This is a genomic window from Priestia sp. 10L35 (genome assembly GCF_056395685.1).
Genome location: NZ_JBFTKA010000002.1, coordinates 401,651 through 632,336, shown reverse-complemented (window position 1 = coordinate 632,336; position 230,686 = coordinate 401,651). Strand labels below are relative to the sequence as shown.

General features: G+C 37.7%; 229 protein-coding genes, 3 tRNA genes, 3 pseudogenes and 2 riboswitches (2 of these 237 cut by a window edge). Of the genes and pseudogenes, 176 read left to right on the top strand and 59 right to left on the bottom strand.

Annotation, left to right across the window (positions count from 1 at the left end):
* Positions 1 to 1,010: the 5' portion of a terpene cyclase/mutase family protein gene (locus tag AC1DEF_RS09195; protein ID WP_097823536.1), read on the bottom strand. It extends 868 nt beyond the left edge of the window; only the first 1,010 of its 1,878 coding nucleotides appear in the window; its start codon is at positions 1,008 to 1,010; its stop codon lies beyond the left edge, outside the window.
* 142 nt (positions 1,011 to 1,152) lie between these two features.
* Here AC1DEF_RS09195 and AC1DEF_RS09190 point away from each other — a divergent pair, with 142 nt between their 5' ends.
* The 3 genes from AC1DEF_RS09190 to AC1DEF_RS09180 all read left to right on the top strand — a co-directional run bounded on the left by AC1DEF_RS09190 (position 1,153) and on the right by AC1DEF_RS09180 (position 4,099).
* A complete protein-coding gene (locus tag AC1DEF_RS09190) occupies positions 1,153 to 2,193 on the top strand; it encodes a C45 family autoproteolytic acyltransferase/hydolase (protein ID WP_097823535.1) in 1,041 nt (346 codons plus the stop codon).
* 11 nt (positions 2,194 to 2,204) lie between these two features.
* Positions 2,205 to 3,707: an NAD(P)H-hydrate dehydratase gene (locus AC1DEF_RS09185; RefSeq protein WP_097823534.1), complete on the top strand. Its 1,503-nt coding sequence runs from the start codon at positions 2,205 to 2,207 to the stop codon at positions 3,705 to 3,707.
* 125 nt (positions 3,708 to 3,832) lie between these two features.
* Complete coding sequence (locus tag AC1DEF_RS09180) at positions 3,833 to 4,099, top strand: hypothetical protein (protein ID WP_013083004.1); 267 nt, start codon at positions 3,833 to 3,835, stop codon at positions 4,097 to 4,099.
* A gap of 39 nt (positions 4,100 to 4,138) precedes the next feature.
* On the opposite strand, the gene AC1DEF_RS09175 is transcribed toward AC1DEF_RS09180, so the two are convergent.
* The 3 genes from AC1DEF_RS09175 to AC1DEF_RS09165 form a co-directional block, all read right to left on the bottom strand.
* A complete protein-coding gene (locus AC1DEF_RS09175) occupies positions 4,139 to 5,029 on the bottom strand; it encodes a PhzF family phenazine biosynthesis isomerase (RefSeq protein WP_097823533.1) in 891 nt (296 codons plus the stop codon).
* 140 nt (positions 5,030 to 5,169) lie between these two features.
* Entirely contained in the window at positions 5,170 to 5,835 is a 666-nt protein-coding gene (locus tag AC1DEF_RS09170; protein ID WP_255255713.1) for a hypothetical protein, read from the bottom strand.
* 162 nt (positions 5,836 to 5,997) lie between these two features.
* Positions 5,998 to 6,771 (bottom strand): sulfite exporter TauE/SafE family protein, encoded by a 774-nt coding sequence (locus AC1DEF_RS09165; protein ID WP_025752213.1) that lies wholly within the window; start codon positions 6,769 to 6,771, stop codon positions 5,998 to 6,000.
* 122 nt (positions 6,772 to 6,893) lie between these two features.
* Here AC1DEF_RS09165 and AC1DEF_RS09160 point away from each other — a divergent pair, with 122 nt between their 5' ends.
* Entirely contained in the window at positions 6,894 to 7,661 is a 768-nt protein-coding gene (locus AC1DEF_RS09160) for a TrmB family transcriptional regulator (protein ID WP_097823531.1), read from the top strand.
* Positions 7,662 to 7,742: 81 nt separating this feature from the next.
* Here the strand turns inward: AC1DEF_RS09160 and AC1DEF_RS09155 are convergent, their stop codons facing one another.
* The gene (locus tag AC1DEF_RS09155) at positions 7,743 to 7,955 is read right to left on the bottom strand and encodes a hypothetical protein (protein ID WP_097823530.1); all 213 of its coding nucleotides are present in this window, start codon (positions 7,953 to 7,955) and stop codon (positions 7,743 to 7,745) included.
* 66 nt (positions 7,956 to 8,021) lie between these two features.
* Positions 8,022 to 8,648 carry an FMN-dependent NADH-azoreductase gene (locus AC1DEF_RS09150; protein ID WP_043982218.1) on the bottom strand — a complete coding sequence of 209 codons (627 nt, stop codon included), beginning with the start codon at positions 8,646 to 8,648 and terminating at the stop codon, positions 8,022 to 8,024.
* 197 nt (positions 8,649 to 8,845) lie between these two features.
* On the opposite strand from AC1DEF_RS09150, the gene AC1DEF_RS09145 reads away from it, so the two are divergent.
* Positions 8,846 to 9,565: an SDR family NAD(P)-dependent oxidoreductase gene (locus AC1DEF_RS09145; protein ID WP_097823529.1), complete on the top strand. Its 720-nt coding sequence runs from the start codon at positions 8,846 to 8,848 to the stop codon at positions 9,563 to 9,565.
* An 83-nt stretch (positions 9,566 to 9,648) separates the two neighbouring features.
* Here AC1DEF_RS09145 and AC1DEF_RS09140 read toward each other — a convergent pair whose 3' ends face one another.
* The gene (locus AC1DEF_RS09140) at positions 9,649 to 9,783 is read right to left on the bottom strand and encodes a hypothetical protein (protein ID WP_255255712.1); all 135 of its coding nucleotides are present in this window, start codon (positions 9,781 to 9,783) and stop codon (positions 9,649 to 9,651) included.
* A 233-nt stretch (positions 9,784 to 10,016) separates the two neighbouring features.
* Here AC1DEF_RS09140 and AC1DEF_RS09135 point away from each other — a divergent pair, with 233 nt between their 5' ends.
* Genes AC1DEF_RS09135 through AC1DEF_RS09125 form a run of 3 tightly spaced genes read left to right on the top strand, consistent with a single transcriptional unit; the run spans position 10,017 to position 12,345 of the window.
* A complete protein-coding gene (locus AC1DEF_RS09135) occupies positions 10,017 to 10,580 on the top strand; it encodes a class I SAM-dependent methyltransferase (RefSeq protein WP_097823528.1) in 564 nt (187 codons plus the stop codon).
* Positions 10,581 to 10,591: 11 nt separating this feature from the next.
* Positions 10,592 to 11,272: a response regulator transcription factor gene (locus AC1DEF_RS09130; RefSeq protein WP_028408662.1), complete on the top strand. Its 681-nt coding sequence runs from the start codon at positions 10,592 to 10,594 to the stop codon at positions 11,270 to 11,272.
* Positions 11,269 to 12,345, top strand: a complete 1,077-nt coding sequence (locus tag AC1DEF_RS09125) for a HAMP domain-containing sensor histidine kinase (RefSeq protein WP_097823527.1) — start codon at positions 11,269 to 11,271, stop codon at positions 12,343 to 12,345. The genes AC1DEF_RS09130 and AC1DEF_RS09125 overlap by 4 nt, the downstream gene beginning before the upstream one ends.
* Here AC1DEF_RS09125 and AC1DEF_RS09120 read toward each other — a convergent pair.
* Positions 12,336 to 13,778, bottom strand: coding sequence for an aminotransferase-like domain-containing protein (locus AC1DEF_RS09120; RefSeq protein ID WP_097823526.1), 1,443 nt, complete (start codon positions 13,776 to 13,778; stop codon positions 12,336 to 12,338). The genes AC1DEF_RS09125 and AC1DEF_RS09120 overlap by 10 nt on opposite strands.
* A 103-nt stretch (positions 13,779 to 13,881) precedes the next feature.
* Here AC1DEF_RS09120 and AC1DEF_RS09115 point away from each other — a divergent pair, with 103 nt between their 5' ends.
* From AC1DEF_RS09115 to AC1DEF_RS09100, 4 genes are all read left to right on the top strand, one after another.
* On the top strand, positions 13,882 to 14,493 hold the full coding sequence (locus AC1DEF_RS09115) for a LysE/ArgO family amino acid transporter (protein ID WP_097823525.1): 612 nt from the start codon (positions 13,882 to 13,884) through the stop codon (positions 14,491 to 14,493).
* A gap of 67 nt (positions 14,494 to 14,560) precedes the next feature.
* Positions 14,561 to 14,989 (top strand): metallothiol transferase FosB, encoded by a 429-nt coding sequence (gene fosB / locus AC1DEF_RS09110; protein WP_097823524.1) that lies wholly within the window; start codon positions 14,561 to 14,563, stop codon positions 14,987 to 14,989.
* A gap of 115 nt (positions 14,990 to 15,104) precedes the next feature.
* On the top strand, positions 15,105 to 15,302 hold the full coding sequence (locus tag AC1DEF_RS09105; protein WP_016763981.1) for a hypothetical protein: 198 nt from the start codon (positions 15,105 to 15,107) through the stop codon (positions 15,300 to 15,302).
* 468 nt (positions 15,303 to 15,770) lie between these two features.
* On the top strand, positions 15,771 to 16,613 hold the full coding sequence (locus AC1DEF_RS09100) for a hypothetical protein (protein ID WP_097823523.1): 843 nt from the start codon (positions 15,771 to 15,773) through the stop codon (positions 16,611 to 16,613).
* A gap of 72 nt (positions 16,614 to 16,685) precedes the next feature.
* Here the strand turns inward: AC1DEF_RS09100 and AC1DEF_RS09095 are convergent.
* Positions 16,686 to 17,138, bottom strand: a pseudogene (locus AC1DEF_RS09095) (hypothetical protein); the annotation flags it as partial.
* Between the two features lie 350 nt (positions 17,139 to 17,488).
* On the opposite strand from AC1DEF_RS09095, the gene AC1DEF_RS09090 reads away from it, so the two are divergent.
* A complete protein-coding gene (locus AC1DEF_RS09090) occupies positions 17,489 to 17,686 on the top strand; it encodes a hypothetical protein (RefSeq protein WP_097823521.1) in 198 nt (65 codons plus the stop codon).
* 67 nt (positions 17,687 to 17,753) lie between these two features.
* On the opposite strand, the gene AC1DEF_RS09085 is transcribed toward AC1DEF_RS09090, so the two are convergent.
* From AC1DEF_RS09085 to AC1DEF_RS09075, 3 genes are all read right to left on the bottom strand, one after another.
* Positions 17,754 to 18,539 (bottom strand): nucleotidyltransferase domain-containing protein, encoded by a 786-nt coding sequence (locus AC1DEF_RS09085; RefSeq protein ID WP_097823520.1) that lies wholly within the window; start codon positions 18,537 to 18,539, stop codon positions 17,754 to 17,756.
* 161 nt (positions 18,540 to 18,700) lie between these two features.
* Positions 18,701 to 19,171 (bottom strand): DinB family protein, encoded by a 471-nt coding sequence (locus tag AC1DEF_RS09080; RefSeq protein WP_097823519.1) that lies wholly within the window; start codon positions 19,169 to 19,171, stop codon positions 18,701 to 18,703.
* A gap of 15 nt (positions 19,172 to 19,186) precedes the next feature.
* Positions 19,187 to 20,740 (bottom strand): alpha/beta hydrolase, encoded by a 1,554-nt coding sequence (locus AC1DEF_RS09075; RefSeq protein ID WP_097823518.1) that lies wholly within the window; start codon positions 20,738 to 20,740, stop codon positions 19,187 to 19,189.
* A gap of 232 nt (positions 20,741 to 20,972) precedes the next feature.
* Here AC1DEF_RS09075 and AC1DEF_RS09070 point away from each other — a divergent pair, with 232 nt between their 5' ends.
* Positions 20,973 to 21,098, top strand: a complete 126-nt coding sequence (locus AC1DEF_RS09070; RefSeq protein ID WP_013083022.1) for an anti-repressor SinI family protein — start codon at positions 20,973 to 20,975, stop codon at positions 21,096 to 21,098.
* A 203-nt stretch (positions 21,099 to 21,301) separates the two neighbouring features.
* Positions 21,302 to 21,637, top strand: a complete 336-nt coding sequence (locus AC1DEF_RS09065; RefSeq protein WP_013056901.1) for a helix-turn-helix domain-containing protein — start codon at positions 21,302 to 21,304, stop codon at positions 21,635 to 21,637.
* Positions 21,638 to 21,740: 103 nt separating this feature from the next.
* Here the strand turns inward: AC1DEF_RS09065 and AC1DEF_RS09060 are convergent, their stop codons facing one another.
* Positions 21,741 to 22,829 carry an FAD-dependent monooxygenase gene (locus AC1DEF_RS09060; protein ID WP_097823517.1) on the bottom strand — a complete coding sequence of 363 codons (1,089 nt, stop codon included), beginning with the start codon at positions 22,827 to 22,829 and terminating at the stop codon, positions 21,741 to 21,743.
* Between the two features lie 331 nt (positions 22,830 to 23,160).
* Here AC1DEF_RS09060 and AC1DEF_RS09055 point away from each other — a divergent pair, with 331 nt between their 5' ends.
* The 8 genes from AC1DEF_RS09055 (at position 23,161) to AC1DEF_RS09020 (ending at position 31,990) form a co-directional block, all read left to right on the top strand.
* A complete protein-coding gene (locus AC1DEF_RS09055) occupies positions 23,161 to 23,556 on the top strand; it encodes a CDI toxin immunity protein (protein WP_013056903.1) in 396 nt (131 codons plus the stop codon).
* A gap of 221 nt (positions 23,557 to 23,777) precedes the next feature.
* A complete protein-coding gene (locus AC1DEF_RS09050; protein ID WP_097823516.1) occupies positions 23,778 to 24,554 on the top strand; it encodes an NUDIX domain-containing protein in 777 nt (258 codons plus the stop codon).
* A 71-nt stretch (positions 24,555 to 24,625) separates the two neighbouring features.
* Entirely contained in the window at positions 24,626 to 25,174 is a 549-nt protein-coding gene (locus tag AC1DEF_RS09045; protein ID WP_097823515.1) for a cysteine hydrolase family protein, read from the top strand.
* A 23-nt stretch (positions 25,175 to 25,197) separates the two neighbouring features.
* The gene (locus AC1DEF_RS09040; protein ID WP_016763992.1) at positions 25,198 to 26,667 is read left to right on the top strand and encodes a nicotinate phosphoribosyltransferase; all 1,470 of its coding nucleotides are present in this window, start codon (positions 25,198 to 25,200) and stop codon (positions 26,665 to 26,667) included.
* A 15-nt stretch (positions 26,668 to 26,682) separates the two neighbouring features.
* The gene (gene nadD, locus AC1DEF_RS09035; RefSeq protein WP_025752246.1) at positions 26,683 to 27,363 is read left to right on the top strand and encodes a nicotinate (nicotinamide) nucleotide adenylyltransferase; all 681 of its coding nucleotides are present in this window, start codon (positions 26,683 to 26,685) and stop codon (positions 27,361 to 27,363) included.
* A 34-nt stretch (positions 27,364 to 27,397) separates the two neighbouring features.
* Positions 27,398 to 28,219, top strand: coding sequence for an ammonia-dependent NAD(+) synthetase (gene nadE, locus AC1DEF_RS09030; protein ID WP_013083029.1), 822 nt, complete (start codon positions 27,398 to 27,400; stop codon positions 28,217 to 28,219).
* Between the two features lie 181 nt (positions 28,220 to 28,400).
* Positions 28,401 to 28,838, top strand: a complete 438-nt coding sequence (locus tag AC1DEF_RS09025) for a S1 domain-containing RNA-binding protein (protein WP_013056909.1) — start codon at positions 28,401 to 28,403, stop codon at positions 28,836 to 28,838.
* 740 nt (positions 28,839 to 29,578) lie between these two features.
* Positions 29,579 to 31,990 carry a S8 family serine peptidase gene (locus AC1DEF_RS09020; RefSeq protein ID WP_097823514.1) on the top strand — a complete coding sequence of 804 codons (2,412 nt, stop codon included), beginning with the start codon at positions 29,579 to 29,581 and terminating at the stop codon, positions 31,988 to 31,990.
* Between the two features lie 38 nt (positions 31,991 to 32,028).
* On the opposite strand, the gene AC1DEF_RS09015 is transcribed toward AC1DEF_RS09020, so the two are convergent.
* Positions 32,029 to 32,805, bottom strand: a complete 777-nt coding sequence (locus AC1DEF_RS09015; protein WP_025752250.1) for a 3-hydroxybutyrate dehydrogenase — start codon at positions 32,803 to 32,805, stop codon at positions 32,029 to 32,031.
* Between the two features lie 83 nt (positions 32,806 to 32,888).
* Positions 32,889 to 33,170, bottom strand: coding sequence for an acylphosphatase (locus AC1DEF_RS09010; protein ID WP_028408645.1), 282 nt, complete (start codon positions 33,168 to 33,170; stop codon positions 32,889 to 32,891).
* 140 nt (positions 33,171 to 33,310) lie between these two features.
* Between AC1DEF_RS09010 and AC1DEF_RS09005 the strand changes: the two genes are divergently transcribed.
* Positions 33,311 to 34,528, top strand: a complete 1,218-nt coding sequence (locus AC1DEF_RS09005; protein WP_097823513.1) for an MFS transporter — start codon at positions 33,311 to 33,313, stop codon at positions 34,526 to 34,528.
* Between the two features lie 130 nt (positions 34,529 to 34,658).
* Entirely contained in the window at positions 34,659 to 35,669 is a 1,011-nt protein-coding gene (locus AC1DEF_RS09000; RefSeq protein WP_097823512.1) for an LLM class flavin-dependent oxidoreductase, read from the top strand.
* 84 nt (positions 35,670 to 35,753) lie between these two features.
* Here AC1DEF_RS09000 and AC1DEF_RS08995 read toward each other — a convergent pair whose 3' ends face one another.
* From AC1DEF_RS08995 to AC1DEF_RS08985, 3 genes are all read right to left on the bottom strand, one after another.
* Positions 35,754 to 35,975 (bottom strand): tyrosine-type recombinase/integrase, encoded by a 222-nt coding sequence (locus tag AC1DEF_RS08995; protein WP_097823511.1) that lies wholly within the window; start codon positions 35,973 to 35,975, stop codon positions 35,754 to 35,756.
* A 71-nt stretch (positions 35,976 to 36,046) separates the two neighbouring features.
* Positions 36,047 to 36,319 carry a DUF1827 family protein gene (locus AC1DEF_RS08990; RefSeq protein ID WP_176521228.1) on the bottom strand — a complete coding sequence of 91 codons (273 nt, stop codon included), beginning with the start codon at positions 36,317 to 36,319 and terminating at the stop codon, positions 36,047 to 36,049.
* Between the two features lie 142 nt (positions 36,320 to 36,461).
* Positions 36,462 to 36,668, bottom strand: a complete 207-nt coding sequence (locus AC1DEF_RS08985) for a hypothetical protein (RefSeq protein WP_097823509.1) — start codon at positions 36,666 to 36,668, stop codon at positions 36,462 to 36,464.
* 253 nt (positions 36,669 to 36,921) lie between these two features.
* On the opposite strand from AC1DEF_RS08985, the gene AC1DEF_RS08980 reads away from it, so the two are divergent.
* From AC1DEF_RS08980 to AC1DEF_RS08955, 6 genes are all read left to right on the top strand, one after another.
* Complete coding sequence (locus AC1DEF_RS08980; protein ID WP_477727348.1) at positions 36,922 to 37,080, top strand: hypothetical protein; 159 nt, start codon at positions 36,922 to 36,924, stop codon at positions 37,078 to 37,080.
* A 1,662-nt stretch (positions 37,081 to 38,742) separates the two neighbouring features.
* Positions 38,743 to 38,985: a hypothetical protein gene (locus tag AC1DEF_RS08975; protein WP_097823507.1), complete on the top strand. Its 243-nt coding sequence runs from the start codon at positions 38,743 to 38,745 to the stop codon at positions 38,983 to 38,985.
* Positions 38,986 to 38,990: 5 nt separating this feature from the next.
* Entirely contained in the window at positions 38,991 to 39,377 is a 387-nt protein-coding gene (locus AC1DEF_RS08970) for a hypothetical protein (protein ID WP_097823506.1), read from the top strand.
* 855 nt (positions 39,378 to 40,232) lie between these two features.
* Complete coding sequence (locus tag AC1DEF_RS08965) at positions 40,233 to 40,865, top strand: alpha/beta family hydrolase (protein WP_097823505.1); 633 nt, start codon at positions 40,233 to 40,235, stop codon at positions 40,863 to 40,865.
* A gap of 28 nt (positions 40,866 to 40,893) precedes the next feature.
* The gene (locus AC1DEF_RS08960; protein WP_097823504.1) at positions 40,894 to 41,610 is read left to right on the top strand and encodes a helix-turn-helix transcriptional regulator; all 717 of its coding nucleotides are present in this window, start codon (positions 40,894 to 40,896) and stop codon (positions 41,608 to 41,610) included.
* A gap of 64 nt (positions 41,611 to 41,674) precedes the next feature.
* Positions 41,675 to 42,559 carry a DMT family transporter gene (locus AC1DEF_RS08955; RefSeq protein WP_097823503.1) on the top strand — a complete coding sequence of 295 codons (885 nt, stop codon included), beginning with the start codon at positions 41,675 to 41,677 and terminating at the stop codon, positions 42,557 to 42,559.
* Between the two features lie 36 nt (positions 42,560 to 42,595).
* On the opposite strand, the gene AC1DEF_RS08950 is transcribed toward AC1DEF_RS08955, so the two are convergent.
* The gene (locus AC1DEF_RS08950) at positions 42,596 to 44,215 is read right to left on the bottom strand and encodes an ABC-F family ATP-binding cassette domain-containing protein (protein WP_013083037.1); all 1,620 of its coding nucleotides are present in this window, start codon (positions 44,213 to 44,215) and stop codon (positions 42,596 to 42,598) included.
* A gap of 506 nt (positions 44,216 to 44,721) precedes the next feature.
* Here AC1DEF_RS08950 and AC1DEF_RS08945 point away from each other — a divergent pair.
* Genes AC1DEF_RS08945 through AC1DEF_RS08935 form a run of 3 tightly spaced genes read left to right on the top strand, consistent with a single transcriptional unit; the run spans position 44,722 to position 48,628 of the window.
* Complete coding sequence (locus tag AC1DEF_RS08945; RefSeq protein WP_097823502.1) at positions 44,722 to 46,299, top strand: spore germination protein; 1,578 nt, start codon at positions 44,722 to 44,724, stop codon at positions 46,297 to 46,299.
* Positions 46,300 to 46,305: 6 nt separating this feature from the next.
* Positions 46,306 to 47,433 carry a spore germination protein gene (locus tag AC1DEF_RS08940; RefSeq protein ID WP_097823501.1) on the top strand — a complete coding sequence of 376 codons (1,128 nt, stop codon included), beginning with the start codon at positions 46,306 to 46,308 and terminating at the stop codon, positions 47,431 to 47,433.
* Positions 47,417 to 48,628, top strand: coding sequence for a Ger(x)C family spore germination protein (locus AC1DEF_RS08935; protein ID WP_097823500.1), 1,212 nt, complete (start codon positions 47,417 to 47,419; stop codon positions 48,626 to 48,628). The genes AC1DEF_RS08940 and AC1DEF_RS08935 overlap by 17 nt, the downstream gene beginning before the upstream one ends.
* Before the next feature lie 160 nt (positions 48,629 to 48,788).
* Here AC1DEF_RS08935 and AC1DEF_RS08930 read toward each other — a convergent pair whose 3' ends face one another.
* Entirely contained in the window at positions 48,789 to 49,229 is a 441-nt protein-coding gene (locus tag AC1DEF_RS08930; RefSeq protein ID WP_097823499.1) for a YtoQ family protein, read from the bottom strand.
* A 170-nt stretch (positions 49,230 to 49,399) separates the two neighbouring features.
* Here AC1DEF_RS08930 and AC1DEF_RS08925 point away from each other — a divergent pair, with 170 nt between their 5' ends.
* From AC1DEF_RS08925 to AC1DEF_RS08915, 3 genes are all read left to right on the top strand, one after another.
* On the top strand, positions 49,400 to 50,311 hold the full coding sequence (locus tag AC1DEF_RS08925; protein WP_162214184.1) for an ABC transporter ATP-binding protein: 912 nt from the start codon (positions 49,400 to 49,402) through the stop codon (positions 50,309 to 50,311).
* On the top strand, positions 50,304 to 51,071 hold the full coding sequence (locus tag AC1DEF_RS08920) for an ABC transporter permease (protein WP_043982328.1): 768 nt from the start codon (positions 50,304 to 50,306) through the stop codon (positions 51,069 to 51,071). Before AC1DEF_RS08925 ends, AC1DEF_RS08920 begins: the two co-directional genes overlap by 8 nt.
* 101 nt (positions 51,072 to 51,172) lie before the next feature.
* Positions 51,173 to 51,279: riboswitch (SAM riboswitch) on the top strand.
* Between the two features lie 85 nt (positions 51,280 to 51,364).
* Positions 51,365 to 52,675: a Na+/H+ antiporter NhaC family protein gene (locus AC1DEF_RS08915; RefSeq protein ID WP_097823497.1), complete on the top strand. Its 1,311-nt coding sequence runs from the start codon at positions 51,365 to 51,367 to the stop codon at positions 52,673 to 52,675.
* Positions 52,676 to 52,714: 39 nt separating this feature from the next.
* On the opposite strand, the gene AC1DEF_RS08910 is transcribed toward AC1DEF_RS08915, so the two are convergent.
* The gene (locus AC1DEF_RS08910) at positions 52,715 to 52,843 is read right to left on the bottom strand and encodes a hypothetical protein (RefSeq protein ID WP_013083044.1); all 129 of its coding nucleotides are present in this window, start codon (positions 52,841 to 52,843) and stop codon (positions 52,715 to 52,717) included.
* A 124-nt stretch (positions 52,844 to 52,967) separates the two neighbouring features.
* Here AC1DEF_RS08910 and AC1DEF_RS08905 point away from each other — a divergent pair, with 124 nt between their 5' ends.
* The 9 genes from AC1DEF_RS08905 to AC1DEF_RS08865 all read left to right on the top strand — a co-directional run bounded on the left by AC1DEF_RS08905 (position 52,968) and on the right by AC1DEF_RS08865 (position 62,473).
* Positions 52,968 to 53,927, top strand: a complete 960-nt coding sequence (locus tag AC1DEF_RS08905) for a LacI family DNA-binding transcriptional regulator (RefSeq protein ID WP_097823496.1) — start codon at positions 52,968 to 52,970, stop codon at positions 53,925 to 53,927.
* 85 nt (positions 53,928 to 54,012) lie between these two features.
* On the top strand, positions 54,013 to 54,261 hold the full coding sequence (locus AC1DEF_RS08900; protein ID WP_016764006.1) for a transcriptional regulator SplA domain-containing protein: 249 nt from the start codon (positions 54,013 to 54,015) through the stop codon (positions 54,259 to 54,261).
* Between the two features lie 110 nt (positions 54,262 to 54,371).
* Positions 54,372 to 55,400, top strand: coding sequence for a spore photoproduct lyase (gene splB / locus AC1DEF_RS08895; RefSeq protein ID WP_025752275.1), 1,029 nt, complete (start codon positions 54,372 to 54,374; stop codon positions 55,398 to 55,400).
* A 153-nt stretch (positions 55,401 to 55,553) separates the two neighbouring features.
* Positions 55,554 to 55,997 carry a hypothetical protein gene (locus AC1DEF_RS08890; RefSeq protein WP_029321599.1) on the top strand — a complete coding sequence of 148 codons (444 nt, stop codon included), beginning with the start codon at positions 55,554 to 55,556 and terminating at the stop codon, positions 55,995 to 55,997.
* Positions 55,998 to 56,101: 104 nt separating this feature from the next.
* Positions 56,102 to 56,338 (top strand): hypothetical protein, encoded by a 237-nt coding sequence (locus tag AC1DEF_RS08885; RefSeq protein ID WP_013056931.1) that lies wholly within the window; start codon positions 56,102 to 56,104, stop codon positions 56,336 to 56,338.
* Between the two features lie 173 nt (positions 56,339 to 56,511).
* Complete coding sequence (locus AC1DEF_RS08880; RefSeq protein ID WP_097823495.1) at positions 56,512 to 58,167, top strand: DUF2339 domain-containing protein; 1,656 nt, start codon at positions 56,512 to 56,514, stop codon at positions 58,165 to 58,167.
* Between the two features lie 127 nt (positions 58,168 to 58,294).
* Entirely contained in the window at positions 58,295 to 60,376 is a 2,082-nt protein-coding gene (locus AC1DEF_RS08875) for a DNA topoisomerase III (RefSeq protein WP_043982332.1), read from the top strand.
* An 83-nt stretch (positions 60,377 to 60,459) separates the two neighbouring features.
* Positions 60,460 to 60,714 carry a YrvL family regulatory protein gene (locus tag AC1DEF_RS08870; RefSeq protein ID WP_255255711.1) on the top strand — a complete coding sequence of 85 codons (255 nt, stop codon included), beginning with the start codon at positions 60,460 to 60,462 and terminating at the stop codon, positions 60,712 to 60,714.
* 424 nt (positions 60,715 to 61,138) lie between these two features.
* Positions 61,139 to 62,473: an FAD-dependent oxidoreductase gene (locus AC1DEF_RS08865; RefSeq protein WP_097823494.1), complete on the top strand. Its 1,335-nt coding sequence runs from the start codon at positions 61,139 to 61,141 to the stop codon at positions 62,471 to 62,473.
* A 25-nt stretch (positions 62,474 to 62,498) separates the two neighbouring features.
* Here AC1DEF_RS08865 and AC1DEF_RS08860 read toward each other — a convergent pair whose 3' ends face one another.
* The 3 genes from AC1DEF_RS08860 to AC1DEF_RS08850 all read right to left on the bottom strand — a co-directional run bounded on the left by AC1DEF_RS08860 (position 62,499) and on the right by AC1DEF_RS08850 (position 65,094).
* Entirely contained in the window at positions 62,499 to 63,620 is a 1,122-nt protein-coding gene (locus AC1DEF_RS08860) for a GerAB/ArcD/ProY family transporter (RefSeq protein WP_097823493.1), read from the bottom strand.
* 25 nt (positions 63,621 to 63,645) lie between these two features.
* A complete protein-coding gene (locus tag AC1DEF_RS08855; RefSeq protein WP_097823492.1) occupies positions 63,646 to 63,879 on the bottom strand; it encodes a hypothetical protein in 234 nt (77 codons plus the stop codon).
* A gap of 96 nt (positions 63,880 to 63,975) precedes the next feature.
* On the bottom strand, positions 63,976 to 65,094 hold the full coding sequence (locus AC1DEF_RS08850; RefSeq protein WP_255255710.1) for a GerAB/ArcD/ProY family transporter: 1,119 nt from the start codon (positions 65,092 to 65,094) through the stop codon (positions 63,976 to 63,978).
* Positions 65,095 to 65,598: 504 nt separating this feature from the next.
* Here AC1DEF_RS08850 and AC1DEF_RS08845 point away from each other — a divergent pair.
* The 6 genes from AC1DEF_RS08845 to AC1DEF_RS08820 all read left to right on the top strand — a co-directional run bounded on the left by AC1DEF_RS08845 (position 65,599) and on the right by AC1DEF_RS08820 (position 69,681).
* Complete coding sequence (locus AC1DEF_RS08845) at positions 65,599 to 65,868, top strand: hypothetical protein (protein WP_014460213.1); 270 nt, start codon at positions 65,599 to 65,601, stop codon at positions 65,866 to 65,868.
* Positions 65,869 to 66,177: 309 nt separating this feature from the next.
* Entirely contained in the window at positions 66,178 to 67,572 is a 1,395-nt protein-coding gene (locus AC1DEF_RS08840) for a phospholipase D-like domain-containing protein (RefSeq protein WP_097823490.1), read from the top strand.
* Positions 67,573 to 67,793: 221 nt separating this feature from the next.
* Positions 67,794 to 67,867: transfer RNA gene (locus AC1DEF_RS08835), tRNA-Trp, on the top strand.
* A gap of 26 nt (positions 67,868 to 67,893) precedes the next feature.
* A tRNA-Leu gene (locus AC1DEF_RS08830) sits at positions 67,894 to 67,975 on the top strand.
* Positions 67,976 to 67,994: 19 nt separating this feature from the next.
* Positions 67,995 to 68,066, top strand: a tRNA-Gly gene (locus tag AC1DEF_RS08825).
* Between the two features lie 214 nt (positions 68,067 to 68,280).
* Complete coding sequence (locus tag AC1DEF_RS08820) at positions 68,281 to 69,681, top strand: Na+/H+ antiporter NhaC family protein (RefSeq protein WP_097823489.1); 1,401 nt, start codon at positions 68,281 to 68,283, stop codon at positions 69,679 to 69,681.
* Positions 69,682 to 69,878: 197 nt separating this feature from the next.
* Here the strand turns inward: AC1DEF_RS08820 and AC1DEF_RS08815 are convergent, their stop codons facing one another.
* Genes AC1DEF_RS08815 through AC1DEF_RS08805 form a run of 3 tightly spaced genes read right to left on the bottom strand, consistent with a single transcriptional unit; the run spans position 69,879 to position 73,835 of the window.
* Positions 69,879 to 70,979 (bottom strand): GerAB/ArcD/ProY family transporter, encoded by a 1,101-nt coding sequence (locus AC1DEF_RS08815; RefSeq protein WP_097823488.1) that lies wholly within the window; start codon positions 70,977 to 70,979, stop codon positions 69,879 to 69,881.
* A 20-nt stretch (positions 70,980 to 70,999) separates the two neighbouring features.
* A complete protein-coding gene (locus AC1DEF_RS08810) occupies positions 71,000 to 72,223 on the bottom strand; it encodes a Ger(x)C family spore germination protein (RefSeq protein WP_097824361.1) in 1,224 nt (407 codons plus the stop codon).
* Entirely contained in the window at positions 72,213 to 73,835 is a 1,623-nt protein-coding gene (locus AC1DEF_RS08805; protein WP_097823487.1) for a spore germination protein, read from the bottom strand. Before AC1DEF_RS08805 ends, AC1DEF_RS08810 begins: the two co-directional genes overlap by 11 nt.
* Positions 73,836 to 73,981: 146 nt before the next feature.
* On the opposite strand from AC1DEF_RS08805, the gene AC1DEF_RS08800 reads away from it, so the two are divergent.
* The 13 genes from AC1DEF_RS08800 to AC1DEF_RS08740 all read left to right on the top strand — a co-directional run bounded on the left by AC1DEF_RS08800 (position 73,982) and on the right by AC1DEF_RS08740 (position 89,471).
* Positions 73,982 to 74,206, top strand: a complete 225-nt coding sequence (locus AC1DEF_RS08800) for a YczF family membrane protein (RefSeq protein ID WP_029321624.1) — start codon at positions 73,982 to 73,984, stop codon at positions 74,204 to 74,206.
* An 82-nt stretch (positions 74,207 to 74,288) separates the two neighbouring features.
* Positions 74,289 to 74,801 (top strand): GNAT family N-acetyltransferase, encoded by a 513-nt coding sequence (locus AC1DEF_RS08795; RefSeq protein WP_097823486.1) that lies wholly within the window; start codon positions 74,289 to 74,291, stop codon positions 74,799 to 74,801.
* 188 nt (positions 74,802 to 74,989) lie between these two features.
* Positions 74,990 to 75,112: a YjcZ family sporulation protein gene (locus AC1DEF_RS08790; protein ID WP_013056948.1), complete on the top strand. Its 123-nt coding sequence runs from the start codon at positions 74,990 to 74,992 to the stop codon at positions 75,110 to 75,112.
* Positions 75,113 to 75,323: 211 nt separating this feature from the next.
* Positions 75,324 to 77,450 carry a sensor histidine kinase gene (locus tag AC1DEF_RS08785; protein ID WP_097823485.1) on the top strand — a complete coding sequence of 709 codons (2,127 nt, stop codon included), beginning with the start codon at positions 75,324 to 75,326 and terminating at the stop codon, positions 77,448 to 77,450.
* Between the two features lie 5 nt (positions 77,451 to 77,455).
* Positions 77,456 to 78,802, top strand: coding sequence for a sigma-54-dependent transcriptional regulator (locus AC1DEF_RS08780; RefSeq protein WP_176521226.1), 1,347 nt, complete (start codon positions 77,456 to 77,458; stop codon positions 78,800 to 78,802).
* A gap of 18 nt (positions 78,803 to 78,820) precedes the next feature.
* A complete protein-coding gene (locus AC1DEF_RS08775) occupies positions 78,821 to 79,756 on the top strand; it encodes an ABC transporter substrate-binding protein (protein ID WP_176521224.1) in 936 nt (311 codons plus the stop codon).
* A gap of 209 nt (positions 79,757 to 79,965) precedes the next feature.
* On the top strand, positions 79,966 to 81,111 hold the full coding sequence (locus AC1DEF_RS08770; RefSeq protein ID WP_318331295.1) for a mandelate racemase/muconate lactonizing enzyme family protein: 1,146 nt from the start codon (positions 79,966 to 79,968) through the stop codon (positions 81,109 to 81,111).
* A gap of 23 nt (positions 81,112 to 81,134) precedes the next feature.
* Complete coding sequence (gene aldA, locus AC1DEF_RS08765; RefSeq protein WP_255255708.1) at positions 81,135 to 82,568, top strand: aldehyde dehydrogenase; 1,434 nt, start codon at positions 81,135 to 81,137, stop codon at positions 82,566 to 82,568.
* Positions 82,569 to 82,591: 23 nt separating this feature from the next.
* Positions 82,592 to 83,920 carry a lyase family protein gene (locus AC1DEF_RS08760; protein ID WP_318331296.1) on the top strand — a complete coding sequence of 443 codons (1,329 nt, stop codon included), beginning with the start codon at positions 82,592 to 82,594 and terminating at the stop codon, positions 83,918 to 83,920.
* On the top strand, positions 83,904 to 85,430 hold the full coding sequence (locus AC1DEF_RS08755; RefSeq protein WP_318331297.1) for an aldehyde dehydrogenase family protein: 1,527 nt from the start codon (positions 83,904 to 83,906) through the stop codon (positions 85,428 to 85,430). Before AC1DEF_RS08760 ends, AC1DEF_RS08755 begins: the two co-directional genes overlap by 17 nt.
* Before the next feature lie 21 nt (positions 85,431 to 85,451).
* Complete coding sequence (locus AC1DEF_RS08750; protein WP_255255707.1) at positions 85,452 to 86,621, top strand: Zn-dependent alcohol dehydrogenase; 1,170 nt, start codon at positions 85,452 to 85,454, stop codon at positions 86,619 to 86,621.
* A 30-nt stretch (positions 86,622 to 86,651) separates the two neighbouring features.
* Complete coding sequence (locus AC1DEF_RS08745) at positions 86,652 to 87,839, top strand: iron-containing alcohol dehydrogenase (protein ID WP_097823477.1); 1,188 nt, start codon at positions 86,652 to 86,654, stop codon at positions 87,837 to 87,839.
* Positions 87,840 to 87,905: 66 nt separating this feature from the next.
* Complete coding sequence (locus tag AC1DEF_RS08740) at positions 87,906 to 89,471, top strand: BCCT family transporter (RefSeq protein WP_097823476.1); 1,566 nt, start codon at positions 87,906 to 87,908, stop codon at positions 89,469 to 89,471.
* Between the two features lie 48 nt (positions 89,472 to 89,519).
* Here AC1DEF_RS08740 and AC1DEF_RS08735 read toward each other — a convergent pair whose 3' ends face one another.
* On the bottom strand, positions 89,520 to 90,458 hold the full coding sequence (locus AC1DEF_RS08735; RefSeq protein WP_043982346.1) for a VanW family protein: 939 nt from the start codon (positions 90,456 to 90,458) through the stop codon (positions 89,520 to 89,522).
* Positions 90,459 to 90,636: 178 nt separating this feature from the next.
* On the opposite strand from AC1DEF_RS08735, the gene AC1DEF_RS08730 reads away from it, so the two are divergent.
* A complete protein-coding gene (locus AC1DEF_RS08730; RefSeq protein WP_097823475.1) occupies positions 90,637 to 91,452 on the top strand; it encodes a hypothetical protein in 816 nt (271 codons plus the stop codon).
* A gap of 188 nt (positions 91,453 to 91,640) precedes the next feature.
* Complete coding sequence (locus tag AC1DEF_RS08725; RefSeq protein ID WP_318331298.1) at positions 91,641 to 93,818, top strand: FUSC family protein; 2,178 nt, start codon at positions 91,641 to 91,643, stop codon at positions 93,816 to 93,818.
* A 25-nt stretch (positions 93,819 to 93,843) separates the two neighbouring features.
* Here AC1DEF_RS08725 and AC1DEF_RS08720 read toward each other — a convergent pair whose 3' ends face one another.
* The 5 genes from AC1DEF_RS08720 to AC1DEF_RS08700 form a co-directional block, all read right to left on the bottom strand.
* Entirely contained in the window at positions 93,844 to 94,137 is a 294-nt protein-coding gene (locus AC1DEF_RS08720; protein WP_097823474.1) for a hypothetical protein, read from the bottom strand.
* A 67-nt stretch (positions 94,138 to 94,204) separates the two neighbouring features.
* Positions 94,205 to 94,753 carry a DUF3231 family protein gene (locus AC1DEF_RS08715; RefSeq protein ID WP_097823473.1) on the bottom strand — a complete coding sequence of 183 codons (549 nt, stop codon included), beginning with the start codon at positions 94,751 to 94,753 and terminating at the stop codon, positions 94,205 to 94,207.
* Between the two features lie 274 nt (positions 94,754 to 95,027).
* A complete protein-coding gene (locus AC1DEF_RS08710) occupies positions 95,028 to 95,285 on the bottom strand; it encodes a hypothetical protein (RefSeq protein WP_029321637.1) in 258 nt (85 codons plus the stop codon).
* A gap of 117 nt (positions 95,286 to 95,402) precedes the next feature.
* Positions 95,403 to 95,729: a YflT domain-containing protein gene (locus tag AC1DEF_RS08705; RefSeq protein ID WP_013056955.1), complete on the bottom strand. Its 327-nt coding sequence runs from the start codon at positions 95,727 to 95,729 to the stop codon at positions 95,403 to 95,405.
* Between the two features lie 338 nt (positions 95,730 to 96,067).
* Positions 96,068 to 96,487, bottom strand: coding sequence for a hypothetical protein (locus AC1DEF_RS08700; protein ID WP_013056956.1), 420 nt, complete (start codon positions 96,485 to 96,487; stop codon positions 96,068 to 96,070).
* 271 nt (positions 96,488 to 96,758) lie between these two features.
* Here AC1DEF_RS08700 and recQ point away from each other — a divergent pair, with 271 nt between their 5' ends.
* The 7 genes from recQ (at position 96,759) to AC1DEF_RS08665 (ending at position 108,783) form a co-directional block, all read left to right on the top strand.
* A complete protein-coding gene (gene recQ, locus AC1DEF_RS08695) occupies positions 96,759 to 98,894 on the top strand; it encodes a DNA helicase RecQ (protein ID WP_318331299.1) in 2,136 nt (711 codons plus the stop codon).
* A gap of 114 nt (positions 98,895 to 99,008) precedes the next feature.
* Positions 99,009 to 100,385 (top strand): sigma-54 interaction domain-containing protein, encoded by a 1,377-nt coding sequence (locus tag AC1DEF_RS08690; protein WP_318331300.1) that lies wholly within the window; start codon positions 99,009 to 99,011, stop codon positions 100,383 to 100,385.
* 217 nt (positions 100,386 to 100,602) lie between these two features.
* Positions 100,603 to 101,586, top strand: a complete 984-nt coding sequence (speB, locus tag AC1DEF_RS08685) for an agmatinase (RefSeq protein WP_097823470.1) — start codon at positions 100,603 to 100,605, stop codon at positions 101,584 to 101,586.
* 82 nt (positions 101,587 to 101,668) lie between these two features.
* The gene (locus AC1DEF_RS08680; RefSeq protein WP_318331301.1) at positions 101,669 to 103,117 is read left to right on the top strand and encodes an aldehyde dehydrogenase family protein; all 1,449 of its coding nucleotides are present in this window, start codon (positions 101,669 to 101,671) and stop codon (positions 103,115 to 103,117) included.
* A 20-nt stretch (positions 103,118 to 103,137) separates the two neighbouring features.
* Entirely contained in the window at positions 103,138 to 104,499 is a 1,362-nt protein-coding gene (locus tag AC1DEF_RS08675) for a purine-cytosine permease family protein (protein WP_097823468.1), read from the top strand.
* A 209-nt stretch (positions 104,500 to 104,708) separates the two neighbouring features.
* Entirely contained in the window at positions 104,709 to 107,321 is a 2,613-nt protein-coding gene (locus AC1DEF_RS08670; protein ID WP_097823467.1) for a helicase-related protein, read from the top strand.
* Between the two features lie 538 nt (positions 107,322 to 107,859).
* On the top strand, positions 107,860 to 108,783 hold the full coding sequence (locus AC1DEF_RS08665) for a 1,4-dihydroxy-2-naphthoate polyprenyltransferase (RefSeq protein ID WP_097823466.1): 924 nt from the start codon (positions 107,860 to 107,862) through the stop codon (positions 108,781 to 108,783).
* A 42-nt stretch (positions 108,784 to 108,825) separates the two neighbouring features.
* Here AC1DEF_RS08665 and AC1DEF_RS08660 read toward each other — a convergent pair whose 3' ends face one another.
* Positions 108,826 to 110,001 carry a DHHA1 domain-containing protein gene (locus AC1DEF_RS08660; protein ID WP_097823465.1) on the bottom strand — a complete coding sequence of 392 codons (1,176 nt, stop codon included), beginning with the start codon at positions 109,999 to 110,001 and terminating at the stop codon, positions 108,826 to 108,828.
* A 110-nt stretch (positions 110,002 to 110,111) separates the two neighbouring features.
* On the opposite strand from AC1DEF_RS08660, the gene AC1DEF_RS08655 reads away from it, so the two are divergent.
* The 3 genes from AC1DEF_RS08655 (at position 110,112) to AC1DEF_RS08645 (ending at position 114,130) form a co-directional block, all read left to right on the top strand.
* Positions 110,112 to 112,259 (top strand): YhgE/Pip domain-containing protein, encoded by a 2,148-nt coding sequence (locus tag AC1DEF_RS08655; protein ID WP_097823464.1) that lies wholly within the window; start codon positions 110,112 to 110,114, stop codon positions 112,257 to 112,259.
* A 64-nt stretch (positions 112,260 to 112,323) separates the two neighbouring features.
* Entirely contained in the window at positions 112,324 to 112,701 is a 378-nt protein-coding gene (locus tag AC1DEF_RS08650) for a PH domain-containing protein (protein WP_014460184.1), read from the top strand.
* 229 nt (positions 112,702 to 112,930) lie between these two features.
* Entirely contained in the window at positions 112,931 to 114,130 is a 1,200-nt protein-coding gene (locus AC1DEF_RS08645) for an MFS transporter (protein ID WP_097823463.1), read from the top strand.
* 69 nt (positions 114,131 to 114,199) lie between these two features.
* On the opposite strand, the gene AC1DEF_RS08640 is transcribed toward AC1DEF_RS08645, so the two are convergent.
* Positions 114,200 to 115,072 (bottom strand): selenium metabolism-associated LysR family transcriptional regulator, encoded by an 873-nt coding sequence (locus AC1DEF_RS08640; RefSeq protein ID WP_477727347.1) that lies wholly within the window; start codon positions 115,070 to 115,072, stop codon positions 114,200 to 114,202.
* Positions 115,073 to 115,416: 344 nt separating this feature from the next.
* Here AC1DEF_RS08640 and AC1DEF_RS08635 point away from each other — a divergent pair, with 344 nt between their 5' ends.
* The 4 genes from AC1DEF_RS08635 to AC1DEF_RS08620 are packed head-to-tail and all read left to right on the top strand — an operon-like array spanning position 115,417 to position 119,178.
* A complete protein-coding gene (locus AC1DEF_RS08635) occupies positions 115,417 to 115,806 on the top strand; it encodes a GntR family transcriptional regulator (RefSeq protein WP_013083081.1) in 390 nt (129 codons plus the stop codon).
* Positions 115,799 to 116,698: an ABC transporter ATP-binding protein gene (locus AC1DEF_RS08630; protein WP_025752330.1), complete on the top strand. Its 900-nt coding sequence runs from the start codon at positions 115,799 to 115,801 to the stop codon at positions 116,696 to 116,698. Before AC1DEF_RS08635 ends, AC1DEF_RS08630 begins: the two co-directional genes overlap by 8 nt.
* Positions 116,673 to 118,682: a DUF6449 domain-containing protein gene (locus tag AC1DEF_RS08625; RefSeq protein ID WP_097823462.1), complete on the top strand. Its 2,010-nt coding sequence runs from the start codon at positions 116,673 to 116,675 to the stop codon at positions 118,680 to 118,682. Before AC1DEF_RS08630 ends, AC1DEF_RS08625 begins: the two co-directional genes overlap by 26 nt.
* A 16-nt stretch (positions 118,683 to 118,698) precedes the next feature.
* Positions 118,699 to 119,178 (top strand): RNA polymerase sigma factor, encoded by a 480-nt coding sequence (locus AC1DEF_RS08620; RefSeq protein WP_013056972.1) that lies wholly within the window; start codon positions 118,699 to 118,701, stop codon positions 119,176 to 119,178.
* 47 nt (positions 119,179 to 119,225) lie between these two features.
* Here AC1DEF_RS08620 and AC1DEF_RS08615 read toward each other — a convergent pair whose 3' ends face one another.
* Entirely contained in the window at positions 119,226 to 119,804 is a 579-nt protein-coding gene (locus tag AC1DEF_RS08615) for a DedA family protein (protein WP_013056973.1), read from the bottom strand.
* Positions 119,805 to 119,968: 164 nt separating this feature from the next.
* Here AC1DEF_RS08615 and AC1DEF_RS08610 point away from each other — a divergent pair, with 164 nt between their 5' ends.
* Together AC1DEF_RS08610 and AC1DEF_RS08605 are read left to right on the top strand one after the other, a co-directional pair.
* On the top strand, positions 119,969 to 121,177 hold the full coding sequence (locus tag AC1DEF_RS08610) for a DNA polymerase IV (protein ID WP_097823461.1): 1,209 nt from the start codon (positions 119,969 to 119,971) through the stop codon (positions 121,175 to 121,177).
* 156 nt (positions 121,178 to 121,333) lie between these two features.
* Positions 121,334 to 121,753, top strand: a complete 420-nt coding sequence (locus AC1DEF_RS08605) for an organic hydroperoxide resistance protein (RefSeq protein ID WP_013056975.1) — start codon at positions 121,334 to 121,336, stop codon at positions 121,751 to 121,753.
* 60 nt (positions 121,754 to 121,813) lie between these two features.
* Here AC1DEF_RS08605 and AC1DEF_RS08600 read toward each other — a convergent pair whose 3' ends face one another.
* Positions 121,814 to 122,263 (bottom strand): MarR family winged helix-turn-helix transcriptional regulator, encoded by a 450-nt coding sequence (locus tag AC1DEF_RS08600; RefSeq protein ID WP_013083086.1) that lies wholly within the window; start codon positions 122,261 to 122,263, stop codon positions 121,814 to 121,816.
* Positions 122,264 to 122,407: 144 nt separating this feature from the next.
* On the opposite strand from AC1DEF_RS08600, the gene AC1DEF_RS08595 reads away from it, so the two are divergent.
* The 4 genes from AC1DEF_RS08595 (at position 122,408) to AC1DEF_RS08580 (ending at position 124,592) form a co-directional block, all read left to right on the top strand.
* Positions 122,408 to 122,617: a cold-shock protein gene (locus AC1DEF_RS08595; RefSeq protein WP_013056977.1), complete on the top strand. Its 210-nt coding sequence runs from the start codon at positions 122,408 to 122,410 to the stop codon at positions 122,615 to 122,617.
* A 291-nt stretch (positions 122,618 to 122,908) separates the two neighbouring features.
* Positions 122,909 to 123,730, top strand: coding sequence for an MBL fold metallo-hydrolase (locus AC1DEF_RS08590; protein WP_097823460.1), 822 nt, complete (start codon positions 122,909 to 122,911; stop codon positions 123,728 to 123,730).
* Positions 123,731 to 123,906: 176 nt separating this feature from the next.
* The gene (locus tag AC1DEF_RS08585) at positions 123,907 to 124,113 is read left to right on the top strand and encodes a zinc ribbon domain-containing protein (protein WP_097823459.1); all 207 of its coding nucleotides are present in this window, start codon (positions 123,907 to 123,909) and stop codon (positions 124,111 to 124,113) included.
* Between the two features lie 2 nt (positions 124,114 to 124,115).
* A complete protein-coding gene (locus AC1DEF_RS08580; RefSeq protein WP_097823458.1) occupies positions 124,116 to 124,592 on the top strand; it encodes a GNAT family N-acetyltransferase in 477 nt (158 codons plus the stop codon).
* Between the two features lie 20 nt (positions 124,593 to 124,612).
* Here the strand turns inward: AC1DEF_RS08580 and AC1DEF_RS08575 are convergent, their stop codons facing one another.
* Positions 124,613 to 125,635 carry a LysM peptidoglycan-binding and 3D domain-containing protein gene (locus tag AC1DEF_RS08575; RefSeq protein WP_097823457.1) on the bottom strand — a complete coding sequence of 341 codons (1,023 nt, stop codon included), beginning with the start codon at positions 125,633 to 125,635 and terminating at the stop codon, positions 124,613 to 124,615.
* A gap of 301 nt (positions 125,636 to 125,936) precedes the next feature.
* On the opposite strand from AC1DEF_RS08575, the gene AC1DEF_RS08570 reads away from it, so the two are divergent.
* The 3 genes from AC1DEF_RS08570 to AC1DEF_RS08560 are packed head-to-tail and all read left to right on the top strand — an operon-like array spanning position 125,937 to position 129,789.
* Positions 125,937 to 128,471, top strand: a complete 2,535-nt coding sequence (locus AC1DEF_RS08570) for an AAA domain-containing protein (RefSeq protein ID WP_318331303.1) — start codon at positions 125,937 to 125,939, stop codon at positions 128,469 to 128,471.
* A complete protein-coding gene (locus AC1DEF_RS08565) occupies positions 128,465 to 129,172 on the top strand; it encodes a cobalamin B12-binding domain-containing protein (RefSeq protein WP_321170609.1) in 708 nt (235 codons plus the stop codon). Before AC1DEF_RS08570 ends, AC1DEF_RS08565 begins: the two co-directional genes overlap by 7 nt.
* Positions 129,169 to 129,789, top strand: a complete 621-nt coding sequence (locus AC1DEF_RS08560) for a hypothetical protein (RefSeq protein ID WP_095379697.1) — start codon at positions 129,169 to 129,171, stop codon at positions 129,787 to 129,789. The genes AC1DEF_RS08565 and AC1DEF_RS08560 overlap by 4 nt, the downstream gene beginning before the upstream one ends.
* On the opposite strand, the gene AC1DEF_RS08555 is transcribed toward AC1DEF_RS08560, so the two are convergent.
* The gene (locus tag AC1DEF_RS08555; protein WP_097823455.1) at positions 129,786 to 133,346 is read right to left on the bottom strand and encodes a CheR family methyltransferase; all 3,561 of its coding nucleotides are present in this window, start codon (positions 133,344 to 133,346) and stop codon (positions 129,786 to 129,788) included. The genes AC1DEF_RS08560 and AC1DEF_RS08555 overlap by 4 nt on opposite strands.
* Positions 133,347 to 133,797: 451 nt before the next feature.
* On the opposite strand from AC1DEF_RS08555, the gene proC reads away from it, so the two are divergent.
* The 5 genes from proC (at position 133,798) to AC1DEF_RS08530 (ending at position 138,167) form a co-directional block, all read left to right on the top strand.
* Positions 133,798 to 134,640, top strand: coding sequence for a pyrroline-5-carboxylate reductase (proC, locus tag AC1DEF_RS08550; protein WP_013056987.1), 843 nt, complete (start codon positions 133,798 to 133,800; stop codon positions 134,638 to 134,640).
* An 87-nt stretch (positions 134,641 to 134,727) separates the two neighbouring features.
* Positions 134,728 to 135,834: a glutamate 5-kinase gene (gene proB, locus AC1DEF_RS08545; protein WP_097823454.1), complete on the top strand. Its 1,107-nt coding sequence runs from the start codon at positions 134,728 to 134,730 to the stop codon at positions 135,832 to 135,834.
* A 114-nt stretch (positions 135,835 to 135,948) separates the two neighbouring features.
* The gene (locus tag AC1DEF_RS08540; RefSeq protein WP_097823453.1) at positions 135,949 to 137,211 is read left to right on the top strand and encodes a glutamate-5-semialdehyde dehydrogenase; all 1,263 of its coding nucleotides are present in this window, start codon (positions 135,949 to 135,951) and stop codon (positions 137,209 to 137,211) included.
* Between the two features lie 358 nt (positions 137,212 to 137,569).
* On the top strand, positions 137,570 to 137,767 hold the full coding sequence (locus tag AC1DEF_RS08535; RefSeq protein ID WP_013056990.1) for a cold-shock protein: 198 nt from the start codon (positions 137,570 to 137,572) through the stop codon (positions 137,765 to 137,767).
* A 37-nt stretch (positions 137,768 to 137,804) separates the two neighbouring features.
* Positions 137,805 to 138,167 carry a VOC family protein gene (locus AC1DEF_RS08530; protein WP_097823452.1) on the top strand — a complete coding sequence of 121 codons (363 nt, stop codon included), beginning with the start codon at positions 137,805 to 137,807 and terminating at the stop codon, positions 138,165 to 138,167.
* Between the two features lie 22 nt (positions 138,168 to 138,189).
* On the opposite strand, the gene AC1DEF_RS08525 is transcribed toward AC1DEF_RS08530, so the two are convergent.
* Positions 138,190 to 138,795 (bottom strand): RraA family protein, encoded by a 606-nt coding sequence (locus AC1DEF_RS08525; protein ID WP_097823451.1) that lies wholly within the window; start codon positions 138,793 to 138,795, stop codon positions 138,190 to 138,192.
* 442 nt (positions 138,796 to 139,237) lie between these two features.
* Between AC1DEF_RS08525 and AC1DEF_RS08520 the strand changes: the two are divergent.
* The 3 genes and pseudogenes from AC1DEF_RS08520 to AC1DEF_RS08510 all read left to right on the top strand — a co-directional run bounded on the left by AC1DEF_RS08520 (position 139,238) and on the right by AC1DEF_RS08510 (position 140,744).
* Positions 139,238 to 139,754: pseudogene (locus AC1DEF_RS08520) on the top strand (DUF3189 family protein).
* A gap of 247 nt (positions 139,755 to 140,001) precedes the next feature.
* Positions 140,002 to 140,457 (top strand): hypothetical protein, encoded by a 456-nt coding sequence (locus tag AC1DEF_RS08515; protein ID WP_043982395.1) that lies wholly within the window; start codon positions 140,002 to 140,004, stop codon positions 140,455 to 140,457.
* Positions 140,445 to 140,744, top strand: coding sequence for a YxcD family protein (locus tag AC1DEF_RS08510; protein ID WP_013056994.1), 300 nt, complete (start codon positions 140,445 to 140,447; stop codon positions 140,742 to 140,744). The genes AC1DEF_RS08515 and AC1DEF_RS08510 overlap by 13 nt, the downstream gene beginning before the upstream one ends.
* Positions 140,745 to 140,789: 45 nt before the next feature.
* On the opposite strand, the gene AC1DEF_RS08505 is transcribed toward AC1DEF_RS08510, so the two are convergent.
* The gene (locus AC1DEF_RS08505) at positions 140,790 to 142,961 is read right to left on the bottom strand and encodes an MMPL family transporter (RefSeq protein WP_097823450.1); all 2,172 of its coding nucleotides are present in this window, start codon (positions 142,959 to 142,961) and stop codon (positions 140,790 to 140,792) included.
* Positions 142,962 to 143,167: 206 nt separating this feature from the next.
* Between AC1DEF_RS08505 and AC1DEF_RS08500 the strand changes: the two genes are divergently transcribed.
* The 3 genes from AC1DEF_RS08500 to AC1DEF_RS08490 all read left to right on the top strand — a co-directional run bounded on the left by AC1DEF_RS08500 (position 143,168) and on the right by AC1DEF_RS08490 (position 145,396).
* The gene (locus AC1DEF_RS08500; RefSeq protein ID WP_097823449.1) at positions 143,168 to 144,028 is read left to right on the top strand and encodes a dimethylarginine dimethylaminohydrolase family protein; all 861 of its coding nucleotides are present in this window, start codon (positions 143,168 to 143,170) and stop codon (positions 144,026 to 144,028) included.
* 126 nt (positions 144,029 to 144,154) lie between these two features.
* The gene (locus tag AC1DEF_RS08495; protein ID WP_013056997.1) at positions 144,155 to 144,358 is read left to right on the top strand and encodes an alpha/beta-type small acid-soluble spore protein; all 204 of its coding nucleotides are present in this window, start codon (positions 144,155 to 144,157) and stop codon (positions 144,356 to 144,358) included.
* A gap of 189 nt (positions 144,359 to 144,547) precedes the next feature.
* The gene (locus AC1DEF_RS08490; RefSeq protein ID WP_043982400.1) at positions 144,548 to 145,396 is read left to right on the top strand and encodes a YihY/virulence factor BrkB family protein; all 849 of its coding nucleotides are present in this window, start codon (positions 144,548 to 144,550) and stop codon (positions 145,394 to 145,396) included.
* Between the two features lie 33 nt (positions 145,397 to 145,429).
* On the opposite strand, the gene AC1DEF_RS08485 is transcribed toward AC1DEF_RS08490, so the two are convergent.
* Positions 145,430 to 145,705 carry a hypothetical protein gene (locus tag AC1DEF_RS08485; protein WP_043982401.1) on the bottom strand — a complete coding sequence of 92 codons (276 nt, stop codon included), beginning with the start codon at positions 145,703 to 145,705 and terminating at the stop codon, positions 145,430 to 145,432.
* Positions 145,706 to 145,905: 200 nt separating this feature from the next.
* On the opposite strand from AC1DEF_RS08485, the gene AC1DEF_RS08480 reads away from it, so the two are divergent.
* From AC1DEF_RS08480 to AC1DEF_RS08465, 4 genes are all read left to right on the top strand, one after another.
* Positions 145,906 to 146,838: an alpha/beta hydrolase gene (locus AC1DEF_RS08480; protein ID WP_043982402.1), complete on the top strand. Its 933-nt coding sequence runs from the start codon at positions 145,906 to 145,908 to the stop codon at positions 146,836 to 146,838.
* A 372-nt stretch (positions 146,839 to 147,210) separates the two neighbouring features.
* On the top strand, positions 147,211 to 147,348 hold the full coding sequence (locus AC1DEF_RS08475; protein WP_176521222.1) for a hypothetical protein: 138 nt from the start codon (positions 147,211 to 147,213) through the stop codon (positions 147,346 to 147,348).
* A 270-nt stretch (positions 147,349 to 147,618) separates the two neighbouring features.
* Positions 147,619 to 148,194 (top strand): recombinase family protein, encoded by a 576-nt coding sequence (locus AC1DEF_RS08470; protein WP_097823448.1) that lies wholly within the window; start codon positions 147,619 to 147,621, stop codon positions 148,192 to 148,194.
* A 142-nt stretch (positions 148,195 to 148,336) separates the two neighbouring features.
* A complete protein-coding gene (locus AC1DEF_RS08465) occupies positions 148,337 to 149,200 on the top strand; it encodes a hypothetical protein (protein ID WP_318331304.1) in 864 nt (287 codons plus the stop codon).
* 625 nt (positions 149,201 to 149,825) lie between these two features.
* Here the strand turns inward: AC1DEF_RS08465 and AC1DEF_RS08460 are convergent.
* Complete coding sequence (locus AC1DEF_RS08460; RefSeq protein ID WP_025908891.1) at positions 149,826 to 150,026, bottom strand: cold-shock protein; 201 nt, start codon at positions 150,024 to 150,026, stop codon at positions 149,826 to 149,828.
* 727 nt (positions 150,027 to 150,753) lie between these two features.
* Between AC1DEF_RS08460 and AC1DEF_RS08455 the strand changes: the two genes are divergently transcribed.
* Entirely contained in the window at positions 150,754 to 151,857 is a 1,104-nt protein-coding gene (locus tag AC1DEF_RS08455) for a type I restriction endonuclease (RefSeq protein WP_097823447.1), read from the top strand.
* A 327-nt stretch (positions 151,858 to 152,184) separates the two neighbouring features.
* On the opposite strand, the gene AC1DEF_RS08450 is transcribed toward AC1DEF_RS08455, so the two are convergent.
* Positions 152,185 to 152,418, bottom strand: a complete 234-nt coding sequence (locus tag AC1DEF_RS08450) for a hypothetical protein (protein ID WP_097823446.1) — start codon at positions 152,416 to 152,418, stop codon at positions 152,185 to 152,187.
* Between the two features lie 239 nt (positions 152,419 to 152,657).
* On the opposite strand from AC1DEF_RS08450, the gene AC1DEF_RS08445 reads away from it, so the two are divergent.
* The 8 genes from AC1DEF_RS08445 to AC1DEF_RS08410 all read left to right on the top strand — a co-directional run bounded on the left by AC1DEF_RS08445 (position 152,658) and on the right by AC1DEF_RS08410 (position 158,447).
* Positions 152,658 to 153,047 carry a hypothetical protein gene (locus AC1DEF_RS08445; protein ID WP_097823445.1) on the top strand — a complete coding sequence of 130 codons (390 nt, stop codon included), beginning with the start codon at positions 152,658 to 152,660 and terminating at the stop codon, positions 153,045 to 153,047.
* Between the two features lie 108 nt (positions 153,048 to 153,155).
* The gene (locus AC1DEF_RS08440) at positions 153,156 to 153,296 is read left to right on the top strand and encodes a hypothetical protein (RefSeq protein ID WP_176521221.1); all 141 of its coding nucleotides are present in this window, start codon (positions 153,156 to 153,158) and stop codon (positions 153,294 to 153,296) included.
* Positions 153,297 to 153,414: 118 nt separating this feature from the next.
* The gene (locus AC1DEF_RS08435; RefSeq protein ID WP_074681336.1) at positions 153,415 to 153,651 is read left to right on the top strand and encodes a hypothetical protein; all 237 of its coding nucleotides are present in this window, start codon (positions 153,415 to 153,417) and stop codon (positions 153,649 to 153,651) included.
* A gap of 648 nt (positions 153,652 to 154,299) precedes the next feature.
* A complete protein-coding gene (locus AC1DEF_RS08430; protein WP_097823444.1) occupies positions 154,300 to 154,557 on the top strand; it encodes a hypothetical protein in 258 nt (85 codons plus the stop codon).
* A 686-nt stretch (positions 154,558 to 155,243) separates the two neighbouring features.
* On the top strand, positions 155,244 to 155,396 hold the full coding sequence (locus AC1DEF_RS08425; RefSeq protein ID WP_016764069.1) for a hypothetical protein: 153 nt from the start codon (positions 155,244 to 155,246) through the stop codon (positions 155,394 to 155,396).
* A 40-nt stretch (positions 155,397 to 155,436) separates the two neighbouring features.
* Positions 155,437 to 155,931: a hypothetical protein gene (locus AC1DEF_RS08420; protein ID WP_097823443.1), complete on the top strand. Its 495-nt coding sequence runs from the start codon at positions 155,437 to 155,439 to the stop codon at positions 155,929 to 155,931.
* Positions 155,932 to 156,265: 334 nt separating this feature from the next.
* Positions 156,266 to 157,405, top strand: coding sequence for a restriction endonuclease (locus tag AC1DEF_RS08415; RefSeq protein ID WP_097823442.1), 1,140 nt, complete (start codon positions 156,266 to 156,268; stop codon positions 157,403 to 157,405).
* Between the two features lie 148 nt (positions 157,406 to 157,553).
* Positions 157,554 to 158,447, top strand: a complete 894-nt coding sequence (locus AC1DEF_RS08410; RefSeq protein ID WP_013083112.1) for a helix-turn-helix domain-containing protein — start codon at positions 157,554 to 157,556, stop codon at positions 158,445 to 158,447.
* 14 nt (positions 158,448 to 158,461) lie between these two features.
* On the opposite strand, the gene AC1DEF_RS08405 is transcribed toward AC1DEF_RS08410, so the two are convergent.
* The 3 genes from AC1DEF_RS08405 to AC1DEF_RS08395 form a co-directional block, all read right to left on the bottom strand.
* Positions 158,462 to 158,689, bottom strand: coding sequence for a spore coat protein (locus AC1DEF_RS08405; protein ID WP_097823441.1), 228 nt, complete (start codon positions 158,687 to 158,689; stop codon positions 158,462 to 158,464).
* Between the two features lie 129 nt (positions 158,690 to 158,818).
* Positions 158,819 to 159,355 (bottom strand): PIN domain-containing protein, encoded by a 537-nt coding sequence (locus tag AC1DEF_RS08400; RefSeq protein ID WP_028408568.1) that lies wholly within the window; start codon positions 159,353 to 159,355, stop codon positions 158,819 to 158,821.
* A 7-nt stretch (positions 159,356 to 159,362) separates the two neighbouring features.
* Positions 159,363 to 159,719 (bottom strand): hypothetical protein, encoded by a 357-nt coding sequence (locus tag AC1DEF_RS08395; protein ID WP_047932077.1) that lies wholly within the window; start codon positions 159,717 to 159,719, stop codon positions 159,363 to 159,365.
* A 236-nt stretch (positions 159,720 to 159,955) separates the two neighbouring features.
* On the opposite strand from AC1DEF_RS08395, the gene AC1DEF_RS08390 reads away from it, so the two are divergent.
* Together AC1DEF_RS08390 and AC1DEF_RS08385 are read left to right on the top strand one after the other, a co-directional pair.
* Positions 159,956 to 160,516, top strand: a complete 561-nt coding sequence (locus tag AC1DEF_RS08390; protein ID WP_043982422.1) for a maltose acetyltransferase domain-containing protein — start codon at positions 159,956 to 159,958, stop codon at positions 160,514 to 160,516.
* 246 nt (positions 160,517 to 160,762) lie between these two features.
* Positions 160,763 to 161,740, top strand: a complete 978-nt coding sequence (locus AC1DEF_RS08385) for a ring-cleaving dioxygenase (RefSeq protein WP_016764075.1) — start codon at positions 160,763 to 160,765, stop codon at positions 161,738 to 161,740.
* Positions 161,741 to 161,889: 149 nt separating this feature from the next.
* On the opposite strand, the gene AC1DEF_RS08380 is transcribed toward AC1DEF_RS08385, so the two are convergent.
* Positions 161,890 to 162,396: a PCYCGC motif-containing (lipo)protein gene (locus tag AC1DEF_RS08380; RefSeq protein ID WP_013083117.1), complete on the bottom strand. Its 507-nt coding sequence runs from the start codon at positions 162,394 to 162,396 to the stop codon at positions 161,890 to 161,892.
* Positions 162,397 to 162,630: 234 nt separating this feature from the next.
* Here AC1DEF_RS08380 and AC1DEF_RS08375 point away from each other — a divergent pair, with 234 nt between their 5' ends.
* The 4 genes from AC1DEF_RS08375 (at position 162,631) to fbpA (ending at position 165,859) form a co-directional block, all read left to right on the top strand.
* Positions 162,631 to 163,482 carry an STAS domain-containing protein gene (locus tag AC1DEF_RS08375; protein WP_043982424.1) on the top strand — a complete coding sequence of 284 codons (852 nt, stop codon included), beginning with the start codon at positions 162,631 to 162,633 and terminating at the stop codon, positions 163,480 to 163,482.
* A gap of 292 nt (positions 163,483 to 163,774) precedes the next feature.
* Positions 163,775 to 163,972, top strand: a complete 198-nt coding sequence (locus tag AC1DEF_RS08370) for a DUF3311 domain-containing protein (RefSeq protein ID WP_013083119.1) — start codon at positions 163,775 to 163,777, stop codon at positions 163,970 to 163,972.
* Positions 163,972 to 165,465, top strand: a complete 1,494-nt coding sequence (locus tag AC1DEF_RS08365) for a sodium:solute symporter family protein (protein WP_097823440.1) — start codon at positions 163,972 to 163,974, stop codon at positions 165,463 to 165,465. The genes AC1DEF_RS08370 and AC1DEF_RS08365 overlap by 1 nt, the downstream gene beginning before the upstream one ends.
* A gap of 226 nt (positions 165,466 to 165,691) precedes the next feature.
* Positions 165,692 to 165,859 (top strand): Fur-regulated basic protein FbpA, encoded by a 168-nt coding sequence (fbpA, locus tag AC1DEF_RS08360; RefSeq protein WP_097823439.1) that lies wholly within the window; start codon positions 165,692 to 165,694, stop codon positions 165,857 to 165,859.
* 236 nt (positions 165,860 to 166,095) lie between these two features.
* Here fbpA and AC1DEF_RS08355 read toward each other — a convergent pair whose 3' ends face one another.
* A complete protein-coding gene (locus tag AC1DEF_RS08355; RefSeq protein ID WP_097823438.1) occupies positions 166,096 to 166,689 on the bottom strand; it encodes an exonuclease domain-containing protein in 594 nt (197 codons plus the stop codon).
* Between the two features lie 233 nt (positions 166,690 to 166,922).
* Between AC1DEF_RS08355 and AC1DEF_RS08350 the strand changes: the two genes are divergently transcribed.
* The 14 genes and pseudogenes from AC1DEF_RS08350 (at position 166,923) to AC1DEF_RS08285 (ending at position 181,135) form a co-directional block, all read left to right on the top strand.
* Entirely contained in the window at positions 166,923 to 167,219 is a 297-nt protein-coding gene (locus tag AC1DEF_RS08350) for a hypothetical protein (protein WP_013057017.1), read from the top strand.
* 382 nt (positions 167,220 to 167,601) lie between these two features.
* Entirely contained in the window at positions 167,602 to 169,953 is a 2,352-nt protein-coding gene (locus AC1DEF_RS08345; protein ID WP_043982429.1) for an immune inhibitor A domain-containing protein, read from the top strand.
* 222 nt (positions 169,954 to 170,175) lie between these two features.
* A complete protein-coding gene (fumC, locus tag AC1DEF_RS08340) occupies positions 170,176 to 171,555 on the top strand; it encodes a class II fumarate hydratase (protein WP_097823437.1) in 1,380 nt (459 codons plus the stop codon).
* Positions 171,556 to 171,736: 181 nt separating this feature from the next.
* A complete protein-coding gene (locus AC1DEF_RS08335; protein WP_043982432.1) occupies positions 171,737 to 171,976 on the top strand; it encodes a hypothetical protein in 240 nt (79 codons plus the stop codon).
* A 26-nt stretch (positions 171,977 to 172,002) separates the two neighbouring features.
* Complete coding sequence (locus AC1DEF_RS08330) at positions 172,003 to 172,899, top strand: GH25 family lysozyme (protein WP_097823436.1); 897 nt, start codon at positions 172,003 to 172,005, stop codon at positions 172,897 to 172,899.
* A gap of 61 nt (positions 172,900 to 172,960) precedes the next feature.
* On the top strand, positions 172,961 to 173,227 hold the full coding sequence (locus AC1DEF_RS08325) for a hypothetical protein (RefSeq protein ID WP_014460133.1): 267 nt from the start codon (positions 172,961 to 172,963) through the stop codon (positions 173,225 to 173,227).
* 135 nt (positions 173,228 to 173,362) lie between these two features.
* Positions 173,363 to 175,450, top strand: a complete 2,088-nt coding sequence (locus tag AC1DEF_RS08320) for a PAS domain S-box protein (protein ID WP_318331306.1) — start codon at positions 173,363 to 173,365, stop codon at positions 175,448 to 175,450.
* A gap of 89 nt (positions 175,451 to 175,539) precedes the next feature.
* Positions 175,540 to 175,752, top strand: a complete 213-nt coding sequence (locus AC1DEF_RS08315; protein ID WP_013083131.1) for a hypothetical protein — start codon at positions 175,540 to 175,542, stop codon at positions 175,750 to 175,752.
* A gap of 260 nt (positions 175,753 to 176,012) precedes the next feature.
* Positions 176,013 to 176,144: a YjcZ family sporulation protein gene (locus tag AC1DEF_RS08310; protein WP_016764087.1), complete on the top strand. Its 132-nt coding sequence runs from the start codon at positions 176,013 to 176,015 to the stop codon at positions 176,142 to 176,144.
* A 605-nt stretch (positions 176,145 to 176,749) separates the two neighbouring features.
* Positions 176,750 to 178,348 (top strand): annotated as a pseudogene (locus tag AC1DEF_RS08305) (M4 family metallopeptidase); the annotation flags it as partial.
* Positions 178,349 to 178,655: 307 nt separating this feature from the next.
* Entirely contained in the window at positions 178,656 to 179,396 is a 741-nt protein-coding gene (locus AC1DEF_RS08300) for a metallophosphoesterase family protein (RefSeq protein ID WP_097823433.1), read from the top strand.
* A 276-nt stretch (positions 179,397 to 179,672) separates the two neighbouring features.
* Positions 179,673 to 180,341: a fructose-6-phosphate aldolase gene (fsa, locus tag AC1DEF_RS08295; protein WP_477727346.1), complete on the top strand. Its 669-nt coding sequence runs from the start codon at positions 179,673 to 179,675 to the stop codon at positions 180,339 to 180,341.
* Between the two features lie 164 nt (positions 180,342 to 180,505).
* The gene (locus tag AC1DEF_RS08290) at positions 180,506 to 180,724 is read left to right on the top strand and encodes a spore germination protein (protein ID WP_025752385.1); all 219 of its coding nucleotides are present in this window, start codon (positions 180,506 to 180,508) and stop codon (positions 180,722 to 180,724) included.
* 123 nt (positions 180,725 to 180,847) lie between these two features.
* Positions 180,848 to 181,135, top strand: coding sequence for a hypothetical protein (locus AC1DEF_RS08285; RefSeq protein WP_043982444.1), 288 nt, complete (start codon positions 180,848 to 180,850; stop codon positions 181,133 to 181,135).
* A gap of 29 nt (positions 181,136 to 181,164) precedes the next feature.
* Here the strand turns inward: AC1DEF_RS08285 and AC1DEF_RS08280 are convergent, their stop codons facing one another.
* The 3 genes from AC1DEF_RS08280 to AC1DEF_RS08270 form a co-directional block, all read right to left on the bottom strand.
* A complete protein-coding gene (locus tag AC1DEF_RS08280) occupies positions 181,165 to 181,836 on the bottom strand; it encodes an NAD(P)H-dependent oxidoreductase (RefSeq protein ID WP_043982446.1) in 672 nt (223 codons plus the stop codon).
* Positions 181,837 to 182,137: 301 nt separating this feature from the next.
* Complete coding sequence (gene sspL, locus AC1DEF_RS08275) at positions 182,138 to 182,278, bottom strand: small, acid-soluble spore protein L (protein ID WP_013057030.1); 141 nt, start codon at positions 182,276 to 182,278, stop codon at positions 182,138 to 182,140.
* A 171-nt stretch (positions 182,279 to 182,449) separates the two neighbouring features.
* The gene (locus AC1DEF_RS08270) at positions 182,450 to 183,220 is read right to left on the bottom strand and encodes an SDR family NAD(P)-dependent oxidoreductase (protein WP_097823431.1); all 771 of its coding nucleotides are present in this window, start codon (positions 183,218 to 183,220) and stop codon (positions 182,450 to 182,452) included.
* A 306-nt stretch (positions 183,221 to 183,526) separates the two neighbouring features.
* Here AC1DEF_RS08270 and AC1DEF_RS08265 point away from each other — a divergent pair, with 306 nt between their 5' ends.
* The 3 genes from AC1DEF_RS08265 (at position 183,527) to AC1DEF_RS08255 (ending at position 187,232) form a co-directional block, all read left to right on the top strand.
* Positions 183,527 to 185,023: an ATP-binding protein gene (locus AC1DEF_RS08265; protein WP_318331308.1), complete on the top strand. Its 1,497-nt coding sequence runs from the start codon at positions 183,527 to 183,529 to the stop codon at positions 185,021 to 185,023.
* The gene (locus tag AC1DEF_RS08260; RefSeq protein WP_097823429.1) at positions 185,020 to 185,727 is read left to right on the top strand and encodes a response regulator; all 708 of its coding nucleotides are present in this window, start codon (positions 185,020 to 185,022) and stop codon (positions 185,725 to 185,727) included. The genes AC1DEF_RS08265 and AC1DEF_RS08260 overlap by 4 nt, the downstream gene beginning before the upstream one ends.
* A gap of 197 nt (positions 185,728 to 185,924) precedes the next feature.
* Positions 185,925 to 187,232, top strand: coding sequence for a CitMHS family transporter (locus AC1DEF_RS08255; RefSeq protein ID WP_097823428.1), 1,308 nt, complete (start codon positions 185,925 to 185,927; stop codon positions 187,230 to 187,232).
* A 36-nt stretch (positions 187,233 to 187,268) separates the two neighbouring features.
* Here the strand turns inward: AC1DEF_RS08255 and AC1DEF_RS08250 are convergent, their stop codons facing one another.
* A complete protein-coding gene (locus AC1DEF_RS08250) occupies positions 187,269 to 187,868 on the bottom strand; it encodes a DedA family protein (RefSeq protein ID WP_014460120.1) in 600 nt (199 codons plus the stop codon).
* A gap of 337 nt (positions 187,869 to 188,205) precedes the next feature.
* Between AC1DEF_RS08250 and AC1DEF_RS08245 the strand changes: the two genes are divergently transcribed.
* The 8 genes from AC1DEF_RS08245 to AC1DEF_RS08210 all read left to right on the top strand — a co-directional run bounded on the left by AC1DEF_RS08245 (position 188,206) and on the right by AC1DEF_RS08210 (position 195,504).
* Positions 188,206 to 189,486, top strand: coding sequence for a GntP family permease (locus tag AC1DEF_RS08245; protein ID WP_477727345.1), 1,281 nt, complete (start codon positions 188,206 to 188,208; stop codon positions 189,484 to 189,486).
* Between the two features lie 19 nt (positions 189,487 to 189,505).
* Positions 189,506 to 190,282 (top strand): 3-hydroxybutyrate dehydrogenase, encoded by a 777-nt coding sequence (locus tag AC1DEF_RS08240; protein ID WP_013057034.1) that lies wholly within the window; start codon positions 189,506 to 189,508, stop codon positions 190,280 to 190,282.
* A 194-nt stretch (positions 190,283 to 190,476) separates the two neighbouring features.
* Positions 190,477 to 191,937, top strand: a complete 1,461-nt coding sequence (locus AC1DEF_RS08235) for an aminoacyl-histidine dipeptidase (protein ID WP_097823426.1) — start codon at positions 190,477 to 190,479, stop codon at positions 191,935 to 191,937.
* Between the two features lie 244 nt (positions 191,938 to 192,181).
* A complete protein-coding gene (locus AC1DEF_RS08230) occupies positions 192,182 to 192,655 on the top strand; it encodes a hypothetical protein (RefSeq protein WP_013083145.1) in 474 nt (157 codons plus the stop codon).
* 181 nt (positions 192,656 to 192,836) lie between these two features.
* Entirely contained in the window at positions 192,837 to 193,415 is a 579-nt protein-coding gene (locus AC1DEF_RS08225) for a GNAT family N-acetyltransferase (protein WP_043982458.1), read from the top strand.
* Positions 193,416 to 193,571: 156 nt separating this feature from the next.
* The gene (locus tag AC1DEF_RS08220) at positions 193,572 to 193,901 is read left to right on the top strand and encodes a PadR family transcriptional regulator (RefSeq protein WP_013057038.1); all 330 of its coding nucleotides are present in this window, start codon (positions 193,572 to 193,574) and stop codon (positions 193,899 to 193,901) included.
* Positions 193,902 to 193,919: 18 nt separating this feature from the next.
* On the top strand, positions 193,920 to 194,639 hold the full coding sequence (locus AC1DEF_RS08215) for a pentapeptide repeat-containing protein (protein ID WP_097823425.1): 720 nt from the start codon (positions 193,920 to 193,922) through the stop codon (positions 194,637 to 194,639).
* Positions 194,640 to 194,817: 178 nt separating this feature from the next.
* Positions 194,818 to 195,504, top strand: coding sequence for an O-methyltransferase (locus AC1DEF_RS08210; protein ID WP_097823424.1), 687 nt, complete (start codon positions 194,818 to 194,820; stop codon positions 195,502 to 195,504).
* 187 nt (positions 195,505 to 195,691) lie between these two features.
* On the opposite strand, the gene AC1DEF_RS08205 is transcribed toward AC1DEF_RS08210, so the two are convergent.
* The 6 genes from AC1DEF_RS08205 to AC1DEF_RS08180 all read right to left on the bottom strand — a co-directional run bounded on the left by AC1DEF_RS08205 (position 195,692) and on the right by AC1DEF_RS08180 (position 200,899).
* Positions 195,692 to 196,603 (bottom strand): LysR family transcriptional regulator, encoded by a 912-nt coding sequence (locus AC1DEF_RS08205; RefSeq protein ID WP_097823422.1) that lies wholly within the window; start codon positions 196,601 to 196,603, stop codon positions 195,692 to 195,694.
* 136 nt (positions 196,604 to 196,739) lie between these two features.
* Entirely contained in the window at positions 196,740 to 196,925 is a 186-nt protein-coding gene (locus AC1DEF_RS08200) for a hypothetical protein (protein WP_043982464.1), read from the bottom strand.
* Positions 196,926 to 197,075: 150 nt separating this feature from the next.
* Positions 197,076 to 197,210, bottom strand: coding sequence for a hypothetical protein (locus AC1DEF_RS08195; RefSeq protein ID WP_013057043.1), 135 nt, complete (start codon positions 197,208 to 197,210; stop codon positions 197,076 to 197,078).
* A gap of 138 nt (positions 197,211 to 197,348) precedes the next feature.
* Entirely contained in the window at positions 197,349 to 198,611 is a 1,263-nt protein-coding gene (locus tag AC1DEF_RS08190) for a dicarboxylate/amino acid:cation symporter (protein WP_097823421.1), read from the bottom strand.
* A gap of 52 nt (positions 198,612 to 198,663) precedes the next feature.
* Positions 198,664 to 199,992 (bottom strand): diaminopimelate decarboxylase, encoded by a 1,329-nt coding sequence (gene lysA / locus AC1DEF_RS08185; RefSeq protein ID WP_025751927.1) that lies wholly within the window; start codon positions 199,990 to 199,992, stop codon positions 198,664 to 198,666.
* Positions 199,993 to 200,137: 145 nt separating this feature from the next.
* Positions 200,138 to 200,320: riboswitch (Lysine riboswitch) on the bottom strand.
* Positions 200,321 to 200,386: 66 nt separating this feature from the next.
* Positions 200,387 to 200,899 carry a CBO0543 family protein gene (locus AC1DEF_RS08180; protein WP_043982468.1) on the bottom strand — a complete coding sequence of 171 codons (513 nt, stop codon included), beginning with the start codon at positions 200,897 to 200,899 and terminating at the stop codon, positions 200,387 to 200,389.
* A gap of 335 nt (positions 200,900 to 201,234) precedes the next feature.
* Here AC1DEF_RS08180 and AC1DEF_RS08175 point away from each other — a divergent pair, with 335 nt between their 5' ends.
* The 31 genes from AC1DEF_RS08175 to AC1DEF_RS08025 form a co-directional block, all read left to right on the top strand.
* Positions 201,235 to 202,353, top strand: coding sequence for an NAD(P)/FAD-dependent oxidoreductase (locus AC1DEF_RS08175; RefSeq protein WP_097823420.1), 1,119 nt, complete (start codon positions 201,235 to 201,237; stop codon positions 202,351 to 202,353).
* 73 nt (positions 202,354 to 202,426) lie between these two features.
* The gene (locus tag AC1DEF_RS08170) at positions 202,427 to 202,741 is read left to right on the top strand and encodes a YckD family protein (RefSeq protein ID WP_043982470.1); all 315 of its coding nucleotides are present in this window, start codon (positions 202,427 to 202,429) and stop codon (positions 202,739 to 202,741) included.
* A 161-nt stretch (positions 202,742 to 202,902) separates the two neighbouring features.
* Positions 202,903 to 204,627, top strand: a complete 1,725-nt coding sequence (locus AC1DEF_RS08165; RefSeq protein WP_097823419.1) for a PAS domain-containing sensor histidine kinase — start codon at positions 202,903 to 202,905, stop codon at positions 204,625 to 204,627.
* 86 nt (positions 204,628 to 204,713) lie between these two features.
* On the top strand, positions 204,714 to 204,977 hold the full coding sequence (locus AC1DEF_RS08160) for a DUF1292 domain-containing protein (RefSeq protein WP_013057050.1): 264 nt from the start codon (positions 204,714 to 204,716) through the stop codon (positions 204,975 to 204,977).
* A 151-nt stretch (positions 204,978 to 205,128) separates the two neighbouring features.
* Positions 205,129 to 206,373, top strand: a complete 1,245-nt coding sequence (locus AC1DEF_RS08155; RefSeq protein ID WP_097823418.1) for an acyl-CoA dehydrogenase — start codon at positions 205,129 to 205,131, stop codon at positions 206,371 to 206,373.
* Positions 206,351 to 207,124: an SDR family oxidoreductase gene (locus tag AC1DEF_RS08150; protein ID WP_014460100.1), complete on the top strand. Its 774-nt coding sequence runs from the start codon at positions 206,351 to 206,353 to the stop codon at positions 207,122 to 207,124. The genes AC1DEF_RS08155 and AC1DEF_RS08150 overlap by 23 nt, the downstream gene beginning before the upstream one ends.
* A 19-nt stretch (positions 207,125 to 207,143) precedes the next feature.
* Positions 207,144 to 208,760: a long-chain-fatty-acid--CoA ligase gene (locus tag AC1DEF_RS08145; protein WP_097823417.1), complete on the top strand. Its 1,617-nt coding sequence runs from the start codon at positions 207,144 to 207,146 to the stop codon at positions 208,758 to 208,760.
* A 90-nt stretch (positions 208,761 to 208,850) separates the two neighbouring features.
* On the top strand, positions 208,851 to 209,414 hold the full coding sequence (locus AC1DEF_RS08140) for a TetR/AcrR family transcriptional regulator (RefSeq protein ID WP_025751919.1): 564 nt from the start codon (positions 208,851 to 208,853) through the stop codon (positions 209,412 to 209,414).
* 83 nt (positions 209,415 to 209,497) lie between these two features.
* A complete protein-coding gene (locus AC1DEF_RS08135; protein WP_097823416.1) occupies positions 209,498 to 210,379 on the top strand; it encodes a 3-hydroxyacyl-CoA dehydrogenase family protein in 882 nt (293 codons plus the stop codon).
* Positions 210,379 to 211,161, top strand: coding sequence for an enoyl-CoA hydratase (locus AC1DEF_RS08130; protein ID WP_013083163.1), 783 nt, complete (start codon positions 210,379 to 210,381; stop codon positions 211,159 to 211,161). The genes AC1DEF_RS08135 and AC1DEF_RS08130 overlap by 1 nt, the downstream gene beginning before the upstream one ends.
* A gap of 14 nt (positions 211,162 to 211,175) precedes the next feature.
* The gene (locus tag AC1DEF_RS08125) at positions 211,176 to 211,577 is read left to right on the top strand and encodes an acyl-CoA thioesterase (RefSeq protein WP_013083164.1); all 402 of its coding nucleotides are present in this window, start codon (positions 211,176 to 211,178) and stop codon (positions 211,575 to 211,577) included.
* A gap of 25 nt (positions 211,578 to 211,602) precedes the next feature.
* The gene (locus tag AC1DEF_RS08120; protein WP_097823415.1) at positions 211,603 to 212,661 is read left to right on the top strand and encodes a phosphotransferase family protein; all 1,059 of its coding nucleotides are present in this window, start codon (positions 211,603 to 211,605) and stop codon (positions 212,659 to 212,661) included.
* Positions 212,658 to 213,401 (top strand): 2-phosphosulfolactate phosphatase, encoded by a 744-nt coding sequence (locus AC1DEF_RS08115; RefSeq protein ID WP_097823414.1) that lies wholly within the window; start codon positions 212,658 to 212,660, stop codon positions 213,399 to 213,401. Before AC1DEF_RS08120 ends, AC1DEF_RS08115 begins: the two co-directional genes overlap by 4 nt.
* Entirely contained in the window at positions 213,389 to 215,167 is a 1,779-nt protein-coding gene (locus tag AC1DEF_RS08110; protein WP_097823413.1) for an acyl-CoA dehydrogenase family protein, read from the top strand. The genes AC1DEF_RS08115 and AC1DEF_RS08110 overlap by 13 nt, the downstream gene beginning before the upstream one ends.
* An 11-nt stretch (positions 215,168 to 215,178) precedes the next feature.
* Positions 215,179 to 215,940, top strand: a complete 762-nt coding sequence (locus AC1DEF_RS08105; protein ID WP_097823412.1) for an SDR family NAD(P)-dependent oxidoreductase — start codon at positions 215,179 to 215,181, stop codon at positions 215,938 to 215,940.
* A gap of 29 nt (positions 215,941 to 215,969) precedes the next feature.
* The gene (locus tag AC1DEF_RS08100) at positions 215,970 to 216,743 is read left to right on the top strand and encodes an enoyl-CoA hydratase/isomerase family protein (RefSeq protein ID WP_318331338.1); all 774 of its coding nucleotides are present in this window, start codon (positions 215,970 to 215,972) and stop codon (positions 216,741 to 216,743) included.
* 14 nt (positions 216,744 to 216,757) lie between these two features.
* Entirely contained in the window at positions 216,758 to 217,741 is a 984-nt protein-coding gene (locus AC1DEF_RS08095) for a quinone oxidoreductase family protein (protein ID WP_075419904.1), read from the top strand.
* Between the two features lie 193 nt (positions 217,742 to 217,934).
* Positions 217,935 to 218,819 carry a pyridoxal 5'-phosphate synthase lyase subunit PdxS gene (pdxS, locus tag AC1DEF_RS08090; protein ID WP_014460089.1) on the top strand — a complete coding sequence of 295 codons (885 nt, stop codon included), beginning with the start codon at positions 217,935 to 217,937 and terminating at the stop codon, positions 218,817 to 218,819.
* A gap of 37 nt (positions 218,820 to 218,856) precedes the next feature.
* Positions 218,857 to 219,105, top strand: a complete 249-nt coding sequence (locus AC1DEF_RS08085; protein ID WP_013083172.1) for a ferredoxin — start codon at positions 218,857 to 218,859, stop codon at positions 219,103 to 219,105.
* A gap of 214 nt (positions 219,106 to 219,319) precedes the next feature.
* Positions 219,320 to 219,649 carry a DUF3870 domain-containing protein gene (locus AC1DEF_RS08080; protein WP_013057066.1) on the top strand — a complete coding sequence of 110 codons (330 nt, stop codon included), beginning with the start codon at positions 219,320 to 219,322 and terminating at the stop codon, positions 219,647 to 219,649.
* A 178-nt stretch (positions 219,650 to 219,827) separates the two neighbouring features.
* A complete protein-coding gene (locus AC1DEF_RS08075; protein WP_013057067.1) occupies positions 219,828 to 220,484 on the top strand; it encodes a CoA transferase subunit A in 657 nt (218 codons plus the stop codon).
* Position 220,485: 1 nt separating this feature from the next.
* Positions 220,486 to 221,148: a 3-oxoacid CoA-transferase subunit B gene (locus tag AC1DEF_RS08070; protein WP_097823409.1), complete on the top strand. Its 663-nt coding sequence runs from the start codon at positions 220,486 to 220,488 to the stop codon at positions 221,146 to 221,148.
* Positions 221,148 to 222,338 (top strand): thiolase family protein, encoded by a 1,191-nt coding sequence (locus AC1DEF_RS08065; protein ID WP_097823408.1) that lies wholly within the window; start codon positions 221,148 to 221,150, stop codon positions 222,336 to 222,338. Before AC1DEF_RS08070 ends, AC1DEF_RS08065 begins: the two co-directional genes overlap by 1 nt.
* Positions 222,326 to 223,711 (top strand): aminotransferase family protein, encoded by a 1,386-nt coding sequence (locus AC1DEF_RS08060; protein ID WP_097823407.1) that lies wholly within the window; start codon positions 222,326 to 222,328, stop codon positions 223,709 to 223,711. The genes AC1DEF_RS08065 and AC1DEF_RS08060 overlap by 13 nt, the downstream gene beginning before the upstream one ends.
* Positions 223,695 to 224,990 (top strand): aminotransferase class III-fold pyridoxal phosphate-dependent enzyme, encoded by a 1,296-nt coding sequence (locus AC1DEF_RS08055; protein ID WP_097823406.1) that lies wholly within the window; start codon positions 223,695 to 223,697, stop codon positions 224,988 to 224,990. The genes AC1DEF_RS08060 and AC1DEF_RS08055 overlap by 17 nt, the downstream gene beginning before the upstream one ends.
* Positions 224,991 to 225,018: 28 nt before the next feature.
* Entirely contained in the window at positions 225,019 to 226,479 is a 1,461-nt protein-coding gene (locus tag AC1DEF_RS08050; RefSeq protein ID WP_097823405.1) for an aldehyde dehydrogenase family protein, read from the top strand.
* Positions 226,480 to 226,508: 29 nt separating this feature from the next.
* A complete protein-coding gene (locus tag AC1DEF_RS08045) occupies positions 226,509 to 228,029 on the top strand; it encodes a M81 family metallopeptidase (protein WP_097823404.1) in 1,521 nt (506 codons plus the stop codon).
* Entirely contained in the window at positions 228,017 to 228,496 is a 480-nt protein-coding gene (locus AC1DEF_RS08040) for a GNAT family N-acetyltransferase (protein WP_097823403.1), read from the top strand. The genes AC1DEF_RS08045 and AC1DEF_RS08040 overlap by 13 nt, the downstream gene beginning before the upstream one ends.
* 42 nt (positions 228,497 to 228,538) lie before the next feature.
* Positions 228,539 to 229,948: a lysine 2,3-aminomutase gene (kamA, locus tag AC1DEF_RS08035; RefSeq protein ID WP_028408513.1), complete on the top strand. Its 1,410-nt coding sequence runs from the start codon at positions 228,539 to 228,541 to the stop codon at positions 229,946 to 229,948.
* A gap of 2 nt (positions 229,949 to 229,950) precedes the next feature.
* Positions 229,951 to 230,229, top strand: a complete 279-nt coding sequence (locus tag AC1DEF_RS08030; protein ID WP_016764133.1) for a YokU family protein — start codon at positions 229,951 to 229,953, stop codon at positions 230,227 to 230,229.
* Positions 230,230 to 230,330: 101 nt separating this feature from the next.
* Positions 230,331 to 230,686: the beginning of an amino acid permease gene (locus AC1DEF_RS08025; protein WP_097823402.1), read on the top strand. Its footprint extends 1,126 nt past the window's final position; 356 of the gene's 1,482 nt are visible here — the first part of the coding sequence; the start codon lies at positions 230,331 to 230,333; its stop codon lies beyond the right edge, outside the window.

Below are 230,686 nucleotides of genomic sequence, written 5' to 3'. Positions count from 1 at the left end.
TTTAAATAGCGAGTTGTGCCTTTAATCATGGGATCTTGCTGCGGTACACCTGCTTCCTGTAGAGCGTAAGAGAGCAGCGCGGTATCCCAAACGGTTGACGTGGAGTTTTCTACGTGCACGTGGCCGCTGCATGTACTAAGTAGTGAACAAATCCCGTCAATTGCTTTTTGGATCACAAATGAATCTTTTTTATAGCCAAGAGCCAAAAGACCGTAAATCATAAAAAAAGTAGAGGTGGCGTAGCTGTAGAGTGTTCCATCTTTTTCAATTCTTTCTAGCATGTAACGCTCAGCTGCTTGATAACCAAGCTTGTGGATGTAAGAAGGTAAAGAAGCCAGCTGTTTTAAATGGTCGACTAAAAAAATAGAAGCGCGTGATTCTTGAGCAGTTTCCTTCGATTCCTGTTTCTGTTCTCTTACATCTAAATGAGAAAGAGAAGGTGTATGTCTAGAAGTAAGTGAAAATTTTTTGTTTCCTGCTATCATCATCGGAACGAAGTGAATTCTGGCATAAGTGCTTAATTCATAAAAGTTAAGCGGTACATAGGTAGGCACGAGTAAAAGAGAAAGCGGGAGGTAAAATAGCTTTGGCCACTCGTATAAACCGTTAACAGAAAGCATCCATCTTGTGAGAAAATGAGCGCGCGAAATGCCTCCCGAATCTATAATATATCTTTCTGCTTTTCGCAAAATCCGGTCGTTTTTTTGGTAATACCCTGAATATAAAAGAGCTGTATAAGCTTGAATAGTGGCGGATAAGTTATGTTCTTCATCATCAAACAACGTCCAAAGACCATCTTCATTTTGAAGGGAAACGATCCGTTCGGTTAATTGTTTAATCAACACTTCTTTATCTAAATCAAAGGTGCGAAGAAGCATAATTAAAAACGCATCAGGCATAACGCCTGTTTCAAAACAGTAGCGAAATGACCCGTCATTTTTTTGTGTTGGACGCAGATAGGCGATTCTTCGCTGAATCTCTAGCTGAACTTCCTTTAGCAATATGATCACCTCTTATGATAATGCTTTTCAATCTTTCGACCTGTTTCTTTATAACTGTATTCAAAGGAAGAGAGTTCTATGAGAGGAGAAAGTTGCAAAGAATAGAGCGCTTGCTGCACAATAAAGGTACTGGAAAATTGGAGTGATAGAAGTGAAAGAAATACAGGTAGAAGTCATTCAAGGACGAGGCTCTTACCGAGAGCTTGGTGAAATGCAAGGAAAATTACATAAAGGAACAAAGCTGTTTAAAAATCATCAAAAAAGAAGAAAACGTTCATTACGAAGCTATCAAACGATAGCAAAAGAAGCTCGTCATTATTACGACTTATTTGCTCGTGGACTGTGGGATGAGCTAGTGGGCTTAGCAGAAGGCTTAGATTGGCCTCTTGAAGACGTTATTCATGAATACAGCGGGTATCAGCAAGAGTGGAGAAAAACGGGATGTTCGGCTCTTATGCAGCACGGCGTGTATGTACGAAACTACGATTATCATCCTAAAACGTACGAAGGTCGATTTTTGCTTTTTCAGCCAAATGAAGGATATGCAAGCGTCGGATTTGGAACGAGAATGATTGGGCGAATGGATGGAATGAATGAAAAAGGACTGGCAATTGGCTATCATTTTGTTAATCGCCGCCGTCAAACAAACGGATTTATTTGCTGTACGCTCGCTCGGTTTATTTTAGAAACATGTGAAACGACAGAAGAGGCTATTGCTATTTTAGAAAGAGCACCGCATCGTCATGCGTTTAATTATTCCATTTATGACCGCAGCGGGCAGGGAGCAGTAGTCGAAGCATCTGGACGAGGCGTTCATGTACAAAGAGGGACGATGATGGGGTGTACGAACCATTTTAATCAGCTGGTCGAAGAAAATCGTCATCATTTGGTAGAGTCAAAGGAAAGGCTCGATCATATTCGAGATCATATTGAAAAAAAGCTATCGCCTCTTGAAGCTTTTTCTTTATTTAATGAAGATGAATACGGTATTTTTAAAGAAGATTATCGGAATTCTGCTGGAACGCTTCATACAGTAGCATATGTACCGGAGACGCTGCAAGTCATTGTGGGGATTGGACGAAAAGCAAAGCCTCTCATTTTCTCGTTTGAAGATTGGGTGAAAGGAGAACAATTAACTATAACGAAAATAAAAGGAACGGTAAATACAGATGAACCATTTCCGTTTCAGTAAGGAGCAGCATAATGAGAATTGTAACGAATCAAGAGATGTATCAAGTGGATGATTATATGATGATTACAATTGGGATGAGTGAAGAGTCCCTTATGGAAAATGCCGGGCAGGCTGCTGCCAACGCGCTGAGTGAGCGAATCAAAAAACATGAAAACATAGGGCTGCTTATAGGAACGGGAAACAATGGAGGAGATGGCTTTGTTATTGCCCGTGCTTTGAAGTCAAAAGGCTATGAAGTTGACGTCTGGGTAGTTCCTGCACGGGAAAAAATAAAAGGCGCGGCTAAAAAAGCCATGATCATCTATGAAAATGCTGGGTTCACGTGGCAATCGGCTGGAGACAACTTCTCTGTGAAAAAGTATACGGTTCTTATTGATTGTTTATTAGGTATAGGCGTAAAAGGCAGTATCAAATCTCCTTACGATGACATTATAAAAAAAATAAACGATTCTAATGCTTACATATACAGCATCGATGTCCCCAGTGGAGTAATGGAACAGAAGCAAGGGCTTACGGTACGTGCAGATGCTACGATTACGCTTCAGCAGCCGAAAGTCACGGCATTTACATACCCGAGTAAAGAAAGTTACGGTGAATTGATTGTAGTAGATATCGGTATTCCGCCGCTAGCAATTGAAAAAAGTTCATCTCTTAAGGAAGTATGGTCAACTCAGCATATTAAACAATCTTTTCCCATTCGAAACGCTTCGTCTAATAAAGGTACACATGGAAAAGGAATCGTAATAGGAGGTTCGCTTCAAACACCCGGAGCGCCGATGCTAACGTCAAAAGCAGCGCTCACAAGCGGAGCGGGACTTTTAACGCTTGCGCTTCCGAGCGATATTCATGCGATTGCAGCTGCTCACATGCTGGAAGTGATGTATAAACCATGTCCAAGCAAAGATGGATTTTTTGCAGGCGAGATTCCTTTAGAAGCAGGGAAGTATGATGCAATTGCAGTCGGACCAGGGCTTGGGAGAACCAAAGAAACGAAGAAAGTCGTCGAACAAGTGCTTCACCAGCCGGTTTCTGTTGTGGTGGACGCCGATGCTCTTTTTCATCTTCCCCATTTAGAAAAAGAAGTAAAAGAAAGAGAACATGCAACGATTTTAACGCCTCATCCGGGAGAAATGGCAAGGCTCGTGGACACAACAATCGCCGAAGTAGAAGCAAATCGATTTTCAATAGCTAGGCAATACGCAGTAGAACATGGTGTGTACCTTGTATTAAAAGGTCCAAACACGATTGTTACAACACCTGACGGAAAACAATACGTAAATACCACTGGAAACGCGGGACTTGCAAAAGGCGGAACGGGTGACACGTTAACAGGGATCATCCTCGCTTTTATTATGCAGCATGATTCTCTTCAAGAAGCAATCAGCAATGCGGTATATGTTCACGGAAAAGCAGCGGATGTGCTGCTCGATCAGGGGCATACAATGATGGATATGTTAGCAAGCGACGTTATTTCTGCACTGCCGGCAGTCTTAGGGCAGCTGAGTGAGAAGTAATTTCTTCTAGATTATTAAAATTTGTTGACAAATTCCTTCAAAAAGTTGTCAAAACTCTTTGTAAATGATAACGTTATTTTACGTAAGATTTTACATAGAAAGAAAGTGATGTTGTGTACTACTCAATGAGACCAAGAGGTATTCATTTAGCTGTGCCTACACTTTTCTTCCTTATCACAGTCGTCTTATTTGCGATGATGCAGTTTGGTTTTTATTTGGACTCCAGCATTCTTCGTAAAATTTGGGTCATCGTTATGGCTTTATTGCCCATTGCTGGACTAATCACGGCTATTAAAGGTAGAAGAGGAAGCGCAAAGCCGTGGTTAATTATAGGGAATGTGATTCTTATTTTAACCGTTACAATAATGAGCGTACAGGCTATTATTTACTAAACAAAAAACGTGTTCGCCAAATAGGCGGACACGTTTTTATTAGGAAAGAGAAACGATTTGCTTGGTTACATAGGCAGCTTCTCCTGCGATTACCACACCATACGTATTCTCTGTTTTTGTAATTTCTACATGAACGAAGCCATCTTTATCTATTTCCTGTCCTTGCTCAATGACAAATTGCCAGCGTCCGTTATCTTGCCGGTCCACATATCTCGCATAATAGGCGCCCATTACGCCTGATGCTGTTCCAGTTACGGCGTCTTCTACCGTACCTGAAAATGGTGAAGAGAAATGTCTTCCGTGCATATGAGCTTCTGAGTGAATCGTTTCAAAACAAAAGGGATGAATAGACGCTTTTGGCATATCTGTTAAAATATGAGGAAAATCTTCTTGATTAGGCTTCATCTTTTTACAGGCATCTAAATTTTTTAAAGGTACAATAAGCGTCCAGTTCCCTGTACTTCCATATACAATAGGCAGTCTTTGATCAAGGTCATCAATATGAAGATTAAGAGCTTTTGCCAGTTTTTCTTTTGAACCTGAAAACGGATGAAACTGCGGAGAAGCTTGACTCATGGTGATAACAGGTTGTCCGTTTCTATTCTGTACAGTCATCGGCAAAATTCCAGCATTTGTTTCCACTGTAAATGTAGTTTTTGGAAGTTTGTTTTTACTGTGTAAAGCATAAAGAGAAGCGACGGTCGCATGACCGCACAAATCTGCTTCTTGTCCGGGTGTAAAATATCGAATTCGTAAATCAGCGCGGGAAGACTTCATGATAAAAGCCGTTTCGTTAAACTGTACTTGATAAGCAATCATCTGCATTTCTTCAACTGAAAAATCATCTCCATTAAACACAATTCCTGCAGGGTTTCCTTTATTAGGGCGCGTACTGAACGCATCGTATTGATAAACAATCGCTTCTTTCATAGAAATTACCTCCATTTTTATATCATTGTATGAAAGCTTTAACCAGTGTTATTAAATGATCGGCTATTAAAATAGTGAAATACCTGAACGTTAGAATAAAAAAGCAGCAGTTTTTACCTGCTGCTTTTCACTTCGCAAAACTATTTTTGCATCGCGGCATTTATTCCTTCTTTTCTAACTTCTAGCATATGAGTAGCTTTTTTATCAATATCTTTAGCTGTATCGGAAGAAATGACGCCTACGCTGCTTAAGTCATAGGCAAGACTTGTAACAAGCAGTTGCTCTCTTTGTGCTAGTGTGCCGTATGTAAGTGCAGCGGTTTTAGCTTGAATGCCACTCATATTTAATTCATCAGTAGAAGAAGCTGCATCGTTTTTTGCGGCTATTGCTTCTTGATAAAGAGAATCATATCCTCCAAACCCCACTTGGGCAATTAGAAAATTATAAATGTCATCGGCCGATTTTTTAGAAGGCTGGGAAAAAGCTCTTTGAAATTTATTGCGTGGTAAAAAGTTTAGTGCCGCCTGTCTTCCGTCTTCATAAATTTTTTCTTGTATTTCTTTCGTTGCTTTTTCGTCGTTTTTTTTCTGCGCTGCATCTAGCTGTTTGCGATATTTTTGAATAATGACTCCGTCCTGCTGATTGTTTCCCTCTTTGAAAGTAGCCGCGGCTTGTGGAACATCTGACGTTGCTAGAGTCTCAGCAGCGTTCTCTGAAGAAGAAAAGAACGTATTTTTGACAAAAATAAGTGCAAAGATCAGCAAAATAAACCATAAAAACCTGAATTTCTTAAACAAAATGTTCACCTCTGTATAATATTTCTAAATTATGTAAAACAACATGGACCAGTATACAACAATTTTAGTGTTTTTTACACATTTACCCAAAAAAAGAAAATAGTAAGAGGTGGTTTTATTAATCTAATAGATATATAGGTTCATTGTTATGGTTCTAAAGAAACCATTAATCTATTTGTACTGATTCACATAATCGAATATGTTTTTGCTAATAAGGCTTAAAGTGACAAGGATAAAAAGCGTTCGGACGTACGTCACGCCTTTTGATAGAGCGACATTTGACCCGACAAAAGAACCCGCAATCATCGCAAACCCCATAATTAATCCGTAAGAAAATACAACAGAATCGAAATATAAAAACACAAGCAAAGCACCTAAGTTACTGCCGAAATTTAAAAATTTTGCGCTGCCTGCTGACTGCAGGAAATCAAATCCCATAAATAAAAAAGCAAATAAAATAAATGAACCTGTGCCTGCTCCTAAAAATCCATCGTAAAAGCCAATAATAAAAATAAGTGCGGTAAAGAAAATAAGTTTCTTAATAGACAGCGGCTTATACGTAGACGTGGTGCCCCAGTTTTTTTTGAAGATTGTATAAATAGCAACTAAAACAAGGAGAATCAAAATAACAGGTTTCAAAAAAGCGGAGGATAGAAAATGAACGGTGATTGAACCTCCTAAAGAACCAATAAATACAAAAGGAAACCATTTACCTACGACGCGAAAATCGACTTTTCCGGATTTGACAAATCGAATGGTACTCGTTAATACGCCCATCGTTCCGGCTAACTTATTTGTAGCTAAGGCAGCAGCAGGAGGCAGGCCTAAAAATAAAAGGGCAGGCGTTGAAATTAAACCGCCTCCGCCAACTACAGAGTCAATGAATGCGGCTAAAAAACCAAATAGTAAAAGCAAAAGAACAATCTGTAAACTTAATTCTTCCATAAAGCACCTTCCTCATGTCATAATATATAGTGACTACTTAAATAGTAACTATATAAAAAGCAGTTGTAAATATGTAAATGATGAAAATTTCAAATAACTTAAAAAACAGGGAGGTTTCCTTTATGGAAAATATTATTCAGCAGCTGCAGTCGCTTGGATTTAATCAGTATGAATCAAAAGTATACGTGACACTTGTCAAAAAAGGATCTTCCACTGCTTATAGCATTAGTAAACATTCAGGTGTGCCAAGAGCGCGTGTATACGATATTTTACAAACACTAGAGGAAAAAGGCATGGTGTTAAAAGAAGAGAGTAATGATGGCACCCAGTACACATCGCTGCCCGTCGATGCTTTTTTGCATTCGCTGCAAAAAAAATGGCACGAAACGTATGAAGACGTTAGCGAAACGCTTAAACGTCTTGAAGCTGCAGAGTCTATAGAAGAAAGCCGGGTTATGACGATGAAAGGAGAAACAGCCATTCTTGCTTTTTGTGAGTCGCTATTGTTAAAAGCAAAAAATAAAATTGTCATCTCGCTTTGGCCCGATATTTATAATGAGTTGAAGCCTCTTTTATTACAGCTAAGGGAGAGCGTCACACTAAAAGGAATTGTGTTTGAACAAGATGAAGCGATGGAGGAATTTGACCGGCACCGCCATACAAGCTATACCGAAAACATTGGGAATCAAAACTGGTTTATTATATCTGTTGACAGCAGTGAAATGATTTATGGTCATAAAGAAATGGCGTACTATACAAATAACCCAGTCAACATTAATTTACTTGAAAATTATATTTGGCATGATATTCTCGTTAACAGACTTGTAGAAAAAAGTGATAGAGAAATGGACAGGTGGATCGAAAAGGAAAGAGAAAGTTTTTTTGCGTAGAAAAGAGACTTAGACATAACGAAATCACTTTTCCATCGAAAGACGAACAAACGGGATAAATGATCTAGTATGAATGGCTTGTTACATCGCAGTTAATTTCCGTGCAAGGCTTCGCTTTCCGCGTGCGGTCGATGAGCCTCCTCGTCGCTTACGCGCCTGTGGGGTCTCATCTGTTCCGCTTTCCCCGAAGGAGTCTTCGCATTGCCCTCCAATTAACTGCTGGAAGCAGCCACCATGCATGAAAGCTACGTTCATCTTACCAACAGAAAAATCCGAACAAAGTTGATGCTCCATTAAGAGTCTCGAGTCCTCGTTCGGATCTTCCTTCAATTAAAATATTTTTGTTACAGCCTCTTTATATTAAAAAGTTTGGGCAAGTTTTTTTGCTTCTGCTATTCCTTTTTCTTTAATTTCTTGGGCTTTATCTGGCATTGCGTTATGCCCTTCCACAAAAATGCCGTCTAAGGAAGGTACTCCGAAGAAATTCATCATAATCCCAATATAACGATGCCCCATTTCCATATCAGCTGCAGGGCCTTCAGAATAAATGCCTCCGCGCGCTTGAATATGAAGCGCTTTTTTATCCGTTAATAGCCCAACCGGACCCTCTGCCGTGTATTTAAATGACTTACCCGCTACGGCTACAGAGTCTAAATAGGCTTTCATAACCGGTGGAAACGAAAAGTTCCACATAGGCGTTACAAAAATATATTTGTCCGCTGATACAAACTGTTCGCTCAATTCTGCAAGGCGATTGACCTTCTCTTGTTCATGAGAAGAAAGTTCAGAGCCAGACTGAAGTTTGCCCCAGCCGCTAAATACATCCGCATCAATATGAGGGATATTTTCTTTATAAAGGTCAATATGTACAACTTCGTCACTTGAATTGTGCTCTTTGTAAGCATCGATAAATGCTTTTCCAGTTGCCATACTGAATGATTGAGACTCATCGTGAGGATGAGCTGTAATATAAAGTACTTTTGCCACGTCTTATCATCTCTTTCTTGTTTGAAATAATGTACTGTCTTATCGTTATCACTCCCATAAAAAACTATACGCGCTTTGTCAGGCAAGCTAAAAAAGAACGCAAGAAAGGGATGCTTATATAGAAAATAATGGTATAATAAATGTTTGAATATTTACATAACAAGTATTTCTAACAGAAGTAAATAAGAGGTGTCGAGATGAAAGAAAAATGGATAATCGTTACGGGTGCAGGTTCTGGAATTGGCAAAGAAATTGTAAAAGAGTGTGTGTCGAAGGACTATTCAGTTATTGCTTGTGATATTAACGATGGAGCTTTGAAACAGCTAGCTGAAGATACAAAGGGCCATATTGAAACACACGTAGTAGATGTTAAAAAAGGAAACGATGTAAAAAATCTTTTTTACCAAATAAAAGATAAAAATTTGTATGGGTTAGTCAATAATGCGGGCGTATATTTAGGAAAAAATTTATTGGACTATGAAGAAAACGAAATAGATTTTGTGATGGACATTAATATTAAAGGATATGTTTATTTTTCCAAGTACTTTGGCGAATTATTAATGAAAAAAGAAAAGGAAGGAGCGATTATTAATATATCCTCCGTGTCAGGAATGGAAGGAAGCTCCGATGCTATATATGGAATGTCTAAAGCAGCAATACTAGGATTAACCAAGAGCTGTGCGATGAATTTTTCTCCTTATATCCGGGTGAATGCCGTAGCACCTACAATGGTAAATACCGATATGATGAAAAATATTCCAGAATGGCGCAAAAATGAATACATTGCTCATCAGCTGATTCCGAGCTTTGTTACGCCTCAAGACGTGGCAGATACGGTTCTTTTTTTACTGAGCCCTCAAGCAAAACATTATACAGGAGCCACTTTCGATTTAAATAGCGGATGTTATTTGCGCTGAATACTCTTTCAAAAGGAATGGAGACATTAACTACATCAATCCAAAGGCGCACAAATGGGATAAATAATTTAGTATGGCGCTTGTTACAAGGCTGTCGCTTTCCGTGCAAGGCTTCGCTTTCCGCGGGCGGCCGATGAGTCTCCTCGTCGCTTGCGCTCCTGTGGGGTCTCATCTGTTCCGCTTTTCCCGCAGGAGTCTTCGCCTTGCCCTCCAATCAACAGCTAGAAGCACCTACATACATGAAACCTACGTTCACTATCACCATGAAAAATTCAAATGCACTTAATTCTCAATAAAGGATTTTAATTCATAGTTCGGATCTTCCTTCAACTAAAATACGTTTGTCCCATCCTCCTTTTTGTTTTCTTAAGAATTCTTAAGAAATTTACTTAACGTTTCTTTAGATTTTTTTTCTATTCTAGAAAGAAAGAGTAGAAAGAAGGAATAGAAAATGAATTTAGCTTTTATGTATCAATATTTTCACCAGCCGCGAACGGTAGGCGCACTTTTGCCGAGCTCTACGCACTTAGCGAAAAAAATGGTAAAGGGGATTGATTTTGAACATGCAGACTGTATAGTAGAGTACGGGCCAGGAACCGGAGTTTTTACCCGTGAATTAATAAGAAGACGAAGCGCTTGTACAACTTTGCTTCTTATCGAATACAATCGGCATTTTTACGAAAAAGTAAAGGAACAAGTAAGAGATGAAAAAAATGTGTATGTGATACACGGATCCGCCGAAAATGTTCAAAAGTACTTGATACAGTATGATATTCCAAAAGTGGATTACGTACTATCAGGTCTTCCTTTTGCTTCTTTAACGTCTGAAGTGTCGGACTGTATTTTGCAAAACACGCGCAGCGTATTAGCGAAAGAAGGGAAATTTATTACGTTTCAGTATACGAATTTAAAAAAACAGCTGATCCGCTCGTTTTTCCCTCAGATTAAAGTGGAAAAAGAGTGGAGAAATGTTCCTCCTGCATATATTTTTACATGCGAAAAAAATCAGATATAAGGAGTTTGTAAATGAAAGACAGAATTTTAATTATAGATGACGATGAGCAAATTCGTAATTTAATTGCTATTTACTTAGAAAATGAAGGATTTGAAGCGCTGAAAGTTTCTAATGCTGTATCTGGATTAGCGCTTTTAGAGGAACAAGAAGTAGATTTAATTATATTAGATATTATGATGCCGCAGATGAATGGAATCGATGCTGCTTTTAAAATACGTGAAGAAAAAAACATGCCCATTATTATGCTGTCGGCTAAGTCAGAAGATATGGACAAGATTTCTGGGTTAACAGCAGGCGCAGATGATTACTTAACAAAACCATTTAATCCTCTCGAGCTCATCGCACGAGTAAAATCACAAATTAGACGCTATAAAAAATACAATGAACGTGCTGAGCGCGATATTATTCAAATTGGCGATTTGGAAATTAACCGCAGCACCCGGCTTGTCTTTGTGCGCGGCCAAGAGATTCGTTTAACACCAAAAGAGTTTGATATTTTAGAGCTGCTGGTACGCCACAAAGGAACGGTGATGAGTATGGGGAAAATATATGAAGCCGTATGGCAAGAAGATGCGTTTAAATCGGATAATACCGTAATGGTTCATATTACAAAGATTCGCGAAAAAATTGAGGATAATCCGAAAAAGCCAATTTATATTAAAACCATATGGGGCGTAGGATACAGAATATGAGAAGAATAAGTGTAAAGCTTCTTTTTGCTATCATTATAAGTTTTTTGGCTACCAATTTAATTTTTATTTTAATTGCTAGGCTTGTTTTGAGCAGGTATATACAAGAAGAGAAAATGAATGTCCCTGCATATAATGTATTAGCGTTTGGCCTTTTCTTTATCGCCGTTGTGGTCTTTGTTTTTGTTTTTTTAGCACTTATTCGTTCTCATATTCGTTATCTGAAAGAAATCTCTAAACAAGTTCAAAAAATTTCAAATGGAGATTTAGGCGCAACCATCCATGTACGAGGAAAAGATGAACTGGCTGAATTAAGTCAAAACATTAACAAAATGTCTGCGCAGCTTCGTACAAAATTTGATCGTGAACGAGAGCTGGAGCAAGCAAAAAATCAGCTAATATCCAGTGTATCTCACGATTTGCGTACGCCGTTAACATCCATCGTTGGGTACCTAGATTTAATCAAAAAAAGAGAAAGTATGGATGATGAAACATTATATAGCTACTTATATATTGTTGATTCAAAAGCAAAATACTTAACTGATTTAATAGAAGAATTGTTCGACTATACAAAATTAACGAGTCCTGATCTTCAGCTTCAACGAAATGAGGTCGATATGAAACGTTTGCTTCAACAGGTAATAGGAGAGTACGAGCCAATTTTAACAAGAGAAGGCATTGATGTTCATACTACCTTTGCTTGTGAATGGAATGCATTTATTGATGTGGAAAAAATGGTAAGAGTATTTCAAAACTTGCTCGAAAATGTTAAGAAATACAGCAAAAAGCCTTCCGTATTAGAGGTGAATCAGGAGATTGACGAGGGTTACATAGTTATTTCTTTTAGGAACAGCATTAACATCAGTGAAAAAATTGAGGTAGAAAAGTTGTTTGATCGATTTTATCGAGGTGATGAATCAAGAACGGACGCGAATGGTTCAGGTTTAGGACTGGCTATTGCAAAACAAATTATTCACCTGCATCAAGGAGAGATACGAGCGGAACGTCAGCATAATAAGCTCACTTTTTTTATAAAGCTGCCGTTAACACAAGAAAGCCTTAAGAATCACTTGTAAAGATTCTTAAGGCTTTTTGCGACTATTTTGATGCCGTATTCAAATTCTGCAAGCTTCGCATAAGAAAAGGATATTCTGATATGCTGTGAAGTCTCATGGTCATACAATGCGCCTGGATTTAAAAGAACTCCTTCGTCGAGACAGTGCTTAAATAACTTCCGCATCGAAACAGGCTTGTGCAGCGTAAGCCAAAAATAAAAACCACCGCTCGGAGCATTCCACACAGCGAGATTCTTCAAATACTTCTCTAGAATAGCCAGTGTTTGCTGAGATTTTTCTTTTAATTTATAGCGTACGCTGGCCACATGCTTGTCGTAGAGTCCGGTTTTGAGAGCTTCAGCAGCAGCCCATTGAGATAAGGAACTGGCTCCGTAGTCAACTTGCATTTTAAGGTCAGCTAATCGCTCAATTACATGTTCAGGCCCTATAATCCATCCAATTCGAAATCCTGGACTGAATGTTTTAGAGAACGTTCCTAAATAAAGAACCATTCCATTTTTATCTTGAGCTTTTAACGAAAGTGGAGGCGGTGAATGGAACCAAAGCTCTCCGTAAGCATCATCTTCAATAATAGGCAAATGCATTCTTTCACACTGGCGAAGCAGCTCTTGGCGCCTTTTTTCACTCATCGTTACATTGGTGGGGTTATGAAAGTTCGGTATTGTATATAAAGCTGTGCCTTTTTCTTTTTCGTGGTGGTCTTTTAATGAAGCTAAATGCATTCCTTCTTCGTCTAACGAAACGCCCGTTATTTTCATTTGTGCGGACTGAAATAACGGCAGAGAATAAAGATAAGAAGGCTTTTCAGCTAATATATTGGCACCTGGAGGCAGCAGGCCGATTGAAATTAACTGAAGGGCTTGAAGTGAACCGGATACAATTAAAATAGATGAAGAAGAAGTTTCAATGCCTCGTTTTTTTACATGCTTGACTAACTCTTGTCGGAGTTCATCATTTCCTCTTGGGTGCTCGTAGCCCAAGTGTACGCCTCTATGATTAATTCCGCTAAATAGTTCCGAAAGCTGATGGGAAGGAAGCAGGTCAGGTGCTAACTCTCCAGTTCCTAAACGAATAATGTCCGGTTGAAATTCAGCTTCGTTAATATGGCGGATAGTCGGAGAATTTGGTCGGTATATTCCTGCTTCTACATACGAATTCCAGTTCATGTGAGAACCTGATGCTAGTAAGCTCCACGTATTGTTAATGACCTTGGTGCCACCGCCTTTGTTTCCGCTGAGCAGTCCTTCAGCAATTAAGTTTTCGGTTGCTGTCACCACGGTGCTTCTATTTACAGAAAAGCTAGCAGCTAAATGGCGCTGCGGAGGAATTTTAGTTCCAATAGGCCACTCTCCATTTATGATTTTCTCTTTCATATACTCTTGAATTTGTTTGTGCATTGGCTTTTTATCAGTCGGATCTGGAGTCCAGTTCATGTGAGACCACCTTTTTATAATTTGGTTGGTATTATAAATCAAAACTTGGATGGAGACAACAGGGGATGTCAATTGTAGTATAAAAGAGAAAGGAGAGAACAACATGTTTACAGTGGTTATACATGCTTTATTGTTAGCATTCGGTTTGATTTTACCTTTAGGGGTACAAAATGTGTTTGTTTTTAATCAAGGAGCCAATCAACGAACGTTCAAACAGGCGCTTCCCGTAGTTTTCACGGCTTCTGTTTGTGATACGATTTTAATTCTAGTAGCAGTGCTGGGAGTTTCAGCAGCAGCCGCTGCTTTTTCATTTTTTCAAACGCTTATTTTTGGAATAGGTCTTCTTTTTTTAGCGTATATGGGCTTTGTGACGTGGAAGAGCGAACCGTCAAAAACGTCAGTAAAGGAAGGAATGACGGTGAAAGCACAAATTTTATTTGCTGCTTCTGTATCTCTGCTAAATCCTCACGCGCTGATGGATATTATGGGCGTGATTGGAACAAATTCTCTACTGTACAGCGGAAAGGAAAAATGGGTTTTTACGCTGGTGACAATATCCGTTTCATGGATATGGTTTTTGTCCTTAGCTTTTGCAGGAAAAGCAGTAGGAAAAATGGATTCAAATGGGAAAATAATGATTTGGGTGAATAAGGCTTCTGCATGTATGATTTGGGGAGTAGCTCTTTACATGGCAAAAAGTATGTTTTTTCAGTAAAATAGATGCTAAAAGGAAAGTTATGTAATAGAAAGAAGTACTTTTTTCTAGAAAGCGAGGGGTAAAGATGATTCAAGGAATTAATCATATGTGCTTTTCTGTGTCAAATTTAGAACAATCCATCATGTTTTATCAGAAAGTGCTAGGAGCGGAACTTTTAGTGAAAGGAAAATCCACCGCTTACTTTAGTCTGAATGGACTGTGGCTGGCGTTAAACGAAGAAAAAAATATTCCTAGATCAGACATTCAGTATTCGTATACTCATTTAGCGTTTTCTATTTCTATTGAAAATTTTGACGAAGCAAGAGAACTATTAAAACAGCATAATGTAACCATCTTATTTGGAAGAAACCGTGACGAGAGAGACAAAAAATCTATTTATTTTACGGATCCTGACGGTCATAAATTTGAATTTCACACCGGTACGCTCCAAGACCGTTTAGCGTATTATCAAGAAGAAAAGCCTCATATGACATTTTATTCGCCAGAAGAGTAGTATTAAAATAGTTATATAAGGTTACAGTTTTATTACATTCGCATTCCTCGCTTAGTTATCATTAAATAAACGATGCTGTTGTGATATAATGGAAAAAAAGTGAGGAGGAGGAAGAATGTATACCGCAAAACAGGTGAAGTTTGGTTCGCATATTGTGATAGGCGTACTTTTCGGCATCCTAGCTGCGATGTTAATCGGCACTTTTTATCAAAATGTACCAGGTGTATTACCATACGGGATGATTAGCGGACTTGCAGTAGGACTCATAGCAGATACATATTATACAATTAAAACAAAAATAAAGGTTATCTAATATAGTGTAGTACTATCTTCAGGAGAAATAAAAGATTCCTCTTGAAAATAGTACTATTTTTATGAAGAAAATGGTTAATTTCCACTTTAGAAAAACAAGTCAGTGAGCTACAAAAATTGTAAATTTATTATTTTGAATCACAAATAAGGGGTTGAAATATCACATTAACTCTAAGTATAGAATTATATGTTAAAGTAAATAACCGTTTTCTAAACAGTGAAACGGTTTTTACTTTTTTTCTAATTAGTTTCATTGCGCGTCAGATAAAAGGTCTAATAATTAAGTAATTGTTAGCAAAACTGCGGATAAGAGGTTTTTAAAGCTGCTACTAATAGATAAAATACTGTTGCTTTTAATGGCTCATCTATAGAAAATTTGATAATTTTACTAAAATCGTTCTCTTGGAGTACATAATATATGCTATCATTGTTGGGTGAAAAAACTACATACCAAAAAAAGGAGAAACAAATGAAAAAATTAAGAAGAATCGGCCTAGGACTTGTAGCATCTTTGCTATCTATTAGTTTAGTAGCTTGTGGGTCAACAAAAGAAGAACAAAAACAAGAATCTGCTAAGCAAGAGCAGAAACAAATGGGGAAAGAGCAGAAGAAACTCGAACAAAAACTCTCTAAATTAGAGAGTGAGTATGAAGAATATACAAAAGAAAAAGGATATATGGAATCTGATGATTATCTTGTTTTTGAAGCAGACTTTAACATACTTGCAAAGTCAATTGAAAGCAAGAATATTCTTCAAGGCGATGATGGTGAACTAGACAAACACTTAAAAGACTTAAAAACTGAGATAGACAATTTAAGTAATAATCAAGCAATAAAAGCTCAAAAGCGTTACGGTTCGGCAGTAGATGTGTACGAGGCTGCAATAGGTACTCATATGCATATTGTATTAACGAAAGCCGATATTACTCAGCACTTTAATGCAGTGAACACGATTGAGTTAGACAAAGATTTTAATGCAGATAGCTACGATTATGAAAAAATTGATGCAGACGCAACTGAGGCTATTAAGTCTATACAAGGAATGCCTATGAAAAGAATAAAGCTTGTTAAGGAAGCGTTGGAGAAATATAAAGATAGCTTTAGTACTGAAGAATATAATCAATTGAATTCCGCAGTCACTAGCGTAACTTCGTCATTAAATAAGCAAGTTGAAATGCTAGAAGTTCTACAAAAAGAAAGCGGTAAGGATAAATCAACTTTAGAAGAAAACACAAAAGCTGCTGAAACACAATTTTTAGATGCTAAAGAAAAAGTGTCTACATTTGAATCTAAATATGATATCCAAATGTAAGATATATGCTTTAAATACAATTATTCATTAAAATAAAAAGCCGTTTCTCACCCAAAGAAACGGCTTTTTATTTTATTTCTCTCTGTTAATCTTTGGTGTACGCAAGAAGAAAGAGAGTAAAAGTGCAACCAGACCTAATAATGTAGCAAATAAGAATGCATCGTTAATGCCATCTATAGTCGAAGTTTTTATTGCCTTAGCGTATAGCGACATAATACCGCTAGTACCTAACTGACTAAGTTGGCTACTAAAGAAATCATTGTTAGTTGTTAGTGTATTAATGTAGTTTGAAAGATGTTCAGTAGTTTGCTGTGTCATAATTGTAACGAGTATAGCCGTACCAATTGAACCTGCAACTTGACGAATTGTATTACTTAAAGCTGTACCGTGAGAAATTAAATGTTGAGGTAATTGGTTCATACCTGCAGTCATAATCGGCACCATAATTAATGCATCTGGCAATAATAGTAGATCTGATTGAAGCGGCGTAAAGCCTCAAATGCTTTGTAGATAGATTGGCAGCAGTTTTGAAATTATTTAGGATGAAACATAAAAAATTATAATCAGATTTGTTGAAAATCAACTCAAAAATTATTAATGTAATTTTCTGAAACTTTTCTTCGTGCTAAAACGTATAGTAAGTATAGGGAATGTTAATTTAAATTCCTTTTTGCGGAAAAACATTTAATATACAGTCGGAGAATATATGCTGTATTACGCGACGCTAGGTGAACTAAAGAAGAAAAAGGGACCTGAAGCGATTTAACTTATGAAATTAATCCTTTTACTGGGTCAGTAAAAGGAGGGGAGTAAACTAATTAAATTCCTAAGAAGTAATCAAATGTAATATTAAAATTAAAAAAGGGGGTAGTAAAATGACAATGTGGATGTGGGCAGGCGGATGTATAGTGTTTTTGTTAGCAATGGGTTACATTGCAGATCGTGTAGCCGTAAGGAGAAGCATTGAATTTAGTCCGGAGGATGGAATTAAAAATGCTACAGATGCAGAACAAATATATGTGGAGAGCTATTTAAATGAAACAAAAAATACGAATAATAATATACCGCTTTAATAAAAATTATAAATAAAAGGCTTATCCGCTGCTACTTGCATTAGGGATAAGCCTTTTTGTTTTATACTTAGTTCCAAACTTCGTCTAAAGTATCTCTAAACAATTGATCTAATTCATATGTAGGGTCATCTAATTCTACAGATAAAGTTCTGACGTATCTGTCTAAACGGTCAATTTCTAAGTTTGAAAATTCATTAATAACATTGATGCGTGGTTCTAAATCTAACTCATCACCACTAATTTTACGCTTTAACAGCTTGCTAACCTCTTCTTTTAATTCTCCTTCTAGTAACAGTTTCTCTAAGAGAATAGGGAATTCTAGTGGAGGAAATTCGTTATATTGCTCAATCCACTTAGCAGCTAGCACAGGTCTTAAAACATAAAAATATTTTTTGATTTTTACTTCGTCACCTTGTAAATACTCTCGAAAGTTATTTCTAGCCATATTTAAATAGTGGTATATACAAGAAGTAGGAATAAAGATGTTAGAATGTAGTTCTTTCATTTTATCAAATGTTGAATACGCCTTGTAATATACAATGTTTGATTGCATCCATTCTAGTAAGGGTGGGTTTGATTTTCTAAAAAGTTTTAATGTCTTGGTTAAGTCCCAGCCGCTAACATCTAATAGGTCATTAATAGGTAGCTCTATTACATCTCGCTTTTTACCTACACCCATTGGATCAATGCTTAAATATTTATTCCTCTTATGAATATAAATAAATCTAACATCATAATCGCTATCTTTAGATGGAAAGTCCCACGCTCTACTTCCAGATTCACAAGCGTATAATACTTTTACGTCGTAATCTTCTTCAATTTTCTTTAAAGCTGCAACGATTGTTTCTCTCATAACCCAACCTCATTTTCTTTTAATGCTTTCTATATACAAAAGCTATTACTATTTCTCCTATTATATTTCATAATGGATGGAAAATGGTAAATAAATAAAAGAAGCTTCCTTTAGGACTCTAAAAATCTACGAAAATAAAATATAGAGAGTAAAGAATTATATCACTCAAAAAGCACTACATCCAATCCGTTTCTGCGGTAACAGGTTAGAAGCGTATACAGTTCTGCACGGTGATGGTATAAATGAGACTGAATTTCAAGCAGCCACTCAAAACGTGTATACGTGCATCCCCAATAGGATGTCTGCAGTGAAAATAGCTTTTGTTCGTCAAAAGAAGAGTAAACTGCTTTTAGCTGATTGAAGCCCTCTACTAAAGCTGCTTTGAGTTCAAGTTTTGTATAAGCTGGATGCTGCAGATAAAAGTCATTCATTTTATCTGCAGAGTAGCCTAAGGAAATATAATAGTCTGCACTGCAAATGAGACATAAATGCTGAAGCAGCTCTTGAATAGACCGCTTGTGAGGGAGGGGACGATAAGCAAGCTCTTCTTCTGTAACGTCATTAATAATTGCGGTTAGGGAATGGATGTTAACGTTTATTTGATTAAACACCATCTTACAGTACGAATTCATGCATTCACATCCTTTTTATTCAAATAAATACCGCATTTTTTGATCGAGCCAGTACTCTGATTTTTCATTGTTATCGAGCTTAATATAGCAATCGACAATTTCATCATAAATGAATTCCTTTTCTTCTACTAAATCAATAAATTTAATGAGTAAAAATACGGCTTTTGAAACTTTTCCATTCTCACAAAGCCATTCTTTCATCCAGATTAATAAGTCAAGAAGAATAATCTCTATTTTTACTCGGATATCAAGGAACCAATCGTCATAAATCGTTGTTAAATAATGAGGAACTAATTGGTGCAGTCGCTGTTCAGCTTCCTTAAATTTCAACGCCGGATCAGACTGTTCGGTAATCCACTGAAGGTCAGTTAGTAAGTCTAATCCATCGCTCGACACATCGGCGTTTAAAGAAATGAGCTGCCTGTTAACAAGTAAAACTGGCTCTTCCTTTTCTGCGTTCAATAACTTTTTTAAATGAGACAAGTAGACGCGTAAATTCTTTTTGGCATTGCTTAAAGGTACATCAGGCCACAGCGCTTCGCATAGCTGTTCTCTGCTGATAGAATGATGAAAAATAAGATATAGTAAAATTTCTTGAGCAAAGCGCTTATTCCAGCCTTCTGTAATAAGCTGGCCATTTACATAGACGGAAAAAGAGTACAAAAAATCTACTTTAAGAGAGGGTGTATGTGAATGAAAATCTTTTTGTATATCTATAGCTGTGTCACTTTCCCAGTTCTTAAGTATTTTCATAGGATCATTCTTTAAAGAAGGTAATTGTTGTGTATTACTTTTAATAAAATCTATAACAATTTCTTTGAGTAAAGCTGTTTTTTCTTTTACTAGAAATGAAGAATGAGCGTTAGGTATGGTCATATGACTGTAGTTTTTTAAAAACATCGTTTTTGAAATCAGATACTGTGATGAAAGCAGCAAATCATGTTGGCCAGATAAAGTGAGTACAGGAAGTGAAATACTAGTCAACTCTTGAAATAGATTGTCTGTAATAGATAGTTTAAGAAAGCGGAAATATACCCCGGGATCCAATTTTTTTAGTCTTTCAATTACCTGTTGTATGTTTGTAGGTTCCAGACTCTCTAGTTTGCCTAATTCGAAAATTTTTTCTACCGGTATTTGGTTTTTACTTTCTTCGTTGTAACATCTCTTAATCTTTTGAAGGGTGCTATCTGAATAAAAAGGAAGAGACAATAGTATCAGTCCTTCAATAAGAAATTCATAGCGAGCAGCAAATTTAACAGCGATTTGTCCTCCAAATCCCACTCCAACTAAGTAACATTTTTTTATATGTAACGTATGTAATAAGTGGAAAAGATCTTCAATATGAGCCTCAAACGATATTTCCCCTGTAGCGGAGGCGCTGTTTCCTGTCTCTCTCAAATCGTATTGAATAACAGAATAATGTTGGGTTAATTCTGCAGTAATAGAATCAAAAAGCGTATGATCAGTGATAACAGAATGAATCATCACAATGGTGTCTGTCTGGTCAGTGAACGCGGGCGAATGAACTTCATAGTAAATTTTTTCTGTCGCCGTATGCAGAAAAGGCATAAAAACAATCCTCCTAGTGTCTAACTGTAGCGTTTGTGTAACGGTAAAATTATTATGATAAGAATAGACAAAAATTTCAAAAAAATAGGTGCTTTTTAGTAATTAAAAAATGTCTAATGTTCTAGTAATATCCATTATACTGTAAAACCATAGTGAGAAATAAGAGAGAATGCCCAAAAATAGAAAAAAGAAAACGTTATCAATTTCGAAAAAAGAAGAAAGGAGGAGAATTATGAATTTTAAAGACGAAAATACGTTAGACTTAGAATGGGTTATGCTCATAATGGAAGCAAAACAAACAGGTATAAGCATCGAGGAAGTTAGACAATTTTTACAAAGCATTAGTTCAAATGCTTAGCCGATACAATGATAAGGGAATAAATCGTTCCCAAGTATAGATAACCTTTATAACCAGTCTCAAGCTATCTTTACTAGATGCATAATCACCCTTTTTTAGATGTATAATCACCCCTTTATGGTAAGAACGTTTATTTATAATGCACGGTAAAGTGAAATTATGGTATTATTATCGATAAGTAAGCATTAGTAAGGGTGATTAAAATGACAATTGGCCAACGTATTCGAGATCTCAGAACGAAACAAGGAATATCGCTAACAGAACTTGCAAACCGAGCGGGTGTTGCTAAATCCTACATATCTTCAGTAGAAAGAGGAATTCAGCTCAACCCATCTATTCAATTTCTAAACAAAATTTCTACCTCATTGAACGTGAGTATTGATAGATTAATTCATGAGCCTATGGATAAATCTGAATCGTTGGATATTGATGATGAGTGGCTTGAGTTAGCAAAAGAAGCAGCGGAGTCAGGAATAAGCAAAGAGCAGTTTAAACAATTTCTTGAATTTCAAAAATGGCAGCGGGCAAAGCAAGATTAACTTCGCGGAATATACATAAAAGAGAACTTACATAGAATAACTGCTAAAAAATCATGATTACAAAAAAGAGATTCCATTTATCTATGGAATCTCTTTTTTAGGCTTAAGAAGAAATAAAATGGGACGAGAATTCTTTTTCTCGCTGAAACTGAATACGTTCAAGAGTTATTAATTTAGGCTTTCTTTTCTGTTCAAACTGTCTCAATGTTTCTGAAATCTCTTTGTTTTGATAAAAAACTTGATGCAGTAAGTCAGACAGTAAGTCAGCGTCTTTTAATGACTCGTTTAATCCAAAAGCGCCAGTGGGGGTCATCGTATGAGCAGCATCCCCTAATAATAACAGGTGATGCTTTGACCATACTTCGCTTATGCTGCTTTGCACAGAAAGAAGCGTAAAGTCTGACCACGACGTAATAAACCTTTCTATTGAAAGGTTTAAGCTAGGGAAAGCGTCTATTAAACGCTGAATAAACGGTCTAAATGATTGTTTCCGAAGAGCAGGATAGCTGCCTTTTTCAATATTCCATCCGATTTGAACAAAGCCTTTTGCTTGAGAAAAAAGCGCCACCTGCTGCTGCTTCACAAGTGCAAATTTAATAGAAGGCTCCCAATTGGCTGGTGCAGGAATTTTCGCCCAAAGCAAATCGTATCCATGATTATGAATATTGGTTTTTATGTGCGCAAGTTTGCGAACAGTTGAATATCGACCATCTGCTCCAATAATGATTTTACTTTCAACTATTATTTCACCTTGGCCTTTTTGCTGAGCTTTTATTCCAGTATATTGGCCTTTTTCATTCTGCATTAGTTCCGTTATTTTTGTGCCCAGCATAAGTTTGTAGGAGGGATGGATGCTTGCTTGGTTATTTATAGACTGAAGGAGATGCTGCTGTGGCACATGAATTCCTGCATGTCCAAGTTCAGATTCTATCGTTTTGAATATATGTCCATCCTTCCAGTATTCGACCCTAGACATTCGAAGGAGGCCTAAGCTTTCAATTTCTTCAAATATATGATGTTTCTTAAGAATCATTTCTCCATTTTCATTTAAATGTTCGCCTCGAAATTCTTTTCCAAGCGTATCAGATCTCTCTATCAGTATAGTTGATATATTTTGTTTAGCCAGTAGATAGGCCAGTAGAGCACCGCCTGGTCCGGCTCCTATTATACACACATCTGTTCGATAGTTCATTTTCTTCACCTTGTTTGTTATATGCAATTGAGTTACTTTTAGTAAGTATATTAACTTTTATAAATGTTAATGTCAACTTTTTTATAGCTTTTCTTCTATGAAATTCGCTCTTTGGACAAAACACAAATAAGGTTCTATATAATCAAAGTCAAAGATTAAGTTTTATGGTAAACTAAAATACACAAATTATTTTGAATAATTTGTATAAAAAGGTTAAATTTCAAAATTGTTGAGAAAAAGCACGGTTGGAAAGCTGCAGGATTTTTAGCAAGAAGAGTAGAGATCGTTTCTGAAAATTCTAGCAAACTCCAATTTCGACTGGAGGATGATTATGACAAAAGTAGAACATTATATTCAAACATTGGGTAACAGTGCAGATTTGCTAACAAAAAGGCAGACAAGCATTTACTTCGAAAAACTTTCAAACACCTTTCCTTTTTTAACAATCATGCAAATTAATTGGAGAAAAGTATTAATTAAAAAGTCCACCCGGCATATTGAAGAAATCAAAAAATGGCTTCAAGAGATGAATATAAAAGAACATCAGGTTGTTTTATTCTGGAAACGAGCAACTAAAGCTGTAAGCGTCGATTTAGCTCAGGCTTTACTGTTTTTTCAACAAACAGCTGATCTGACAGAAGAAGCATTTATTTACTGTCCGTCTGTTGACTATGTAATTGAGTATTTTAAAGACGGTAAAATGATGATTGGTTTAGCAGCACGTTAATTAAAAGGAAAAAAAGCTGAGAGAGGAGGCGAATTAGAACTTCTTCACTCAGCTTTTTATGCATATAAAATCTGAAAAATACGAAACATAACGTTATTTACAACATAAATTACCTTCTCTTTATAATTAGTGGGAAAAGTATTGACATTTTCCATAAAATAAATATAATTAACATTAATCATATTGTTAATTGTAAAAAGAGCGATCAGGAGAAATGATGAATGTCGAACAATAAAGCAATGACGAATCAAACGAAAAAAGAATACCCTAAACCCTATGGCTATACGTCAGATATTGCTGTATTTACGATTGTGACGGAAGAAAAAGAACCATACAAACCACCTAAAATGAGTTTGAAATTAATGCTTATCCAACGAGCAATGATGAATGCAGAGGGAGAAAAGAACAGCGAAGCAGGAAAGTGGGCGCTTCCCGGCGGATTTGTCCATCCTGATGAATCAGCTTTTGAAGCGGCCAAAAGAGAGCTCGAAGAAGAAACTGGCGTAAAGGATATTCATTTAAAACACTATGGTGTCTATGATGAGCCTGGCAGAGACGATAGAGGATGGGTCATTACAAACGCACATTATGCAATCGTCCCAGAAGATAGTCTAATAAAGCGAAAAGCGAATGATGATGCTGCTCGAGTTGAATTGTTTAAAATAGATGAAATCTTTTCATTGCCTTTAGCTTTTGATCATGAAATCATCATTCGAGATGCAATCAAGGAAATTAAGAAAGATTTATTGCAAACGACCATTGCCCAGAAATTTCTGCCTTCTCAGTTTACATACTCTGAGCTGCAGGCTGTGTTGCTTACCGTAACGGATGATGCAGCGATTAAAAGTGATCAGGCCTTTGCACGAAAAATAAGAATGCTGCCATTTATTGAAGAAGTAGACGGAAAAACAACGACGAGAACGTCTAAAAAACCAACAAAGCTCTACCGGTTTGTTGAAATGAATGTGATGAAGCCAATCTATACAGCACGCTATTAAAAGAAAAACTTTCAATTTAAATAATTAACAATATGTTAACTGTTAATTTTTACGTATGAGGGGGAAACATAATGAAAAAAGCACTGATTAACATCGATTATACAAATGATTTTGTAGCTGAAAACGGAGCTTTGACATGCGGAGAACCAGGGAGACAAATAGAAACATTCATAAGCGATATTACGCGTCAATTTATTGAGGAAAACGAGTATGTGGTGTTCGCCATTGATTTTCATAAAGAAAATGATTCCTTGCATCCAGAATCAGCGCTGTTTCCGCCTCATAATGTTGAAGGTTCTGCAGGAAGAGAGCTATACGGAAAGTTAAATGATTTATATAATGTGTATCGATCACAGGCAAATGTAGAATGGATGAATAAAACGAGATACAGCGCATTTGCTGGAACAGATCTGGAGATTAAACTTCGAGAAAGACAAATTACCGATGTCTACTTAGCAGGTGTATGTACGGATATTTGTGTACTTCATACAGCAGTAGATGCCTATAATAAAGGATTTGCTATTTATATTTATGAAAAAGCCGTAGCAAGCTTTAATCAAAAAGGCCATGAGTGGGCGCTTGAACATTTTAAATCTTGCCTCGGGGCAGAAATTATTTAAGGACATAAAAGTGGAGGAAATCAATGAATATGTTTACAGATGACAGCGTAATGCTACACACCGATTTATATCAAATTAATATGGGAGAAACGTACTGGGAAGATAATATTCATCAAAAGAAGGCTGTTTTTGAAGTTTTCTTCCGCAAACTTCCTTTTGGAAATGGCTATGCTGTTTTTGCTGGATTAGAAAGAATTATTGAATATATTAAAGCATTTAAATTTAGCGAATCAGATTTAACCTACTTGCATGAAGAATTAGGTTTTAAAGAAGATTATTTAGCTTACTTAAAAGATCTTACGTTTACTGGAACGATTCGATGTATGCGTGAAGGTGAGCTTGTATTTCATAATGAACCAATTTTACGTGTAGAAGCACCATTAATTGAAGCTCAGCTCGTAGAAACAGCTATTTTGAATATTGTGAATTACCAAACGCTGATTGCGACGAAAGCAGCTCGAATCAAACATGTAGTAGGAGATCAAGTGGCAATGGAATTTGGAACACGCCGCGCTCAAGAAATGGACGCTGCCATTTGGGGAACAAGAGCAGCCTATATTGGCGGATTTGGTGCTACTTCTAACGTGCGAGCAGGAAAGAAATTTGGAATTCCAGTTGCAGGAACGCATGCTCATGCCATGGTGCAGGCTTATAAAGACGAATATATTGCATTTCATAAATATGCTCGTCGCCATAAAAACTGCGTGTTTCTAGTTGATACGTACGATACGTTAAAATCAGGAGTTCCCAACGCCATTAAAGTAGCAAAAGAATTAGGCGATAAAATTAATTTTACAGCGATTCGCTTAGACAGCGGCGATTTAACATATTTGTCTAAAAAAGCTCGTCAAATGTTAGATGAAGCAGGGTTTACAGAGACAAAAATTGTTGCTTCCAACGATTTAGATGAAGATACGATTATGCATTTAAAGTCGCAAGGGGCACAAATAGACATGTGGGGGATTGGTACTAAGCTCATTACTGCATATGATCAGCCCGCGCTTGGTGCAGTGTATAAACTCGTTTCTATTGAAGGAGAAAATGGCGAGATGATGGATACGATTAAAATTAGCGCAAATCCTGAAAAAGTGAGTACACCAGGATTAAAGCGCGTATATCGTATTATTAATAATTTGAATGGGAAATCTGAAGGGGATTATATCACGATGGAAGACGAAGATCCTCAAAGCGAAGAACGTTTAAAAATGTTCCATCCTGTTCATACGTTTATCAGTAAATTCGTCACAAATTTTGAAGCAAAAGAACTCCATCATGATATCTTTGTAAACGGAGAGCTTGTGTATGAAACAGAAGAACTTCAGGAAATTCAGCAGTACGTAAAAGATAATTTAGAGCTGCTTTGGGATGAATATAAGCGCACGCGCAATCCTGAAGAATATCCAGTAGATTTAAGCGAAAAATGTTGGGAAAATAAAACGCGTCAAATTGCGTACGTAAAACAAAAAGTAGCAGAAGCCCTAAATAAAAAATAGTAGGGAGCTGGAGACATGTCAGATACGCTTGCTTATTTTCAACAGCTAAACCCTGATAAAAAAATAGATAAGCTTTTAGAAAAAGGAGCGAAAATTGGTATTTATGGTTCTTCTTTTGATCCGGTTACCAATGTTCATCTTTGGACGGCATCAACGGTTGCGCATCGAAAGAAGCTAGATGCTATTATCTTTTTGCCTTCATCGCACAAACGAACAGATAAAAAGCTCCAGACGTTGGATGAGCACCGTGTAAATATGGTTAGCTTAGCGATTAAAGATAACCCCAAATTTTTGCTCGATACGTATGAGCTAGACGTATTGCCGGGCTATCATTACACATACTACACTATGGAGCACTTTAAAAAATTGCTTCCACACGCTGATTTATTTTTTATTATGGGAGCCGACTTACTGCAAGATATTGGTGAAGGCAAGTGGAAGAAAGCAGATGAACTTATTAGTAAAAACCAGTTTATCATCATGGCAAGAGAGGGAATAGACATGTTGAAAGCTATTAGTCATTCTCCTTTGCTTCGAAATTATGACGACGGCCGGTTTCAGCTTCTTGATAAAGGGCTGGCGATGGAAATCAGCTCTACTTATATTCGTCAAGAATTTGCCCGGGGCGGAGAACCAAGATATTTAATGCCTGATCTCTGTTATTTTTATAGTAAAAAACATGGACTGTATCAGTAAGAAATCTACATATAATGGAAGGAGAGCATGTATCATGTCAGACATGCAAGAAAAAATAAGAAAAGAGCTACATGTGAAATCTGAAATTGATCCAGCACAAGAAATTCGTGCCCGCGTTGATTTTCTGAAAAGCTACCTAAAGTCAGCAAATGCAAAAGGCTTTGTATTAGGTATAAGCGGGGGGCAGGACTCTAGCTTAGCTGGACGATTAGCACAGATTGCTGTAGACGAATTGCGAAAAGAAGAATATGAAGCAAAATTTGTAGCCGTTCGCTTGCCCCATGGCACGCAGCATGATGAAGCGGATGCGAAGGCGTCACTAGAATTTATTAAACCTAATGAAACATATACGTTTAATATTAAAAACACGGTGGAAGCATTTGAAAGTTCGTTTACAGGTGCGACAGATATAGCGCTGTCTGATTTTCATAAAGGAAATGTCAAAGCACGTACGCGTATGATTGTACAGTATGCAATCGGAGGAGAAAACGGCCTTTTAGTTATCGGAACCGATCATGCAGCAGAAGCAGTAACAGGCTTTTTTACGAAATACGGAGATGGCGGAGCAGACGTGCTGCCTCTAACGGGACTAACAAAACGTCAAGGAAAAGCATTGCTAAAAGAATTAGGTGCAGATAAACGATTGTATGAAAAAGTACCAACAGCTGACTTGTTAGATAATAGTCCTGGTCAATCTGATGAAACGGAACTAGGAATTTCTTATGATGAACTAGACGATTATTTGGAAGGAAAAGAAGTATCACAAGAAGCCGCTGAAAAAATTGAACAGCGCTATCGTATTACGGAACATAAACGTCAGTTACCGGCTAGCATGTTTGATGAATGGTGGAAATGAGAGAAATGCCCATATTAGGTATACCTAATATGGGCATTATTTTGACTGATTTCTTTCATAAAACAAAAAAGAGGCGGAAAAAGTGTAATTTAACAAATTGTTTTCTCATACACACTTTGTTATTCTTACGCACTTTGGTATAATGAAGTGCTTTTAATATTATTGAGGAGGAACATTTTTTATGGCAGTTGAAGTAGGTAGCAAGGTACAAGGTAAAGTAACAGGTATTACTAATTTTGGAGCATTTGTAGAATTACCTGGAGGTCAAACTGGGCTTGTACATATTAGTGAGGTAGCTGACAGCTATGTAAAAGACATTAATGACCATCTTAAAGTTGGTCAAGAGATTGAAGTGAAAGTCGTTAATGAGAAAGACGGAAAAATTGGATTATCGATTAAAAAAGCAATAGATAAACCTGAAAGACCCTCATCTTCTTATTCACAACGCCCGCCACGTCAGGCAAGAAATAATGATAATCGTTCTAAAAGCAACTTCCAACCAAAGGAAAACTTCGAACAAAAAATGGCGCGTTTCTTAAAAGATAGTGAAGATAATTTATCTACACTAAAACGCAGCACTGAATCAAAACGAGGTGGCAGAGGCGGAAGACGCGGATAAATCCCTTCCACTTTAACTACTTTATTATATAGCTGAAGCAAGCCAATAAAAATTGGCTTGCTTCTTTTTTGTAATAGCTTAAGTACATGCGCTAGAAGAGTAAAGAGAAGGTTAGGTACTACTTGGTTGTAAAGTAGATGCCAATAGTGACAAGTGATGAGAGAAGATCAAGGATGAGTAGGATGAAATTTAAATCTATCATAATCATGCCTCCCTTTGTGCGAGCGTTGACGTTAGTATCTGCAAGATCTCATTTTATTATTCGTAATTTTTGAAAATTTCATTTAATTAAGTGCGATATTTTATATTAAATTAAACTATGTTCTAAATAATAAGTGATAAAATAAAAAAAGCTTATAAGAACAATTTTCTTAAAATAATAAAAAAACCTTATAAGTAAGCAAAGGAAAAGTAGGAATGAGTCCCTGATAAAAATAGCTAAATTAACAGAAATTCGTCAGTATTCTTGTATATTCATCTAATCTACTCATAATTTTAGGAATAAAAAAGTTACAGAAAGACGAGAAATAGACAAAATTCTTCATTTTTTGAGCATTAGTGCTTAATTTGCATAAATATATAAAATGATTCCATAGACTCAAGGATTTTATAGTAATATATAGAACTTCCATACTATTCTAGTTTTTAGCTCACTAGCTAAGTAAAAGATGCGTATGTTCTGGGGATGAAGGCATACATAGTAGCACGAAGTATAGAGAGAAATGGAGAGGGAAAACAAAATGAAAAAAGTATCAATTCGGTCTGTATTAAGTACAGTAGCATTTTCGGTTGCTTTATCTTCTTTTGCAATGGGAGCATCCGCCAACGGAAATTCAAAACCAGCGCTTGAACCGTCTTTAGTTAAAATTCAAGGAGACTATAACTTAAAGTCGGCTAAAAAAGTAAAAGTTATTGTGGAGTTAAATGAAGAGTCTGTAGCGGAAGCAAAGAAAAAAGGAGTAGCGCAAAGTAAAGGAAAGATTAAAAAAGCGCGTGACGAAGTGAAAAAAGAGCTTTCAAAAGCTTCTAAAACTTCAAAAGTAAAGCGTGAATATGACCAAGTGTTTTCCGGGTTTTCAGCGGAACTTCCGGCTAATGACCTTGAAAAAGTAGCAAGTTTGCCCGGAGTAAAAGCTATTTACCCAAGCGTTGAATATCATACAACAGAAGTGAAATCTAAAGAAGTGAGTGCGGAAGAATACGGTTCTGAAATGGATAAAAGCATTTACTATGTGGGAGCAGATCAAGCGTGGAAATCAGGGTATACAGGTAAAAATATGACCGTAGCCGTTATCGATACAGGCGTTGATTACGACCACCCGGATTTAAAGTCAGCGTTTGAGAAATATAAAGGATGGGATTTTGTAGATGATGACAAAGATCCTCAAGAAACGCCTGCTGGAGATCCAAAAGGCGAAGCAACAACGCACGGAACGCACGTAGCAGGAACAATTGCAGCGGACGGGAAAATTAAAGGGGTAGCTCCTGATGCTCATTTACTTGCTTATCGTGTACTAGGGCCAGGAGGAACAGGTACAACAGAAGACGTGATCGCCGGTATTGACCGTGCGGTAGAAGACGGAGCGGATGTAATGAACCTGTCGCTTGGAGATACGATTAATAATCCGGACTTGGCAACGAGTATTGCATTAGATTGGGCAATGGAAGAAGGAGTAGTTGCCGTTACGTCAAATGGAAACAGTGGACCAGCTAACTGGACAGTAGGGTCTCCGGGAACATCTCGTGAAGCTATTTCAGTTGGTGCAACTCAGCTTCCTTACAATTTGTATAAAACGACATTAACTGTGGATAACGCAAGCTATGCTTCAGCTGAAGTAATGGGCTTTCCAAATGACAAGGCATTACTAGATGCAAGTGGTAAAAAGTATGAATTTGTACCTGTCGGACTCGGAAAACCAGAAGACTTTGAAGGAAAGGATGTAAAAGGAAAAGTAGCGGTTATTTCTCGCGGCGACATTGCGTTTGTAGACAAAGTTGACAATGCGAAAAAAGCCGGTGCTGTGGCAACGGTGATTTACAACAACGTAGAAGGGACAATCCCTGATATTCCAGGCACATCTCTGCCAAGTATTCGCCTATCAAAAGCCGATGGACAAGCTTTGGCAGCTTCTTTAGCAAAAGGATCCGTTACGGGCTCTTTTACTGCAACATTTGATCAGACAGTTGATGAAACAATGGCTGACTTTTCATCTCGCGGACCGGTTGTTGATACATGGATGATTAAGCCGGACATTTCGGCACCTGGAGTCGATATCATCAGCACAGTGCCAACCAATGATCCAAGCAACCCTCATGGATATGGATCAAAGCAAGGAACAAGTATGGCAGCACCCCACGTAGCAGGAGCAGCAGCGTTAATTTTACAGGCGCATCCAAATTATAAAGTAGAAGATGTAAAAGCATCTTTAATGAATACAACGGAACTGCTTCGTGACCGCAACGGGCTGGTTTATCCTCATAATACGCAAGGTGCAGGAAGCATGCGCGTAGTAGATGCAATTAAAGCAAAAACGCTTATTACACCAGGAAGTCACTCGTACGGTGTCTTTTATAAAGATAAAGGGAAACAAGTAGAAAAACAAAGCTTTAAGATTAAAAATCTATCAAATCACAGTCAAAAATACTCGGTCAAAGTAAAATTTAAGAAAAGCCATCAGGCAATTGACGTTAAATCAACAAACGATTTAGTTGTTAATGCAGGAAAAACGCAAAAAGTAAACCTGAATGTAAAAGTAGATGCAGGGAAATTATCTCCTGGCTATTACGAAGGGACAATTACCGTAAGTAACAATAAAGAAACGTACGATGTTCCAACCATCTTATTTGTAAAAGAGCCGGATTATCCTCGCGTTACTTCTGCGTATGTAGATGTACTTGGAAATGGATCATTTGAATACGGCAGTTATTTACCAGGCGGAGCAGAGAAGCTTAGCTATTACATTTACGATGCAACGTTAGAAAAAGGGGAATTGTTAAGTTCGTATACGAATGTAGGAAAAGGATTCTCTAGCGCAACGTGGGACGGAAAGATTAATGGTGAAGCTCTTCCAGCGGGAACGTATTATTTATACGCAGAAGCAGCAAAAGCAGGTCAGACGACCGGTTCTTTAGGAGAATTCGAAATTAAATAAATAAAAAAAAGAGTGCCAGTCTAACTGACACTCTTTTTTTATTGAGCCGTATATCCACCATCGATTACAGCAGCTTGGCCGGTTACTCCTTTTGCTAAATCACTTGCTAAAAACATGGCATAATCTGCAATTTCATCGACAGCAAGCAAGCGCTTTTGAGGAACAAGAGGATAAATGACTTCTTCTAGTACTTTTTCAAGCGCTACATTTCGCGTACGTGCCAAATCTTTTAATTGATTTTGAACAAGCGGCGTATCAACATAACCAGGGCAAATCGCATTTACCGTAATGCCGTGCTCTGCACCTTCAAGAGCAGCCACTTTCGTTAAGCCAATTACGCCGTGCTTAGCGCTGTTGTACGCCGCTTTTCCTGAGAAACCAATCAAACCGTTAATGGAAGACATGTTCAAAATGCGGCCGAATTTTTGCTTTTTCATAATAGGAAACGCATGCTTAGTCGCAACAAAAGGTGCAACAAGCATAATTTTCGTTAAAAGTTCAAATTTTTCAGTAGGAAATTCTTCGAGAGGGGAAACAAATTGCATGCCAGCATTGTTAATTAATACATCAAGGCGGCCATATGTTTCAACCGTTTGAGCAATCATTTGTTCAATATCACTTTCCTTTGTCACATCTGCTTTAATGCCTAATGCTTCGTAGCCTTTTGTCTTCAATTTATCTGCTGCTTTCTTAACGCCATCTTCATTTAAGTCAGTTAAGACAACAGTCGCTCCGTCTTCAGCAAAGCGCTCACCAATTTGATAACCAATACCCTGAGCTGCACCTGTAATTAACACAATTTTGTTTTCAACCATCGTTTTTGCCCCCTTATATGTAGAAAATATAAAATCGCTTACTTTTCCATTTTATCAAAAATTATCTTAATTTAGCGAGTTTTTTAACTATACTTCACGCGAAAAGAATGGGTGTGGGAAGGGGTGTTTACTATCTTTACTTCCACATTGCTAACAGAAGCGAACGGTGAGGGACCTTTTTTTATTTCTTCAATAAATTTTTGGATGTTGCTTTCTTCACCTTCAGCATCAATTTCGACTTTTTGATCGTCTCGATTTCGTACCCATCCGTTAATGGAGCATTCCATTGCTTTTAGCTGCGTGTAGTGACGGAACCCAACTCCTTGAACGCGTCCGTCCACAATCATATGCACATGTTTTTTCACTGTTTTCACCTCACAGGCAATTTTCCCTTTTTTATAAAAAAGAAAACAACTACAATCTTACTTTTCACTGTATAATAGAAAAAGACATTGTAAGACTTTAACAGTTTTGATGTAGATTAAATAAGAAAGAAGGGTTATGAATGCAAGCAGCAGCACGAACGCAGCAAGCGCAGCCGGCGACGATTTATCGTATTTTATTTGCTATTAGTTTAGGACATTTTCTAAATGATTGTATGCAGTCCGTTATACCGGCACTTTTTCCTGTCCTTGAAAAATCGATGAATTTAAACTACACGCAAATCGGCTGGATTGCCTTTGCTTTAAACATGACATCATCGATTATGCAGCCGGTGTTCGGCGTATTTGCCGATAAGCGTCCCTCGCCATTTTTATTGCCAATTGCAATGTGTTTAAGCATGATTGGTATGGTTGGGCTCGCTTTAGCGCCAAATTTTTATTTTGTGATTATATCTGTCTTGTTTGTAGGATTTGGCTCAGCTATTTTTCACCCCGAAGGTTCTCGCGTAGCGTATATGGCAGCAGGAGGAAAACGGGGGCTGGCGCAGTCTATTTATCAAGTTGGCGGAAATACAGGACAGTCGATGGCTCCGCTATTTACGGCATTTATCTTTATCGGACTTGGTCAGTTTGGAACGATTTGGTTTACGTTAATTGCAGGTATCGGCGTAGTGGTTTTGTATAGCGTCTCTAAATGGTATAAATCGGAGTTAGCTACTCGTCAACGCTTAAAGAAAAAGCAGTCAGATGCTTCATTTACGATAAACAAGCAAATTATTTTTGCAGTTGGACTTTTAATTTTTCTAGTTTTTGCACGTTCATGGTACGGAGCAGGCATCCTTAATTTCTTTCAGTTTTATATCATTGAAAAATTTAATTTGCCTATCAAAAGCGCTCAGCTTTACGTTTTTTTATTTATGATTGCAGGGGTGTTTGGAACATTCTTTGGAGGTCCGCTTGCCGATCGTTTCGGAAAACGAAATATTTTATTGTTTTCTATGTTAGGTTCAGTACCGTTTACTTTATTACTGCCTCATGTTTCTCTAGGAGTGGCAGCACCTCTTTTAGTACTAATCGGCTTTATTCTTCAGTCAAGTTTCAGCGTCACGGTCGTCTATGCTCAGGAGCTGATGCCAGGAAAAATTGGCTTGGTTTCCGGCTTAATTGTAGGTCTTGCTTTTGGAATGGGAGCTTTAGGAGCTGTTGTATTCGGTAAATTAGCCGACGTCTTCAGCCTTCAGTTTATTATGCTGTTTTGCAGCTATCTTCCAATTCTAGGACTGTTAACATGGCTGTTACCGAGCGATAAGCGTGTGAAAGAAATGCACGAAGCAAAATAAGAAAAAGAAAAAGCAAACGCACCTTAGCGTTTGCTTTTTCTATGAGCGTGAAGCAAATTTCAAGACGAATTCATATTTTTCTCCTACAATAGAGACAATAGAAATTGAAAATCGAAAGGAAGAATCACCTATGATTAAGCTAAGCGTATTGGACCAGTCTCCTGTTTCAAGCGGATCAACACCAAAGGAAGCGTTAAAACGCACGGTAGAGCTGGCTAAATTAACGGAAGAGTTGGGCTACCACCGCTTTTGGGTAGCGGAACATCATAATACGAACGGTCTTGCAGGCTCATCTCCAACTCTTTTAATGACGCACTTGGCTTCTCAAACGAGCCGAATCCGAATTGGATCTGGAGGAGTTCTTCTTCCTCAATACAGTCCGTATAAAGTAGCAGAAGACGCTCAGCTGCTTGAAAATCTGTTTCCGAATCGAATTGACTTAGGTCTTGGACGGTCACCGGGAGGAGATGCGCTGACTCGGCTTGCGCTGACAGATGGAGTCCGTAAAAGCCTCAATGAATTCCCGCGGCAAATTCAAGCGTTAAAAGGACATCTTGAGCATAATTTGCCGTCGAATCATCCGTATTACGGTGTGACGGCTTATCCGCTGAGCGAAACAAAGCCGGAGCTGTGGCATCTTGGTATTAATAAAAGAGGAGCAAGATCAGCTGCTGAACTGGGCATCTCTTTTACGTTTGGACATTTCATTTACTCAGTTGGAGGACAAGAAGCCATTCGTCATTATAAACAAGAATTTATCGCTTCTTCGTATCAATCAACGCCTAAAACCAACGTATGCGTATTTGTAGTATGTGCAGAAACAACAGAAGAAGCTGAGGAACACGCTAAAACGTTAGATGATTGGCTGTTGAAAGTAGCTAAAGGCGGAGATACAACGGTTTCATCGATAGAGGAAGTGCGTAATCGTTCTTATTCAGAAGAAGAGCTCAAAAAAATAAGCACCAATCGTCCTCGTATGATCGTAGGAAATCCAGCTGAAGTAAAACAAGGATTAACTCAGCTGCAGCAAAAATACGATAACGACGAATTTTTAATTATTACAAATATCCATGATTATGAAGCAAAAAAGAAGTCTTATGAACTGCTTGCAGAGCTATTTCCTCAACCCTCATTTTTTTAAGAAAAAGATGGGGTTTGTGAGTAAGCTATTGATATGAGAGGAGGGGAAGAGTGGGTAATAGGCGTTTGCCCCATTTTTGCCCCACTAATTACTTAAATAACGATCTAGCTTAGTAATGTTTTCAGATTCATATTTTTTTGTAATATGAAGATATACATCAGCTGTCATTTTAATGTTAGTATGTCCCAGCCGATCGCTTACGAATTTAATGTCAGCTCCGCTCTCTAATAACATAATTGCATGAGTATGTCGTAAACCATGAGGGCTTATGTGATGCAGTTTAGCTTTGTTAGTAATAGCCTTCATAATGTTAAACCAATCGATAAGAATCTCTATTTCACCTCCTTTAAGTAACTTGTGTTTAACATTAGTTATTTTTATGTATATGGATAACCCCCATTGATGCTATAGAATATTTCAACTGAAGCAGGTTGAGCCATTAATACTTTCTTTATTGCGTATGATACCTCAGATTGTTTTACGTCTCTTTTAAGATTCGATATACTGACTTTTTCAGACTTTTCAGTGCTACTGTAAATAATCTTAGTTGCTCCGTTACTAAAAATTTTGATTGTATTCGTATCCTCACTTTGGTGTTTAAAAAAAGAAACGAACGTTTTTCTTCCTGCAGTTACATCTTTAAATCTCAAGTAAATCACCTCTATTAGGAATGTATGTTCTGTTTTAAGGTAAAGTTAATCCTTAATTTACTCGTGAAAGAGTAAGTTTAGAGGATAGTGGTTTAGAAGTTTAGCTTTTTAATAAAGCGCGGAATAAAGATTATACATCCTATTAATTAGATTCAGAGTTAAGCGGTAATTTTTCTATAATTAGCGGATCAAAGCCTATTAAGTAACCATCGTAAAAAGTGCAAACACCATATTTTTCTTTATACCAATCTAATGCTTCTTGTAAAAAATTTTCTGTTACATTTAAAAAAGAAGCAGTTTCATATCGGTTTGTACAATTATTACGAAAAGCTTCAATAAGACGAGACAAAAATAATATTTCGTTGTAGCCCCAGCGGCGAGCTAACTTTTCCTGCTTTCGGTTATAGTAGAATTATATCAACAAAACCATATGAGGAAATGGTGGAATTATATAAAAATAAGAATGTAAAGACAACTTTCTTAAAACTATCTCAGTACGGAAATTCTCCAATTATCATGGATTGTAAAATGTCGATTAGATTTAAAGTCCAGAACAATGATGATAGAGTACATAATTTAGACATGAACATACCTATAAAACTTTGATGAACGAACAGATGAAACGTGAAATAGACCATATAAAAAACGTGGAGTCCTATGTTGCAATGAATGACAAAGAGGAACAAAAAGAATTATTTAAACAGGAAATTACATCTGCTAAATGGACTTATCCTAATAAAATTGAAAAAGTAGTGTCTTAAGAAAAAGTATTCTAATAGTTGGATGTTTTTTTATTTTAATAAGTTCAACCTAAGTTAATCGTTAAAGGTTAATTTAGGTTGAACTTATTTATTATGATGAAATGACGACAAATTGTTTACTTAAGTAACATAAATAAAAAAAGAACAGTAAGTGTTGTATTACTTGCTGTTCAATATCACCAAAACAATTGACCATCAGGTGAAAATGATGATGTGATGAAGGCGTTAAAAGTGTGGGGTATATAAATATGTAGCAATTATGATATTGTTACTCTTTAATCTAATACGTTATCTAATAAATATAAGTAATAAATTTTTGGTAATTTCATTATTTTTTTGGTGGAATAGGTATATGTCTATGCCTTATTACTGATTTTACATAGTCTAGACTGTAACCTATTTGAAGGAGAGATAATATGGATAACATAAGACAAGGTTTAGATAGACATGGAGGCATGGGCGGATTCCCTGGTATGGGCGGATTCCCTCGAGTGGGCTAAAAGTTATAGTTGTTTCACAATAACTAAAAATATAAGCGAACTCCCTTATTGTATCAAGGGGCTCGCTTGTATCATAAGGATAATATTGTTGCTTTTATGAGCACTAACTACTTAAAATAGTCTATAAAAGTATACCTTTAAAAACGGTTGATCTCTGTCTAAAACTTATGACTTTCTGAACGATATAAATTAAAGAGTTCTAATTATATTCGTCAGTATATTTTTTATTTTAGCTAATAAAAAATAAGCGCCAATTAGGTGCTTATCGAATATGAATTATAGTTTGTTTAGTAAGTTGTTGGCCAGGCATTAGTTCTAGGGCCTATGCTACATCTTTTAATTCTGGGCTATTAGGTAAATCGTAAGAACCTATAGATTCAAAATGTTGAAGTTGTTCTTCTGTTAAAAGGTTAAGTAGAATGCACACATCTACAACTGCTCTAATAATAGTTATACCGAGCTTTTTTGCTAAATACGGTCTATGATTATCACCAGCACCAACGTAAAATTCACCGTTAGGAAATAATGTTAGGTTAATATCAACATGAGATGAACCGGTTGTTACATATCAGTGAGTTTCAATTGATTTAAGAAGACGATTTAACTTTTCTTCAGACAAAACATTGTCATGAGTCAAGCCTTTTATTCTTGAAACTGGCACCAACACTGAGCCAACATGATGAATTAAGTAGGTTCTACCATAATTAGTTAAATAACCCTTCGTCATTTTACTCAAGCATATGATACACACTAATAAGAAAGCCTTCATACCTTAATGAAGGCTCTTGTTTACGAGTTGTATCAACACCTTTAAGACAAAGTAGGTGATCACATGTTCTATTCTAATTTCTACACTCCTTTCCCATACACTTTCTACCCTTATTTTATGCCTTCTTTTGGACGTCCAACTGGATATGTACTGAATGCTAGTGGGGAAGTTGACAGTTGGTGGGGGAATTATCCACTGGGTAAGCCAGCTAAAGCGCCAAAGTTTTTGAGTGGGGGCCAAGCGCCTATTTCAGGACCTGCCATACCTTTCAGATTAAGGGGTTTCTATTAAAGTAATAAGCATAAGGATGCTGATTCATCAGTGTCCCTTTTTATTAAAAACAGGTGATTTGTCATTCTTTGTCGAACTAGTAGGTGAAGAGGTGATACACATATGCTTAAATTTAAAGTTGTTTTTGAATTTATAAACGGCAGGACAAAGGAATTAAAATTTGAAGCCACATCAAAGAAAGAAGTCATTAGTCATATAACAAAACATGAAAAATTTGTTTCGAATGAAAAAGAGCTAGTGCATATCAATTTAAATAATGTGGTGCAGTTTATGGTTACAGAAGAAAAAAATAATAAGGTAAGAATAAATAACTTTTTGTCGAATAGAATAGACAAAAGGTGGTAATAGATATGGTCGATAAAAATTGGATTAATGCTTATGTTTCTAAAATTTCAGGAAAACATTTCGAACTGTTACTGGTTCAAGATATTATTGATTCTTTCGTTGAGATGTTAAATGTAAAGCTAAATGATAATCAACAGTTTAAAGCCAATTTTAATAAAGAAAAAAATGAAATTTCATTTCCAGACTGTTTAGTTTCATTTAAAATTCAAGGACCTACATTGAGTTTGAGGAAAGTTTTAAAATCTAACTATCAAGTTGCTGGAGGAATTAAAATTTTTGATATAGGTTTGGCTTATCATTTAAAATCTGGTGCAGATTTGATTGAAGAGGTTGAAACTATATCTGAAGCATTAGATAGGGCGCTAAGTTATTTACTTTTAGAGCTGAAATAAAAGTGAATATTTTTATAAGTTGAGGTCACTCACAGTGGGTGGCTTTTTATTATGTCTATAATATGTAAGTTGAATATGTGTTAAATAATAAATAAAAAAGAAAAGGTGGCAATGCTAAAGATGAGGGATCATAAGTATACGTCAATCTATGCATCTAATATTATTAACGAGAAGCTAGATGATATTAAAATAATATTTAAGATTGTTGATGTGTACATTAGACATCAGTATTCTCTCATGGTTATGCTGATGTAGTAAGCTCATCGGCTTAGTTATGGTTTATAGTGCTAGTATGGTAAAGCGGTTAGTCGCTATGGTGTAGAAGGTGATTATTTTTATCAAAGCCAAAATAGAGCCTTTTTTTTATGTAAGCTATATTGATTTAATGTGAAATATTGCTAAGTTAATTTAATAATATGGTAGTTTATTTTTGTATCCCTTATATTCTTACATACCATTTAGATTTTAAAGTCAAGAGTTATTTCCTTTTAAGTAGTTGTAAAGAAATATATATTATCCATTTTTATTTATAATTAATATTGCCTTTCTTTTATAAGAGTAAACAAACATGTATTTTATTAAATGCCTGTGTAAAGAGAATACGTAGATTTTTATAATTCCAAGCCGTATATGTCCCAATGACTACAAGAGAAGAGGGCAAAAAGATATGCACCATTTTTGCCCCACATAATTTAATTTATAATGATATATTTTGAAAATCAGAACCTAATGAAAGTGAATACAACGGCTCTTCAATAGCTTAATGACATACTATGAATCCCGCTTGTTTTTTTTAGAAAAAGATGAGTTTTTTTACAGAATTAAATGTTAGAATATTTAAAAAGGAGGAGTGACATGCACGTAGATAAAAAAAGTGTAAGCAACCAAACAAGCACGATTACCTATACACATATTAAAACGGAAGGGTCTAGTAGCATTTGTTTTATGTTTTCAGGCCTGGGCTATACATACGAAAAGCCGTTATTGTATTATGTAACGATGCTGATGCTAAAACACGAAATTGACGTGGTTCAGATTCACTATACATATCCAAAAGAGATGATGACAAAATCTACAGATGAGATTGCAGACGTTATGATGAAAGACATTAATCTCGTGCTGCAAGACGTTTTATCTCACAACGACTATAAAAATATCATATTTGCAGGAAAATCGATTGGCACAATTCCGCTGATTCAGCGAATCATGAAAGATGCAGCCTATAAAGATGGAGTGATGCTTTTACTGACCCCGCTTTTAACAAGAACAGAACTGTTTGAAAGTTTACTAGAAAGCACTCATAAAGGTCTTATTGTAATAGGAACTCGTGATCACTATTACAATAAATCAGTTTATCAATTAAAAACAAAAAAGATGCATATTGAAGTCATCGAAAATGCCGATCATTCATTGGATGTTTTTTATTCTCCACCCGACTCGTTAAAGGCGTTACAAACCGTTATGAGTCGTATAGAAATGATTTTGTGAGGTAAGAAAAAAGAGAAAGGGGCACAAAATGGATACGCTACGTGAAATTATTTGCGAAAAAAGAGCCTACAGCTATTCACCTCATACTCATAATCATAACTACAGTCAGCTTTTGTTTCCGCTAGCAGGTGCTCTTGATATTCAAGCAAGTGAGCAGCACTTAACGCTACAAGAAGGATGCTTTTACATTCCGCCTCGTCAGCTTCATACGTATCAAGCTAAAAATACAAATGAATGTTTAGTTGTTGATATTCCGTTGAAATTTACAGAAAGTGCGCATCTTTCTCAACAAGCCGCTTTTATTCAATGGGATTCAACATGGAAAGCAATTCGCTACCTTTTACTTGATGGGCTTCAAAAAAGCGCTGACAGAGGGGCGCTTGAAGATTTAGTCCGTTACATTCAGCATTATTTGCCAAAGAAACAAACGTTTAAATCCATTGATTATCTTCATGCTAACTTTAATCAAGAGCTAAACATAGAAAGTCTTGCTAAGCTGGAAAATTATCATCCTGCCTATTTTTCTGCTTGGTTTAAACAAAAAACGGGTTATTCACCTCAAAGTTATGTAGCACTTATACGTTTAAATAAAGCAAAAGAACTGTTAAAAGAGACGGGCTACTCGATAACGTATATTGCGCACGAAGTCGGCTATTACACCTTGTCTTCATTCACTAAATGGTTTGCAAAACAAGAAGGAGTCTCACCCACGCAATATCGAAGTATCTTAAAAACAGACAAATAATATCATAAAAGCGGAAAAACTTTTTTCTTTCTTTTAGCTATGATAAAAGAAAGGAGATGGAAATATGAATACTTCATTATCAAAAATACTTATTTTATGTGCAGCTGTACTATGGGGAACAACAGGGACTGCCCAAGCTTTAGCATCTGCTGAAGCACATTCCGTGGCAATTGGAGCGGTGCGTTTAGCTGTAGGGGGACTGTCGCTTCTTGCAGCTTGTCTTATTCAAAAAAAGAAAGTGGACGTAAGAAACCTTCCTATTCTGCCTCTTGCGGTTGCTGCAGCAAGTATGGCCGCTTATCAGCCGCTGTTTTTTTCAGCCGTTATCAAAACGGGTGTTGCAGTAGGAACAATGGTGGCAATTGGGAGTGCGCCGCTTTTGTCAGGAGTGTTAGATTACATAGTGTACCGCAAGAAACCTACAAAAAAGTGGTTGCTTGCTACGTTTACGGGTATTATAGGGTGCTGCAGCTTGTTGTTAAAAAAAGATAGTCAAATCGACGTGATAGGTTTAGGTATGGCGATAGGAGCAGGGGCGTCTTTTGCTTGCTATACGACTGTTAATAAAAAAATTGTTCAGCATGTTGATCCGCAGGTAGGCGCTTCTCTTGTGTTCACAACAGCTGCTGTTCTACTAATCCCATGCTGGTTTATATATGATATGAGCTGGCTAGTTTCTCTAAATGGAATGGGCATTGCTCTTCACTTAGGAATACTTACGACGGCTCTTGCTTATGTATTATTTTCTACAGCGCTTAAGTCGGTGCATGCGTCTACCGCCGTGACGTTATCATTAGCAGAGCCCGTTACCGCTTTTTTATTGGGCGTCTTTTTCTTAGGAGAATCTCTAACTTTGGTGAACATATGTGGAGCAGCACTAGTATTTGCTAGCTTAGCGTTTTTAACGTATTCTCCGAAATCATCGCTAAATCAAGAGGTGCGTATATAAAAAAAACCCCTTTCTCTAGAGAAAGGGGATTTCTTATTAAGCGTACATGCTAGCTACTTGTTTTTGCAGGTTGCTGTCTTCTAAATACTCATCGTACGTCATTTGCTTGTCAATTACTCCGTTTGGCGTAATTTCAATTACACGATTTGCAATCGTTTCAACGAACTGATGGTCATGAGATGTGAAAATCATTGAACCTTTGTAGCTGATAAGTCCATTGTTTAGTGCTGTGATTGATTCTAAGTCAAGGTGATTCGTAGGGTCGTCTAGTAAAAGAACGTTTGAACCGCTTAGCATCATTTTAGAAAGCATACAGCGAACTTTTTCTCCTCCGGAAAGAACGTTGGCTTTTTTCAACACTTCTTCACCAGAGAATAGCATTCTGCCTAAGAAACCGCGTAAGAAGCTTTCGCTTTGGTCATTAGGTGAATACTGACGCAGCCAGTCTACTAAATTTAAATCTCCGTTTTCAAAGTACTCGGAGTTGTCTTTTGGGAAAAAGGCTTGAGACGTTGTCACACCCCATTTGTACGTACCGCTGTCTGCTTCCATTTCACCCATTAAAATCTTCATTAATGTTGAATTTGCAAGTTCGTTGCGGCCTACAAGAGCGATTTTGTCATCTTTATTCATAATAAAGCTTACGTTATCAAGCACTTTTACGCCGTCAATTGTTTTTGTTAGACCTTCAACGCGAAGTACGTCATTTCCAATCTCACGTTCCGGCGTGAAGTTCACGTACGGATAGCGACGAGAAGAAGGGCGGATGTCATCTAATGAAATTTTATCAAGCAATTTTTTACGAGACGTTGCTTGTTTTGATTTCGATGCATTTGCGCTAAAGCGAGCGATAAAGGCTTGAAGCTCTTTAATTTTTTCTTCTTTTTTCTTGTTCGCATCTGACGCCATTTTTTGCGCTAATTGACTTGATTCATACCAGAAATCATAGTTACCAACGTAGACTTGGATTTTACTGAAGTCAAGGTCAGCAATGTGCGTACATACTTTGTTTAAGAAGTGACGGTCATGAGATACAACAATGACTGTGTTTTCAAAGTTAATTAAGAACTCTTCTAACCATTGAATTGCTTGAATATCCAAGTTATTCGTAGGCTCATCTAAAAGTAATACATCAGGTTTTCCGAATAAAGCTTGTGCAAGAAGCACTTTTACTTTTTCACTACCCGTTAGTTCAGCCATTTTTTTTGCGTGAAGATCTTCAGAAATACCTAATCCCTTTAAAAGAATAGCTGCTTCTGATTCTGCTTCCCAACCGTTTAATTCAGCAAATTCACCTTCAAGCTCAGCTGCTTTCATTCCGTCTTCATCTGTGAAGTCTGCTTTCATATAAATAGCATCTTTTTCTTGCATTACTTCATAAAGGCGAGCGTGCCCCATAATAACGGTTTTCATAACTTCTTGATCTTCATATTCGAAGTGGTTCTGTTTTAAGACAGCAAGGCGTTCGCCAGGGCCCATATGTACATCACCAGTTTGAGATTCAATTTCACCAGATAAAATTTTTAAAAACGTTGATTTTCCAGCACCGTTTGCGCCGATTAATCCATAACAGTTACCAGGCGTGAATTTAATATTCACATCTTCAAATAACTTTCGGTCGCCAAATCGTAAACTTACATTACTAACTGTAATCATGTATGAGCAGTCCTCCAAATTCAATATCTATAAAATTATACCATTCTTTTGAGATAAGAGCGATATGAATACAATATTTCAAACATAAAGTGTAACCGACACTTTAAGCACTCGTCAACCATTTAAGGGATTTTTTGAGCGGTAAAACTTTAATTATTCTAGCATTCACCAAAACATTGAGCGGCAAACCAGTATGTCTAAGCCTTCAGTAGTAAGCTCTTTTTCATTTTTAAGATGGATATTGTATTCCTTTGTATAAGAAACAAAAAGAAGAATAATACTACCTGGTAAATAAAAGAATTTCTACGAAGTAAACACTGATATTTTACAGATGCTTATTTCTAGAATTGCTTTGTTATAGACATAAATAGGGTGATGATCATGTGGAAATTAATTGTTTCCTATCTTCCAGAAGGGCCAGTTTTTATACAAGCAGTTCTGGTTTTTTTCATCCCGTATATAATCTACAAATTATTAAGCGGGATTCGTAATTCAGAGGAAGAGTGATGAAAGTGAAAAAATGGAGATCAACAATAAAAAAAATAGGAAACCATGCGAATGAAAAGGAAAACAAACAAGAATTTACACCTCAAAATTCACCTAATCATGTTACTGAGCATTTAGCTTTAACTCTAGAAGCAGTTAAAAAAGAAATTGGTCATAATTCCGACGTTCATTTTCGGGAGTTTATTATAGGACGCACCGGTATTCAGGCAGCTATTATTTTTGTAGAGGGGCTATCAGATAAAGATCTTATTGAAAAACATATTTTATCATCATTGATGGCTAATTTTTCAAAAGAATACCAACAGGATCAGCTTTACGTAAAGGAAAACCTTTCAAAACAGTTTATTAAAAGCCAAGTATTATCAATCGGTGATGTAGAAGAGGTTCATTCCATTAAAGAAGTAACATCAAAAGTCTTAACAGGATCTACGGCTCTTTTAATTGACGGGTTATCATCTTCCTTAATTCTTGGTACAAGCAAAGTAAAAACAAGGACGATTGAAGAGCCCGTATCAGAAGCATTAGTGAGAGGGCCAAGAGTAGGCTTCACTGAATCTTTAAGTGATAATACTTCTTTATTAAGAGGAAGCGGAGACATTGAAAATTTGTCGCTAGTGAAATTTCAAGTAGGAAAGCGTTCCAAAAAAGACTTAGTTGTTGCTTACATAAAGGAGATTGTTGATCCAGAACTAGTTGAAGAAGTAGAAAAACGAATTAAAAAAATTGATCTTGATAATGTACCGGAGTCAGGATATGTTGAACAACTCATTGAAGATAATTACCTTAGTCTATTTCCTCAGGTGCAGAATACGGAGCGTCCTGATCGTGTAATTGCTGCTTTGATGGAAGGGAGAGTAGCCATTTTATTAGACGGGACGCCTTTTGCTTTGATTGCTCCCGTTACGTTTAGCATGATGTTACAGTCGCCGGAAGATTATTACGAAAGGTGGATTCCCGGTACATTTATTCGTTTTCTTCGTTATATCGCAGTAGTTCTTTCGCTTTTTACACCGGCTTTGTATATTGCTTTTATTTCGTTTCACCCAGGGATGATTCCGACTAAGCTTGCTATTTCCATTATAGGAACAAAGTCTGGAGTACCATTTCCAGCCCTTATAGAAGCCTTATTTATGGAAATAGCTATCGAAATCTTGAGAGAAGCTGGACTCAGGTTACCAAAACCAATTGGTCCAGCAATGGGAATTGTCGGTGGATTAATTATTGGAGAAGCTGCTGTGCAGGCAGGGATTGTTAGCCCTATTTTAGTGATTATTGTGGCGTTAACTGCGATTTCATCATTTGCTATTCCGCAATATAGCGTCGGGATTTCACTGCGTATTCTTCGCTTCATAGCTATGCTATGTGCTGCCATACTTGGATTATATGGAGTCGTTTTATTTTTCCTTTTTATGACCAGTCATTTGGTGAAACTAAAAAGTTTTGGCGTATCTTACATGAGTCCAGCGGTACCCTATCGTTTAAGTGAATGGAAAGACTTGATGGTCCGTATGCCTCTTATGATGATGAAAAGACGTCCAAAGATGATGCATACCAAAGATTCTCTACGAAAAGGATAGCAGCTTATGATAAAAGGAAGTGAATCAGTGGTAATGATAAATTCAAACGATCGTATTACGACGCCCCAAACAGCTATTATTGTCATCAATTTCATACTTGGAACCGGTATTCTGACGTTGCCTCGAACAGCTGCGGAACAAGTGAAAACACCAGATGTGTGGCTAACTGTTATTCTAGGAGGAATAGTCACCATGATAGCAGCGATAATCATGGTGAAATTAAGCCGGAAATTCCCTGGAAAGACGTTTTATCAATACAGTAAAGAAATTACAGGGAAATGGTTAAGTAAGTTAATTAGCTTACTTATGATAGGTTATTTTTTACTGCTTGGTGGTTTTCACGCCCGTTCATTGGCAGAAGTAACCGGATATCTCTTGCTGGAAGGAACGCCGACGTGGGCTATTATTATGCCATTTATGTGGATAAGCCTCTATTTAATTAGAGGGGGCATTAATCCGATCGCTCGACTGTTTGAAATTATATTCCCTATTACCGTTATTCTTTTTTTACTGGTAGCTTTTATGAGTATAAAAATATTTGAAATAGATAATCTGCGCCCCGTACTTGGATCAGGAGTCCTTCCTGTACTAAAAGGTGTAAAAACAACTGCTCTTGCATTCACGGGTCCTGAAATCATGTTAATCATTTTAGCTTTTATGAAAGAACCACACAAAGCAGGAAAAGCTGTGCTAGTTGGAATTACCATTCCTATATTTATTTATGTGATTACTGTTGTAATGGTTATCGGAGCGTTATCGATTGATGGAGTAGTAATAAGAACATGGCCCACGCTTGATTTAATAAGGAGTTTTGAGCTGACAGGCTTGATTTTTGAACGATTTGATTCCTTACTGCTAGTTGTATGGATCATGCAGATGTTTGCTTCTTTTACTATTAACCATTATGCCGCTTCATTAGGACTGTCTCAGCTTTTCCAAAAAAACATTCATCCATTTATGTATGGTTTGCTTCCGGTTATATATCTTATTTCCATGATTCCTAAAAATATTAATGATGTATTTAAATTGGGAGATGTGATTGGCAATATCGCCTTAGTTTTATTTGGCTTTTTGCCGCTGCTTCTTCTCATTATTTCAAAAGTAAAGGGAGTAAAATATGAAACAAACCTTTAACCATTTCCAGTTCCTATTGGTTTTGTTTTCTGTTTTTTTGCTCTTTCCTCTGGCAGGCTGCTGGAGCAGTCATGAAATTGAAGAGCAAAGTTTTGGAGTGGGTGTGGCCTATGATAAAGGTAAGGAGTCCATAGCTGAAAAAGAATTTGATGAACAAGGAGAAGGGTATACTAAAAAGAACCTGATTACGTCAACTTATCAACTTATCACTCCTCAAGTCGCAAGTTCAACCACTAAACAAGGAGGACCGCAGCAGAAATCTTACGTAAATATTTCGGAAACAGGAGATTCTCCTTTTCAAATGCTTCGTGAATTATCTTTAAGAAGTGACACTCCTTTAACTAGTCCTCATATGAAAGTAATGGTTATCAGTGAGGCCCTTGCACGAGCGTATAGTTTAGAGCAATTAGTGGACCAAACTCTTCGGGACAATGATTTTAGACCTAGTTGCCTTGTGTTTATTAGTAAAGGAAGAGCTAGCGACACGTTAGAATCAAAAACAGCAGGAGAGATCCCGGCTTTTCACCTGTATGGAATGATAGACAATACGTATCGAACAACGCGAATTTTACCGCCCATGCCGCTTATTAAATTAGCAAGCAAGATTCAAACTGGGTCTAGTTTTCTGATGCAAAATGTATTATCAGCAAATGGAGAAATCAAATTTGCGGGTGCTGGTATAATTAAAGGGGAAACAAGCAAAATGATTGGTTTTTTGAATGAAGAAGAACTAGATGGTTTGGCTTGGATCACAGGCAAAGGGAAAGGCGGGCTAGTGAAAAGCTTTGATAAAAAGACTGGTCAGCTGATTGTATATGAAATAGAGTCTATGAAAAGTCATATTCAACCCCATGTTAAAGGAAATGATATCTCTTTTGATGTACACATTGAATCAGTGGGAAGGCTATCTGAAAGTTGGATGACTTCAGGGAGCTCTTTTAATAATCAATTTTTACAGAATGCGCAAAAAACCTCAGAAAAGAAAGTAAAGCACCTGGTAAGAAACGTACTAGAAAAAATGCAAACAAAATATAAAGTTGATGTTGCAGGTTTCGGAAATCAATTGAGAATTAAGCAGCCTAGAACATGGATGAGGGTCAAAGAAAATTGGGATCAAACATTTAGTGAAGTGCCAATTAACTATGATGTGAAGTTAACGATTAAAGATTATGGAGCATCCGCGTCAAAAAAGTAAGCACCCGACTGTAACATTGCTGATCTTTATGTCAAAAATGAAACTCCCACAAGAATAATAATCTCAGAACTTCCCATGAAATACTCATCACATGCTTCGTACGGAGCCTTCAATAAACAACAAATAAGAGCTGCCGATTTTCGACAGCTCTTATTTGTTGTTATTCAAAAATATAAGCTAATGCTTGAAGAGCCTGTTCTGGCGTTTCGACTACAACCTGGGCTTTGTTTGACAGTTCTTTAAGCGGATGGTGCAGTTTTTCAGGGCGAACCAAAATTAGCGGTTTATCTAATGCAATGGCTGTCACCGCATCCATTGCGCTGTTCCACTGCTTGTATTTTTCGCCAAATAAAGCAATAATCACATCAGATTTTTTAAGGAGCACCTGCGTACGTAAATTATTAATTTGAGAAGCAGCTTCATCTTTTAAGACAGCGTTAGGCTGTTTTCCTAAAATTTCTTCTCCAATGTTGTCGGAGCGGTCATGGTCTGTCATGGGACCGACAAAGGTAAGGGGAAGGTTTAATTGTTCTGCTTGGTTTTTAATTTCGTCTCGCCAGTTATCGTGAATTTGCCCGGCAAGGTATACGGTTAAGTTCATTATGTAGAAGTCCTCCTCTAACTAAAGTTTGTTTTATTTTATCAAATGTAAGCGGATAATACGAATGATTTGAATGGGCTACTTTTCCAAAAATAAGGTTATAGTAGACAAATAGTTAAAAAAGAGAAACAATAGAAGGCGTATTGCTAATTAAAGAAAGGATGTACATGATGACAGAAACAGTGCTACAAGTAGATCATGTCAGTAAAGTAATTGGGAAGAAAACCATTTTGCATGATGTATCCTTATCGGTTGAGCGCGGTGAGATTTTCGGATTGCTTGGTCCGAACGGCTCTGGAAAAACAACGTTAATTCGTACCGTCGTAGGACTCATCAAAGAAACAGAGGGAACAATTATCGTCAATGGATTTCCTTTAAAAGAACAGTTTACATCAGCTATGAAATCAATTGGAGCGATTATTGAAAACCCTGAGTTTTATGATTATCTGACGGGCTATCAAAATTTAAAACACTTTGCGAATATGCATGAAGGGATCACATCAGAACGCTTGGATGAAGTGATTGCTTTAGTAAAGCTTGAAAACAGCATTCATGCAAAAGTGAAGACGTATTCTCTTGGGATGAGACAGCGTTTAGGAGTAGCTCAAGCTATTTTACATAAGCCTGCATTGCTTTTACTAGACGAACCAACAAACGGTCTAGACCCAGCGGGAATGAGAGAATTTCGTACATATTTACAAACCCTCTGCAGGGAAGAAGGAATTTCGATCTTAATCGCGAGCCACTTATTAAAAGAAGTAGAAGCACTATGTGACCGCGTTGGCATTATTCAAGACGGTGAGTTAAAAGCCATTCAAGATCTATCTCCAAATCGTCAAGATCAAGGAACGTACGTAGAATTTGAAGTGTCTGATGCGCAAAAAGCAGCGGATCTTTTATCACAAGAATTTGAAGTAACGATGAGATCACATAGTATCGACGTGGCGATTGTAAAAGAACAAATTCCAGCTGTGAATAAAAAATTAGTGGACAGCGATATTTTAGTCTACCGAATCACTCCTGTGTATGAGACGCTTGAAGATTCGTTTATGTCCGTTACGGAAGGAGAGCACCATGCTTAAGCTAATTCAAAATGAACATATGAAATGGTTTCATAAAAGAAGTACAAAAGTCACGTTTATTACAATCGGTATTTTAACTCTTTGTATGGCTCTTTTAATGAAGAAAGTAGCAAACAGTGCAGGAACAGAAGACAACATTTTGAACTTCCTGTCATTTAGTTCAGGTATGCTGATTCTCGTTCAATTTTTCGCGCTTGCTGTTGGAGGGTCAATGGTTGCAAAAGAGTTTGAAGCAGGTACCATTAAGCTTCTTTTAATTCGCCCTGCTAGACGTTCAACGATTTTAGCATCCAAGTACATAACCCTCATTTTAATTAGCTTGTATTATTTACTGAGCTATTTGCTTTTTTCGTTTGTATGGGGAGCATTGTTCTTTGGCTTTACCAGTCTAGAAGGAGATGCGCAGCTGCTTAAAAACATTACGCTTACGTATGACAGCGCGTATATGGAAACGTTTATGATGATGACATTTGCATTCATGCTGTCGTCTTTATTCAGAAACAGCGCGCTTGCTTCCAGTCTGGCTATTGTCGTAAGTATCGGGGCAAAAGCAGTAACAGGACTAGTATCACAGTTTGGTTTATGGTGGGGAAAATTTTTACTGTTCGCCAACACAAACTTTGTGCAGTATATGGACGGAATGAAGACGATGTTTGACGGCATGACGATTCCATTTTCCATTTTCATCTTAGTTGCGCATTTTGTCTTCTTTATGGGCGTGGCATGGGCAGCGTTTTTAAAACGAGACGTAGCTAATTGATGTGAGAATTTTCGCACTATATATTTTTCTAAAATAGCATTTGACAATTAAATAAAAAGAGATTACAGTAGTGAAAGACTATTTTTAAAACAACTATAAACTTCTTATCAAGAGAGACGGAGGGACTGGCCCTATGATGTCTCGGCAACTGGCTGTACGCAGTGCGGTGCCAAATCCAGCAGACGATGTTTCGTTTGGAAGATGAGAAGGGTAATCTTATGATACAAATAAGAGACCTCTTCTTATCAATAAGAAGAGGTCTTTTTTTATTACGTAAACAAGAGGTGTTAAGAATGGAACAACAAAAAGGAAACGGCTGGGCGCTGTTACCGCTGGGCGTCTTTTTAGTCCTGTTTGTCGGATCAGGAATTATAACGGGAGATTTTTATAAGCTGCCTGTATTAGTAGCCATTATCATTGCAGCCATCGTGGCGCTGGCTATGAACCGCAAAGATTCACTTAATGTAAAAGTGGAGCGTTTTGCTAAAGGAGCAGGGCATCCTGATATCATTATTATGGTGCTTATTTTTATTTTAGCAGGTGCTTTTTCTCAAGTTGCTAAAGGCATGGGAGCTGTTGATTCAACGGTAAACTTAGCGCTTTCTGTGCTTCCGCAAAGCTTAGTGGTAGTCGGAATCTTTGTTATTGGCGCATTCATTTCCATTTCGATGGGAACATCAATGGGAACAATCGCTGCGCTAGGGCCTATTGCTGTAGGAATCAGTGAGCAAGCGCATGTATCCATTACATTGGCCATTGCTGCCGTTATTGGTGGTGCAATGTTTGGAGATAATTTATCGATAATTTCTGATACAACCATTGCAGCAGTTCGTACGCAAAAAACAAATATGTCAGATAAATTAAAAGTAAACTTTTTTATTGTCCTTCCTGCAGCGATTGTTACGGTAATTTTATTGCTTGTAATGACGCTAGGCAATACATCATCAGTAGAAATTAAGGATTTTAGCTGGTTTAAAATCTTGCCTTATGTCGGCGTACTCGTTGCTGCCATATTTGGTGCAAACGTATTAAGCATTTTAACCGGAGGAATTGTGCTAGCCGGCGTGATTGGATTAGCTGACGGAAGCTACACGCTTTCTTCTCTTGCTAAAACTGTGACAGAAGGTATTGGCGGAATGTCAGAGTTAATTATTTTATCTCTGCTAATCGGCGGAATGGTTGAGCTTATTCGCTATAATGGCGGTATTCAGTTCTTATTGAATTTATTAACACGACGCATTCAAACAAAAAAAGGCGGAGAATTCAGCATCGCTGGACTGGTAAGTTTAACAAATTTAGCAACGGCTAATAACACGATTTCAATTATTACGGCAGGTCCGTTAGCAAAAGAAATCTCTGATAAGTATTCAATTGATAATCGTAAATCAGCCAGTCTGCTTGACTTGTTTTCATGCAGCGTTCAAGGGCTTATCCCTTACGGCGCACAAATGCTTCTCGCAGCAGGATTTGCTAAAGTTTCACCGATTGAGATTATTCCATTAACATTCTACCCAATGTTAACAGCGGTTTGCGGGATCATTGCAATTGTAATTGGATTTCCTCGTTTAAATAAAAAGTCAAAGTCATCTAAAGAAGCTGCGTAATATCAAACCCTTAAAAAGAATGTTCTTTTTAAGGGTTTTTTACTGTTTAAAAAAATCAGTCGGCTTTTCATCATCTAACTCCTTCCAAAGCGTCTCGTTCTGTTTAAGTGCATAAGCCGCTCCTCCAATTTCAATTCCGCATAATAAAATGAATAATAAAATACCCATGAAATGACCTCCTTACGTAAATGAGTAAAAACACGATGGTAACGGGTTTAGCTTCTTGCTGTTTCACTTTATAATGAGAATAAAGTATGAAACGCGTTTCAGCGCAAGAGAAAAAGGTGAAAACATGACAAATATCCGAGATATCGCAAAAAAAGCTGGTGTATCTGTTTCGACTGTATCCCGGGTGCTAAATCATCATCCGTATGTAAAAGAAGAAAAACGCCGGTTGGTAGAGCAGGTTATTCACGAACTTAATTATGAACAAAACATTAATGCCGTTCACTTATCAAAAGGGAAAACAAATATGATTGCCGTCGTCTTGCCTTTTATTAATCATCCGTATTTTAGTCTGCTTTTAGAAGGAGTGGCATCTCAGGCGTTAGAAAAGCAGTATCAGCTTGTTATTTGTCAGACGAACTATGATGTAAAAAAAGAAGAAGAAGCGCTTCATATGCTAAAAACAAAGCAAGTTGATGGAGTGATTATTTGTTCTAGAGCAAGCAGCTGGAGCACGATTGAATATTATCAGCAGTACGGGCCGATAGCCGTGTGCGAAAACGTACAGAATCGTTCTATTCGCTCCGTATACGTTGATCATTATGCAGCTTTTAAGCAGGCGCTTATGTATTTAAAAGAAAAAGGATATACGGATATTGGCTACTGTATTGGAAGAATGACGGGTACGAATAGTCAACAGCGGCAACAAGCATACAAAGAATATGTAGAAAGAATAAATCAGCCTTATCATCCGGAATGGGTTTTTCAAGGCTGTTTGAACGTGACAGATGGTGAAAAAGTGGTGGAAAAACTAGTGCAGATGAAAAATCGGCCTCAGGCGCTTTTAGTAACAAACGATCAAGTAGCTATCGGAATAAAAGCTCAGTGCGAACAAGCGGGTATTTCAGTTCCTGGTGAATTAGCTATCATTGGTTTTGATAATCATCCGCTTTCTTCTTATTTACAAATAACAACGATCGAACTTCCTCTTAAGGAAATGGGAGAAACGCTTTTTACATTAGTGGGAAGCAAGGTTCCTCAGAAAATTGAGCTCCCTTTTCGGTTTATTGAGCGTAAAAGCGTATGAATTCTTGATGATGCCATGAGGTGTTTTTACCGGATAAAATGAGCAAAAGCGGACATCATACGAGTAAAGAAAGAAGAAAAGGATGATGATCGTGGAGAAAAAAGAATATCAAGTGGGAGATCAAGTATTTGTTATTTACCGAAATCCTCATACGGCAAACGTTGCGAATATTAATCAGGCTGAAATTGTTGAACATCCCGAAAACAAAGGTGAAAAGGCGCTGTTTTTACATGAGTCTTACCATTTGTTAGCTGAAGATGATGCCGTATATTCAACGTATGAAGAAGCTGAAAAAATGTATAATAAGATATTTGATTATGAACAATATGACTAATGCAAGGCTCTCTTAACGGAGAGTCTTTTTTGTTTGAAAAATAATTACCAAGGATAGAGTCTTTTTATTTTTCAAACGCTATTAGTACTAGAAAAAAGGAAGTGTACATGATGATAAAACCTTTTGTACCTCAATTAGTATATATTGAGCCAGGGGCAATGGAGTACCCGCTTGGTGTTCAATTAAAAGAAAAATTTGAGAAGATGGGAATTGAGATTCGTCAAACAACTTCTCATAATCAAGTGCGTAATATACCGGGAAAAAATGATTTGCAAAAATACCGCAATGCCAAGTCGACTTTAGTAGTTGGCGTGCGTAAAACATTGAAATTTGATACATCTAAACCGTCAGCTGAATATGCAATACCATTTGCAACAGGGTGTATGGGGCACTGTCACTATTGCTATTTGCAGACAACAATGGGAAGCAAACCATATATTCGCACGTACGTGAATGTTGAAGAAATATTAGGTCAAGCAGAGCAATATATGCAGGAGAGAGCCCCTCAAATAACGCGATTTGAAGCGGCTTGTACATCTGATATCGTAGGAATTGACCATTTAACACATTCATTAAAGCGGGCGATTGAGTATTTTGGGGAAAGTGAACTAGGTCAACTGCGCTTTGTGACTAAATTTCATCACGTGGATCATTTATTGGATGCTAAACATAATGGTCGCACGCGCTTCCGCTTTAGCATAAATGCAGATTATGTTATAAAAAACTTTGAACCTGGTACATCTCCTCTTGATTACCGGATTGAAGCTGCTAATAAAGTTGCAAAAGCCGGATATCCACTTGGCTTTATTGTGGCGCCTATTTACATTCATGAAGGTTGGCAAGAGGGATACCGTCAGTTGTTTGAAAAGCTGGACGCCTCTATACCTGAGGAGTCCAGAGATGATATTACGTTTGAAATGATTCAGCATCGCTTTACCAAGCCGGCCAAGCGGGTAATCGAGAAAAATTATCCAAAAACAAAGCTTGAGATGAATGAAGAGGAGCGCCGCTACAAGTGGGGGCGTTACGGAATTGGAAAATATGTATACGCAAAAGATGAAGAACAAGAATTAAGAGAAACATTAGAATATTACATTGATCAGTATTTTCCGAATGCAAAAATCGAATACTTTACGTAATTATTCTACAGTAATTGAAAAGTTATTCTGACGCCTTAGTCAAAATAACTTTTCAATTTTTAATGTGAAAAAATAAATTACTTGCTAATAAGTTGAAAAAAAGAGGTTATTTTTATCGCTTGTCGTATTACATACAAAAGGGAGGTGACTGAGATGTTAAAAAATGAAGAGTTTGCGCTAACAAAAGAATTAACAAACGAACAGCAAGAAGCTGCACGGAATTTTATTCAAGTGTTGTTCCAAGAGAATTTATCTGAATTTTGGAACATATTATGTGATATCGACAAGTCTCGGATTTACGGCTTGTATGAAGCAAACCATTATTATGATTCTGATATTGAACTACATGGGTTTGTACAAGAAATAAGAGATAATGTAAGAGCTGTTTATGCGCCTCTTCAAGGGCAAGGGGGTATTTCGACGAAAGTTCGATATACAAGCGAAGGAAAGATGTATGTATACATATTAGGCAGTGGCGAAAACCCTAAGGTATATCCTGTTGGATTAATGCCTGAAACATATATCGAACAAGAACGTTTTTCTCAGCGGCTTCAAATTAGCATTTATAACGACGAGTTTCGAAACGTTGCCCTATAAACCATATATTATATATGGAAAAATAAAGAATAATAAAATTAATTTGTTAAAATAGCAATATTTGGGGTATGTAATAGGTATAACATTAAAAAGGGGTGAAAGAAATGCATTATTATCGTATTTCAGAGGGAGACCATGAAGAGTATTGTGAAACGATTCTGCTTCATGAAAAGAAGTTTTGCAAAGAAACATTTCAATCTATGGTGCGAGAAGCAATGAATAATAAGCCCGGTAAAATTGACCGTGTGGATATTGTTAAATATTTAATTGGTCACCATAGCTTTCAAGTAGCCCACATCGAAGCGGGATTTCATAGTACATACAGCGAGAAAGTGACATAAAAAATGCAGCACATCCTATACAACGAACTTTTCTTTTGAAAAGGGCGCTGTATTTTTTTTTGCTAAAAATAGAATGTTTCTAAGTGATATTCCTTTTAATGGTATAATAGTTAAGTGCTGTAAGATATACATATAAAAACCACAAATACTTTAAAGAGAAAGGGTGAGGAAACATGGAAAAAGAAAGAATAGAAGAACTTGAACGAAAAATAAGCAGTTTAGAAGAAGACGTAGCCAGGCTAAAGTCGCTCGTATATAAAACAAATTCTCCAAAGCCAAAAACAGTTCATCCTCCTCCCAAGCAGCGCGAGGAGACCACTAAACGTCCTGCTCAAATAGCAGCTAAAAGTTCACAGGCAATAGAAGAACCTGTTGATTGGGAAAAAGTCCTTTTTCAAACATGGCTGCCGAGAATTTTTATTTTTGTATTTATTATTGGTGTGCTATGGGGATTTAAAGCAGCTTCTGACTATGGGTTAATGAATGAAAAAGCAAAAGTTGTTCTCGGTTTCGTTGTTTCAATAGGTTTTCCTGTGACAGGTCATTTCCAAATTAAAAAGGGCAGGTTGGTGCTCGGGCAAGTACTTGCAGGAGGAGCTATTCCTATTCTCATGTTAACGACGTTTGCGATGCATAGCCTGTATCATTTAGCGGGACCAACGCTTGCTTTTATACTAAATGCGAGCTGGATTATCCTAGGGATTATCGCGACAGTCTTTTATCGTTCACAGGCATTAGGTATTATTAGCGCAGTTGGAGGCGTACTCGTTCCCTTTCTTATTGAAAGTAATTCGCCTAATGCGCTCGTTTTCATTGGCTATGAAACGTTTCTGTATATTGCCTTTTTATATGTGGCAATCAAACAAAAATATTCAATTTTATATGTTCTTTCCGCGGTACTATTAAATCTTACGCTACTCATTTATTACTCGTTTGTTGGTGATAATGGTGTAAAAGAGTTATTAGGTATGGCGATTCTTATTCAGCATTTATGCTTAATTTCTAGTTTTTTTCTATCACAATCCGTACTCCAAGTATATGCGTTTACCCTTCTATCGAGTTTAGCAGTTACGTACGGATGGCTGCTCGCCGTTTTTGACGATGGCACGACCACAATGGTGCTGCTTGCGCTAGTTATTATTTACGCATTAGGTGTTTACGCAGTAAGAAGTTCTAAAGAGAAATTTGAATTTTTTATTACCTATTTAATTGTTGCAGTAGCGTTTTTTATTCATCAGCTCGTCGATTTAAGAGAAGGAGTCATTTTATATGTGATTCAAGGACTGGCTGTTTACTATATCGCCATGACGTATAAAAATCTACTTCATCAACTATTTTCTTATACGATTTATATACTGAGCGCAACGTATATCTTAGTTACACCAATCGAACAAGTACTGTCTCTTCCGACATTAAATTGGCTTGTTGTGTTAGCTTCTATTCTAGTATTTATATGGATCAGCATTCAAAAAACAGAAAAAGATGAGCACGATACGTTCAAAATTGGAGGAAGTATTGTTTTTTCTATTCTTTCTTTAATTTTTGCTACGGAAGTTGCGGCCGCTGGCACCAATCATCTTTCCGCTAATCCGCAAACGCTTATTATGACGGCCGTTTGGTTAGGGCTGTCCATTGCAGCATTTATAATAGGATCACTTAAAACGTTTAAAACAGCAACGTATATCGGCGTGGGCATTTTGTTCTTAACACTTTTTAAACTCGTTTTATACGATTTACCTTTTATCCCAATGGCTATACGGGCCTTGTTATTTATTGTCTTAGGAGCTATCGGTTTAATTATCTCGCGACTATTTTATAAAAAGAAGTAGCTAGAAGCTGAAGAGAAATTCTTCAGCTTTATTTATTATAATATTATTATGTAAACTTAATCTTGAAGTCGTACAAAAAGTATACAATCATGTATAATGGAACAAGTGAATTGGAGGTATACATAAAATGAAATCACTTGTATTAGCAGAAAAGCCAAGTGTAGCACGTGATCTTGCGCGCGTACTTGGCAGCACCCAAACAAAAAAAGGGTATATTGAAGGACCAAAGTATGTCGTAACATGGGCACTCGGTCATTTAGTTGAATTACAAACACCAGAGGATTATGATAACCAATATAAAACGTGGCGATTAGAAGATCTGCCAATCATGCCTGAGAAAATGAAATTAAAAGTAATTCGTAAAGTGAGTTCTCAGTTTCGCACAGTATCCGATCTAGCAAAAAGAAAGGATATTGGAGAGTTAATTATTGCGACTGATGCAGGGCGTGAAGGAGAACTTGTAGCACGCTGGATTATGGAAAAGGTACGCTGGAACAAGCCGTTTAAACGCCTTTGGATTTCGTCTCAAACGGATAAAGCAATTCGTGACGGGTTTAAACAGTTAAAACCAGGAAAAGAGTTTAATCGCTTGTATGATTCAGCCGTTTGCCGTTCAGAAGCCGATTGGCTTATCGGTTTAAACGTAACGAGAGCGTTAACGACTAAATATGAAGAACCATTGTCGGCAGGAAGGGTACAAACACCGACGCTGGCGATGATAATTGAGCGTGAACAAGTAATTAATACATTCAAACCTAGTGAATATTGGACGCTTACAGCTCAGTTTTCATCTTTTGAAGCGGCTTGGCAAAAGGGCAATGAAAAGCGCATCTTTGATGAAAAACGCGCAAAAGAGCTGCACTCAAAATTATCAGGTGAGGCAGTTGTAAAAACAATTAAGCGCAAAATGCATAAAGAAGCGCAGCCGCTTCCTTATGACTTAAACGAACTGCAGCGAGATGCTAACAAACGCTTTAACTTCTCTGCTAAGAAGACATTGAATGTACTTCAAAAGTTATATGAACAGCATAAGTTAGTCACGTATCCGCGTACAGATTCCCGTTATTTAACAACAGATATGGTTTCTACTATGAAAGAGCGCTTGGAAAGCATCTCTGCTGTATATAAAGAAGAGGTTCGTCCAATTTTAAGAAATGCACAGTTGCCAAAGCGAGTGGTTAATAACGAAAAAGTAAGTGACCACCATGCTATTATCGTAACGGATCAGCCTGTATTTCTACAGGACTTATCAGCTGATGAACGAAAGCTGTATGACTTAATTGCAAAGCGATTTATTTCATTATTTTATCCTGCATATGAGTATGAAGTGGTTAAAGCAGAGCTTGAAGTAAATGGGGAACAGTTAGTAGCAAGCGGAAAGCAAGTTGTGAATGCAGGCTTCAAAAAAGTTTCTGGCGGAGACTCAGAAGCAACGGTGAAGCTGCCTGATATGGAAGAAGGCAGCAAGCTGCTCATTCAAGATGTAACGATGAAGAGTGCATTTACAGAGCCGCCGCAGCGCTATACAGAAGCGGATCTTCTTGGACAAATGGAAAAACATAATTTAGGTACCCCGGCAACACGTGCAGATATTATTGAAAAACTTCTGCAGAATGAATCCATTGATCGCCAAAACAATCGTCTGCACGCAACTAAAAAAGGGAAGCAGCTGATTGACCTAGTAGCAGATGAGTTAAAGTCGCCTGAGCTTACGGCTAAGTGGGAACGTGACTTAGAAGCAATTGCTAAAGGAAAAGGAAATGCAAAAGAGTTCTTAACAAATATTCGCGAACAAACAGAAAAGCTAGTTAAGCAAGTAAAAACGAGTAATCAAACGTACAAACCTCATAATTTAACGGGCTCTAAGTGTCCGGAATGCGGTTCTTTCTTGAAAGAAAAGAAAACAAAGCAAGGAAGAGTGCTCGTTTGTTCAAGCCTGGAGTGCAGCTATAGACGCGCAAAAGACCCTAAACTATCAAATCGACGCTGTCCGCAGTGTCATAAGCGAATGGAAATTCACTCAGGAAAAGCGGGCACGTACTTCCAATGCCGTTCATGTCAAGTAGTGGAAAAAGCTGAGGACAAAAAGAAAAAGATTTCAAAACGAGAAGAACGAAAGCTTCTCAACAAATACAACGATGATGGAGCATTTGGTTCAAGCTTGGGTGATGCTTTAAAACAAGCCCTTCAAGATAAAAAAGATAAATAATGTGGAAAAGTGCGATACCACGGTATCGCACTTTTTTCGTATAATATGGATTAAGTGATGAGTAAGTAAGGTGGAGTGGAATAATGAAAAGAAAAAGCAGGGGAATGGATCGTTTAATCGCGTTCTTTATAGTAGGAGCGATGGTACTAATCATTTTAGCGATACTAATGGGAAGCTACTTTTTTGGTTTTATAGGCTTCCTTAGAGTAATGGGAGTGGAATATGAGTCCTACTGGGCCATATGTTTATTTCTATTTTTAATTTTTGTATTTGGCTCTATCACAGAGCTTTTTTTCAAAGGCACTCATTTTTTAAATGAAGAATGCCAGACTGAATAGAGTACTATGTGTAACATCCGCAGCTTTTGTGGATATATTTTTTACTTTTCTATCAGTTTATATAGCAGACTCGCTTGTGAGCGGCATCACTGTATCTATTTTAGCGGTGACTCTTTTATCCGTCTTATTTTTTTGATGGAGAGTACATAGGGTAGTGAGTTTCTACGTGAAAAAACAAGCTGATGAAGTTTTTCATCAGCAGCGCATCAGCAAGAAAAGCGCATCATATCAAGCTTCAACGCTATTTAAAGAACCCTGTAACATATTTTTTGAAAAAAGTATGTGATTTTTTTCACATATCTCTTGAAAAAGGACAAACATGTTTGTATAATAAGAATTGTAAAAGAAATGTGAAACATTTCACAATATATGTGAAAAACTTCACAATATCATATTTTCTATAATCCTAAGGGGGATATCATCTATGAAAATTGCAGTAGTAGGGTGTACACATGCAGGAACGGCAGCAGTAAAAAATATGGCAGAACTTTATCCAGAAGCTAAAATTACAGTTTATGAGCGAAATGATAATGTTTCATTTTTGTCTTGTGGAATTGCGCTCTATGTAGGCGGGGTCGTAAAAGATGCAAATGGCTTATTTTACTCTTCACCGTCTGAATTGCAAGAGATGGGTGTAAATATGAAAATGAAGCATGAAGTTACGAATATTGATACAGATGGTAAAAAAATAGCTGTACGAAATTTAGAAACCAACGAAGAATTTGAAGATACATTTGATAAACTAGTGATGACAACTGGCTCATGGCCGATTATTCCAAACCTTGAAGGCATCGATTTAAATAATGTTGTGCTTTGTAAAAACTATCAGCATGCTAATCACATTATTGAAAAAGCGAAGCAAGCGAAGAAAATAGCCGTAATTGGTGCGGGCTATATTGGCGCAGAATTAGTAGAAGCATTCGAAGTGTATGGAAAAGAAGTGACGTTTATTGATAGTGCTGATCGTATTTTAAATAAATATCTTGATCCAGAATTTACGAATTTAATGGAAACTGAGTTTGAAAATCGAGGAGTTAAATTAGCATTAAACCAAGCGGTTACTAAATTTGTAGGCAGTGAGGGATCTGTTGAAAAAGTAGTGACAACTGATGGCGAATACGAAGCGGATCTTGTTATTCTGTGTGTTGGCTTCCGTCCAAATACAGACTTAGTAAAAGGACAAGTAGATATGCTTCCAAACGGGGCAATTGTGGTTGATGAATATATGCAAACAAGCAAAAAAGATATATTTGCTGCCGGAGATAGCTGTGCCATTTACTACAATCCGATTAAGAAACATGCCTATATTCCGCTTGCTACCAATGCGGTTAGAATGGGAACATTAGTAGCTCAAAACCTTGTTAAGCCAACGATTAAGTATATGGGAACACAAGGAACGTCAGGTCTGCATATTTATGATTACAATGTTGCATCTACCGGCATAACAGAAACAGCAGCTTCTCTTTTTGATATGAATGTGAAAAGTATCACAATATCAGAGAATAACCGACCTGAATTCATGCCAACGTACGAAAATATTACGTTAAAAGTAGTATATGAAGAAGAAAAAAGACGAATTGTAGGTGCACAGGTTATTTCTAAAATTGATGCTACTCAAGCAATCAATACATTGTCTGTATGTGTACAGCAGGAAATGACGATCGATGAGCTTGGCTTTATGGACTTTTTCTTTCAGCCGCATTTTAATAAGCCTTGGCATTTCTTAAACCAAGCAGGACTTCAAGCGCTTCAAGCATAAAAAAGCAGGTGACTACCTGCTTTTTTTATGTGGATTTTATTATCTTTTTTATTTTAGCAGGTCTAAAGCGGATCCAGCCTATAGTAAGGAGAATAAAAGGATAAAAAGCTCCTACGAAAAAACTATAGGGAATCCACGTTTCGGCTAACCATGTTTTTTGATAGATAATAGTTGGATAAACGATAATAGAAAAAGTTGTAACGATTAACCCCATCGGTAACGTTAGAAATCGAGTTTCGTTAACGTTAAAAATGTGGCAAAGCCCAGCGATAGAAGCATGAAAATAAAGAGAAACTTTAAAGAAAAGAGTAAGAAACCATATAATAGCAATAATTACTTCAATTCCTTGCAAAAAATTCCCCAGTTCAATTCGCTTAGCCATTTCGTATACAGGAAACATGGTAGTTGAAGAATGATAAGAGCCAATAACCATTATACAAAAGAGAATAATCGCTACCATAATAAATCCACCTAACAGACTTCCGCTCATTAAAGCTTTAGCACCTTTTTCAGGTTTTCTTAAATGAAGAGGAAATACCATCATTAAAGGAGCAAAAGTAAAATAAGTGATGCTAAGAAAGATGAAAACCGAATGAGTCAGCGGCTTTAAGTGAATATCTAATAAAGGCGTAAGGTTTTCGACTTTCATTTGAGGAGTCAGTGAGAAGATGAAAATTCCGAGAAGGCCAATAAGCCAAGGGAAAAATATTTCACAGCAGCGTGCGATGGTTTCTAGTCCAAGTCTTGCTCCAAACACAACCACAAGCATAAAAATAATGTGAATAGCAATCAGCGGAGTTTCCATCATAATATGTGTATTTAAAAAACTCCCCACGTAGTATACAATACGGCTGCATGTTATGACAGTAGACGTGACAAATAAACAAGATACACCTTTTCCTAGATATTTTCCAAACACTGCTTCATTGATTTCTATCAGATTTTTATCTTTAAATAAAAGTCCGAGAGCTATATATACTTTCACTAATACAAATCCGCATACTACTCCAAGGATAGCTGGAATCCAAGCGGTTTGTTTGGAATCTACAGTCATAGCTGCTGGAGCAATAACAATTGTGCTTCCAATTGTATAAAGCATAACGAGCATGCGAAATTGAATCGTTGAAATTTTAACTACAGGTTTCACGGTATTCACTTCCTCGTCTTACGTATTAAGATAATAAATGAAGTAAAAATATGCTGATTGGCCTGAAGATAGCCGCTGATAAATCAGAAGGATTTGGAACATATAAACCCAGTGCTTTACAGATGCTTACGGACATTCCAATTGCAAGAACTGTATAGAATAGCCACAGTTCTTTCTTTGCTTTTTTTTGCCGTAGTTCAGGTACTTCAAACCAAATGACGAGCGTGCAAACAATAAGTAACCCCAATACCCCTAGCATACACTAGCTCCTATACATGAATAATTAGTGTTATATTTTACTGGAAAATAATCACTTATACTGAAGGTGCATTCTTTATTAAAGGTTTGTGAGTTTCTATCCATTGCTAGAACGCCACTTTTTATTTTGAATAAACCCTGCAATTAAAAGGAAAAGTGGATATAAGATGCCTACAAGTAAGCTGTAGGGAATCCACGTTTTTGTATCCCAATCTTTTTGATAAGAAACGCTTGGATACACAATAACGGAAAGTGTAATCATGATGAGTGCGACTGGAAAAGAAAATAGCTTGTAGTCCTTTATGTGAAATACATTGGCAAACCCCAAAAGAGTAGCGTAAAAATAAATGCAAAGCTTAAAAAAGAGAGTAATAAACCACAAAATAGCAATGACTACTTCAATTCCTTGAAGAAAGTTTCCTACATCAATTCTTCTTCCTAATTCATAGCTTGGAAACATGGTGATTTGGCAGTAATAAGGACCAAGTACTAAAATTCCGAGTAAGATTAACGTAACCATCACTAGTCCACCGGCTATATTACCTATATAAAAGGATTGAGTTGCCTTTTTCGTGTCTGGTGTATGAGAAGGAAAAATCATAAGCAGAATGGTATAAGTCAAAGAACTCATGCTTAAAAACGTTAAAACAGCCCGAATAAAAGCTTTTGGATGGATTTCGAACACCGGCTGAATATGCTCTATTTTAATTTGAGGGATCATAGACAAAATAAGAAGTCCGAATAATCCGACAAACCACGGAAATAAAATCTCGGCACTTCGTGCAATAACTTCTATTCCTAGGCGTACTCCTACGATGACCACACCCATAAATGCGATGTGGATGGCTGTAAGCGGCGTGTAGGGAAGAATTTGTGTAGTGAGAAAATTTCCTACATAGTAAAGAACTTGACTGCTGATAAATAAATTGGATAACACAAAAACAGCAGAAACAATCTTTCCAAATAGTTTGCCTAAAATTTTTTCGTTCATTTCCATCAGCGTAAGCGTTGGAAACATTTTTCCTAGTGAGGTAAAAAGCAAAACTAAGCCAATTCCTAATGCAACACCGAAGAGTGCGGGAATCCAGGCATCTTGATGAGCATCAGCTGTAATAGCGGCAGGTACCACAATAATTGTGCTTCCGATGCTATACAAAGTTACTAATTTGCGAAACTGCGCAGCTGAAATATTGATTTCATTAAGCAAAATGAGCACATCCTTTTGCCATATACACTAATTAAGTGATCCAACGGAATAATAAGTGACTTAAAGGTTGAAACATTACTTTTACCCAATCAGAAGGGTTCGGTAGAGGCAGCCGAAAGATTTTTGCAAGAGTGATTATGATACTGATTGTCATGAACACAATAAAAATGTTTCGTTCCTTTTTATGAGAGTGTTGAGGTAATCTTTTTATTTCCATCCATATAATCCCTGCACGAATGATCAAAAAGGAAAGAAACAAGTGCATGCAGTCAACCCCAATACATTTTTTCGTTCAGATAAGCTATTCGTATGATGTCCGCTAAAGAAAGTGATTATACATTTTTGTAAGATATAGAAAGTATTTCAGGAAATAGAAGATATTTTCTAGGGCTCTTATATGGTTTAGGGAGTTGTTACGAGGAATACACACTTAGCTTTAACCTATTGAAGCGTCGTATGAATAAGTAGAAAAATGCCACACTAAAGAGTGAACAAATGGAAAGGAGCACTATGATGAAAAAATTCCCATACAATAAAGATAAACAACAATCGTTTCAAGCAGCACAGCAGGGGCATAAAGAAGCAGTAGATGCATATGAACAGGCAAATGAAGCTAAAAATGATGCATCGTACGGCCATGAAGCGAAGCAAGCGATAGGTGAAGTGAATGAAGCCTCTCAGCAAATTGAAAATGCGCTTGAAAATGCTTCTGAAACACAGCGTCAGCGTTTAACAGAGTTTCAGCAAGATATAAAAGATATGGAGAACGACCTTAATCAATAAAAGAGCCGCTGTTTTACTTAGGCAGGTTCACAATAGAGAGTATAAATTGTAAAAGCAGAAGATAATGAACTTCTGCTTTTTTTATTGGTAGTGTAAACGTAGGTTTCGTGTATATAATTGCTTCTAGCTGTTGTTTGGAGGGAAAGGCGAAGACTGGCACGGAAATCAACAGTGGTGTAACAAATAATCCATCATTCCATTCTTATTTTAAAAGGTATAGAAGTTAAAAAAGTAAGAATCCTAATAAAAACAGAACGATAAGAATGGAAAGGGATTGTGACAGGAAATATGCTAATAAACATACTAATAATGATTGTCGTATTGTACTTCATATATGTATTCGTAACTGCAGTGGTACTGTTTTATGTCCCTTTACACAAGGGAAAAGACTTAAAAGTAATGAATACTGAGAATTTTTACGGGAAGAAAGAATCCACAGATCGAGTTATGCTTTTAGAAAATGGTTATTTTTCAGGGCTTGTTCGGATGCAGATGATTCAAGAAGCGAGGCATACAATTAATATTGCATACTTTTCCATCGGTAAAGGCCGTTCTTCGGATTTACTTATGGGCGCTTTGTTCGAAGCTGCGGACCGAGGTATACGTATTCGCTTGTTGTTAGATGGGATCGCTCATGGGTTAAAAGGCAAGAGGAAAAATGTTCTTTATGCTCTAGCTTTCCACAATAATATTGAATTAAAGTACTATGAGCCCTTTACTATTTTTAAACCTTGGACATGGCATAACCGTCTTCACGATAAAATAATAGTAGTCGATGGCCAATTAGGTATTATTGGAGGAAGAAATATTGGAGATAAATACTTGGCTAGTCAACCAAATAAAAATTTTGTCTATGACCGTGATGTACTGATTTATAACACAAAGCAAGAAAGTCATAGTGTCATTCTCTCAATGGAGAAGTATATAGAAAAATTATGGAATCATCCGTATACACGAAAAGCTTTTCCAAAGCCCAAGAAAACTAAACAATTTCGCGGTCTTTCAGGAAAAAAATTATTGATAGATCAATACGAAGAGGCCAAAAAAGTAAACGAACCTTTTGTCCATCCTTATATTGTATGGAGAGAAGCAACGATGCCTACAAGAAAGATTTCTTTTATTACAAATCCTATTCAACGAATGAATAAAAGCCCTTTTATATGGAAAACATTTATTAAGCTTTCCCAGCAAGCTGAAAAATCCATTGTTGTTCAAAGCCCTTATATCGTACCAACAAAAGAAATGGAACAGTATATAGATAAGCAAGTAAAACCAAAAGTGCAAAGAATTATTTTAACTAATTCTATTACATCCACTCCAAATGCTATGGCTTTTTCTGCATACTTGGGAGTGAAAAATCGCGTTATAAAAGCTGGTTCGAAGCTTTATGAATATCAAAAGCCCTATTCAATTCACGGGAAATCTGTTGTTTATGATCAGCGTTTAAGTGCAGTTGGTTCTTTTAACTTAGATTCACGCTCTGCATTTTTAAATACTGAATCCATGGTTATGATAGATAGTGAAGAATTTGCAGCCCAGTTAACAGGAGCTATTGAAACTAAAATTTCTCACAGTATGCTCGTGGGGAATGAGGGAGAACCTGTGGATATTAATACGGATTCTCAAAAAAACGTGCCTCCCGTAAAATCTGCACTCCTACATATTCTTTCGGTCTTTACACGATTTTGGAGACATTTTGTATAGTACTGTGTTACAGCAGAGTCTTTAAAAACAAATAGAGGAGATTAAAGAGGACTGCAGCTGGTGAAGGGAATGTGTAAAAAACTGTGATATGCCTCACAGTTTTTTTGAAACCCCTAGTACTAGTTATGATTCATCAAAAGACCTATTGACGAAATTCCATATATGTTTTATTATGATATAGCGTCGTTGATAAACGAGGTTCTTTTGAAGAAATCATTTCTAGGGGCATAGTTTAAAGGTAGAACTACGGTCTCCAAAACCGTCAGTGTGGGTTCGATTCCTACTGCCCCTGCCATTTTGGAGTTACCTTTTAATTCACAAGCGGGTGTGGCGGAATTGGCAGACGCGCTAGACTTAGGATCTAGTGTCTTATGACGTGGGGGTTCAAGTCCCTTCACCCGCATCTTTACTTTCATATACGCGCGGAAGTAGTTCAGTGGTAGAACACCACCTTGCCAAGGTGGGGGTCGCGAGTTCGAACCTCGTCTTCCGCTTCTTTTCAAAAGCAGTTTGCATGTGCAAACTGCTTTTTTGCTGTAGAAATAAAGAGTTTTATTATGCTGTTTTTAATCAGAAATATTTTATTAAAGCAGTACTGCTTATACGTGTTGTTTTCGTGAATATACACATAATATTGGGGTTACATTAAAAGCTAATGAACGATACGTGAAGACATCTAATATGGTTTTTAAGATAGGGGAGAGTCCTATGGAATCTAGTTGGTTTTCAATTATACCGTTTTTAATTGTTATTCCAATAGCTATTTTCACTAAACAAGTGCTGCCAGGGTTGTTTTTAGGCCTACTAGTAGGCGCTTATTTGATTGATCATTCGATTATCGGAGGTGTTGAAAAACTACTTCACTACATTGTACAAGCTCTTAGAAACAAAAGTAATATAGAAATCGTTGTCTTTTTATACGCTTTTTCAGGGCTTATCGGAATGATTAAGATGGCTGGAGGAGTTAAGGGGTTTGTGGAAACTGCTGCAGAAAGAATTGATACAAGAAAAAAAGCCCTTATTTTAACCTATGTTTCAACCATTGGAACATTCAGTGCTCCCACATTTCGCTTTGTTACAATCGCGCCCATCATGAGAGTGCTGCTGAAAAAAGTGAAAATGACGACAGCAGAGCTAGGGTTTGTTATTGAAACAACTGCTACTCCTGTTATCGTCTTAATTCCCGTGGCAACGGCATTTGTAGGATATATGGTATCAATCATTCAAATGGCGATTGATCATCAAGGCATAAAACAAGACGCTTATTCTTTGTTCATTCAAAGCATTCCATATAATTTCTTTTCGATTGTGATTATTTTAGTAGGGATTTATTTAAGCTTTTTTCATCATTCAACATCTACAGTTCCTATGAAGCTTGAGGAAGAAGACGAAAAAGATTGGCATGATTGTCACCCTTGCGTATCGAAGGATTTGCCTTCTAAGCCTTGGAATCTGTTAGTGCCTTTACTTGTTGTGATTTCACTCACCTTACTTTTAACATGGTGGAGTGGACATCATAAGAGTCACACCTTTTTTGAAGCATTTATTAAAGCAGACGTGCTAGAAGCGATGGTAGTAGCTTTAATTATGACTACGTTAATTACCCTCATTTTTTTCTTGTTTCAGCGCTTTACATTACAGAATTTGCTTAATGGTTTTATCACAGGAGGCAATGACTTAATGTCCGTTATCCTGTTGTTATCGGTAGTATGGGGATTATCCGCTGTTACAGAAGACTTGGGGTTTTCGAATTTCGTGACCGCACATTCTAAGTGGATTCCTCAAATGTTTGTCACTCCTTTTATGTTTGTATTTGGGGCTGCTATTTCTTACTTTATCGGGTCTGCTTGGGGGACGTGGGGGATTTTAATGCCGCTTGGCGTATCGCTTGCAAGTTCTGCAGATCTTTCTTTGCCGCTGATTATCGGTGCCGTATTTGCAAGCGGTTCATTTGGAGCGTTTTCTTCGCCTTTAAGCGACGATACGAATACCATCGCCAAAATATTAGATTTATCTGTTATTGAATATGCCAAGTATAAATTAAAGCCAGCTTTAATTGCAGCAGGAATAACAGTTGCTTTTTATCTTGTTGTATCTTTCTTGTTTTGAATGAGGGAAATAGCCATCTAATATCAATTTTTTATTTTTTTAGCTTAAAGTATGCATACAGTCCTAATGAGACGCACACTAGCATGATACAAGTAAGCGGAAATAAGATGGTATTAACAAAATGATCATAAAACCATATATACACGAACATCACCTCGAAAATTTTAACGCTATTTTTTCTATTTATTAGAGATATACTATCTGTGCTGCTTCTTCCTATTTTTCAAAAAGGCGATAATCAAAAGCAGTATAGGTACGATAGCAAAAAGAGGCATATGTAAAAGAAATCTCGCTACGTGTAGCCCTTCATAAAGATGTTCTTGAAAATTACTAGCGATTGTAATCGACAAAAACAACACAATGATGCCTAAAGGATACACTAGACGGGAAGGCGATTTAATTTTAAATAAAGTAGCTGTACCTATGATAGAGGCATAAAACAAGATGCTAACTTTAAAATAAATCCCAATAACCATAGCAAACATAAAAAATACATCGAGACGCTCTAAAAAATCAGCTACTTGAATCGTTTGAACAGTACTAAGAAGAGGGAACTGTGATCTTGTCGTCAAATCAACCCCAAGCACGCTAATGTTAATGATCATCGTAATAATTAAATTAATTCCGCTTAATCCCGTTGCGCATAGCATGGTGACACTTGCTTTTTTGGGGTTGCTTAAATAAGGAAGAAGCATGGTAAATACAATAGCTTCTGTGAAAGGGAAATATAGCGTTTCAGTTAAAGCAACTTTGGCAACAGGAAGTATTCCTTCTTTTAATATCGGCTGTAAGTTCTTAAAATCAATTAGCCCTGAGCTAATAATTAAGATGAAGCCTGCAACAGCTAGAAAATACATGAAAATAAACAGAAGCTCTCCTGATCTGGCTATCGCTTCAATACCTTTTCGAGTTATATAGATAATGACCAGCATTAACAAGGCATTAGCAATAAATAAAGGCGTATCGGGATAGGCAAAAGTAAGAAGCATCTCTCCGAAATCTCTTAGAACTCGTGATGCATCGTATAAAAAATAGACAATGTATATGAATGCAAGAAGTGTTCCAAGTGCCTTCCCTAAAATTTTCTGCATATATTCTGTAGGCAGGAGGTCCGGATAGTAGGAATAGAGCTTATGATAGACTAAGAAGAAAAAAAAGCTGCACAGCATTCCAATTAAAATAGCTAGCCATGCATCTTGCTTCGCTCGCATTGCAAGAGGAACTAATAAAGCACTTCCCAGCTCGAATAAAACCATGAGAATAAATAATTGAGTGGCGCTAATTTTTGCTTTTTCCATATAGCCAGAACCTCCTGACCTCAGTTTTGTTTTTCTTTTAGGCTAGAGAGAAATGATTTATTGCGCAGACCTGTTCGGCGAATGTAAGCTTCTACCGTAACGTCTACATTTAATTTTGGAAAATAAACGTCATCCCATTCTGATTTGAGTTTTTCCCATTGATTAGGCCGCGTGCGTTCCAGTGCTTCTCCAAACCCGAAGATGTCAACTTTGTCTGTCTGAGCTTGTTTAATAGCTGTTTGTAATTCTTTTTTTATTTCTTTACCTGCTGCTTTTTCCATTTTTTTGATGACAGCAGGTTGACGTGTATCAACAGGGACCTCCACTTCTCCAAGATCGCCTTCTACGCGAGTGTGAACGGACGCATAAGGTTTTCCTTTTATCATTTTTACAGATACATCCGTTTTTTGACGAACTGTTTGATAGGCAAGCGCTTCTTTTTTTCCTTTCCAATCTACATTAATATCGGTTCCTTGTATTTTATCAAGAATCCAAACGCTGCCTCTAGCTGGACTATTGTACAACCAGTCGATTAACTTTCCATTTTTAAAAACAGCAATGCCAGAAGCACGAAGGGTAGCTTCTGGTGCGCTTTGCTGGAGATTATCTAATTTTTCTGCTTGTTGAGGATTTCCAACTAAACGAAAACCCGAGACTAGTGCTTCTCCTCCTGGAGATTCGAGAGATCTCATCACTTCTTGAAAGGAAACCTTTAGGTTTTCTCCCCATTTTCTTTGAGTGAACTCCAGCGTTTTCATAATTTTGTTTGCTGGAATTTTATCGACAGGCGTTAGTGCTTTTACCAAATCAGCAGCACTTGACTGGTTTGCGATTACTAAGGAAGTCGTAATTCGAAATTCAGGATCGCGATCAATAGAATCAATAAGAATGTTAATTCCTTCTTCACGCGCTAGTTTTTCTCCGATCACGATTAAGTTTGTATGGGCATAATAAAGTCTTCGGGAAATTCTAGCCGAAGCGCGTCTGCTTGCTTCAACTAAATTATCACCGGAAGCAGCATAGATCGTAACAGGCGGACTTTGGGTGCCGCCGCCCCCCTGTAAGCCAGCTACGTTTCCTGGGTTAATAATTTGAAAGGTAAGCTCATACCGCCCATCTTTCGTTTTGTCAATGCCCATTGCCGATACAAACGCAAGATCCGTTAACTCTTTTTTACTCCAGCAGCTAGTAAGCAATACCATCATTATGGTCATTACCAGTAAAAATAAACTTTTACGTTTCATTTTGATCATCTTCTTCCATTTCCTGGTTAACCATACCTCTTGAAGAAGGAGGCTCAGGCTTTTGATGTTTGCTTTGACGAACTTTGTTATCACTAATTAATTTAGGTCTTCTTCTCATCGTCCACCAAGGTAACCGCAGCAAGGTATCTTCATTGCTTGCAGGAATAAAGGGTGCTAATGGCGTCATGTAAGGAACACCAAATGAACGTAAGCTGCACAGATGTCCAACCCCCATTAAAAGAATAAGGATAATGCCATAGAAACCGAATGTAGCCGCTCCTAGTATAAATAAAAAACGAATTAATCGCGCTGAAATAGCCATATCGAAAGACGGCGTTGCAAAGCTAGCAATAGCTGTAATCGATACGATAATAACCATAGCTGGTGAGACGATCCCCGCTTGAACCGCTGCTTGCCCAATAACAAGAGCTCCGACGATCGATACGGCAGAGCCGATAGCTTTTGGTAAACGAATCCCTGCTTCACGCAAAATTTCAAAGGTGACTTCCATAAAAAAAGCTTCCACAAACGCGGGAAATGGAACGGATTCTCGCTGTGCCGCAAGAGCTACAATAAGCGTCGTGGGTACCATCTCTTGATGAAATGTTGTAACCGCCACATACGTAGCAGGAGCGATAAGTGAAATCATAAACATAAACACCCGCAAAAGACGAATGGACGTCGCAATATCAAAGCGTGCGTAGTAATCTTCAGCCGATTGGAAAAATTGAATGAACAACGCTGGAGCAATAAGGACAAAAGGAGTTCCGTCCACAAAAATAGCAATTCTTCCTTCCAAAAGGTTACCTGCCACCACGTCAGGTCTTTCTGTATTATAAATAGTTGGAAAAGGAGTGACCGTTTGATCTTCAATCAGCTGCTCAACATAACCTGATTCCAAAATACTATCAATATCAATGTTTTTTAATCGCTTTCGAATTTCTTTTACAACTTTATCGTTTGCGATGCCATGAATATACATAAGAGTGACATCCGTTTTAGTTACTCGGCCAATCTTCATCGATTCTAGCCATAAGTCGGATGTTTTAATAATTCGGCGCACCATGGCTAAGTTTGTGCCAATAGACTCAGTAAAGGCACCTTTTGGTCCCCGCACTACCATTTGGGTAGTAGATTCTGAAATGGCACGCTTTTCACCGCCTTGTGTACTCACGCTGAGTACGCGGTTTATGCCGTCGACAATAAGAAGGCTGTCTCCTGACATCAAAGAAGACAGTAAATCATTCCAGTTGTCTGCAAACGATACGTTGCCGATTGTTACGATGTCTTCGGAAATTAACTCTAATGCATTTTGATCGTTTAGGTCATTTTTTTGATTATCTTTCATAAGAGACTGCAGTAAGTAATCTTGAATAGCTTGATTATCTACAATCCCTTCTATGTAGACGATAGCAGCAGCCAAGCTGTTATTGACGCCTATTTTAAAATGACGAATCACAATATCTGAGCTGTTTCCAGTTTTCTCTTTAATGAGGGTAAGGTTCTCAGACAGCAGATTCTTAAGAGAAGAAGCTGTTTGTTCGCTACTTGTTTGATCTGACTGAGGTGGAAGTTTATTTTTAGATTGTTGATTTTTAAAGAACGAAGGCATAAATGAAAACACCCTTACTATAGTTTTTATTAATTTGACCAAAAACCGTATAATTATGTAATTTTTAACAAAATATCTTTTGCATGACGGTAAATGAAAATGACGACCCTATGAGGTAAGTAATGTTTAGGTGAGGAGGGAAAATGATGAAAATTATTGGGGTTAGCCTGCTGCTATTTGGATCTGTGATCGCTCTTTCTGTAGGAATTGATCTTTTTCAAGGAACGAACGTACTGCAGGCACTATACAATGCTTTAAGCCCGTTTCGTGTAATGGAAGTGGCCGAATTATTTGTCCTTTTTTCTCTTTTGTTTTTCTTTTTCGCAGAGTCACTTTATCTTGTTTTAAAGAAGCGTCAGCAAAAGCAATAGTAACTTGGTGCAAAGAGGTTTTTATATCTTCACTATCGAAACAAGCGTATAGAAAGATAGCTTTGAGATAGGGGAGAACCACATGAACATTGAGACTGACAGATTACTAATACGCAAATTTAAATATGAAGATTGGCAAGATGTCTACGCATATACATCTGATGCTAATGTCATGAAGTACATACCAGAAGGTATGTTTAGTAAGGATGATGCGAAGAAATTTGTAAATGAAAATATAAAAGAAAATGCTAAAAATTTTCCAGTTGTATTAAAAAACGAAAAAATTCTAATTGGTCATATCGTCTTTTTTAACTATTTTGGGGACCATACTTATGAAATTGGCTGGGTATTTAATTCTCTCTATCATCAGAAAGGATATGCTTCAGAAGCGGCAAAAGCAATAGTGGACTATAGCTTTAACACAATGAAACTGCATCGGATTATTGCTACTTGTCAACCTGAGAATACGTCTTCTTATCGTGTTATGGAGAAGATCGGGATGAGAAGAGAAGGGTATTTTAAAAAATGTATTCCAACTGAAAAAGGATGGTGGGATGAATATTATTACGCAATGTTAAAGGAAGAGTGGAAATGAGCTTTACTTTTACGGAATTACATTTTCTGAGCTGTAAAGACGAAAACAAGCCCAATTTTTAAAAAATGAGCAGAACAGCAAACCAAAACGTCTAGGCAGACATACAATAAGCTATCCATGAGAAACACCCTATGTTTGAACCTTCTTTGTTTTAGCAACAGAAAATTACGTTGAAAGGGAGTGCTTGTATGTCTAATGCTGGATGTGGATTCGGTTCTGGTTTCGCTTTATTAGTTGTATTATTTATTCTATTAGTAATTATCGGATGTAGTTGTTATAGCGGTGGTTATGGTGGCGGCTACGGCTGCTAATTATATCACTGAATAGCCTAAAGAAATTTCTTTAGGCTTTTTTGTGTTTTAAAAGTCCGTTAGTTTCTAAGAAAATTATTTACTCATTAGCGGCTATGATGAACGATTGAACAATTAAAAGACCCTATCACGAGCGATATCTGCTATACTTTTAATATCGATAATAACGCTTACATTTAAGGGGCAGCTAACAAAAAAGAGAGGGCATAAGGTGAACTTTCCTATTTCAAAAAGTATTACAACTAAATATCTTCTTTTATTTACGGTTATTTTAATTGTACCGGGCATCATCATTTATTACATCATTACGGGCTATGCAAGCAAAATTATTAAAGAAGATGTAAAGGTTCAAAACATTGCAAGTAAAGATATTATAGCTAAAAGGCTGAATTCAGAAATTGAGCATGTGGCTTCACAGCTGCAGCTTATTGCAGGAGAGGGGCTAGAGTCAGATCTTAACATAAATCGAATGTATAACCGAGCTAAACAAGCAAATTCACAAAGTTCAGTTATTCATTCGATTTACTATATCAATGAACAAGAACGCGTAAAGTTTGAAACGCCTTTTGCTTCAAGTCAAAACAATTTAATTTATCATCACGCTAATTTTACCCAAGTGTATTGGACACATACGTACGCTTTATCCGATCTTATTCAAAATTATCGTCATCAAAAAGTAGTAACCATTTCTGTACCCGTTCTTACTAATGAGAAAGAATTTAAAGGAATTATCGTTGCAGAACTAAGCCGGGACTATTTATCAGAGGTGTTAAAAAGCGTCAGCCTGTCACGAGGACACTTCGGTTTTTTAACGGATCGCAAAGGAAATGTCATCGCATCTACAAGCGATAAGCAGCTTAACAAGAAGTTTTCAGTAGACAAAATACCAAACGTTTCTGGCTATACTCAAATAAATCATAATGGACAAGAGAGTTTAGCAGCTTATCAAACGAACCAAGAAGGCTGGAACTTGGTTTATGGTGTACCGACTAACGTAGCCTTTTCTCCTTTACATAAATTATCTCTTTTACTGCGCGTTAGTTTTATTAGTATATTGCTGCTTGCTTTATTTTTTATATGGTTAGGCATCAAAAATATTTTACAGCCAATCGTCAAGCTTACAAGCTATGCAAAAACGTACCGGAATTCTCAAACGTTCGTGCCATTAAATAAAGAAGCGCCGGCAAGGGATGATGAGTTGAGTATATTGACACGTACAATTATTGAAATGGGAAACAGCAATTATGAAAAACAAAAAATGCTTGAGCAAAGTGAGAGATACCTTCACGATGTATTAGAAGGAATTCCTTATGGAATTATTACAATTGACCCAAGGAGTAAAATTACATACGTGAATCAGCAGTTTGAAAGAATGGTTGCTTTTCAGCGCCAGGACATGATTGGTGTTAATTTAGAAGATTTACCAATAAAATCTGAAAGCGTAGATTTTATTTTGCTTCACACATTGGCATCGGGGAAAGACATGGAAGAGGTAGAAAGCTATATTCTCGATTCAGACGGCAGAAAAAGAATTGTTAAAGTTACGACATCTACTTTTTATACCGACACAAGTGAAGTGATGGGGATTATCGCCGTCATGCAAGATATTACCGAAATAAAGCAGTTACAGCTAAGATTGCAGCAAAGTGATAAACTAGCGTCTATTGGACAAATTACGGCAGGAATTGCCCACGAAATAAAGAATCCTCTAGCCATTTTATCAGGATCAGCTGAACTTTTGCTAGATGAAGCGGAAGAAAGCTTCTGCTCAGAAGAAGTAAAAGAGCTTGCTGCGGACGTATTCATCGTTGTAAACCGTCTCAAAGAGATCACAAATAATTTTCTTAATTTTGCAAACATGAGTCAAAAGGAAAAGAAAGAAGTGTCACTTGTACAAGTGTTAGAAGAAGTGTTTCATTTACTGCGTTTAAAGTGTAATGAAGCAAACATTAGCATTGTAAAAGACTTTGAAGAAAAATGTTTGATTACAGGGGTCTATGATCAATTGATTCAAGTATTTTTAAACATTGTCTTAAACGCAATGGAAGCAATGGATGAGGGCGGGTATATTATCGCTTCCATTCAAACTATGAATATGAACGAAGAATATGTGGTTGTTCGTATAGAAGATACTGGTTCAGGCATTAACAAGCAGGACTTAGAGTGGCTGTTTAATCCCTTTTACTCTACAAAAGAAACAGGTTCAGGACTAGGGTTAACGATTGCAAGAGATATTGTAAAAGAACATGGAGGAGAATTATTTATTGAAAGTATAGAAGGCAAAGGGACAACCATTACATGCCGTTTTCCCAAACAGAAAATTACACAAGGAGGCTAAAAAACATGGAGAATAAGTGCAGTGTGTTAATGATTGATGATGAGCAGAACCTTTGTAAGATGGTAGCCAAAAAGCTTCAGAAATCTGGTTTTTATACGCACGCGGCATATACTGGAGAAAAAGGAATCCAAATGGCTAAAACGCTGAATGTAGATGTCGTGATACTAGATTATATGCTTCCGGATATGACGGGGATCGATGTATTAAAGAAGTTAAAAGAGGTAACGCAATCAAAAGTAATCATGCTTACTGCATACGGGAATGTTGAGAGCGCTGTCCAATCTATGAAAATAGGGGCTGCTGATTATTTGAATAAGCCTATCGAACTTGAAGAACTAAAAAATATTATTGCTTCGCTATGCACGGGCAAGCAATCGGATGCGGTGATGGAAAAAGATAAAGACAAAGACTTTATTTCAAAAAGCCCAGCAATGAACAAGCTAGTTGAAATGGTGGAGTACGTAAAAGATACAGACGCCAGCATTTTAATTCTAGGTGAAAGCGGAGTAGGTAAAACCGCGATGGCTAAATGGATACATGAGCAGAGCCATCGAAAAAATAATCCTTTTGTCGCTATCAACTGCGCAGCCATACCGGAAGCCCTTCTTGAAAGTGAGCTGTTTGGCTATAGAAAAGGAGCTTTTACAGGGGCTTCTTCTTCTCAAAAAGGTAAGTTTTCTGCTGCGGATGGCGGTACCATCTTTTTAGACGAAATTGGAGAAATTTCGTTAAGCATGCAGGCAAAGCTATTGCATGTGATCGAGGAAAAAAAAGTAATGCAGCTCGGAAGCAACGAGTATGAATCCTTGGACGTCCGAATTATTTCAGCTACAAATAAACCGCTTCAACAATTAGTAGAACAAAAGAAATTTCGGGAAGATTTATACTATCGATTAAATTTAATGGAGGTCACCATTCCTCCTCTAAGGCACCGAAAAGAAGACATTGAACCGCTCATTCATCATCACATTATAAAGTTAAATTCAAAATACAATAAGACGCTTGCTGTTTCAAACGCGGCACTTCAACAGCTAATTTCTTATGATTGGCCGGGAAATATTCGTGAGCTGTTAAACGCGATTGAAAGAGTTCATATTTTAAAACGGCACGGGACAATTGAGCTCTCCGATTTAACGTATCTTTTTAATAAGCAAGAGTCTCATTCATATAAGAATCAGCCGATAAAAGCAAAACAAACAAATTTATCACATGCATTAGGTGAAGTAGAAGAAGAAATGATTAAAAACGCTCTTGAAGAAATGAAAGGCAATCAAACGAAAGCAGCTCAAAAACTAGGAATTGCTCGCCATACGTTAATTTATAAAATGAAAAAAATGGGTCTTAAATTTTAGAAAAAGGATATGAAAGAAATGACCTATCGTAAAATATTCAGCTTACTAGTACTGTGTTTTACAGTGATGGGAGCATGTCAGCAGCCCAGTACTGCCCCTCTTAGAGAAGAAAAGAAGCCTCTCGATTCTGTTAGTATTACAGTTGGGTCGAAATCCATGACCGAGCAATATCTACTAATGAAAATGACCGCGCTTCTATTAAAAGAACAAGGAGCTACTGTGAATGAAAGACGCTTTTTAGACAGCGATTCTATTCGAAAAGCAAGCTTGGCGGGCTATGTTGATATGTACTGGGAATATACGAGTACGGCAAGAATTGTGCATCAAAACCAAGAGCCGGTCTATAATGAAAAAAAGTTGTATCAGCTGGTGAAAGAAAAGGATGAGAAAAAACACTTAACGTGGCTGCATCCTAGCCATTTTAACAGCAGCTGGGGGGTTTTAGTTAACCGTTCTTTTGCAAAGGAGCATCATTTAAACTCTGTTTCTGACTTGATTTCCTACATAAAAAAGCAAAATAAAAAAGTGAAAATAGCTACAAATAATGAATTTCTAAAAAGAAAAGACGGCTTGATGCAATTAGCTAATAACTATGAGTTGAAGTCCCTTTCAACTGAAATCATTGGAATCGATTCAGAAATTATTCCTTTAGCAGTGAAAGAAGGCAGAGTAGACGTAGGGATTGGAATGATATCTGATAGTCGAATTCAAGCATACGGCCTTGTATTACTAAAGGAAGATCAATCTCTTTTTCCGCCTTATTATGCGGCTCCCGTAGTAAAACAATCGTTAGCAAGCCGCTATCCGTCTGTCGTTTCCACTTTAAATGAACTATCAAGTAAACTAACGAATAAAAAGATGGTAGAACTGAATTATCAAGTTGATATTTTACACAAAGACGTATCAGATGTTGCCTATAAATTTTTACTAGAAAATCACTTGCTTACTCCTTGATAGATACAAAACATTAAAAGCTGCACATTGTGCAGCTTTTTTTATTGTAGAGTGTAGAAAATTTCTACAATGAATTGTGTGAATTTTCTACAATTTATTTTTTGTCTTCTATTAAGTAGCGGTTACATCAGTCATTTGAACTTGGCACGCATCTTGCAATAGATATAAGTGAAAGTAAAAATGCTGAAACGTAAGGAGATTAGTATTCAATGAAAATTACGGGAATAGAGATCAAACATTATTTACTGCCTTTAAATCCGCCTTTTAAAGCAGCTTGGGACCCTGAGCCCCGCAAAAAGTTTGCTTCTACCGTTGTCTATGTACATACGGATGAAGGAATAACGGGAGTCGGGTCAGGGGATTTAATGATGGGGCTTGAAGGACATGAACATTTGTTTATCGGTCAAGATCCTTTTGCCATTGAACGACATGCACAAGTGATTCAAAATATAGATTTTCACTATGGCAGATGCTGGCCGCTTGATTTAGCTCTATGGGATTTGATGGGGAAAGCAACAAAACAGCCCGTCTATAAATTGCTTGGAGCCCGATCTAACAAGCTTCTCGCTTATGCTTCAACGGGAGAAATCGTGACTCCTGAAGAACGTGCGGAACGTGCGATTCGATTTGTAGAGCAAGGATTCAAAGCTATGAAAATTCGTTTCCATCACAAAGATGTAAAAGAAGATATTCAAGTAGTGGAAGCGGTCAGAAAAGCCGTTGGTGACAAGCTAGAGATTATGGTTGACGCAAATCAAGGATGGAAAATGCCGTGGGACGTTGAACGGACGTGGGACTTAAAAATGGCCTATCAAGTAGCTAAAGAACTTGAAGAACTGAAAGTGTTTTGGCTTGAAGAACCTCTGCCTTCTCATCAGTTTGAACTGATGGCAAAGCTTCGGGATCGAGTAGGTATTCGAATCGCAGGGGGAGAGATGAACCGTCATATGCATGACTTTAGAGAGTTAAACAAAATAAATGCATTAGACGTTTATCAGCCGGATGTAGCATTGTCAGGAGGAATTACGCAAACGAAAAAAGTTGCGGATCTTGTTCAAGGAAGCGGCGCTTGGTTCAGCCCGCATACATGGACAAACGGCATTGGTTTACTGGCAAATTTACATCTAGCAGCGGCAGTCAGTCACTGTCCATATTTGGAATTTCCTTACGATCCTCCAGCATGGTCTAACGAACGGAGAGATTATATTCAGCAAAACCCGCTTATGATTGACAAAGATGGTTATTTAGTAGCGCCAGAAAAGCCGGGTTTAGGCATCGATCTTGATGAAGAAGCTTTAAAACAGTACGAAATTAATCATTTCTACGTAGGTGAAAAAAATACAGTTTCTATTTAACTGATATAAAGGGTGAACACAAAGTGAAGAAATACAGTGCTTATATAAATGGAGAATTTGTTCAAGGCAGCAATCAAATGGATGTTACGTACCCAGGAACGGGTGAAGTCGTAGCCCAAGTCTCTTCCTGCAGTACAGAAGAAACAGAGCACGCTGTTTATTGCGCTAAACAAGCTTTTAAAGAGTGGAAGCTTCGTCCTTCATATGACCGGGCTGAACAAATTAAAAAATTTTTAACGAACATGAAAACAGAAGAACATATTGAACACATCGGAACAGCCATTACACAGGAAATGGGAAAACCCTTAAATGCAGCGAAATCAGAGGTGTTTTACGGAGCGGAGCTTGGCGAGTACCAAACTCAGTGGGCAAGACGCATTGAAGGTCACGTAGTAGACAGCGATAACGTAAAGGAGAAGATTATTTCTTATAAAGAGCCTCTTGGCGTAGTCGTGGTAATTGTACCTTGGAATTTTCCGATTTATGTGCTGATGAGAAAAATCGTACCGGCGCTTGTCGCAGGTAATACGGTTGTGGTCAAGCCAAGCGTAAAATCTTCTTTATCTGCTTTAGCATTAGCGGAGTGCATTCATCAATCCGGCTTTCCAAAAGGTGTTATTAATATTGTGACAGGTATGGATGACATTGTGGGAGAAACGTTAACCTCATTTCCTGATGTAAACATGGTGACATTTACCGGAAGTACTAAAGTAGGAAAAGGTATTATGGAAAAATGTTCTCGTCATATGATTCGTACATCACTTGAATTAGGCGGAAAAGCACCTGCTATTGTAATGGAAGATGCGGATATTGATTTAGCGGTTGAAGCAATCAAGGGAGGCAGGTTAGCTAACTCCGGTCAAGTCTGCAATAACACTGAGCGTGTGTACGTTCATAAAAGTGTAAAAGAAGCGTTTACTACTAAACTATTGAAAGCGTTTCAAAATGTAGAAGTAAAAGATGGTTTGACTAATCCAGATGCAGAAATGAGCTGTCTCATTAACAAATCTGAAGCGAACCGCGTTCATCAAATGGTACTTGAGGCCGTAGAAGAAGGAGCCGCTGTATTATGCGGAGGCTATTTGCTAGAGGAATTAGGAGAAAGCTTTTATCCGCCAACGCTATTAGATCAGTGTACGCAACAAATGAATATCGTGCAAAAAGAAGTGTTTGGGCCCGTTCTTCCCATTATTTCGTTTGAATCACTTGAAGAAGCAATTAATCTAGCGAATGATTCTGAATACGGATTAACCGCTAATGTATATACATCCAGCTATCGCTATGTGATGGAACTAACTACGCAGCTAGAATGCGGTGAAGTATACGTGAACCGCCAGCAGGGCGAAGCATATCAAGGCTATCACTCCGGCTGGAAGCAATCGGGAATCGGCGGAGACGATGGCAAGCATGGATTTGAAGAATTTTTACAGGTAAAAACAGTTTATATGAAATTTTAATTTTGAAAAGCAGGTGAGCACAGGTGGGGAAAACGCGTGTGGAAGAAGATAGTTTTGGAAAAGTTGAGCTCCCAGCAGAGGTCTTGTATGGCATTCACACGGCCAGGACACTTGAGAATTTATCATTTTCTAATAAAAGATTGCATGAATATCCGGACTACGTGCATGCACTGTTAACCGTAAAAAAAGCAGCTGCCTTAACAAACGTAGAAGCTGGAGTAATTCCAAAAGAAATGGGAGACTCCATATCAAATGCATGTGACCAATTGCAAAGCACCGCTTATCAACATCATTTTTTGATTGATGTGCTGCACGGCGGAGGCGGTATCGGGACGAATATGAATGTGAATGAAGTAATAGCAGGCTTGATAAACCAGCAGTGCCCACATCATCTTCCTATTCATCCTATTGAACATGTAAATGCATCTCAATCAACTTCTGATGTGTGTCATACCGCTATCCGAATTGCGATTATTAAAAGCTATCATTATTTAGAAAAAGAAATGGAGCATCTCCATTCTATTCTTCAAAAAAAGATGGAAGAGTTCCAGCCTGTGGTGACAATCGCAAGGACTTGCTTGCAAGATGCGATGAGTATTTCGCTTAGTGATATATTCAGCGGATATGAAGCGGTTCTTTCACGGCGTACGCGCTATTTAAAAAGAGCTGTAGAAGAACTGCACGCTGTTAATCTTGGAGGTACGGTTATTGGTTCTGGGATAGGAGCATCAGGGATATACCGAAGTAAAATCGTTCAGCAGCTGTCACGTCTATCTGGTATGCAGCTTTACCACCGCGCTAATTTATTTGATGCAGCACAGAATATTGATGATCTTGCTGATGTTTCGAACGAATTAAAGCAGCTGGCTACGTCTTTTATAAAGTTTGCTAAAGATTTAAGGCTGCTCTCTTCTGGACCAGAAGCTGGATTTGGCGAAATTCAATTACCATCTGTTCAAGCAGGCTCTTCATTTTTTCCGGGTAAAGTCAATCCGGTTGTACCTGAAACCTTAATTCAATGCTGTTTTCAAGTGCTAGGATGTGACAGAATCGTTCAAGCTGCTTTTGAACACGGAGAATTAAATTTAAATGTATTCGAAGGAGCCGCTGGAATTAATATTTTAGATAGCATTCAGTTTTTAACCAGCGCTGTAAGAAGTTTTTCGACGCTTTGCGTGCAGGATTTATCAGCCAATTCAGAGCGCTGTCAGCAGCTTTCTCAATCGCGTATTCCGTTGATTGTTGAAATGAAAGAAAAATATGGCTATAGCCGCGTTGCAGGTAGTTTAAAAGAAGCAGGCTATGAAGGGCTGAAAAAATGGAGGGAATGTGAATATGACAAAACTAAATGAAAAAACCTTATTTAAAGGAATGGAACAACCTGCATTATTATGGGCAAAAGAGTGGCTGAAAGAACCTAAAAAACTCTATATCAACGGGGGGTGGAAAGAAAGTTCAAGCGGTGAACTAATTGATTCTATTAACCCTGCAAACGGAGAAATTAATGGCCAAATTCAAAGTGCAGCAAAACAAGATATCGATGAAGCAGTAGCTTCAGCTAGACACGCGTTTGATCACGGTCCTTGGCCAAGCGTTACAAGAAAAGAACGCGCGCGAATTTTAAGGGAAATAAGCAGCTTAATTAAAAAACATCAAGCAGAGCTCGCCACATTGGAGTCTCTTGATAACGGCAAGCTTTATACAGAATCGTACAATGATGATGTACAAGAAGCATCGGATTTATTTGAGTATTACGCTGGCTGGACGGATAAATATTACGGTGAAAACAATCCGGTGGAAGGAGATTTTGTGAGTTATACAACGCGCGATCCGATCGGTGTATGCGGTCAAATTGTACCATTTAACTTTCCAATCGACATGGCCGCATGGAAACTAGCGCCGGCTCTAGCGATGGGCAACACCGTTATTTTAAAGCCGTCTAGCACCACATCTTTTTCTGCGATTCGTTTAGTGGAAATCATCGATGAAGCAAACATCTTACCGCCAGGTGTCTTAAATTTAATTTTAGGAAAAGGATCGATCGGTTCTCATATCAGCCGTCATATGGGAGTTGATAAAGTATCTTTTACTGGAAGCACAGGAGTAGGCAAACAGTTGGTTCATGATTCTGCGGACTCTAATTTGAAGCCTGTGACCCTAGAGCTTGGAGGGAAATCACCAAATATCATCTTTAGCGATGCACCCGATTTGGATGCTGCGATTGAACGTTCTTTTTACGGCTTGTTTACACATAAAGGAGAAAAATGCTCAGCGCCTACTCGCTTGTTAGTACAGCGTGACATTTACGAGCAGGTAGTTGGTAAGTTAGCAGATTATGCAAATAGCTACAAGTGCGGCAGTCCTTTTGATCCTGATTCAGATCAAGGTGCCCAAGTCTCTGAATCTCATATGCAGTCAATCTTACACTATATCGAGAGCGGTATACGTGAAGGAGCTACGCTAGCAGCGGGCGGCGAGCGCGATATGAGTGGAGATAATGAGCACGGGTATTTTATCCGTCCTACTATTTTTGCAGATGTTGATAATAAGATGACCATTGCACAAGAAGAAATTTTTGGTCCTGTACTGTGTGTAATTCCGTTTGATACAGAAGATGAAGCGGTGCAAATTGCGAATGATACGATTTATGGTTTAGCAGCTGGACTCTGGACAAAAGATGTGTCAAGAGCCAATCGTGTAGCCAAAAAGCTAGAAGCAGGCATGGTTTTTATCAATAAATACGGCTGCTATGATTTTGCCAGCCCATTTGGAGGATGGAAGCAAAGCGGATGGGGGAAAGAATATGCGATTCATTCTCTTCAATCTTACACAAAAATAAAAGCAATATGGATGGCTTATTAAATTAAAAAGCTGGAGGAAAGCATGATGAAAATGAAAGCAGCGGTCATGACGGGCGTTAATGCGCCCCTTGAAATTTTAGCGGTGGATTTAGCAGCACCAAAAGCTAATGAAGTACTTGTGAAAATAGAAGCAACGGGCGTGTGCCACAGTGATTTAAATGCTTTAGAAGACCCTTCGACACCAACGCCTACTATTTTAGGTCACGAAGGTGCAGGTATTGTAACCGCAGTCGGTTTAAACGTGAAAACGGTAAAAGTAGGAGATAAAGTAGCGCTTAGCTGGGTGCCTTACTGCGGCACGTGTGAGTTTTGTGTGACAGGAGCCGTACATCTGTGTGATTCGGCTTTTGGTCCGATGTTTAACGGAACGCTGTTAGACGGTACCTCTCGATTAAGTAAAGATGGAGAGCTGGTTTTTCATAACTCGCTGCTTTCCACTTTTGCTGAATATGCGGTGGTGCCGGAAATGTCTTGCATTAAACTTCCTGATGAGATGCCGATGGCTCAAGCCTCTTTAATTGGATGCGGTGTGGCGACTGGGTACGGAGCAGCTGTGAATGCCGCAAAAGTTACGCCGGGATCGACCGTAGCCGTCTTTGGCATCGGAGGGGTAGGGGTTAATGCTATTCAAGGGGCTCGGATTGCGGGAGCGAGCAAAATTATTGCATGCGATGTCAAACCGGCTAATTTGGAACTTGCTAAAACATTCGGAGCTACTCATACGATAAATGTAGCTTCAGAAGAAGCAAGCGAAGCTTTAAAAGCTTTAACAGGAGGACATGGCGTCCATTTCGCGATTGACTGCACCGGTCATACAAAAGCTACTGAATCTGCTTGGGAAGGAACGAGGAAAGGAGGAACGGTAGTTGTAGTAGGAGCTTTTAACCCATCTATGTCTATTAATTTACCAGGCGGAGGCTTTCATCGTGTCGGCAAAGTGTTAAAAGGAAGCTTTTACGGAGACACGCAGCCGTTTCGTGATTTTCCTAAAATTGCTCAGCTTTATTTAGACGGAAAATTTATGTTAGACGAACTGATTCTTGGACGCACGCAGCTTGACGATATTAACAAAGCTTTTCAATCATTTCATGATTGTAATTGTGTAAACGTAGGCCGGTCAGTGATTGAATTTCCATCGATTGTATCCCAAGCCTCGCTAGAAAACGGAGATGAATTTGACATTGTTTCATAATGTAAATGAGCTAAGAGAGGAGAAAAACGAATGAATTCACTATTTGAATTTACTACAAAAACAAGCATAGCGTATGGCCTAGACCGGGTTTTGCAAATTGGAAAAGATGTTGAAGCAGTGAGCGGTGAAAAAAGAGCCGTGTTAGTGACAGACCCAGGGGTAATCAAAGTTGGTTTAGCAGACACCGTATTGAAAGCGCTTCAAAACGAAGGTGTAGAGACGTTTGTTTTTCATGATGTGAAAAGTGATCCTACGGCCGCTTCTATTGATGCGGCTGCCCAGCTTATTCGTGAACATCAGATAAAGTGCGTCATTGGTCTTGGAGGAGGCTCAGCTATGGACGTCGCTAAAATGGCTGCGCTAGTTGCAGGGGATCATTATGAAACGATGCACTATGCTTTAATGGCCAATCCTTTTGCAAAAAAGAAAGTGAAAACGATTATGCTTCCAACTACTTCAGGAACGGGAGCGGAAGTAACAAGCACGGTTGTATTTTCTACTCACGATCAAGTAAAGGTATGGGCGTGGGATCAAGACATGGCACCGGAACTAGCGATATTAGAACCGCGATTTACTGTTAAACTGCCGGATTTCTTGACAGCTGCGACTACTTTAGATGCGCTTGTGCATGCAATTGAAGCATGCACAGGCAAGCGTACGAATCCTTTTATTCAAGCGCTGAGCCTTCAAGCAATATCATTGGTGAGTCAACACTTAGAAACGGCTCTGCAGCAGCCTGAAAACTTAGAGGCAAGAGGAAAACTCGCAATAGCGGCAACGCTTGCAGGAATGGCGATCGAACAAGGAGGAACGGGGCTTGCACACTGCATAGGACATGCTCTAGGAACAGTTGGGAAAATTCATCACGGCCGCGCGGTTTCAATTGCTTTGCATGCTGTATACGACTGGAACATTGAAGGTGCAGTGGAACTGTACGCAGAGGTAGCAAGAGCTTTGGGAGTAAAGAAAGTATTTTCTACGAAGCAAGAACTTGCTTATGCAGGTGCAGAAGAATTTAAGCGTCTAGTAGCTGTAAGTGGATTAAACCTTGCGATTGGAGATAGGGATGAACTCTCTGTGAATATCTCTAACTTTGTGGACGTGATGCTTTCCGTTGAAAATGAACCGATGAGAGTAAATAATGCCCGTTTTGCCAGCAAAGAGGATCTACAGCAGTTTGCACATGCAATTATAAGTATAGGAGCGTCGAAAGTTTGATAGAAGCACATACCGTTTCCCTGAAGCGGTATGTACCATCTCATTAATCAGGCAGGAGGAAGCGTAATGAAAAAGATCAGACATGCTGTATTTTGGCCTCCATTTTTATTGTTAATTGGAGCTGCATTATTAAGTTTTACAAACCGTGAAACCTTTACAACAGTTACAACTAATGCAAATAATTGGGTTATTTCTAACTTAGGCTGGCTGTTTAGCATTAGCGGGCTGCTGATGGTAATTGCATGTATTGGTGTTTATTTTTCACCGCTTGGCAATGTTAAAATAGGAGGGCCTGACGCAAAACCCTTTCTTAAATTCGGCAACTGGTTTGCGATTACCTTATGTACAACCATAGCTGCAGGCGTTACGTTTTGGGGAATTGTGGAACCGATCTACCACGTATCTGCACCTCCTGAATCGTTAGGAATTAAACCGAATTCTCCACAAGCAGCCATTTTCTCGATGTCTTCTATGTACCTTCACTGGACCATTTCGCCGTATGCAATTTATTGCGTACCTGCAATTGTATTTGCATTTGCTTATTACAATATGAAAAAACCGTTCAGTCTAGGATCTACGCTAGCTCCAATTTTAGGGGATAAAATTAACGGGAAAACAGGAAAAATAATTGATGCGGTATGTTTGTACACTCTTGCTCTTGGGATGGCCTCTTCTCTTGGAACAAGTGTTTTAAATTTAGCAGGAGGCGTTAATCATTTGAGCGGTATTGCCAGCAACCCTTTACTCTGGGCGATTATAACGGCTGCCGTTACAATCACCTTTATTTTATCCGCATCAAGCGGCTTAATGAAAGGAATTAGAATTTTATCAGATATTAATATGAAAGCGTTCTACGGCATTGCCATTTTTATATTTATTGTAGGACCAAGCTCTTATATTTTAAATTTAGGGACGGAGTCGGCCGGTAATTATTTTACGCATTTTTTTGAAAAAAGCTTATTTACAGGAGCGGCAGCAGGCGATACGTGGCCGCAGTCATGGACTACTTTTTACTGGGCAAGCTGGTTTTCATGGGCAGCTATCACCGCATTATTTTTAGGAAGAATTGCATACGGATATAAAGTGAAAACGATGATTCTTGTGAACTTTATTTTACCAGCCTTTTTTGGAGGCGTATGGATGACGATATTTGGCGGAACATCGATTCATATGCAAATGACAGGAGGGAAACTCGCAGATATTATGGCACAAAACGGGCCTGAAGCCGTTTTGTATGCAGTATTTGCTGCTTTACCGTTCGCTAAATTTGTTATTCCGTTCTACTTGTTTATCGTGTTCATTTCATTCGTGACAGCGGCAGATTCTAATATGGAAGCGATGGGCGGAATCAGTTCATCGGGAATTTCTCCGCAAAGCCCGTCTCCGGGCATTATGATTAAAGTAGTATGGGGTGTCACTGTAAGTTTAGTAGGGTGGGTGATGATTAGTTTTGCAAAATTAGACGGAATTAAAATGTTAGCCAATCTAGGAGGAGTTCCTGCCCTGTTTTTAGGTATAGGTGTTCTTATTGCATTAGTCAAAATTGCTCAAAATCCAGCCAAATACGATCGAACGACAAAGGTAGATAAAAACGCTGCGATTAAAGATGCAGATGAAACAAAAGCTGTATAAGCTGTATAAATAAAAGCAAGGAGGGCTTACTCCTTGCTTTTTTACGTTTTAATCGGCAGGCTCAGTATCAACATGCGATTCAATTTTTTTCTCTTTCGGCAACTGATCAATAGAAGCCCAAGGCACGCGGCGAGGCTTATATTCAATCGCATCAGTAGAGTAAACGGCCACGCTTACGACTCCCCCGTGCACCTGCGCTCGAATCAACAAAGGATCACTATACGTATTTTTAAAATGAAAGTCAGGTCCATACCAGCTGACGGTAGCGTCTCGTCCAGGAGGTACGTAGGAAACACTGCGGCTGTGTGAGTAACGCTGTGTAATCGTTAGGCCAGCGTTATCGACGGCGTTAAATAAAGTAGAAGAAACTTGGCAAATTCCTCCTCCAACTCCTTCAGAATACTCTCCTTTTACAATGATTGGCGCACGCATATACCCTTTTGCTGCCGTTCTTTTTCCGACGGTTTGATTAAAAGAGAAAACTTCCCCAGGAAATATAACGCTGCTGTCTAGTGATTCAGCTGCAAGAGAAATATTGTGAGAACGATTTTTATTATGAGGGTTAAATACCGTATGATAATGACCGATTTGCTTAATTCGAATCGTTGCAAGCAGCTCTTTATCTACGCGAGGCGGAACAGGAAGCGTCGGGATTTCTAATGTTGACGTACCGCCGTTAAAAAAATAAGTATAAAATTTCTCCGCAAAATCTTTATGATATAGTTTGACACCCGCTTGCTCAGGAACAATTTGTCCGCTTTTATCAATGCGGGCATTTATGGGCTCTCTATATGTTTTTTTATCCAATTCTTCTAGAAGAAGATTGTATCGATCATGATCAACCATAGGTACAGGAAGAAGAGGCACGGCCACTTTATCCCGTTCAATCCGTTCAATTGGTTTACCGTCATGAGTAATAGATAGGTGGTCTTGTGTAGAAAGAGGTTGAATGAGCATTAAAAGTCCAACCATCCAAGTGAAATTCATATCATATACCTCGCTTTCACCTGTTAGTATGAATAAAATGAACCGTTTAATGTATAAGATTCACAAGCTCTTTTTTGTATTATTTTCCATGAGCTTAGCGTGTAAAAATTTCTATTTATAATTGTCTGTGTACTTTCGCATATTACATAGAGAAACTACAAGGTAATGAGGGTAGACAATGACAAAATTAATGATTTTAGTCTTTATGCTTATTAGTTTTTTTGTGCATCCCCAAAAGATGAAAGCAGAAGAAAACCTTACGTATTTTCCGGTAAGTGACACAGGAAAAGTATTAAAGTGGAAACGTGTAGAAAGCTTACTGCCGAAGGGGAAAAAATTTAAAGTGATCGATGTAGAAACCGGCTTTTACTTTTACGTGCAGCGAAGAGCAGGCTCACACCATGCAGATGTTCAGCCGCTTACACGTCAAGATACGAAAGTAATGAAGCACTTATATAATGGGAAATGGAGCTGGAACCGAAGAGCTGTTCTCATTCCGTTTAAAGGTCAAATGCTTGCCGCTTCCATGAACGGAATGCCTCACGGAGCCGGTGCGCTTGACAATGGATTCCCCGGTCATTTTTGCATTCACTTTGCAGGAAGTACGACTCACAAGTCTCAAAATGTGGATCCAGGTCATCAGTTAATGGTATTAAAAGCAGGAGGAAAGCTTGATGAATACGCATTAAAAGCTGAGCCGGCAGAAGTCGTAAATATGTTTTTAACAGGATTAAAGCAAGATGATGATGCTTTGATGCAACCGATTTTGCGCGTGAAGCAAGAGCATAAGCTATGGGCAAAACTGCATAGTATCTCCACTATTTATTATAAAACGGACTTATTTCATGCAAAAAAGTATAAAACAAAAGAGAAAATCGCCGTAGAGTGCCTTATTTATTACGAAGATAAAGGGGCTCAAAAGACCACGATGGTTTTTACTTTAAAGAGAAATCCATTAACAAACGGGTGGGAAATTTCTTCTCTTACATTGTAAGTACTGATTAATGCTTAAAAACACATCTGATAGAAAACAGATGTGTTTTTAAGCATTTGTTTAGCTCTTTAGTCCTTCGCAATGTTATAGTGTAAAAACGTGCTTACATACGATAGAAAAGAATAAAAAAGGGTATAAGTAATAATATTACTCTTTCTACAAAGAACTCTACAGCACGAAAGGAGAGGGTGTTTATTTTTTCATATTGGTTTAGCCGCTTAGTTGCTGCAGACCCTGGACGAAAAAGGCTCAAAACGGCTTCCAAAGCTACGATTAGCGTCATTACAGCGGTCGTTATTATGCTGATTGTATTAAAAGCAGCGGGAAGCTCACAAATTACCGCTGCTATTTTAGCAGGCGTAATCGGCCTGATGGGTATATTGGTTGTGAATGATGAAACAACAAAAGCAAAAAAAGTGACAACAGGCTTAGTAGCGCTTTCTAGCGCCGTTTCTCTCGGAATTGGCTCGTTTTTATCACGATATGGACAAGCAGAAAATATTTTTCTCGTTCTGTTGGTGTTTTTGTCTTTTTATTTACAGAGATTTGGTATTCGCTATTTTTCCCTGTCGATGGTAGCCTTTATGTCGTTTTATTTTGCTTCTATTTTACACGTCACATTTTCTCAGCTGCCGTGGCTGTTAGCTGGCGTTATAGTAGGAGCATGCTGTGCATTTATTTATAATTTTGTTATCTTTAAAGACCGGCCTGCCAACGTGCTGAGGTCTTCAATGAAATCATTTCATATTCAAGTGAATTTGGTGCTTGATTTAATTATTGAGTTAATTCAAAAGAAAAGAATTGAACCGGCTCAAATCAAACAATATAACCGCAATATTAAAAAACTGGCCGAGTATGCCCGTGTAGTATCAGAAGAGCTTGGAAATACAGATCCCCACGACATATGGCCTGGCGTAACAGCTGAACAGATGCGCCTTTATGTATTTGATACAGTTATGCTGCTCCAGACATATTCCCCGGCGATTCGAAAGCTCAGTGAATTAAAGGCATTTAATCATTTTGATATTCAGCAGCTGCTGTTAAAGCTAGTGGAATCGATTCGCGAAGCAGAGGTATTAAATGAAAATCCTACTCATTCCTTAACGGATGCAGCTCAGCATCTGCAAGAGCTGCGCCAAAAATTAAGTGAACTCGAACCTCAAGATAAAAGGTATAAAGATTGGCTTTACTTAATCCGCCGTATCGAAACGATATCAAATCACGTGATTGATGAAGCCTATGAGCTGCAGCAAGCAATTGTGAAACAAGAAAAACAGCCTCAAAAAGAAGCGGAAGAAAAAGAAGACGAAGAGGACAATGATGAAGAAAAAGGATTAAAACCATCTACGAAAAAGTCTATTCAAGCGGTCATCACTGCTGTTGCGACATTAATATTTGGCTCTTTTTTATCTCCATCGCATCAATATTGGGCGCTGTTAGCAGGCTATCTAGTGCTTCTTGGTACAGAAACGATAGGAAGTACGTTTGTAAAAGCCGTGCAGCGAAGCGTAGGAACGCTTTTAGGAGCAGCTGTTGGCTTTGTTGTCGCAAGCTTTGTCTCACCTGGGATACTTGAAATAACGCTGCTTTTTATCTGTGTGTTTATGGCTTTTTATTTCTTTCCTATTACGTATTCGTTTATGAGCTTTTGGATTACGATGATGCTGGCCTTTATGTATGACATGCTTCTTGGGGGGATTTCAGAGAGTTTGTTACTAGCTCGTGTATTAGATACAGTTGTAGGAGTTGGAATTGGTTTAGCCGTATCTGCTCTTGTGTTTCCTAAAAGAACAAGAGATAAAATAACCGACACCTCAGTAGAATACGTAGCGGCTTTAAAAGAATTTGTTCACACTTATTTGCATCGTTTTACGAAGCAGTATGCGTTTGCCAATTTAGCTGATAAAGGAATGGAATTAGAAAAAAAGCTAAAACAGCTTCATGTTGATTCAGATCCTATTATCAAAGGTTTCGTTGGCCGTTCACGTCTTCAGCAATTTTTGACCGTTTTTACCGCCATTAATTATTACGCCAAGCATTTGGTAGCTTCTTCTACTAGAAGCGAGGCTTTTTATAAGGAAGCAGAATTTCATGGTGTAGTAAAGGAAGTGGAAGAGAAAGTAGCAAGCAACTTCACTCAGCTTGAAAAAGCGTTAAGAGGAGAAAGAGGAACGTATGTATACACGCTTGAAGATGTAAGGCAAAAGATTGAACAATCTTTAGATTATTTTGATACGTCCGTTCAATCAAGAAATTTACAGCATCTTCAGCTGCTGCATAACATTTATTACGTATGGAAAATCAATCAATCGGTTGTTCACTTAGCCAAAGAGCTAGGAGCAGAAGAAATAAGTAGTGAAGATTAAAACCAGCGAATATTTCGCTGGTTTTTTAGTCTGATGAATAAGGAGACGTATCTTTTCTAATCGTTCTCCACGTTGTTTTAAGACCGGCATAGCTGCCAATTGCGGCGTACCCATAAAAATATCCCATAAACAATCCGGCAATAATATGATGAGGGTGACTGATAAACACTGAAAAAAGCACGCCAACAGCTAAAGCAATAGTCGGAACATACTGCTTTTTAGGACGGAAAAGCCATTTGATCAGCTGCGTCACGATTAATACGACAGGAACACCAATGACTGCGTCCCAAAAATTTGTATGAATTGTAGGGAAATCCATATTCAAGCACCTCGTTAAATGTGTTAGATATAAGGTTATCTATGCTGCTTACCTTAAAACACTTCAATTAGTTATGAGGTGCTCCAGGTGAATAATAATAAGGCGGGATTTTAAGCCAGCCTTTTTGCTGCATTAAACTTTTTACTTTTGATCCTAATATGATCTTTTCAGTGTGGAATTTTAGCCACATCAATCCAATATCGGTTCTAATAGACTGTCCCATATTCGTGCTGCACATGACGATATTAGAAGCAATTTTTACAGATATTAAGTTAGCAATTTCAGAATCCGTTGCTTTTGCTCCTAATGGAATGCTGTTAGGGTCGGATTTCGGCTTGGTAGCCGGTATTTCAGGAAGCAGAATTCCTTCTTTAACCATTAATTTTTTTAGGGTATCAATCTGAGATTCAGCCAGGTTTTTTGAGTCTTGAATAAGCTTAAGCAGTTCACTGTTGGTTGTTGTATTAAGACAGGTTTCTAAGGCAGGTACTTCTTCCGCTAAAGCAGTGAAATATAACCAGCATCCCATAGCCTCACCAATATGTGGGGGAGGGGGCGAGTCATCTGTAGAAGAGTTTTTTATATAGTCAAGTAGTGTCTCAATGACGTTAATCATAACTTTTCACCCTTTATATAGTTTATGCATCTTCATTATTGCCTTCAGCAGAAAAGGATAAACACAGCTAAGAAATGTTACATATAAAATTGATTATGATGAGTGGAAGAAAAAGCATCTCACGAAGCAATCTATAATGAAGACCGTACATTTACTGTCACCACATCTAAAGGTATAAAAATTGCGGCAATGCGTAATAAATACGCTGGGGCTAGAAAATGAAGTAAATAGAAAAAAACTCCTTGCTCATCAAGGAGTTTTTTTATCAGGTGTATTATATCGTTTTTCTCCGATGCTCTCTCCATAACGAAGTTAATTCCTCTGACCAATATTTATAATCAAATACTGTTATATTTTTGCTAGGCATAAAAACATTCAACAGCCAATTAACCCTTAATTTGTCTCTGACGCCTATCGTTTTATCATTTTTACAGCAGCCTTCATCACAAGGTTTATCGTGTATCTTGTAAGGAATATTTTTAACGACTAATCCATTTTTCACACGTTTTGTGTACTCAATTCCTATAATCAATATATCACTCCTCACAGTAACTCTTATCTTCATAATCATATGTATGAATGACTTCTTTAATGAAAGGGTAAAAGGGAGGAAGTCAAAATAAAAAAGCCCTGCTGTAGGGCTTTTTTATTAAGCAACTTTTGATGCAACGACGATTACTTTGCCGTGATCTAATTCTTCTTCGTAGCGTTCAGCTTCCGGCTGTGATAATCCTAATGAACGCATTTTGGCACGAAGCTCGTCTCCTCGAGAACGAAAAACATTCGCAATCGCATCAAAAACACCTTGTTCAGAAAGACCAATGTTGTTTGTATTTGTTGCAGCTGTTAAATCCTCGGAGCGATCTTGATGGTGTGCAAGTAAATAAACTTCGTCTTTTGTAAATCCTTCACGCAAAAATTGTTCAATTGTATCTTTTGCCTGTACGCCATTTTCAACTACTTTTACATTTACCATTTCAAAAAACCTCCTTGTATGATAGACAACTTTCTCGAATACGTTGAGTAATGAAGAGAAGTTTAAGTAACTTATCTCCTTGGTTTGTGTATACACGTTATTGGAAGAGATAAAACCTATTTTCTGAAATTGAGTTAAAAAGCCTAACATAGGAGAAGGGAAAGCAGCGCTGTTATTTTTGAGGAGAATCCTGTGAAGGATAAGCGGGAAGAAGCTTTAGTTAGCCTTTTTCCTGCATCGTTTTTTTTTGACCTTTTAAGGTACAGTACAAACTGCAAAAAGCCTGGATCTTAAATAACTAAGATCCAGGCTTTTTGCATACATAAAAATAGAGAAATTTAAGATGAAAGACGTTCTTTTTGTTTTTCATAAACAGAAGTAGACTCGTTCCATGTATATCGACCATCTTGTAATTGAATGGTTGCGCTGAATGGACAGTCTATTGACGTTTCTGCGTCATCTAAACTACTTTCAAGTAAACTTTTTTTAAATCGAAGCAAATCCTCTTTTGAAGCAACTCGAAAAACCATTTCTAACGTAAGATCATCGTCCATTGCATTGTGTAATTGACTAATACTTTTGCGGAATTCTTTATTATATTGGAGCATAATTTTAATATCTGCTACGCAAGCAACACCAAACACATCTTTCACAACAGACTCAACCGTTAACTGAGTTGTGGAAGCATATGTTGAAATATTACGCTGTGGATTTTCTAAATAATAAATCGTTTCTACAGGATGTCTCGTGATAAGCACCTCTTTCCTATTCTTAAGTATACAGGAAAAAAGAATGGAATGGGGAAAGATTTTTGGGAAAGGAGTCCTGACATACATAAAAAGACTGTTTGTAATAGGAAAGAGAGTTATAAATTGAGGGCTTTTCGCTTATCATTTTTGCTATAACCTTAAATCAACGAATTCTGTGCAACTTCCTCCAAGATTTGATAAAATAGAGCTCTACGTCTCAATTTCTTCTAACTTAATTCCTCAACCACTATTTCTACTTATTTTAAAGGAGGACGCAATTTTGCAATTTGAACAAGCTTTAACACATTTACAGTCCTATTTTGGTTATGATTCATTTCGAAAAGGACAGGAAGAGTCTATTCGTTATGTTTTAGAAGGGCACAATACCGCTTGTATTATGCCAACAGGAGGAGGGAAATCGCTTTGTTATCAAATTCCTTCATTGCTTTTGGAAGGAACAACACTGGTTATTTCTCCGTTGATTTCCTTGATGAAAGATCAAGTTGACACGCTGAACGCAGCTGGTATTCCGGCTACGTATATTAACAGCTCGCTGACGCACACGGAGGTGCAGCAGCGCTTAGAAGAAGTCGCGCTTGGCGAATATAAGCTGCTTTATGTAGCGCCGGAACGACTGGAGTCTCCGCAGTTTTTAGAGCAGCTTCAAATGCTTCCTATTCCGCTTGTAGCGGTAGATGAAGCGCACTGTATTTCACAGTGGGGCCATGATTTTAGACCGAGTTATTTGCGCATCAATGAACTGATCAGCAAGTTGTCTAACGCTCCGATTGTGATGGGGCTGACGGCTACGGCGACGCCTCAAGTGCGTGAAGATATTTGCCGAGCTCTTCACATTAATGAAGAGTACACGGTGATGACTGGGTTTGAACGTGAAAATTTATCGTTCGCTGTCGTGAAAGGTCAGGATAGAATCAGCTATATCGAGGAGTATATCCGTAAAAATGACCAAGAAGCGGGTATTATCTATGCCGCTACGCGTAAGGATGTTGAAGAACTTCATGCTAGATTGCAAAAGTCAGGAGTTAATGTATCAAAATACCATGCTGGTATGAATGGGAACAGCCGTGATGAAGAGCAGAACCGCTTTCTGCAAGATGATGTGCAGGTGATGGTGGCTACCTCTGCTTTTGGAATGGGGATCGATAAATCGAATATTAGATTTGTTCTTCACTATCAGCTTCCGAAAAATATGGAAAGCTATTATCAAGAAGCAGGCCGTGCTGGTCGTGATGGACTGCCAAGTGAGTGTATCGTGCTTTATTCACCTCAGGATATTCGCGTGCAGCGCTTTTTGATTGAACAGTCAACGTCGAATCCTAAAAAGCAGATTCAAGACCTTGAAAAGCTGCAAAATATGGTGAACTACTGTCATACAGAAGGCTGTTTACAGGCGTATATTCTTCATTATTTTGGAGAAAGTGAAGCGCATGAGTGCGGACGCTGCAGCAATTGTACGGATGATCGTGTGGAAATAGACGTAACAGTCGATACGCAAAAAGTATTATCTTGTATGATTCGTATGGGCGAACGTTTCGGTAAAATGATGATTGCTCAAGTATTAACGGGTTCTCGAAATAAAAAAGTAGTTGATTTTAGTTTTGATAAACTGAAAACGTACGGCGTCATGAGCGACCGGTCGGCTAAAGAAGTGAGCGATTTTATTGAGTATTTGATTTCAGAGCAGTTTATTTTAGTAGGACAAGGGTCCTTTCCTACTTTATCCGTAGCGGCCAAAGGAAAAGGCGTGCTTCTTGGTACGGAAAAAGTGATGAGAAAAGAACAAATGGAAGTGAAGCAAATTGTCCAAGACGACGAGCTGTTTGCTCATTTGCGTTCCGTTCGAAAGCAGCTAGCAGACGAAGCCGGCGTGCCTCCTTTTGTTATTTTCTCAGACGATACTCTTCATGATATGTGTGCAAAAATTCCGGTAACGCTTGAACAGTTCGCTACTGTAAAAGGAGTGGGAGAACAAAAACAAGAGCGGTACGGAGAACGATTCACGACTGAAATCAAACAGTTTTGTGAAGAAAATCCAGAGCGAAAGCGAGACGTATCAGCGCCTGCTCCGAAAAAAGCAAGAGCATCATCAAAAGAGGGCTCTCACTTAATGACGTATGAGCTATTTCAGCAAGGAAAATCGTTAGATGAAATTGCTGCTGAACGTGAATTGAGCCGCATTACCATTGAAAATCATTTGTTTAAATGCGCAGAAGAAGAAAAAGAAATTGACTGGTCACCTTTTCTTTCAGAGGAGGACGAACAGCTTATTTTAGAAGCTGCTTCCTCAGTAGGCGATGAAAAGTTAAAACCAATCAAAGAAGAATTACCTGAAAACATTACTTATTTTATGATTAAAGTAGCGTTATTCAAACAAAAAATGAAGCAGCTATCTTAAACAAAAAGCTCCTATTAAAGGAGCTTTTTGTGTTGAATAAGCGAGTTTACTGATAAAATAGAAGGTATAAATATTTGAAAAATCAGATTAAATAAAAAGGGGTACTGCACTGAGATGATTGAACGAGAGCTTGAAGCTATTTTGCATGCTTCTAACGACAATATCGTTATTACTGATGAAAAAGGGTGTATTTTACGAGCGAGCCAAAACTGCCGTGATATATACGGGTATGACGTGTCAGAGTTAGTGGGACAAACCGTATACGAATTGCAAGACCGCGGGATATTTTCACCTTCCGTTACGATTGAGGTGTTAAAGAAAAAGAAAGAAGTACAGCTGATGCAAAAAACAGAAACGGGTAAAGTTGTAATGGCAACCGGTATTCCCGTGTATGATGAACATCAGTGTATGAAAAGAGTAATCAGCTTTTCACATGATTTAACAGAGCTTCAGCGCTTAAAAGAAGATTATCAGCAGCTCGAAGTGAAAATGAAAACATATCAGCTAGAAGCGGAAGAGCTTCGGGAACAGCAGTCAAATGATATGGTCATACGAAGTGAATCGATGAAAAAGGTATGGTCCATTATTAATCGCGTGGCAGACAGCGATGCAACGGTTGTGTTGCTAGGTGAATCGGGTGTTGGTAAAACGGCTTTTGCCCGTGCTTTACACTATGGAAGTGAACGAAAAGAAGAGCCGTTTATTGAAATCAACTGCGGAGCTATCCCAGCTAGTTTATTTGAATCTGAAATGTTTGGATACGAAGCAGGCTCTTTTACAGGTGCAAGTACAAAAGGAAAAATAGGAAAGTTTGAATTAGCTCATAACGGTACCCTTTTTTTAGATGAAATAGGAGAGCTGCCACTTGATATGCAAGTGAAGCTATTAAAGGTGCTGCAAGAAAAAACAGTCACCAAAATTGGAAGTGAACGAGCCAAACATGTAAACTTCAGGCTGATTGTAGCAACAAACCAGCCGCTTGAAGAAATAGTGAGAAAAGGAACATTTCGCGAAGATTTATTTTATCGGCTGCACGTTATTCCGATTACGATTCCTCCGCTTCGCGAGCGAAAAGAAGACATCACGGCACTGCTTTATCATGTCTTACATAAACAAAATGAAAAATATAAAATGAAGAAATTTTTTCATGCAGAAGCATTAAATCAATTGGTTGAACATCCGTGGCCCGGAAATGTGCGCGAGCTAGAAAATACGATTGAACGCCTCGTGTTAACAACGGATGAAAACAGTATCTCGCTTCAAGACCTGCCGTTTCATGCAGAAAAGATCAGAAGTGAAAAAGAAGAATGGGAGACCCTAGATGTTTTAACCTCTCAGGGAATGACGCTTCAGCAAGCACTTGCAGAAGTGGAGAAAAACTGGCTGATTCGTGCTTATCGTCAGTGTCAAACGACGTATGAAATGGCAGATGCATTAGGAATCAGTCAGCCTACGGTTGTAAGACGTTTACGAAAGTACAATATTAAATAAGGAAAATATAATTCAAAATGAATTAACTGATTCAGTACTGAATCGGTTTTTTTGTTTTGATTCTATTATGAATTGAAAATCGTCCATAATTGCACGAAATAGGGTGATGAAATTTGGCATGCATTTTGCATTAATAAAAAGTATCTAAATAAAAAGCGTCAGTATCTAAAATGATGATACGGCGCTAATGAATGAAACCCATTAGGAGGAATAAATCATGCCAAAATATCAGCCGAAAAATTCATTTGAATCTCCGCGTTTTTGTGGACCCCGAACGTTTATGAGACTTCCGTATGTAGAACAAGTAAATGCAGATATGGATTTTATTGTGACGGGTATTCCATTTGATTCAGGGCAATCTTTTCGAACAGGAGCACGTTTTGGGCCGGAAGCTATTCGAGATTTCTCCATTTTGCTTCGTCCGTATAACCCAGAACAAAAGATTAATATTTTTGACTACATTTCAGGTGTGGACTACGGCGATTTGGCAGTGGTTCCGGGATATATTTTAGAAACGTATAAAAAAATTGAAGAAGGGTTAACGCCGGTTGTGGATGAAGGAATTATTCCTATTTCATTAGGCGGTGATCATTCGATGACGCTTGGTGAACTTCGTGCCATCGCGAAGAAACACGGACCCGTAGCGCTTTTACAGTTTGATGCTCACTCTGATACGTGGGATAGTTATTTTGAACAAAAATACAATCACGGTACCGTGTTTAGACGAGCAATTGAAGAGGGGTTAATCGACGTTTCACGTTCGATTCAAATTGGTATGCGGGGCGGTCTGTACGGAATTGAAGATTTAGAAGATGCAAAGAACTTAGGTCTAGCTCTGTATACGACAAATGAATATAAAAAACTAGGCGTTGAAAGAATGCTAGAAATTATTCATGAACGTGTAGGAGAAGGGCCCGTATTTTTATCGTTTGACATTGACTTTTTAGATCCAGTTTACGCACCGGGAACAGGAACACCTGAAGTATCGGGTGCAAGTATTGACGATGCGCTTCAATTTGTTCGTGGCTTAACAAATATTGATTTTGTCGGTTTTGATTTAGTAGAAGTACTGCCAGCCTATGACCATGGCCAAATTACAGCAGCAGCGGCCTCGAACATTGTTTATGAATTTATCACGCTTATTGCGTTAAGAAAAAAAGCAAAAGAAGAAGAAGCGCTGTTAGTGCAAGCGCGCGACTGAATATAAGCAAGGCGGTAAAAGTGGGAAGGTACTATTATCTTCCCACTTTTATATAAGAGTTCTCTATAGGGAGTGTTGGACTATGAACGAGCAAGTAAATGTAACAGTAGATAAGAAGCAAGCAAAACCATGTAAAAGAGAAATACTCAACCCAGCGACCAATAAGATCATAGCGAAAGTATTCGATTCGTCGTTTCAACAAGTAGAGGAAGCGGTAGGTAAAGCAAAGCAGGCTTTTGAACAGAGTGAATGGAAGAAAAATAAATCACTGCGTGTAGAGGTGCTTAAGAAACTAGCAGATTTATTAGAAAATGAAGCGAGTATATTCGCTGAAACAGAAACATTAAATACTGGCAAACCGATAAAAGAAGCGCAGTTAGATATTGAAGATACGATTAATTGTTTAAGATATTACGCAAATTTAATAGAAGAAAACCAGCCGTGGACAAAGGACATGTTCGACGATACAAACAGTAAAATCATTCAAGAACCTATCGGCGTATGCGCGCTGATTGTTCCTTGGAATTTCCCTTTGCTGCTTGGTATGTGGAAGCTGGCTCCTGCCTTAGCAGCTGGAAATACAGTAGTGTTTAAGCCGTCAGAATTAACGCCACTTTCTTTTTTAAAGCTAGCTTCACTATGTGAAAAAGCTGGTATACCAGAAGGCGTGTTTAATTTACTTACAGGAGACGGTAAAGTGGGAAGTGCCCTTGTTGAACACAAAGACGTAGCCAAAGTCTCTTTTACAGGAGGATCAGAAACAGGCAAACGTATTTATCAGCAGTGCGCAAAAGAGATGAAAAGAGTTTCGCTTGAACTGGGAGGGAAATCTCCGCTTCTTATTTTCGAAGACAGTGAAATTGATATTGCAGTAGACTGGACAATGTTTGGCTCGTTTTTTAACCAAGGGCAAGTGTGTGTAGCTTCATCGCGTATACTCGTACATGAATCTATTTATAAGCCGTTTCTTTCTACTCTTACGGAGACTGTTGCTGCTATAAAAATTGGTAACCCCTTAAGAGAAGAAACGGAGATGGGTCCGGTTATTAGCAAGGCGCATCTGAACAAAATACAGGATTTTATCAAGCTAGGTCAAGAAGAAGGCGCGAATTTATTAACAGGAGGAACGTTAATTGACTGCGAAGGTGGAAACTATATAAAGCCGGCTGTGCTCGTCGATGTGGAGCAGCATATGAAAGTCGTACAAGAAGAAATATTTGGTCCCGTTATTACCGTTCAATCTTTTTCAAGTGAAGAAGAAGCCATAGCACTTGCCAACGGCACGAGATTTGGTTTAGCTGCAGGAATTTTAACGAATGATGTAATGAAAGCAGAGCGAGTTGCTGAACATCTTCAAGCGGGAACGATTTGGATCAACGGCTACCATACGCCTCATATTGAAACGGCGTGGGGCGGTTTTAAAGAAAGCGGCATTGGCCGGGAGTTAGGTCCATCAGGATTAGCTGCTTTTACTGAAACAAAACATGTAAATACAAATTTCAAGCTAGCTCGAGCCAATTGGTATCAATAAAAGTGAAAGGTGGAATAGGAATGACAACAAAAAGTGGTCTCGCCCATGATGATGTGCAGCCGATTGCAATGAATAAAAGAAGTATGGGCTTCTTCTCTACATTTTCCATGTGGATAGGAGCCAATGTGGTGGTAACGACCGTTTTTACCGGAATGCTGTTTGTACCCGATATGACCTTTTTAAAGGCATTATTTATTATTGTGCTTGGCTCTTTAGTTGGCGCCATACCGCTCGTGCTGATGGGGAATATCGGAACTCGCACCGGTCTTCCAACCATGGTTTTGATGAGACCAGCTTTTGGACAAAGAGGTGCTATGCTTCCTGCTGCTGTTAATCTTATTACGTTAATCGGCTGGGCATGGATTCAAGCTTACATGGCAGGGCTAAGTTTAAATCATGCCGTTACTTTTTTGACCGGTTACAGCAATATCAATCTATTTACAATTCTTACTCAAGTGTTGGTAGTAGCTATTTCTATATACGGGCATAAAGGTATTGAAGCAACGGAAAAATTAGTAGCTACGCTTATGGTCATTTTGGCAACCGTTGTGTTTAGCTACTTGTTTATTGAATTTGATGCAGCAAAATTAATTCAAATGAAAGCAAGCGAAAATCCTGGTATTACAGGAATGTTAGCTTTTGATATTGTAGTAGCTACAGCTTTTACGTGGATTCCTATTGTTTGCGATTATAACCGAAACTGTAAATCTGAAAAAACGGGCATTGCGGGCACTTATTTAGGCTATAACGTTGCGACTTTGATTGCGATGGGATTAGGCGCAACGGTTTCTGGTTTTTCAATTCTCGGAAATATGACGCAAACGTATGACCCGGTAAATTTAATTGGCGCATATAGTCCGATGTTAGGGTTAGTAGCTGCCATCGTAATTTTTTTATCGGTGCTGTCAACCAACGTAATGGTATTGTATAGCGCGACAATGTCTTATTTATCTATTTTTCCAAAGCAGAGGTTCTGGATACCGGCACTAACCATGGGAGTTGTCACAGTCCTAGGTTCTTTATTAAAAGAGTGGTTGATGACAAATTTTCAAAGCTTTTTGCTTATGATCGGTGTCTTATTTATTCCTATTATTGCGATTGTTCTTGTTGATTATTATATCATTCGCCGAAAACACTATGACGTTTCAGCTATTTTAGAAAAACAAAATAAACTGTACTGGTATACAAAAGGCTTTAACCTTCATGTGTATGTATCTTACATAGTGGGGGCTGTATTTGCCTACTATTTTACGTACGTTCACCCGCTAGCCACAGGCGCAACGATCTTAGCTTTTTTATTTACAGGTGTTTTGCATGTATTGTTAACCAAACTTTCACAGCTTTCCATCCCTTACTCAAAGGGAATCGACAAAAATGCTTGATATACGTTTAAAATAGACTGAATTATCAAAAATAATCAAAAAGCTCCTATTTAAAGGAGCTTTTTGTGTTAAAAATAGCTAAGAAATAAGCAAAAGCGGGGAAAAGAGAGGTTCTTGATCGAGCTGAAAATAAAGTAATAACATGTATTTGATTCTGTAAGGGGTCTTTCCTATAATAAACGTAGGAAAACTTTCCAAAGGAGAATTTTATGCTCGAATTAGAGGCTATTCAAAGCAGGGCCATTGAAAAAACTAAACATACATTACTACAGGATATAAAAAGCGTATTAGGTGAACAAGACGAATGTCCGGATTTTGAGACTTATTTAACAGACAGGCACTCTTTTATTAAAAAGGCCTGGGGAACTACGTGGAGAAAAGCAGTTGTTTCTTCTGTATCTAAAAAAAGCAGAAAGTCATATTTAACAGAGAAAGGCTTTGAGGTGAAAGGGTATAAACCTCAAGCTATAGATAAGTTATTTGCTAAAGAAACGAGAAAAGGTATAGAGTTTGATGCTTTTTCTTGGCTAGAAAAGCAGTACGGAAAGGGCAATAAAGCGGAGTGGCTATCACTATACGGAGAAGCAAGAGCTGAATTTGCCGAAAAAGAAGAAGAAAGAAAAGAGAAAGAAAGACAGCAAAGTATTAATGATCGAAAAGCCAGATATCAATTACAGTTAAACTTAGAAGCAGCTCCTATTTTGGAAGTAAACAAAGAGCTGTATTACCTACATATAAGAGAACAGCTTTCCCATCAGCTGTCAAAAGACATTAAAACAAACTCAAAGTATATTGAAAACTATGCGCCGCATACTGAACTTGAAGATGAATTAATAGAAAACGGTGATTTGACACGTCATGATTATGAAACGGTTCATGACTTTTTTCAAGAGCTCACCGGCGGCGTAAGCTCAGAATTAGACAGATATTCAACGATTATCTTGTTTGAAACGTATGAAGATGTATACGAGGTATTTATCACCGATAAGATTTATGAAATCATTCCAACTATGATCATGGATGACCTTCCTGCTTCATTTAAAGAAGAATATAAATCTTATACAAATGCTTCCGTAACAAGAATGGATATTATAAAAGCACTTAGAAGTGATTTATCGGATTTGGTCTATGAATATAAAAAAATGCTTGTAGAAGAAAAGCTTTCCGATGTACTGGAAGTTTCAGATCACAACTTAACGATTGAAGAGCATCAAGAAAGATATCAACAGCAGCTGGAAGAAAGACGATTACAACAAGAACGTGAACGTGAAGAAAAGAAAAAGCTGATTGAAGAAGAACAGCGACAGTTAAATTATATTTTTGGTGCAGAATACGAAATGGACCCAAGAAAAGAAACGGAATACATCCTTCATCTCGGTGATACAAACACAGGAAAAACGTATACGGCATTAAAGTCATTAAAAAAAGCTGCTTCGGGTAATTACTTAGCGCCGCTTCGCTTGTTAGCCTTAGAAGTTTTTGAAAAGCTGAACAAGGACGGAGTCCCTTGTTCGTTAAAAACAGGTGAAGAAGAAAAGATTGTTGAAGACGCTCAGCATATGGCCGGTACCGTAGAGATGTTTAGTGAATTAGAACATGGCGATGTAACAGTCATTGATGAAGCACAAATGATTCAAGATAGAGACCGAGGGTTTTCATGGTATAAAGCCATCACCCGAGCTAATGCCAAACAAGTTCATGTTATCGGGAGTTTAAGCATTCGAAGTATGTTAGAAGAGATGCTTGACGGTGTGATATCAGAAATTCATGAGTATGAAAGAGATATACCTTTAAAAGTAGATCTTCGAAGGTTTAAAATTGAACAAGTAAAACCCGCAGATGCTTTAATTGTTTTCTCGCGTAAAAAAGTGCTCCAGACAGCGGCTAAGCTAGAAAAAGATGGTCACAAAGTTAGCGTGATTTATGGAAGTATGCCGCCTGAAACGAGAAGAAAACAAATTGAGCAGTTCATTAATAGAGAAACAAATGTCATTGTGTCTACAGATGCGATTGGAATGGGATTAAATCTTCCAATTAGACGAATTGTTCTTTTAGAAAACATGAAGTTTGACGGGCAAAAGAGGAGATTGCTGACTTCTCAAGAGTTAAAGCAGATTGCAGGTCGTGCTGGAAGGAAGGGCCTCTACAATGTTGGAGAAGTTGCATTCGCTAAAGATGCAAAGCAAATGAGAGAACTGTTATTTTCAACAGACGAGCAAATCAGCAAATTTTCAATTGCTCCTACTTCAGATATGCTAAGAAGATTTAAAGAATATCATCATGACCTCGGAACGTTTTTTGACATGTGGGCTAAATTTCAAAATCCAAAAGGTACACAAAAATCAAATTTGGCACAAGAACGTGAGCTTTATGAGGAAGTAAAAGACACGCTGATTGAAGCGAAAATGCCCATTGTTGATTTATACGGCTACTTGCAGCTGCCTTTTTCAGCAAAAGAAAGCTCTTTGAAAAAGCAGTGGGTTGCCAGCATGAATGCGATTGTTAACAGGGAAGAGTTACCTGAACCACGGATGATAGAAGGCTCACTGGAAAAATTAGAGCTATCTTATAAGGCGATTGGCCTGCATCTTTTATTTTTATATCGAATGAACAGAAGGCCAGAGGCTATTTACTGGGAGCGTGTCCGAGAAGAGCTTACAGATAAAATCCATAACGTATTAAGAAAAGATATGAAAAAATTTAAAAGAACATGCAGTACGTGTTCTAAAGACCTTCCTTGGAATCATGATCACGCCATATGTGATTCGTGTTTTCATAAAAGATTCCGCAGAAGACACGGAGACGAAGATTTTAATTACTAAGATGTAGTGATAAAAAGTGGCTTGTCCGAACGAGTTGGATTTTTGATTGAGAATCCAATTCGTTCGGCTTTTTTTATTGTGAAGGCAGCTTTCATGTGTTTCGTTCCTTCTAGCAGTTGGTTAGAGGGCAAGGCAAAGACTCCTGCGGGCTCAGCGGCCGCCCGCGGAAAGCGACGTCTTGCTTGGAAATCATTGAGGTGTAACAAGCGGTCAGCTCATGCATCCCATTTATTCGTCTTTAGATTGGATTTATTTCTTTATGTCTCAAACTTATTTTTCGGATAGGCTTTTTATCTTTTTCCTATGAATTTCTGCGTCAAAGCAGATTTTTGTAGAAAAAAATCGGAAATGTATAAGCGGTCATCTTGTAAAAAGAGCAATAAATTATTATGATATAGAGTGGAACTTATATTTTAAAGAGTTCCGTGATTTTTTTGTTGGGCGGACGTGTATTGTATTAGAGTAAGTTTGCTATCATTCGTTATATTAAAAGCAGCACTTTTAAATAGAGATACGGTTCGTAATAGAAGGGAAGAGGATGATGATAAGTCATAACAAAGAAAACAAAGCTGCAGTCGAGCAGTACAGTAAAGGGAAGATTTTGTGGCAATTAACCCGTCCTCATACGCTAACAGCATCGTTTGTACCGGTTTTAATTGGAACAGTTCTAGCCATGTTTTATGGCCATGTGAATGTTTGGATGTTTCTTGCGATGCTTTTTTCATGTTTGTGGATTCAAATTGCGACGAACTTATTTAACGAGTACTATGATTTTAAACGCGGGTTAGACACAGAAGACTCCGTAGGTATCGGAGGAGCCATCGTCAGACACGGCATGAAACCGAAAACGGTATTAAATTTAGCACTTATTTCTTATGGAATTGCTCTTATTTTAGGTGTATATATATGTGCAAACAGTAGCTGGTGGCTTGCTTTAGTTGGATTAGTAGGTATGGCGATTGGTTATTTGTATACGGGCGGACCGCTTCCGATTGCGTATACGCCGTTTGGAGAATTATTTTCAGGTCTTTGCATGGGCGCGATGTTCGTGTTGATTTCATTTTTTATTCAAACGGATACCGTAACGTCTGAAAGCATCTTTGTATCACTTCCGATTGCGATTTTAGTAGGTGCGATTAATTTGTCTAACAACATTCGTGATATAGAAGAAGATACAAAAGGCGGACGTCGTACGCTAGCCATTTTATTAGGTTCTAAAAATGCGATTAGATTTTTAGCTGCTTTGTTTGGCATTGCCTATATTTGGACCGTTGCATTAGTGGTATTCTTCGATATTAGCCCTTGGATTTTCTTAGTGTTTCTTAGTGCACCTAAGCCAATTCAAGCCGTACAGGCATTTGTACGCGGAGAGCTTATTGCAATGAAAGCAACTGCGCAAACAAATACGTTTTTTGGATTTACTTTATCAATTGGATTATTAATTGGCTATTTAGTAAGCTGATTGAGTGGAAAAAGCCTGTCTTTAAAAAAGACAGGCTTTTTGTTATGCTCCCGTTATTTTTTCTTTTACTGCGCTAATAAATGCGTTCATATTTTCAGAAGATGAAAAGTTGGCTTGAGCTTGTTTTGGTCCGCCGCCGCCTTTTCCATCGTAAAGCGGAAGCAGCTCTTTATAAAGTTCTCCGCATTTTACTTCACTTCCGCTGTGAGCCAGTAAGACTTTTTGATCACTTGAAAAGGCAAAAAGAAGCGTCGTATCAGGTGTTTGAAGCAGCTGCTTCGTCAAAGCTTGCACATCTTTTAATGTGCGGTTTTCAAAGTGATGGTACAGAAATGAACCTTCTTTTTTGGCTTCTAATTCACTTGCTAAATAAGCTGCATTTTCATTTTTTAATTCTTCTAGTTGTTTTTGCAGCTCTTTTTGTTCAGTCTCCAATTTTTTAATGCGTTCTACAACTAATTCACGGCTTGTGCTGAATTTATTGCTAATTTCTGCTACGATTTCTTGAGACTGCTGATAATCAGCTAATGCACGCATGCCGCATTTAAAAAAGAGGCGTGTATTGCCGCGCTGCTTTTCTGTTTTCGTAAGTTTAATAAGGCCAAGCTCTCCAATTTGATTCACATGCGTACCGCAGCAGGCAGAAACATCAATGCCTTCAATTTCCACAATGCGTACCACTTCGTCTTCTAGGTTGGGCACTTTGCGAAGCGCAAGAGTATGCAGATCTTCTTTTTTCACTTCGTACGTTTTAATGTGACGGTTGCTGTAAATAGCGTCATTTACAACTTTTTCAATGTGTAATAACTGCTCATGAGATAACTGAGGTACATTCAGATCGATAGAGACTGCTTCGCTTCCTAAGTGAAAGCTAACGGTGTGAATATCATATGTATCGATTAATAGAGCCGAAAGTAAGTGCTGTCCGCTGTGCTGTTGCATATGATCAAAGCGGCGATGCCAGTCAATTTCACACGTGACGTTCGCTTGTTCAGGGAGTGTATCCACGATATGATATACTTTTCCATTTTCTTCATACACATCTTTTACGTCGATTCCGGCAATATTACCGTAGTCAGAAGGCTGCCCGCCTCCTTCTGGATAAAAAGCGGTTTGTTTTAACGTTAACGCGTAGCCATTCGAAAGAGAGCGCGTCTCTATCACTTCAGTTTCCCATGTTTTTATGTAGGGATTGCTATAATAAAGTCTTTCGGTCATATTCATCATCCTTTCTAGTAAAACCATATCTAACTTTTTCTATAGTATCAGAAATATGTTTCTTCGAACATGGATAAGCTAACTTGTAACAATAAAACTGGGTGGGACATATGAAAAATACTGTTTATATTTATACGCGGGATTTAAAAAGAATTTTCACCAATTGGGCAATGATTATCATTGTGCTGACGCTTATGATTCTGCCGTCTTTTTACGCATGGTTTAATATAAAAGCATCTTGGGACCCATACGGGCGGACTGAAGGTATTGCCATTGCAGTAACGAGCGAAGATGAAGGTTCTACGATAAGAGGTCAGCACGTGAACGTGGGAAAAGATATTATTGCAACGTTAAAAAAAAATAAAACGCTTGGATGGACGTTTGTCTCAAAAGAAAAAGCTGATCACGGAGTAAAGCACGGTGACTATTATGCAAGTATTGTTATTCCAAAAGATTTTTCACAAAAGCTTGGTACCGTTCTTCAAGATCGTTTGGAAAAACCGGTCATTATTTACAAAGTGAACGAAAAAATAAACGCAGTGGCGCCTAAAATTACAAGTAAAGGAGCCAGCAGCTTAACACAACAAATCAGTGAAAAATTCGTCAAAACAGCGAATGGAGCCATTTTTTCAGTGTTTAACGAACTAGGTATTACACTGCAGCGAGATTTGCCGACCATTCAACAAGTTGAACAACGGATTTTTGAACTTGAAAATCGTCTTCCTGAAATCAAAAAAGTAATTAATGAAGCGAATGACACCACTCAAAAAGCTGGAGCCATTGTATCAAAAGCTCAGGCCGCTCTTCCTGAAGTAGAGAGACTAACAGCTGACGGCGCACAGATGACTCAGCAGCTAAACACTTTTTTAACTAAAAGCGATGAAGTTTTAAAAAACGCTGAGCCAACGATCAACGAAACGCTGCAGCGGGTTCAGCAACGAGCTCTCCGAGTTCAAGAATTGAAGAATCAGCTGATGGAAAAAGATATAGCACCGGCTGAAGTCAGCGCAGCAGCGGAACAGCTAAAAGGGCAGTTAACAAAACAAATTGCTGACACAGGAGAGATTCTTACACTTCTTACAGATTTAAATGCGTTATCTCAACAAAAAGTTCTTTCACCTGTTATTAATGACATAAAAGATGTAAATACGCTTTTACAGCAGCAACTTTCGGATGTAAACAGTCTGCAGCAACAAACAAAGAATGGGGATGTTCCCAATCAAAGCGTACTTGATAGGTTCAGCTCTCGCACCGATCGAGCTGTTTCTAGATTAAATGCGTTAACGAACTCATATTCTTCTACGATTGTGCCTGCTGTTGAACAAGCAATCAAAGAAGCGAAAGATAAAACGGCAAGCGCAAACTCACTGCTTGATGAAGCTAACAAAAGCATACCGGATGTTTCTAACGTTCTGTCTAAAACAGCCAGTGGCATTTTGCTTGGACAGCACGAGCTTGGGAAAATAGCAAAAGACTTTCCGCGAATTGAACAAAACGTGCACAATATAGCAGATAAAATACGAGAATTTCAGCAAAAAGAAAATATTGAAGATATTATTAATTTGCTAAAGAATGATGTGCAAAAAGAAAGTGACTTTTTTGCTAAGCCGGTTCTTTTAAAAGAAGAAAGACTTTACCCGATTCCGAACTACGGCTCAGCTATGTCGCCGTTTTATACAACGCTTTGCTTGTGGGTCGGAGCTTTGCTGTTAGTTTCGATTTTAAGCGTAGAAGTAGCGGATGAAGAACGATTCAAAAGCTATGAAGTCTATCTTGGAAGACTTTTAACGTTTTTGTCTATTGCTCTCGTGCAAGCTTTTATTGTGACGCTAGGGGATTTATTTTTAATCAAAACGTATGTCGTAGATAAAGTGCCTTTTATCTTTTTAGGCTTGCTGTGCAGCTTCGTATTTATGACGATTGTTTATACGCTTGTTGCGATATTTGGCAATGCAGGAAAAGCGATGGCGATTGTTTTACTTGTGCTTCAGCTTTCTGCTGCAGGCGGTACATTTCCGATTCAAGTCGTGCCTGCTTTTTTTCAAGCAATCAATCCGTTTTTACCATTTACGTATGCAATAAGCATGATGAGAGAAGTGGTAGGAGGCATGTTAGCGGATATTGTCAGAAAAGACGTTACGGTTCTTCTTTGCATTTGGCTTGGCGTGCTGCTCGTTGGCATTTTTCTTCATAAGCCTCTTAGTAAAACGAGCGCAAAATTAACAAAAAAAGCGCGTGAAAGTAAATTAATTCATTAAAAAAACGTTTTGGGTTTCCAGACAGAACAAAATGCGGTAGTGTAGATATAAAGGAGTGATCAGTATGGGTATATTAGATGGACTATTAGGAAATGCATCAGAAGCAGATATAAGAGGAACTGAAAAAGACTTACAAAATATTTTAATTGCCAACGAGCGAGTGGAACAAGCATATAAAGTCATTCGCGATTTAATGGTGTTTACGACGAAACGCTTAATTATCGTTGATAAGCAAGGAGTGACAGGAAAGAAAACAGATTATCATTCCATTCCTTATAAGACGATTACCCATTTTAGCGTAGAAACGGCTGGAACATTTGATTTAGATGCGGAATTAAATATTTGGGTATCGGGTTCTAGTGCACCGATCTCAAAAGAGTTTCGTAAAGATAAAAGCATTTACGACGTGCAAAAAGTATTAGCATCTTATGTACTGGATTAAAAAGTTGAGCCATGAAAAACTGGCTCAGCTTTTTTATATGTGTGTAAAACGAGAGAGGGTACTATCTTCATTCTCGTATGCAGCTGTTTGAAAATAAGCAGGCTGTTGTCTCGCCATATTTGTTCACTTTACTCATTACCGAAATGCATGAGAACGATTTACATAATGAATTATACAGAATAAAAAAACCGTGATATGATTTTTTTAGAGAAAAAGGAAGTGACCAACTGTGAGTTATACCGTAATTGGAACATCAGCTTTTCGCAAAACAAATGTTGCGCTTTTTGCAGCTGGCTTCAACACATTTTCGATTTTATATTGTACACAGGCCATTTTACCTGAATTTTCTAGAGAATTCGGGATATCTCCGGCGTTTGCCAGCTTGTCTCTTTCGTTAACAACCATCACGCTAGCCGTTAGCATGCTTTTTTTAGGTTCTTTATCAGAAGTGTGGGGACGGAAGAAACTGATGGGCCTATCGTTAATTTTTGCGTCATTGCTATGCATCATGACAGCATTTAGCTCTACCTTTGAAACACTATTAGTATTTCGCGTCATTCAAGGAATCGTTTTAGCAGGGCTGCCTTCTGTGGCCATGGCTTACTTAGGAGAAGAAATTGAACCAGGGAGTTTAGGGAAAGCGATGGGGATTTATATAAGCGGAAACGCCTTTGGAGGCGTAGCGGGAAGGCTTATGACAGGGGTACTCACGGAATATTTCAACTGGTCCGTAGCTCTTGATGTTGTAAGCGTAATCAGTTTACTGGCCACCTTTGTTTTTTTTATGAACTTGCCAGATTCACAAAACTTCACTTCGCGATCCTTTGAACTTCGTCAGCTTACTGGCTCTCTTCGCAGTCATCTTCAAGATAAAGGGATGCTTTGCCTTTTTGCTATTGGTTTTGCGCTGCTTGGAAGTAACGTAGCATTATACAATTATATTGGATACGCTTTATCCTCACCTCCATATTCTTGGAATCATACGCTTGTAAGTTTTATTTTTGTTATTTTTTTTGTGGGAGTATTCAGCTCAGTCTGGATGGGGACGCTGGCGGATCGATATGGCCGGAAAAAAGTGCTGTTATGTACGATTGCTGTTACGCTTATAGGTTCAATTGTTACGCTGCATCCGGTTTTATGGATAAAAATTACCGGGCTTTTGCTGCTGACTTTTGGCTTTTTTGGAAGTCACTCCATCGCAAGCAGCTGGGTGGGAAGAAGAGCCACCCATGACAAAGCTCAGGCTTCGTCTTTGTATTTGTTTTTTTACTATGCAGGATCAAGCGTTGGAGGGACGGTGGCGGGCTTGTGCTGGAGTGCGTACGGCTGGAAAGGTGTTATTGCTTTAATTGGTGTGTTTCTTACAACAGCTTTTCTCCTAGCTGTTCGTTTGTCCAAAATGCCGGCTCAGCAGACGCATGTTCACTAAAAAAGAATGTAAAGACATGTATGGCTATTTACTAAAAAAGACTTTCCACTCAGTGTGGAAAGTCTTTTTTTAGTTTAAAAGCTGAATAAAAAGCTCCGCTACTTTTTTATGAGAGCTGTTAGCAGGATAGATATAAGAGAAACGGCGCTTAAAAGGAGCGGTGTTAACGTTCAGAATCGATAGGTGTTTTTGTTCAACATCTTCTTTAATAGCGCAAAGCGACAGCACAGACATTCCTAAATCGTGAACGATGGCTTCTTTAATTCCTTGATTGCTGCTGATCGTTAGCATGCTTTTCATTTTTAAACCGTTGGACATTAGAACGTGATCTAAATATTCTCTTGTTCCAGAGCCTTTTTCACGCGCTACCCACCGCTGATTTTGTAAATCATCAATTTCTACTTTTTTAAGCTGAGCTAAAGGATGATCCACTGACGCAACGATGGCAAGCTCATCGTCCATAAATGACTGAATATGTAAGTCGGATTCTTCCGTGTGTCCTTCAATAAGCCCTACGTCTACTTTGAAATGACGAACAAGCTGAGCGATTTCCTTTGTATTACCGATAGTCACTTCTACATCAATATCAGGATATTGTTCACGAAGCTTTGCTAAAAATGAAGGGAGAATATATTCACCAATCGTGAAACTGGCGCCAATCGTTAGCATTCCTTTGACACGGTGATGATGTTCATAAATATCTCGTTTCGTATGCTCATATATCTGAATCATTTGTTTAGCACGATCGTATAAAATTTCGCCGCTGGGTGTGATTTTTAACATTTTAGGTGAACGCAGGAACAGGGAAGTTTGAAATTCTTTTTCAAGATTTTTGATGTGTACGCTTACGCTTGGCTGTGAAATCATTAACTTTTCCGCAGCTTTTGTAAAGCTTTGCTCTTCTACAACAGAAACAAACGTCTTTAACGCATCATAGTACATAGAGTATGGCTCCTTTTATATTAAAAAAATTAATTATAAACATTATAAAACATTACTATTGTAATAACTAGAGGTACTTGGTTAAGACAAACAAAACGAGGTGCTGACTTAAAGGAGTATTTTGGCTTATAACGAAGGCAACACACGCAATTTATTTACAGTTATTTGCATTTCCCCTATAAAGCTATTAAACAATTTTTTGTCATCATTTTGTAACAAAAGTAAAAAAAGTACTTGTTTTTTCCAGAAAACATACTATAATATTAACTGTAATACGATGAGTAATACAGTTAATACACCTAGTACACACATCATGATTTTGGGTAGATGAAGGGAGGCAGACTATGTTCGATTTAGATATTCGTAGTCGCAAGCCGATATACGAGCAATTAGTAGATAAATTGAAAGAGCTTATTATTCATGAAGTCTTTAAGGCCGATCAAAAGCTTCCATCTGTTCGGCTGTTAGCAAAAGAATTAACGATTAATCCAAATACAATTCAAAAAGCGTATCGTGAACTAGAACATCAGAATTATATTTATTCAGTTCCAGGCAAAGGAAGTTTTGTAACGCCTCAAGTTGATACACTAAATAACGAGAAGGTGAAAAAGATGAAAGAAGAATTAGTAAAACTGTTGGCAGAAGCTATGTATTTAGGGATGGATAAAGATGAAATTCTATCACTTATTTCACAGGCTGAAAAAGCAGTAAAAGGAGGAAGCGATAGTGATTGAACTGAAGGCGATAAAAAAAGAGTTTGAAGAAATGGAAGCTCTAAGAGACGTCACGCTTTCTATAAAAAAAGGATCTATTTACGGACTGCTTGGCTCGAACGGGGCAGGGAAAACAACGCTATTAAAAATCATTGCAGGTATTTACAAGCAAGATCACGGGAAAATCGCAATAGACGGCGAGGAAGTATTTGAAAACGTTGGCTTAAAAGAACGTCTTATTTTTATGCCAGATTCTCTTTATTTTTTCCCTCAAACAACGATTAAGCAATTAGCGTCTTTTTATAGAAGCGTCTATCCGACTTGGAACGAAGAGCGGTTTCAAAAATTAAAAGAAGCTTTCCCAATTCAATTACATAAAAAGGTACACAGAATGTCCAAGGGAATGCAGCGTCAAGTAGGTTTTTGGTTAGCGATGTCTGCTATGCCTGATGTACTTATCTTAGATGAGCCGCTCGATGGGTTAGATGCGGTAATGCGTCAAAAAATTAAAAACCTTCTTGTCCAAGACGTGGCAGAACGGGAAATGACGATTTTAATTTCATCACATAACTTACGAGAAGTGGAAGATCTTTGTGATCATGTAGGCATCTTGCATCACGGTCAATTATTAATTGAAAAAGAACTGGATGATTTAAAATCAGACGTGCACAAAATTCAAGTTGCATTTGAAGGAGATGTGCCGCTAGCGCTTTACGACACGCTGGACATTTTATATCAAGAAAAACGAGGGAGCGTCTTGCTTTGTATTGTTCGAGGAAAAGAAAATCACTTAGTCAACAAAGTTCGATCGTATAAGCCTTTAATTTTTGACATCTTGCCACTTACGCTGGAAGAAATCTTTATTTATGAAATGGGGGATGTGGGTTATGCAATCGAAAACATCATCGTTTAACCGCGGCATGTGGATTCAATCCATGAGAAACGTGGGATGGATTGGGCTTGTCTACTTGTTAGTACTACTGTTCGCTTTGCCTTTACAACTAATTTTCACTTTTACAGGAAAGGTTGAGCCTTATATAGAGAAACCAGACACGTTATTTGACGTATTTGGCGGGCTAGAATTCGTGCTTATGTTCGTTGTACCAGTGTTACTTGGTATTTTCCTATTTCGATATATACAAACGAAGATTGCGGCTGACTATATTCATAGTTTACCAATTAAACGTTCTACGTTGTTTCATCAAAACATGCTTCTGGGCGCGTTGGTTTTAGTTGTTCCGATTTTAATTACGGGAATCGTGACTTTTGCCGTTAAAGGGGTTTTAACGGTTGAGAATGTTTATACAACAGGCGACGTTCTAAGCTGGGTCGGGTACAGTATTCTGATTAATTTATTTGTCCTAACTGGAACTGTTTTAGCCGGAATGTTTACCGGGATGTCTGTTCTGCAAGGAATCTTTTTATACGTTCTATTCCTTCTCCCAGGCGGAATTTCTTATTTAGCTATATCGAATGTAAAGTTTTACTGGTATGGCTATGCGTATGACTATTACGTGAACAAAAATGTTGACAGCCTTATCCCGTTTTTACACGTAGCGAAATTGGCAGCTCATAAAAGCTTTTCTACTAGTGTATTTGTTTATATTGGACTCATTGTCTTGTTTTACATCGTTGCTTTAATCACCTATCAAAAAAGAAGAGTAGAAGCTGCTACGCTAACCATTTCAGTTGGCTGGTTAAAACCTGTATTCGTATACGGAGTAACCGCTTGTTCACTGATGCTGGGCGGATTTTACTTCGGCAGCATGAAAGGTGGATTTTCATGGATGGTCTTGGGCTATATTATTGGTTCATTAATAGGCTATATAGTTGCTCAAATTATTTTAAATAAAACGTGGCGTATCTTTACGAAATGGAAAGGGTATCTAGGTTTTATTATAGCTGCAACTATTGTAGGCTTTATCATTCATTTAGACGTGTTTGGCTATTCTACTAAAGTGCCGGCAGTTTCAGAGATTGAAAGTGTGTATTTCGATGAAGACATGTATCGATTGACTGATAAACCTGAAAACTATGCAAAGGGAATGAATGGCTATTACGAAGCGCCATATTACTATACAAGTAAAGAAACGATCAAGAGCGTTCGTCAGCTGCAAAAACAAATTACAGCATCTAAAGATAAGAAGCTGGATCCTGAAAAACAAAGTGAAATAGAGGGAAGCAATGGAAAAATCGCGGTATTTGCTTACAAATTAAAAAATGGAAAGCAAATAGTTCGAGAGTACTTTATTCCATTTTCAGACTATAAAGCTTTTTATAAAGAAATTGCGGAAACAAAAGAGTATAAAGAAAATTTCCATCCGCTTTTACGAACACAAAACACAGATAAAATTAAAAGCGTAAGTTTTTCTGTTCCAGGAAAGTCAAATTCCATTAATATTACAAATCCAGAAAAAGTGCAAGAGCTTATACACGTAGTCAAACAGTCGATGATGAACGAAACGTTTGATGAAATGTACAGCACAAAAGAAAGCTGGGCGTCAATCAATTTCATGGATGGAAAAGGACAGTATGTTCAAGAAGCATCTTGGGAGAAGTCATATAGCGAAGTAGAAGCATGGCTGAAGAAAGAGCATTTATATGAACGTGCTCGCCTTATGCCAAAGGACGTAGAAAAAACCGAAGTCTTTAAAAATTCTTCTCATCTTAAAAATGATTATCGTCTTCAAGAAGATTTTACACCTCTAACGAAGGATGAGAAATCAATTAAAGTAAAAAACAATCAGCAGGTAGAAACACTTCTTCAACGTGCTAATTTACGAGACACAGGAGATTATCTTGTTGCTTTTTATTACAAAGATCAAGTAGATACTCCTCAGGTTTACATGTTGAATGAAAATGAGCTGCCAAACGAACTAAAAGAAAAACTAAAATAGCAAGGGAGAACTTATTATGTGCGGCGAGGAATTGCAAGATTATTTAAATCAGGTGCTGGCTTATTTGTTGAAAAATGGCGTGAATAGACAAGACGCCGAAGATATTACGCAAGAAGTAGCATTAAAATATTTAGAAAAACAAGAAATGGTCGATCCTGAAAAAATAAAAGCTTGGATGTTTCGCGTCGCATTAAATAAACGGTGTGATTTAGGAAGGCGTAAAATAGTGAAAGACCGCTATACGTCTTCTTACAAAGAAGAGCCCGTTATGTATACGCCTATTCAGCAGGTGCTTAGAAATGAAGAAGCGGCTGAATGTCAGGCGATTTTAAATAAATTGAATCCTAAGTATCGCAATTTGCTTCTATTAAAATATGGATTTGGATTTAAATATGAAGAAATTGCGGAGTTATTAAATATGCAGATGACTACGTTAAAATCAGCTCTTTACCGCGCGCGCAAATACTTTGTAAAGGGATATAATGAAGTCATTTAATATAAATGAAACAGCAGCAGTTTGTGAAAAAGAACTTCTCACACAAACTACTGCTGTTTTTTTCGTATTTTTCTTCTTTGGACGGCATAGATAATCAAACTGATCGCACAAAAAGCTAAAGTGATCTCAATCACGTCCGTATAAGAAGATGTCGTATTAAAAAAGGAACCGAAAATAAATAAAGCGAGCGTCCAAATAAAACCGAAAGAAAATGAGACTTTAATATAATGCCGATGCTTCATTCCGCTTGCTCCGAGAAAAAAAGGCATCACATGTCGCATTCCTGGTAAAAAGTAGCTTGCAATGATGGCGTGAGATCCATATTCTTGAATCGTTCGCTCGACTTTCATCACATTTTTTTCCCATCGCGGGCGTTTTAATAGCGCAAGCGCCTGAGCTGAAAAAAGACTGGCTATCAAAAACTTAAGATATAAGCTAATCATCATGCCGCTGTAGGTAAGTATAAAAGCTGGAATATACTGAACGGACGGAGATGTAGCCTGACTGCCCGCAAGCATAATATATACCGGGTCAGGAATAGGAGTAAGGTTGGCTCCGACTAAAATGATAAAAAAGAAATATCCGTAGCCTAATTGGTTAATGGCTCCGATAAGCTGATCAATCACGTTTTCTTCCTCCTTTCTTCATTAGAATACGAGAGAGTGACACACAGTGTTCGCTCAAAATAAAAATAAAGTATAGGTACGCACAACTTAGAAAAAAAGAGTTATAATAAATAAGAATGTACGTTCTTCTTTCGGGGATTAATTATACAGAAAGAGGTGATAGTATGAAAATGATGTACCCTAAAAACGGCAAAGTTATTCTTCATATTGATGCCAATGCTTTTTATGCATCTGTTGAAACCGCACATGATCATACGCTCAAAGATAAGCCTCTTGCTATTGCTGGCAATCCAAAGGAACGAAGAGGAATTGTTGTAACCTGTAACTATATTGCTCGTAAACGTGGAGTATATGCGCCAATGCCTCTTTGGGAAGCGAAAAGAAAATGCCCTGAGCTGGTTGTGATAAAACCTAATTTTCCATTATATCGCCAAGTGTCCAAAAACATGTTTGATTATTTAGTAACCATTTCACCTCTTTTAGAGCCTGCTTCCATTGATGAAGGCTATTTGGATATTACAAATTGTGCTGAATTAGGCTCTCCTCTTGACATAGCAAAGTCAATTCAGCAGCATTTAATACAGACGCTGCAAATTCCTGTGTCAATTGGAATCGCGCCGAATAAATTTTTAGCCAAAACGGCAAGTGATATGCAAAAACCTTTAGGGATTACCGTCCTTCGAAAAAGAGATGTCCAAACAGTTCTTTGGCCAAAAGCCGTAGAGGAAATGCACGGAATCGGTAAAAAAACAGCTGAGAAGCTAAATGCGATTAAGATCGTGACCATCGGTGATCTAGCAAAAGCCGCTCCCGGTCTTCTTAAACAAACTCTCGGAGTAAAAGGAGAAGTTATGAAAGAACGAGCATGGGGCCAAGATGATCGACAGGTGAACCCTGATCGCCAATCACAGTTTAAATCTATTGGAAACTCTACGACGCTATCTCAAAATGCAGTAGATGAACATGAAGTTCTCCCTATTTTAAATAAACTATCGCATTCTGTAAGCTCTCGTATGAAAGCGAAAAAAGTTGTAAGCAAAACGATTCAATTAACGATACGATACAGTGATTTTAAAACCATTACTCGAAGCCAAACTATTTCAAAAGCAATTAGCGAGCCAAACGATCTTTTTCATTACAGTGCGGTATTATTTCAAAGCCACTGGAACGGAGAACCGATTCGTTTATTAGGCGTAGCTGCTCTTCAAGTGAGCCACCATCTTCAGGAAGAAGAACAATTAGATTTGTTTACATATGGAGAGCAAGCAAAAAAAGAGCCTTTATACAAAGCGGTCGAAAGTTTGCGTGAAAAATATGGAGATAACATTATTCAAAGCGGTTTAAAAAAACAAAGAGGAAAAAAAGAGAGGTAACTCTCTTTTTTTGTATAAAATAATAGGTTTACACTCATTATAGAAGGGGAAGTACATTACTATCACGGTAATCAAAGTGATTACAAAATGAATTTGATTGCGACTTTTTTGATTGTCTGCAATGAAATTACATAAAATAATCTATGAGGTGATCTTATGTCAGACGTACTATTTACATCTAAAGCAACAGCGGTAGGAGGCCGAGATGGTCGAGTTAAATCAGATGATGGTATTATTGATTTAACCCTTGTAAATCCTTCTCCAAATAACAAAGAAGAAGGAACAAATCCCGAGCAGCTGTTTGCAGCAGGATATTCTGCTTGTTTTGACGGTGCTTTAAATTTAATCGCTAAGAAACAAAAAAAAGACATTGATTCTTCTATTACTGCAGAGGTAAGTCTACTAAAAGACCACACTGACGATGGCTTTAAAATTGGAGTGGTGTTAAACGCTCATATTAAAGGCGTTTCACAAGAAGTAGCTGAGAAGCTAGTAGAAGATGCACATCAATTCTGCCCGTATTCTAAAGCAACGCGTGGGAATGTTAACGTAACGTTAAATACAACGGCTGAGTAAATAAAAAACGCCTGGATTTTTCTTAAATCCAGGCGCTTTTTATGTGCAATTTTATATGGTCTATTTTTGATTGTACGTATGCAGTGATTGCAATAACTCCTGCAGCGTTTCTTTCAGCTTTTCTAATTCTCCTTGCGACTTATTCGTCATACTAAAAACTTCTTCTGGAATATGACAAGCTTTATCACGTAATTTTTTTCCTTTTTCGGTTAAACTAATAAAAACAACGCGTTCATCTTCATGAGAACGCTGACGAATCACTAATTCTTGATCCTGCATTCTTTTTAGCATAGGAGTAAGGGTGCCTGAATCCAAATACAGAAGTTCGCCCATTTTTTTTACGCTGAGTGTTTCATGTTCCCATAAAACAAGAAGGGCTAAATACTGCGGATAGGTTACTCCTAATTTATCGAGCAGCGGCTTGTACACCTTTGTAATTTCTCGAGACGTGGCGTAAATTGAGAAACAAAGCTGGTTTTCTAGCTGCAGCTGCTTATAAAGTTGTTCCATTCATGTTGCCTCCAGTCTATTGCTTTTTATTTAATTATACACAATTAAATAGTGGTGTCCAATAACGTCGGATGAAAAAGTAATCAAGCTGTAAATAAAAAATGGGAATTTTACATATACTAAGAAAAAAAGGGAGCTGTGCACATGTATTTTGCAAAAAAAGCCGTAGAAGAAGAAGTAGATCAAATGATGGATACGACTGTATACGCGTGTCAATCTGAATCATGTAATGGGTGGATGAGAGAAGATTTTGTTACGGTTGATTATAACTGTCCGATGTGCGGAACGGAAATGTCGCAGGAAGTACGCGAGCTGCCGAAAATTAAGTACGATCACCAATTTTATAATAAATAAAAAAAGAAGCAACTGCTTCTTTTTTTATTTTTCACTAAAATTTCATTAAGCTGCGCTAGACTAAAAACCAACATACGATGAAGGTGAGGAATATCAGAATGAATCAAGGGAACTTTTTGAAAGGTTTATTTTGGGGAACCTTATTTAGTATTCCTATTTGGATTTCATTGTTTGGCTGGTTCCGCATTTTATCACATCTTGCATAGTTTTGTTTTATAAACCGTCATACGCACTCTTATCTTTCTATTTCCGCTATAATAAAGGTGATAGAAAAAATAAGGAGCTGTTCTCATGATTCAATATAAAACGGAGCAAATGACGGTTTTTGAAAGCGCGCTGTTTCAAACAACATCTGCAGTCATTGAAACAAAAGACTGTGTCATTGTTGTTGATCCAACGTGGCTTCCTCACGAAATTAATGAAATTAAACAGCATGTTCAAGGGATCTTAAACCACCGCAAACTGTATGTGTTTTTTACTCACGGAGATTTTGATCACGTCATTGGGTATGGGGCTTTCTTAGAATTAAATGCCACCTTTATTGGCAGCAAATTTTTAGAACAACACCCGGACAAAGAAGAAAAAGTTCAAATGATTAAGCAGTTTGATCATAATTATTATATAAAAAGATCCCATGATATTATATTCCCAGAATTAGATATTGTTGTAACCGAAAATGAACAGCATATTACTTTAGGTGAAACATCCATTACCTGTTATTTTGCAAAAGGTCATACAACCGATGGCCTATTTATGATTGTCGATGATTCGATATGGATTGCAGGGGATTATTTATCGGATTTTGAATATCCGTACATATATGAAAGTGTAAATGATTACCGCGACACGCTTGCTATTGCGCGACACATTTTAGCTAAGCACCAAAATCTAACGCTAGTTCCCGGGCACGGGAAAACGACACATCACCGAGCTGAAATTCAAAGACGAGTGGAGATGGCCAGCTCTTATTTAGATGAACTGCAAGCGGCAGTGAAAGAAAACAGTAAAGAAGCGCTCGATAAGCTAAATGATAAACTGGCGTTTCCCTCTGATTTCACCGCACAATGTCATCAAAAAAACGTTGAAATTATGAAAAGAGAACTCCTATCATAGAAACCAACTGTATAGTCATACCGTTAATACTAAAAGTAAGAAACCACATTTTCTATTTCTAGGTAATGGAAAATGTGGTTTCCTTAGTTCCTTTATTTATCAATTAAATGAAACTTTTTCCTTTTCTATCCGTTTATATAAATAAGAAATTATTTTATTTATAAAGGAGTATAACAATGGGGAAAAACGGTTGTGTAAAATGCGGACATACAGAAGCACAAACAAAAGAAATTGCTACAACGGGAACGGGACTGTCTAGATACTTAGACGTTCAGCACAACCACTTTACAGTGGTATATTGCACGAGCTGCGGGTATTCAGAGCTATATAATAAATCATCTTCAAAAGGCAGCAATATTATTGACTTATTTTTTGGAGGATAAAGATGAGTATCGACCTTATTGAAATCCACAAAGATAGGCGCGCTTCCTATTTGAACCCGCTATTAATAGGGGATGAAGACGAAAAAGTGGTGAAGTCGTATATAAATGAAGGTTCCTTATTTACCATTGTGTATGAAAAGAAGGAGATAGGAGTTGTGCAGTGCCTCATCGATGAAGAGGAACGGGCAGTAGAAGTAAAGAATATCGGTTTAAAAGAAGCGTACAGAGGAAAAGGAATCGGCAGCAAAGTCATTAAAAAGTTAGAAGTACTGTATGAGTGTAACCATTATTCTAAAATGATTGTAGGAACAGCGGACTCCAGCCTTGAAAACATAGCATTTTATAAAAAGGCAGGCTTTTATCAAAGGGGTGTCAAAAAGAATTTCTTTTTGCAGTACGTTCCACCGATTTACGAGAATGGCTTGCAAGCTATCGATATGATTATGTTTGAAAAAAAATTAAAAAGCAGAAGCGACTAACACGCTTCTGCTTTTAGTGATTAATCTAAAATTTGAAGTTTTACCGTTTTGCGTCCCCAATTTAAAGCTGAGCTTTGAGATGCCATAAATAAATCAACGCGAGTACCTTTAATGGCACCGCCAGTATCTCCAGCAATTGCTTCTCCGTAACCTTCTACGTATACGCGAGAACCTAATGGAATCACGCGAGGATCAACTGCAATTACTTTTCGATTAGGATTTGACCTTAGGTCGATGCCTGTAGCAGTGATTCCGCTGCAGCCTGCACAGTAAGCAGTATAAGCTGTTGCTTCAACCGTAATCTCTTTCGAAACCGACTTGCTTTCTTGCACTGGAGCAGGTGCCGGCGTTGAAGTCGACGGTGTTGAAGGAGCAGTAGTCGCTGGCGTTGATGGTTTTGCTTGAGCTGCAGCTTGTCCGCCTACTTGTAGCACTTGATTAATGTAAATCGTATTAGACGATAAGTTATTCCACTGTTTTAATTGAGAAATTGAAATGCCGTGTCGCTGTGCTACGCTCCACATTGTATCTCCAGGCTGAACTTTGTAACTTTTACTGTTGCTAGGAGCCGGGGATGCTTGCGTTTCGTTTGTTTTTTCTTGTACAGGTGCTGAAGGTGATGATGAAACAGTTCCTGTTCCGCTTATTTTTAATACTTGATTCACATAAATTAAATGACTAGATAAGTTATTCCACTCTTTTAGCTGCTGTACAGAAGTACCGTTGTTTTTAGCGATACGATAAAGCGTGTCGCCTGATTTTACTGTATATGTATGGTTTGAAGATGTCGTAGTTGGAGTTGAACTAGATGAAGAGTCAGTAGATGTAGATCCAATTTGTAATGTTTGGTTTGCATAAATTAATGTCGAAGAAAGACCATTCCACTTTTTTAAGTCTTCAACTGTTACATTATGCTGCTGTGAGATGCTGAATAACGTTTCTCCAGCTTTTACTTTATGCGTGTCTGTGTCAGCTGATGCTGCGTCTGCAATTCCAATTGATACTAAAGCTGTGGCCCCTAATGTAAAAATGTGTTTTTTCATCTAATATTTCTCCTTTATTTCCAATAGTTGTATCTTATTCTATCAGCAATATGTAACAAAACCATGACAAAATGGTAGGTTTTATATTACAAGTTTGTAACAATACGTCTAAAGTGATAGGAAAAACACGGTTTTTTTACGATTATGATGAAAAAAGTCTTAATTTGTCTGTAGAGATAGAATAGTAAAAAAGGTGTTCTGCTTTTATAAAAAGGAAAAAGAAAGAAGCTATGCTATATTCAAATGACATGATAGAATAGACAAGTTAGAAATGAACGGATAAAAAGGGAGTTAGACATCTATGGAAAAACGCTCTATCTCTTCATATTTAAAAGCATGGGGGCGCGCACTTTCAATTGAGATTAATTATATGAAGAAACACGGCGGAGAAAAGTATACGGTAGGAAAAGGAGAGTACTTAGGGCAGCAGGAGGATGCGTATCTTTACCGGTTTGAACGCACAGCCGATTTATACCTTTTTGATGGAGCTCAGGTACGCCTTGTCCACCAGCATAAAGAAAGTAAAGGAGAAGTTATCGGAACAGAAGGGTTTGATCTGTACCTTAAAATAGATGCGTTTATTGGCCAAGAAGTAGACGAACTCGATATATATAATGAACCATGGGAGTTATTGCAGGCACTCATTGATAGACTCACGGAAGCAAAAGATTACAAGCAAAAAATAGTGAGAATCAAACGTCTTATGAGAGGCGATAGTCCTGTTCGTCATAAGGAGTATACGTCTAAGAACGCTCTTCATGAAGTGTTGCTGCGAGCGCGTTATAACCGTACTACTTATATTTGGGGGCCTCCTGGAACAGGAAAAACATATACGCTGTCCAAAATCGCGGCAAGCTATTACCGGAAATCAAAGCGGATCCTTTTATTATCTCACAGTAATGCAGCGGTGGACGGTTTGCTGCAAGAAACTGCGCGTCAGTTAAAAAAGAAAGGAGCTTGGAAAAAAGGAAAACTCATTCGATACGGAGCAACAAAAAGCAGCGGCTTAGAAAATATAAAAGTAGAAGAAGTCATTGGAGAAGATGATCCGGATTTAGCTCAGGAGATGCGTGATTTACAAGAAGAACGAGTTTACTTAAGCAGGTATCCTAATAGAGCTCACCAGCTTCAGCAAGTTAACAAAAAGATAAACGCCCTTCGTAAGAAGTGGATTGAAGCGGAGAAAAATGTTTTTGATCAAGCGTATATTGTAGGCACTACTTTATCAAAAGCGGCTATTGACCGATTACTTTATCAAAATGAATTTGATATGGTTGTGGTAGACGAAATTAGCATGGCATATGCACCGCAAATTGCTTTTGCAGCTACGTTAGGAAAACGAATTGTCGTATGCGGCGATTTTAAACAGCTTCCCCCGGTATCTCAATCTTCTCATGCTGAAGTGAAGAAGTGGCTGCAGCGAGATTTATTTGAGCAGACGGGTCTTGTAGAGCAAGTAGAAAGCAGTGAGATACACCCGCATCTTTTTATGTTGACGAAGCAAAGAAGAATGCATAAAGATATCTCAGCTTTTACAAATCGCTATATTTACAGCAATCGAGTAGCAGATCATCCATCTGTCACAACAAGTCGAGAAGTAGTAGCAAGCAGCCGGCCGTTTGCTCATGAAGCAGCGCTTATGCTTAACATTGGTCATTTGCATTCTTCCGCTATGCGAGATGCTGCTTCCGGCTCACGCTACAATGTGATAACGGCTGTGTTGGCGGTAAGTTTGATGCTGCGGGCACGCAAAGCTTCTTCGGCTACTCTTGGCTATGTGACTCCTTATAAGTCTCAAGCTAAATTGATCAATGCATTTCTTCAAGATATTGAACCAGCTAGCGGTATAATTGCAGCAACCGTACACAAATTTCAAGGCGCGGAACGAGATATCATGATTTTTGATACGGTCGATACAAAGCCGCAGTCAAAACCAGGTTTACTTTTAACAAATGAAAATAGCGACCGATTGGTAAATGTAGCGGTGACGCGTTCAAAAGGAAAATTTATTATGCTTTCAGACGAGTCGTTTGCCCAGCAGCGTGTACCAAAGGAGCGAGCGTTATGGAAGTTGGTTAACCACTTTAACGAAAATCAAAAAGTATACCAGCCTCAGCAATTTTTAAAAGAAGTCATTCAGCATCCTAAATTGATTTGGTACCATCCATCGAACAGCAGTCAGTTAAAAAAAGACTTATATCAAGCTCGGCAGCAGATTTTATTGTGCATTCCTTATGCATCCCTTATCTCTCAAGAAATACGGGATGTGTTAAATTCGTTTAAAGGTGAAGTGACCGTTCTTACTCGTGAACCAACAGAAGTTCGAATTGACGGCGCTCATGTCATTTCATCTCCTGTTCCGATGTCATTGCTTATCATCGATGAATCCACTATATGGATTAATATGCCTTATGGCGGAAAGAAAGAAGCGTTTATGGCCGCTAGAATTGAGTCAAAGCTAGGCGCTAAACAGCTTATTCGGTCGATTGACTTTACCGAAGATAAAACAAGAAATCAAGAAACGAAAATGTATATAGAAACAAATAAACCACAATATTCTTTGAGCAATTATCTTCGCAGCTGGGATCGCTGTGAATCTTGTCAGCATATGCGAGAAGTAGAGATAACAAAAAAAGGAAAAGTAAGGTTTATTTGCTATTATTGCGGGAAAACAAGTGGGGCAACACGTTTATTAATGGAAAAATATTTAAACTACGTACATGCTGTATGTAAAGCATGCAAGCAGCCGATGAACGTAGATTATGATGAAAATAAAGGCGTCTACGCATGTTGTCCATCGTGCAAAAAGGAAGTTTTGCCTAGAGATTTATTGTAACTTTAGGAAAAGGGCGTGATCTTATCGTTTACTCTCGTAATGTAGCGGCTTTAGCTGATTGTTTGCTAGAAGGAGACGTTCAAAAAAGCTGGCTGCTTATTGCTATATATATAGAAGAAGGTCATTCTTCAACCGACGTATATACGTTTCTGACAGAAGCGATGTATGAGATAGGGAAAAGGTGGCAAGAAAATAAAATTTCAGTCGCGGACGAGCATTTGGCTACTGCAGCCTGTGACTATGTGTTAACTCGTTTTCAGCTTTCTCAGCAGCAATTGCTTCAGCGTAATCGGGCCCTTCTTTTTTGCATTGAAGGAGAAGAGCATTACTTAGGCATTAAAATGATTGCAGGACTTATGAGAGAACATGGATGGGAAGTGAAAAACTTAGGAGCCAATTTGCCGCTACCGTTCGCTTTAAAAAGTATCGAGAAGTGGGACCCTGATGTAGTATGTTTGTCCGTCTCACAAGTGCATTTGCTGCCTGATTTACAAAAATACATTGCTGAGATTGAAAACATGCCGCAAAGTCCTCTTGTATTAGTAGGCAGCAGGCTTCTCAATACGCATGATTTATCGGCTTCAGGATCTTCAAAAACCATATTCATTAATCATATTCAAGCTTTTAAAGACTGGCTTCTAATCAACAATAAAGAAAGTTCGACGCAAGATAAAATGTTAGTAATGGGGGAAGAAATATGATCAGTTTGCCGATTCAACACATTCCGGTTCCAATGTTTTTACTCAATAAAGACAACGAAATAATTGAATTTACACCAAGCGTCACGAAAAATTTCCCGCCTGTTCAGAACTTTTTAGATCTAGTTGATGAAGATAGTCAAGAAAAAGTAAAAAGAGCACTCCAGGGAAAGGAAGAAGTGCAAATCGAAGTAAATATGCGCACGTTTTCTAACCCGGTTGCTCTTTTTGATTTTCATTTTAAGCCTGAAGCCTATCATTCGCTGCACGCTGTTTTCTGCTATCCTATTCACGAGCATATGACGAGTGTTCAATCAACTCTTCAACAGTTTCGATCTATGCTTATGCAAGACTCATCACAAGTAAGCCAAGATTTTTCAGTCAGGGAAACAGATGTAGAAACGGCGAAAAAAATGCAGCTAGTTGATCTTCAGCGTCATTTTCGAGAAATGAAAACAAATGTGCTAACCATTCAAGACCTCTTGAGTATTATCCGCTCCGACGTAATTGAAGCAGGAAAAGGAGAATATATTGAATTGGTCTCTACACATTTGTTTGACATACAAGATTTAATTAATCAGGAGCTTGACTGTTTAAGACAGAAGAACAAAGTACATTAAGAAAGCGGCAATCGAATTTCTACCGTTGTTCCTTTTCCTTCTTCACTATCATACGAAATGCTTCCTTTATGATTACTAATGATTTTGTGACTCACCATCAATCCTAATCCTGTTCCTTTTTCTTTTGTTGTATAGAAAGGCTCGCTAATTCGTGTTAATCGATCTTTCGGCATGCCTTTTCCTTCATCTATCACTTGGACGACTACTTGATTTGTATCTGGATCAAATTTAGATACCACTAGAATAGACCCAGGGTCATCCATCGCTTCAATAGAATTTTTCACCATGTTGATAAATACTTGTTTCATATCTTTTTCAATACAATGAACAACAGGTAATTTTTCTTCAAAATCTGTTGAAATAGTAATATTTTTAAGAATGGCCTGTGTATGCAGCAGCGTACATACGTCTTGAAGAATTAAATTTATCTGTTTATTTTCATATTTTACGACTTCGGGTTTGGCTAGAATGAGCAGTTCGCTAATAATCAGTTCTAAGCGGTTAAATTCGGACATCATGACATCCATATATTCTTTTTTATACGTTTCTTCTTGCATCATAAGCTGTAAAAAGCCCTTTAATGATGTAAGAGGGTTTCGTATTTCATGGGCAATGCCGGCAGCGAGTTGCCCGAGTGCTGACAGCATCTCTGAATTTTTGAGCATCATTTCCGACTGTTTGCGCTGTGAAATATCTTCGCTTAGCCCAATGTAATGGATGATTTCGTCTTGATCATTTTTAACAGGCATTAAGGCTAACTGTTCCCAAACGGTTTCTCCGTCTTCTTGAACGTAGGAAATTTCTCCGTTCCATTTTTCTCCTCTATATACTTCATTCCAAATCTTAGGGAACCTTTTAACCCCCAACTTTTTTGTATATAAGTCATAGATGTGCAGCCCAAATACTTCTTGCGGCGCATGCTTTTGCTCCATGAACTTTTGATTAATGTACTTAATTTTACCTTGATGATCGGTAATGAAAATGCCCGTAGGACTGTGAGCTACTGCAAAGGATGTAATAGCCAATTCTTCATTTGATCGTTTAATTTCTGTAATATTAATAAACGTAATAACTACACCGTTAATTAAATTCTCATTTGTACGATAAGGCATCATTTTCATGCTGTACCATTGGTTATCGTAGCTTTGAATTTCTTTTTGAAGGGTATTATTTGTTCTTAAAACGTGCATTGCGTCCTCGATTAGATGGTCATATCTAAAGTTATGCGAAATATGAAAGAAAGGTCTTCCGATATCTTGATGAAGAACGTTGATCACTGTTTTCGTTTCCGGCGTAAATAATTTAATATTCAGCTGCTCGTCTAAAAAGATAGTAGCAATAGTTGTACTGATTAATAAATTATCAATATCGTTATTTAAGTCCGTTAATTCTTCAATCTTTCGCTCGTACTGATTGTTAACACTAATTAACTCTTCATTAACAGACTGCAGTTCTTCATTTGTGGACTGCAGCTCTTCGTTAGAAGCAATCAGTTCTTCATTCGTGGACTTTAGCTCCTCATTTGCTGTTTCTAGCTCTTCAATCGTCGTTTGCAAATGCTGCTGCGTGTAATGAAGCTCTTGCTCTAAATCTACTACAAGCTCACTAATCGAGCTGGTTTGATTAAGAAACATGGGCTTTTCCTTATCAATAATGGCACCATCTGTCTGTTCATCAAACATAAGTAAGTAAAGAGAGTGATTTGTTGGAAGAGCAGATATCGTGAGGTTAAAACGGCGCTGAACGTTGTTTATGACAAACTCAATGTGCTGACAGCATACGCTTATATCTTGCTCTTTTACGCGTTTAATAGCTGCTCCAATGGCTAAAGAGACGTGAACTGGAACCATTTTGAAAATTGTATAATTAATTTTCCCTACAGGAACGTTAATAAGCTGAGTCGCTTCTTTTGAACAAAATATCACTTCGTTGTATTCATTTAATACAAGACAAGGGCTCATAAAGTGATCAATCATTGACTGATACATCTCATCTAATTTAAGCGAAGGAAGAGGCTTATAAAGCTGACTTGGCAGCGGCACGCTAGAAAAATCACCTTCATGCGAGTTGGATTTTGAAAGATTAAAAGCTCCCGTAATTTGTCGGCTGGGCTGTCCGGAACGCTTAAATATTTTCCACTTACTGTTGATAGGGCGGAACAAATCAGACAAATTTCCCGTTGTTTCACTAGGGCCTAAAAAAAGTACGCCTTCTTCTGTCAAAGAGAAATGAAAAAGAGACAGAATGCGCTGCTGCAGTTCAGCTTGGAAGTAAATCATCATATTTCGACAGCTAATTAAATCAACGTTTACAAAAGGCGAGTCTTTTCCTATATTATGGGGAGCAAAAACAATCATTTTGCGAATTGTTTTTTTAACTTGATAACTCCCGTGTTTTGTTTGCTCAAAATATTCATTAATCTGAGCTGCTGAGAAGGAATGAACTTCCGCTTCTTCATAAATACCTTGACTAGCTCTTTTGATTGCATGACGATCGATGTCCGTAGCAAAGATTCGGACATCGAAATAACGGTTGATTGTTGATAAATGGTCATGAAGCAAAATAGCTAATGTATATGCTTCTTGACCAGTAGAACAACCTGCTACCCAGATGCGGATTTCATCCTCTTGACTATGAATCTTTCTTTCAACTAATTGTGGGATGACTTGTTCTTCAATAATAGAGAATGCTTCTTTATCTCTAAGAAATTGTGTCACTCCAATCAGCAAGTCTCGCTGCAGTTCGACGATTTCTTCGGCTTCTTTACATAGATAATCCCGGTATTCTTCCATCGTTTGAGAGGGCGGATCGAGTAAAGCCATTCTCTTTTCAAGTCGTCGCAGCACCGTGTTTTTTTTGTACATAGAGAAGTCGATGCCTGTTTTCTTCTTTATTAATGAATAAATGTATTGCAGCGTTTCTTCATTATATGTAAATTCAGTTTGGCTGACATGCGTTTGCACAAGGTCAGGCATATCAGCAGGAGAAAGAATATAATCAGCAAGGTGTGCATCAATAGCGCTTAGGGGCATATCCCTGTACTTTGCTGTGCTTTCATCTTGTACAAGTACAGTTCCGCCATACTCTCGTATCGTTTTTGCTCCTCCTGTTCCATCATTTCCTTTTCCCGATAAAATAATGGCTGTGCACCGGTGTTTTTTTGAAGCGGCCAGAGAATGAAAAAAGGCGTCAATCGGATACTTTACCTGATCATTTTCTTCATAGGGACGAAGGCGAAGAGTATGATCCACAACGGTTACATAATGATGGGGAGGATTTAAATAAATTGTGTCTTCTTGTAAAGTCATCCCGTCTTGTGTCAGTTTGATATTCATTCCTGTTTTTTTTGCTAAAAGTTCTGGCATAAAACTTTTATATTTAGAGGAAAGGTGCTGCACAATAATAAACGCCATTCCATTTGGTGAAGGCATATTAGCGAAAAACTGCTCAATAGCTTCTAACCCTCCGGCAGAAGCGCCAATTCCCACAACGTGTAAATCCTGTTTCTCTATTCCTTCTGAAGACGATGGAACTGTAGAAAACGAGTTGTTCCTCATAATAGAACCTCCAATAATGTTTAGACACTTCCTAGATTGTATGTCGTTTTGTTTATTTTAATGTCGACAGCACAGCGTGGTTTATATCAAAAGTAAATTTTTTTAAAAAAACCAAGATGCTGGTACATAGGTTCATTTTAGCAAACCTATTATATTGTTCAAATAACGTTTTCAAAATTCCTCTATTTTTTGCAAAAAAATTTTAAAGTCCAAACTATATAGTATGCCCCGATTTTCTTTATATAAACGTATTTTTATAAAAAAAATCGTTTTTTTTTGCAGAAAAAAATATTTAAAAAAGTTTTGTTTACGCTTACATATGCATAAGGTTATACGCTCAAGGAGGAAAAAAACGGTTAAATTCAACTTGACACTCTTTTTCAGCATGTTACTATAGGAACCGTTGAAAGAAACGAGAACAAAAATACGAACAAATGACAGGGGAGATTTGATGGATCAAAAACAAAAAGTTGCTTTTTTAGGTGCTGGATCAATGGCCGAAGCGATGATTTCTGGTATGGTCAATGCAAAGAAATTACCTGCTGAAAATATTATCGTAACAAACCGAAGCAATGATGCGCGACTGCACGAACTTGAAAATAGATATGGTATCACAGCAGTAAAGCGCAGCGAGCTGAAAACAGATGACATCGACGTTTTTATTCTAGCGATGAAGCCAAAAGGCGCTGAAGAGGCATTAAACGAATTAAAGCCTCAGATCAACAAAGACCAGCTTGTCCTATCTGTTCTTGCAGGGATTTCGTCTTCATACATGGAAGAGTTACTGCATGATGAACAGCAGGTCATCCGAGTGATGCCGAATACATCAAGTATGATTCAACAATCAGCAACGGCTATATCTCCAGGTCAATATGCTGCAATGGATGCTGTGCTAACAGCAAAAGAGCTGCTTTCTGCAATCGGAAAAGTATACGTGATTGATGAACCGCAAATGGACATTTTCACAGGAATTGCCGGAAGTGGACCCGCTTATTTTTATTTCCTTATGGAGCATATCGAAAAAGCAGCTAAAGAAGAAGGTCTCGATCCTGAGCTAGCACGTGAAATTGGCGCCCAAACCATTTACGGTGCAGCAAGAATGATGATGGAAAGAGATGAAACGCCGACGGAGCTTCGTGAAAATGTGACGTCTCCAAACGGTACAACAGCAGCTGGTTTAGACGCCTTAGCTAAACACGGCGGCGGAGAAGCAATGATGCAAGCAGTCAAAGGAGCATCAAAGCGTTCAAAAGAAATGAGTGCTCAACTACAAAAAGTGGCAAGTACTAATTAATTCGTCACTTATCTTCTTCGTGAATTCCTCACCACAAAAAAATAATCATAAACAAGAAAACATACAGAACACACTAGGAGTGATTTGATGAGTCCCGACAATAAGAAGCGGGTTGTAATTAAAATTGGAAGTAGTTCATTAACAAGTTCACACGGTGAAATCAGCAGACGGAAGCTCGAGCGCCTTGTGGACCAAGTCGTAGACTTAAAAGATAGCGGTCATGAAGTGCTATTAGTTTCATCAGGAGCTGTAGCTGCAGGGTACCGCAAGCTTGGCTGCTTAGAGCGACCTAGCTCTTTACCTGAAAAACAAGCAGCTGCCTCAATCGGTCAAGGACTGTTAATGGAGGCTTATTCAGAACTGTTTCTATCCCATGGATACGTTGCTTCTCAAATCTTAATCACGAGAGACGATTTTTCAGACGAAAATCGTTACAACAATGCACGAAATACAATTAACGTTCTGTTAGAACGCGGCATTGTGCCAATTGTCAATGAAAACGATACGGTAACCATCAATCGATTAAAATTTGGCGATAATGATACACTTTCAGCTAAAGTTGCTGGACTAGTGGATTCCGACCTGCTTATTATTTTATCGGATATCGATGGCTTATACAGCGCGGATCCTCGCCAGGATCCAAATGCAAAATTAGTTCCTCACGTAGGAGAAATTACGCAAGAAATCGAAGAATCTGCAGGAGATTCAGGAAGTTCAGTTGGAACAGGCGGTATGCGCTCGAAAATTGACGCGTTCAAAATCGCTATGGCGTCAGGAATTCCAGCATTTTTAGGAAGAGCCGGCGTGCCAAACATCTTAACACAAGCGGTTGATGGAGATGCAACAGGAACGTATTTTGAATCTGAAGATGATTCTGCGAACCTTAATCAGAAAAAACAGTGGATTGCGTTTAACTCTGGTCCTGAAGGGGAAATAGTAGTCGAAGATGCCGCGAAACGTGCAATTATTGAAGATAAAGAGCCTTTACTTCGCGAGCACGTTAAATATATTAAAGGCCACTTTAGTGAACGAGCAGTTGTACGTATTCTAGATAAAGACGAAAATGAGCTGGCTCTTGGTGTGACAAATTATTCATCTGATGAACTTGCAATGAATGAGCCAATTGATCAACCGATTGTAGACAGCGAAGGTCTGGTGTGTCACTTAGAAATTCCAGTACCGGTCGGTTTGTAAGCAAACATGCTGTAAAGAAAAGGAGCCCTTCCTTTTCTTTGCATGATTGCATTTACCTCTTATGCCTCACACTTTAAAATCAAACAAAACTAAAACGAATCCAGGAGTGATTTGGTGTTACAAACAAATGAAAAGTATTCAGTAGAAGAACAAGCTATTTCAGCAAAAAAAGCAGCTAAGCAATTAAGTTTACTGACAACAGAACAAAAAAATGATGCACTGTTAACGATTGCTTCTACACTTGAAAGCAACACGGAGTATATTTTAAAAGCAAATGAAGTAGACTTAAAAAACGGGAAAGAAAAAGGTTTTGATGAAGCACTGATGGACCGCCTTGCTCTTTCAGCGGAACGTGTAAAAGAATTTGCCAACGGCCTTCGTGAAGTTGCTGAGTTAGATGATCCAACAGGAGATATTTTATCAAGCTGGACATTGGATAACGGTCTAGATGTAAAGCAAGTACGCGTGCCTCTTGGCGTTATCGGAATGATTTATGAAGCCCGTCCAAACGTAACGGTAGATGCAACAGGGCTAGCGTTGAAATCTGGAAATGCCATTGTGTTAAAAGGCGGTTCTTCAGCTGTTTCATCTAACCAAGCTATCGTGGACATTATTCATAAAGCTCTTGATGAAACGCCAATCCCTAAAGAAGCGGTACAGTTTATTTCAAGTACAGATCGTGCGGCTACGCAAGAATTATTTACAATGAAAGAACATATTGACGTGCTAATTCCACGCGGAGGGGCCTCATTGATTCAAGCGGTCGTCAATAACGCAACGGTTCCCGTGTTAGAAACGGGAGTTGGAAACTGCCATATTTACATCGATGAACAAGCTGACGTTAAGAAGGCCATTCCAATTTTGATTAATGCAAAAACAGATCGACCAGCGGTGTGTAACGCAGCAGAAACGGTTCTTGTACACAAGAACTGGCTCGATTCTCATAAAGATGAATTGATTCAAGCATTCAACGATCATAATATTGAAGTATATGGTGACAAAGCGACAGTAGGTGAAATTCCTGGAGCAAAACCAGCGGCTGAAAAAGACTGGGCTGAAGAGTATTTGCGCTTAGCGATCGCGATGAAAGTAGTAGAGAGTGTGGATGAAGCGATTGATCACATCGAAACATATGGAACAAAACACTCTGAAGCGATCATTTCAGAAGATGAACAAGCCGTTTCACGCTTCATGTCTTTAGTGGATGCAGCCGCACTGTATCATAATGCATCTACGCGTTTTACTGACGGAGGAGCTTTAGGATTTGGAGCTGAAATTGGAATCTCAACTCAAAAGCTTCATGCACGCGGTCCAATGGGACTTCCTGCGCTTACGACAATTAAATATATTATGAGTGGAAACGGACAAACTCGATAAGAAATGAAAAGCGAGCCTAATCATGTGCTCGCTTTTTTTTATGAAAAGCAAAACAAGTAAATGGAAGCTGATTTGTAAAAAATTATAAACTCTGTTATAATAGTAAAATATATAATTTTTGTGATCTTCATTTTTGTTCTTTTCAGACTATCCCGTTGTTTTAAAAAAAGCAACTGCTATCTGCTTTGTTATAACTTCATTTTTATTTTAGTCTTTCAAGACGCCGTATGTATTCCTCAAAGATTGATTTACGGATGTATAGTATCACTTTATCTTGCACCATTTACCACATTTACACGCTAAGTTAATCTTCATTTATTATCCACTTAAAAAGTACTGTTTAAAGGAGACGATGTGTATGTATAATCGTAAAAATTTAGAGCCGGCTGTTATTGAAGAAACAAAAGTTTGGGAATGTACATCAGATACGTGTAATTGCTGGGTTCGAGATAACTTTAAAAGCGGAGATCAGCCAACTTGTCCAATTTGCAAAAGCGAAATGAAGCAAGCTGTAAAAGAACTGCAGGTTATTCATAATCCTAGAGTCATTGATTAATAACTTTTAGGAAGACGTTTTTGAAAGGGGTTTGTGGATGTTTCTAGGAATTGATCATGTTCAGCTTCTTGGTCCAGAAGGATGCGAGCAAGAAGCAAGAAATTTTTATGAAAATCTTTTAGGAATGAAAACTGTTCTTAAACCGGAAAATTTAAGGCACAGAGGCGGCATATGGTTTCAATGTGGGACTCAAGAAGTGCATATCAGTATTCAAGAAGACTACATACCTGCTAAAAAAGCGCATCCAGCTTTTGTCGTGGAAGATATCAAGACGCTTAGACGTAAGTTGGTACGCGGGGGCTGCGTTCTTTCTGAAGAAGAGCCTATTGCAGGGAGAGAGCGTTTTTTTGTTCACGACCCGTTCGGAAATCGATTAGAATTTTTACAATATGACAAATAAAAGACCTCCAAGCGGAGGTCTTTTATTTTAGGGCGTTATCTAAATACGTATATACCGTTTCTTTGCTAACTAATACTTTATTTTCTCTGTCTTTATCTTTTTGCCACTTTTCCCGCGCTTTTGCTAATACTTCTTCGGCTTCCTCTTTGGGAATGACAATGACTCCACCATCGTCACCTGCAATAAAATCGCCAGGATGAATTTTTACGCCCCCGCAGGAAATGGTTTCATTTACTATTCCTTTATTTTTTTTGCTGCTTGCTGCGATCGTAGAGCCCTTACAAAATACGGGGAAATTGAGTTTTTCAATATCTTCTTGATCTCGTATAACACCATCTAGCACAATACCGCTTATTCCAACAAGCTTCGCCATGGCTACTACGAAATCTCCTGCTAAGGCACGGTTACAGTAGCTTTTTCCATCAATGACGAGCACGCTTCCGGGCTCCGCTAATCGAATCGCTTCAAGCACTGAGTAATTATTACCAGCAGGCGTATCTACAGTAAGAGCCGGTCCAAATAGTTTGTAATGACGCTGCAACGGCTTAATAGAAAAGTCTAAGTGATTTGCACCTTCCATTGCATCTGATAAATTTGCTGTTGATAATGGGAACTGTTCATTCAACATCGTATCTCTCCTTTTTAACTTTAGTCTATCTATACATATTCATATAAGAGAAAGCTCTTATTTATGAAAGGGCAAGTATATAATATGAAGTATTGAAGACGAATTAACTACAAACGTGCAATGTTAGAAGCTTTCAGAGACAAATTTCATCCATTCACTAAATCTTTTTCCTGTATGTTATTCGTCATATAAGTATATAGATCCTTTATTGTTACTGTTTGAATGTCTCTATTACCAAGAATTTCTTGAATCTTTTTAAACTTCAATCAAGAGGGAAGTAGTTGTGGGACGTAAAGAATGGAGTGTAACAATTGTATTCCAGGATGTTTTTTGTACGGGTTTTAATAGGGAAAGAATAGAATTTCTTCTGGGAAATCTAAGAATGGAGCAGAGAAATTTTGATCATAATGAAAGGAGAGTTAGTTATTTAGGAGATGACAAGATGATTTATATTTATAACTGCTACGGAGGCACACATTCATCAGCATTGGCAGCTGCTTACCATCTGAAAAAGCTCCCTGCTAATAGAGAACCAACTGATAAAGAAATATTAAATATTGATGTTTTTAATAAATTGACTTCTAAGGATATGGGGAAGTTAATTTTTCATGGATATGATGAAGAAAAAAATGAAGTATATACATTAGGGAGAGGGTCTTCAAAAGTAGTAGTTCCTGCTATGTATGAGTTAGCCAATTTGCTAAATAAAAAAGGAGAATCACAAACGAAAATACTTTTTTCCAATACATCTCCCACCGTACCCTTATCTATGACACTAGGAGGTTTGTTTTCAAGAAGGTTAAAGATTAATGTAATAGGTGTTCCTTTATTAATTATTAATAATAGGTGCTAAGCAGGCCCATAAAGACATTATTAAATTAGTGGAGCAAACAAAGAATTCTGCAAAAGTCACTACCTCAAAAATAGAAATTTTAGATAATGTTTTCGGCGAAGTGTAAAATAAGCTATATATAATAAAGATGAAGGACCTTTGTTAGTTTTATGAATGCCTTTGATTTATACTTAACTGATGTTATATAAGCACGAAATACGTACAAATGTTTAATCCTGTGAACATTTGATGGAGCTTGATGCATTTTTATATAAAAAAGTGAAACCTTTTGGTATGATGAAACGTAGGAACATATATGGAAATCATATATGAAAAAACATATGTGACGTTAGTCATTTAGTGGAGGGAAAACAATGGTAAAAAAATTATTGGCCGCATTTATCGCATTAGCGGTTGTGTTTTCACCAGTCGGTGGATCACTTATTCATGACGGTTCAAACGTAGCAAGCGCAAAAGGGTATAAGTCAGGAAAGCGCTCTTTTGACAGCGGAAGCAATAACCAATCAAGCTTATTTAAAAACAATAACAATAATTCAGTTAAGCAAAACAATACGTCTAAAAACTCATCATCTAAAAGTACAGCGGCTAGCTCAAAGCGCGGCGGCTTAATGAAAGGTCTTTTAATGGGAGGAATTGCGGGCTTATTATTCGGAAGCTTACTATCAAGCTTAGGACCATTAGGACCAATTTTAGGCTTTATGGTAAACATGCTCGTGATTGTAGCTTTAATTCTTCTTGTAGTAAAGTTATTCCAAAGCGTACGTAGCAACAAGCGTAAAAATGAGGAAGTGAAATCTTGGAGACAATAAAAATTTCTGAACAAGATATTATCAATGCGATGTGTTTGTATATCGCAGAAAAGAAACAAGTTCAGCCTCAAGAAGTAGAGATTGAGCTAATGTATGATGATGACTACGGTTTTTCAGCAGAGTCATACGTGCATGATCGTAAGCAGGTTCATATTACTTTGAACATTATTGAAGCCCTGCGCTTTTGGCTGGATACGGAAATGAACGTAGACCCATACGCAGCAGGACTAGAACTGGAATTAGACGATGAAGAAGGCATTATCGCTTTTGCAAAATTAAGTCGATAAAGAAGCCTTCAATGCAAAACCCGCTCAAGTGAGCGGGTTTTTTTATTATGATTTTAACTGTTCGTTGGAACTGGACTTATCGCGTTTTTTAGTGAAAAACCACCAGTTGGCATCTCCAAGCAATTTCATAAGAGAAGGGACAAGAAGCATTCTGACAATTGTTGCGTCGATAAATATAGCTAAAGCAATTCCTACACCCATTTGTTTAACAGGCGTTACGTCTGTAAAAGCAAAGGCCCCTGTAATTACAATCATAATTAAAGCAGCGCTCGTAATGATTTTACTAGTGGAAGCTAGGCCTTCTACCGTTGCCACATTATTATCGCGGGTTTGATGATACACTTCGTGAATGCGCGAAATTAAAAAGACTTCATAGTCCATGCTAAGCCCAAATACAAGGCCGAAAACAAAGACCGGCAGTACTAAAGCAATATTAGATTCGGTAAGACCTAAATGTCCATTTTGAAACAGCCATACAAGTAAACCAAACGTAGCTGTTAAGCTTAAAATATTCATAATGATAGCCTTTAAAGGAATGAGGACAGAACGAAAAGCAATCATTAAAATGACATACGTTGAAAATAAAACAAGAGCCAAACCATATGGAGCTTTCTCATAAATTTCATCGAATATTTCCTGTTCGAATTTTGGATAGCCGCCAATATGAACGGTGAAAGGTGACCGTTTGTCTTTCCATTTTCGAACAAAATCTTTTGCTTGATCTGAATTTTGGTCTGTATCTAGCGTAGCTTTTATGAGCATATAATGTCCGTTAATGAACGAATCTACAGCTGGCTTTGTCTGTGCACTTATCTGCGGGTTTTCCAGCATAGCTTGAAGCTGGTCACTTGATTTTACGTTTAAAGCGGTAGAAATAGAATCGACTTGCTTAACTAACGAATCTTCTTTTAATTGTTTTATAAAAGTAAAGGCATTTGTTAAAGGCTTTTCATTTAGCATATCTTGCTTAGCTTCTAGCACAAAATAAACGTCTGCCGTGTTTTTATTTATAAACGTATCGTTATACGTGTCAAAAGCTTGACGAGACTCGTATTTTGTTGGGAGCGCTTCTGAAGACGGTATTTCTAGATGCATGTCTCGAACGGGAATAAGTGCTACTAACAAAATGATAAGAGAAACAATCGTCATAGTTACAGGCTTTTTCATGACAAATATAGCGAATGAACGCCACCTAGACTGACCGCCTTGTTCGCTGACTTTTAAGATGCGTAAACGATTAATGCGTGTACCTAATATAGCCAGTATGGAAGGAAGAAGCGTAAGAGCTGAAAACACAGCAATAAAAACAACAGCCATTCCTCCAAGAGCGACGTTTTGGAAAATATCCACTTGAATAAACAGCATTCCCGCTAATCCAATAAATACGCATAATCCCGAGAAGATGACCGAGCGTCCCGCTGTTTGAATGGTAATTTTGATTGCTTGTTCTACCGATTTTGTTTGAATTTCTTCTTTAAAGCGATTAATAAATAAAAGGGCAAAGTCAATACTAAGAGCTAATCCAATCATTGGAATCACATTTAAAATAAAGATGGACAGCTCTGTGTACGGATGAAAGAAATAGACAACGCCCATGGTGGTAACGACGGTTACAATTCCTATCATAAGAGGGATTGCAGCGGCTACCACGCCGCCAAAAGCTAGAAGAAGCACAACTAAAGCAACAGGAATACCAATGGCTTCCGCTTTTGCTAAATCAGCTTGGCTTGCTGTATTCATATCTTTTTCAATAATAGGACCACCGGTTAATTTTACACTCATTTCTTTTTCTTCAGCTGAAAGAGTTCTGATCTTTTCCACTCGTTTATCCATGGTGCCATCATCGTGATTAAAATGGATAATTCCATACGCTGTGCTTCCTTTTATCATCTTGTTAGAAGCCGTTGGCATGTCGACTTTCGACGCGTCTGATTTTCCCTTTGCTTTTTGCATATACTGAGCGATCGTTTGCTGGAATTTCGAGTCAGAAACTCCGTCTTTTTTTTCAAACAAAACGATGATCTGAGCTTCGCTAACGTCAAATTTATCAACTAAAAGCTGCTCGGTATCTTTATACATTCCTTTCACTTCAAATCCGTTTCCTCCCAGCACAGAAGGAAGCTTAGCCGCATAAAAGCCAAATCCGATAATTAGGATTATCCATAGTACTAATAAAATTTTCCTGCTCGCATATAATGCGTTCGCTACTTTATTCATATTAACCTCCAATTTTTTGTACAGTTACTAGACTATTTTATACTAACAGTTATTGTAATTAGAAGAAGTATTGTGTTTTTTTGTTTTTCTTGCCTGAAAAAGCTTTTTAGATAGATGCGCAGGGGTGCTTCCTCAGCAAAATCGTGTTTATGTTTCGGGTAATTTAGGGAACACTGTACATAAATGCACGAAGGGGGATTAAAAAGATGCAAATGAAACAGCCAGCTAAAATGACGAATAGTTATGGGTGTGAAAATGAGTATGATACATTAAAACGTGTGGTCGTTTGCCCACCTACATATATGAAAATTGAAGAAATTATTAATGAAACACAAAAGCACTATGCGGATGAAAATATTGATGAGAGCTTGGCTTCAAAGCAACACCGTCAATTTGTTGAATGCCTTCAAAAAGAAGGAGTGGAAGTCATCGGGCTATCTGCACAAGAGCCATTTCCAGAACAAGTATTTACGCGGGATATTGGCTATACGCTCGGAGACACCGTTATTGTCACGAAAATGGGCAGCGAGATTCGAAGTGGAGAAGAACAAGTGCTAGCCGATTGGCTGCAGCAGCAAGATATTCCTTTCCATCAGGTACTAGACCATCCTATTGAAGGAGGAGATGTGCTGATTGATGGACAAGCTATTTTTATTGCGCTCAGCGACCGTACAAGTAAAGAAGGTGTGGAGCATATCCAAGAGCTGCTTCCAGCCTATGAGGTTGTTCCGATTCCTATTGATCGGTCTTATCTTCACCTTGATTGTGTTTTAAATATTTTATCACCTACAGAAGCGCTCGTATTTTCACCCGCTTTACATGAGAAAGAATTAAATTTACTTCGCATGAAATATGACTTAATTGAAGTAACAAAAGAAGAGCAGTTTACGATGGGAACCAATGTATTATCAATCGGTAATCAGCGGGTGATCAGCTTGCCAATGAATACAGAAGTGAATGAAGAGTTAAGGAAACGGGGCTATAAAGTAATTGAAGTTGATATATCTGAAATTATTAAGTCGGGCGGTTCTTTCCGCTGCTGCACAATGCCTCTTGAACGAGTGTAAAAAAGCTTAAAAAGAAAAAAAGATCTCGGCGATAGCCAGGGATCTTTTTTTGAGGGATGTTGTATAAAATTTCAAGTGAAAGGAACATTAACCTATATAAGCTGTTGAAGGAAAGGAGTGATAAACATGGCAAATCGTAATCCTATTTTAGTTCAAGGTGCTGAACAGCTTCTTGATCAGCTAAAAACGGAAATCGCGGGAAGACTTAACGTTCAGCTTGGCGCTGAGCAAACAGCTCGTGCAAATGGTTCTGTTGGTGGAGAAATGACGAAGCATCTTGTTGCAATGGCGCAACAGCAATTAAGTGGTGCACAAGGACACATTCGCTAGTCTTCTCTACATAAACACTCTGATGAAAAGTTCTGGCTCTTTTGAGCTGGAACTTTTTTTGTGTAGGAAATATCTTTCTACTTTCTCTTGGTCGTTTGATTTGAGATTTTGCTTGAAATTCTCCACTTTCAAGGTTGAAAAGTGCATAAAATGGGAAAAGAACAAAAAAAGAGAAAGTAGAGGTTTATCATGAAAAAGCTATTATCATTTGGAAAAAGTCTTGGTAAAGAAATTCAAGAAGACCAAGCAACGGGACTAGCGGCTGAGCAAGCCTATTATTATATGCTATCATTATTCCCTATGCTTATTTTACTGATATCGATTGTTCCGTATCTATCTATTAAACCGGAAGAGGCAATCGATGTCCTTCAAAGCGTTATGCCGGGAGAAACGGCTGCAATCTTTAAAGATAACGTAGCTCAATTTGTAAGCCAACCAAACGGCGGACTACTGACTGTAGGGATTTTAGGAACCATTTGGTCTGCTTCAAACGGTATGAACGCCTTTATTCGTGCAATGAACCAAGCCTACGACGTGAAAGAACAGCGCTCGTTTATTAAAGTAAGAGGCTTGTCCATTCTTTTAACAATTGGATTAATTGTAACAATTGTTGTATCGCTTCTTTTACCAGTGTTCGGAGGGGTTTTGTTAAATTGGATAAGTGAATGGTTTTCTCTTCCTTCAGGTACAACAGTGGTTTTAAATATTCTGCGCTGGATTATCGGTGTCGGCATTATGGTACTTGTTTTATCCGTATTATACAGATTAGCGCCAAATAAAACATTTCCTTTTGCCCATGTATGGCCCGGAGCGCTCGCTGCTACGCTGTTATGGCAGCTGACATCTTTAGGGTTCTCATTTTACGTAAGCAACTTTGGCAATTATTCTGCTACTTATGGAAGCTTAGGAGGCGTGATTGTTCTGATGCTTTGGCTATTTTTAACGGGGTTAATTCTCGTTATTGGAGGAGAGATTAACGCTATTTATCACCGAAACAAAACGGCTGCGCCTCCTAAAGATACGTCTCAGGCGATGTAATAAAAAAGGAAACCTTTATAGAGGTTTCCTTTTTTAACGTTTAAAGCTATTCACAAGCTGTTTAAATGAGTTGGCTGTATATTTGACCGAATCTTTTTTGTACTGTACATCGGTTTTAATCGCTGCTTGTGTTACTTTTAAATGATTTGTTTTTTCTTTGATATAATCAGTTTCGTTTTGAAGATGTTGAGAAGTGGCATTTACAGAGTTCACAGTTGGCTTGATTTTTTTATTAAATGATACGCCTGCGTAAATAAGATACGCAAGTGATGCCAAAACAACAGCTAAGCTTATATAAACAATAATCATCGGTGTGCCTCCTTTGTACGTATTTATATTTATATAGGTGAGAATAAAATATATACGAATATCATCCTCTTTATTTAATTGTTATACCCATTTTTAATCAAAACAAACAAAAGTCTGCCGAGAAGACAATATATTGGATTTTTTCTGAAATTTCATTCATCATTACATATAGGGTTACCCTGAAAGGAGAGAGAAGAAGAATGCCGTTAGATCCGCATATTCAAATATTTCTAAATCAATATAATGAGATGCCCCGTCCTGCTTTAGAGGACGTTACACCCCCGCAGCTGAGAGAAATGGAAAAGATGTCTTTAACTCCTTCCAAAGAAGCGGTTAAAAAAGTATATAATAAAGAAATTGAATTAAATGAACATACGCTCACTATACGAGTGTATGAACCTGAAGGAACAGGGCCATTTCCCGCTCTTGTTTATTATCATGGAGGAGGCTGGGTATTAGGCAGCCTGGATACTCATGACTCCATATGCAGGTCGTATGCAAATGAAACAAACTGTATTGTAGTGTCTGTTGATTACCGTCTTGCTCCTGAAGATAAATTTCCCGCTGCAGTAAACGATGCCTATGACGCCTTGGATTGGATTTCAGCTCATGCGTCTCAATTAAATATCGATTCAAACAAAATTGCCGTCGGGGGCGACAGTGCCGGTGGCAACCTTGCTGCGGTTGTGAGCATTTTAGCAAAAGAAAGGCAGGGTCCGTCTATTGTTCATCAGCTGCTTATTTATCCATCTGTAGGATTTAAAAATCAGCACCCTGCCTCTATGAAAGAAAATGGGGAAGGATATTTTCTTTCAAAAGATCTTATGGATTGGTTTCGTCTTCACTACTTAAACAATAAAGAAGAAGAACAGCATCCCTATAACGCTCCGGTATTACTAGAAGATTTATCGAGTCTACCGAGCGCTACCATTATTACAGCACAGTATGATCCTCTAAGAGATAGCGGAAAAGACTACGCGGACGCATTAAAAAATCACGGTGTTCCCGTCACCTATGAAAATTATGAAACGATGATTCACGGATTTTTAGGGTTTCATGAATTTGTCCCACTCGCTCAGCAGGCGATCAATAAAAGCGCAGCTCAACTGCGTCAAGTATTTGATTCTATTTAAGGATATATAGTGTCATAAATCATACAAACTTGAGAAAAACAGCACATTGATGTGCTGTTTTTCTTTATTGATAGGGAGAAAAGATTGACAAGAGTTTCAAAAAATAGCCCATTATCTCTTTTAAAGTCATTTTGTTTGGAGTATAGTAGAAAAGTAGGATAAAAACATTTATTGACATTAAGTAAGGTGATTTTTCGAATGATAAAAACAAGTAGGTCAGCTGATTCAAGATCTGCGAAATCCTTACTAAACGTTGATATAATAAGGTTTTTAGAGGGTAGGTAAATAGTCATGAAGGCTAAAAATTGTCTATAATAAAAAAACTACCTGAACTGTTAAGGCAACTTCCATATTCAAAGGGGGTTGCCTTTTTTGTGTGCAAAGCGAATAAGAAAGGGAGCAAAAGTAACTCAAATAAATCTTAAAGAAGCTAAAGAGAAAATTATTAAGATTAAAACTTTAGAAGGCAATTTGAATTCTTTCTCTCATAACGAACATGCCAAAAAATAAAATCCACTATATCGCTTTGCTGAGAAATAACAAAGTTCTTTCTCACTCTCACACCCCTTTTTTACATCTCATTTAATCAATTTCAAAAATGGATTTAGGTATCTATGTATTGTGAATTTTAATTATTTAATCTTCACTAATAACATATTAACAGTTGCAAATACATTTTATTTCCTTTGATTACACTCTATTGATACATTATTACTTCATTGATATACTTGAGTTTGAAGTGTCTCATATACATATATCAAAAATAGAGGATGATTAGTTATGAAATATGGTTATGCTCGTGTATCTAGTGTAGGTCAAAATTTAACTGCACAAATCAGACAATTGGAAGAAGTAGGATGCGACTTAATTTTTAAGGAGAAAGTATCTGGAAGGAAGAAAGAGGAAAGAGAGCAATTTAATATTCTTCTTGAGACGGTACAAAAAGGTGACACCATTGTGGTTACAAAGTTAGACAGATTTGCCAGAAGTACCAAAGACGCTTTAAGTACAATTGAGTACTTAAACAACAAGGGTGTTTCTCTTGTTGTTTTAAATATGGGTGGGGATAAGGTTGATACAGCAACAGCTATTGGCAAGTTGATGATCACTGTCCTATCTGGTATTGCAGAGTTTGAAGCAGACATGATTAAGGAAAGACAATTAGAAGGTATTGAAGAAGCCAAAAAAAGAGGTGTATATAAAGGTAGACCTGCGAAGTATACAGAGAAACATAGAGGGTTACAACATGCAATTGAGCTATTTCATAACAGGGACACTAATAAGTTGACTGTTAAAGAAATTGAGGAAATAACTAAGATAAGTAGAGCTACTCTGTACAGAGCAGTTAAGAAATAGGAAAGTTGTATTGAGTGATTACGCTTCTTTACAAAAGGATAAATACGGAAAATTTAATAGGGTTATTTTGATTATCTACCTTTGTAAAATAAAGAAATTTTTGTATAATTTGGTTAAAAGGACGAAGGGGATTAAATAAATTATGAAGTTATTTAAATTAAATGTTAATACCAATGAGGTCTTTAAATTAAATGTCAATAACTATGAGCGTCAAACAAATAAGCAAGAGCCTTACTTCAATGAAAATAATAATGGAATTAAGCATTTTGCAGTTTGTCCAGCATGCAATAATCCTATAATAATAGTTAATTTATATGTAAAGAAAACGAAAGATGAAAAAAATAATAAATCTTTACATGGTAGACATTATAAAAATAGTATTAAGGGTCTTGCTGATTATAATGAAGAAAATTATGAAAGCTGCCCTTTTTCGAATCCACAATCTTTTAGTAAAGTAGAGAAAAGGGTAAATATTGAGAAAAGAAATGAAATTTTAAGCTTAATTAAAGTGTATCCACATATTCTATATAATTTTATAAGGGACATTACAAAAGTTAACTTTTCAGAAAATAAGTTTGCTGAGTTGGTTGGTAATTTTATGAAACTGGAAGGTTATTATTATATTTATATAAATAAATTTAATTTACCATATTCTTTTCTTAATATGCAAAAGAGTATTAATTTATATAGCCAAATTTTATATCCAAATACAGAAATTATTAAATCTATTAATGATAGTAAATATTTTAAAGTTAGTAATTACAACATGATAGAAAAAAAAGTACCTGATTTTGCGACAATCGGGCTTTATTTAGCAAATCATAAATTAAATAGTTCATCAGATGAATTTATTGATGTAGTAATATATGAGAAAGCCTCTAAGGACAATAAGGAAAATATTGTATATCAGAAAACTATAGAAATAAATCATACAAAATTTATTAGTTTCATTAATAAGGAAGCTAAGTTAAGAAGTATAGTAAACAGATATATAAAAAAAGAATAATTCTCAAAGGTAGGTTAACGAGAATTTAAGTTAATAATTAGAATGGCGAGTGAAAGGTGGGATTCTTTGCTTCTTGATAATTGAGCATATTTAAATCAAAATGGTAGGTGACACAGTCATATAGAACCTCAATTACATTAAATTTTATGTGCGTGTGGGGGTGACTTACAACCAATTTTACCGATTTGCACGATGATTAGTATATAAGCTCTACCACTCCTACTCAAATTTGAACAGTTAGTATAGTACTGCGATGGTATGAAAGTATGCTGTAAGAGTTGAGCGGAAAGGAGTAGAGATAGAAGCTGTTTTATAGATTTAAAGGAGGAGATTGATGTTTCATTCAATGAATAGTTTATTAGAACATCCTCTTGCTACTGCAAAAAGTACCTCAATAAAGGATGCTTTTATTGAATTATATTTAGAAAAACACTAGATAATAAAAAATTAGGTATTACAAGGATACTATGCTATACTGAGCTTACCATTTTCTTTACCAGTTACTATTTTTGTTTCGATATTCCCTATTCATTCATGAATAGGGTTTTTATTATTGTTTTAAAATTTTCAAAGAAATAAAAAACAGACTCTACTTGTAGAGTCTGTTTATATATAGTTGTATTAATTATGCTTTTTGAACGTTAGTAGCTTGAGGTCCACGTTGACCTTGCTCTACTTCAAAAGTTACAGCTTGACCTTCGTCTAAAGATTTGAAACCTTCGCTTTGGATTGCTGAGAAATGTACGAATACATCGTCTCCATTTTCACGTTCAATAAATCCAAAACCTTTTTCTGCGTTAAACCATTTTACTTTACCTTGTTCCATTGTTGTTGCCTCCTTGCGTGCTATGCACACATTGTGTTACTATTCTTGCTCAAATTTTCAGACGAAAGTTCTTAACTTGTCAATCTTTGCCGAACAAAAATAATTCTTCTTAAATGTAACAGAAACGGCGAGGTATTGCAAGTGAAGGTGAAAACTAGATGATATGCGTTAAATACTTTCGTAAATAAAAGAAGATTTTATAAGTGAATCCTGAACAGTTTAAGCTAGTCTGTATAATTGAAAAGTGCTATGTCTCCATTATCATATTAAATATTTAATACGTGTAAATGAATTAAAAAACCTATCTGTAAACATGTGAGTTACGTGTGGAAATGTTATTGTGGTTTCGGAAAATATCCGTCGAACTTTCAAAATGGTTAAATTTATTGTGGGTTTTTTCACGAAGAGGAATAAAAATATGTACCAAGATTAGATGTTTAGATTATAAATAAAAAGGCAATGAAAAAAGTATCCACTTATTGCTTTTTATCTAGAAATTAAAAATGTGTTGAAAGGGAGCTTAAATTCCTAGCCTTTAAGAAACTATTTTTAACATCTTGTAATTATATAAAAGAGCATTCACTGAGTTAGTCAAGAATCCTTGATAATAATGTTTTCATGAGTAAGTAACACTTGCGTTATACAATAAAAGTAAAAAAAGAACTTTTTTAAGACAATTATTTTCTAATTTTTCTAATACAGAAATAATACATAGGGAGAGAAGGAAATGGACAATTTTATTCAACAGATTAAGACTTTATCTAATAGAATAGAAAGAATTAAAGATAGCATTCAGACTGAGGAAGCAACAAAAACATCTTTAATTATGCCTTTAATACAGGCTCTTGGATATGATATTTTCAATCCGGAAGAACTTGTACCCGAGTTTATTGCTGACGTCGGGATTAAAAAAGGTGAAAAAATTGATTATGCGATTATGGATGGTATAAATCCTGTTATATTAATTGAAGCTAAATGTGTTCATGAGAAATTACATAAACACGATTCACAATTGTTTAGATATTTTGGTACTACTAAAGCAAAATTTGCTATTTTGACCAATGGGATAGAATACAAATTTTTTACTGATTTAGAAGAACCGAATAAAATGGATGAAAAGCCTTTCTTTATCCTTAACTTACTTGAGTTAAGAGAAAATCATTTATTGGAACTGGCAAAATTCCGGAAAAGTGTATTTAATATTGAAAATGTACTGACTACAGCATCAGAGTTGAAGTATACAGGAGAAATTAAACAATTTCTAAATCAACAATGGGAAGAGCCGAATGATGAATTTATTAAGTTTATTTTAACTGATGTTTATCAGGGGGTAAAAACAAAGAAAGTGATAGATAATTTTAGAGGGATTGTAGAAAAATCTCTAAGTCAATTTGTTAATGAAAAAGTGAATGATAAACTTCAAAAGGCTTTAAGTTCTGCTGACGGATATAATGATAATATTGATGTGGAAATAGGGAAAGCAGAAGTTGCTGTAACAAAAGAGCAAGAATTAATAGAAGAACTGGAAGAAGTAAGTAATGAACCTGTTGTTGTTACCACAGAAGAGGAAATAGAGGGGTATGTTTTAATTAAACTAATGTTAAAAGAAAGTATTGATGTAAATAGGGTATATTACAGGGACAATAAAAGTTACTTTAATGTTTTATTAGATGATAATATCCGTAAATGGATTTGTAGATTAGGTTTTAATACGAGCAATAAATATATTCAATTAAATGATGAACTAAAAACAACTCATAAATTAGATAATGTAAATGACATTTTGCTATATAAAGACGAGATAATTGATGTAGCTAGACAATTCCAGTAAGGAATAAAGAAAAATTGATACAGTAAGCAAAAATAATGGAGATAGATTTAAAATAAATAAAAAGAGGAAAGCAAATATTTTTGTTTTTCTCTTTTTATTTATAAGTATCCATTATGAGGTTAGAATTCTTAATCTGAAAGGAGAGCATACAGAAGGGGATCTACATAGATATCTAGAGAAAAAGTAATAATGAGTTTACAAGGTTTAACCAAGCATGAAGGTTATCAAGTTAATTTTGAATATATTAATTATTAGTTTACATTCTATCAAAAGTGTATGTAAATTAAAGGTTGTAATAAAAAGCATCCTTATACGTAGGGATGCTTTTCAAAGTGTATTTGTATTTCCACTTCCTAAAGTAGGTGTTGAACTAGGTGACTGTTGAGAAGAAGTGTTTTGAGAGCCTGTTACTGAACTTGAATTAGGACTTGCATTTGATCCCAAACCTGTTTGTGAATTGGATTCTGTACTTGTAACGGGACACACTTGATTTACATTTCCAAAAATAAAAGTTCCTCCAGAAATGTTACCAATCGTAAGTGAATTGATTTTAGCTACCATACGTTCTCATCCTTTCATCGATGAAGAAAATAGAATATACACTTAACATATGTTTAGCTTGTCAATTATGTATAGACGGGCTAGAGAAATAGGCGAGGTTATTATTGTTATAACTTCATAAATTGAATTCGGATTTATCTATGTCGTAAAGCATCTTGAAAATTGATTAATATTTAAAAAAGTGAGAATAACTAGCCTTTTGTAGAATAAAATAGTCTACACAAAAGGTGGGAATATTAATGGGGAAAAGTAAAAACTGGATGGATGCTTATGTTTCTAAAGTTTCAGGAAAACATTTCGAATTGTTATCGGTTCAAAGTGTCATTGATTCTTTTATTGACATGTTAAATGTAAAATTAAATGAAAACCAACAACCAGAAGTTGAATTTATTAAAGAGGAAAATAAAATTTCATTTCCAGATTGTTCAGTTTTTTTAAAAGTTCAAGGCTCTATATTGAGTGTGAGTAAAGTTTTAAAATCTAACAATCAAGTTGCTGGTGGAATTAAAATTTTCGATACAGGTTTAGCTTACCAACTAAAAACTGGTTCAAAGTTGATTGAAGAGGTTGAAACTATATCTGAAGCATTAGATAGGGCACTAAGTTATTTACTTGTAGAGCTGAGGTGAAAGTTAATATTTTTATAAGTTTAAGTCACTCATTTAGAGTGGCTTTTTATTTTGTAGAAGTTAATATGCTGAAACATAAAATCATTATTAAGAATAGAGCTAATATTAATGAATCAAGTACTCTTCGAGCAGTTGTTAGAGGGAAATATTGAATATGAAGACGTTCCAGAAGATACGGACATAGAGTTAACTGATGAGCAAAGGCATGAAAAGAGATTATGGTTAGTTGGAGTTTATGGTTTTTCGTAGGGAGCAGCTAAAAGTTATATTGATTAATGAAAGCTAAAAATATTCTTTTAGTAATATACAGAGAAGGATTATTACACTTTTTGTGGAAGTTATTAGGTAGAAAGTCGGGGGTTAGAGAATGAAAATTCAATTTGATTTTAAAGTACTAAATGTTGTAGAGGAAAATGGCGTAAAGTCCTACATTGTGCAATGCTCAAGTGAGAATTTCCGACGTGTTATTAAAGCTCAATATGACGGAAGTGTATATATACCAGATTACCATCAACAATTATGGGACATACAATCTCATGAAAGAACAGTTCTTGATATTGGACTAGCAAGCTTTATAATAAAAAATGAGAAACGCACAGTATAGGTAAACTCACATTCGAGCATAATATTAATGGTCAGTACTTCTTTTGCTGACGAATCGTTTTCTCCTTTAACATGTTAAGTGTATAAAAAGCACCCATAGCTTGGGTGTTTTTTATTTTGTGCAAATAATAAAAAGTTGTTGAAAATGATGATTCACAATAAAAGGAAAGCTCTCATACCTTAATGAAGGATTTTTTTACATGTTGGAACAAAGTAGGTGATTAAATGTTCTATTCTAATTTTTATACTCCTTTTAACTATGCTTTCTATCCTTATTTCATGCCTTCCTTTGGACGTCCTACTGGATATGTACTGAATTCTAGTGGTGAAGTTGAAAGTTGGTGGGGGAATTATCCACTGGGGTATCCTGCTAAAGCTCCAAAATTTTTGGGTGGGGGACAGACGCCTATTTCAGGACCTGCCATACCTTTTAGTTTCAGGGGTTACTATTGAACTGATTACAAGGTTTACTGCCTTAAGGTAAGAAAGATATATACAAAATTAAAGCAGTATTTAAAGTGCCTGAAGAGATGATATTTAGTTCAGTAAAGAAAGTCGATCATAAGGTCGGCTTTTTATTTTAGGGAGTTAACAAGTTTGATTTGGTTAAAACAGGGAAATTCACAGGTAACTAAAAGGAGGTGGAGTTATGAATTATGAACAGAAGGATTATTATATTAGTACAAAAGAAAATGAGTATTATAAGGTATTAAATGTAGTAGATCATATGTTAGAAGAAGCAAAAAGTAATGACAGATATCCTGTATGGGGTGAAAAGCTACGAAATGAATTAAAAGAAAGTGCTGGAAATAATCTTACTCCATGGCATTTTAATATGATAATATCCACACTTTTAGATTATGTACCTGAAGAAGTAAAGAATAAATCTAATGCTAAGTCACTCTGATGAGTGGCTTTTTATTATGTCTATAGTATGTAAATTGAAATATGTGCTAAATAATAAAGAGTAAAAAAGGTGGCTGAACAACCTGCCTAAAAAGCCACCTAAGATATGTAACACGGAGGAATGTCGTCAATTAGCTTACGATACATATTGTGACAAGTGCAAAAAAGATACTCATAAAGAGTACAAGGAACAGAGAGTAGATAAGAAAGAGCAAGAGCAAGCCTTTTATTCTGGTAGCCTATGGATTAAATTACGCAATAGGAAGAAGAGGTTAAATCCTTTATGTGAAGTCTGTCTTGAAGGAGGTAGGCGTACTCGCCTACTCCTGTTGAAATAGTCTATCACTTTATAGAAGTGAAATGAAATAGGATTGGAGTAAACGTTTATTTATAGGTAACTTATAAAGTGATCGTAAAGCACATTACCATAAGGTTCACTTTGGTGTAGATGGTAAGAAGTACATGAAGGTTAAGAAGGTAATAGAGAGTGCTTATTTACAGAAGAACAAGGAAAAGAATTATTAAGAGTTATAGAAAATATAATGGTGGATTACATTAATTATAGGGAAGAAAATGCAGATGATATAAAAAGGAAATTATCGAAAAACTAAGAAGAAAAATAATTGAGATGGTAACAAAAATAACCTTTTTTATGGTATTATTTACTCAGTAAGGGGGCTGTGTGTTGTGAATGAACAATTGAAACCTGAGGAAATTAGCATAGAAGTTAAACTTGAGCTTCTAAAGATATGTAATAACGTAATGAACAATATAGTTACCCCTAAAGAATTAATCAAGGACTTAGAAAAATTGGTTAGTCAAATCAGTTTATCTGTTTAGTGTAACACTCCATACAGAGAAAAGTTAAGGGGAGAATGCTGTGAAAAAGTTGTTAGTTGGTAGCATTTTGTTGTCTTTGATTTTAACTACGGGAGCATGTGACCAAGGGGAAGAGAAGAACGCTGAGACTTCTAAGAAAGAAACTGCTGTAAAGCCAGAAAAAAAGATTAATGAAAGAGAATTAAATAAGAAATCTGAATCTCAACAAATTCAAAATGAACAGAAAGATTTACGTGCGTACGCTACAAAAGTTGAAGAAGAAAGAAAGGCTAAGGAATTAGCAGAACAAAAAGCAAAAGAAGAAGCGGAAGCTAAACGACAAGCAGAAATAGCCGAACAACAAAGACAACAAAAGATTGCTGAAGAACAACGTGTAGCAGCCCAACAAGCAGAACAAAAGAAGCAAGAAGAATCTCCAGTTAGTCAAGAAACAATTGATAATTATGAAGCAAATCAAGCTGAAACATGGGCTGAAGAAGCTGAGATTGAGGAAGAATTAAATGCTGAACAGGATACTCAATCAGAGGACTTCTAAAACGTGCTGAAGAGGAAAGAGCTAATCTTAAAGAAGGGGAAACACCTAAATGGACGGGTGATCCTTGGGTTGATAGTCAAACTGAATGGGCTGAAATGACTCCCGAAGAACAAAAGCAATGGCAAGAAGATAATTTATCTGATTTAGATGAAGATATTCAGTATGACGAGAATGGAGAACCTATTGACTAATCTAATTAAATATATTGATTTATTCAGTTATAAGTTAATATTCTTCAAACTGGAGAGAATGGGATTAAATTTAAAAATAATCTCTCTAAAAAGAAATAAAAAATGATAAAATATTACTAAAAAGTAATAGTGTGGTGGAGTATGTGGAGGGGGAAGTTTTTCCTAAAGTAAGGTTATCTGAATATGTAGGTTGGTCAGAAAGTACGGGTAGACACTGGATAAAAGTTTTTAAAGATTACATCCCTTATATTAAACGTGAGAACAGTATTTTATATAACAATGAGTCTGTTAAAGTACTAAGCTACATAAAAAGACTTAAAGATACGGGGATATCAAAAGAAAAGATACTACAGGCATTGAAAAAGTATGGTACACCTCATAACGACAATGAATTTAATGAGATAGCGAGTGCATTAAAGGAAAGTTCATTTTCTAGAAGTAAAGGGTTAGATGGTATGAAGCTTCCTACACAAAAAGAGATGATAATTCCTATATTGAAAGTCCTCTCAGATGGAAAGGCTTATTCTGCTGCAACTATCTCAGATAAAGTAGCTTCTTACTTTAATCTTACAGAAGAACAGAGAGTACAAACTTATTTAAGCGGAAAAGACTCCATTTACGTAACGACCATCAGAGGAGCACGTTACAGTTTAATAAAAGAAGATTATATAGAAGAAGTAAATAAACTTACTTTTCAAATTACACAAGACGGCTTGGAACTGTTAAGAGATAATGAAGAAGATGTCGAAGATGAAATAGAAGAATTAGAAAAGGTAATAAATCCTCTAGAAGTAATCCAAGATCAAGTAAGTGAGATTGAAAATGAGTTGATTACAAAACTGATTGACCAGTTAAAGCAAGCCCATTGGAGAAGATTAGAATATATAGTGGTTGAATTACTAACTGCTATGGGATACGGAGATGGAGAAGTTACTGATAAGACAAATAATGGTGGATTAGATGGTATTATCAAAGAGGATAAACTAGGATTAGATAATATCTATATTCAGGCTAAAAGATGGGAGAATACAGTTGGAAGACCCGATGTAATGAGTTTCTCTGGAGCTTTAGACGCTAAGAGTGCTAAAAAGGGAATTTTTATAACTACTTCTTCTTTCACAAATGGAGCTAAAGAATATGCCTCTCGTTTAGAAAGTAAAAAAATAATTCTAATCGATGGTTACAGGTTAGCAAAGCTTATGATTGAAAATAACATAGGTGTAAACGTAAAAAGAAAAATTGTTATTAAGGAAATAGACTTTAGTTATTTTGAAGGAGATTAAAGTAACTAGTTATAATTAGAAGAATTTTTCTTGGAATTTTTTTCTTATTTCTATTGATAAAAAAACTATCTAAATGTACAATAAGTTTACAATATTATAGTGGAACGTTGTTTTAACAGGGTTTGTACGTTTTAAGTAAGGTGATTTTTTGAATGATAAAAAACAAGTAGGTCAGCTGATTCAAGATCTGCGAAAGATTGCGGAAATGACAACTGTCGAGTTATCAGAAGGAATTTGTACTGAAGAAGAGCTACATCGATTTGAACAAGGTGAAATTCATGCAAGCAGTGAAGTTCTCTATCATTTATCGAAACGCTTAGGGGTTCCGATGAATTATTTCTTTGAAGCAGGAGAGCTAACGCCCAACGATTATTCAAAAGAAATTAAATCGACCATTAGGCATTATATACGAAAACGCGATTATGAAACCGTGTTACATATGGTGAACAAAGAAAAAGATAATCCTATGTTTCAAGATCCTTTTCATGCACAATTTTTCCTATGGCACGAAGCCATATGTGATTATTATATTGGAAATAAATTTGAACAAGCGCTTCGTAAATTGGAAAAAGCTATTGCGTTCACGCGTACGAGCGAACAGTTTTATTCAGAAAAAGAGATTGCTATTTTGAATAGTATTGCCATTATTTATGAAGAAGAAGGTCATTTAAAAAAAGCGTTCAGTACGTTTATGGAAGGATTGCAGCATATTGCTTTGCTTCCTAAATTAAAAGATCCTCTTGTCAAAATTCGAATTTTATATGGATTATCGCGTGCGCTTTTGCAAATGGAACGTTATGAAAAGTCGGTTAAATATGCACAAGCAGGACTAGAGCTGTGTATTCAGCATGAGACGCTTTATTTATTAGGAGAACTGCACTATCAAATTGGAGAAGCACTCTGTCAGCTTGGTGAGCTTAAAGAAGGAATAGCCTACCTAGAAAAAGCTATTACCGTTTTTGAAATTGAACAAAATGAAGCGTTTGTGACCATTATTCAAGAAGAGATGTCTAAATATCAAGAAACAAAAAAGAAGAGCTGATCGCTCTTCTTTTTTTATCTCCAATACACTGGGTGTGGGTAAAATGGACGAGGACGAGGGTGAAAGTAAGGGGGGTGGTAATAAATAGGACGAGGATAAGGGGAAGGATAAAATGGACGTGGGCGAGGATATGGATAATAACCATATGGGAATCTTTCGTCAGTTTCATGAGGATTCGAATAATAATCATAGCCATATTGATACTCTTCTAAAGGTTGTTCCGGGTAATATTGATAATTCACTCTTTTCACCGCCTAAGTTTTTATGCTTTTTACTGTATTCATTATAGAAAGAATTGGAGTATGTACCCATCAAATTTTCACTTTAAAAATTCGACGGGAGATGAGGCATATTTTAATAATAAAAAGAAATTAGGTTTCCTTTTTATTTTTGTGTAAGGCATCTGCTGTATGAGTCAAAGTGGGCAGTTCGAAGCTTTTAATAAAAGAAGCGTAAGCAATCGTATCTTTAATAGGGTTTACATAAGATAATGGTTGACCTCGGTAGCTGAAATTAAATGTAATCCAAGCAAAATCTTTATTATTGTTGGAAATCAGTTTTGCATTATGTATAAAAGCAGATGCGGCAATCATCGCATCTGGGCCTTTAATTTTTTTATTGGATTCTATTTTAGCTTTTCGGCGAATTTGAGCTGCTAGCTGTGCAATTTCACTTGTAACGTCTACAATCTTATCTGTCATATCGTAAATATAATGATTTTTTACTGCTTTGACTTGAGGATTTGTTTCTACTTCCCAATGCGACAGAAGTTCCATTTCTACAACGGTAGGCATTAAAAATTCCGCATTATTTGAAATAAGTTCATTAATATATTCCACAACTTCTGGATAATTAAGCGCATGTGAAGCCCAAATGTTTGTATCAATGATTACTTTTTCATCCAACACAAATCGTTCACTCCTCTCTACTAGCCATTCGTACCAGCTCTTCTAACCCAAAAGGTGAGTAAAGAGCCGCAGATTCTGAAAGCTGATTGCTTAATAGAAGCTTTTCATATTTAGTTAATCTAGTTTTTGCAGATTTTATGAGCTTTTCTTGTGTGTCATTTAATGTTTTATCTTTTTTATCGTACGTGCGTAGAACTTTATTTTGAGGTTTGTATTTAAGATTTTTCTTCTGCATAGGGGTTGAGGGAGGTAATTGCGGCGAGGGTTGCGTATAAATTTTCCCATTTATTTTTAGGTTAAAGTGCTTCTGAACTTCCTTGCTGTATGTTCCTTTTTGGTCATCTACCAAGCGCTGTGCTTTCATGATATCCCTGCCTTTTATATAAATTTATATAGTATATGTGATGAAGTTTTCTCTTACTATTCCTTTTATATAAAAAGATTAAAAAATTAGCTTCCGGGAGTTATTAAATTAACTAATGTTTGCCTGGGGGGGTTATAATCTCAGCGAATACCGGACAAAGGTTTAAAAACATGATATCGTGTAAGAGAATAAATCAGTATCGGTTAGAGAAGGAACTACAAAAAAGGGGATGCAAAATGAAAACAGAAAAACAAAAAATGCTGGATGGAGAATTATACCTTTCCGCTGATCCGCAATTAATAAAAGAACGTGAAAACGCTCGAAGATTAACAAGGCTTTATAACCAAACAACAGAAAGGGAAGAAGAAAGACGTACAAACTTATTAAAAGAACTGTTTGGGTCTACGGGAAATTCTCTTTGCATAGAGCCTACTTTCCGCTGTGACTACGGTTCTAACATTCATGTTGGAGAAAATTTTTATGCTAACTTTGATTGCGTACTTTTAGATGTATGTGAAATAAGAATAGGAGATAATTGTTTTCTTGCACCAGGTGTACATATCTATACAGCAACTCATCCTTTGCATGCTCTTGAAAGAATTTCAGGAGCTGAGTTTGGAAAACGCGTAGAAATAGGAAATAACGTATGGATTGGGGGGAGAGCCGTTATTAATCCTGGAGTGAAAATAGGCAACAATGCGGTAATTGCTTCGGGTGCCGTTGTGACAAAAAATGTTCCTGATAACGTGGTAGTCGGAGGCAATCCTGCAATTATAATCAAGCATATTGAAAATTAAAGAATAAACAAAGAGCTTTTGAATTGTAAAAGCTCTTTGTTTATACGATGTTTTATTGCCGATTTGACTCGTCCTCATTTATAATGTTTTGGTTAAATGTAAAAATATACATATTTCCTTCCGAGATCATCCATACTTTATTGACAAAGGAAAATTAATCATGGTATATTATCTTTAATTAAAGATATTCAAATTAAAGATAAATAATAAATGATAAACTAGACGATTTATCCGGAGGAATGTAGAATGAACCACTTAAAAGGAATACACCACGTAACGGCTATTACAAGCAGTGCAGAAAAGAATTATGAATTTTTCACATATGTGTTAGGCATGCGCTTAGTTAAAAAAACGGTCAATCAAGATGATATTCAAACGTATCATTTGTTTTTTGCAGATGATAAAGGCAGCGCCGGAACGGACATGACTTTTTTTGATTTTCCAGGTATTCCAAAAGGTTTTCACGGAACAAATGAAATTTCAAAAACATCTTTCCGCGTTCCAAATGATGCGGCTTTAGACTATTGGGTAAAGCGCTTTGATCGCTTAGAAGTAAATCATACGGGGATTCAAGAGCTATTTGGGAAAAAGACGCTTTCGTTTGTTGATTTTGATGATCAGCAGTATCAGTTAATTTCCGATGAAGGAAATCAAGGAGTTGAATCAGGCACTCCTTGGCAAAAAGGCCCTGTCCCTCTTCAATACGCTATTACAGGACTTGGTCCTATCTTTATTCGTATTGCCGAGTTTAATTACTTTAAAGAAATGATGGAAAAAGTCCTTTTATTTAAAGAGATTGCTCAAGAAGGAGACCTTCACCTATTCGAAGTAGGAGAAGGAGGAAACGGTGCGCAAGTAGTAGTAGAACACAATGAAAAACTTCCGCAGGCTCAGCAAGGTTTTGGAACTGTTCATCACGTTGCTTTTCGCGTAGAAAATCGACAAGCTCTTGAAGAGTGGATTAATCGAATGCCAAGCTTCGGTTTCCATACGTCTGGTTATGTGAATCGTCACTTCTTTGAATCGTTGTATGCAAGAGTGGCTCCGCAAATTTTATTTGAATTTGCGACAGATGGACCAGGATTTATGGGAGATGAACCTTACGAAACGCTCGGAGAAAAATTATCACTGCCTCCTTTTTTAGAGCCAAAACGTGCAGAAATTGAGAAGCTCGTGCGTCCGATTGATACAGTAAGAAGTACAAAAGAGTTTGTGAAAGAATAATACACAAAAACACTCAAATAGCTATTTGAGTGTTTTTTGCTTTTTCAAAGATGAATCAGCTTTCAAAACGCTAAAAAAGAATGTGTTTTTGATATCTTCTCCTTTTATATATACCTATCGCGAATGTTTGCTTAAAAACTGCCAATGTCCTACAAGGAAGGAGTAGGAGTGGGTTGTGCATAGCCTTCTTTATATTTTTCGTCGATGTCTTTGCGGATATCTTTTATTGATTTGCCTCGGTTATAGTCGAGCATAGCTTTAGCTGCAATTTCTATACACAATCCGCACTTTGTTCCATGATCATCCCAGACAACTGCTCCGTTTCTTTTGTTTTTAAAAATAAAGCAGTCATAGCTGTTTTTGTGATTCGCTTCCATGCCACATCCGCAGTAGCAAGGGATTTTTTCAAGTAGTTCACGATTTTTAGCAACGGATAGATAAACTAGTTTCATATCTTTAGGCTGGTTCTTCAAAAACTGTGGCAAAACATCTGCTCCCGGAGTCTCTTCGCGAATATCAGCAACTGCAGCTTTGTGATGTTCATGACCTGAATGTGCAGAAGAGTTTGTGGCAGAAGAAGTTGTTGTATTGTTTGAACAAGCGGATAATCCAATACTTGTAGCGAGAATCCCCAACAAAATAATTGATTTTTTCAATACAATTAACATCCTTTCATGTGAAAATAAATGATAGCTGCATCATACACGGCAGTTTATCTATGTAGATAATCAAACACCTGCTTGTTTATATCTAATTCTCTATAAGTATGCAAAGCGGTTATCGTGTATGATAGAGATGGACGAGGAAAAAATATGAAGCATGAATTTATCATAAGGTGCGTTTTATAAGTAAGTGGACAGAAGGAGAAAGTGAACGGAGGTTAAACAGTAGTGAGTGAACAAAATCAACGACTTTTTGAATATATTTTAGAAAATTCAGCCTCTATCAGTGAAGAATGGCTGCGCCAAAGAAGTAATATTAAAGGATCGATTTACTCAAAGGACGCAGATGCTTCAGTTGAGAAAAAGCTGCGTGAGCAGCATCTTTATACGATTGAAACAATTGCGAGCGGCTTTCTTGACGATCAAAAGATTTTTAAACAACGTATGGTGAAATGGACGACGGAAGTAGTAAACAGCAGAATTAAATTTGATACGCCGATTTACGAGGTAGTAGAAGCGCTAAGCAAAACAAGAAAAATTATTTGGACGTATGTCAAAACATATAGTCTGATACATTCATCTATTACAAAAGAAGATATACTGTCTTGGAGCGAAGTTTATCATACAACATTTGATAAACTCCTTAATGAATTCTCCGAACAGTATTATAAAATCACAAGGCAAAAAATAAGTCTTCAGCAAGAGCTAATCGACGAAACGAGTTTTCCTGTCATTCCAATTGTAGATCACATCGCGGTCTTGCCTTTAGTAGGGCTTATTGATGAAATCAAAGGTGATTCTATTATCGAGGTTGTTCCAAAAAAGTGTGCAGAAAAACATATAAGGCATCTAGTCATTGACTTATCGGGTGTAAATTATGTAGATACGTATGTTGCTCACAAATTTTTTGATTTGATTAACATTTTGCAGCTGCTAGGCATCCATGCGATTATGTCAGGAGTGAGTCCTGACATGGCTCAGACGGCTGTTAATGTAGGAATTAGTTTTAATAAAATTGAAACGTTTGGACATTTAAAACAAGCTCTCTCTTCGCTTGGTGTAAAGAAAAAAGAAGAATAAAGTATAGAAATGCTAAATCGAAACGGAACTGAGACCTTTACTCTGAGTTCCGTTTCTTTTTGTTTGTCTATATTCTGCTGCATTCAAAATCTTGTAAGCATGCCTTACAAACTCCTTTTCACATGGGGACAAATGGAAGATACTAAGGAACAAATAAACGGCGGTTTTCTATGCCAAACGTCTCGTTTAGCTCAAGAATGGAGGTGTAAAGAGAAGAATAAGAGAAGTACATAATGAGATAGTTAAAGTGTTAGATAAGTACTGATAAGCCGTGTGATTAAGGAGGAGTTCTATGAAAATAATTTATCTTCTTTGCTTGCTTCCATTTGTAGGAATATTAGGTTTATTGCCTTTTGTTAACAAAGTAACGCCGTTTATTTTAGGGATGCCTTTTTTTCTCTTTTGGATTGTTATGTGGGTAATCCTTACGTCTTTTATTATGGGCATTGTATACAAGCTCGATCCTGCTGTTAAAGGAGGAGATAAATAATGAATACTGCTCTGATTATTATTTTTGGTTTTTTACTTTTAGCTATTTATCTTGGAATTCGAGCTACGCGGGGCAAAAAAATGGATTTAGAACAGTGGAGCGTAGGCGGCAGAGGTTTTGGAACTGTTTTTGTCTTCTTTTTGATGGCGGGTGAAATCTATACTACTTTTACGTTTCTAGGAGGAAGCGCTTGGGCATATGGAAAAGGAGGGCCAGCGTTTTATATTTTAGCCTATATTTCTTTAGCGTACGTGTTAGGGTATTGGATTGGCCCGCAAATATGGCGATATGCGAAGCAGCATAAGCTTATGTCTCAGCCAGATTTTTTTGTTTCAAAATACAACAGCCCGTTTCTCGGCATCGTTGTTTCATGCGCAGGGGTGCTGGCAATTGTTCCTTATATTATTTTACAGTTCAAAGGCTTAGGTATTATTGTATCTGAAGCTTCTTATGGGTCTATCTCTTCAACCGCAGCCATTTGGATTGGAGCCATATCATTAACGGTTTACTTAATGATATCAGGCATATATGGCTCCGCGTGGACGGCTATTGTTAAAGATATTATGATTTTTATTGTTGTCTTATTTTTAGGAATATATATGCCGATTCATTACTACGGAGGCTTACAGCCGATGTTTGAGGCTGTGCATCAAGCAAATCCAACGTTTCTTACTCTTCCCAAGACAGGTCTAAGTATTTCGTGGTTTATTTCTACAGTCATGCTGACCGTATTAGGATTTTACATGTGGCCGCATACGTTTAATGCAACGTATTCAGCTGAAAACGAGAATGTATTTCGAAAGAATTCTATTATAAGTCCTATTTATACGTTAATGCTGCTTTTTGTCTTTTTTGTAGGGTTTACTGCTCTTATGCAGGTACCTGGACTACAAGGTGCAGAAGCGGACTTGTCACTGCTTCGTCTTTCCATTCAAACATTTGACCCGTGGATTGTCGGCTTTATTGGCGCAGCCGGTTTATTAACAGCACTTGTACCTGGATCGATGCTTTTGATGGCAGCTTCTACGTCACTATCCAAAAACGTTTATGGCGTTCTTGTTCCTTCAGCGACGGGCAAACAAATTTCGATACTGGCTAAATGCTTTGTACCGGTCATTGCGCTTGTTTCAGTCTATTTTACACTTCATGGAGGGAATACGATTGTAACGCTTTTACTAATGGGCTACAGCATTGTGACGCAGCTGTTTCCTACTTTTATTTTTAGTTTAATGAAAAACAATATCGTGACTAAATACGGGGCATGTGCAGGTATTGTTGCCGGCATTGCGTCTGTGATGTATATAACGATTACTGAAACAACGCTTGGCACGTTGTTTCCTGCGTTGCCACAAATCATTAAAGATACAAATGTCGGCGTTATTTCTTTATTTATTAATTTAGTTGTATTAATGGTGGTCAGTTTAGCAACGAAAAAAATCGCCGCACAGCCGCATTTTAAAAGCGGGACAGTAGATGAAAAACAAATTTTGTGAAAATCTTTTTCCAATTGCGTTTTAAGAACACCATGAAGGGTATAAAAGTAGTGCATCACCAAAATGTTCAATATGGCTGCAAGACATAAGCAGCCTTCTCGATAAAATGTAACGATTGCGTTGTTTTTAAACATAGGTAACGAGTGTGAAAAGCAACAAGACGTATGCCACAAGCGGTGTACGTCTTTTCTATGAAAGATATTCACCTAAAAAAGGAGATGATAACATGACATCTGAAAAAGCATTTGAGCAAAAGAAAGATCTTTTAATGAATCAAATTATTGAATCGGGTTACTTTAAAGCAGAAGACGGGAGACATTTGTACGAATTGAATTTAAATGAACTAGAACAAACGCATCACGATCTTCAAAATCAAAAAATAAGAGAAGTATAATTAAAATCTTCCAGATTATTAGAAGTTCAGCTGATTTCGTATATGTGTGTAAATACCAGCTGTTCAGCTTGTTCCTCCGCGGCTTTTTTTGCTTGAAAGCAGGCACTTTTCTTTTTCTTCCGGTGCGTTTACAGCCTCGCTGTTTCCAATCATACTCCTCAAACATATAACTCAACACTTAAGAAATATGCAAATAAAAACAAAAAAAGCGCAGAAGCTGCGCTTTTTTTGTTGAGTTAAAAACGAGTGGAGGCCGCTGTTTTTTTAGGTTTGCTCATTGCTTTTTTTAATACTTCAGAAAAATAGGGCTCTCCGCTAGGATTTTGCCGTCTGAGCAAGTCAATGGTTCCTTTCACGTCATCCATAGCTCTGTGAGCGTGCTCTCTCTCAATATTATGATGATCAAGGAGCGTTGTTAGTTTTTTATTAGGAAAGCCGTACTCTTTCCATTTGACAGCACGCATAGAGCAGTGCCATTTTTGGTTAAATAAAGATGGATACCGTTTTAAAAGAAAACTGCGATCGAAAGAAGCATTATGAGCGATGATAGCCGAAACGCTAGTTAACAGTGATTCCACTTTTTTATCGTCTAATGTTTTATTTTTGACCATCTCATTTGTAATTCCCGTTAAGTTTGTAATATACGGGAAAATGGGAGTTGAAGGCATATTAAATTCTTCATATTCTTCTACAATGTCGATTATTTCTCCGGTAGAAGAATCATAAGAAACAACAGCAATTGCTAGTTCGATAATATCGCATGTTTGAGCACTTAAGCCCGTTGTTTCAATGTCTAAAACGGCTGCTAATTTCACTTGTTCAGTTGACAACTCGTCGCCCTCCCTTTCTATTTATCATTCTATTAGCTTATCATTTTTCAACAGAAAACGTTAGTAAAAAAGATGAGGGAGCACGTACATGGATTTATTTTATACGCCCACGAGGAAAAGGAATTCACTTTTTTAAAGGAGATGACGATAGGAAAGGAGAATAGTAATATTTACTCATCTAAATTAAGTCTTCATTGAAAATAATGAAATGAAGGAAGAAGGGGATCGTTATCATGCAATTGCTGTATATGGTACTTTTTCTTGTCTTAATTTTTTGGGGAATTACATCTTTTATTCATTACAGGAATCAAACTATTAAAGTTCGTTTGAACAAGCATTATACGAATGCAGTAGAATGGATCGAAGCTGTTAAACAAGAGCTGGAAAAGCAAGGGAAATCCGTGAGTTATGAAGGGGATTTCTTGTTTAAAATTGATGAAAAACCTTATGAAATCGCAGCGCGCAATATGTCTATTTGGAGCATGTCGCTCTATCATATCTTGCTGCAGCGTCAAAAAGAACATTCTTAAAATTTACTTGCATACAGAGATTATCACTTCTCGTCTATTGGGAAGTGATTTTTTTATCTTTCTGTATCCATAATGGGGAATTTTTTGTTTTTATATAATAGTAATATGGAAAAGATAGTTCTAATTCCCTAAAAAAATACGCTTCATATATTTTTAGTTTTGGTTATCGATTTGGCATGGAATTTGCATACGTAAGAAGGGTTTATCAGACATTTTAATTGTCAGGCAAAGAAAACTAGTTACATACTATAAAACTATTTTACATTATCTACTAGAATCAAAAAATTTTAATAATATAGTAAAATGTAGTTGACCTTCCTAGTTTTAGAATATAAAATAAATCTTGCTAATAGTTTGAAAATTCTAAAATGGAGGGGTTTACTTGAAAAGCTGGAAAAAGATTTTGGGGACATCTTTTCTTGCCACAACTGTTACATTAAGCGGAGTGGGGCCAGTACTTATGAATGGAAGTACGGCTTCAGCTAAAACCGCACAATCGGAGGAACTTCCGAGTTCACCAATTGATATGAATACAGTACCGGAAGAAAGATTGGCTAACGCACTGAAAAACCAAGGAGTTATTTCTCAAAGTGCAACACCGCAAGAAGTGAAGAAAGCCGTTACTTCTTACATAAACAAAAAAGATGCACATAAAGAGAGCATGAAGGGACATAAAGCTAGCAAAATTGATTTGAAAGCGAAAGAAATGCAAACAAAACAAAAAGAAAAGTTTCAACGAGGCGAATTTGCTAATATTAAGTCTCAAGGAAACAATTCGGGGAACGGGGTAAACGTTAAACCTGCAGCTCAGGCCAAATATAACGGACAAGTGAGAAAAGATAAAGTTCTTGTTCTTTTAGTCGAATACGCAGACTTTAAGCATAACAATGTCGTTCAAGAACCTGGTTACATGTATGCAAAAGATTTTAACCGAAATCACTATCAGCAATTAATGTTTGGAAAGAAAGACTTTACGCTATTTAACGGTAAGAAAATTAAAACGTTTAAGCAATATTATGAAGAACAGTCTGGAGGCAGTTACACAGTAGATGGAACGGTTTCTGACTGGTTAACTGTCCCTGGAAACGCAAAAGAATACGGAGCAGACAATCCAGTGGGAGGAAACGATAATGCGCCTGGATCTAAAGGACCTCGTAATCTTGTAAAAGAAGCGCTTGCTGCAGCAGCAAAAAGCGGCATTAACCTTTCAGATTATGATCAGTTCGATCAATATGATATCGATGGAGACGGCAACCGCAATGAGCCTGACGGCATAGTGGACCACTTAATGGTCATTCATGCTGGAACTGGGCAAGAAGCAGGTGGAGGTAAACTAGGAAACGATGCTATTTGGTCTCATCGCTCTACTTTGGGACAAGTGTATAAAGTTCCTGGAACAAATATGGCTGCTTATGATTATACAATTGAACCAGAAGACGGAGCAGTTGGCGTTTTTGCTCATGAATTTGGCCATGATTTAGGTTTGCCGGATGAGTATGATACACAGTATACGGGTCAAGGTGAGCCGGTAGGCGTTTGGTCAATTATGAGCGGAGGGAGCTGGGCTGGTGAAGTAGCTGGAACGGAACCGACAAGTTTCTCCCCGCAAAATAAAGAGTTTTTCCAAGCAAATATGGGTGGAAACTGGGCAAATATTCAACAAATCGACAGCAAAAACATTACAAAATCGGGCTCTGTGAGCGTGGTTGATCAAAGCGTGACAAAATCCAAAAGACCGGGTATTGTAAAGATTAATTTACCTAAAAAAGCTGTTCAAGGGATTAAGCCTGAGTTTGGAAGCAACTACTACTACAGTAAACGCGGAGACGATCTGCATACGACAATGACGACGCCAGAGTTTGATTTAACAGCGGCCAAAACAGCGACGTTTAATTATAAAGCGTTCTATGAAGTAGAGGCAGAATACGATTATTTATATGTAAATGCGATTCTTCCTGACGGTTCAAAAGTTCTGTTAGATACAATTGGTGATAAAGCGAATAATGCAGACGGTTCTGCTGAAACTTCCGGCGGAAAATGGGAAGATAAAAGCTATGACTTAACGCAGTTTAAAGGTAAAAAAATCAAGCTTCAATTTGAATATGTAACGGACGGAGGACTTGCTCTTCAAGGATTTGCACTTGATAATGCAAGTTTAGTAGTAAATGGAAAAACGGTATTTACGGACGATGCTGAAGGAGCGCCAAAAGTAACGTTAGATGGATTTGAAAAGACAAACGGCATCAGCTATAAAGATAACTATTATTACCTTGAGTGGAGAAACTATGCAGGCAGCGATAAAGCACTTCAATTCGCGCGCGGTGCAAAATATAATACAGGCATGCTGCTTTGGTACGCAGATGAAAGCTATCTTGATAACTGGGTAGGACAACATCCGGGTGAAGGATTCCTTGGTGTGGTTGATTCACATGCTCATAAAGTTCTTTACTTTAATGTGAATGGGATTAGCACGACAGCAAATTCAAGCCGATATCAAATTGCAGACGCGGCGTTCTCATTTGATAAATCACCTGCTTGGTCATATTCTCATAAAACGTGGGGAACTATTTCATCTAAAGAATCAAATGGAGTTACAAGCTTCAATGACAAAAAATCGTATTTAGATGAAAGAATTAAAGATGCAGGCCGCTTGCTTCCTCAAAACGGATTAAAATTAGACGTAATTGGTGAAGCAAAAGACAATTCAGCTGGTGCTGTATGGATTCATAAGTAAAATTAGACGTATTAAAAAAAGATCCGAAGAGCGTACTCTTCGGATCTTTTTTATGTTAGAAAATCAAAATAAACTATGAGCTAAATAATCAAAGTGTTTAATGCCGTTTAAAAAATAAAATAAAGGGAATTTTCAACAGTGAATAATTGTTATTATGTCATGAAATTCATCCATATAATCAATACTAATAGGTAAAGAAAATATTGAAAAGGAGTTCTAACTATGAGCTATCGTATCGAAAGAGATTCAATTGGAGAAATCAAAGTGGCAGAAGATAAACTATGGGGAGCGCAAACGCAAAGAAGTAAAGAAAATTTTCCAATAGGAATTGAAAAAATGCCGATTGAAGTAATACGCGCTTTTGCGGTTTTGAAGAAAAGTGCGGCTATTAGTAATCATAAACTAGGCAAACTATCAGCAGGGAAATCGGAAGCCATCGTACAAGCTGCTAACGAAATTATTGAAGGGAAATGGAATGAACATTTTCCTTTAGTAGTATGGCAGACAGGAAGCGGAACGCAATCAAACATGAATGTAAATGAAGTGATTTCCCACCGAGGAAACCAGCTAATAAATGGCAACGAAACGCTTCATCCAAATGATGATGTGAATATGTCACAAAGCTCTAACGATACTTTTCCTACAGCTCTTCATATTGCAGCTGTACTAGAAGTGGAAGATCAATTATTGCCTGCTCTAAAAACATTAAAAGAAACGTTCGCTGCGAAGCAAGAGCAGTTTAAAGATATTATTAAAATAGGCAGAACCCATTTACAAGATGCTACACCGCTAACACTAGGACAAGAAATTAGCGGATGGCATCATATGCTTGAAAAGAATGAAGAAATGATTAAACAAAGCGTAGAGTATATGAAGGAGCTAGCTATTGGCGGTACAGCTGTTGGGACGGGGATAAATGCACATCCTGACTTCGGCGATGAAGTAGCGAAAGAAATCAGCAGCACGCTTGGAAAAACATTTGCCTCAGCACCTAATAAATTTCATGCATTAACAAGTCACGATCAAGTGGTTTATGCCCACGGTGCACTCAAAGCATTAGCAGCTGACTTAATGAAAATTGCCAATGACGTGCGCTGGCTGGCAAGCGGTCCTCGGAGCGGGCTAGGCGAAATTACGATTCCCGCTAACGAACCAGGAAGTTCTATTATGCCTGGAAAAGTAAATCCAACTCAAAGTGAAGCTCTAACAATGGTTTCTGCACAAGTGCTTGGGAATGACGTGACGATTGGCATTGCGGCTAGTCAAGGAAACTTTGAATTAAATGTATTTAAGCCGGTTATTATTTATAATTTTTTACAATCAGTTAGATTGCTGACAGATTCCATGCAGGCTTTTAACGATAAATGCGCAGTAGGAATTGAACCCAACAAAGAAAAGATTCAGCATAATCTAGAAAATTCTCTTATGCTTGTAACAGCATTAAATCCGCACATAGGTTATGAAAATGCGGCTAAAATCGCCAAACTGGCTCATCAAGAAGGAACGACATTAAAAGAAGCAGCGGTCAAAACAGGCCTTCTGACAGAAGAACAATTTGAACAATGGGTAAATCCCGCTAATATGATTCATCCATCAAAATAAAAAAAGAAGCCAAGCAGCTCAGAATGCTTGGCTTCTTTTTAATAAATATTAATAAAATAAACATTGTTCTAAATAAACACATAAAAAGAATTTGCGGATTAAAAGAATTTTTACACTGCCTTATACTAGATTCAAGTACATACGATTAGGGTATTTACATTTCTATAAAGGAGGGATTCAAGTGACGTACGAAGTGAAGTTTTATTTTGGAAATGAAAAATCAATCGGTACATTGGTTGAATCAGAAAATGTAAAAGAGCTTGAGGAATCTATTATTCATACGCAAGGATGGTATCGTTATTATGACAAAAAACATGAAGCTTATTTAGCTATTCAAATGAGCAATGTTTTACACATCGTTATAAAAGAATACCGGGATCCGGAAAAAACAGGGGTTTTGAAAGATTCGTCGTATACATAAGGAAGCTAGCAAAAGAGGTGAAAACTATGCAAAGGCGACATTCAAATAATCCTATTATTCTCGACGTTTCTCATCATCAAGGAATCATTAATTGGAAAGAAATAAAAAACACCTCAGTAAAAGGGGTGTATATAAAGTTAACAGAAGGCGGAACTTTTGTAGACCCTAGATCCTATGAAAATTATATAGGTGCCAAAAATGCGGGCTTGAGAGTAGGGTTTTATCATTATGCTCACTGTACAAATAGCCCGGAGAAAGAAGCTGCTTTTTTTATTGCTCAGCTTGGACAAATGAAACTAGACCTTCCGCCGTGTTTGGATCTAGAAGAAGATAAAAAAAAATCTAAAGAATTTGTTTCTGACTTTGCCGTAAGCTGGCTCGAGCATGTTCACAAAACAACAGGAATTAAGCCTATCGTATATACGAATTATCATTTTGCTAAAACTTTTTTCACAAACGAAATAAGTAAGTATCCTTTGTGGGTAGCAAGATATAGTGCGGCCAACAGACAAGGCGGTATGCAGCACCCTGGTGAGCTAAGTCAGTGGCAGCGATGGGCCATGTTTCAGTATACGGATTCTGGCAGAGTAAAAGGAATTTCTACAAATGTGGATATAAATGAAATGGACTGCTCATTTTTTAAAGAAGTCACAACAAATCTCTCTATGACGAATAATACAAAAGGACCCTTTGTGTATTCCAAAGGTGATAGAGGGTTAGGAGTCAAACAAATTCAGCAAAACTTACTTGCGCTAGGTTTTTCTCTTCCGAAGTTTGGAGCAGACGGTTTCTATGGAGATGAATTAATCGCTGCAATGAAAAAATTCCAGAATCGGTATGGCCTTTTTTCAGATGGAATAGCAGGAGCGGACACACTGCCGCGTCTTGTTAAAGAAGTGAATAATCTGAATAATCTGGTTTGAGAGATTACCTGAGGGGGAAAAGTTACTGTAAGATTCAAAAAGGTACAAGGAAGGAGCTATTATGAGAAAAAGAAAACAAAAAGCATTGATATCAGGTATTACGCTATCAACGGTAGGAGTCGGCATTACGTCTTATATATTAAGCGATGCTGCGAAACGACGGAAAGTAAAAGGACTTGTTCGAAGTGCCAAAGTAAAACTTTCAAGTTTATCTAAAAAACAGCAGGTAAATGCTAGCCTAAATAAAGATGCGCATTCAGATCCTACGTACGTTTCTGAAAGCAATATGATTTCAGAAGGACCTATGTATCAAGATCAGCATAGATAATAAAAAAACTAGTCTTGCCTCGGGCGAGACTAGTTTTTTTATTAATTTTATAAATAGCAGCGCTTATTCATGTTACACTCTCTATATAAGGGAATTATTTTACGCATATTTACAAGTAAAGGAGGAATAGAAGGAGTGATTAGTAGCGGATTATTTGTTAACTTATGTATTTTTTCGTTTTTTGTCAGTATTATGATTGCGATAAGAATATTTTTGTTACAGCGTCTAGCCCATAAATACAAATGGATGAGTGGTATTTATGCAAGCATTGTTTCTGCTATTCTTATGGTATATAGCGTTACGTATCAACAAATTACATATGATTTACGTTTCCTTCCTCTTATTTTGACCGTTCTGTACTTTGGTTATAGAGCCGGTGCAGTTGCAGGTATCACTATGGCCGTGTGCAGTATCTATTTAGAAAGTCATTGGTTACTGACTATCTTAATTTTAATTTTTACCTTTTTGTTTTCCCTTCCTCTTATTCGATATAGAAAGCAGTTTTCTTTATTAAAACAATCTCTTCTTTGTTTCTTTATTCATTTTATCGTTCATGTCTTACTGACAAATTACTTCTGGAATACACCTATTCAGTCGCCGTTTTATAGCGAAATAGAATATTTAGTGTTCGGGATTCTCGGACTGGGAGTAGCTGTAGCGACGATAGAATTTTATCGTAAATTTTACGCTGTAGCAGAAGAAGCTGCCTATGCTGGATCAGATTCATGTAAGGATGAAGAAGATTCTTTTTTTGTCAGAATAATGAAAAAAGAACTAGAATATACGAAAGAACAGCTGGAGTCTTTTATTAATCATCACATGGATGCGGTTATTATAACTGATTTAGAAGGGCGAATCTTGCGAGTTAATGAAGCTTATGAAAAAGTATATGGCTGGAAATCCCATGAAGTCATTGGGAAAAAATATTACGATATAGCAGGAGCTTTTAGTGAGGATGTACATGAGAATATAAAAAAGACTGTTGCTGAAAAAGAGGCAATCAATCGAGTAGAAGTTGTAAGAGCTCGTAAAGATGGAAGTTTAGTAGACCTTCGCATCACCATTTCTCCAATTTTTAATGGGAAAGATGAGTTGGTAGGTTTGTCTGGAGTATGCGTGGATATATCTGAAGCTAAAAAAGCAAAGGAAGAGCTTGACTTGCTGCATCGTAGGCTTAAAGAAAGTGAGTTGAAATATCGCACGTTATTTGAGTACGCAAACGACGCAATTTATTTACTTGAAATAGGATCGGATCATTTTCCTTCTCGTTTTGTTGAAGTAAATGAAGCTGGATGTAAGCGCTTTGGATATACGAGAGAAGAGCTTTTATCCATGCCTTGCCACGATATTATACCTAGAGATTCTGACATTGTTCAAAAAACAGTCGAAGAAATTCGCAACGGAAATCTTTCTTTTACGCTGCAATCACAGTTTACGTTTAAGTCCGGCGAAATAAAAAAACTAGAATATAGTGGAAAGTTGTTCAATATAGAAAACAAAATAGTGCTTCTTATTGTTTCAAGAGACAGAACAGAGTACTTAAAAACAGAAGAGCTGCTGCAGAAATCTGAGAAATTAGCAGCGGTCGGGCAGCTTGCTACAGCTATTGCTCATGAAATTAGAAATCCTTTAACAGCCATCAAAGGGTTTATGCAGTTATTAACTGAAAAAGCGAGTAAAGAAGAGTTAACCTATATGAACATTATATCCTCTGAAATTGAGCGTATTGAAATGATTACTGAGGAATTCATGTCTGTGGCAAAACCACAGGCCGTAACATTTCAGTCGATTGATTTGCAGCTGTTAATTCAACAAGTGATTTTATTGCTGCAGCCTCAAGCAACCATGAAAAACATCTTTATTGAACTTAACTCATATGGAGAAATGCCTTTTGTATATTGTGAAAGCAATCAAATGAAACAGGTGTTCATAAACATTCTTAAGAATGCGATTGAAGCAATGCCTTCCGGAGGAGAAATTAAAGTTGAGCTGAGAAAAAAGGACAACAATCATATTCATATTCAAATTATTGATGAAGGTGTAGGAATTTCAAAAGAACGCATCAAACATTTAGGTGAACCATTTTACAGTATTAAAGAAGACGGAATCGGGTTAGGGTTAATGATCTGCTTTAATATTATCCAACAACATAAAGGAACTCTTAGTATTGAAAGTGAAGTAAACAAAGGGACGAGTGTAGAAATTTGTTTACCGTTAGAATAAAAGGTAATCAGTCAAAGGGAGAAGAAATTTTGCAACAAGTTGTTTAGTAAAGTTATAATATTCTATGTTGGAGTAAAATAAGCAAAGGAGTGGTTACGATTAAACAGAAAAAGTGGATTAACATATTTCGTATTCTGTATATTATTTTTGCTATTATTGCGATTGGAGCATCTTTTGGAGACTATTCTTTTGGGCTTAATAATCCCCGCATAGTCAGTTTAACGGCTCTTGTTTTGGCGGTTATCTGTATTGTTCCGTATTACATACTTCGCTTTAAAGAACAAGCTTCTAAAAGTAAATAAGTTAATATTTGTTATCTTAAAAGAGGCTGTGACAAAAGTATTTTAGTTGAAGGGAGATCCGAACGATTCATCGTTCGGATTTTTTTATTGTTATGGTGAACATGGGTTTAATCTAGCTGGTTGCTTCTAGCGGTTGATTGGAATGTTTTCGTTATGTCTCAGTCTTTTTTTTATCGTCATAAAAGGGCGATAAATGGGCGAGCATTTTTTCTAGCCTGTACATATGCTATAGAGTAAACAGGCTACGGAGGTGAAGTGAAATGGGATTTTACAACTGGGGTTACGGCGGTGGTTATGGCTACGGCGGCTACGGTAGTTACGGTGGCGGTTTTGCATTAATCGTTGTACTATTTGTTTTATTAGTTATCGTTGGTTGTACATGCTTGAAATAAACAGAAAAAGCACGGATTTACAAAGATTTTAGTAGATTCGTGCTTTTTTATGTTCATAAGAAGGGCAGTACTATAATAAAATAATGTTGTGCATGTACATAAAAAACACACAAAAAATTTAATTAATAGATTAAAAAAATAAAAAAATGAAGAGGAAGAGTAGATTTAAGCCTCAAAAATGGTCTGAAATTTATAATTTTCCTTATAAGTAATTTTTGTAAAATGCTTCTCAGGACTGATAATAAGACCGAATAATACTCCATAGGCCGCTAGTTTTTATCAGCTGACTTGAAGAATTATTTTACTTGTATGAAAATCAACATAAATGATTTTCATATAGTTTAAATAGGTAAAAAAGACTTATTGCAAAATGTTTATTCTTAATTTTCATAATAATAGGAATATTGAAATAATATATAGACGTAGTAATTTTTAGTTGCTATAATGTTGCTAATTATCACAATTAACAGAAAAATTGCGGTAATTAAATTTACTAGGGATAGGGAGAAAAAACTATGAAAAAGAAAAAACAGGCTTTAAAGGTATTATTATCAGTTGGTATCCTTTCTTCATCATTTGCTTTTGCACATACGAGCAGTGCCGCGCCAAATAATGTACTTTCAACCGAAAAGTATAACAAAGAAATTAAATCTCCTGAGTTTATTTCTGGAAAGCTTTCAGGCCCATCATCACAGAAAGCTCAAGACGTCGTATTTCATTATATGAATACAAATAAAGACAAATATAAATTAGGAAGTGAAAATGCTCAAAACTCATTTAAAGTGACAGAAGTAGTGAAAGATCCCGTTGAACAAGCAACCGTTGTACGCTTGCAGCAGGTATATAATAATATTCCTGTTTGGGGATCTACTCAATTAGCACACGTAGCGAAAGATGGAACCTTAAAAGTTGTATCAGGTACAGTAGCTCCTGATTTAGATAAAAAGGAAAAGCTAAAAGGACAGAAGCAAGTTGACAGCAAAAAGGCAATTCAAGCAGCCGAAAAAGACTTAGGCTTTAAACCGACGTATGAAAAAGCCCCTTCATCTGAACTGTATGTTTATCAAAATGGTTCAGACACAACGTATGCTTATGTAGTAAATTTAAATTTCTTAAGCCCTGAACCAGGCAACTATTATTACTTTGTTGATGCTATTAGCGGTAAAGTGCTAGATAAGTACAATACGATTGATTCCGTAGCTGGTCCAAAAGCCGATGTGAAGCAAGCGGCAAAGCCGGCAGCGAAACCTGTAACAGGAACAAATGCTATTGGCTCAGGTAAAGGAGTGCTTGGAGATACTAAATCTTTAAAGACAACGTTATCTAGTTCTACTTACTACTTACAAGATAATACAAGAGGGGCGACAATCTATACGTATGATGCAAAAAATCGTACATCTCTGCCAGGTACACTATGGGCAGACACGGATAATACGTATAATGCAACCCGCGATGCAGCTGCAGTAGATGCTCACTATTATGCAGGCGTGACATATGATTATTATAAAAACAAATTTAACCGCAACTCCTATGACAATGCAGGAGCTCCGCTAAAATCGACTGTTCATTATAGTAGCGGGTACAATAATGCGTTTTGGAATGGATCCCAAATGGTATACGGAGATGGAGATGGAACTACTTTTGTTCCGCTATCAGGAGGATTAGATGTTATTGGACATGAATTGACGCATGCGGTCACAGAAAGAAGTTCTAATTTAATCTATCAATATGAATCAGGTGCATTAAACGAAGCAATTTCCGATATTTTCGGAACATTGGTAGAATACTATGACAACCGTAATCCAGATTGGGAAATTGGAGAAGATATTTATACGCCTGGTACAAGCGGTGATGCGCTTCGTTCAATGAGCAACCCAGCGAAATATGGAGATCCGGATCATTATTCAAAGCGCTATACAGGTTCTAGTGACAACGGCGGAGTTCATACAAACAGCGGTATTATCAACAAAGCTGCCTACTTGGTAGCTAATGGAGGAACGCATTACGGGGTTACTGTAACAGGCATCGGCGGCGATAAGCTAGGGGAAATTTATTACCGTGCTAATACGCTATACTTCACTCAGTCTACAACGTTTAGCCAAGCGCGTGCAGGTTTAGTACAAGCTGCTGCTGATTTATACGGTTCAGGCTCTCAAGAAGTAATTTCAGTAGGCAAGTCATTTGACGCAGTTGGTGTTCAATAAGTTATAAACCAAAAGTCGCAAGATAAATGAGGTATCTTACGACTCTCTATACTACCTTACTACCAATAAAGGAGTACTCGTATAAATATATTACAGTACTCCTTTATTTTATGTTAATAAATAAGGAAAACAGATTTTTTCTTGATCTATAAAAATCCACTTCTTATTCCTCCCTTTTATGTCCATTCGAATTATACCGTTGTTTGTTAAATGAAGAGAACACGTTTTAGTAAACGGTCTTATTATAAAATGTTATAATAAAGAAAAGAATTGAATACATACATATGAAAAAGGAGTGGAGGAATCAATGGACAAAATTGCTGTTATTTCAGATATCCATGGAAATCTTCCTGCATTAGAAGCAGTTTTAGCTGACATACAACAGCGAGATATCCATCGCATCATTTGTCTAGGTGATTTAGTAGGAAAAGGCCCGGATTCAAGTAAAGCGATTGATATCATAAAAGAAAAGTGCGAAGTAACAGTAATGGGAAACTGGGATGACTTCATTACAAAGCCTGCGGAATTCGAAGCGTTGAAATGGCATCAGAAGAAGTTAAGTTCAGCCCAAGAGGCATACTTAAAGGAACTTCCTTTTTCCGTTGAGTTTATGATGAGCGGAAAATTAATTAGAATGTTTCACGCTTCACCTAGAAGTCTTTATGATCGAATTCAACCCTGGGATTCACTTGAAAAGCGCCTTAGTCTATTTGCTAATACGAAATATACGGAAAATATAAAAGGATCAAGAGAGCCAGATGTTATCTGTTACGGAGATGTACATAATGCATTTATTCAACATATTAAAGGGAAAACGCTATGCAATGTAGGAAGTGTAGGAAACCCGCTTGATTTACCACAAGCTTCTTATCTTATCTTAGAAGGAAAGGATCAAGACGAAAGTCCTTCAGCATTTTCTATTCAATTTGTACGTATTCCATACGATATTGAAAAGGCTATCGAATTGGCGAGAGCTGTAGAGATGCCGGATTTTGAACCCTACGTTCAAGAGTTAAAAACAGCTCGCTATAGAGGACTAAAAAATTAAGAATAGAATGTATTTCAACCTTCAGCATAAATGCTGAAGGTTTTTTAGTGGAGTATATGAGGGGTTTTTCAACACCATTAGTATGATACATGCAAATAAAAGTTATTCCGATGAATTTAAGGAAGGGAAAACTTGGAGAAAAACATACAGCATTTGAAAGGAAATAAATTTTATTTTATGAAGACAATATGAAGAGGGCAATTCCATTTGAACATAAAGTCATGCAAAAACGCCCCTGAAAAGCTGTTTTTACCATAACGAGTGGAGGAATATAGGATGAAATTTTTTATTGATACAGCTAACCTGGAAGATATTAAAAAAGCATATAAAATTGGAGTATTATCAGGTGTTACCACAAACCCTTCGCTAGTAGCTAAAGAAGGCGTAAAGTTTGAAGATCGCATCGAAGGAATTTTAAAAACCGTCCCGGAAGTAGAATCCGTTTCAGCAGAAGTCACGCCCGACACAGTAACAGCAGATGACATGATTGTTCAAGCAGAAGAGCTGATAAAAATTAATGGAGGAGACAAAAATATAACGATTAAACTTCCTATGACCATTGCTGGATTGGAAGCAACCCGTTATCTAGCTAAAAAAGGCGTAAAAACAAACGTAACGTTAATTTTTACAGTGAATCAAGCGCTTCTAGCAGCTCGTGCCGGTGCCACATACGTATCGCCATTTTTAGGACGCTTAGACGATATTTCAGAAGACGGTGTTTATCTGGTATCTCGAATTGCAGAGCTATTTCGAATTCAACACATTGACTCACAAATTATAGCAGCGTCAGTCAGACACCCAGATCACGTCACACGAGTAGCTCTTGCTGGGGCTCATATTGCTACAATTCCGTATGCCGTAATTGAACAATTAGTAAAACACCCGTTAACAGAGCAAGGAATTGAAAAATTTGCATCAGACTGGGAAAAAGCTGTAAAAAGTTAAATTCACTGAAGGAGAAGACATCACTTTAGTGTCTTCTCTGCTTAAAGGGTATACGAAGATTCTTTTTTTCTATTTTGCAGCAAACAACTTATCAATAATAGGCGAACATCCTATACATATATACAGAGATGACATACGTTAATAGAAACGAAAGAGGTGTTAAAATGGGCTGTATTATTAACATTGAAAATATCGTGACTAACGGGTTAAAAGACAACTCGAACGTAAGCGTAGGCTGTGTTGTACAAAATAGTCACACGGCAAATACAAAATCGGTAGGAGCTTGTTTTTCGTTTGGAAACGGCTCTCCTGCTATTGCCTCTATGACAAACAGTAATATCGACTTTTGCAAAGGTGAAGAAAATAAAGAGCAGCAATCTTAAAAGCAATTCCAGAAATACTCTTTCTGGAATTGCTTTTTGGTAAGTGATAGAGTTTGATTAACAAGGTGTTTTGGCTTTTAAAAGAAAAACATACATTCATGAGGAAGGGAGTTGAGGGGTGCAATGAGCATTATTTCTATGATTCCTTATACATACGTTGAAAGAAAAATAAAACGAACACAAAAGGTGACAATTCAGCATTCAAAAGACATGTGTTTATACGCTGATAGTATTGAAACACAAAACGATTGCTTTCACATTAATGACGTATTTGACATCTCTTACAAATGCGTTTCAAAAGACAGCGGCTTTTTATACTTACATACAAATCAAGGGATGTTCGCTTATACCATACAAACCGATCCTTCTGCCTTTATAACAGCATATAAAAATATAAAAACGAAGGAGTGACGCAATGTCACCCCTTCGTCTTTCGTTTCTTATTTTACCCACTGTACAACTTGATCCATACTTCTTCTCGTTTTTCCGCGTTTAGGTTCATGAATTCGGTAGCCGAACGCAACCATAACGGAAATATCAAACTTACCGTCTTCTAGTAATCCTTCTTCTTTTAGAATTTCGTGTACTTGGTCATAGTTAAATCCTTCAATCGGACAAGAATCAATACCAATTTGAGCAGCTGATGTCATCATATTAGCTAGTGCAATATAAGATTGTTTGCTAGCCCAATCAAATAGTGCTCGCTTGCTTTCGAACAAATGAAAATCATTTTCTTGGAAATCTTTATAACGAGGCATTAATGTCTCTAATACATCATCCGGCATTTCTTTTACGTTTTTTTGAAGATTCAACACATATTCAGAGTCATATCTTGCGTCTGTACGAGAAAGAATAATAACAAAATGACTTGCTGTAGGAATTTGACCTTGTGCTCCCCAAGAAACAGCTTTTAATTTTTCTTTTAAATCTTTATTTTCAACGACTAAAAACTTCCATGGCTCATAACCTACTGAGCTTGGAGATAAGCGCCCTGTTTCTAAAATGAATTGGAAATCTTCATCGGAAATTTTCTTCGTTGGATCAAACTCTTTTGTAGCATGACGAAAGTTAAATGCGTCTAAAATTTCTTGTTTTTTATCTGTATGGTTCATGTGTAAACAACCTTTCTGTGAAAAATATTTAGTGATGAACTGTTCAGAGTAATCTATACCCTGTATAGCTTACAATTAACAGCCAGTTAACATACAATTTGTCATAAAATCCGTTTGCAGATTTATCATAATTCATATAAATCATTCTAACAAGTACGCACATTTTTGTTGTATAGTATACTTTTTTATACTATTGATGCAGTTTCATAAGAAGCAGAAAGGAGTCAACAATCTGGGGAGTTTCGTTTTCGAAAAAGTAATTAAGAGGAAGAGAGGAGAAGAGTGATCTTCTCCTTGTTAATTAAATTTTTGTATTTGACTTTTTCGCTTTGTTTTCAAGTTCACTTTTCGGTTCTGTTGAAAATTCAACATCTTTTCCGTGTCCTTGAGGGTTAACTCCAGGAGCTACTTGACCGCGGTTAGCAGATTTTTTTGTACCCATTTTTGTCACCTCCGTTCGGTTAGTATGTACAAAAAGCAACACAAAAATTAGGAAGTAAAGCGTGGAAAGATAAATAGGAAAAGATTATCTTTAAGCATCTTCATTACATAAACAAGATAGTTACTCATTTAAACGGACATAAAAAAACACCCTTGGAAGGGTGTTTTTTGTTTAAGAATCTGAGCTTGTTGCTCTGTCTGCATATGGATAGATAGGATCTTTTAAGTGAAATTCGTAAGTTACTCCATCTACAAGTCCTACCGTTTTATTGCTATCATAAAGGTCCAGCATAAAAGCAGCCATTTCTTTTGACGTATGAAACTTAGGTACTCGTCCTTCGTATTCAAAATCACTCATATCCATCGAACGCTGTGCAAATTCTGTTTCAGTAGCCGCCGGAGCTAGAACTTTAGCCTGCATTTTTGCTCCTCTTCCTTTTAATTCTTGAGAAAGACCTTCTGTAAATGCACTTACGTAGAATTTTGTTGCGCAATAAGTTACCGCATCAGCCACAATGGTGTAGCCGCCTCCAGAAGAGACATTAATAAGCTGTGTACCTTCAACGTTTTCATAATCTCTTACAAATAGAGAAGAAAGAATGGTTAAGGCTTCGATATTTAAATGAAGCATTGTTTCAATTTTAGTTAATTTTTGTTCACCGACAGAAGCAAAGTTTCCGAATCCAGCATTGTTAATCCAAGTTTCTAATTCATACTCTTTGAGTGACTCATAAAACGTATGAGCATTTTCTGCCACGGATAAATCAACCGACTGGACAATAACATTTACATCTTGGTTCAGTTCTTCAATTTTTCTTTTTAACTCTTCTAGCTTGTCCTCTCTACGTGCAGCCAATATAAGATTTTTTCCACGTGCTGCAAAAGCTAAAGCTGTTTCATATCCAATTCCTGAACTTGCGCCAGTGATTACTGTATATTTCATGTTGATTCCTCCATTTTCGATGTTTTCCAATTGATTATAATTGTTAAAGTATACTTTAAGTCAAGCGTTTATTCGATTTATTTTTCCCTTTAGACGTCTATTTATAAACATTTGAAGTTGGGTGCTAAACTTTTTTTCTTTTATGCTACACTTGAAACAACAGCCGAAATTTCATTTCATTAAAAGGAGGAATGTATGCGTTCTCTTAATGTGAATAGAAGACCTAGTTTACTTGCCCAAATTACATTGCTTATTACGGTAGTTATTCTTGTGAGTACCGTCCTTGTATGCATTTTATTTTCTGCAATGATAGATGAAATTGTTGAAAAATATGTAGGTAAGCAAGCTATGACAGTAGCAAAATTAGCTTCTGAAGACAAAATGATTGTAAAAGCTTTTAAGAATAAAAATCCTTCTGAGCACATCCAACCTGTTGCAGAAAAAATAAGAAAAACCACTGGGGCAGATTACGTCACCATTGCTAATGATAAAGGAATCCGCTATTCTCATCCCAATAGTAGTTATATTGGAAAACATACCAAAACAAGCAACGAAGCTTCTTTAAAGGAGCATCAATCCATTATTTATAAAGGAAAAGGAATTTCAGGATTTGCAATTAAAGCCAAGACCCCCATATGGGATAGCCGAGGAAACGTAATAGGCGTTTCGTCAGTAGGGTTTCTCGTAAGCAATATAGAAAAACAGATTAATGATTATAGAATAAAAATCATTAAATTGTCCTGTATTCCTTTTCTTATTGGAGCATTTGGAGCTTTTTTCATTGCAAGGCGGGTAAAAAGACTAATATTTGGACTGGAACCGGAGGAGATTTCCTTTCTTTTTAAAGAAAAAGAGGCTACCCTTGAATCTATTCAAGATGCTACTGTTACTGTAGATGTTGAAAAATATGTAACGTCGATGAACAGAAGGGCCAGAGAACTATTTGGTCATCTTCAAATAGGAGGAGAGATAAAGAACTCCCGTTTAGGACAGCTAATTGATCAAGCGATAGAAAAGCAGCGGGTGTATTCTAACCAGTCCCTTGTATTAGATGGTCAGCAGTATATTTTAGATTTATCTCCTATTGTAAGAAAAAAAGAAGTGCAGGGTATCGTCCTTACTATAAGAACTTTATCTCAAATTGAAGAATTGACAGAAGAAATTTCTAAAATTAAAATGTTTTCTGATAATTTACGTGCTCAAAATCATGAATTTTTAAATAAGCTGAACGTGATTTATGGATTGTTAAAGTTAAAGAAGTATGAGCATGTCATGCAAATGATTTCATCAGAGGTAAAGGAACGCCAAGATATTATTTCTTTTTTAATGTCTTCTGTAAAGGATCCTTTGATTGCGGCATGCTTACTTGGAAAGATCAATCGTTCGAAAGAATTAGACGTTACTTTAGAAATTGACCAAGATAGTAACTTAACAAGTACTTTAGATATCGAAGACGCAAAAAACGTTGTTTCTATCTTGGGGAATTTAATCGATAATGCGCTCGAGGCTGTGCGAGAACATAAAGGGAACGTGGTGGTATCTTTTACAGATGTAGGAAATGACCTGATTTTTGAAGTTGAAGATAATGGGCCAGGGATATCAAAAGAAGTAGAAAATATGATTTTTATAGATGGTTACACAACGAAAAAAGGTGAAAATCACGGAATTGGATTGACTATTGTTAAAAGATCTGTAGAGCTACTTAAAGGTGAACTATACATAAGCAAAAGTATGTTACAAGGAGCAAGATTCACATTAGTTATCCCAAAGCTATTAAATAATGAAAAGGAAGAATCGATATGACTGAAAATCAAATTAATGTCATGATTATAGAAGATGATTCTACAGCTGCACAAATTTATGAACAGTTTACTAAGAAACTAGAGCATTTCACTGTTGTTGCGACAGCAGGATCTGGAGAACAGGCTTTAGAACTATTAACAATATTTACGCCGCAATTAATTTTATTAGACGTCTTTTTACCAGATATCAACGGAGTGGAGCTGCTGTGGGAAATCAGAAAGAAGTATCGAGGAATCGATATTATTTTAATAACGGCAGCCAATGATGTTGAAACAGTAGGGGAAGCAATAAGAGGAGGAGCATTTGGTTATTTGGTGAAACCTGTAATTATTGATAAATTTTTATCTACTTTAAAACATTATCAGTCTACGAGAATAGAATTAACCGAAAATAAAATGATTAACCAAGATAAAATAGACCATTTATTTAGAACGCGTCATAACCGCCACACTCAATCAGCAGCTGCAGTAACAGAACTTCCTAAGGGGATTGATAAACATACTCTTCGTTTAGTAAGAGATAAAGTTCGCGAAGTTCAGCAGAGCTTGAATGTAGATGAGTTTGCTCAACTAGTAGGTATCAGTTATTCAACAATGAGAAGGTATTTAGAGTATTTAGTATCTTGTAAAGAAATGCAGGTGGAAATAGTGTATGGAAGTGTAGGGAGGCCTGAGCGAAAATACCGAGTAACTAATTTTGCATAAAAACGAGATAGCGGACAAAGAACCGCTATCTCGTTTTTATGTAGAAATGATGCATGAAAAAAATGAAAAGAATTACTTTTATAAAAGATATTAAACTTATGGTGGTTATCTATGAACCTGCTTTAACAAGTGATACCTTTTTAATAACGTGTAGCAAACAAAAATGAAAACGTTATCAAGAAGGAGGAAGAATATCGATGCTTTCTTTATTAGGATTTTTAATGGTTGCAGTATTCATGTATTTAATTATGTCAAAGCGACTTACCCCAATGGTTGCTCTTATCATTATTCCAATTATATTTGGTTTAATAGGCGGTTTTGCTAGCGGAATGGGACCTATGATGCTAGAGGGTGTAAAAGATATTGCTCCTACAGCTATTATGATTTTATTTGCTATTTTATATTTTGGATTAATGATTGATTCAGGATTGTTTGACCCTCTCGTTTCCTTCATTTTAAAGATTGTAAAAGGAGATCCTCTAAAAATCGTCGTCGGAACTGCTGTGCTTTCAATGATGGTTGCTTTAGATGGCGATGGAACTACTACCTATATGATAACGGTCTCTTCTTTGCTTCCATTATATAAACGCCTAGAAATGAATCTGCTTATCTTAGCAGGAGTTGCGATGCTATCTATGGGAGTTATGAATATGACTCCGTGGGGAGGTGCTTCTGCTATGGCTATGAGTTCATTAAATTTAGATTCGTCTCAGTTGTTTTTGCCTTTAATACCTGTAATGGGTTTTGGACTTCTATGGGTGCTATTTGTTTCTGTTGTCCTTGGAAGAAGGGAAAGAAAAAGGTTAGGAGTTATCAATATTAAACATTCTGCAAATGAAATCGCACATGCAGATGAATTAGAGGGAACAGCGCAACATTTAGACTATCGACGTCCTAAGTTAGTATGGTTTAATTTTCTCCTTACCGTTAGTCTTATGGTGTGCTTAATTATGGACTTTATGTCGCTAATGCTTTTGTTCATGGTAGCGTTTGCTATTGCATTATTAATAAATTATCCAAACATCAAAGATCAACAGCAGCGAATTTCATCTCATGCAAATAATGCGGTAGCCGTCGTTTCAATTGTTATTGCAGCAGGTATTTTTACAGGAATTATGTCTGGAACAAAGATGATTGATGCTATGGCAAATACACTTGTAGGAATAATCCCAGATGCAATGGGTCCTTTTTTGCCAGTTGTAGTAGCATTTTTAAGTGCTCCTTTTACATTTTTTATGTCTAATAATGCCTTTTATTTTGGCGTATTGCCAATTATTGCTCAAGCTGCCGAAAGTTATGGCATTAGCGCAGCTGAAATTGGAAGAGCTGCTATCTTAGGACAACCTGTTCACGTGATAAGTCCCTTGGTAGCAGCAGCTCACTTATTAATTGGAATGGTAGGAATTGAATTTAGTGATTTGCAACGCTTTTTAATTAAGTGGGCGCTAGGAACTACGGCAGTGATGACAATAGCTGCATTAATTTTAGGCGTTATTTCTATTTGATAAAAAAAAGACCCCGAAGGGTCTTTTTTTATACTCTTACGTTGAACTAGACTGTTCGCTGCAGCTGCTTTTTTTAAAATAGAACTTATAAATTAAAAATCCGCATACAGCCACTACCGCTGCAATTAAAATATAGGTTTGTGCATCTGAAATAAAAGATTGAATGGACTTAAAGTTTCCGATTTGCCCTAACCAAAGCATGGCAATATTCAAAGGAAAGATACCAAGAAATGTGAGCAGAGCAAACGGCATAGGTTTCACTTTAGATAGCCCTGAAAGATAGGAAATGTAGTTTCCGAGCCCTAAAGGACGAGCAATCGCAATACTCCATAATCCGCATTTTTTAAACCATTTTTGTGATTTCTCAAATGCTTTTTTCTTTTTTGATAATTTTTTCTTTACCTTATCCTCTAATTTATAGCCTATCCCATACGGTATAAAGCTAAAAGCTGTATAAACGGCGCTTCCTGCAAGAGCGATTAATAATAATTTCACTATGTGCATGTTTAATAAGTATCCGTAGGTAAGGGTGAGAAGAGAACCAGGAAACGGCAGGGAGGAAGCCTCAATGGCCAGTCCGCTTAAAAGTCCCCAAATTCCAAATTGTTTCAGTAAGTCTGTTATGAAATGTAGCATAAGATCGCCTCTTTTTCTGTGTCATAACATTCAAATACCCATCTATATGTTCGGAAAAACTTATAAAAGAAAAGAAAATAAAGGAAGAAAGCGGGATGTGACAGAAAAAAATTAGCTTGTACAAGGAAAAAGGAAGGAAGTGTATTTTATAGCTTCTACTCAGAAGTGAAACTATAGGAAAAAAATAATTGAGGGTGAATTTTTAAATAAACTACGACTTTTATTCATAGTTTTGATTCCTTTTATTCATTTTACTTATAAAAATAGCGGGTGTAAACTTGTTGTGTTGTGAAACAATCCATTATGTATAGATATTAAAAGGAAAGGAGGTTACCGTGTGGTTATTATTGTAGGATTGTTATTGTTGATGTTTTTTGCTTATCTAGGATGGTCTATTATCTGGGTGGCACCTGTTGTTGCTACGTTCGTTGCTTATTTTAGCGGTTTAAAAGTACTGCCTACTTATACAGATGTGTATATGGGAGGGTTTGTAGATTTCGCCGCAAAATGGTTCCCCATCTTTTTATTAGGAGCCGTCTTTGGAAAGCTAATGGAAGATACAGGCGCAGCCAAATCGTTGGCGCAGCGTATTGCTAAATTATTTGGAAGTAAAAGAGCCATTTTAGGGGTGCTAATTGCTTCAGCCATTTTGACATACGGCGGAGTGAGTCTATTCGTTGTTGTCTTTGCGATTTATCCTTTAGCAATCGCGCTATTTCGAGAAGCTAACGTATCGCGAAATTTACTGCCAGCAACCATTGCACTCGGAGCATTTACGTTTATAATGACAGCGATTCCAGGTACGCCTCAAATCCAAAATCTGATTCCGACTGCTACATTTAAAACGAATGCAATGTCCGGTTCGATTATTGGAATTGTCTCAGGTCTTATTATGGCAGTGGGAGGATATTTATGGTTAGCTTATCGTGATAAAAAATTAAAAGCTAAAAATCAAGGATTTACCGAGCCTAATGAATCATCAGTCGCAGCGAGTGAAGAGCAGGACTCGATGAATGTAATATTAGCTATTTTACCGCTGATTGTCGTTGTCGTGACGTTAAACGTTTTAAAATGGGAGCCTATCGTTTCATTATTAATTGGTATTTTTTCTATTTTACTTATTAATTTTAAACACTATAAAACGTTTATTTCTTCTATAAATGAAGGAGCAAAAGGATCCGTGATGGCTGTTATTAACACGAGTGCAGCAGTAGGTTTTGGCTCGGTTATTACAGCAGTTCCAGAGTTTAAAGATGTCACGCATGTGTTGCTAAACATTTCGAGCAATCCACTCGTTTCAGAAGCATTAAGCGTTCAAGTGCTAGCGATGATAACGGGTTCAGCATCCGGCGGTATGGGTATTGCGCTTCAAGCATTAGGAGATACGTGGTATAACTTGTCTCAAACGACGAATTTAAGTGCCGATGCTCTTCACCGTATTGCAAGCGTTGCGTCAGGTTCATCTATTTTACCGCATAACGGTGCGTTGTTAACGCTATTAGCCGTAACTGGTCTTCGGCATAAAGAAACGTATAAAGACGTATTTGTTGTTGCATTTATCATCCCGACAATCGCTTTATTTGCAGGAGTCGCATTAGCGGCAGCCGGTATTATTTAAAAACAGGAGGAGAATACACATGGTTGAAAATCAAGTAATTGTAATCACAGGAGCAGCAAGAGGAATTGGGTTTGAAATAGGTAAACGATTCGCAGAAAACGGCGGGAAAATTGTATTATCCGACATTGATCAAGCTGCTGTAGAAGCTGCTGCACAAAATCTTCGTGAAGCTGGATTTGAAGCGCTTGGTGTCAAAGCCGATGTAACAAAAGAAGAAGAAATCAAACATTTAATTGAAACAGCAAACGCACATTTTGGAGCGGTTCATACGTTCATTAATAACGCTGGCTTGCAGCATGTTTCTCCAATCGAAGAGTTTCCAACCGAAAAATATGAGTTAATGATTAAAATTATGCTAACAGCTCCATTTATGGCGATTAAGCACGCGTTTCCGATTATGAAAAAACAAGGGTTCGGACGTATTATTAACGTTTCTTCTATCAACGGTTTAATCGGTTTTGCGGGCAAAGCAGCTTATAACAGTGCTAAACACGGTGTAATTGGGCTAACAAAAGTAGCTGCTCTTGAAGGCGCAGCACACGGTATTACGGTGAATGCACTTTGTCCTGGCTATGTGGATACACCACTAGTGAGAGGTCAGTTAGATGGTTTAGCTAAAACAAGAAATGTACCATTAGAGAGCGTGCTTGAAGAAGTTATTTATCCTTTAGTCCCTCAAAAAAGATTACTAGACGTGAGCGAAATTGCTGACTACGCTATTTTCTTAGCGAGTGATAAAGCAAAAGGTGTAACTGGTCAAGCGGTAGTAATGGACGGCGGATATACAGCTCAATAAAAAATAGAATAAGTCATTAAAAGCATAAAGGAGTCTAATGAGCTCCTTTATGCTTTTTTATGTTATACCTATTCTATCGAGCTAATCAACGTTAAAATATAACTAGGCTATACATAAAATAAGCCTTATACTATTTCTCCTGTAAAGATAAATAGTATGATAAAAAAGCCTGCAGTTCAGAAAGGATGATACATATGGTGCAAACAGTAAATGAATTAATTAAACATCCGGTTTTTTATTTTTTTAACGAAATTTCAGCTATTCCTAGAGAATCTGGAAATGAAAAGAAAATTAGTGACTATTTAGTTTCTTTTGCAAAAGAAAGAAGCCTTGAAGTTATACAAGACGAGGCTTTAAATGTAATTATTAAAAAGCCGGCAGCTAAAGGATATGAAGATGCTCCACCCATCATTTTGCAAGGACATATGGACATGGTATGCGAGTTAAATAAAGGAACTGTGCATGATTTCGAAAAAGATCCGCTTCAACTGCGAATTGTGGAAGATATGCTTTATGCAAATGGTACTACGCTAGGAGCTGACAACGGGATTGCCGTTGCATATGCACTGGCTTTACTAGATGCTCATGATATAGCTCACCCGTCTCTTGAAGTAGTCATTACTACTGAAGAAGAAACAACTATGGGCGGAGCCATTGCTGTAAATCCAGCTCATTTTGAAGGGGAAATCTTTATTAACCTTGATACAGAAGAGGACGGAAAGCTGCTTGTCAGCAGCGCAGGCGGGGTAAAAAACGTGCTTCGTATTCCCGTAGACTGGGAATCGCCTTCCGATAACTCAGAAACATATAGCTTAAGCATTGGTGGACTGCGCGGCGGACATTCTGGAATGGAAATTGATAAAGAAAGAGGAAATGCTAATAAACTGCTAGGAAGAGTTTTATATGATTTACAACATGAACTTCCCTATTCTTTAAGCAGCATTAGTGGAGGATTAAAATCAAATGCGATTCCCCGTGAATCAGAAGCAATTCTATCAGTTGAGCCTTCTGAGGTAGGAAAGTTAGAGAATAAGATTCGTGAGTGGAACGAAATAGTAAAAAATGAATTACAAGCGGCTGATCCGAGCGTATATGTAAAAATAAACAAATCTTCTTCCGATGAGAAATGTTTTACAAAAGAAACGACAGAACGAATTGTACAAGCTATTATGCTAACACCAAACGGCGTTCAAAGCATGAGTATGAATATCGAAGGATTAGTAGAATCTTCTACCAACTTAGGTGTGATTACGACGACAGAGTCTGAGATTGTTTTTCAAAATGAAATCCGCAGCTCAGTAAAAAGCTTAAAAGAAAAAATAGTAAGTCAAGTGCACATACTTGCTCAAGTAGTCGGAGGAAGAGTTGAAACAAAAGGCAATTACCCTGAATGGGCGTACAATGCAGATTCAAAAATTCGTGAATTATGTAAAACGGTTTACAAAGAAAAGTATGGGGAAGAGGCGGAGATCATCGCCATCCATGCTGGAATTGAATGCGGTATTTTCCTGGGAAAAATCTCTGGATTAGACGCCATTTCGCTCGGTCCCGATATGTACGACGTTCATACACCTGATGAACACCTGAGCATTCCGTCTACTATTAAGACATGGGAATACTTATTAGCGGTATTAAAAGAAGCAAATAAGATATAAAGTTATCAGCATCCCTATAATTTTTAAAAAAGAGCTTCTGTAAAGGAGCTCTTTTTCATTCGTCATTTAGCAGATAATAAGCAGAATTCCGTCAACACGTCAGGCAATTGAGAACATTTATGTAAGCGTTTTACAAATAAAGGTTTTAAAACGGGCCTAAAAGAGGTAAACAATTACTAAAACGATAGACAAATGAATTCAAAACAAGCTCTGCAACTAATAAATTAGTAGGGAGAGAATGTATATGAATGACAATAGTCTTATCAAAGATCCCTTTTTGGAAAAAGGAGAAATTGAATTTTTAGAATTAAGGAAAGACGAAATACGTTATCTAAAGTTCGATCGGTTTTTGAAAGTGATTAAAGCACTTAATCAACGCAGTGATAAAGGCTACCAGAGTCTTATGCTTTCCGTTGATGGCTTTAAAGGTAATTCAAGAGAATTATATGAGATAGAGGAGTTTCGCAGATACGTAAATTTGTTAATTAATCAAGTTCCTCAAATATTATTTTATATTCACGATAAAAACAAAATGACTAATCAAATTTTGAAAAGTCTATCAAACAACAGCAGCCAACCGGCCTCTATAGATCCTAAAAGAGCACGTTTAATGATTGATGCCATACAGGAGCAAGTAGAGAAAACAGAGGATAAAGAGATAAAAGAGAATCTCTCTGAATTCGTATGTAAAATCCAGAGCTTTGTGAATCAGTATTAACAGTTCCCAATAGAAAAGCAGAATCCATATTATAAAAAAGTACGAGAACTCAAAGTTTCTCGTGCTTTTTTATTGGAAAAACAGTAGAAAGAGAAAAGGATTATCAACATAGATTGATAAATAATAAATAATAATGGTAAAGCTTCATATTCTGCCGTGAAATAACAAGGAGGAATGAACATTGCATCATATTGAAATAAGAAGACCAAAAATAGAAGACCGCGCAGAACTCCACGAGCTTTTTAATGAAGTAATCACAGATACCTTTCATAAAGAGGGTCTATCTGAAATGGTGAACAATATACAAATAGAAATTGAAAGTAAAGAACAATATTTAAAAAGTGACCTTGATAGCGGTGGAAAACATCGATTCTTTTGGCTCGGAATAGATACGTGCACCAATAAGATTATTGGCTGTATTGAATATGGTCCTGCTAGTGAATTAATTACGGCGTGTACAAAAGGAGAGCTGCAAGGATGGATTGAAATCGGCACAGTTTTTGTTCATCCAAAGTACCAAAGAAAAGGTGTAGGAACACTGCTTTTACATACTATGCTGCTTACACTTCAAAGCAGAGAAATTAAAAAAATTTGTTTGGACAGCGGATACAAAAATGCTCAGGAAGTATGGAAAAACATATTTGGAATCCCTGATTATTTAGTAAAAGATTACTGGAGCAAGGGGTATCACCACATGGTTTGGAAAATATCAGCAGAAAGTACGCCGATAGTATTTAAGCTCAGCTATAACGAAGAATAAGATGTCTCCTAGAAAATAGCCGGTACGTTTCTACCGGCTATTTTCTCCTGTTAAGCTGTTTACATATGTTCAATTATATATTAGTGTATTTTATTAAATATAATACCTTGACTGTCATAGTAATATGATTTAAATTATACATAAAGAGGTGATACTTTGGTATATGCAAAAATGTCTTCAGATTTACTTCGGGGACATACAGATACAATGATTTTAAAATTACTTCTCAGCGGTGATAAGTATGGGTATGAAATTAGTAAGCTTATTTATACCTACTCTAAAGAGCAGTATGAATTAAAAGAAGCCACAATGTATTCAAGCTTGAAGCGCCTTGAAAAAGACGGCCATATTCTTTCTTACTGGGGAGATGCTGTACAAGGCGGCCGCAGAAAATATTATAAAATTACAGAACAAGGAAAAAGCGTATATAAACAAAATAAAGAAAATTGGGAGCAAGCGAAAAAAATTATTGATTTATTGTTGTGAGAAAGGATGATGTTATAAATGAACGAAAAAATAAAAAATCATGTGCATAACATTTTGGCTCCTTATCAGGATGTAGAAAATGTTCAAGATTTAGAGGAAGAACTATCACAGAACTTGCAGGAAAAATTTACAGATTATAAAAGAGACGGGCATAATGAAGAACAGGCTTATTATATGACAATCAATTCTATCGGCGATATCACAGAACTGATTCAATCAATGAATGTAGAAACCAAGGAATTAAAGCAAACCGTCCCTATGGATTTTTCAAAGACCGAGCTTACAAAATCTGATTTTCGTTCTGTATCGGTGTATAAAGGGAAATTTAATGCCAGTAATTTGAATGAATCTGATTTTAGCTACGCAGATCTTACGGACAGCATGTTTAAAAGCAGCAATTTAACGAAAGCAATATTTCATCACGTTAATTTAACAGGCGTACAATTTAAATGGGTAAATTTTAAACAGGCCAGTTTTAAAGACTGTATCTATGACAACACGTACTTTAAGCAATGTAATTTAACAGACATTGTATTTGACGAAGAAACATTTAACGGAACAATCTTTGAAGGAACATCATTAAAAAAAACCTCATTTCGCCACGCAACTTTGCTAAATGTACAGTTCCGAGGATCAGATTTAAAGAAATCTGATTTTGAAGGTGCAAAAATGGATAAATTGACATATAACTTTTTAAAAAGTGCCAAAATAGATCTTAGTAAAGTTACGATTATTTAAAGATAAAAAAGACCTCTCTGAAGGTCTTTTTTTATGGACATATAACAATTCTTTTTAAGAGCGAGCAGGATAGTTTATTAGAAAGCTAGAACACATTCATAATACGAACGATTACGGCAACAAGGTGGATATGAGAAAAACATATTCGTATCTTTGAATAATAAAGCTTTTATCACTTATGTGGAGGAGTATGGAAATGTCTATATATGAAATTTGGAATGAAGTGGATCTTTATATGAATGATAAGCTTATACAACCTGACCCTGTTCTTGATGAGGTATTGAAGGCAAATCAAGAGGCTGGATTACCTGCCATCGACGTATCGCCTAATCAAGGAAAGTTTCTGCATTTGTTAGCTTCATTAAAAGGAGCTAAACGCATTTTGGAAATTGGTACTCTTGGAGGGTACAGCACGATTTGGCTAGCCAGAGCTCTTCCGAAAGACGGACAGCTGATTACGCTCGAATTAAGCGCTCAGCATGCAGAAGTAGCAAGAGCTAATTTAAAAAGAGCGGGAGTAAGCCACTTAGTAGAAGTCATTGTCGGCCCCGGGCTTGATACATTAGCTGTATTAAAGGATAAGGGAACAGAGCCGTTTGATCTTATCTTTATTGATGCTGACAAACCGAATAACCCAAATTACTTAAAGTGGGCTCTAGAATTATCGAAAAGAGGAAGTACGATTATTTGTGATAATGTTGTTCGTCAAGGGCATGTGGTGAACTCAGAAAGTGAAGATGAAAATGTAAAGGGAATTCGCCAATTTATGAATGCTCTGGCTCAAGAAAAACGAATAAGCGCCACGGCTATACAAACTGTTGGAAGCAAAGGCTATGATGGATTCATTGTAGGGGTTGTTGAATGATAAAACTTGTATTACACCTAAAAAGAAACGGAGACATAACTAAATCTATCCAATCAACAGCTAGAAGCAAATACATACATGAAACCTGCGTTCATCATCATCCTAAAAAAATCCGAACGAGCTGGATTCTCGACCAAACTCGTTCGGATTGTCCTTCAACTAACATACTTTTGTTCCAGACTCTTTTTTAAAGGAGCCCCAATTTATCTGTCATTTGTTTTTCGGTTAAAAAATTAATCAATTCTCGTACAGCGAATGAACTGTAGCGTTCTTTTAACAGAATAATTCCAAGTTCCCACATCATTTCAGGATCTGCAATAGGTACGGTAGTAATATTGGGATCTTTCACTTTGGCATAAAGCGATTCGGGTAAAATAGCAATACCTAGTTCTGCCGCTGTTAATTCAATAATTAAATCCCATTGAGAACTTTTATACGCTATAGAAGGCACAAAGCCTGATTTTAAAGCATCTTGAATTAACCGGTCGTGCAGCGTAAATTCTTCACTGAACATAATGAATTTTTCATGCTCCAATTCTTTCATCCAGACGGAAGAACGTTTTGCTAAAGGATGGTTTCTATGTGCGTATAAAAGAAATCTCTCCTTAACGAACGGGTATACGTGAAAATGCTCATCATGACCGCTTGTAAGAGGAAGCATAACAATCCCCATATCTACACCAGCCTCTTCCACAAGTGCCTCAATTTTTTTTGCTCCAAATTCAATAAGCTCTAGAGATACTTTAGGGTATTGTTCATTAAATGCTTTTGCAATCTTCGGGAAAAACAAGGTCCCGATGAGCGGAGGGACTCCCATCTTGATTTGCCCTGTTTGCAAGTTCATTAAATCTCCCAACAAGTGAGGCATGTCTTTTAACACCGACAGAGCTTTAGTTGCCTGATGATACACGACTTCTCCTGCATCGGTTAGCTTTAATTCTCTTGTTGAACGATCAAGAAGCTCAAATCCTAGTTCATTTTCTACTTTTTTGACGGCTTTACTTAAAGCCGTTTGTGACAAGTGAACTTGCAGCGCTGCCTTTGTAAAATTTTTATGATTCGCTACCTCTATAAAGTATTCTAAGTCTCTGATTTCCATGTGAAACTCCATTTCTGCAAACTGCTTATCCTTTTTCTTTACTCTTTATTTTAACCACTAAATTATTTACTGTAAATGCGCTGACTAAAAAGGGGGAGGATATATCCAATGAATAAAAACAGGGAAAGGAAATGAGCTAAAGTTTCTGTCGAAATTGATTTATAAAACGAATAATCTTTTTATAGAGAAAAATAGATTTTGCTACTAGCTGATGAGGGATATAAAGACTTTTGTATGTGCGTTCAGGTAAAAATGCAAAACTTATCAAAATAACTGAAAGTCCAAAGGCTGCGGCTGTAATCTCTAGCCAAGAAAACACCATGTTATTCCTCCTTTTACAAACCTATTAATAGAATATGTAAAAGTTCGAAAGGAGGTTGTACGATAGCCCCATAACGAGCAGGGTTATGAAGTTCTCTCTAAAAATAAAATGACGTTAAAGAACGCAGGCGCTGCGCTCTTTAACGTCATTTTATTTTCGTTCTTCAGCTTGATGCTCTTGTTTGTTTTGCTCAGTAAGACGTTTTTGATGAGCTTTTGTTTCTGCGCTTACGTGATTCGCATCATTCGGTTGATTTTTCTTTGAACCTCCTGCAGCGTTACTCATTAGACGACACCTCCAGTCCGGTTAAGAAACATACCTTTAGAATGTGCGTATGTACAGACTTTATACACCGCTATCGATATTACTGCACACGAAAAAAGCAAAGGGAGAGTCACTAAGACTGTTCCCTTTGCTTTTTTACTAAGCGACTTTATCGGTGGTGATAATTTTGTTAATCCAGTCTTTTCCTTCTGTAAACCTTGTAACAAGCATCGCTGTTACTGTATTTCCCGTACTGTTTAAAAGCGTAGCAGGGGCGTCAATAATTGTGGAAATGACCGCAATAATGGGCAGAACTTCTGGCGAAAATCCGTAAATTGTAATGATTAACATTTCGCCAATCATACCGCCTCCAGGGATTGCTCCCATTACGGCTCCAACTAAAAAGGCTACGCCTAAAATGCTCAAAATACTCGTAGCAGACGTCATATCTTTGCCAAACAAACTGAATAAGAAAACAATCTTTAGAATACCACCGATAACAGAACCATCTTTATGCGTGTTTGCTCCTAGTGGAATCACTGTTTCAGCAATATCCAGCGGCACACCCATTTTCTTTGTTGCATCTAAATTGACTGGAATAGATGCAGCAGAAGAACAGGTAGCAATAGCGGTGATAGAAGGAGCAGCTGCATTTTTCCAAAACAGCTTAATTCCTGCTTTACCGCCAGCAATCCATGCATATAGCGTAAAGAAACCGAAATAGTAAACGATTGCAATTAATAAATAAAGAATAAATGCTCTAGCGTACCCTTGTAAGATCTTTGGTCCAAGTTCTCCTACTACAGTAGCGAAATAGCATCCTAAACCAATTGGGGCATAGTACATCACAATTTTAACAACCTTCATCGATACTTCTTGACCCGAAGTCAGAAATTTCGCCATAGGCTGTCCTTTTTCGCCAGCCATCGTTGTAGCAATACCGAAAATAACGGCAAAGACAATTAATTGTAAAATGTGATCTTTCGAAAATAACTGAACAAAATCAGGTACAGTAAATGTACTAACAAGCTGAGTTAAAAGCGCCATTTTTTCAGCTGTATTTTCACTGTCACCCATCAATTCTTTAATGGCAGAAGTATCTACATTATGTAGCGGATTGTAAAGTGATGCGCCTAAAAAGCCTAAAACGGCTGAAACAGCAGCAGTGGCGACAAACACAACGGCAATTCCTAGCATAATTTTACCAAGACGCTTCATTTCGTTCATGTTTGCGATCGCCGAAGCCACACTAAAAAAGACAAGGGGAACGATAATCATGAACATTAAATTGAGAAACAAATCACCAAAAGGCTTCACGACTGCCACATCGGGGCCAATAGCATATCCTGCTATCCCGCCAATTAAAATAGCGAGAAGCAGAATAAGCGATGATCTGTACGTTTTAAATACACTTAAAACCATAGTTAGATTTCCTCCAAACAATAATAGCTTTTTTACTACGCAAGAACAGCTATTATTTGCTCATTGCATACGTAGTAACGACTGGCTTTACATCTTTACGCACCAAATCTTCGTATGTTTCTCGCTCTACAGCAAGACGAGCTTCTCCATTTTTTACAAATACAACAGCAGGGCGCGGAATACGGTTGTAATTGCTAGCCATTGAATAGTTGTAGGCACCTGTAGAGGACACTGCTAATAAATCTCCTTGATTAACGCGCGGTAAATCAATATCCCAAATAAGCATATCTCCTGATTCACAGCATTTACCCGCAATTGATACTGTTTCATCTTTTTTATCCGTCACTCTATTAGCCAAGACAGCTTCATGTTTTGCATCGTAAAGAGCAGGACGGATATTATCGGTCATACCGCCGTCAATTCCTACGTATTTTCGTACACCTGGAATCTCCTTCGTTGATCCAATTGTATAAAGCGTTGTACCTGCTTCTCCTACGATGCTTCTTCCAGGCTCAATCCAGACTTCTGGAAGGGTATAATTCTGTTCAGTTAACGTGCGGCTTAGCTTTTCTGTCAGTGCATCTACATAATACTCAACTGGAAGAGGAGAGTCGCTTTCGGTATAACGAATACCAAAACCACCACCTACGTTTAAAACTTTTACTTCAAATTCCATTTTATCACGAATGCTGAATAAGAAATCAGTTAAAATATCAATGGCGCGAGAAAAACCATCTACTTCAAAAATTTGCGAACCAATATGACAATGAATGCCTAAAAGATCGTAGTAAGGCTTTTCTAACGCAGAACTTACCGCTTTCATGGCTTGGTCATTGGAAAGACCAAATCCAAACTTGGAGTCTTCCTGTCCGGTCATAATATATTCATGTGTATGGGCTTCAATTCCTGGAGTAACACGCAGAAGAATAGATGCTTTCTGTTTGCGCTCAGCTGCTAAGGCATGCAAAACTTCAAGTTCGGTAAAGTTATCAACAACAAAACAGCCAATATTCGCATCAAGAGCCATTTCCATTTCTTCAATCGTTTTATTATTGCCGTGAAAATGAATGCGTTCAGCTGGATATCCAGCTTCAAGCGCTGTAAATAATTCGCCTCCTGAGACCACATCTAGTGACATATCAAGCTTCGTTAAAAGGCTAGCCATTTCCATACAAAGAAATGCTTTCCCTGCATAGGCGATTTGATATGAAAATCCGCTTCTTCGAAAGGCTGAATGGAAGGCCTTGCATTTCGTTTCAATTAATTCTTGATCGTAGATGTATAGGGGAGTGCCGTATTGTTTTTTCAGTTCGACCGTATCGCACTGCCCAATTTCTAAATGATTGCTGCTGTTAATTTTACTCGTTCCATGTAAGTACATAATCCGTATCCCTCCATTTAAATCATTCAACTATAACTTTGAACTTTGATGGTCAGTAGAAAAACACAAAAAAGACCCGTGAAGTGATGTTCACGCGTCTTGGTTTCATAATAATAAAGTATTATTACATTCTAGGCATCAACATCTCTTCAATAGCTCTCCACAAACCAAATGGTTTGTGACAGCTCAGCATTTATTCAATACTGAACCAGTATATGAACACAATGGATGTTTATATACTTCGGCACGAAATCCCTTTTACTTATCTTCACAGACTCCATTAGTCTCCAATAAGTGACTCTTGATTTCATGCACCTCTATTCTCAGAGAGGAAAATTATATTTAAATGTAATTCCTATTATATTTCCTTTTCCTCCGTCTAGTCAATGAAAAGTTAAGGCATAGGAATATCAAAAAAAATAAATAAGAAAGCTATGAAGCTTCCAGATAGAATCCAAGCGACCAGTGCTGTCTTCTGATGAATGACTAAAAGTGAGAACGTGGCAATGTTGAAGAGAAAAGAACACAGCAGCGACCATCCATAATGATGAGTGATACTGTGATTAACATAAGCAATGAACTCAATCACAGTAAATAAAAGCGCCCACAAAAGAATCCACCACAGCCTGCCGCTTACATGCAACGGCAGCCTTCCTAAAAAAACCGGTATAACAAACGGATAAATAATTAAAGTTATTCCAAGGGAAACCATTAGGTGATCGGGTAGAAAAAGGTGATCAATACCTACAGGGTGAAATACCCATACGCGGTGATGAAACAGCAGCACTTCATAAAGCAAATTCCCTGTGACCCAAAACAGCAAAGTAGGATAGTATTCTTGATACCTTCGCCACTTGCCAAATAGTAAACCAAGAATGATGAAAAATAATACAAATGAAGATTGCATACGCTCTCCTTAAAATAATGGTTATTTCTTTTTATTTACATATTATAGTGGTTTTATTCTTTCCTTTTTTTATTCAGAAACTATAATAAAAAAGCGGTAAGCGCAGTGTTAAATATGGGTGATCACTATTTGTGGTTTGCTTCATCTCACCATAATTCCCGTAAAAGAACTTATTGCGCTTTTGTTTACAATGAAAGGAGCTATATGTCAAAGTCAGCAAGACTCAAAAATAAGCTCAAGATAGCTTCGCCTAGTATGTGACTTCTTTTTTTGCTATGCTAAAGTTGCGTACATATAGCATGAGAATATTAGAAGAAAGAAAAGGGTGTTTTGGTATGAAAACATACATCGTAGTTGGAGCTGGGGTACTTGGAGCTTCTACAGCATATCATTTAGCAAAAGCAGGAGCAGATGTGACATTGATAGATCGCAAGGATGCAGGTCAAGCTACTGATGCAGCAGCAGGAATTGTTTGTCCATGGCTTTCGCAGCGTCGAAATAAAGCATGGTACCGCTTAGCAAAAGGCGGCGCTAAGTACTATCAAACATTAATTCAGCAATTAGAAGAAGATGGAGAAACGGATACGGGATATAAGCGAGTAGGAGCAATTAGCTTACATACTGATGAGCAAAAGCTTAAAAAAATGGAAGAAAGAGCATATAAGCGTCGGGAAGAAGCTCCTGAAATAGGCGAGATTACACGTTTATCCGCTAAAGAAACACAGGCTTTGTTTCCGGTTCTTTCGGAAGAATACAGTTCAGTTCATATTAGTGGAGCCGCTCGCGTTAACGGAAGAGCTCTTCGAAACGCACTTGTGAATGCAGCCAAGAAAAACGGTGCAAAAATAATAGAAGGAAACGCAGAACTACTTTATGAAAATAATCAAGTAACGGGCGTTTCCGTAAATGGACAAACCCTTCTAGCAAGTACAACAATCGTAACGGCAGGAGCGTGGGCAAATCAATTACTAGAGCCTCTTGGAGTGAAATTTTTAGCAAGCTTTCAAAAAGCGCAAATTGTCCACTTGCATCTCCCTGATGTAGATACAAAAGACTGGCCCGTTGTGATGCCTCCAAGCGACCAATATATTCTTTCATTTGAACAAGGTCAAATTGTCATTGGAGCAACACATGAAAACGACAAGGGCTATGATTTGAGAGTAACTGCTGGGGGGATGCATGAGATTTTTTCAAAGGCCTTATCAATTGCTCCCGGCTTAACAGAAAGCACAGTCTTAGAAACAAGGGTAGGGTTTCGACCATTTACTCCAGGATTCTTGCCAGTCATTGGAGCTCTTCCGGCTTACGAAGGAATACTAGTAGCGAATGGTCTCGGAGCTTCAGGCTTAACGTCGGGTCCTTATCTTGGTTCAGAGCTTGCTAAATTAGCACTTGAAATGGAAATGGAAATTGATCTTAGCGACTATGATGTAGGAGGAGCTATCGAGTCTTAAGCAAACAGAATGAATGAAAACAAATAGAAGTTCGCAAACTATAACTACTATATGATGAAAGGAAGTAGATTGTTTGCGAAAGATTATGATAAGTGCAGCAGCAGCTTTTTTATTTATGAGCGCGACGCCTGTATTAGCGGAAAACAATCCTCAGCCAGAAACAAAAGACGTGCAGTTGACGTCTGAGCAAAAGCAGGAACTGTCCGTGCTGTACAAAGAAATGCTAGCAAAAAAGAAAGAAATACTTTCAAAATATGTGGAGTACGGCGTGCTAAGCAAAACGGAGAGTCAAAACATTTCTTCACATATGGAAAATCGCTATCAGCATATGGAGCAAAATGGTTTTGTGCCAAAGCGACACTGTCATAAAATGCATCATTCAAAGTAATTCCTATTCACATAAAAAAGCGCCTTTACAGGCGTTTTTTTTATGTGAATGAATGGAAAATATCCGCTTCTTTATCTAGTAAATTCTAAAATCCTCATGTAAAATTAAGAGAATGAGAACGAGTAGGAAAGATGTTAGTGAGGGGTAGGTAAATATGAACGATGAACAAAAATAAAAAAATAGTCCGATTACATGCAGAAAATCATTCAGCTGAGGCGCTAGGAATCATATTTGCTTACAAACAAAAAGATGACCATCTTGTTTACAGTATGTATCAAGGTGAAAGCGTTCATGACCAAAAAATACCTCTAGAAGAATGGGTCTCGTATGAGCATTTTTTCGAAGCATTAAACAAAAAGAAAAAGCTTATGTACGAGCTTCAAATAAATGATAAACGCTATGTAGTAAACTTAACCCCTTTATCTTACACAGAAAAGCCTGAAATTATGGGACATTGCGTGAATATAACTAGTTATCAGGAGAAAAAAGAACAGGTTCAGCCTTTTATTTATCATAACGCAGATGCTGTTGCTGTCGTTGACTTAGAAGGGAAAACGCTTCAAGTGAACCCTGCGTTTGAGAATACATTTGGCTGGACGTTTGAAGAAATTCATCAAAAGCCTCTTCCGATTATACCTTCGTTTTTAAAGGAGCCAGTGTGCGAACTTCATAAGACCATTCAATCAGGTGAATCGAAAACGGAATTTGAGACGGTCAGACAGCATAAAGACGGTCATTTAATTAATGTAAGCGTCACACTCTTCCGCGTTGAAAATATGAATGATTGGCCGCTATGCATTGCTTTTGTCTATCGAGATATAACATCACGCAAGCAGGCTGAAACGGCTTTAAAAGAAAGCGAAGAACGTTACCGAAGCTTGATTGAGTTATCGCCGGAAGCGATTATCGTTCATAGTGAAGGGAAAATTGATTACATCAACCCTTCAGGAGCCAAAGCGCTAGGATACAAAAGTCCTCAAGACGTATTAGGAGCTTGTGTTTATCAGTTTGTTCACCCTGATTACTATGATGTGGTAAAACAGCGAATTTATCGAATGAAAACAGAAAATAAATCTGTAGACCTACAGGAAGAAAAGTTTATTCATAAAGACGGTCATACGATTGATGCCGAAACCATTGCCTTTCCTATTCCCTATATGGGAAAGCAGGCCATTCAAGTTTTGTTTCGTGATATTACAGAACGTAAAAAAACTGAAAAATTGCTGGGTGAATCCGCTCAGCTTTCCTTAGTCGGACAGTTAGCGGCTGGTATAGCTCACGAAATTCGAAACCCTCTGACGGCGGTAAAAGGATTTATGCAGTTATTAAGAGAAACGAGCGGTCAGCCTTACTATGTAGAAATGATAAATCATGAGTTAGATAGAATTGAATTGATTACCGATGAGTTCTTGAGTCTTGCAAAGCCTCAGGCGAAAACCTACAAAGACAAACATGTCCAAGATATTTTAGAGAATACTTTAAAGCTAGCTGAGGTGCAGGGGATTACAGAGAAAATTCACGTAAAAAAAGAAATTGATCTTCATCTTCCTCTCGTATTATGCGAAGAAAATCAGTTGAAACAGGTGTTTAGCAATATATTTAAAAATGCAGTCGAATCTATGCCAAGTGGAGGAACCGTAACGATTCAACTAAAAAGATTTAATCAGGAGAACCTTGTTATCCGGTTTAGCGACGAGGGGCCAGGCATCACGCAGGAAAGAATGCAGCATTTAGGAAAACCTTTTTATAGTACCAAAGAGAAAGGAACGGGGCTTGGACTGATGGTGTGCTATAAGATCATTCGAGAACATAGAGGAGAAATTAACTTTGTAAGTGAACTTGGAAAAGGAACTACCGTAGACATTCTTTTGCCTTTTAAAAAATAGATTCTACTTTTATAAGCATGAAACCTTTTCTAAAGGGGAATACATGTTAGTGAACGAATAATGAGGTTAAAATAGGAGGGAATAAGATGGAACGCATTGAAACGGGAGAGATTTTTACAATTTTAGACGAAAATGATCAAGAGCAAGATATTGAAGTGCTTGGAAAAATGACGATTGAAGGGCACGATTATATTGCTGTTGCGTTTGTTGAAGAAGTTTTAATTGAAACAGAAGAAGAAATTGATGTTTTCTTTTTGAAAATTGAAGATGATGGTGAATGGTCTTCAATTGAAGATGACGATGAATTTGAAAAGGTATCAGCCGTATTTGAGGAAATGACATCCGCGTAAAAAGAGAGGTTAAAACCTCTCTTTTTTTATTTTTAAATAATATAATATTTAGAATTTTTCTAAAAATACCTTGCTGAATTATTCCCCTTCATTTATGATGAATATGTAACATACCAACCGGTTAGTAAGTAAATGAAAGCGAGGGACTACCGTGTATTTTTCTTACTCTGACAAAGTAGTGAAGCTGCAAGAAGAATTGAGCTCTTTTATGGAAGAGCATGTTTACCCAAATGAACGGCTATACGAACAACAGCTGAATGAACAGCCATCTAGATGGTCAGCTGTTCCTCCGATCATGGAAGAGTTAAAAGAAAAAGCAAAGCAAGCTGGATTATGGAACTTATTTTTGCCAGAAAGCGAATACGGAGCGGGTCTAACAAATGTCGAATATGCCCCTCTTTGCGAAATTATGGGCCGTTCTATTATTGGACCAGAAGCTTTTAACTGCGGAGCTCCTGACACCGGCAATATGGAAGTGCTGGTTCGATACGGAACGTCCGAACAAAAAGAAAAATGGCTAAAGCCGCTGTTAAATGGAGACATTCGCTCCTGCTTTTCTATGACAGAACCGGATGTAGGTTCTTCTGATGCCACAAACATTCAGTGCAGTATTGTAAGAGAAGGCGATGAATATGTGATCAACGGAAGAAAATGGTGGTCTTCAGGTGCGGGAGATCCTCGCTGCAAAATTGCTATTGTCATGGGAAAAAGCGATTTTAACGCATCTAAATATGAACAGCAGTCTATGATTCTAGTTCCTTTAAATACGCCAGGAGTTAAAATTGAACGAATGCTGCCAGTCTTTGGATACGATCACGCTCCTCATGGACATGCTGAAATTCATTATGACAATGTGCGTGTGCCAGCGTCTAATATGCTTTTAGGCGAAGGAAAAGGGTTTGCTATTGCTCAAGGCAGATTGGGGCCTGGACGTATTCATCACTGCATGCGTTTAATAGGAGCAGCGGAAAGAGCGCTTGAAGAGTTATGTAAGCGTATTCAAAACCGTTCTACGTTTAATAAGTTGCTTTCTCAGCAAGGGGTTATTCAAGAATGGGTGGCAGAATCGCGTATTGAAATTGAGCAAGCTCGCTTATTAACATTAAAAGCTGCTTATATGATGGACACAGTTGGAAATAAAAAAGCGCGGAAAGAAATTGCTATGATTAAAGTAATGGCTCCTGCTATGGCTTTAAAAGTCATTGATCGCGCTATTCAAGCATTGGGAGCAGCAGGTGTTTCAGAAGACACGCCGCTTGCGGCACTTTGGGCAAATGCTCGCACTCTTCGCCTCGCTGATGGTCCAGACGAAGTGCACAAAGCACAGCTTGCAAGACTTGAGCTAAAATCCTATCAAGAACAGGAGGCAACGTATGCACATAAAGGATTTGTTTGATTTAACTGGAAAAACAGCTATTGTTACCGGAGGAGGCAGAGGATTAGGAGAACAAATGGCAGAAGGGCTTGCAGAGGCAGGGGCAAATATTGTTCTATGTTCAAGAAAAAAAGAAGCATGTCAGCAAGTGGCTGATCGATTGGCCACCATGGGCGTAAAAACTCTCGCTTTAGCATGCGACATCAGTCAGCCTGAAGATATTAAAAATGTCGTGCATCAAACGATTGAAACATTTGGACGCATTGATATTTTAATTAACAACAGCGGAGCTACGTGGGGAGCTTCGGTTGAAGAAATGCCTCTTGAAGCATGGCAAAAAGTGATGAATATTAATGTGACAGGAACGTTTTTAATGTCCCAAGAAGCTGGAAAAGAAATGATTAAACAAAAAGCTGGTAAGATTATTAACATTGCTTCAATTGCGGGTCTTGGAGGAACGGACCCTCAGTATATGGATACAATCGGGTACAACACGAGTAAAGGAGCGGTCATTACGTTCACGAAAGATTTAGCTGTCAAATGGGGACAGCATAATATTCAAGTTAATGCGATTGCGCCGGGATTTTTTCCTACTAAAATGTCAGGTGCGATTATGGAACAAGGAAAAGATTATTTTCTAAGTCAAACCCCTTTAAAACGCTTTGGCTCCGAAGCTGATTTAAAAGGAGCGGCTGTTTTTCTTGCTTCTGCAGCGTCTAATTATATTACGGGCGATATTCTGACAGTAGACGGTGGAGTTCATGCTATGTGAATAAGAAAGGAGTAACTTGATGGAAGACGTTAAAAAATGGTTTACACCTTATCCAGAAGCCTACACTCATGACATTCACATCGAAGATATTTCACTATTTGATATGCTGAAAGAAACAGCCGAACGTTATCCTGCTCACACAGCCACGCGCATGTATCAGCATACGTTAACGTACCAGGAGCTGTATCACTCAGTTCGGGTATTTGCAGGAGCACTGCAGAAAAAAGGGATTAAAAAAGGAGATCGTGTAGCGATTATGCTGCCAAACTGTCCGCAATATATAATAAGCTATTTTGGCATTGTAGCAGCGGGCGGCATTGTTACTCAGGTCAATCCTATGCTTGTCGAACAAGAGCTAGAGCATATTTTAAACGATTCCGGGGCAAAAAAAATCATTCTACTCGATGATTTTTATACGAGACTTCAAGAAATAAGAAACCGCGTTGATATAGAAGAAGCGATAACCGTCAGCTTGCAAAAACCTTTTGTTCCTGCATCACCAGACCTTTCCTTCCTGGATTTTTTAACCATAAAATATGAATTTGACCAGCCGGTTATCCATCCATCACACGATATTGCTGTTCTTCAGTATACGGGAGGAACGACCGGACCATCTAAAGGTGCGATGCTTACACATACAAATATTTACACAAACGCAGTTCAATCATACGAAATATTTAAACATGATATTGAATTAGGAAAAGAAAAATGCTTAACCGTTATTCCATTGTTTCACGTATTTGGCATGACTTCCTGTATGCATTTATCGATTCTTTGCGGAAATGAAATATTGCTATTGCCGCGGTTTGATTTGGAAGAAGTACTAAATACAATAAAAAAAGAGCAGCCTAGTATTTTCCCCGGTGTGCCAACTATGTATGTTGCTATTACCAATCATCCTCAGGCAGAAGAATACAACATCGAAAGTATTCGCATCTGCAACAGTGGCAGTGCGCCGATGCCTGTTGAGCTGATGAAAGAGTTCGAACGAAAAACGGGCGCTAAAGTGTTAGAAGGGTACGGGTTATCAGAAGCATCCCCCGTGACGCATTGCAACCTGCCGTTTTGTGAACGAAAGCCAGGTACAGTCGGACTTGGCGTTCCGCAAACTGCTTATAAAATTTTAGACGTGGCTACCGGAACAAAAGAACTGCCAAGAGGAGAGCTTGGAGAAATAGTAATTAAAGGCCCTCAAGTTATGAAGGGCTATTGGAATCAACCTGAAGAGACGGCTCACGCGCTTAGAAACGGCTGGCTGTACACAGGAGATATTGGACAGATAGATGAAGACGGGTATTTATCCATTGTTGATCGCAAAAAAGATATGATTATTGCGAGTGGTTTTAATGTGTACCCTCGAGATATTGAAGAAGTTTTATACGAACACAGCCACATTAAAGAAGCCGTTGTAATTGGTGTGCCGCATCCTTACAGAGGAGAAACCATTAAAGCGATTTTGGTAGTGAAAGAAGGGAAATCTCTTTCCGAAGAAGAGCTCACTTCTTATTGTCGACAGCACCTTGCAGCTTACAAAATCCCGCGAATCTTTGAGTTTCGCGCTGAGCTTCCTAAGACCAATGTAGGAAAAATTTTGCGACGGGCACTACGAGAAGAAGTGGTGAAAGAAACGACGTAAATAAGCTGAACATAAACAAACTTTTTCAAAAGCTCCCTCTAAGCCATGGTATAATTTGTGAAAATGAGAAAAGACAGAGAGGGTTTGACGATGAAAGATTTGATGATGGAACGAAGCATTCAGCTTTTTGCTCAAAAAGGTTTCAAAGAAACGTCGATTCAAGATATTGTAAATGAATTAAACGTCACAAAAGGAACGTTTTATTATTATTTTAAAAGCAAACAAGAGCTTTTAATGGATATTCACCTTCAATATATTGAAAGATTAATAGAAAACCAAGAGACGATTCTTGCAGATAAGACAACATCTTATCCGGAAAAGCTTCACAGCATTATTTTTAAACTTGTTCATGATATTGAGAAAGAAGGTCTTCGAGCTAAAGTGTTTTTTCGAGAGATGCGTCATTTGAGTGAAGAACACTTAGAACAAATCATTCCAAAGCGCGATCGTTTTAAAGAAAACGTACAGGAAATTATTGAAAAAGGCATGGAAGCAGGGCAGTTCCGTTCAGATTTGCCTTCAGATATCGTGACGCTAGGCATATTAGGAATGACAAATTGGAGCTATTTTTGGTTTCAGCCAGATGGTGAAAAGACAGATCGAGAAGTTGCGGCTATTTTTTATAAGATGCTGATGAAAGGTATTGAGTCATAGTAGCTGCTGGGCTAGACAGTGCTCGTAAAAGGCGGGAAAGTACAAGCTCTTTCTCTCCTTTTATATTAAAAGGAGGCTATAACATGAATAGTAAAGATATACAGCGTATTGCTGTTATTGGAGCAGGACAAATGGGACATCAAATCGGTATGCTTTGTGCACTCGGAGGATATGAAACAATTATTCAAGATATGAATGAACAATCACTCATTGATGCAAAAGACAAGCTGGAAGCAATTATAGGCAAGTGGGTTCATAAAGGAAAAATCTCTTCTGAGGCTAAGGAAGCCGCATTCCGAAGATTGTCTTTTACAAACACATTAAAGGAAGCGGTTTCAAATGCTGATTTTGTAATTGAAGCTGTGGTAGAAAAGTTAGATGTAAAACAAAGTGTCTTTAAAGAAATAGATGAGTACGCACCAAGTCACGCCATTTTAGCATCGAATAGTTCAACAATTGTTAACTCGCTTATTGCAAGTGCAACAAACCGTCCAGAGCAAATCGTTAACATGCATTTCTTTTTCCCTCCCCTTGTAATGGACTGCGTAGAAGTTGTGATGAGTGAAAAGACAAGTGAAAAAACAGCTCAAACGACAATGGACGTTTGCAAGCAAATTAACCGCACAGCAGTCCTTCTGAAAAAAGAAATCTCAGGTTTTATTGCTAATCGAATTTTAGGAGCGTTGCAAAAAGAAGCCGTTTTCCTTTATGAAAATGGATACGCAGATTTTGAAGACATTGATACGATTTGCAAAAAAGCGCTCAATCACCCGATCGGTCCTTTTGAATTGATGGATCTCTCGGGAATTGACGTCGGATATTTCGTGATGCAGCAGCGCTATAGCGAAACGGGGGATCCAGAGGACAAGCCAGCTGCGTGTATTGAAGAAAAAGTTCAAAAAGGCGAGCTTGGACGTAAAACAGGAAAAGGTTTTTACACATACCACACACAAGGAGTGAAGTAATGATGAAAAAATTTGTACGTGTTGAAAAAGAGGAGAAAACGGCAATTGTAACCATTGATAACCCGCCTTTAAATGTAATGAGCCAGACTGTTGTGCAGCAGCTTGAAGAAACGTATGAAGAGCTTAGTAAAGATCCTGATGTCATTACAATCATTTTAACAGGAGCGGGCGACCGGGCGTTTATGGCTGGAGCTGATATTAAAGAGTTTCCTCAGTTAATGGGGCAAAGCGGCATTAAAGAAGAGTTTATGAAAACCCATCGTGTTTTGCAAAAACTTGAAAACATTGAAAAACCAACAATTGTCGTGTTAAATGGTTTAACGTTTGGAGGAGGATGCGAACTTTCACTAACCGCTGATATACGCATTGCCGAAGAACATGCTCAAATAGGTCTTCCGGAAGTGAAGCTCGGATTGTTTCCTGGAGGCGGCGGAACTCAGCGTCTTCCACGCGTAATCGGCGTTTCTAAAGCTAAAGAGTGGATGTTTGCCGGCAGTCCTGTTTCTGCAGAAGAAGCGCTTCATGCAGGCTTTGCCAATCATATAACGCCTAAAGGAAAAGGGCTCGAAAAAGCAAAAGAGCTGGCTAAGAAATTTAACCGTCACTCTCTTCCGTCACTTTCTCGAATTAAGACAGCGGTAAACGAAGGAATGAATCGTACATTATCTGAAGGTCTTGAACTTGAGGCAGAGCTGTTTGAAGAAGTCTTTCAAACAGAAGATATTAAAGAAGGAGTATCAGCATTTATTGAAAAGCGTCCCGCTGTTTTTTCACATAAGTAAAGGAGGAGAAGATCATGTATGAAACACAGGTCAAAGTGCGCTTTTGCGAAACAGACGCACTCGGTCACATTAACAATACGAGCTATTTCATTTATTTAGAAGAGGCCCGTATTGCTTTTTTTGAAGAAATGGGAGCATCCATGCATACAAAAAAGTGGGAGTATATTTTAGCGTCTACTAAATGTGATTTTGTTGCGCAAGGTTATTTTAATCAAGTGCTAATGATTAAAACCTTTGTATCTAATGTCGGCAATAAAAGCTTTACAATTGGTCATGAAATTACCGACAGCAAGACGGGATCGCTGATTGCTAAAGGAGAAGCTGTCATCGTGTACTTTGATTTTGATGCACAAAAAAGCGTGTCTATTCCAGCGGACATTAAGCAGTTTTTGATGAATTATAAAGTAGCTGTTTAACTATAAAAAAGCAGGTGGTAAAAGAATGTCACAAATCATTCCTGTACGAAAAGGAGAGGAATTAAACACGGAAAAACTGCATCAGTTTCTCCGTGTTTCGATTCCTGATTTACCTAAAGAGCCTCTTTTAATCAAGCAATTTGGATCAGGTGCGTCCAATTTAACCTACGCTCTTTCAGTCGGAGAGTGGGAGGCGGTGTTGAGACGCCCTCCCTTTGGGCCAGTTGCGCCAAAAGCGCATGACATGAAAAGAGAATACAAGATTTTATCTGTTCTATCGAAGTCTTTTCCTCTCGCTCCTAGACCGTATGTGTTTTGTGAAGATGAGACGGTGGTTGGGAAATCCTTTTTTTTAATGGAGAGAAAGCACGGTGTTCTCATCGACACAGCGTTTCCAGAAGACATGAAAGGAACTGACGAACTTTGCCGTTGTATTTCAGAACAAATGGTGGATGTCCTTGTTAAACTTCATGATATTCCTTATAAAGGCACGCTTCTTGAAAAAATCAGCAAGCCCGAAGGATTTTTAGAACGTCAGGTACACGGCTGGATTCATCGTTATGAAAAATCAAAAACAAGTGACATACCGGAAGTAGAAGCCCTAAAAAAATGGTTGACCACACACATCCCGACTACACAGCATTCGACCATTATTCACTATGATTACAAGCTTAACAATACGTTATTTTCACCGGATGGAAATAAAATTGTAGGATTATTTGACTGGGAAATGACAACCGTTGGAGACCCGCTTGCTGATTTGGGAGTGGCGCTGAGCTACTGGATGGAAGACAGCGATCCTGAACTTTTGAAAAGAGGACTCGGAAATCCACCTGTTACTGTGCAAAAAAGCTTTTATTCCCGTCGAGATTTTGTAGAAGCATACGCTAAAAAAAGCGGACGGGATGTTTCACACATTGACTTTTACCTAAAATTTGCGTACTTCAAGCTTGCTGTCATTTGTCAGCAAATTTATTACCGTTATAAAAAAGGCCAAACAAATGATAAACGGTTTTCACAATTTGGAGATTATGTAAAAACACTAATTATTCATGCTCTGCACACAGAACGAGGACATATATGAAAGGAAAAATTCACGTAATACTCAAAAAAGAAGAGCTTCTTGCCAAAAAGCTAGAAGGAAAAACGGTTGTTATATTTGACGTCTTATTGGCTACGTCAACAATTGCGGCTGCTTTACAGCAAGGAGCAATAGAAGTTATTCCAGTAAAAAACGAAGAAGAAGCGCGTGAAAAAGCAAAAATGTACAAGCCTGATGATATTGCGCTTGTAGGCGAATATAGAGGGAAAACGATTGAAGGCTTTTTTGATCCGAATCCCAGCACGTTAAAGGAGCATGTTCAAAATAAAACGGTTATTTTGTCCACGACTAACGGAACCGTAGCCATTCATAACGCTGAAAAAGCAAACCATGTATATACAGCTTCGCTTTTAAACGGAGAAGCGGTTGCCAGTGCTGTTTGTCAGCAAGGTCAAGATGAAACTGTTTTATTGGTTTGTTCAGGTTCATCCGATCGCTTCTGTCTAGAAGATTTGTATGGAGCGGGGTATTTTGTAAGCTGTCTGCTGCAACTAAAAACATTTCATTTGACGGATGCTGCAAAAGCCGCACTGCTTTTGTATGAGGCTTATGAGCATTCACCTGTTGAAATATTGAAGTGCTCAGCCATAGGAGAAATGCTCACTCAGTATGGATTTCTAGACGAAATTGGCTTTGTAAGCCGGAAAAACGTCTATCCCATAGTTCCTAAGGTAGTGAAAAAAAAGCTAGTAAACGGGGAGGAAACGATATGTCTGAAATGAAAACAGAAGCAAAAGGCGGATCATTTTTACTGAAAAAAACATCTACGCATCACGTTTATACACCCGAAGACTTAACGGATGAGCACCGTATGATTGCTCAGACAGCAAAGCAGTTTATTGAAAAAGAAGTAGACCCTTACCATAATGACATTGAGCAGCAGGATTTTAATAAAGTAGTAGAATTGATGCATAAAGCAGGCGAGCTTGGACTTCTTGCTCACAGTATTCCAGAAGCATATGGAGGACTAGGTCTTGATAAAGTAAGCAAAGGACTTGTAGGTGAAATCATTGGCCGGACAAGCGGATATGGAGTCGCTCATTCTAATCATACATGCATTGCGACACTTCCTATTACGTATTTTGGCACCAAGAAGCAAAAAGAAAAATACTTGCCTAAATTGGCAAGCGGCGAATATATTGGGGCCTACTGTTTGACAGAGCCAGAAGCAGGTTCTGATGCTCTTGCAGCCCAAACAAAAGCCGTATTAAATCCTGAAAAAACGCATTATGTATTAAATGGAACGAAGCAGTACATTACCAATGCAGCCTTTTCAGATACGTTCATCACGTATGCAAAAGTAGAAGGTGAACATTTTACCGCTTTTATTGTAGAAAAAGGTTTTAAAGGACTGTCTCTCGGGCCAGAAGAAAAGAAAATGGGAATTAAAGGATCGTCTACTCGTCCAGTTATTTATGAAGATTGTTTAGTACCCGTAGAAAACGTACTTGGACAAGTAGGAAAAGGTCACTTGATTGCGTTGAACGTCTTAAACCTCGGACGTTTTAACTTAGGTTCTGCATGTATGGGCGCAGCGAAATATGCGTTTGAGCTTGCTTTAGCTTATACAAAAGAACGCAAGCAGTTTAAAACAGCTATTGCGGAATTTAATGCTTCAAAAGAAAAAATAGCAAAAATGGCGGCTCGTATTTTTGCATCTGAATCTATTCAGTACCGTACAGCCGGTTTACTAGAAGAGGCGCTTGGTGGCTTATATGAAAGTGAAAATCATAAGTTAGTAGCTAAACAGCTGGCTGAATTTGCAATGGAATGTTCAGTTTGTAAAGTGTACGGGTCGGAAACTCTTTCTTTAATTGCCGATGAATCGCTGCAGCTTCATGGCGGCGCGGGGTTTATTCAAGAATATAAAATAGAACAAGTATATCGTGACTCACGCATCAATCGTATTTTTGAAGGTACAAATGAAATCAATCGCCTTTTGCTTCCAACTCAGCTTCTAAAAAAAGCAGACAAAGGAGAAATAGAGCTGAGCAAACAAGTAGAAGATGCTGTTAGTGAATTGATGAGCGGTCAGTGGGAAATATCTTCAAATGAACTTCTAGCAAGAGAAAAGCAGGCGGTTATTACCACAAGACATTTATTTCTTGCTTTGTTAGGAACAGCATTCCAAACGTTTAAAGCCAATCTAGCACAAGAACAAGAAACGCTGATGAAGCTCGCAGAAATTGCTATTGGACTATTCGCTATGGAGTCATCTGTGCTGCGCGCGGAAAAAGCCGTGAACAAAAATGGAGAAGAAAAAGAAAAGTTAAAAAGCAAGCTGTCAGCAACGGTTGTTAGTGAAACGCTCTTTGAAATTGAAAAGCAGGCTCGACAATTAATAAACGGGATGTTAACGGGTGAAAAACACCGACAGTACCGCACAATTCTTGGAAAATGGATGAATGATTTGCAAAGTGAAGGAGAGTTCACGCGCAATCGAGACATCGCCCGTGAATTTATCGACAGCGGGCGATATGTTGTATAAGGAGGAATATTATGCGTTTTGAAGGGCAAATAGCTGTTATTACAGGAGCTGGAAGCGGCATTGGAGAAGCGACCGCTCAGAGAATGGCAAAAGAAGGAGCCCGCGTCATTCTTGTCGGGCGAACGCAAGAAAAGCTAGTACAGGCTGCATCGTCTATTGAGAGACTCTGTGAACGAAAATGCACGGATATTTTCTCAGCTGATGTAACAAAAGAAGAAGATGTCAAAGAGCTCGCTAAGTTCATAAAAGAAAAGTACGGACAAATCCATTTATTAATTAATAACGCAGGCGGATCTGTTAATTCCACGATTAAAGAAACAACTCTTGAACAGTGGAAACACGTACAGGACGTCAATTTAACAAGCGTATTTCTTGTGACAAAACAATTGATTCCTTTGTTAACGGAAGAAATAGGAGAAAATCGATCGATTGTCAACGTCGCTTCTCTTTCAGGACATAAAGCAGGTGCGCAAATTCCCCACTACAGCGCTGCTAAAGCTGCTTTAATCAACTTTACAAAAGCAATGGCATTTGAGTTAGCACCCCACGGAGTCAGAGTAAACTCTGTGTCTCCTGGATTCGTAGAAACACCTTTAACGCAGCCTGGACTTGAAAATGAGCGCTTCACTAAGGCAATCGAAAAAAATACGGCTTTAAAACGTGTAGGTAAACCAGATGAAATTGCAAATGTTATTGCTTTTGCAGCGTCTGAAGAGGCATCTTATATGACGGGAAGTGATTTATTAGTAGATGGCGGGTGGCTTATCGTTTGATGCAAAGTAAAGAGGAGGGAATTGAAATTATGAGTGATTTAGTAGTAGAAAAGCAGGGGACTATTTTATCTTTAACGTTAAATCGGCCGGAGCGTTTAAATGCATTCAGTGAAGAAATGATTGAAAAGTTAACAACTGAAATAAAACAGGCACAAAGCGATGAGTCTATTAAAGTAGTTATATTAAATGGAGCAGGGCGCTCGTTTTCTGCCGGAGGCGATGTAAAAACGATGGGTCAAGCATCCGGAGCGGATGTGTATGAACATATCGGCCGTTTAAATGAATGTATTTTAGCGATGCAAAATTTAGAGAAGCCAATTATTGCAGCAGTTCATGGGTTTGCAGCCGGAGCGGCTTTTAATTTAGCTCTCGCTTCTGACTTTATCATTGCGTCAGAAGAAAGCCGATTTGTATTAAGCTTTTCTCAAGTTGGATTGATTTCAGACGGAGGAGGCCTTTACTTTCTTACAAAGGTCGTCGGTCCCCACAGAGCTAAGGAACTGTTATTTTTAGGAGAGCCTATGGATGCCGACACGGCTTACAAAGCTGGTTTTTTAAACCGTGTAGTACCGTTAAATCAGCTGAAAGATGAGGTCACATCCTTTGCAAGTCGCTTATCACAAGGACCAACCAAAGCGTATGGGAAAATGAAAAAAATTGTCAACGACTCCTTTCATTTAACATTAGAACAAGTCCTTGAACAAGAAAGGCTAACGCAAGTGCTTATGGTAGAAACAAGAGATCATCAAGAAGGAATATCTGCGTTTAAAGAAAAAAGAAAGCCACTATTTCATGGGAAATAAGAGGGGGATATAAGATGAAAGCCATTCAATTTACGCAGTACGGAGGACCTGATGTTCTTCAAGTTATCGATATTGCACGCCCTGTACCAAAAAAGAAAGATGTGCTCATTAAAGTTGCGGCAATCGGCGTTAATTACGCCGACGCTGCACGGCGTGAAGGAGCATACGTAGTCGAAACACCGCTGCCTTTTATCCCTGGCTCTGAAGTTGCGGGAGAAGTGGTTGAAGTAGGCGAGGATGTAAAAGGGATAAAAGTAGGTACAAAAGTCGTGACGCTGCTGGGATCTAACCGAGCAACAGGATACGCTGAGTACACGCTGGCAGATTCAAGAGGCCTTATTCCGTTGCCGGAGAATGTGGATTTAACACAAGCGGTTGCTTTGCCTCTTCAAGGACTCACAGCTTATCATATTTTAAAAACAATGGGTCGCCTTGAAAAAGGAGAAACCGTCATCGTTCATGCGGCAGCAGGCGGTGTTGGAACCTTAGCTGTTCAGCTTGCCAAAATTTTTGGAGCTGGAAAAGTTATTGCTACAGCGAGCTCCAAAGAAAAGCTTGAGCTTGCAAAAAATCTCGGAGCTGACGAAGCGATTAACTATACAGAAACAGGCTGGGAAAAACAAATTTTAGAAGTGACGGAAGGAAAAGGAGCCGATATTATTTTAGAAATGGTAGGAGGGCATATCTTCTATGAATCTCTTCAATGTCTTGCACCATTTGGACGCCTCGTTTTTTACGGAATGGCTAGCGGAAAACCTGTAAAATTTAACCCCGCCCGCCTGATGGAAAAAAATCAATCGGTTCTAGGCTTTTTCTTACCTCAAATGATGGCAAAACCAACGCTTTATCAGCAAAGCCTGCATGAGCTATTAAACTACGTAAATTCCGGTCAGTTAAAATTAATGCTGGGCGGCACATTTTCACTTGATGAAGCCGCAGATGTACATCGTCTGCTTCAAGGAAGAAAAACGACCGGAAAATTAGTGTTAGTTCCTTAACAAAACAGCTTCCATCTCTAATAGAGATGGGAGCTGTTTTGGTTTAAAAAATTGGCTTTCACCTGCCAATTTTTTAAAAACCGCTTAATAATTTGGCATAAAAATCAATGTTTTTTACTAATTTCTTCTATATTTTAACACTGGCATGGAAGTTGCATAATAAGTGTTTGAACATATAAAGGAGGAAATGAATATGGTGAGAAATGGAACGGACCGCGTGAAGCGGGGAATGGCAGAAATGCAAAAAGGCGGCGTTATCATGGACGTGATCAATGCAGAACAGGCAAAAATTGCAGAGGCAGCAGGCGCTGTTGCCGTTATGGCGTTAGAGCGTGTTCCAGCTGATATTCGTGCAGCAGGCGGCGTGTCTCGTATGGCAGACCCAACAATTGTTGAAGAAGTGATGAACGCTGTATCCATTCCAGTTATGGCGAAAGCTCGTATTGGTCATATTGTTGAAGCACGCGTGCTAGAAGCAATGGGTGTAGACTACATTGACGAAAGTGAAGTACTCACTCCAGCTGATGAGGAATATCACCTTAACAAAAGTACATTTACGGTTCCATTTGTATGCGGATGCCGTGATTTAGGAGAAGCAGCAAGACGAATTGGTGAAGGTGCTTCGATGCTTCGTACAAAAGGCGAACCAGGAACAGGAAACATCGTCGAAGCAGTGCGTCATATGCGCCAAGTAAACGCTCAAGTACGTAAAGTTGTGGGCATGGATGAAGATGAGTTAATGACAGAAGCAAAACTATTAGGTGCGCCTTATGAGCTATTACTGCAAATTAAACGTGAAGGCCGCTTACCGGTTGTAAACTTTGCAGCAGGCGGCGTAGCAACACCCGCGGATGCAGCGTTAATGATGCAGCTTGGAGCAGACGGTGTGTTCGTTGGATCAGGAATCTTCAAATCAGACAATCCTGAAAAATTTGCGCGAGCAATCGTGGAAGCAACAACGCATTATCAAGACTATGAACTGATTGCAAGCTTATCAAAAGGATTAGGAAGTGCAATGAAAGGAATTGAAATTTCATCATTATTACCAGAAAATCGTATGCAAGAACGCGGCTGGTAATGAGTAATAACTTTTAAACTTAGTTAGGAGAATGATCATGGGGAAATATACGATAGTCGATAAAGAAACGTGTATTGCGTGTGGTGCATGTGGAGCTGCGGCACCTGATATTTATGATTATGATGATGAAGGAATTGCGTTCGTTATACTTGATGATAATCAAGGCACGGCTGAAGTGCCCCAAGAGCTGGAAGACGATTTAATAGATGCGTTTGAAGGCTGTCCAACAGAGTCCATCCGTATAGCAGATGAAAAGTTTGATGGAGACTCGAATAAATTTCAATAAAGCCGAATAAATAAAAAAATAGAAAGTTTTTTTAAAAGAAAAGAAGGATTTTGTCTAGAAAAGGCGAAATATTAGTTGTATAAGAACATATCTTTTTAAAAATGAAAGCACTTACATAACTAAAAGCATATGAGTTAATCTCATTTGACCTTTCAGAATTATTAGTGTAAAAGTGCGGAGTAATTAAATAGTTTTTAAAAGGAGATTAAGGGGCATGCAAATACTGAATACAGTCATTGTGACAGGATATGCAAAAGCTCCACAGGGAACTTCCATGTATGAAATGTATAAGCATGCGGGAATTGTACTAGAAGTGGATCTGACAGAGCATAAAATTGTAAATGCTGAGTTTACGTTTATTACGGAGCTGACGCAAAATTTTTTCCGGAAGCTGCTTATTGGTTACTGCCTTGCAGATGGAATTGAACCTCTTATTGAACGTATTCAAAATTATTATTTTGCTCCATCTCAACAGGCGATCATCGTAGCGCTTCAGGCTGCAATCCAACGTTACTGGGATAATGTGAATCAAAAAATTACATAGCGTTTGGTTAGAATAAAGTGAGAAGACAACCTCTTTTCATGGTCTTATTAAAACCAAGCAGACACACACACTTTACAAAGAGTGGGGACCTCCCTGTTTCTTTGGGGAGTCATTGTGTCCTGCTTGGTTTTTTTCGCGTAAAGCGCTGTGAAATATAAAAAGAAAAGGAGGAAACAAAATGAACAAAATCATCACGCGCGAAGAAGCAATAGAAAAAATAACAGATGGCGCACGCATTATGGTAGGTGGATTTGGTCTTGTTGGAAGCCCGCTTAGTCTGATTGAAGCGATTGCCAAATCAAACCTTAAAGATTTAGAGATTATTAGTAATAACCTCGGTGAACCTGGAAAAGGATTAGGTGTATTGGTTCAAAAAAAACAAGTAAAAAAAGCCATAGGTTCTTATTTTACTTCCAACCCTGAAGTTGTACATGCTTATCAACAACAAGAACTCCAAGTGGAGCTCATCCCGCAAGGAACAATGTCCGAGGCTATTAGGGCAGGAGGAGCAGGCATCGGAGGATTTTATACGCCTGTGAGCGTAGGGACTCAGCTTGCGGAAGGAAAAGAAGAACGAGTATTAAAAGGAAAGAAATATGTTTTGCAAGAATCGCTGCACGCAGATGTAGCTCTAATAAAAGCTAAAAAAGCAGATCGACTCGGAAATCTTATTTACAGCAAATCAGCAAGAAACTTTAATCCAATGATGGCAACGGCTGCTGATATCGTGATTGCAGAAGTAGAAGAAGTTGTTGAAGTTGGGCAGATTTCTCCTGAAGAAATTGTAACTCCTCATTTATACGTTACTTATATCGTAGTGAAAGGAGAAAATTAAGATGAACGTCAAACAATATATTGCCGCGCGTGCTGCAAAAGAGCTTTGTCACGGAGATGTAGTGAACCTAGGAATAGGCATTCCTACTTTAGTTGCTAATTATATCTCACCCGATGTTCATGTGTTTTTACATTCAGAAAACGGGATTCTCGGCGTTGGCCCTACTCCTGAAGAAGATTATATAGATCCAGAACTTGTGAATGCTGGAAAGCTGCCCGTCACGGTTTTGGAAGGTGCCTCATTTTTTAACAGCGCTGATTCCTTTGCCATGATACGGGGAGGCCATGTGAATGTATCGATTCTTGGAGTGCTTCAAGTAGATGAAGCAGGCCGAATTGCGAACTGGGCTGTTCCTGGGAAAAGTGTTCTTGGCGTAGGAGGAGCAATGGATTTATTAGAAGGCTCAAAAAAAGTTATTGTTACGACTCTTCATACGAACAGCCAAGGAGAGTCAAAGCTAGTTGAGGAGTTAACTTATCCTCTTACTTCAGAGCGACGAGTCGATATGATTATTACAGAATTAGCTGTCTTTTCGGTAACGAACCATGGTCTTGAACTTCTTGAAACAGCTCCCGGTGTTTCTTTAGAGACAGTACAACAAAAAACGCAGGCTTCTTTTCGCGTTTCTAAATTATTTAATAAAAACAATGAGGTGACAGCATAATGGCAGTGATTGTAAATGCATTTCGAACCCCTATTGGAAAGTTTGGCGGTTCGCTTGCAGATACGCTTCCAGAAGAACTAGTCTCTCTTGTGATGAAAAACAATTTGTCTTCAGCGGGATATACTTCAGAGATTGTTGATGAAATCATTGTCGGACAGACGAAACAAAGCGCTCATGCTCCTAATATAGCGAGAGTAGCCGGGCTGAAAGCTCAATTCTCTGAACGTATTCCAGCTTATACCGTGCACCGCCAGTGCGGTTCAGGCATGCAGGCTGTAATGAATGGAGCTATGTCCATTTTATCAGGTCAAGCCGAAGTGGTATTAGCCGGAGGAGTTGAAAGCATGTCTCAAGCACCGCACTATACGGTAGGCACTCGTTTTGGTTTTCACGTTGGTGATTTAACACTCTATGACTCTAATACAGAAAGTCAGCCAAAATCACAGCCTGAAACGTTATACGGAACGTTTACGATGGGACAGACGGCCGAGTGGCTCGCTGAAAAATATAGTATTAGCCGCACGGAACAAGATGAGTTTGCTTTTTATAGTCAGGAAAAAGCTAGGCGGGCTATAGAACTGGATTTGTTTGAAGAAGAAATTATCCCGGTACCTGTAAAAGAAGGAAAAAAAGGTATGAGGCATTTTGCAACAGATGAATTTCCTCGTCTTACTAGCAAAGAAAAGCTTGGTGCGCTTAAGCCTGTTTTTCAAAAGAATGGAACGGTGACAGCCGGCAATTCATCCGGCAGAAACGATGGCGCTTCAATGATGCTGTTGATGTCGGAAGAAAAAGCTGAGCAGCTTGGATTAACGCCTATGGCAAAGATTGTGTCGTTTGCCGCAGCGGGCGTCTCTCCAAAGGAAATGGGAATTGGCCCCGTTTCTGCTTCGCAAATTGCTTTAAATAAAGTCGGTTTAAGCTTAGCTGATATGGACTTGATTGAATTAAACGAAGCATTTGCCGCTCAAAGTATTGCTTGCTTAAGAGAATGGGACATCACATCAGAAAAAGTGAATGTAAACGGAGGAGCGATTGCGCTTGGACACCCTTTAGGCTGCTCCGGGGCAAGAATTATAACAACTCTGTGTCATGAACTCCACAAGCAAAAAAGACGATACGGCCTGGCTACTATTTGCGTTGCAGGAGGATTAGGAATGGCGATGGTGGTGGAAAGATGGACGAAATAAAAAGAGATTATGTTTTTCATAGAGATTTAACAAAAAAGTATCCAATGATTACGCATGGTGAAGGAAGCTACTTAATAGATGAACAAGGAAAAAAGTATGTAGACGGCTGCTCCGGCGCCGTGGCGGCAAACTTAGGGCACGGCATTGCGCAAATAGCCGAGGCGATGGCGGAGCAGGCAAAAAAAGCGGCGTTTGTTCATACATTACGTTTTGAAACGAATGTTTTGCATAAACTTGCAGAAAAAATTGGTAAAATGGCGCCGCTTCATTTAAACAAAGTCTATTTTACATCAGGAGGATCAGAAGCAAATGAAAGTGCATTAAAATTAGCAAGGCAATATCACAGAGATGCCGGAAAGATGCAAAAACACATCGTAATCGGAAGGTGGCAGTCTTACCACGGAAACACGATAGGGGCACTATCAGCTGGAGGAGATGTAAAAAGACGATATCCTTATACACCCAACCTTTTACATTTTGCGCACGTCTATTCGCCGTACTGTCATCGCTGTCCGTATAATCGCAATCAAGAAGACTGCATGGCAAATCAAAACTGGAGCTGTATCACCGATATTGAACGCACCATTTTAGAGCTTGGTCCAGAAAATATTTCAGCTTTTATCGCAGAGCCCATCGTAGGAAGTCAGCAAGGAGCTGTTGTACCTCCGCTTGACTATTTCAAAAAAGTACGTGAGCTTTGCAGCCGCTATGACATTCTTTTGATTGTTGATGAAGTGATGACAGGCTTCGGGAGAACGGGAACTGATTTTGCAGTGGAACAATTCGGAATCGAACCGGATATCCTAACGTTTGGTAAAGGAGTTTCAGCTGGGTACGCTCCTTTAGGAGGAATGATTGTCCATGACCGTCTGATTCAAGGTCTGTTAGAAAATAGCAGCGGGAAATTTCTTCATGGCTATACGTACAGTGGACATCCTGTTTCAATAGCGGCAGGCCTTGCTGCTTTGGATATGTATGAAGAAATGAATATCCTTCAAAACGTTGAAACTCAAGGCGCGTATTTAATGGAATGTTTAGTAGCGCTGCAGCGCAAGCATCCTTATATTTCAGATATTCGCGGCCGCGGACTTTTAATTGGATTAGAACTAATGAAAGACGCCAATCAACAGATATTTTTCGAGCCACGTGAAGCAGCCAGCGAAAAGCTCAATGAAATTTGTATGGAGCTTGGAGGCGTCTTTTATCCAGGATCCGGATCTATAGACGGACATAAAGGAGAACATATCATTATCAGTCCTCCTTTAAATATAACGAAATCAGAAGTTGATGAAATAGTGAGATTGCTAGATCATGCGTTTTCTATTTTTTATCAGCACATAAGAAAGGATGAGTCATATGAAAGTGCAAAATAAAACAGAAGAGCTTCAAATCAAAGGAAAAAAACATTTATCACCGGTGATGACAAGAGTAACAGAGCTTGTTATTGAAAAAGCGCACGGTGCGAAATTTTGGACAGCCGATGGCAATGAATATATTGATTTTGTATCAGGAGTAGCTGTCAATGCAGTGGGTCATACGCATGAAAAGATGGTAGAAGCGATAAAAAAACAAGCAGATCAGCTGCTTCACCTAGGCTTAAACTACGGCTATTACGAAACAGCAGTGAATTTGGCAGAAAAACTTGCGCACATTACGCCTGGAAACTTAGACACCGTGTTTTTTTCAAATTCAGGCGCAGAAGCCATTGATGGTGCGCTCAAATTAGCAAAAGCGGCCACTGGCAGACCAGCGATCATTGCTTTTGAAGGTTCTTTTCACGGCCGTACACTAGGAGCTACAGCTATTACGGCTTCAAGCTCAAAATATCGCAGCTACTACGAGCCGATTTTAGGAGAAGTGTATCACGTTCCTTATCCGTATCCAAGTCAGCTTCCTAATGTTGACGAGGAAGATGCAGAAGCATATTGCTTAAATCAACTGCAAAAGCTGTTTGAACTGCGAGTGGATCCTTCACGCGTAGCAGCGATTGTAATTGAGCCAGTCATGGGCGAAGGAGGCTATTACCCTGCTCCTTCTAGCTTTTTACGCGCACTAAGAGACATAGCGAATGATTATGGCATTCTGCTTGTTTTTGATGAAGTGCAAACGGGATTTGGGCGCACTGGAAAAATGTTTGCCGCAGAACATGCTGGAGTCACACCAGATATTTTAGTTTTAGCAAAAGCTCTTTCCGGCGGTATGCCTTTAGGAGCCATTGTAGCAAGCCGAGAACTGCATGAGAAATGGCCAACAGCTGGACATGGTTCTACTTTTGGCGGAAATCCAGTATCGTGCGCAGCGGCTTTAGCTAATATTTCAATAATTGAAGAAGAAAAGCTTGTAGAGCGCAGTGAAAAAGTAGGCGCTGATATTGTTAAACGCCTTCAGCATTCTATCGGACATTTACCAGCTATTAAAGAGGTTAGAGGAATTGGTATGATGATTGGTATTGAATTTTATGTTGAAACAGCAGCTGCTTATGTCCCTGTTATTAAATCAAAAGCGCTGGAAAAAAGACTGCTAATTATGAACTGTGGAGTCAAAGGGCAAACCATTCGTTTAATGCTGCCGCTAAATATTGATAAAGACGTGCTGGATCAAGGGCTGTCTTTACTAGAAGAAGCCATCACAGAAGCAGTTTCAATTAACTAGCTTTTTAAATGAAAAGGAGGGTAACAATATGAGTCAGACTAAAACCGAACTGTTACAAGGAAATTTATATATTAACGGCGAGTGGGTAAGTGAAGAGGAGCAAACCTATTTTGAAAGTATAAACCCTGCAACACAAGAGCTCGTTGGAACGTGCGCAGCCGCTACGGCTAGTCAAGTTGATGATGCAGTAAAAGCGGCTAGTACAGCCTACAGCCACTGGAAAAATACATCTATTCCTGAACGTGCAGCATTTTTAACAAAAGCAGCTGAGCTTTTTGAAGACAGAAAAGAAGAGCTCGCTCAAGTGATGACAAAAGAGATGGGAAAACCGCTGACAGAATCTATAGGGGAAGTTGGTGTCGTCATTGCAACAGCTCAGTATATGGCAGGAGAAGGAAGACGTTTGTTTGGCGAAATAGTGCCCGCTGGCTTTCCTGACCGAGATATAAAAATGGTTCGCGAACCGCTTGGAGTTGTGGCATGTATTACACCTTGGAACTTTCCTGTTTCTCTCGCTTCTTATAAAATGTTTGCCGCTTTAATCGCTGGCAATACCGTTGTCTGGAAGCCGGCTTCAGAAGTGGCGCTTTCAGCGAAGATTTTTATGGAAGTATTGCACGCTGCGGGGCTTCCAAAAGGAACAATTAACTTGCTTACAGGATCGGGTAGAATCGTTGGACAAAAGCTTGCTACGCACTCTGAAGTGAAAATCATCTCATTTACAGGTTCTACGGAAGTTGGTCAGCAGTTAGCAGAAATGAGCAGCAAAACCTTAAAACGAATTTCTTTAGAGCTAGGAGGAAAAAACGCTGTTATTGTGTTAAAGGATGCCGATTTGGATAAAGCAGCAGAAGGAATTGTTAAATCAGCATTTACGACCACGGGGCAGCGCTGTACCGCAGCTAGCAGAGTGATTGTGGAGCGTTCAGTAAAAGAAGAGCTTTTGAAAAAAGTAATAGCTCTTACAAAAGAAATGAAAATTGGAAATGGTCTTGATGAAGGGGTTGTAATAGGTCCGCTTGTAAATGAACAGCAGTGCCGTTTAGTAGAAAATTACGTGCAAAAAGCGGTGGAAGAAGGCGGAAATATTGCGCTTGGAGGTCGTGTTTTATCAGAAGAGTTAGGGACTTGTTATTACATGCCTACAATTATTGATAACGTCAGTTCGAACCACACAATTGCTCAAGAGGAGATTTTTGGCCCCGTGCTTGCTTTTATTGAAGTAGATGGCTATGAAGAAGCAATGAGCGTCAACAATGGAACGATGTATGGACTTTCCACTTCCATTTATACAAGCAGCTTGCACTATGCAAGCCGAGCGGCAAAAGACGCTGTTAGCGGATTAGTCTATATCAATAACGGAACATCTAATGCTGAAATGGGGGTAGCGTTCGGAGGAATGAAAATGTCTGGAAATGGTCACAGGGAAGTTTCTCATCATGCATTTGATGTGATGACAGAATGGAAGTCTGTCTACACCAACTATTAATCTCGCACCTTAGCGAAAAGGAGGAGCACATGTCTTCATATCGCATTGGCATTGCCTTTTTTTATCATGAATCTCACAGCTTTAGTCCATTAAAAACAGAAATAGAACACTTTGTACAAGAAGGCTATTTTGTTGGAACGGAAATATATAAAGCATACTCAGGAACCAAAACAGAAGTAGGGGGATTTTTAGATGTATTAAAGCAAGAGAAGCAGGTAGAAATCGTTCCCCTTGTTTGTGCAGCTGCGGTTCCATCTGGGATTGTATCTTCTGAAGCTTATCACATAATTGAAAAGCAAATGTTGCACTCACTTACTCATGCGGGGCCGCTAGATGGTTTGTTAATCGCTTTGCACGGCGCAATGGTAGTAGAGCATCTTTTCGATCCTGAAGCTCATTTGTTAAGTCAGATAAGAAGCTGCATAGGAAGCAACGTTCCCATTGCTACTACGCTCGATATGCACGCAAATATCAGTGAAGATATGCTTACGTACACGCCGCTTCATTTTGGTTTTAAAACATATCCTCATGTTGATATGTACGAACAAGGAGTGAACGCTGCGCGAGCGCTTTTAACACAAGTAAAAGAAAGCGCTATCTATTATGCATCTTTAAAAAAATTGCCTATGCTTTTGCCGTCGATTAATATGCGAACCGCAGAAGGGCCGATGAAAAAAATGATTGATCTTGCTAAGCAAGCCGAGCAAGAAGCAGACGTATACAATGTTTCCATTTTTGGGGGCTTTCCGTATTCTGATATTCCAATTGCCGGAGCAAGCGTGCTCGTAACAGCTTTGAATCCTGAAACGGCAGAAAAAACAGCAAAGAGACTAGCTTCTCAGTTTTGGAGTATAAAAGAAGATTTTATCATGGATTTGCCTACCGTTGAAGAAGGTCTGCAAACAGCGTTAAAACGATCAAACGAACAGCCAATTGTGCTCGCTGATATAGCGGACAATCCTTTAAGCTGCGGAAGCGGCGATACAACAGAGCTTTTGGAATACATGCTGAAGCTAGATATGCCGGGGACACTATTTGGAGGTCTTTATGACCCTGAATCTATTAAACAATGCGTGCAAGCAGGAGTTGGGAATTACGTCTCTCTTTCCTTAGGAGGAAAAGTTTCTCCTGAGTTCGGAAAGCCCGTTGAAGTTGAAGCAAAGGTCATTGGCTTATCAGAAGGTGAATTTTACAATTCGGGACCGTTTAATCAGCATTTGAAAGTAAATGTAAAAGGTGCAGTTCATATTCGAGTAGGAGAATTGGATATTTTGTTGATTGGAAGGCCGGTATCAGCAAACGATCCTGAACTTTTTCGCCATATCGGTATCGAGCCAGCGACGAAAAAAATCATTGGTTTAAAAGCTAAAAATCATTTCAGAGCCGCTTTTGAACCGCTTGTAGGATCTATCATCTATGTGGATGCTCCGGGCGTAGCATCAAATCGCTTAACGACCTTTAATTATCAGCACATTTCAAAACCAATTTGGCCGCTGCAAGATGTCAAATATGAAAGTGAAAAAAGGAGGAAAGAAAAATGGATGCATTAAAAGAGCAGTACTATATCGAAGTGCCAGAATCGTTAAATCCTGAACAGCAAAAGATGATGATTGAACTGGAAAAAGATGCGTTTCCGGGCATGGGAGCCGTTGATGAACAGACGCTTGTACCTTTAGCCCGCTACGGCAAGCTTATTCAATATTTCCAGGAAAATGACGCAAGGCCAATTGCCATTTGCGAGCTGCTTCGAGATTACAAAGATATCACAAAAGCTTATATCTTTGGTTTCTACGTCCGCTCTGATAAACAAGGAAGCGGAATTGGACAGCTGTTTTTAGAAGAAATATTTTCGGTTCTACAAAAAGATAATTTCGAAAGCGTTTGTTTGACTGTAAATGTAAAAAATGAAGGGGCTGTGAAGCTGTATAAAAAAATGGGCTTTACCATTAAAGAAACGCGAGCAGGAGAGTTTGGCGAAGGAGAAGATCGCTATTATATGGTGCGGTCAATTTCTTAGTAGAACATCTATTCAAAAAATGAACTTTGGAGGGAATATAAAATGAAAAATACATTATATAAAGCAAGCAGACACTGGAAAGAAATCGAGCTTTGGAAAGATGTAACGGACGAGCAGTGGAACGACTGGGTATGGCAGCTGACAAACACGATTAAAACATTGGAAGATTTAAAGAAAGTGATCAATTTAACACCTCAAGAAGAAGAAGGCGTTAAAATTGCAACCAAAACGATTCCGTTAAATATCACTCCTTATTACGCATGGTTAATGGATGAGAACGATCCGAAATGTCCAATCAGAATGCAGTCCGTTCCTATTTCAGAAGAACTGCATAAAACAAGGTATGATTTAGAAGATCCGCTTCACGAAGATGAAGATTCACCGGTTCCTGGTTTAACGCACCGTTATCCCGACCGCGTACTGTTTTTAGTTACAAATCAATGCTCTATGTACTGCCGCTACTGTACAAGAAGACGTTTTTCAGGACAAATTGGCATGGGCGTTCCAAAAAAACAGCTGGATACAGCTATTAATTACATTGCAGCCAACCCTCAAATCCGTGATGTATTAATTTCCGGAGGAGACGGCCTATTAATCAATGACAATATTTTAGAATATATTTTGAAAAATTTGCGCGATATTCCGCACGTAGAAATTATTCGTATCGGTACAAGAGCACCGGTGGTGTTCCCGCAGCGCATTACAGAAAACCTGTGCAATATCTTAAAGAAATATCATCCGGTTTGGCTAAATACGCATTTTAACACATCAATTGAAATTACAGAAGAATCAAAGCGTGCTTGTGAAATGCTTTCGAACGCAGGAGTTCCAGTTGGAAACCAAGCGGTTATTTTAGCCGGAATTAACGACAGCGTGCCAATCATGAAGCAGCTTATGCATGATTTAGTAAAAATTCGCGTGCGTCCTTATTACATTTATCAATGTGATTTATCAGAAGGAATCGGCCATTTCCGTGCGCCGATCAGTAAAGGGCTAGAAATTATGGAAGGACTTCGCGGCCATACGTCCGGCTATGCAGTTCCTACGTTTATCGTGGATGCTCCTGGAGGAGGCGGTAAAATTCCGCTGCAGCCAAACTATATTATTTCTCAAAGCTCCAATAAAGTGGTGCTTCGAAACTTTGAAGGTGTTATTACATCGTATCCGGAGCCGCAAAATTACCAAAGTGGAAGCGCAGAAGAATTTTATAAAAAAGTATATCCTGAAGTATTTGAAAAATTTGAAAGCAACGGTGTTCTTTCGATTATTGATGATACAAAGTTCAACTTAACACCGGAAGGTCTAAACCGTCTTGACCGCCGGAAAACGTATGACCAAAATCCAGAGCATAGCTCTTTAAAAGACAAGCGTGAAAAGCGCGATCAATTAAAAGAGAAAAAATTTGAAACGCAAATGAAAAAATACGAAACGGCGGGAGCGAAGGAGGAATAATATTGAAATGTCAATGGTGCGAATCCTATGAAGCGAAAGAGACGGATGCAACGGTTTATTGGGAGCTTCCTGACGGCACAAAAGCTATAGAAATTAAAGAGACGCCTTCCATTACATGTTCAGAATGCGGCATTACGTATCAAACAGATGCAACGGTTGGACACATTGAAGATCAACTGTTTTTAATCAACACCTCTGCCTTAGAAAAAAGTGTAACGTACGAACAGCTTATGAGCCTGCCTCGTCTATTAAAACGAAACTACTTTGATTTTTCAAAGTAAGCAATGAAGGGTCCATCTCCTGCTTTTTGTGGGAGATGGATATTCTTATACGCTTTACGTTAAACATGTGCGCATAGTTCATTTATAAAGGTGGGATAAGTATGGAAGCGGTCGATATAAATCGTAATGAAGAAGAAAAAAAGCAGGACGATAAGCATATAAAACGCCATTTAAAAGCACGCCATATGACCATGATTGCCATTGGAGGGTCAATCGGAACAGGCTTATTTCTAGCTACCGGATCATCCATCCAAACTGCTGGACCTGGAGGAGCGCTGATTGCTTACGGGGCCATTGGAATTATGGTTTACTTTCTCATGACTAGTCTTGGAGAAATGGCCACGTTTATGCCGGTATCAGGTTCTTTTTCAACGTACGCCAGTCATTATGTAGACCCAGCTCTTGGCTTTGCGCTCGGCTGGAACTATTGGTTTAACTGGGCTGTTACGCTCGCTGT

What these genes read in the sequence shown, in the direction of transcription:
- AC1DEF_RS08535 (WP_013056990.1), top strand. Translation starts at nt 137,570, where the DNA reads ATGTATAATCGTAAAAATTTAGAGCCGGCTGTTATTGAAGAAACAAAA.
- AC1DEF_RS09060 (WP_097823517.1), bottom strand. Translation starts at nt 22,829, where the DNA reads ATGAACTATCGAACAGATGTGTGTATAATAGGAGCCGGACCAGGCGGT.
- AC1DEF_RS08675 (WP_097823468.1), top strand. Translation starts at nt 103,138, where the DNA reads ATGACAACAAAAAGTGGTCTCGCCCATGATGATGTGCAGCCGATTGCA.
- AC1DEF_RS08890 (WP_029321599.1), top strand. Translation starts at nt 55,554, where the DNA reads ATGTTAAAAAATGAAGAGTTTGCGCTAACAAAAGAATTAACAAACGAA.
- AC1DEF_RS08950 (WP_013083037.1), bottom strand. Translation starts at nt 44,215, where the DNA reads ATGATTACAGTTAGTAATGTAAGTTTACGATTTGGCGACCGAAAGTTA.
- AC1DEF_RS08715 (WP_097823473.1), bottom strand. Translation starts at nt 94,753, where the DNA reads ATGATTAACGTCATTGAGACACTACTTGACTATATAAAAAACTCTTCT.
- AC1DEF_RS08455 (WP_097823447.1), top strand. Translation starts at nt 150,754, where the DNA reads ATGGACAATTTTATTCAACAGATTAAGACTTTATCTAATAGAATAGAA.
- AC1DEF_RS08650 (WP_014460184.1), top strand. Translation starts at nt 112,324, where the DNA reads ATGGGTATATTAGATGGACTATTAGGAAATGCATCAGAAGCAGATATA.
- AC1DEF_RS08705 (WP_013056955.1), bottom strand. Translation starts at nt 95,729, where the DNA reads ATGGTAAATGTAAAAGTAGTTGAAAATGGCGTACAGGCAAAAGATACA.
- AC1DEF_RS08265 (WP_318331308.1), top strand. Translation starts at nt 183,527, where the DNA reads ATGATAGATGAAATTGTTGAAAAATATGTAGGTAAGCAAGCTATGACA.
- AC1DEF_RS09145 (WP_097823529.1), top strand. Translation starts at nt 8,846, where the DNA reads ATGAAAGAAAAATGGATAATCGTTACGGGTGCAGGTTCTGGAATTGGC.
- AC1DEF_RS08440 (WP_176521221.1), top strand. Translation starts at nt 153,156, where the DNA reads ATGAATCAAGTACTCTTCGAGCAGTTGTTAGAGGGAAATATTGAATAT.
- sspL (WP_013057030.1), bottom strand. Translation starts at nt 182,278, where the DNA reads ATGGGTACAAAAAAATCTGCTAACCGCGGTCAAGTAGCTCCTGGAGTT.
- AC1DEF_RS08800 (WP_029321624.1), top strand. Translation starts at nt 73,982, where the DNA reads ATGAAAATTATTGGGGTTAGCCTGCTGCTATTTGGATCTGTGATCGCT.
- proC (WP_013056987.1), top strand. Translation starts at nt 133,798, where the DNA reads ATGGATCAAAAACAAAAAGTTGCTTTTTTAGGTGCTGGATCAATGGCC.
- AC1DEF_RS08480 (WP_043982402.1), top strand. Translation starts at nt 145,906, where the DNA reads ATGCCGTTAGATCCGCATATTCAAATATTTCTAAATCAATATAATGAG.
- AC1DEF_RS08820 (WP_097823489.1), top strand. Translation starts at nt 68,281, where the DNA reads ATGGAATCTAGTTGGTTTTCAATTATACCGTTTTTAATTGTTATTCCA.
- pdxS (WP_014460089.1), top strand. Translation starts at nt 217,935, where the DNA reads ATGGTGAGAAATGGAACGGACCGCGTGAAGCGGGGAATGGCAGAAATG.
- AC1DEF_RS09065 (WP_013056901.1), top strand. Translation starts at nt 21,302, where the DNA reads ATGACAATTGGCCAACGTATTCGAGATCTCAGAACGAAACAAGGAATA.
- fosB (WP_097823524.1), top strand. Translation starts at nt 14,561, where the DNA reads ATGATTCAAGGAATTAATCATATGTGCTTTTCTGTGTCAAATTTAGAA.
- AC1DEF_RS08125 (WP_013083164.1), top strand. Translation starts at nt 211,176, where the DNA reads ATGTATGAAACACAGGTCAAAGTGCGCTTTTGCGAAACAGACGCACTC.
- AC1DEF_RS08920 (WP_043982328.1), top strand. Translation starts at nt 50,304, where the DNA reads ATGCTTAAGCTAATTCAAAATGAACATATGAAATGGTTTCATAAAAGA.
- AC1DEF_RS08175 (WP_097823420.1), top strand. Translation starts at nt 201,235, where the DNA reads ATGAAAACATACATCGTAGTTGGAGCTGGGGTACTTGGAGCTTCTACA.
- AC1DEF_RS08190 (WP_097823421.1), bottom strand. Translation starts at nt 198,611, where the DNA reads ATGGTTTTAAGTGTATTTAAAACGTACAGATCATCGCTTATTCTGCTT.
- AC1DEF_RS08610 (WP_097823461.1), top strand. Translation starts at nt 119,969, where the DNA reads ATGAAAATGATGTACCCTAAAAACGGCAAAGTTATTCTTCATATTGAT.
- AC1DEF_RS08810 (WP_097824361.1), bottom strand. Translation starts at nt 72,223, where the DNA reads ATGAAACGTAAAAGTTTATTTTTACTGGTAATGACCATAATGATGGTA.
- AC1DEF_RS08385 (WP_016764075.1), top strand. Translation starts at nt 160,763, where the DNA reads ATGAACCACTTAAAAGGAATACACCACGTAACGGCTATTACAAGCAGT.
- AC1DEF_RS08865 (WP_097823494.1), top strand. Translation starts at nt 61,139, where the DNA reads ATGAAAATTGCAGTAGTAGGGTGTACACATGCAGGAACGGCAGCAGTA.
- AC1DEF_RS08995 (WP_097823511.1), bottom strand. Translation starts at nt 35,975, where the DNA reads ATGAAGGCTATTACTAACAAAGCTAAACTGCATCACATAAGCCCTCAT.
- AC1DEF_RS08960 (WP_097823504.1), top strand. Translation starts at nt 40,894, where the DNA reads ATGGATACGCTACGTGAAATTATTTGCGAAAAAAGAGCCTACAGCTAT.
- AC1DEF_RS08975 (WP_097823507.1), top strand. Translation starts at nt 38,743, where the DNA reads ATGCTTAAATTTAAAGTTGTTTTTGAATTTATAAACGGCAGGACAAAG.
- AC1DEF_RS08560 (WP_095379697.1), top strand. Translation starts at nt 129,169, where the DNA reads ATGATCAGTTTGCCGATTCAACACATTCCGGTTCCAATGTTTTTACTC.
- AC1DEF_RS08940 (WP_097823501.1), top strand. Translation starts at nt 46,306, where the DNA reads ATGATAAAAGGAAGTGAATCAGTGGTAATGATAAATTCAAACGATCGT.
- AC1DEF_RS08625 (WP_097823462.1), top strand. Translation starts at nt 116,673, where the DNA reads ATGCAATCGAAAACATCATCGTTTAACCGCGGCATGTGGATTCAATCC.
- nadE (WP_013083029.1), top strand. Translation starts at nt 27,398, where the DNA reads ATGTCAGACATGCAAGAAAAAATAAGAAAAGAGCTACATGTGAAATCT.
- AC1DEF_RS09105 (WP_016763981.1), top strand. Translation starts at nt 15,105, where the DNA reads ATGTATACCGCAAAACAGGTGAAGTTTGGTTCGCATATTGTGATAGGC.
- AC1DEF_RS08235 (WP_097823426.1), top strand. Translation starts at nt 190,477, where the DNA reads ATGGTGCAAACAGTAAATGAATTAATTAAACATCCGGTTTTTTATTTT.
- AC1DEF_RS08885 (WP_013056931.1), top strand. Translation starts at nt 56,102, where the DNA reads ATGCATTATTATCGTATTTCAGAGGGAGACCATGAAGAGTATTGTGAA.
- AC1DEF_RS08055 (WP_097823406.1), top strand. Translation starts at nt 223,695, where the DNA reads ATGAAAGTGCAAAATAAAACAGAAGAGCTTCAAATCAAAGGAAAAAAA.
- AC1DEF_RS08050 (WP_097823405.1), top strand. Translation starts at nt 225,019, where the DNA reads ATGAGTCAGACTAAAACCGAACTGTTACAAGGAAATTTATATATTAAC.
- AC1DEF_RS09055 (WP_013056903.1), top strand. Translation starts at nt 23,161, where the DNA reads ATGACAAAAGTAGAACATTATATTCAAACATTGGGTAACAGTGCAGAT.
- AC1DEF_RS08430 (WP_097823444.1), top strand. Translation starts at nt 154,300, where the DNA reads ATGAATTATGAACAGAAGGATTATTATATTAGTACAAAAGAAAATGAG.
- AC1DEF_RS08205 (WP_097823422.1), bottom strand. Translation starts at nt 196,603, where the DNA reads ATGGAAATCAGAGACTTAGAATACTTTATAGAGGTAGCGAATCATAAA.
- AC1DEF_RS08680 (WP_318331301.1), top strand. Translation starts at nt 101,669, where the DNA reads ATGAACGAGCAAGTAAATGTAACAGTAGATAAGAAGCAAGCAAAACCA.
- AC1DEF_RS08160 (WP_013057050.1), top strand. Translation starts at nt 204,714, where the DNA reads ATGGAACGCATTGAAACGGGAGAGATTTTTACAATTTTAGACGAAAAT.
- AC1DEF_RS08180 (WP_043982468.1), bottom strand. Translation starts at nt 200,899, where the DNA reads ATGCAATCTTCATTTGTATTATTTTTCATCATTCTTGGTTTACTATTT.
- AC1DEF_RS08855 (WP_097823492.1), bottom strand. Translation starts at nt 63,879, where the DNA reads ATGCTAGGGGTATTGGGGTTACTTATTGTTTGCACGCTCGTCATTTGG.
- proB (WP_097823454.1), top strand. Translation starts at nt 134,728, where the DNA reads ATGAGTCCCGACAATAAGAAGCGGGTTGTAATTAAAATTGGAAGTAGT.
- AC1DEF_RS08740 (WP_097823476.1), top strand. Translation starts at nt 87,906, where the DNA reads ATGAAAAAGATCAGACATGCTGTATTTTGGCCTCCATTTTTATTGTTA.
- AC1DEF_RS08790 (WP_013056948.1), top strand. Translation starts at nt 74,990, where the DNA reads ATGTCTAATGCTGGATGTGGATTCGGTTCTGGTTTCGCTTTATTAGTT.
- AC1DEF_RS09155 (WP_097823530.1), bottom strand. Translation starts at nt 7,955, where the DNA reads ATGGAGCATCAACTTTGTTCGGATTTTTCTGTTGGTAAGATGAACGTA.
- AC1DEF_RS08435 (WP_074681336.1), top strand. Translation starts at nt 153,415, where the DNA reads ATGAAAATTCAATTTGATTTTAAAGTACTAAATGTTGTAGAGGAAAAT.
- AC1DEF_RS09075 (WP_097823518.1), bottom strand. Translation starts at nt 20,740, where the DNA reads ATGCCTTTTCTGCATACGGCGACAGAAAAAATTTACTATGAAGTTCAT.
- AC1DEF_RS08145 (WP_097823417.1), top strand. Translation starts at nt 207,144, where the DNA reads ATGGAAGACGTTAAAAAATGGTTTACACCTTATCCAGAAGCCTACACT.
- AC1DEF_RS08330 (WP_097823436.1), top strand. Translation starts at nt 172,003, where the DNA reads ATGCAAAGGCGACATTCAAATAATCCTATTATTCTCGACGTTTCTCAT.
- AC1DEF_RS09005 (WP_097823513.1), top strand. Translation starts at nt 33,311, where the DNA reads ATGCAAGCAGCAGCACGAACGCAGCAAGCGCAGCCGGCGACGATTTAT.
- AC1DEF_RS08925 (WP_162214184.1), top strand. Translation starts at nt 49,400, where the DNA reads ATGACAGAAACAGTGCTACAAGTAGATCATGTCAGTAAAGTAATTGGG.
- AC1DEF_RS08075 (WP_013057067.1), top strand. Translation starts at nt 219,828, where the DNA reads ATGAACAAAATCATCACGCGCGAAGAAGCAATAGAAAAAATAACAGAT.
- AC1DEF_RS08525 (WP_097823451.1), bottom strand. Translation starts at nt 138,795, where the DNA reads ATGTTGAATGAACAGTTCCCATTATCAACAGCAAATTTATCAGATGCA.
- AC1DEF_RS08255 (WP_097823428.1), top strand. Translation starts at nt 185,925, where the DNA reads ATGCTTTCTTTATTAGGATTTTTAATGGTTGCAGTATTCATGTATTTA.
- AC1DEF_RS08530 (WP_097823452.1), top strand. Translation starts at nt 137,805, where the DNA reads ATGTTTCTAGGAATTGATCATGTTCAGCTTCTTGGTCCAGAAGGATGC.
- AC1DEF_RS09185 (WP_097823534.1), top strand. Translation starts at nt 2,205, where the DNA reads ATGAGAATTGTAACGAATCAAGAGATGTATCAAGTGGATGATTATATG.
- AC1DEF_RS08040 (WP_097823403.1), top strand. Translation starts at nt 228,017, where the DNA reads ATGGATGCATTAAAAGAGCAGTACTATATCGAAGTGCCAGAATCGTTA.
- AC1DEF_RS08285 (WP_043982444.1), top strand. Translation starts at nt 180,848, where the DNA reads ATGAGCATTATTTCTATGATTCCTTATACATACGTTGAAAGAAAAATA.
- AC1DEF_RS08310 (WP_016764087.1), top strand. Translation starts at nt 176,013, where the DNA reads ATGGGATTTTACAACTGGGGTTACGGCGGTGGTTATGGCTACGGCGGC.
- AC1DEF_RS09040 (WP_016763992.1), top strand. Translation starts at nt 25,198, where the DNA reads ATGAATATGTTTACAGATGACAGCGTAATGCTACACACCGATTTATAT.
- AC1DEF_RS09080 (WP_097823519.1), bottom strand. Translation starts at nt 19,171, where the DNA reads ATGAATTCGTACTGTAAGATGGTGTTTAATCAAATAAACGTTAACATC.
- AC1DEF_RS08585 (WP_097823459.1), top strand. Translation starts at nt 123,907, where the DNA reads ATGGGGAAAAACGGTTGTGTAAAATGCGGACATACAGAAGCACAAACA.
- AC1DEF_RS08605 (WP_013056975.1), top strand. Translation starts at nt 121,334, where the DNA reads ATGTCAGACGTACTATTTACATCTAAAGCAACAGCGGTAGGAGGCCGA.
- AC1DEF_RS08370 (WP_013083119.1), top strand. Translation starts at nt 163,775, where the DNA reads ATGAAAATAATTTATCTTCTTTGCTTGCTTCCATTTGTAGGAATATTA.
- AC1DEF_RS09045 (WP_097823515.1), top strand. Translation starts at nt 24,626, where the DNA reads ATGAAAAAAGCACTGATTAACATCGATTATACAAATGATTTTGTAGCT.
- fbpA (WP_097823439.1), top strand. Translation starts at nt 165,692, where the DNA reads ATGACATCTGAAAAAGCATTTGAGCAAAAGAAAGATCTTTTAATGAAT.
- AC1DEF_RS08600 (WP_013083086.1), bottom strand. Translation starts at nt 122,263, where the DNA reads ATGGAACAACTTTATAAGCAGCTGCAGCTAGAAAACCAGCTTTGTTTC.
- AC1DEF_RS08290 (WP_025752385.1), top strand. Translation starts at nt 180,506, where the DNA reads ATGGGCTGTATTATTAACATTGAAAATATCGTGACTAACGGGTTAAAA.
- speB (WP_097823470.1), top strand. Translation starts at nt 100,603, where the DNA reads ATGCCAAAATATCAGCCGAAAAATTCATTTGAATCTCCGCGTTTTTGT.
- AC1DEF_RS08215 (WP_097823425.1), top strand. Translation starts at nt 193,920, where the DNA reads ATGAACGAAAAAATAAAAAATCATGTGCATAACATTTTGGCTCCTTAT.
- AC1DEF_RS08470 (WP_097823448.1), top strand. Translation starts at nt 147,619, where the DNA reads ATGAAATATGGTTATGCTCGTGTATCTAGTGTAGGTCAAAATTTAACT.
- AC1DEF_RS08500 (WP_097823449.1), top strand. Translation starts at nt 143,168, where the DNA reads ATGCAAATGAAACAGCCAGCTAAAATGACGAATAGTTATGGGTGTGAA.
- fumC (WP_097823437.1), top strand. Translation starts at nt 170,176, where the DNA reads ATGAGCTATCGTATCGAAAGAGATTCAATTGGAGAAATCAAAGTGGCA.
- AC1DEF_RS09015 (WP_025752250.1), bottom strand. Translation starts at nt 32,805, where the DNA reads ATGGTTGAAAACAAAATTGTGTTAATTACAGGTGCAGCTCAGGGTATT.
- AC1DEF_RS08945 (WP_097823502.1), top strand. Translation starts at nt 44,722, where the DNA reads ATGAAAGTGAAAAAATGGAGATCAACAATAAAAAAAATAGGAAACCAT.
- AC1DEF_RS08270 (WP_097823431.1), bottom strand. Translation starts at nt 183,220, where the DNA reads ATGAAATATACAGTAATCACTGGCGCAAGTTCAGGAATTGGATATGAA.
- AC1DEF_RS08070 (WP_097823409.1), top strand. Translation starts at nt 220,486, where the DNA reads ATGAACGTCAAACAATATATTGCCGCGCGTGCTGCAAAAGAGCTTTGT.
- AC1DEF_RS08230 (WP_013083145.1), top strand. Translation starts at nt 192,182, where the DNA reads ATGAATGACAATAGTCTTATCAAAGATCCCTTTTTGGAAAAAGGAGAA.
- AC1DEF_RS08665 (WP_097823466.1), top strand. Translation starts at nt 107,860, where the DNA reads ATGATGATAAGTCATAACAAAGAAAACAAAGCTGCAGTCGAGCAGTAC.
- AC1DEF_RS08105 (WP_097823412.1), top strand. Translation starts at nt 215,179, where the DNA reads ATGCGTTTTGAAGGGCAAATAGCTGTTATTACAGGAGCTGGAAGCGGC.
- AC1DEF_RS08080 (WP_013057066.1), top strand. Translation starts at nt 219,320, where the DNA reads ATGCAAATACTGAATACAGTCATTGTGACAGGATATGCAAAAGCTCCA.
- lysA (WP_025751927.1), bottom strand. Translation starts at nt 199,992, where the DNA reads ATGTACTTACATGGAACGAGTAAAATTAACAGCAGCAATCATTTAGAA.
- AC1DEF_RS08870 (WP_255255711.1), top strand. Translation starts at nt 60,460, where the DNA reads ATGAAAAGAAAAAGCAGGGGAATGGATCGTTTAATCGCGTTCTTTATA.
- AC1DEF_RS08750 (WP_255255707.1), top strand. Translation starts at nt 85,452, where the DNA reads ATGATGAAAATGAAAGCAGCGGTCATGACGGGCGTTAATGCGCCCCTT.
- AC1DEF_RS08660 (WP_097823465.1), bottom strand. Translation starts at nt 110,001, where the DNA reads ATGACCGAAAGACTTTATTATAGCAATCCCTACATAAAAACATGGGAA.
- AC1DEF_RS08910 (WP_013083044.1), bottom strand. Translation starts at nt 52,843, where the DNA reads ATGGGTATTTTATTATTCATTTTATTATGCGGAATTGAAATTGGAGGA.
- AC1DEF_RS08490 (WP_043982400.1), top strand. Translation starts at nt 144,548, where the DNA reads ATGAAAAAGCTATTATCATTTGGAAAAAGTCTTGGTAAAGAAATTCAA.
- AC1DEF_RS08720 (WP_097823474.1), bottom strand. Translation starts at nt 94,137, where the DNA reads ATGGATTTCCCTACAATTCATACAAATTTTTGGGACGCAGTCATTGGT.
- AC1DEF_RS08300 (WP_097823433.1), top strand. Translation starts at nt 178,656, where the DNA reads ATGGACAAAATTGCTGTTATTTCAGATATCCATGGAAATCTTCCTGCA.
- AC1DEF_RS09025 (WP_013056909.1), top strand. Translation starts at nt 28,401, where the DNA reads ATGGCAGTTGAAGTAGGTAGCAAGGTACAAGGTAAAGTAACAGGTATT.
- AC1DEF_RS09020 (WP_097823514.1), top strand. Translation starts at nt 29,579, where the DNA reads ATGAAAAAAGTATCAATTCGGTCTGTATTAAGTACAGTAGCATTTTCG.
- AC1DEF_RS08150 (WP_014460100.1), top strand. Translation starts at nt 206,351, where the DNA reads ATGCACATAAAGGATTTGTTTGATTTAACTGGAAAAACAGCTATTGTT.
- AC1DEF_RS08900 (WP_016764006.1), top strand. Translation starts at nt 54,013, where the DNA reads ATGATCGTGGAGAAAAAAGAATATCAAGTGGGAGATCAAGTATTTGTT.
- AC1DEF_RS08250 (WP_014460120.1), bottom strand. Translation starts at nt 187,868, where the DNA reads ATGCTACATTTCATAACAGACTTACTGAAACAATTTGGAATTTGGGGA.
- AC1DEF_RS09090 (WP_097823521.1), top strand. Translation starts at nt 17,489, where the DNA reads ATGACAATGTGGATGTGGGCAGGCGGATGTATAGTGTTTTTGTTAGCA.
- AC1DEF_RS09135 (WP_097823528.1), top strand. Translation starts at nt 10,017, where the DNA reads ATGAATTTAGCTTTTATGTATCAATATTTTCACCAGCCGCGAACGGTA.
- AC1DEF_RS08655 (WP_097823464.1), top strand. Translation starts at nt 110,112, where the DNA reads ATGAAAAATACTGTTTATATTTATACGCGGGATTTAAAAAGAATTTTC.
- AC1DEF_RS08575 (WP_097823457.1), bottom strand. Translation starts at nt 125,635, where the DNA reads ATGAAAAAACACATTTTTACATTAGGGGCCACAGCTTTAGTATCAATT.
- AC1DEF_RS08495 (WP_013056997.1), top strand. Translation starts at nt 144,155, where the DNA reads ATGGCAAATCGTAATCCTATTTTAGTTCAAGGTGCTGAACAGCTTCTT.
- AC1DEF_RS08935 (WP_097823500.1), top strand. Translation starts at nt 47,417, where the DNA reads ATGAAACAAACCTTTAACCATTTCCAGTTCCTATTGGTTTTGTTTTCT.
- AC1DEF_RS08595 (WP_013056977.1), top strand. Translation starts at nt 122,408, where the DNA reads ATGTATTTTGCAAAAAAAGCCGTAGAAGAAGAAGTAGATCAAATGATG.
- AC1DEF_RS08210 (WP_097823424.1), top strand. Translation starts at nt 194,818, where the DNA reads ATGTGGAGGAGTATGGAAATGTCTATATATGAAATTTGGAATGAAGTG.
- AC1DEF_RS08795 (WP_097823486.1), top strand. Translation starts at nt 74,289, where the DNA reads ATGAACATTGAGACTGACAGATTACTAATACGCAAATTTAAATATGAA.
- AC1DEF_RS09180 (WP_013083004.1), top strand. Translation starts at nt 3,833, where the DNA reads ATGAGACCAAGAGGTATTCATTTAGCTGTGCCTACACTTTTCTTCCTT.
- AC1DEF_RS08845 (WP_014460213.1), top strand. Translation starts at nt 65,599, where the DNA reads ATGAAAAAATTCCCATACAATAAAGATAAACAACAATCGTTTCAAGCA.
- AC1DEF_RS08140 (WP_025751919.1), top strand. Translation starts at nt 208,851, where the DNA reads ATGAAAGATTTGATGATGGAACGAAGCATTCAGCTTTTTGCTCAAAAA.
- AC1DEF_RS08780 (WP_176521226.1), top strand. Translation starts at nt 77,456, where the DNA reads ATGGAGAATAAGTGCAGTGTGTTAATGATTGATGATGAGCAGAACCTT.
- AC1DEF_RS08880 (WP_097823495.1), top strand. Translation starts at nt 56,512, where the DNA reads ATGGAAAAAGAAAGAATAGAAGAACTTGAACGAAAAATAAGCAGTTTA.
- AC1DEF_RS08395 (WP_047932077.1), bottom strand. Translation starts at nt 159,719, where the DNA reads ATGAAAGCACAGCGCTTGGTAGATGACCAAAAAGGAACATACAGCAAG.
- AC1DEF_RS08580 (WP_097823458.1), top strand. Translation starts at nt 124,116, where the DNA reads ATGAGTATCGACCTTATTGAAATCCACAAAGATAGGCGCGCTTCCTAT.
- nadD (WP_025752246.1), top strand. Translation starts at nt 26,683, where the DNA reads ATGTCAGATACGCTTGCTTATTTTCAACAGCTAAACCCTGATAAAAAA.
- AC1DEF_RS08805 (WP_097823487.1), bottom strand. Translation starts at nt 73,835, where the DNA reads ATGCCTTCGTTCTTTAAAAATCAACAATCTAAAAATAAACTTCCACCT.
- AC1DEF_RS09085 (WP_097823520.1), bottom strand. Translation starts at nt 18,539, where the DNA reads ATGAGAGAAACAATCGTTGCAGCTTTAAAGAAAATTGAAGAAGATTAC.
- AC1DEF_RS08240 (WP_013057034.1), top strand. Translation starts at nt 189,506, where the DNA reads ATGGTTGAAAATCAAGTAATTGTAATCACAGGAGCAGCAAGAGGAATT.
- splB (WP_025752275.1), top strand. Translation starts at nt 54,372, where the DNA reads ATGATAAAACCTTTTGTACCTCAATTAGTATATATTGAGCCAGGGGCA.
- AC1DEF_RS08640 (WP_477727347.1), bottom strand. Translation starts at nt 115,072, where the DNA reads ATGTACTATGATGCGTTAAAGACGTTTGTTTCTGTTGTAGAAGAGCAA.
- AC1DEF_RS09070 (WP_013083022.1), top strand. Translation starts at nt 20,973, where the DNA reads ATGAATTTTAAAGACGAAAATACGTTAGACTTAGAATGGGTTATGCTC.
- AC1DEF_RS08770 (WP_318331295.1), top strand. Translation starts at nt 79,966, where the DNA reads ATGAAAATTACGGGAATAGAGATCAAACATTATTTACTGCCTTTAAAT.
- AC1DEF_RS08745 (WP_097823477.1), top strand. Translation starts at nt 86,652, where the DNA reads ATGAATTCACTATTTGAATTTACTACAAAAACAAGCATAGCGTATGGC.
- AC1DEF_RS08060 (WP_097823407.1), top strand. Translation starts at nt 222,326, where the DNA reads ATGGACGAAATAAAAAGAGATTATGTTTTTCATAGAGATTTAACAAAA.
- AC1DEF_RS08635 (WP_013083081.1), top strand. Translation starts at nt 115,417, where the DNA reads ATGTTCGATTTAGATATTCGTAGTCGCAAGCCGATATACGAGCAATTA.
- AC1DEF_RS09165 (WP_025752213.1), bottom strand. Translation starts at nt 6,771, where the DNA reads ATGGAAGAATTAAGTTTACAGATTGTTCTTTTGCTTTTACTATTTGGT.
- AC1DEF_RS08045 (WP_097823404.1), top strand. Translation starts at nt 226,509, where the DNA reads ATGTCTTCATATCGCATTGGCATTGCCTTTTTTTATCATGAATCTCAC.
- AC1DEF_RS08465 (WP_318331304.1), top strand. Translation starts at nt 148,337, where the DNA reads ATGAAGTTATTTAAATTAAATGTTAATACCAATGAGGTCTTTAAATTA.
- AC1DEF_RS08065 (WP_097823408.1), top strand. Translation starts at nt 221,148, where the DNA reads ATGGCAGTGATTGTAAATGCATTTCGAACCCCTATTGGAAAGTTTGGC.
- AC1DEF_RS08165 (WP_097823419.1), top strand. Translation starts at nt 202,903, where the DNA reads ATGAACAAAAATAAAAAAATAGTCCGATTACATGCAGAAAATCATTCA.
- AC1DEF_RS08460 (WP_025908891.1), bottom strand. Translation starts at nt 150,026, where the DNA reads ATGGAACAAGGTAAAGTAAAATGGTTTAACGCAGAAAAAGGTTTTGGA.
- AC1DEF_RS09120 (WP_097823526.1), bottom strand. Translation starts at nt 13,778, where the DNA reads ATGAACTGGACTCCAGATCCGACTGATAAAAAGCCAATGCACAAACAA.
- AC1DEF_RS08775 (WP_176521224.1), top strand. Translation starts at nt 78,821, where the DNA reads ATGACCTATCGTAAAATATTCAGCTTACTAGTACTGTGTTTTACAGTG.
- AC1DEF_RS08965 (WP_097823505.1), top strand. Translation starts at nt 40,233, where the DNA reads ATGCACGTAGATAAAAAAAGTGTAAGCAACCAAACAAGCACGATTACC.
- AC1DEF_RS08970 (WP_097823506.1), top strand. Translation starts at nt 38,991, where the DNA reads ATGGTCGATAAAAATTGGATTAATGCTTATGTTTCTAAAATTTCAGGA.
- kamA (WP_028408513.1), top strand. Translation starts at nt 228,539, where the DNA reads ATGAAAAATACATTATATAAAGCAAGCAGACACTGGAAAGAAATCGAG.
- AC1DEF_RS08110 (WP_097823413.1), top strand. Translation starts at nt 213,389, where the DNA reads ATGTCTGAAATGAAAACAGAAGCAAAAGGCGGATCATTTTTACTGAAA.
- AC1DEF_RS08195 (WP_013057043.1), bottom strand. Translation starts at nt 197,210, where the DNA reads ATGAGTAACGCTGCAGGAGGTTCAAAGAAAAATCAACCGAATGATGCG.
- AC1DEF_RS08445 (WP_097823445.1), top strand. Translation starts at nt 152,658, where the DNA reads ATGGGGAAAAGTAAAAACTGGATGGATGCTTATGTTTCTAAAGTTTCA.
- AC1DEF_RS08690 (WP_318331300.1), top strand. Translation starts at nt 99,009, where the DNA reads ATGATTGAACGAGAGCTTGAAGCTATTTTGCATGCTTCTAACGACAAT.
- AC1DEF_RS08875 (WP_043982332.1), top strand. Translation starts at nt 58,295, where the DNA reads ATGAAATCACTTGTATTAGCAGAAAAGCCAAGTGTAGCACGTGATCTT.
- AC1DEF_RS09125 (WP_097823527.1), top strand. Translation starts at nt 11,269, where the DNA reads ATGAGAAGAATAAGTGTAAAGCTTCTTTTTGCTATCATTATAAGTTTT.
- AC1DEF_RS08260 (WP_097823429.1), top strand. Translation starts at nt 185,020, where the DNA reads ATGACTGAAAATCAAATTAATGTCATGATTATAGAAGATGATTCTACA.
- AC1DEF_RS08365 (WP_097823440.1), top strand. Translation starts at nt 163,972, where the DNA reads ATGAATACTGCTCTGATTATTATTTTTGGTTTTTTACTTTTAGCTATT.
- AC1DEF_RS08100 (WP_318331338.1), top strand. Translation starts at nt 215,970, where the DNA reads ATGAGTGATTTAGTAGTAGAAAAGCAGGGGACTATTTTATCTTTAACG.
- AC1DEF_RS08555 (WP_097823455.1), bottom strand. Translation starts at nt 133,346, where the DNA reads ATGAGGAACAACTCGTTTTCTACAGTTCCATCGTCTTCAGAAGGAATA.
- AC1DEF_RS08955 (WP_097823503.1), top strand. Translation starts at nt 41,675, where the DNA reads ATGAATACTTCATTATCAAAAATACTTATTTTATGTGCAGCTGTACTA.
- AC1DEF_RS08200 (WP_043982464.1), bottom strand. Translation starts at nt 196,925, where the DNA reads ATGGTGTTTTCTTGGCTAGAGATTACAGCCGCAGCCTTTGGACTTTCA.
- AC1DEF_RS08390 (WP_043982422.1), top strand. Translation starts at nt 159,956, where the DNA reads ATGAAAACAGAAAAACAAAAAATGCTGGATGGAGAATTATACCTTTCC.
- AC1DEF_RS08730 (WP_097823475.1), top strand. Translation starts at nt 90,637, where the DNA reads ATGACAAAATTAATGATTTTAGTCTTTATGCTTATTAGTTTTTTTGTG.
- AC1DEF_RS08570 (WP_318331303.1), top strand. Translation starts at nt 125,937, where the DNA reads ATGGAAAAACGCTCTATCTCTTCATATTTAAAAGCATGGGGGCGCGCA.
- AC1DEF_RS08505 (WP_097823450.1), bottom strand. Translation starts at nt 142,961, where the DNA reads ATGAATAAAGTAGCGAACGCATTATATGCGAGCAGGAAAATTTTATTA.
- AC1DEF_RS08905 (WP_097823496.1), top strand. Translation starts at nt 52,968, where the DNA reads ATGACAAATATCCGAGATATCGCAAAAAAAGCTGGTGTATCTGTTTCG.
- AC1DEF_RS08815 (WP_097823488.1), bottom strand. Translation starts at nt 70,979, where the DNA reads ATGGAAAAAGCAAAAATTAGCGCCACTCAATTATTTATTCTCATGGTT.
- AC1DEF_RS09100 (WP_097823523.1), top strand. Translation starts at nt 15,771, where the DNA reads ATGAAAAAATTAAGAAGAATCGGCCTAGGACTTGTAGCATCTTTGCTA.
- AC1DEF_RS08280 (WP_043982446.1), bottom strand. Translation starts at nt 181,836, where the DNA reads ATGAACCATACAGATAAAAAACAAGAAATTTTAGACGCATTTAACTTT.
- AC1DEF_RS08735 (WP_043982346.1), bottom strand. Translation starts at nt 90,458, where the DNA reads ATGAATTTCACTTGGATGGTTGGACTTTTAATGCTCATTCAACCTCTT.
- AC1DEF_RS08515 (WP_043982395.1), top strand. Translation starts at nt 140,002, where the DNA reads ATGGTAAAAAAATTATTGGCCGCATTTATCGCATTAGCGGTTGTGTTT.
- AC1DEF_RS08590 (WP_097823460.1), top strand. Translation starts at nt 122,909, where the DNA reads ATGATTCAATATAAAACGGAGCAAATGACGGTTTTTGAAAGCGCGCTG.
- AC1DEF_RS08840 (WP_097823490.1), top strand. Translation starts at nt 66,178, where the DNA reads ATGATTGTCGTATTGTACTTCATATATGTATTCGTAACTGCAGTGGTA.
- AC1DEF_RS08085 (WP_013083172.1), top strand. Translation starts at nt 218,857, where the DNA reads ATGGGGAAATATACGATAGTCGATAAAGAAACGTGTATTGCGTGTGGT.
- AC1DEF_RS08670 (WP_097823467.1), top strand. Translation starts at nt 104,709, where the DNA reads ATGCTCGAATTAGAGGCTATTCAAAGCAGGGCCATTGAAAAAACTAAA.
- AC1DEF_RS08755 (WP_318331297.1), top strand. Translation starts at nt 83,904, where the DNA reads ATGACAAAACTAAATGAAAAAACCTTATTTAAAGGAATGGAACAACCT.
- AC1DEF_RS09000 (WP_097823512.1), top strand. Translation starts at nt 34,659, where the DNA reads ATGATTAAGCTAAGCGTATTGGACCAGTCTCCTGTTTCAAGCGGATCA.
- AC1DEF_RS09130 (WP_028408662.1), top strand. Translation starts at nt 10,592, where the DNA reads ATGAAAGACAGAATTTTAATTATAGATGACGATGAGCAAATTCGTAAT.
- AC1DEF_RS08915 (WP_097823497.1), top strand. Translation starts at nt 51,365, where the DNA reads ATGGAACAACAAAAAGGAAACGGCTGGGCGCTGTTACCGCTGGGCGTC.
- AC1DEF_RS08095 (WP_075419904.1), top strand. Translation starts at nt 216,758, where the DNA reads ATGAAAGCCATTCAATTTACGCAGTACGGAGGACCTGATGTTCTTCAA.
- AC1DEF_RS08620 (WP_013056972.1), top strand. Translation starts at nt 118,699, where the DNA reads ATGTGCGGCGAGGAATTGCAAGATTATTTAAATCAGGTGCTGGCTTAT.
- fsa (WP_477727346.1), top strand. Translation starts at nt 179,673, where the DNA reads ATGAAATTTTTTATTGATACAGCTAACCTGGAAGATATTAAAAAAGCA.
- AC1DEF_RS09160 (WP_097823531.1), top strand. Translation starts at nt 6,894, where the DNA reads ATGGAAAATATTATTCAGCAGCTGCAGTCGCTTGGATTTAATCAGTAT.
- AC1DEF_RS08120 (WP_097823415.1), top strand. Translation starts at nt 211,603, where the DNA reads ATGTCACAAATCATTCCTGTACGAAAAGGAGAGGAATTAAACACGGAA.
- AC1DEF_RS09050 (WP_097823516.1), top strand. Translation starts at nt 23,778, where the DNA reads ATGTCGAACAATAAAGCAATGACGAATCAAACGAAAAAAGAATACCCT.
- AC1DEF_RS08325 (WP_014460133.1), top strand. Translation starts at nt 172,961, where the DNA reads ATGAGAAAAAGAAAACAAAAAGCATTGATATCAGGTATTACGCTATCA.
- AC1DEF_RS09115 (WP_097823525.1), top strand. Translation starts at nt 13,882, where the DNA reads ATGTTTACAGTGGTTATACATGCTTTATTGTTAGCATTCGGTTTGATT.
- AC1DEF_RS08115 (WP_097823414.1), top strand. Translation starts at nt 212,658, where the DNA reads ATGAAAGGAAAAATTCACGTAATACTCAAAAAAGAAGAGCTTCTTGCC.
- AC1DEF_RS08450 (WP_097823446.1), bottom strand. Translation starts at nt 152,418, where the DNA reads ATGGTAGCTAAAATCAATTCACTTACGATTGGTAACATTTCTGGAGGA.
- AC1DEF_RS08350 (WP_013057017.1), top strand. Translation starts at nt 166,923, where the DNA reads ATGCAATTGCTGTATATGGTACTTTTTCTTGTCTTAATTTTTTGGGGA.
- AC1DEF_RS08130 (WP_013083163.1), top strand. Translation starts at nt 210,379, where the DNA reads ATGATGAAAAAATTTGTACGTGTTGAAAAAGAGGAGAAAACGGCAATT.
- AC1DEF_RS08930 (WP_097823499.1), bottom strand. Translation starts at nt 49,229, where the DNA reads ATGAACTTAACCGTATACCTTGCCGGGCAAATTCACGATAACTGGCGA.
- AC1DEF_RS08485 (WP_043982401.1), bottom strand. Translation starts at nt 145,705, where the DNA reads ATGATTATTGTTTATATAAGCTTAGCTGTTGTTTTGGCATCACTTGCG.
- AC1DEF_RS08135 (WP_097823416.1), top strand. Translation starts at nt 209,498, where the DNA reads ATGAATAGTAAAGATATACAGCGTATTGCTGTTATTGGAGCAGGACAA.
- AC1DEF_RS09175 (WP_097823533.1), bottom strand. Translation starts at nt 5,029, where the DNA reads ATGAAAGAAGCGATTGTTTATCAATACGATGCGTTCAGTACGCGCCCT.